The sequence below is a fragment of the Pseudomonas mosselii genome (assembly GCF_019823065.1).
Classification (GTDB): domain Bacteria; phylum Pseudomonadota; class Gammaproteobacteria; order Pseudomonadales; family Pseudomonadaceae; genus Aquipseudomonas; species Aquipseudomonas mosselii.
Genome location: NZ_CP081966.1, coordinates 944,679 through 1,172,277 on the forward strand (window position 1 = coordinate 944,679; position 227,599 = coordinate 1,172,277).

Consider the following 227,599-nt stretch of genomic DNA (forward strand, 5'->3'; position numbering starts at 1 on the left):
AAACACGAAAGTGGACGTATAGGGTGTGACGCCTGCCCGGTGCCGGAAGGTTAATTGATGGGGTTAGCGCAAGCGAAGCTCTTGATCGAAGCCCCGGTAAACGGCGGCCGTAACTATAACGGTCCTAAGGTAGCGAAATTCCTTGTCGGGTAAGTTCCGACCTGCACGAATGGCGTAACGATGGCGGCGCTGTCTCCACCCGAGACTCAGTGAAATTGAAATCGCTGTGAAGATGCAGTGTATCCGCGGCTAGACGGAAAGACCCCGTGAACCTTTACTATAGCTTTGCACTGGACTTTGAGCTTGCTTGTGTAGGATAGGTGGGAGGCTTTGAAGTGGGGACGCCAGTTCTCATGGAGCCATCCTTGAAATACCACCCTGGCAACCTTGAGGTTCTAACTCAGGTCCGTTATCCGGATCGAGGACAGTGTATGGTGGGTAGTTTGACTGGGGCGGTCTCCTCCCAAAGAGTAACGGAGGAGTACGAAGGTGCGCTCAGACCGGTCGGAAATCGGTCGTAGAGTATAAAGGCAAAAGCGCGCTTGACTGCGAGACACACACGTCGAGCAGGTACGAAAGTAGGTCTTAGTGATCCGGTGGTTCTGTATGGAAGGGCCATCGCTCAACGGATAAAAGGTACTCCGGGGATAACAGGCTGATACCGCCCAAGAGTTCATATCGACGGCGGTGTTTGGCACCTCGATGTCGGCTCATCACATCCTGGGGCTGAAGCCGGTCCCAAGGGTATGGCTGTTCGCCATTTAAAGTGGTACGCGAGCTGGGTTTAGAACGTCGTGAGACAGTTCGGTCCCTATCTGCCGTGGACGTTTGAGATTTGAGAGGGGCTGCTCCTAGTACGAGAGGACCGGAGTGGACGAACCTCTGGTGTTCCGGTTGTCACGCCAGTGGCATTGCCGGGTAGCTATGTTCGGAAGAGATAACCGCTGAAAGCATCTAAGCGGGAAACTTGCCTCAAGATGAGATCTCACTGGAGCCTTGAGCTCCCTGAAGGGCCGTCGAAGACTACGACGTTGATAGGTTGGGTGTGTAAGCGCTGTGAGGCGTTGAGCTAACCAATACTAATTGCCCGTGAGGCTTGACCATATAACACCCAAGCAATCTGCTACGCAGATTGTGGTGGTGAAGACGAAAGACCCGAAAGTTCGTACGACCACAAATTCACATATCCGAATTAGCCAAGAGTGTTCCTAAGACATTCTGGCAACAGAATTTCTTGACGACCATAGAGCATTGGAACCACCTGATCCCATCCCGAACTCAGCAGTGAAACGATGCATCGCCGATGGTAGTGTGGGGCTTCCCCATGTGAGAGTAGGTCATCGTCAAGATTCATTTCGCAAAACCCCTATCTGCGCGAGCAGGTAGGGGTTTTGTCTTTTCCGCGTTTCTAAGCCAACGCCGGCTCTGTTGTGCAACACGCAGCGTGGGGGCGGGGGATCGTGTCGCCTGCGGAAAATGTGACCCGAACATCGATACAGTTCCTCATAATGGCCGTCTCCCACAATTCGAGTCGGAACACTAGAATAGAGCCGACGCATCCATTCAGAACCCCTTTATGCCCAACCCTGTCGATCCCGAAGCGCTTGCACAGCTGCCGCTGGACGAACTCGTGGCCTGCCACGAGTGCGACCTGCTGATGCGCAAGACCACGCTGCAACATGACGAGAAGGCCTTGTGCCCGCGCTGCGGCTACGAGCTGTACGCTCATCGCCACAACCTGATCAACCGTAGCCTGGCCCTGGTCCTGACCGCCCTGCTGCTGTACGTGCCGGCCAATTTCCTGCCGATTATGCAATTGCACCTGCTCGGCCAGACCTCCGACGACACCGTCTGGAGCGGTGTATTAGGCCTATACAACTCAGAGATGCGCGGCATCGCCGTGGTGGTGTTCCTGTGCAGCATGGCCATCCCTTTGCTCAAGCTGCTCTGCCAGCTGATGGTGCTGTTGAGCATCCGCCTGGATGTTGGCCGCAGCTATGGTCTGCTGATCTATCGTATCTATCACCACCTGCGTGAATGGGGCATGCTCGAGGTCTACTTCATGGGCGTGCTGGTGGCCATCGTCAAGCTGGTCGACCTGGCCGAGCTGAGCATCGGCCTGGGCCTGTTCTGCTTCATCAGCCTGTTGCTGGTGCAGGTATGGCTCGAGGTGGTCATGTCGCCACACCAGATCTGGGTGGCCTTGTCGGGGGAGGATGTCCATGCGGGCGATTGATGCAGGCATCCTGGTCTGCAATGAATGTCACCAGCTGAACCGCCAGGAGCCGGACAGCACCTCGCAGGCTTGCACCCGCTGCGGCGCGGTGGTGCATGCCCGGCGGCCCAACAGCATCGTGCGCACCTGGGCGCTGCTGATAACGGCCATGGTGCTCTATATCCCGGCCAATGTGCTGCCGATCATGACCGTCAGCGCGCTCGGCCAGGGCAGCCCGGACACCATCATGTCCGGCGTCATCACCTTGATGAAGCACGGCATGCTGCCGATCGCCGCTGTGGTGTTCATCGCCAGCATCCTGGTGCCGACCTTCAAGCTGGTCGGCATCGCCCTGCTGCTGTACTCGGTGCAGCGCCACCAGCCGCTCTCGGCACGTCAGCGCATCCTGATGTACCGCTTCATCGAATTCATCGGTCGCTGGTCGATGCTGGACATCTTCGTCATCGCCATCCTGGTCGCGGTGGTGAATTTCGGGCGCATCGCCAGTGTCGAAGCCAACCTGGGCGCCGTCGCCTTCGCCACCGTGGTGATCCTGACGATGCTCGCCGCTTTAACTTTCGATCCCCGACTGATCTGGGATAACACGGAGTCGGATGACGACCATGAGTGATTTGCCTACGGCTAAAACCCGGCCTGCTTCGAATTGGTCGGCCATCTGGATCCTGCCGCTGATTGCCCTGGCGATCGGCGGCTGGCTGGCCTGGCAGGCCTATCGCGATGCTGGTATCGAGATTCAGGTGCGCTTCGAGAGTGGCGAGGGCATCGTCGCCAACAAGACCGAGGTCATCTACAAGGGCATGTCGGTGGGCAAGGTCACCGCCCTGGTGCTGGATGACAAGGGTGACAACCGTGGCGTTGTCGCCACCATCGAGATGCGCAAGGAGGCGGGCCCGCACCTGACCAAGGGCACGCGTTTCTGGCTGGTCAAGCCAAGTGTCAGCTTGGCGGGTATCTCGGGCCTGGAGACGTTGGTCTCGGGTAACTACATCGCCGTTGATCCCGGGGAGGGGGAGCCGACCAAGCGTTTCACCGCGCTCAAGGAAGCTCCGCCGTTGTCCGATTCCGAGCCGGGCCTGCACCTCACCCTCAAGGCCGAGCGCCTGGGCTCGCTCAATCGTGACAGTCCGGTGTTCTACAAACAGATCCAGGTGGGGCGGGTGAAGAGCTATCGCCTGTCCGAGGACCAGGGCACGGTGGAGATCAAGGTGTTCATTGCGCCCGCTTACGCCAGCCTGGTACGTAAACACACGCGGTTCTGGAACGCCAGCGGGGTCAGCATCGACGCCGACCTGTCCGGCGTGAAGGTGCGCACCGAATCGCTCTCGAGCATCGTTGCCGGCGGCATCGCCTTTGCCACGCCAGAGAACCGCAAGGACAGCCCGCCCACCGACCCAAGCCTGCCGTTCCGTCTTTACGAAGACTTCGATGCCGCCCAGGCCGGTATCCGGGTCAAGGTCAAGCTGAGCGATTTCGAGGGGTTGCAGAAGGGCCGTACACCGGTGCTGTACAAAGGTATCCAGGTGGGATCGCTGAAGGAACTGAAAGTCGAAGGCGACCTCTCCACGGCCATGGCCGAGCTGACCATGGATCCCCTGGCCGAGGACTACCTGGTTGAAGGCACTCAGTTCTGGGTGGTCAAGCCGTCCATCTCCCTGGCCGGCATCACCGGTCTCGAGGCCTTGGTGAAGGGCAACTACATTGCCGTGCGCCCGGGTGAGCCAGGTGCCAAGCCGCTGCGCGAATTCGAGGCGCGTCCCAAGGCGCCGCCGCTGGACCTGAAGGCGCCGGGCCTGCACATGGTGCTGTTCGCCGACACCCTGGGTTCGCTGGAGGTAGGCAGCCCGGTGATGTATCGCCAGGTGCGGGTGGGAAGCGTGCAGAGTTACCAGTTCGCTCGCAACAGCAAACGCATCCTGATCGGCGTCCATATTGAGAAGGAGTACGCCAACCTGGTAAACGGCTCCACGCGCTTCTGGAATGCCAGCGGCATCACCCTGACCGGCGGGCTGTCGGGCATCCAGGTCAAGAGCGAGTCGCTGCAGACGCTGATGGCGGGTGGTATCGCCTTCGATACGCCGAAACCGGATGTGCCGCTCAAGCGCCGTATTCCGCGTTTCCGCCTGCACGAGAGCCAGGATGCGGCCAACCGTGCCGGTACCTTGATCACTATCCGTGTCGACCGTGCCGAAGGCTTGAAGCCGGGCACGCCGATCCGTTTTCGGGGCCTGGATGTGGGCAGTGTCGAGAGCGTCGACCTGACCGCTGATCTGCAGGCCGTGGTGCTGCGTGCACGGATCACCCAAGCGGCCGAGCGTATCGCCCGTGCCGGCACCCAGTTCTGGGTGGTCAAGCCGGCCTTGGGCCTGGTGCGTACCCAGAACCTCGACACCTTGATCGGCGGCCAATATTTGGAGGTGTTGCCGGCGCTCAAGGACAAGGGGCCGCAGCGTGACTTCATCGCCCTGAGTGATGCGCCGGAGGTGAAAGGCGAGGAGGTCGGCCTGCCGCTGACCCTGAGCGCGGCGCGCCGCGGCTCGATCAAGCCGGGTGTGCCGGTGACCTATCGAGAGGTCACGGTGGGCAAGGTCACCGGCTTCGAGTTGGGGCAGACCGCCGACCGTGTGCTTATCCACATCCTGATCGAACCGCGTTACGCCGGGCTGGTTCGTGGCGGCAGCCGTTTCTGGAACAGCAGCGGGTTCGGCTTCGACTGGGGGCTGTTCAAGGGCGCCACGGTGCGCACCGAGTCGGTGGAGACCCTGATCGAGGGCGGAATTGCCTTCGCCACCCCGGACGGCGAACAGATGGGTAACCCGGCGCGGCCGCAGCAGACCTTCGCCTTGTTCGACAAGGCCGAGGATGCTTGGCTGGAGTGGGCGCCGAAGATTCAGATTGGTAAGTGATCGAACGGTTGGCCTGGTACCTGGAGCGGCCTTGTGTCGCGAAAGGGCTGCACGGCAGCCCCAGGATTTCAGTGCAGACGCACAATCGCCGGGGCCGCTTTGCGGCCCTTTCGCGACGCAACGCCGCTCTTACAGATAGAGGAGTGTGGAGAGAAATCACAGGTATAAAAAAACCGACCCTAGGGTCGGTTTTTTCGACAAGAACGTCGCTTAGGCAGCTGCAGCTTCTTTCAGCGCCTTGATGTGGCCATTCAGACGGCCTTTGTGGCGAGCAGCTTTGTTCTTGTGGATGATACCTTTGTCGGCCATACGGTCGATTACAGGTACAGCCAGAACGTAAGCGGCTTGCGCTTTTTCGGCGTCTTTTGCGTCGATGGCTTTGACTACATTCTTGATGTAGGTGCGGACCATGGAACGCAGGCTGGCGTTGTGGCTGCGACGCTTCTCAGCCTGTTTTGCACGTTTCTTGGCGGAAGGTGAGTTGGCCACCGTCGAGCTCCTCGAAAGACTTTAGGTAAATAGCAAACAAAATAGGCCGCGAATCATGCCGATGAGTCGAGCGGATGTCAAGGCCACCTGCAGGGTTCCGCCGAGTGGTGAGCCAGCAGGAGGGAAATATTCCTTTCTGCCGCACGACCTGTAAACTCGGGAATTTTTGGCTCCCCTGCGAAGGCGCGGGAGTATCGCACATTCGGACGCTGTCTGGCAGCGCCCTCTGTCCCTGGCGTGAAATTTTTCGATGAACCTGCTCAAATCCCTGGCCGCAGTCAGCTCCATCACCATGATTTCCCGGGTGCTCGGCTTCGTGCGCGATACCATCCTGGCACGGGTGTTCGGCGCCGGCATCGCCACCGACGCCTTCTTCATCGCCTTCAAACTGCCCAACCTGTTGCGGCGGATCTTCGCCGAGGGGGCCTTCTCCCAGGCCTTCGTGCCGATCCTGGCCGAATACAAGACCCAGCAGGGCGAGGAGGCAACCCGCACCTTCATCGCCTATGTGAGCGGCCTGCTGACCCTGGTCCTGGCCCTGGTCACGGTGATCGGCATACTTGCTGCGCCGTGGGTGGTCTGGGCCACCGCGCCGGGCTTCGTCGACAGCGCGCAAAAGTACGAGCTGACCACCGCGCTGTTGCGGGTGACGTTTCCTTATATATTGCTGATCTCGTTGTCGTCGCTGGTCGGCGCGATTCTCAATACCTGGAACCGCTTCAGTGTGCCGGCGTTCACGCCCACGCTGCTCAATGTGGCGATGATCGCCTTTGCCGTGCTGCTGACGCCGTACTTCGACCCGCCGATCATGGCCTTGGGCTGGGGCGTGCTGGCCGGTGGCCTGGCGCAGCTTTTGTACCAGCTGCCAGCGCTGAGGAAGATCGGCATGCTCGTGCTGCCACGCCTGAACCTGCGCGACAGCGGCGTGTGGCGCGTGCTCAAGCAGATGCTGCCGGCCATCCTCGGGGTGTCGGTGAGCCAGATTTCGCTGATCATCAACACCATCTTCGCCTCGTTCCTGGTGGCAGGCTCGGTGTCATGGATGTACTACGCCGACCGTCTGATGGAGCTGCCGTCCGGTGTGCTCGGCGTGGCCCTGGGCACCATCCTGCTGCCGACCCTGGCCAAGACCTATGCCAACAAGGATCGCGAGGAGTACTCGCGGATCCTCGACTGGGGCCTGCGCCTGTGCTTCCTGCTGGTGCTGCCCTGCACCCTGGCCCTGGCCATCCTTGCCGAGCCGCTGACCGTGGCGTTGTTCCAGTACGGCAAGTTCACCGCCTTCGACGCTGCCATGACCCAGCGCGCGCTCATCGCCTATTCGGTGGGCTTGCTGGCGATCATCCTGGTCAAGGTGCTGGCACCTGGCTTCTATGCGCAGCAGAATATCCGCACGCCGGTGAAGATCGCGGTCTTCACCCTGGTCTGCACCCAACTGTTCAACCTGGCCCTGGTCGGCCCGCTGGCCCATGCCGGGCTGGCCCTGGCCATCAGCCTGGGCGCGTGCCTGAACGCCGGCCTGCTGTTCTGGAAACTGCGCAGCCAGCAGCTGTTCCAGCCGCAGCCGGGCTGGATGCCGTTCCTGCTCAAGCTGGTGCTGGCCGTGACCCTGATGTCGGGCGTGCTGCTGCTGGGCATGCATTACCTGCCGGCCTGGGAGCAGGGCAACATGCTTGCGCGCTTCCTGCGTCTCGGGGCGCTGATTGCCGCGGGCGTGGTGACCTACTTCGGCTGCCTGTTCCTGTGCGGGTTCCGCCCACGGCATTTCGCCCGCAAGGCGTTGCATTGAGGCGCATGAGGGGTCAGGCGTCGGTTTTTCGCATTCCATGCCCCCTGGGGGCGTTGCTGCCTGTCACCAGCGCCCGGGTGTGGTTATAATCGGCCACTTTATGAGCAAGAAGCGCGTTATGCAGCTGGTTCGAGGTCTTCACAACCTGCGCCCCGAGCACCGGGGCTGTGTCGCCACCATTGGCAACTTCGACGGGGTCCACCGCGGCCACCAGGCGATCCTCGCACGCCTGCGCGAACGCGGCCAGGCGCTGGGCCTGCCCACCTGCGTGGTGATCTTCGAGCCGCAGCCGCGCGAGTACTTCGCCCCGCAGAGCGCTCCGGCGCGCCTGGCCCGCCTGCGCGACAAGGTCGAGCTGCTGGCCGGCGAGGGCATCGACCGGGTCCTGTGCCTGTCGTTCAACCAGCGCCTGAGCCAGCTCAGCGCCGAGCAGTTCGTCAAGGCGGTGCTGGTCGATGGCCTGGGCGTGCGCCATCTCGAAGTGGGTGACGACTTCCGCTTCGGCTGCGACCGCGCCGGCGACTTCGCCTTCCTCACCGAGGCCGGCAAACGCCACGGCTTCACCGTCGAGGCGGCCAACACCGTGATCCAGGACGGCCTGCGGGTCAGCAGCACCGAAGTGCGCAAGGCCCTGGCCGAAGGCGACTTCGAGCTGGCCGAGCACCTGCTGGGCCGTCCGTACCGCATCACCGGGCGCGTGCTGCATGGCCAGAAGCTGGCCCGCCAGCTCGGCACCCCCACCGCCAACATCCAGCTCAAGCGCCGTCGCGTGCCGTTGTCCGGGGTCTACCTGGCCAGCATCGAAATCGACGGCAAGGCCTGGCCGGGTGTCGGCAATATCGGAGTGCGCCCCACCGTCGCCGGTGACGGGCGTCCTCACCTGGAGATTCATCTCCTGGACTACGCCGGCGACCTGTATGGCCGGCGCCTGACGGTGGAATTCCACCACAAGCTGCGTGAAGAGCAGCGTTTCGCCTCCCTGGAGGCGCTGAAGTCGGCGATCGACGCGGACATCGCCGCCGCACGTGCCCACTGGCACGCTCAACCGCTAACGAAGAGCCTGAAATGACCGACTACAAAGCCACGCTTAACCTTCCGGACACCGCCTTCCCCATGAAGGCCGGCCTGCCTCAGCGCGAACCGCAGATCCTGCAGCGCTGGGACAGTATTGGCCTGTACGGTAAGCTGCGCGAGATTGGCAAGGATCGTCCGAAGTTCGTCCTGCACGACGGCCCGCCCTATGCCAACGGCAAGATCCACATCGGTCATGCGCTGAACAAGATTCTTAAGGACATGATTGTCCGCTCCAAGACCCTGTCCGGTTTCGACGCGCCGTATGTGCCGGGCTGGGACTGCCACGGCCTGCCGATCGAGCACAAGGTCGAGGTCACCCACGGCAAGCACCTGACTGCCGACCGTACCCGCGAGCTGTGCCGCGAGTACGCCGCCGAGCAGATCGAAGGGCAGAAGACCGAGTTCATCCGCCTGGGCGTGCTGGGCGACTGGGACAACCCGTACAAGACCATGAACTTCGCCAACGAGGCCGGTGAGATCCGCGCCCTGGCCGAGATGGTCAAGCAGGGCTTCGTGTTCAAGGGCCTCAAGCCTGTGAACTGGTGCTTCGATTGCGGCTCCGCCCTGGCTGAAGCCGAGGTCGAGTACGCCGACAAGAAATCCCAGACCATCGACGTCGCCTTCCCGGTGGTCGATGCCGACAAGCTGGCCGCCGCCTTTGGCCTGGGCGCGCTGGCCAAGCCCGCCGCCATCGTGATCTGGACCACCACCCCGTGGACCATCCCGGCCAACCAAGCGCTGAACATCCACCCGGACTTCAAGTACGCCCTGGTCGATACCGGCGAGCGCCTGCTGGTGCTGGCCGAAGAGCTGGTCGAGTCGTGCCTCAAGCGCTACAACCTGGAAGGCTCGATCATCGCCACCGCTCCAGGCTCGGCCCTGGAACTGATCAACTTCCGCCACCCGTTCTACGACCGCCTGTCGCCGATCTACCTGGCCGACTACGTCGAGCTGGGCGCCGGTACCGGCGTGGTGCACTCCTCGCCAGCCTACGGTGAAGACGACTTCGTCACCTGCAAGCGCTATGGCATGGTCAACGACGACATCCTCACCCCGGTGCAGAGCAACGGCGTGTATGTCGAGTCGCTGCCGTTCTTCGGCGGCCAGTTCATCTGGAAGGCCAACCCGGCCATCGTTGAAAAGCTCAGTGAAGTCGGTGCGCTGATGCACACCGAGACCATCAGCCACAGCTACATGCACTGCTGGCGCCACAAGACCCCGCTGATCTACCGCGCCACCGCGCAGTGGTTCGTCGGCATGGACAAGCAACCGAGCACTGGCGAGCCGCTGCGTGAGCGCGCGCTCAAGGCCATCGAAGAGACCAAGTTCGTTCCGGCCTGGGGCCAGGCGCGCCTGCACTCGATGATCGCCAACCGCCCGGACTGGTGCATCTCGCGTCAGCGCAACTGGGGCGTGCCGATCCCGTTCTTCCTCGACAAGCAGACCGGCGAGCTGCACCCGCGCACCGTCGAGCTGATGGAAGAAGTCGCCAAGCGCGTCGAGCAGGAAGGCATCGAGGCCTGGTTCAAGCTGGACGCTGCCGAGCTGCTCGGTGACGAGGCCGGCCAGTACGACAAGATCACCGACACCCTCGATGTGTGGTTCGATTCTGGCACCACCCACTGGCACGTGCTGCGCGGCTCCCACGACATCGGCCACGCCACTGGCCCGCGCGCCGACCTGTACCTGGAAGGCTCCGACCAGCACCGCGGCTGGTTCCACTCCTCGTTGCTGACCGGTTGCGCCATCGACGGCCACGCGCCGTACCGCGAGCTGCTGACCCACGGCTTCACCGTGGACGAGAACGGCCGCAAGATGTCCAAGTCGCTGGGCAACACCATCGAGCCGCAGAAGGTCAACGACACCCTGGGTGCCGACATCCTGCGCCTGTGGGTCTCGGCCACCGACTACTCCGGCGAGATGGCGGTTTCCGAGCTGATCCTGCAGCGCAGCGCCGATGCCTATCGCCGCATCCGCAACACCGCGCGCTTCCTGCTTTCCAACCTGTCCGGCTTCGACCCGGCCCGTGACCTGCTGCCGGCCGAAGACATGCTGGCCCTGGACCGTTGGGCGGTCGACCGCACCCTGCTGCTGCAGCGCGAGCTGGAAGAGCACTACAGCGAGTACCGCTTCTGGAACGTCTACTCGAAGATCCACAACTTCTGCGTGCAGGAGCTGGGCGGCTTCTACCTCGACATCATCAAGGACCGCCAGTACACCACCGGCGCCAACAGTGTTGCCCGCCGCTCGTGCCAGACCGCGCTGTACCACATCAGCGAGGCGCTGGTGCGCTGGATCGCGCCGATCCTGGCGTTCACCGCCGACGAGATCTGGCAGTACCTGCCGGGCGAGCGCAACGAGTCGGTGATGCTCAACACCTGGTACCAGGGCCTGGCCGAGCTGCCGGCCGACGCCGAGCTGGACCGTGCCTACTGGGATCGCGTGATGGCCGTTAAAGCCGCGGTCAACAAGGAGCTGGAAAACCAGCGTACCGCCAAGGTCATCGGCGGCAACCTGCAGGCCGAAGTCACCCTGTTCGCCGAAGAGGGCCTGACCGCCGACCTGAACAAGCTCGGCGACGAGCTGCGCTTCGTGCTGATCACCTCGGCCGCCAGCGTGGTGCCGTTCGTCCAGGCGCCGGCCGATGCCGTGACAACCGAAGTCGAAGGACTCAAGCTGAAAGTGGTCAAGTCCGGCCATGCCAAGTGCGGCCGTTGCTGGCACTTCCGCGCCGATGTGGGCAGCCACCCGGAGCATCCGGAGATCTGCGCCCGTTGCGTCGACAACCTGAGCGGTTCGGGTGAGGTGCGCCACTATGCCTAATGCTCCTGCAGGGCGCTTCGGGCGCCTTGCCTGGCTCTGGCTGAGCCTGGTGGTCCTGGTCCTTGACCAGGCCACCAAGCTGTACTTCGACAACGCGCTGACCATGTACCAGCAGATCGTGGTCATTCCCGACTACTTCAGCTGGACCCTGGCCTACAACACCGGCGCCGCGTTCAGCTTCCTGGCCGACAGCTCCGGCTGGCAGCGCTGGCTGTTCGCGCTGATTGCCGTGGTGGTCAGTGCCGTGCTGGTGGTCTGGCTCAAGCGCCTGGGGCGCAACGAGACCTGGCTGGCCGTGGCCCTGGCCCTGGTGCTGGGCGGCGCGCTGGGTAACCTGTACGACCGCGTCGTGCTGGGCCATGTGGTCGACTTCATCCTGGTGCACTGGCAGAACCGCTACTACTTCCCGGCCTTCAACCTGGCCGACAGCGCGATCACCGTGGGCGCGGTGATGCTGGCGCTGGACATGTTCAAGAGCAAGAAGTCCGAGGAAGCCGTCCATGACTGAGACCCGCATTGGCCAGAACACCGAAGTCACCCTGCACTTCGCGCTGCACCTGGAAAACGGCGACACCGTCGACAGCACCTTCGACAAGGCCCCGGCCGTGTTCAAGGTCGGCGACGGCAACCTGCTGCCGGGCTTCGAGACGGCCCTGTTCGGCTTCAAGGCCGGTGACCAGCGCAAGCTGACCATCGCCCCTGAGAACGCCTTCGGCCAGCACAACCCGCAGAACGTGCAGGTGATGCCGCGCTCGCAGTTCGAAGGCATGGAGCTGTCCGAAGGGCTGCTGGTGATCTTCAACGACGCCGCCAACACCGAGCTTCCAGGCGTGGTCAAGGCGTTCGACGACAACCAGGTGACCATCGATTTCAACCATCCACTGGCTGGCAAGACCCTGAGCTTCGAGGTGCAGATCCTCGACGTGAAGGCCGTGTGAGCCTGGAGCCGAGCATGCAAATCAAACTCGCCAACCCGCGCGGCTTCTGCGCGGGGGTCGACCGGGCGATCGAGATCGTCAACCGCGCCCTGGAAGTCTTCGGCCCGCCGATCTACGTGCGCCACGAAGTGGTGCACAACAAGTTCGTGGTCGAGGACCTGCGCAACCGTGGCGCGATCTTCGTCGAAGAGCTGGACCAGGTGCCGGACGACGTCATCGTCATCTTCAGTGCCCACGGCGTTTCCCAGGCCGTGCGCCAGGAAGCCGCCGGCCGTGGCCTGAAGGTGTTCGACGCCACCTGCCCGCTGGTGACCAAGGTGCATATCGAGGTTGCCAAGTACAGCCGCGATGGCCGTGAGACCATTCTCATCGGCCACGAGGGGCACCCGGAAGTCGAAGGCACCATGGGCCAGTACGACGCTAGCAACGGCGGTGCTATCTACCTCGTCGAGGACGAGGACGATGTCGCCAGGCTGCAGGTGCGCAACCCTGACCACCTGGCCTTCGTCACCCAGACTACCCTGTCGATGGATGACACCAGCCGGGTGATCGACGCCCTGCGCGAACGCTTCCCGAACATCGGCGGCCCGCGCAAGGACGACATCTGCTACGCCACCCAGAACCGCCAGGATGCCGTCAAGCAACTGGCCGACGAGTGCGACGTGGTATTGGTGGTCGGCAGCCCCAACAGCTCCAACTCCAACCGCCTGCGCGAGCTGGCCGAGCGCATGAGCACACCGGCCTACCTGATCGACGGCGCCGAGGACCTGCAACGCAGCTGGTTCGACGGGGCCGAGCGCATCGGCATCACCGCCGGGGCCTCGGCGCCCGAGGTGCTGGTGCGTGGCGTGATCGACCAGCTCAAGGCCTGGGGCGCGACCGGCGCCGAAGAGCTCGACGGGCGCGAGGAGAACATCACCTTCTCCATGCCCAAGGAGCTGCGGGTTCGCTCGATCTGAGTCAGTCCGGTGCACAGCGGCGGCCCTCGTCGCTGCGCAGGCTGACCCGGCCACTGGGGCTGAGCACCACCTGATGACGGCTGTCGAGGGTGGTGCGCGGGCAGATGTCCAGCGTGGTGCCGACGAAGCCCACCCCCAGCGGCGCCCCCCGGGCGCTGAACCTCACGACCCGGTACGAGGTCGTGGCAATCTTCAGCGGCCTGTGCAGGCGATGTTCCTGTAACCGTTCGCCATCCTGTTCCAGCACCACCCGCCAGCCTTTGCCCCAATCTTCCTCCAGTGGCCTGACCAGCACGGCCTGGTGTCTCAGCGCTGCCTGGTTGCGGGCGCCGCGCAGGGTCTGCGCCAGCTCCCTGGCCACGGCACCGACGTAAAGCTCATCGCTGAACTTGCTGTAGGCCGATATGCCCTGGTGTGTCAGAAGGCTCAGCACGCCTAGTGCGAACATCATTTGTATCAGTGTTACGCCTTGTTGCCCCACGCTGCATTCCTCCCTGGAAGTGCTTCTCTGTAGCTTCCAGGGTGCCTGGCAAGGGCGCCAGTCGGCCGGTTCGTGTTGTGGGCGAGGAAAGATCCCAGGAGGGGCAATGGACGTGAGTGAAAGGGGCATGACGCTGCTGGAGGTGCTACTGGCCGTCACGGTGCTGACACTGGGGCTGTTTGCATCGGCGGCCTTGCAGTTGCGCGGGCTGCAGGCGGTCGAGGGGGCGCGGCGGGAAGGGCAGGCGTTACAACTGGCCCAGGGCATGTTGGAGCGCGTGAGGGCAGCGGAGGCGATCGAGACGGGCGAGGAAGCGGCCTGGCAGTTGCGTCTGACCCAGGTGCTCGGTGGTGCGGCGCAGGGGCGCATGAACCTGGCCGGGGGCGTGCTGGTGCTGGACGTCGATTGGCCGGGCATGGGCGAGGGGCGGCAGTCGCTGAGCGTGCAGGGCAGGGTGCTGCCATGAGGCGTCGGCAGACGGGGCTGGGCCTGGTCGAGGCACTGCTGGCCCTGGCACTGGGCCTGATGCTGCTGGTGGCAGCTGGCCAGGTGTTCGTCTCGGCGTATCAGGCCTGGCGACTGCAGGGCGCGGCGGCGCGCCTGCAGGATGACGCGCGCCTGGCCTTGCAGCGAATGGCCGAGGATATCCGCCAGGCGGGGATGTTCGGTTGTCTGCGTCTTGAAACCGAGGACTTCGCCGATCCTGGCGCGGCCCAGGCCTTCGCGTCGCCCATAGAGGTCACCGGCGACAGCCTGACCCTGGTCGGCGCCGAGTTGCCCGGGTTGCTCGGCAGCCCGGACTGGACCGTGCTCAGCGACTGCCGCAGTTGGGCGCGCGTGCAGCCCGGGCAGCACGTCGGGGACGGCGAGTTGCTGGCGCTGCCGGTGCGTCGGGTAACCTACCGGGTGCGCAACGGCAGCCTGATGCTCACCAGCAATGCGCAGCATGCCAGCCTCATCGACCAGGTGCGGGCGCTGGAGGTCAGCCGTGTCGAGGCGGGAGCGGGCGAGCGGCTGGATATCCGCCTGACCTTGCATGACCGGCAGCACGGGCTTGAACAGCACCATTCACTGAGCGTGGCCTTGCGCAACCCGGGAGCCGGGTCGTGACGGGCCAGCGCGGTATCGTCCTGATGCTGGCGTTGATCCTGAGCCTGCTGTTCGGCCTGCTGGCAACCCTGGCCCTGCGCGAGGCGCTTTTGCAGCAACGTCAGGCTGGCGATCAGTTGGCCGGCGCGCGAGCCTTCGAGCAGGCGGAGGCGGCCTTGATCGAGGGCGCAGAATTGCTTGCAGGCGGCATCCCGCCCCGATGCCAGGCCTGTCCGCCACCCAGTCCACCTGATACACAGCCTTCTCCACCCTGGCTGGCGACCCGCAGTGGCTTCGTTTACCTGCAAACCCTGGGAGACAGCCTGCGTGTCGCGGGTCAGCCCGTCGGGGGCAGGCTGACGCTGGTCCGGGTGACGGCGGTGGGCCTTCAAGCCCGCGGGCGGCAACTGCTGGAGGCGGTCTATGCCATCGACGGTGACGGCGCGGTGAAACGGATCAGCTGGCGCCAGCGCCTGGGGGAGGGCTGAGATGCAGCGCGGCCTTGGCCTGATCGAATTATTGATTGTCGTGGCGCTGATCGGCATGCTGGCAGCCATTGCCTACCCCAGCTACAGCGACCAGTTGCGCCGCGCCGCACGAAGCGAAGCGGTCGGCCTGCTGCAGGACGCGGCATTGCGCCTGGAGCAGCACCGCGCACGCGTGGGCGGTTATGCCGACAACGAGCAACTGAGCACCGTGTTGCCCGCGGGCACGCGCTACTACCGCCTGCAGGCCTGGCGCGACACTGACCGTTTCAGCTTGCGCGCCAGCCGCACACCCGAAGCCTTCATGGCGGATGACCGCTGCGGCGACTTCCTGCTCGATCAGGCGGGCGTGCGCGATAACACGGGCGCGGGCGACCAGGCGTGCTGGGGAAGCTGAAGATCATGAGGTGCCCAGGCACCGTGGAATTACTTCAGGTGTTGGATCGAACCATGAGCAAGCAAGTAGTGATTGTCGGCGGCGGTGTCATCGGCCTGCTGACCGCGTTCAACCTGGCGGCGGATGTCGATCAGGTGGTGGTGTGCGACCAGGGCGAGGTGGGTCGGGAGTCGTCCTGGGCCGGTGGCGGGATCGTCTCGCCGCTGTACCCGTGGCGCTACAGCCCGGCGGTGACCGCCCTGGCGCACTGGTCGCAGGATTTTTATCCACGGCTGGGCGAGCGTCTGTTCGCCAGCACCGGGGTCGACCCCGAGGTGCACACCACCGGCCTGTACTGGCTGGATCTGGAAGACGAAGCCGAGGCCCTGGCCTGGGCCGCTCGCGAGCATCGCCCGCTCAGTGCGATGGATATCTCGGCGGCCTATGACGCCGTGCCGGTGCTTGGTCCGGGTTACCGCCATGCCATCTACATGGCGGGCGTGGCCAACGTGCGCAACCCGCGGTTGGTGAAGTCGCTGAAGGCCGCGCTGCAGGCGCTGGCGAACGTGACCCTGCGCGAGCATTGCCAGATCAGCGGTTTCGTCCATGAAGGTGGCCGCGTTACCGGTGTGCAGACCGAGGACGGTGTGATCGCCGCCGACGATGTGGTGCTCAGCGCCGGAGCCTGGAGCGGTGACCTGCTGCAGACCCTCGGGCTGACGCTGCCGGTGGAGCCGGTGAAGGGGCAGATGATCCTGTTCAAGTGCGCCGAGGACTTCTTGCCGAGCATGGTCCTGGCCAAGGGGCGCTATGCGATCCCGCGCCGCGACGGGCATGTCCTGGTGGGCAGTACCCTGGAGCATGCCGGCTATGACAAAACCCCGACCGGTGATGCGTTGGCGAGCCTGAAGGCCTCGGCGGTGGAGTTGCTGCCGGCGTTGGCGGATGCCGAGGTGGTGGGGCATTGGGCTGGCCTGCGCCCAGGGTCGCCGGAAGGCATCCCGTACATCGGCGCGGTGCCGGGGCATGAGGGGCTATGGCTGAACTGCGGGCATTACCGCAACGGGCTGGTGCTGGCGCCGGCGTCGTGCCAGCTGTTCGGTGATTTGCTGCTGGGGCGCGAGCCGATCATCGATCCGGCGCCGTATGCGCCTGGGGGGCGGTTGGGCTGAGCGCATAGGGCTCATGCCTATTCACGGTAGGAGATTGCACAGCCCTTCCGGGCTGCGCGTCGGTCAGCGTTGCTGGCCTGGCCCTTGCTCCAGATGCTGCTGGCTGCAATACCACTCCTGGCCCCGCGATAACGCCCGGTCATTGGGCAGGTGAACGCCGCAATGGGCGCAGCGCACCATCTTCAGCGGATCCTGCAGGCGCGGCTCGGCAGGTGATTGCTGACTGGTCTTGAACTTGCGCCACAGCCAGAACGCGGCGGCGATCAGGGCGATCCAGAAGAGTAGGCGAACCATGGTGTCCAGCTTGTCGAGAAAAGAAGCCGACAGTCTAGGACGCAGGCATGAAAAAAGGGAGGCCTCGGGCCTCCCTTTCTTTGTGTGCGTGGTATCAGTCGAACAGACCGAAGGTCATGTAGCTGAACCAGGAACGGTCTTTCTCGGCTTCCTTCGGACCTTCCGGCAGGATCGGGTCGCCGTTCTCGTCCTTGGGCAGCAGCTCTTCGGGCATTTCCGAGCGAGCATCCTGGAACTGCTTGACCACGTCCTGGTTGGCGCGGGTCTCGCCCGGTGGCAGCGGCGCCTGGGTGTCGATCAGGCCCAGGGTGGCCTTGGACAGCCACGAGCGGTTGCCGTTTTCGTCCACCTTGGTGACGAACTGGCCATCGACCAGGCTCGGGTGGTCCGGGTAGTTGAGCTTGAGAGTCTCGAGGCTGGTGGCCGCCAGTTCGTCCAGGTGCATGCGCTGGTACGACTCGACCATCACTGCCAGGCCATCACCCACCGACGGGGTTTCCTGGAAGTTCTCCACCACATAGCGGCCACGGTTGGCGGCGGCGACATAGGCCTCGCGGCTCAGGTAGTAGTTGGCCACGTGGATTTCGTAGGAGGCCAGCAGGTTGCGCAGGTAGATCATGCGCTGCTTGGCATCCGGGGCGTAGCGGCTGTTGGGGAAGCGGCTGGTCAGCTGGGCGAACTCGTTGTACGAGTCGCGGGCGGCGCCCGGGTCACGCTTGGTCATGTCCAGCGGCAGGAAGCGCGCCAGCAGGCCACGGTCCTGGTCGAACGAGGTCAGGCCCTTGAGGTAGTAGGCGTAGTCGACGTTCGGGTGCTGCGGGTGCAGGCGGATGAAGCGCTCGGCGGCGGATTTGGCGGCCTCGGGCTCGGAGTTCTTGTAGTTGGCGTAGATCAGCTCGAGCTGGGCCTGGTCGGCGTAGCGGCCGAACGGGTAGCGCGACTCCAGGGCCTTGAGCTTGTTCACGGCGCTGGTGTAGCTGGAGTTGTCCAGGTCGGCCTGCGCCTGCTGGTACAGCTCGGCCTCGCTGAGGTTCTCGTCAATGACTTCCTTGTTCGAGGAACAGGCAGCGGTGAGCCCGAGGATGGCGATCAGCAGCAGGTGTTTCACTTGCATGGCGGCTTGCGTCCCTTTGACGGCCGCTGTCTTGGGCGGTGCCGTCCTGTTATGATGAGCGCCCCCGGCCAAACCCCGGGGCAAAAGAAGCCGTATTTAACCACAAGCGCGCAGCCGAAACCAAAGGCTGAACGCCCGTCGATTCGAGCATGTCCGAGATCATTCAACTTAGCGCAGAGGTCCCGTCCGAACTGGGCGGCCAACGCCTCGACCAGGTCGCCGCCCAATTGTTCGCCGAGTACTCGCGTTCGCGCCTGTCCTCGTGGATCAAGGATGGCCGCCTGACCGTCGATGGCGCGGTGCTGCGACCGCGCGACACCGTCCACACCGGCTCCATCCTGGCCCTCGAAGCCGAGCAGGAGGCCCAGGGCGAATGGGTGGCTCAGGACATCGAGCTGGACATCGTCTACGAGGACGACCAGATCCTGGTGATCAACAAGCCGGCCGGGCTGGTGGTCCACCCGGCGGCCGGTCACCCCGACGGTACCTTGCTCAACGCCCTGCTGCACCATGTCCCGGACATCGTCAACGTGCCGCGCGCCGGCATCGTGCACCGCCTGGACAAGGACACCACCGGCCTGATGGTGGTGGCCAAGACCCTGCAGGCGCAGACCAACCTCGTCGACCAGCTGCAAAAACGTTCGGTCAGCCGTATCTACGAGTGCATCGTGGTCGGCGTGGTGATCGCCGGCGGCAAGATCGACGCGCCGATCGGCCGTCACGGCGGCGAGCGCCAGCGCATGGCGGTGACCGAGGGTGGCAAGCCGGCCGTCAGCCACTACCGCGTGCTCAAGCGCTTCCGTTCGCACACCCATGTGCGGGTCAAGCTGGAAACCGGCCGCACCCACCAGATCCGTGTGCACATGGCCCACGTCGGCTATCCGCTGGTCGGCGACCAGACCTACGGTGCACGCTTCCGCATCCCGCCGGCCGCCAGCGTGGCCATGGTCGAGGCGGTCAAGCACTTCCCGCGTCAGGCCCTGCACGCGCGTTTCCTGGCGCTGGACCACCCGACCACGGGTGAGCGCATGGAATGGAAGTCGGAGTTGCCGGACGACTTCCAGTGGCTGCTGTCGCTGCTTGACCAGGACCGCGAGAGCTTCATCGGATGAGTGGCCTGGCGCAGTCGCTGATCCTTCCCGACTGGCCGGCCCCGGCCTCGGTTCGCGCCTGTGTCACCACCCGCGAGGGCGGCGTCAGCCTGCCGCCCTACGCCTCCTTCAATCTCGGTGACCACGTGGGCGATGACCCGCAGGCGGTCGCCGAGAACCGTCGTCGCCTGAGTGACGAATTCGCCATCCAGCCCGCCTGGCTCAAGCAGGTGCATGGGCTGGTGGTGGCCGACGCCAACCCCGCCGTGGTTGCCGAAGCCGATGCCAGCTGGACCGACCAGCCGGGCATCGCTTGCACTGTGATGACTGCCGATTGCCTGCCTGCACTGTTCTGCGACCGCGCCGGTACCCGTGTCGCGGCCGCCCATGCCGGCTGGCGCGGGCTGGCCGGTGGCGTGCTGGAGGCCACCCTTGACCGCCTGGCGCTGGCGCCTGAAGAGGTATTGGTGTGGCTGGGGCCCGCCATCGGGCCGCAGGCGTTCGAGGTAGGGCTGGAAGTGCGCGATGCCTTCACTGCCGTGCATCCCGAGGCGGCTGAGGCGTTTGTCGAGGGCGAGCGTGCGGGCAAGCTGATGGCCGATATCTACCAGCTGGCGCGGATCCGCCTGGCGGCGCGTGGCGTTACCGCCGTTTATGGTGGCGGGTTCTGCACGGTCAGCGACTCGCGTTTCTTCTCTTATCGCCGCACCCCGCAGGGTGGGCGCTTTGCTTCGTTGGTCTGGTTGCAGCCGCGCTGACCTTACGCTCCCATGTTGCCTGACGTCACTGGTGCTGACCTCTGTCAACCCCGCTACGCTTGAATCTTCCAGAATCACCCTTATGTATTGGTCATCTCAGGCAGGTTCTTCATTACAGGTGCTGTCCATCGCTCCGCCTGCCCTTTAAAGGAAGGTATCCCCCATGCGAATAGACCGACTGACCAGCAAGCTGCAACTGGCATTATCCGACTCCCAATCCCTGGCCGTGGGCATGGACCACCCGGCCATCGAGCCCCTGCACCTGATGCAGGCGCTGATCGACCAGCAGGGCGGCTCGATCAAGCCGCTGCTGATGCAGGTCGGCTTTGACATCAACAGCCTGCGCAAGGCGTTGACCAAGGAGCTCGACCAACTGCCGAAAATCCAGAATCCCACGGGCGATGTGAACATGTCCCAGGACCTGGCACGCCTGCTCAACCAGGCCGACCGCCTGGCCCAGCAGAAGGGTGACCAGTTCATCTCCAGCGAGCTGGTGCTGCTCGCCGCCATGGACGAGAACAGCAAGGTCGGCAAGCTGCTGCTCGGCCAGGGCGTGAGCAAGAAGGCCCTGGAGAACGCCATCAACAACCTGCGCGGCGGCGCGGCGGTGAACGACGCCAATGCCGAGGAATCGCGCCAGGCCCTGGACAAGTACACCGTTGACCTCACCAAGCGCGCCGAAGAGGGCAAGCTGGACCCGGTGATCGGCCGTGACGACGAGATCCGCCGCACCATCCAGGTGCTGCAACGCCGCACCAAGAACAACCCGGTGCTGATCGGCGAACCCGGCGTGGGCAAGACCGCCATCGCCGAGGGCCTGGCCCAGCGCATCATCAACGGCGAGGTGCCCGATGGCCTGAAAGGCAAGCGCCTGCTGGCCCTGGACATGGGCGCGCTGATTGCTGGCGCCAAGTACCGCGGCGAGTTCGAAGAGCGCCTCAAAGGCCTGCTCAACGAACTGAGCAAGCAGGAAGGCCAGATCATCCTGTTCATCGACGAACTGCACACCATGGTCGGCGCCGGTAAAGGCGAAGGCGCCATGGATGCCGGCAACATGCTCAAGCCGGCCCTGGCCCGTGGCGAGCTGCATTGCGTCGGTGCCACCACGCTCAACGAGTACCGCCAGTTCATCGAGAAGGACGCCGCCCTCGAGCGCCGTTTCCAGAAGGTGCTGGTCGAGGAGCCGAGCGAGGAAGACACCATCGCCATCCTGCGCGGCCTGAAGGAACGCTATGAAGTGCACCACAAGGTGGCCATCACCGACGGCGCGATCATCGCCGCGGCCAAGCTCAGCCACCGCTACATCACCGACCGCCAGCTGCCGGACAAGGCCATCGACCTGATCGACGAAGCGGCCAGCCGCATCCGCATGGAGATCGACTCCAAGCCGGAAGTGCTCGACCGCCTCGACCGTCGCTTGATCCAACTGAAGGTGGAGTCCCAGGCACTTAAGAAAGAAGAAGACGAAGCGGCGAAGAAACGCCTGGAGAAGCTGACCGAGGAAATCGACCGCCTGGAGCGCGAGTACGCCGACCTCGAAGAGATCTGGGCCTCGGAAAAAGCCGAGGTGCAGGGCTCGGCGCAGATCCAGCAGAAGATCGAGCAGTCGCGCCAGGAACTGGAAGCCGCGCGCCGCAAGGGCGACCTCAGCCGCATGGCCGAGCTGCAGTACGGAGTGATCCCGGACCTGGAGCGCAGCCTGCAGATGGTCGACCAGCACGGCAAGACCGACAACCAGCTGCTGCGCAACAAGGTGACCGAGGAAGAAATCGCCGAAGTGGTGTCCAAGTGGACCGGCATCCCGGTGGCCAAGATGCTCGAAGGCGAGCGCGAGAAGCTGCTGAAGATGGAAAGCCTGCTGCATGAGCGGGTGATCGGCCAGGACGAGGCGGTGACCGCCGTGGCCAACGCCGTGCGCCGTTCCCGCGCCGGGCTGTCCGATCCGAACCGCCCCAGCGGCTCGTTCCTGTTCCTCGGGCCCACCGGCGTGGGCAAGACCGAACTGTGCAAGGCGCTGGCCGAGTTCCTGTTCGACACCGAAGAGGCCATGGTGCGCATCGACATGTCCGAGTTCATGGAGAAACACTCCGTGGCTCGCCTGATCGGCGCACCGCCAGGCTACGTGGGTTATGAAGAGGGCGGCTACCTGACCGAGGCCGTGCGTCGCAAGCCGTACTCGGTGGTGCTGCTCGACGAGGTGGAGAAGGCCCACCCGGATGTGTTCAACGTGTTGCTGCAGGTGCTGGAAGACGGCCGCCTGACCGACAGCCATGGCCGCACCGTGGACTTCCGCAACACGGTGATCGTGATGACCTCCAACCTGGGCTCGGCGCAGATCCAGGAACTGGCCGGTGATCGCGAAGCGCAGCGCGCGGCGGTGATGGACGCGGTGGGTTCGCACTTCCGTCCGGAGTTCATCAACCGCATCGACGAAGTGGTGGTGTTCGAGCCCCTGGGCCGCGACCAGATCGCCGGTATCACCGAGATCCAGCTCGGCCGCCTGCGTGGCCGCCTGGCCGAGCGCGAGCTGTCGCTGAGCCTGAGCCCGGAGGCATTGGACAAGCTGATCGCCGTCGGTTACGACCCGGTGTATGGCGCACGGCCGCTCAAGCGTGCGATCCAGCGCTGGATCGAGAACCCGCTGGCGCAGTTGATCCTGTCTGGCGAGTTCTTGCCGGGTGCGGCGATCACCGCGAAGGTGCAGGGCGAGGAAATCGTCTTCGCCTGATCACGGCAGTAGTTGAAGAGCCCCGCGAAAGCGGGGCTTTTTTATGTGGGCTTTCCCGACGCCATAGCGGGCTTGCCCCGCGATAAGGCCAGTGCAGGCGCCGCAAACCCCTGATTTTCCGGCTTCCTACCTAACTTGCTGAAAATTTTGAAAAAAGTGCTTGCACAAAAATCAGAGTGCCCCTAATATTCGCCCCGCTGTCAGGCACTGAGCGAATCACCAGCAACATCGGAGATCGCAAAACAACTTACAAATCAGTAAGTTGAACGAAAAAAAGTGGTTGACAAGCAAAACGAAGAATGTAGAATAGCCGGCCTCAGCAGCGACAACGCGAAAGCGAAGCAGCTAAAGAGTTCGAAGCTAACACAGACTTCGAAGCGGTAAAGATGTACCGAAGTTCAGTTCCGCGATAGCTCAGTCGGTAGAGCAAATGACTGTTAATCATTGGGTCCCTGGTTCGAGTCCAGGTCGCGGAGCCAATCTCGGGGTGTAGCGCAGTCCGGTAGCGCGCCTGCTTTGGGAGCAGGATGTCAGGAGTTCGAATCCCCTCACCCCGACCATTTTCCGGGTCGTTAGCTCAGTTGGTAGAGCAGTTGGCTTTTAACCAATTGGTCGTAGGTTCGAATCCTACACGACCCACCATGTAAAAAGGGCATCTCGACTGAGATGCCCTTTTTCTTTTGTCCGCGATTTATCTCCCCGCCCTTTGCTACCCTGTGGCCTTTGCCCGCAGGAGCGCCCGCGCATGCCACTCAAAGCCAGTGTTTTCATCGCCACCAGCCTGGACGGCTATATCGCCCGTGAAGACGGCGGCCTCGATTGGCTGATGGGCGCCACCCAATCTACTGACGACCATGGCTATGCCGGGTTCATGGCGGGCGTCGATACGCTGGTGATGGGGCGCGGCACTTTCGACAAGGTCATGACCTTTGGCGAGTGGCCGTATCCGGATACCCGGGTGGTGGTGGTCAGCAGTACCCTCGAGGCGCTGCCCAGAGGTGTGCCAGAGCGCGTCGAGCTGCACCCGGGGCCGATCCCGGCGTTGCTCGAGCACCTGCAGGCCACGGGCGCGAAAAGCCTGTACCTGGATGGCGGCAAGCTGATTCAGGGGTTCTTGCGCGAGGGGTTGGTGGACGAGCTGACCATCACCCGCATTCCCGTGCTGCTGGGGCAGGGGATACCGTTGTTCGGCGGGTTGGCGAAGGATGTGCTGTTGCAGCACATGAGGACGACCAGCTACGAGAGCGGGTTTGTGCAGAGCACGTATCGCGTGGTGCGTTGAATCGCTGGGGCTGCACTGCAGCCCCAGTATCTTGAAGCCTCAGTGCAGCTTCAGACGCGGCTCGGTGCCCCGGCCAATCTTGCTGCCCAGCATCAGCATCAAGGTGCGGAAGGTCCCGTACAGCGCCATCTGGTGCATACGATACAGCGACACATAGAACATCCGCGCCAGCCAGCCTTCCAGCTTCACGCTGCCCATCAGGTTGCCCATCAAGTTACCCACAGCCGAGAAGCGCGACAGTGACACCAGCGAGCCGTAGTCCTTGTACTCGTAGGTCGGCAGCGCCTTGTTCTCCAGGCGCAGCTTGAGGCTCTTGGCCAGCAGCGAGGCCTGCTGGTGCGCGGCCTGGGCCCTTGGCGGCACATTGCGGTCGCTGCCCGGTTGCGGGCAGGCGGCGCAGTCGCCGAAGGCGAAGATGTTGTCGTCCAGGGTAGTCTGCAAGGTCGGGCGCACCACCAGCTGGTTGATGCGGTTGGTCTCCAGGCCATCGATGTCCTTGAGGAAGCCCGGCGCGCGAATGCCAGCCGCCCAGACCTTCAAGCTGGCCTGGATCACTTCGCCCGAGGCGGTCTTCAGGCCATCCTCGGTCACTTCGCTGACCGCGGCATTGGTCATCACCGTCACGCCGAGTTTTTCCAGGGTCTTGTGCACCGGCACGCTGATGCGCTCCGGCAGTGCTGGCAGCACCCGCGGGCCGGCCTCGATGAGGGTGATGTGCATGTCTTTCGGCTGGATCTTGTCCAGGCCGTAGGCCGCCAGCTCGTGGGCGGCGTTGTGCAGCTCGGCCGCCAACTCCACGCCGGTGGCGCCGGCACCGACGATGGCCACGCTGATCTGCTCGCTGGCCACATCGCCCGCGTGGGCACGCAGGTAGTGGTTGAGCAGTTGCTGGTGGAAGCGCTCGGCCTGCTTGCGGCTGTCGAGGAACAGGCAGTGCTGCGCCGCGCCCAAGGTGCCGAAGTCGTTGGTGTTGCTGCCTACGGCGATCACCAGGGTGTCGTAGCCGAGGGTGCGCGCAGGCAGCAGCTCACGGCCCTCGTCGTCGAGGGTCGCGGCCAGCTGGATCAGTTTGTTCTCACGGTCCAGGCCGCTCATGCGGCCCATCTGGAAGTTGAAGTGGTTCCACTTGGCCTGGGCCACGTAGTTCAGCTCGTCTTCCGAGGAGTTCAGCGAGCCGGCCGCCACTTCGTGCAGCAGGGGCTTCCAGATGTGCGTCAGGTTGGCATCAACCAGGGTGATCTCGGCCTGTTTGCGCTTGCCCAGGCTTTTACCCAGGCGGGTCGCCAGTTCCAGGCCGCCGGCGCCGCCGCCGACAATCACGATGCGATGAGTCATGGGGATATCTCACAAGTTTTACGGAATTCGTGGACACAAGGTCCGGCCGCATCCGGCACGAGGGGCGGGCGAGCGCAAGGCAGCTCATAGCACCAGTCCACTCAGCAGGCGGCTCAACAGGCCCAGACCGATGGTCACGGCCACCACCAGCAGCAGGAGCAGCCATGGCCGGAAAGGCCGGCGCTCGACTTGATGCTGGGGGGCACTCAGATACTCATCGACGCGACGCTGATCTTCGGGATTCAGGCGGCTGGTCATGGTGGGCCTCGTCAGATAGACGTTTGTGACTGCGTGTACGCCACAGCGTTCACGCAAACGCATGGATCGAATGATAATGCTTTCTATCCCTGGCGCCGAGTGTACGTGAACGCAAAGACACCCGGCACTGGATCAAAGACTGATGCCTACGTCGAACACGATGCTGCGCCCCAGGTTGCCGCGCAGGAAATCCGGCGCGTCCGGATGGGCGAACAGCACCCGGGCGAAGGTCGGCCCCACCAGCGACAGCGAGCGCCAACCCTGGCGCAGGTACTCGGTGGGCGGCGGGAAATGGCTGTTGAGGTCGAGCACTTCGCGCTTGAGGCTGGCGAAGGCGATGATGTCCAGCTCGCCCAGGTCCAGCCCGCGTTCGCGGTAGTTGTGTGATTTCTTGCGCAGCGTTGGCGCCAGGCGCGCCAGCAGTTCCTGGGCGCTGATCCTTCGGGGCCGCTGCTCGCGGCGCACCAGCTGGGCCAGGGAAAACGCGCTGCGCCGCCGTTGCAGCTCCTCGCGCCATTCATCGTTGAGCCGGCGGCCCTCGTCGAGCACGAAGAACACTTCGAATGCCGCGTCGCGGAACAGCACATCCGGCGGCTCCTGCCCGGCCGGGGTGAAGTCCTCGCTGCGGTAGGGAATGTTCAGCCCTTGCAGCAGGCGCTGGCAGACCCAACGCTCGCGCTCCCATTTGCGGGCATTGGACAGGAACGCATTGGCTTGTTCGGCCTGGATGGTAAGCAGGCGCAGGTAGTCTGAGTCATCCATGGGGACAAGCTTAGTCGCTAATTGATGACGGTAAGACGCTGTTTGTGCGTGGGAATCAGCCCAGCACCAGCCATTGTTGGAACACGCCGAGCAAATGCAGCAACCCGCCGCCCAGGCAGATCGCCGAACTGACCGCGATGAAACGCCGGCTGCGCCCGGTGCCGGCCAGCAAGAGCGGCCCCAGCAGGCCGCGCGCCAGGTACACCAGGGTAATGAGGCAGATGATCGGCATCAGCAACGGCAAGGGCGCGATCACGCCAGCTGCCGACAGCGCGTAGGCGGCCCAGATCAGCAGCACCGTCGCGATCGCCACGGTGACCAGGGCAGGGTAGGCGCGCCCTTGTTCGGCGGCCCGGGCCATGCGCTCGCCTGCGCCGAACAGGCGGTACCAGCGCGGCCCCACGGCGATGACCATCAGGTGCAGTACCCCCGCGATGGCGCTGAACAGCGCGCCCAGCAGCAAGGGCAGGTTGATGCCTTCGGTCATCGGGGATGCGTCCTGCAGCGAAAGAAGGTGTCAGCCTATAGCAACCGGACGAAAGGGAGAATGGGTGTAGACTCAGGCTTGTCCACATGGCCGACAGGGATATTGTTCAGGTGATCAGCGCACAGGTCTTGTCCAGCACCAGCCTCACCCTTGGCTGGCTCGGTTACGTGCCCCTGCTGGTCTGGGCCGCCAGCCGCACGCGCTGGGTGGAGCTGTTTACCGACACCCGCCGCCAGCACCTGCTGTTCGGTACGGTGTTCTGCCTGTTCGTGCTGTGGCTGGTGCGGCGTGATTTCGATACCGGCGTGTCGTATCACTTCATCGGCATGACCGCGGTGACCCTGCTGCTGGACTGGCCGCTGGCGGTGCTCGGTGGCTTCCTGGCTCAGCTTGGGCTGTTGCTGCTCGGCCGCCAGGACCTTGCCGCCATCGGCGTCAACGGCCTGCTGATCGTTGGCTTGCCGGTGCTGGTCACCGAGGTGTGCGCGATCCTGGTCGAGCGTGCCCAGCCGCGTAACCTGTTTGTGTATATCTTCTGTTGCGGTTTTTTCCCCGCCGCGCTGACCGTGCTGGTATGCCTGGCGGCCGGGCTGGGGGTGTTGTGGATGGACGAGCGGTTCGCCATGCCCGAGTGGCTCAGCGACTTTGTTGGTTACCTGTGGTTGATGATGTTCCCCGAGGCGTTCATCAATGGCACGGTAATCAGTGCCTTGGTGGTGTTCTGCCCCGAGTGGCTGGAGACCTTCAACCGCAGCCGTTACCTGCAGGCACCGTGGAAGGATGAGGAGAAATGAAGTGAATGGCACCGGCTTTGCCGGTGATCGCGGGGCAAGCCCGCTCCCACGTTGTTTCCTCCACGATAACCTTCACCTACAGAAAGTCGTTCGTAGCAATATCGATGGATGACGCATGGGCGAGGGTTGGCGTGGGAGCGGGCTTGCCCCGCGATTGAGTGACCTCGGCCTGTCGTCTCAATCCGAATCATCACGAAAATAGCGTGAGCGTTTGAACAGCAAGCGCTGGCCGACCAGCATGAACAACATCCCCCACAGGCCGCCATCGAGCTGCAGCACTTGTCGTTCACCCAATTGGGAGCAAGTGGTGATGCCGACCACCATGAAGATGGTGTACACAGCCCTTCGCAACACTTTAGGGCGGCACAGCCAGTCGAGCAGTACGCCTGCCGCCAATCCGTAAGCGATGAAATACAGTTCTGGCATGTTGGCGTCCTGCTCAGATCACCAGCAGCAAGGAGAATGGCTGGTGCATCGAACGATGCCAATGGATGGAGCGAGCGCCAATTCAGCGCGGTCTGATTAACAGGTAAGAAATGTCTGAGGCTTGAACGCCGGCCTCCCAGTTAATGGACGACCGGCGTGGGAGCGGGCTTGCCCCGCGATTGCGGTGGTGCTCACACCACCAAGCCCAGCTTAGTGCCGCGGCTCCAGATCCCCCGAATACAGCTCATCCTCGGACTCTTCGGCCCCCGCGATCTTATGCTCCTCGGCCGCCCAGGCCCCCAGGTCGATCAGCTTGCAGCGGTCCGAGCAGAACGGCCGGAACGGGCTCTTCTCCCCCCATTCCACAGGCGCCCCACAGGTCGGGCAATCAACGGTCATCGGCTGGCTCATGGCTGGCCTCCTCGCAAAGTCAGGTAAAAGTGGTGCAGGCGGTCGATCTCGTCGTGCAGCGATTGCAGGTCACGATCATTGACCACCACGTCATCGGCATGGCGCAGGCGCTCTTCCCGGGCCAACTGGGCCTTGAGAATCGCCTGCACCTGCTCAGGATTGGTGTTGTCCCGCTGCAAGGTGCGCTGCACCTGCAACTCGGTCGGCGCATCGATCACCAAGATGCGCTGGGTCTTGCTGAACTGCCCCGACTCGATCAACAGCGGCGACACATACACCGCATAGGGCGTCTCGGCCTTGGCCAGGTAGCTGAAGATCTCCTGGCCGATCAGCGGGTGCAGCAGCTGCTCCAGCCATTGCCGTTGCGCAGGGTCGGCGAAGATCTGCTGGCGCAAGGCGCCACGGTCGAGCTGGCCGTCCTCGAGCAATACGCCCGGGCCGAAGCGTTCGACGATGCTGGCCAGGGCAGGGCGCCCTGGCTCGACAACCCAGCGCGCGGCCTGGTCGGCATCGACCAGGTGCACGCCCAGCTCGACGAAACGCTCGGCGGCGGCGCTCTTGCCGCTGCCGATGCCGCCGGTCAGGCCGAGAATCCAGGGGGTGAAAGGCGCTGTGCTCATCAGGTTCCAAGCAGTTGCAGGTAAGAAGCGACTATTTCATCACCCCAGAGCACCGCGATCCACCCCGCAATGGCCAGATAAGGCCCGAAAGGCAACGCAGCGCCCATTTGCGTGCGCTTCAAACGCACCAGCGTCAGCCCGATCAGCGCCCCCACCAGCGAGGCCAGCATCAAGGTCAGCGGCAAAACCTGCCAACCGCCCCAGGCCCCGAGCATGGCCAGCAGCTTGAAGTCGCCAAAGCCCATGCCCTCCTTGCCGGTTACCAGCTTGAACACCCAGTACACCGTCCACAAACTCAGGTAGCCCGCCACCGCGCCCCACACCGCGTCGGCCAGCGGCACCAGCAGCCCGAAGGCGTTGACCACCAACCCCAGCCACAACAGCGGCAGCACCAGTACATCCGGCAGCAACTGGTGCTCGGCATCGATCAGGCTCAAGCCGATCAAGCCCCAGGTCAGCAGCATCACCGCCAGCGCCTCCACGCCCGGCCCGAAATGCCACGCCACCAGCAGCGACAGCAGGGCGGTGGCCAATTCAACCAGTGGATAGCGCACACTGATCCGCGCCTTGCACCCCGAGCAACGCCCGCGCAAGGCCAGGTAACTCAACACCGGAATGTTTTCCCACGCCCGGATCGGGCGCTGGCAGTGGGGGCAATGCGACGCCGGCAGGCACAGGTCGAAACGCTCGTGCTCGGCCTGCGGCAACCCCAGCACCTCCTGCGCCTCGCGCTGCCACTGGCGCTCGAGCATCAGCGGCAGCCGGTACGCCAGCACATTGATAAAACTGCCCACCAGCAACCCCAGCACGGCGGCCAGGATGTAGAAGAACGGCGGATGATCGACGACGACGGCCCAGGCATTCATGTTCAGATCAGGCTACCCAACTGGAAGATCGGCAAGTACATCGCCACGACAAGGCCCCCCACCAGCAGCCCGAGGATCAGCACGATGGCCGGCTCCAGCAGCGTGGTCAACTGCTCCAGCGCCTGGCTCACCTGCTCTTCGTAATGTAGCGCGGCCTTGTCCAGCATGGTGTCGAGGGTGCCGCTGGCCTCGCCGACCGCCACCAGCTGGCGCAGCAGCGGCGGGAACAGCCCGTCCGCCTCCATTGCCTGTTGCAGGCTCGCCCCATTGGCCACGCCCTGGCGCAACGCCAGGATCGCCCGTTCATGCAGGCAGTTGCCACTGACCGGCGCCACCGTTGCCAGCGCATCCAGCAATGCAACGCCCGCTGTATAAGAAGTCGCCAGGCTGCGCGCAAACCGCGCCAACGCCGCCTGCCCGAGCAAGGTGCCAACCACCGGCACCCGCAGCCCCCAGCGCACCATCCACAGGCGCGCCGGCAAGTGCCGCCGATAAACCTCCCGCCCGCCAACCCCCAACACAGTTATCAACAGCACCAGCCACCCCACGTGATTGCCCAGCCCTGTGGATAAATCGATCACCCATTGCGTGAACGCCGGCAGCGCCTTGTCGAAACTGGCGAACAGCCCCTGAAAGCGCGGCACCACCTCCAACAGCAACAACGCCGCCACCCCGAGCCCGGTCAGCAGCAACAGCGCCGGATACAGCATCGCCTTGCGCACCTTCTGCCGCAGCGCCTGGCGCTTCTCCAGCATCCCCGCCATCTGCTCCAGCTGCCGGTCCAGCGTGCCCGACTGCTCGCCCACCCGCACCAGGTTGCAGTACAGCGCATCGAACCACGCCGGATGCCGCTGCAACGCCTCCGCCAGCCCAAGCCCCGCCGCCACATCCTGTTTCAGCCGCGCCAGCAACGCCGCCATGCCGCTGTCCACCGTGCTGCGCGCCATCACCTCGAACGCCTGCAACAACGGCACCCCTGCCGTCAGCAAGGTCGCCAGCTGCCGGCTGAACCCCGCTGCATCCGCCTTGCCCGCCCGCTGCGGCCAGCGCCACTGCAACCCGCCCGCCAACCTCACCCGCGTGGCCCGGATGCCCTGGCGTTGCAGCCAGGCTTGCACGAACGCCGGGCTGCGCCCCGGTTGCTGGCCGTGTTGACGAGCGCCGGAGGCATCGATGCCCTCCCAGGCGTAGAGGCGGGTAGACGGTGGCATGCGGAGGTCCTTTGCAGTGCGGCGACAAGCCCCGTAACAGCTTGCCGTGCCCGAGGCCGGGCGCGTTTCCATGACGCTCACTAGAGTAGTTCAGCGAAGATGACGCCCTGCCGTGCAGGGGTGACAAAAGGTGTCGGTTCAGGCCTACTGCGCGCCTGCCGGCCGGGGCGCAACCCAAGATGCAATGCGCCGACCGCGCCTCCATGTATTACGAAGGAAGACCGTTCATGAAAGGGCAACGAGGTATTACCCTGATCGAACTGATGATCGTCGTCGCGATCATCGGCATCCTGGCGACCATCGCCATCCCCATGTACACCAACCACCAGGCCCGCGCCAAAGCCGCCGCGGCGCTGCTGGAAATCTCCGCGCTGAAAACGCCGATGGACATCCGCCTGAACGAAGGCAAGGACGTGCCCGACGTCGCCAGCCTCGGCGGCCAGCCCGCCACCGCCCATTGCGCGATCACCGCCAGCGGCACGGCGGCCGACGGCACCGCCAGCATTGCGTGCACCCTGGCCGACGCACCGGCCAATGTCCTGGGCAAGACCGTGACCCTGGCCCGCACCCAGGCGGGGTGGAGCTGCGTGACCACGGTGGAGGAAGACCTCGCGCCGAATGGCTGCAAGGGGCAGTGAAAATGAGGTGAAACAGAGGTTTGCGTAACGGACACGGCAATGGTACGTTGCGCAACACGCCGGTGTAGCTCAGTCGGTAGAGCAGCGCACTCGTAACGCGAAGGTCGCAGGTTCGATTCCTGTCTCCGGCACCAGAAATCAAGAAGGCTTGCAGCGATGCAGGCCTTTTTTGTGTCTTGGAAAAGGCGATAGGCCCAGGGCAAGGCGAGTCGCCCGCTGAAACAAATTACCGAGTACTGGTGGTTTGACCTATCCAGGCAAATCTTCGAGAATGAGCACCGAGGACTGCAACCGCGCATGTTTGGGCATGGCTTGCCAGTAATTGGCCCCCCGAATCCGGCAGCAGTGAAGCTGGCACTCACTGACGTAGGGACAGTCGATAGGCCCCCCCATATGGCCGTTGATTTGACTGGGTTCTGACCTTAAGGATCGTAGATCCGGAAACTAAAGAATCGCTGCGACTACAGCCTCATTCAAATCCGAAGGCGACCTCAGAAGGGTCGCCTTTTCGTTTGCCCAAATCCATGTTTGGCGACGGCGACTCATTGTCCTGCCTTTGTCCTGTGAGAAAAATGAATCTGTCCCCATTTTTCCTCAAACGATATGCCCTTCAACCGTCAAACCTCATTATTCGAAGCGCTCATCCCTTACTCGGTCGACCCTAGTCTCTCTCTGGCGCTCGCGCGCGACGTCCTGAGCAAGTTCCATCTGGGCCTCGGTTACGAATGGCATAAGATCAGGAGCAACGTATGGCTCCACCTTGTTCAGCAACTGAGCGTTAGCGTCTATAATCGATGCACGAGAGCCGATCCAACTCATTGGCCGGAATCGATTGATGAATACCTCCAGCACGCTTCTTGGATTGGGCGCCCTGGTCAGAATCGACTGCGCTTGCTCAGACCACTCCAAGGTATCACCTGCTTCCGAGCAGCGCGCAAATGTGACAATCGAAGCCATAAGCGGGTAGCGGCGACCTGGATCTTGTTCACACCAAGCCACCATCTCATCGCAAGGGATCCTATCGGCTGGGCTTTTTCGGTGGCGTCCTAGGCGGTAAAACACACTTGTGGTCACTACTTTTTCTAGTGATTCATCCGAGAATAATGAATCTAAAACTGCTGCCGGCTGGCACTCGAGCAGCGCCGCGAGTAAGTCGTCGTGATCAAATACAGAAATCTCGTGGTTAGTTATGGCCTGTAGGATTCGAGTTGAGACTTCGGCAGCGGTTGAATAATCCTCTGAAGTTACGAGGCTAACCTTCACAATATCGGAAAGTTGGCGATCTCTTCGATGATTGATGTTTTTCCGGAATTTTATACGCTGGAGCAGCTCTTTACCGGTCTCGATGAGTTCCGGTTCATGTTTCCGCTTAGCAGATCGGTCCGAGTATAGACGCATTGAAAGCACTTCCAGCGCTACATCGAACCCTTCAGGTTGATCGGCAATTCGGACGAGTAAGCCATTGAGCACCCGACCTTCCAAATGGTCAGTGATCCGTCCGTACGCAAAGTGCTGGAACATCTGAACGGGCACTTTCCCAGCGGTCAATGCGCGATTCAACTGATCAATACTATGCTCATCAAGTCCCACGGACGAATGCAATAACGGGAGGTACGCTTGCAACGGAGGTTGGTTGGGCACCGAGTTAAGAATGTGTTGTGCGATTTTCTTGTTGTTTTCCCCGAGCTCGGCTAGGAAGCCACGTAGCACCTGGACGTCTTGCTGCTCGGAAGAAACCTGCTCCAAACCTTGGATGAGCCTTATCCATGTGCTTTGTGGGTCGGAGGACGCTGCGGCAAGCCCGCGACCGAACGACCAGGTTCTACTTCCACCACGGAGGACGTCAGGTAGGATCTCTGCAAATACTGATTCATCACCGGCCACTGCTGTACCAAGCTGGCGCGCGGCTGCCTCCATGCACGCATGGGCCTTTACCGGGTCATAATCATCGTCCAGCTCCTGGAAGTCGAGGCCACCAGACTTACCACCCAAAACGACTGCTTTCACTTGCGCCGAAAGGCCAGTAGGTTTTAGGTCCGCCTCGAGGATAGATAGCTGAGAGAAAGCCTCAGGTGTCATGTGCTCCCTGTCGAAATACATTGTCTCACGGCAGGCCGTCCAACCCTCAAGCCAAAATCCGTCAATGGCAAACCAACGAAATAGCTTTCCAAGCTCTTCTTCGATATTGGTTGAAGTCCACAGTCCGCGAAAGCTTCTCGCCAATAGGTCACGCAAGTGGAGTTCAATCCCGGCTTCAGACATTGCCAAGCGCTCAACAACCGCGAGGCAACCCTTGTACCATCGAACTGCGTCCTCTTCGCTTCGAGGCTCGTAGCCGTAGTTCCGTGAGCGAGCTCCAAACTCAAATTTATAGTGGGAACCGAATTCTGTTGACTCAAGCATCCTCTCCAGAGCAGCCAAGCCCAGAGCACGCACCTTTTCATCACTGGCGATGAGCAATGGCTCAATCACGCCGAGGCGTTGTTCGAGGGTTGCGTGCGTTCCCGAAAGATAGATTGTAAACAGAGACGTGAAAGTGTCCGATGTTTCCTTCGCCTCCTGCTCATTTGCGTTTCGCGTCGCGGCCAATATCAGTAATTGGGTGCTTCGCTCAAACAGCGGTGAGTCATAAGCGAAAGAGCGCAGCAAGGATTGATGCCGTCGCCACGCTTTAGTTGCCTCATCAGCGCCGCAGCTACCAGCACGTTCTAATGCCGCAAGCGCCGCCTCCGGCTGCACTGAGGCAACGTTCTCAAACATCGTTCGCCCGAGATCATTGAGCGCTATCACGTTCCCTAATAGCCCATCAGGCACGAGCCATCTTTCAACAATGGCGACTGCTTTGGGATGGTCGTGCAGGAATGACAGTCTGCGCGAAAAGGATCGGGCTAAACGTCCATTCCCACCCTCTATTAGTTGCTGGTTAATGAGATCGAAGGGTGTGTCCTCGAGCGCGCGGGCTGCGAGCCGGTTCGCGATAGCATGTGGTAAAACTGCTCGCCAGACCCCACGCTGCTGCACGAGATCACGCCGGGTCAGCTCGCCAATGTGGCGGTAGGTCTCTGATGCAAGTTGACCGGCAAGCGAGGCCAGTCGAGGCAGCTCAGCCTCCTCACCCTCCAGCGCCTCGCCTTGGAAGGAGTACACGAGCGAGCATGCTTGGGCCGCGAGGAGCAAGGCGTCGTTTGGGTCTTGCCGCTGCCGGAATAGCCGCTGGAAGAGTTGCTCATTCGACAGTCCCGAGATCGTGTCCGAGCGTTCAACCGTTTCTGCGAGGGCGATTGCAATGCGGGCATTACCGCCGGATGTTTCGGCGATGGTGCGCGCGTCTATCTGAGACAGGTACAGATAACGGCGCCGAAGCAACTGCTCAATTAGCTCGTGCGAAGACGTGTCGAGGGTAACGACCTGGGTTCCCTCGGGCTGGTCATCGCGAATGTCGTACTCGACTGTGAGGACACTGATTGTGCTGGCCTGGTTATTACACAGATCCGAGAGTCTGTGGTGCAGATCCGATGGGCAATTGTCGACAATTAGGATAGCGCGCATTCGGTTCGCTATCAGGTCCGAGGCCAGGCCAGTCGGTTGCGGGTCAGGGTTGTCCGATAAGTTAGTGTAAACGGCCAGAGACGGCAGTAAGGCACGTGCGCCGAGCCGTGAGTCGAACAAAGCTTGGACTAGTCGGGTCTTCCCAACACCCGATAAGCCAACCAATCGCACTATCTTGCCAGGTTGTGCCAGTTCGTCGCGTAGTTCGTCTATGACGTGGGCGACTGACTGCGCTGGTGTATCACGGTGCCGGCCAAGGTGAAGCCGCAGTTTGTCATCAAGCAGATATTCGGCATCGACGCCTTCAGCCGCACCGCTCCAAGGACCATAAGGGCGCCATCCTGATAGAGCCCTACCTACCCTTTCCTTGACCCAGGTGATGAGGCCAGGGTAACACCTTACCCATGTGGCTAAGCGCGTACGATCATAGAAGTCGGTGTGGAGCTGATCGGCGTTGGCTGTATCGTCAAGTGCTGCGCGCATTGCACTCCGACGATTGCGAAGGGCGCTGTCGGCCGTTGACCCAGTCGAACTGACAATGACGTAAGCCCCAGCTTCATCCGCAAGCTCTTGTATAACGGGGCGGAGCACCCCCTTCGGTCGCATTTCGGCAATGATCTCGGCCCTCGGCATATCCGGCTTTTTGACCTGAAATCCCGTTGAACCATGCGGTATGAAGCCTTGGAGGAGCACTCCTGCCGGCAGCTCTACGCGCACGTCTAGACCGCCGTCCGCTGCCGTCTGATTGCCTCCCCATGTTACCGCCGCAGGGGACAACCCCTGACTTATCAACTCGGCCTCGCAGAGACGCCCCACCAGCTCTCGCAGATCGATGTCATTCAACTTATTAATTTCATCAGGGGTGATGTCGAACATTGTTCTCTTCTATTTAGCCTAGGGAACGTTCCGCAATTTGCGACACGGTACTGGCTTACGAGCGCAAAGGCCAACACAGTCAAGGAAGAAATCTATCATTAGCCTACGGAGAGTAAAAAAGGGGTATGGGAATGTTCAATGCTCTCGGGAATGCGTAACACCGATACACTCTATGTTTGCTCGTTACACCCTCGATACTGCAAACAGTCGCTGCAGTTAAGTGCAGTAAAATCAAAGAGATAGAGTGGCGTGACACCTGAAGCACTTGAAACCCTTACCCGGGCTCACCTCAGGATCTGCCCCCGCCCAACCATTGGGAAACCTCCAGAGAGAACCGCCTTTGTAAGCAGAGGTGGTGGGTGATGCGTAAGTGGTGCTGGGGACCCTGGGTAAAACTCTGGGGTACGGTGCAGGAAACCCGCGAAGCTTTGTTAGCGGCTGGTCTGCCAGCTTAGTGAACAGGTGAACCATGGTGAACTGTTCAGGTTCTTGAACACCTCTTAGGTGTGCGGTTCTTAGGGTTGAAGGTTCCGCTGCGCAGGGGCCTGGCTTCAGATATGCTCGACCTCCAACGGCACGGCAAGGGGCTTGTGCCCAAAACTTGAAGGTTCATGTATGAACGACTCTTTAGCTGACCTGGACACTCTGGTTCTCAGGTGCCGAGCAGAACGTTCAAGAGACTATGTTTCTGAGTCAATTCAGTGTTACAAGGCTGGCGCCTATAGGTCGGCTATTGTGAACGTATGGATCGCAGTTGTATTCGATCTTGTGGATAAAATCCGAGATCTTGCGCTTGCGGGCGACGCGAACGCTCAGCGTATCAACAATAAATATGAGACCTACATCAACCAGATCAATGCCGGTAATGACCAAGGTGTGAAGAACGCATTGGAGTTTGAGCGGACGATTATTCATACATGTGGCATGGAGCTTGGTTTTTTTGATCATCAGCAAGTTCGGGACCTTCAGCGGTTGCGTGAGGATCGGCATCAGTGTGCGCATCCGTCATTTCAGTCTGCTGGAATTCCACACCGGCCAAACGCCGAACTTGCTCGGCTGCACCTTCGCAATGCGGTAGAGCACGTCTTGTCTCAGCCTCCAATTCAGGGGCGTGCTGCGATTGCCGAGTTACTTACCACTATCGCTTCTGATTATTTTCCGAAGGATCACCAACAAGCGACCATCGCTTTACGTCAAACCCCATTAGCGAATCCTTCCGAGGCTCTCGTTCGTGGCTTGGTCGATTCGCTTATCTTCGGATTTTCTCAGCCTGATAGCCCTGTATTTGGAAAAATCCAGGTCGGTGCTGTGCTGTCCATTCTTCTTGACTCCCATAGAGCAACCGCTGAGCCCCGAATCTGCCTGCAGTTGAGCACAGTGATTCGACAAATTGGCGACCAGGGTTTGCCAACCGTTGCCAGATTAGTAGCGACCACTCCCGGCATGGCTGGATTAATTGACGAGGCTGCAACTGTGCGGCTGAATGAATTCCTTCTAGGCGGACCCGAAGCTGAAGTAATACCCGCCTTGGCAGTGGGGAGGCATCCCAATATGGAAGTGGCAGCAAACCGGCGAATTCAGTCGTTGAGTGTCGACCGACTCTCTAGCGCAATACGGGACCATGGGTTAGGGGATTTGGTTAAAGCCCAGGCGCTCCAGCTCCTGTCGGAATCACGCAGCTGGCACACGTCAAACGAGGTCATTGAGAAATTAGTCATTCCGCTGTTTGAGACTCTCACTCGTGCTGATGTAGAGCGGATTATCAGAATGCCTCGTGATACCCGTGCAGACCTGCCAGGCTCTACGATGTATGGTCATTTCCTGAGCCAGGTTGATAGCTTGGGCATCCTGCCGGCAGCTGAACTTGATGAGTTAGTGCTCGAGCACAATGGAAGGTATGTGGCGGACGACCTTCGACGAGCTCGTGAGCGCGCTGCATAGCTGAGGGGGGTAGGGATACGCTCTCTGGTTGGCTTGGGGATTTTTCTGAATTTGCTGGCTATATCAGGTGCAATTTGGTTCCTGTCTCCGCACTATTCTTCGTATACCTCGATCAAGCCTCGTTCAGCTCCGCCGAACCGGCCTGCTGAGGGGGCTATCTAAGTGCCCTTGTGTTGTAGGCAGTTTCCCGCAGCATCCATCGCCTTTTCCTAACCATCCTAAGCTTGCATAAGCAGGCCCCAAGGAATAAATTCCCTCCGTCGCCGAAGCATCGGCGACGCGACCTTGGCCGGTCGGAATCGAAAGGCGCAGCAGCGCCCAGTCTTCATCGCAGGCGCTTTTTTTTGTGCCCGCGATGTCGCGTCATGGCGGTGGTGCGCGGGACACCTTCGGGTGTGCCGGGCCCCTTTCGTCCCGGTCGGCCAACCCGCGTACTGCTGCCACCTAAACTTGCTTGGCCGCGAGCGGTGGCAGTTCCACAACGAAAGGAACTCATGCATGACCACCAAGATACTGAGGATCCTCGCATCCGCTCTCCGCCGCCCAACCCCCGCGGCCACCCCATCCCCAACCTTCTACCCAATCGACAGCCACTCCCTCGCCACCCGCGCCAACCGGAAGGTGCCCCATGCCTGACCATGAACGCCTGTCTACCCTCCAGAGCTACGTCTGGACCCTCGAACTGCTCGGCGAGGCGCTGGTGCAGCATGACGAGGTGCTGGAGTGCGAGCACAACCCGCAACTGAGCTTCCGCAACACAGCGGGTATTCACCAAGCGATCCGAATCATCAGCCGGTTGGCCAGCGAGCAGTTCGGCAAGCTGGAGGCGATGAAAGACGAGAGTGTTTCCGAAGACTGATGCCGCGCATCATCGGGGCCCGCTTTTGCGGCCCCATTGCGTGGCGTGCCCTGATCGGGCGCCACTTGCAACGTCCGGCTTTCAACCACTAGCCAGAACAATATGGCTGCTTCACCCACCCCCTTCTCGTATCATCAGCGCCTTCGCATCCGGAACGAACTGTGTGAAATCGCCAACTGGAAAAGCGCCAACTGCCGCTGATGGGCCGAAGTGGGACGTCGCCGAGGCTGTCAATCAGCTCTCGTGGGACGACTTGCGCATCATCAAGACGCTCAGTGATTGCGGCAATCGTGCGGCGACGGCCAAGAAGCTTGGCATCAATGTCTCCACCGTTTCGCGCCGGGTTGCCCAGGTCGAGCGTACGCTCGGCATCGCGCTGTTCGACCACCGCAAATCAGGCTATCTGCTCACCGCCGAGGGCGCCGAATTGCGAGCACTCGCCGAGCGCGTGGAGCTGGACATCGTCAGCGTCATGCGGCGTGTTTCACGTTCAGGCCAAGGCCCCCTGGGGAAGCTTCGCATTACCACCAGCGACTCGCTGCTGCTGTACTTCTTCACCCCGATCATCGCGGACTTCAAGGCTCTTAACGAGGGCATCAGCCTCGAGGTGCTGGTGGGCAATGAAACCCTCAGCCTCGCCCGGGATGAATCGGATATCGCAATTCGCGCGACGAGAAAACCTGCAGAAAGCCTGGTGGGCCGTAAACTGGCGAACATTGCCTGGGCACCTTACTGCAGCGCCAAGCAGGCGAATGCCGAGCCCCTGTTCGCAGAGGGGCAGGCATGGGTGTCCTACTCGGCAGCGCTCTGCGGTTTGAGGGCCACAAGCTATGTCGAAAGCAGGGTCGCCGCTGAGCGCATTGCCTACCGCACCGACTCTGTTGCAGCCGCAAGCGTCGCCATCGCGGCGGGCCTGGGGTATGGATTCCTGCCCTGCATGCTGGGCGACATCACCCCGGGGTTGGTACGCGCAGGCCCAGTGGTGCCAGAGCTTCAGGACGAGTTGTGGCTGCTGACGCACCAGGACATTCGCAAGTCGTGGCGCGTCAAGGCATTTATGACCTTCTGCGCCGCTGCCGTTGCCAGTCAAAAGCCCTTGGTCGAGGGGCAGTCGGTACTCCCGGTCAGCTGATCGCAACCGGGAGCGCAGCTTAGATTTCCCGGGCGCCAATCACGGCCTTGCAGGCGATCTCGATCAACTGCGGGCGCTGGGCAAGCCTCGACACCCCAATGATATTGCTCGCGCACTGAGGCCGCTCAGTGCCATAGGCCGCCTTGCGCACTTTGCCGACCACGGCGAAGGCGGCGTCCATGTCCAGCACATAAAGCGTTTCCTCGACAACGTCTTGCAGCGTCGCGCCATACAAGGCGAGCAGCTTTGAGATGTTGTCGTAGGCGACCTGCATCTGCTCGCCCATCGACGAGAAATCACTGGGCTTGCCGTCGGCGTTCAGCGGCGCCGGGGCCAGCAGATTACCGGCCTCGTCATGGTTGAACTGGCCTGAGACGTAGATCTCGTTGCCTACCCGCCGTGCCTGCGGATAGCCATACGCCTCCTCCCAGGCAACGCCCCAGTAGGCGGTCTGCTTGTTGAACGGTTGTGAAGCTGCCATTGCATTCTCCTGCACATGACGGACCGGCTTGATCCGAATGGAACGGCGAATGCTAGCAGCGCAACCGCGTATTCAATGGCGCAAAAATGAGCCGGTAGAGGCGCAAAAGTGCGCCACCGAGAGGCGCTTTGTTTCGTTATCTTTTGCTCGTCCTCAAGCAACGACGCTGAGGAGCGTACTCGTGGCTACTACGGCAATGCCCGCAATGTGCGGGCCCCGAAACGGGTGCGATCGAACTTCATCAAATTGAAAGGAAACAACAATGAGCAATCCTAAGACTGAAGTCCTGACCCCGTTCAACAGCCAACTGATCTTCATCGACCAGCAGCCGCAGATGGCCTTCGGCGTTCAGAGCATCGACCGGCAAACGCTGAAGAACAACACCGTTGGCCTAGCCAAGGCCGCGAAGATTTTCAATATCCCCACCACCTTCACCACGGTCGAGACGCAAAGCTTCTCAGGCCACACCTACCCCGAGCTGCTCGCGGTGTTCCCGGACGCCCCGCTGCTGGAGCGCACCTCGATGAACTCCTGGGATGACCAGAAGGTGCGCGACGCCCTCAAGCGCAATGGCCGCAACAAGATCATCGTCTCTGGCTTGTGGACCGAGGTCTGCAACGCCACCTTCGCCCTGTCGGCCATGAACGATGCCGGCTATGAAATCTACATGGTCGCCGACGCCTCCGGCGGCACCACCAAGGAAGCCCACGATTACGCCATGCAGCGCATGATCCAGGCCGGCGTGGTGCCGGTGACCTGGCAGCAGGTACTGCTGGAATGGCAGCGGGACTGGAAGAACCGCGACACCTATGACGCCGTGATGGAGCTGGTGAAGGAGCATTCCGGTGCCTATGGCATGGGCGTCGACTACGCCTACACCATGGTGCACAAGGCGCCTGAGCGCGTTCAGCATGGCCCCACCCTGGCGCCTGTCGCCGCTGTCTGAGCCTTTGCCAGCCCCTGCCTTGGGGGCTGTTCACTGACGTGCGAAGGGTGCGCAGTGGGCTGATCCGAATCAACGAGCCTGGCCTGGACCCTCTGGGGTTTCCAGCGCCCAGTGCTGTTCGCGTCAGGCGCTCGCATCCTGCTACTTGGATTGATGGGTGTGTATGAACAAGGACAACTCTACCGTGCTGGCGAGGCTGACACTGGCTTCGACAGGGCAGCTCAAATCCTGGCAGTTGAGAACGGCCAAACAGCTGATGCTGGACAGGCTGGATACCTGCCTATCGGTGACTGAAATCGCCCAAGCGTGCGCTTTGTCGCGCAGTCACTTCTCTCGCATGTTCAAGGAAAGTACCCGGATGTCCCCGCAACAATGGCTGCGCGAACAGCGGGTGATGAAGAGCAGGGAGCTATTGAAGACTTCCACGATGTTGCTCGCAGAGATCGCACTGGAATGCGGCTTCTGCGATCAATCTCACTTCTGCCGCACCTTCGTGAAGGCTGAAGGCATGACACCGAAGGCTTGGCAGCAACAAGCCGTCTGCACGTGACCATCTGACTACCGTCTCAACAGAAACAGGGGAAATGAATTGAACGTTTTGACCAGAACACTCGCGGGCTCGCTGCTTGCCTTGTCGATCGGTAACGCATTCGCCGACGCTGGCGTCGAGCACAACACCCAGGCATTCCTCGATGCCTTGAACGCGGGCGGTGGCACACCCATCGAGCAGCTTTCGCCGAAGGATGCCCGCGCGGTGCTGAGCGGCGCCCAGGCCGGGGTGAAACTGACGCTGCCCAAGGCGGATGTCAGCGAGAAGACCATCACCGTCGATGGCCAGGCCATCCGCTTGAACATCGTGCGCCCGGCGGGTGTGAAGGGGACCTTGCCGGTGTTCATGTACTTCCACGGCGGCGGCTGGGTGCTCGGCGACTTCCCGACCCATGAGCGCCTGGTGCGCGACCTGGTCGTCGGGTCCGGGGCGGTGGCGGTGTTCGTCAACTACACCCCGTCCCCAGAGGCGCACTACCCGACGGCGATCAACCAGGCCTACGCGGCAACCCGATGGGTGGCCGAGCACGGCAAGGACATCAATGTCGACGGCAAGCGCCTGGCGGTCGCGGGCAACAGTGTCGGCGGCAACATGGCGGCGGTGGTCAGCCTGATGGCCAAGGACAAAGGCACCCCGGCCATCAAGTACCAGGTGCTGCTGTGGCCGGTGACCGACGCCAACTTCGAGACCGCGTCGTACAACCAGTACGCCGAGGGGCACTTCCTCACCCGGAACATGATGAAGTGGTTCTGGGACAACTACACCACCGACCCCGAGCAACGTGCCGAGATCTACGCCTCGCCGCTGCGCGCGACCACCGAGCAGTTGAAAGGCCTGCCGCCAGCGCTGGTGCAGACCGCGAGTGCCGATGTGCTGCGTGATGAAGGGGAAGCCTATGCGCGCAAGCTGGACCAAGCCGGCGTGCCGGTCACGGCGGTGCGCTACAACGGCATGATCCATGACTACGGCTTGCTGAACGTGGTCAGCCAGGTGCCGGCGGTACGCGCTGCAATGCTGCAGGCTGGCGAGGCGTTGAAAGTGCATTTGAAGTGATCCCACCCAAGCCCGCAGGTGGATGCCATGAACGGGCGATCAATGCGGGAAACGAAAAGCTGCCAGTCAGTTAGCGCTTCATCGCACTTATTGGGGCTGCTTTGCAGCCCTTCGCGGGTAAACCCGCTTCCACAAGTACAGTGCTCGATTCAGGGGCTGCGCGATCCTGTGGGAGCGGCCTTGCGTCGCTAAAGGGGCGCGCAGCGGCCCCAGGTTTTGAGCCACCATCAACATTGCCGGGGCTGCTGTGCAGCCCTTTCGCGACGCAAGGCCGCTCCCACAGGGACGGCGCTGGTTTGAGATTCTGCGTAGTCCTGTGGGGCGGTGCGCCGATGCTATTTGCCCGCGAAGGGCTGCAAAGCAGCCTCGTTATTGGCGATGAAGCGCTAACTGAGCAGGCCAATATTTTCAAAGCACACCTGCGTCAGGCCCTACCAGAACCACCCACCCCGCGCGAGCTCCTGCTCGCAACTCCGGTACTGCGCCCCGAACACCGAAGCCCGGGCCTGAACCTTCTGCGAGACGTTCTTCAGCCACGGCTTGGCGTCGTAGCTGCGGTTGCGGTAGCCGCCCCAGCCTTCGTGGTAGTTCAGGTACTGGCCATAGGCGTCCCACTTGGACACGCCGTTGACCTGCTGGCTCTTCTGCATGTACCAGCCCATGAAGTCGATCGCGTCGGCGAAGTCGTCGCGGGCGGCGCCCCAGCCGCCGGCATCGCGCTTGTAGTCGGCCCAGGTCTCGTCCTTGGCCTGGGCGTACCCGTAGGCAGTGCTGACCCGGCCCCAAGGGATGAAACCCAGGAAGTAGTAGCGCGGCGGCAGGGCGTCGTGCTTGAACGAGGACTCCTGGTACATCATCGCCATCGGCACCTGCACCGGCGCACCCCAGCGCGCCTGCATCTTCAGCGCCGCCTCGTGCCATTTCGGCTTCTCGCGGAAGATCTCGCAGAGGTTGTCGGGGTTGGCGGGCGGCTTGGTGGCGCAGCCGGCAAGCAGCAGGAGCAGGGCTGGCATCAAGAGCCGAAGCATGGCGGGTTTCCTTTGGCAGACGTCGGGGGCGCAGTTGGTTGGCGCTTTATACAGGCTTTGGGGAGGCATATGAATCAGGGGGCTGTTGCGCGATGTTGAGCTGGACACGGTGGGACGGTCGTCGCCCATGCCTCGACGGGTAAGCGTATCGGGTTTATATTTATTTGAAATTTTACAGAATCGTAAACCGAGGGAGACAGCCGATGATCGGCGAGCGGCTCAAACGTGCCCGCGCTGCTGCTGGCCTGTCGATGCAGGCGCTAGGTGATCAGGTGGGCGTGAGCGCCAACATGATCAAGAAGTATGAACATGACCAGAGCATGCCCAGTTCTGGCGTGCTCGTGCGTTTGTGCAAGGCGCTGTCGGTGCGCGCCGAGTACTTTTTCCGCCCTGCCACGGTCGAGCTGGCGGGTGTCGAGTATCGCAAGCGTTGCAGCACGCCCAAGGCGATCCTCAAGCGCATTGAGGCCGATGTGCTGGATCAGGCGGAGCGTTGGCAGGAACTGATCAATCTATGGCCGGATTATCCCGTGCAGGCGTTCAGCGCGCCGGCAGGGCTGCCCGCGCAGTTGGATTCGCTGCAGGCGGTCGACAACCTGGCGGACCAGGTGCGGCAGCTGTGGGGCCTGGGGGCGAGCCCGATTCCCGATTTGATCGACGTGCTGGAGACGCATGGGATTCTGGTGATCATCACCCAGGTCGATGCGCAGGCGAAGTTCGATGGCTTGCAGGCCAGCGTGGCGGGGCAGCCGGTCATCGTGGTATCGGCCGACTGGCCGGGTGACCGGCAGCGGTTCACCTTGGCCCACGAACTTGGTCACTTGCTGATGCATGGTCGGTTGGCCGAAGGGCTGGACGAGGAAAAGGCCTGTAACCGTTTTGCCTCGGCATTGCTGGTGCCGGCCAGCGCAATGCGGCAGCATCTGGGCCACAAACGCCACATGCTGGAGGTGCGCGAGTTGTATCTGCTCAAGGCGGAATTTGGCCTCAGCATGCAGGGTTGCCTGTACCGCGCCGGGGACCTGGAGATTATCCCGCACGCTGTGCGCGAGCGGCTGTTCATGGTGTTCGTCAAACAGGGCTGGCGCAAACAGGAGCCAGGGGCTGCGTACCGGCAGGAAACCACACGGCTGTTCCAGCAACTGGTCTACCGCGCGCTGGGGGAGGGGATTATCGGTGAGTCCAAGGCGGCGGAGCTGCTGGGCATGACGGTCTATCAGTTCCACCAGGCGCGCAAACTGGAGTTACTGGATGCAGCTGCTCATCAGTGATGCCAACATCCTGATCGACCTTGAAGAGGGAGAGCTGCTGGGTCAACTCTTCACGCTGCCTTACCAGTTCACTGTGCCGGATATCCTCTATTTCGATGAGCTTGAAGCCCAGCATGCGCATCTGCTGGGCCTGGGGCTCGAGGTGGCTGAGCTCAACCCTGCCACCATGCTCTATGCCGTGGAGTTGGTTGGCCGGGTCAGGGGGCCTAGCCGTAACGATTGCTTCGCGTTGGCGCTGGCCAGGCAGGAAAAATGTCCGTTGCTATCCGGGGACGAGGCGTTGCGCAAAGCGGCTTTGCTGGAAGAGGTTGAGGTGAAGGGCACGCTCTGGGTGGTCGAGGAGCTTGTGCGAAGCGAGGTGATCACGGTCGAGCAGGCCCATGAGGCCTACCTCAGGATGCGGGCGAATGCACGGCGGCTGCCCTGGGCGGTCGCCCATCAGCGGCTGGATGAGTTCTATCGATAGCGGGCTGTTCAACCTGGAGCTACTTCATATAGTGGCTGTTGGCTTGTCGCTGGATCGCCGGGGCCGCTTTGCGGCCCTTTCGCGACACAAGGCCGCTCCTACAGGTGGGCGATGCAAGGCCGTTAGCGGGCGGTTGCCTGCTCGATCAGCAATTGCCAGTTGCGGGCTTCCTGCCAGTCATCGGCGAAGGGCAGTTGAATCCAGTAGGGATGCTGGCCGGCGCTCTGCAATTGCACGTGCAGGGTGAAGGTGCGCACGGTGTCGTGGGTGGTGGTCGAGGTGGAGCGGGACTTGCCGCCGCCGATCATGCCGAACTGATTGTTGAACGCGTAGACGTTGCGCCAGCCGTGCTTGGTGGTGGTCTGGGTGGTGCTGCGGGTGACGGCCTGTTCGTCCACGCGCACTTGCTTGACCACCTGTGGTGCGTCCATCAGCGCGTGGCGCTCGCCAACCTCTGGGGCCAGCACATACAGCATGTGGCTGTCGGGGAACACCGCCAGCATGCGCCCGCCACGGTAGACCCAGCGATACGCGCCCAAGGCCTTGCTGGCCAGGAACGCCTTGCCTTCTTCCATCCGCGCCGCATCGAGCGCGCGATAGGCCTTGTCCAGTGCGCGCTGGCGCGGGTACCACAGCACCGACACCGGGTAGTACAGCAGCCACAACAGGCACCAGAGCAACACGGCATAGATCGGCCCGCCGATGTAATGGCCCTGCCAGATCCACTTGAGCATCAGGTAGCCGCAGTAGGCGGCCTGGACGCACATGAATGCCAGGGTGACCTGGCGTCTGCGCTGCAGCAGCCGGATTTCGGCCTGCCGTACCTGCTCAAGGGCATGGTTGAGCGGCTCGAGCGCGGCAGTGAAGGTGGTATCGGCGGCGGCAACGTGTTGCTGAACTGACATAGGGCATCCTGCACATGAAGGCTACGCGCCACTCTGGGCGCGACGGGGCGGGAGTATACCTTGGGTGAAACGCAGGGTTCGAGCCGGGGCGGGTGAGCAATGCCAGTCCTGTATTTTCTGCCCGGTCAGTGCCTATGCCGATGATGAACATCCGGAAAATGCGCATGGCTATGTCGAAGCGGCACATGCACATGGGGGTGGCTGTGCGGCTCGGTGCCATCCCACTCAAAGTCATGCTCATGTTGATGGTGCTCATCGTGCGTATGCCGGTGGCTATGATCGAGGGCCTCATGCTGGTGTTCGTGAACATGGTTCTCCATCAAGTGAATCCACACACCCAAGGCCATCAACGTCGCAGCGAGCAGGAACGTCATGGACACCGACTCACCCAGCATCAGGATCGCGACCGCCGCACCCAGGAACGGCGCTGTGGAAAAGTACGCCCCGGTACGCGCGCTCCCCAACCCGCGAAGGGCCAGGACGAACAGCACCAGGCTGACGCCATACCCAAGAAACCCAACCAGCAGGATCGACCCCAGCGTGCCCAGGGCCGGCAGTTGCGAGCCGATGGCCAAGGCCAGGCCGCCATTGACCACGCCCGCCGCCAGGCCTTTGCTGCCAGCGATGAACAGCGCGTCGGAGGCGGAGACCTTGCGGGTCAGGTTGTTGTCGATCGCCCAGCAAAGGCAGGCGAATGCCACCGCCAGCGGCCCGGTCCAGTCATGGTCCACCGCGGTCTCTTGCGGCCATGACAGCACGATACCGCCCAGGACGATGGCGATCATACCGATCACGATCCGGCGGTCGGCGTTTTCCTTGAACACCACCCATGCCAGCACTGCCGTGAGGACCGACTCGAGATTGAGCATCAACGATGCAGTGGCCCCCGCTGTGCGAGTGAGCCCGAACATCAGCGCCACAGGCGCAAGCACGCCGCCAAAGAAGATCGCACCTAGCAACCAGGGCCATTCTCCGGCAGGCAGCCCGGGCCGCTGCCAACCGCGATCGCGCACCAGACGGACGAGGGTCAGGCCGACGCCGCTGCCCAGGTAGAGCAGCCCGGCCAGCAGGATGGGCGGGGTATTGACACCCAACAGTTTGGCGAGCGGTGTGCTTGCGCCAAACAGTGCGGCTGCAACCAACGCGTAGAGAACACTCAGATTCATGATGGGGCCGCCCTGTCAGGCTGATTGCGTGCAGGAGAGCATCATAGCCTTTCTGCACAAGGGCTGGCGCCACGCTGTGGGGGCAGTGGGAGAGCCATCGCGGGGCAAGCCCGCTCCCACGTTGATCCTATCGTCGATGTAACAGTTGTCTTCTGGGTGGTAGCCGAGCAGAGTCCACTTACCTTGTCAGGAGACGCCCATGCCACCAGCCGTTTTTGCCGCCGCCCAATGCGCCATTGGTGATGGCGACCTCCCCGCCAACCTGGCCTTGCACCTGGCGTTCATGCGCCAGGCCCATGAGCATGGCGTGGACCTGTTGCTCTTCCCCGAACTGTCGCTCACGGGCTATGCCCCCGCGTTGGCCAGTGGCCTGGCGCAGGATCTGGACACGCCGCTGCTGGCGCCACTGCGCCAGCTTGCCCAGGAAGCGGGCATGACCACGGTGGTCGGGATGCCGCTCACGGTACCGGGCCAGGACAAGCCGCGAATTGCGGCCTGCATCCTCCACCCGGATGGCTCTATTGCGGCCTATACCAAGCAGCACCTGCATACCGGCGAGGACGCGTTCTTCAGTGCGGGGAGCGGCGGTGAGTTGTTGTCCGTTTCCGGGCTGTCCGTGGCCTTGTCGGTGTGCGCCGATTTCAGCCATCCGCAGCATGCCGCCCAGGCGGCGCAGCGCGGCGCGCAGGTGTATGCGACAGGTGTGCTGATCGGGGAGGGTGGGTATCCGGCGGATAGCGCATTGCTGCAGGGTTATGCGCAGCGGCATGCCATGGCGGTGCTCATGGCCAATCATGGCGGCACCACGGGTGGCTGGGCGGCGGCTGGGCGCAGCGCGTTCTGGGACGAGCAGGGGCGGTGTGTCGTGGCTGCTTCAGCTGCCGGGAATCGGCTGTTGATTGTTTCCGGTCAGGCTGGGGAGTGGCAGGGAGTGGAGGTTTCACTAGCTCAGCACGCAGGCTGATCCGCTCGTGCCTGGCTACAGGTCGTCCAGTGAGACCTTCACTCGTTGTGGCGCAGCCAGGCGCTCCCGTGTTTTGGCAAGCAGGTCGTCGTCGCTCATCGGTGTGGGCTCGGCAATGTTAAGTGGTGCAGGCTCGAACCATACCGGCCACGAACTGCGATGCCGGCTCTCCACCTGCACGCAAGGAATCAACCGCTCGCGCAACACCTCGGTCCGGCCCACACTCACCGCCAGCCGATACTTGGCACTGTGCACGCACTCCCGGTCGCCAAACTCGCAACGGTCCAGGCTCGTGCCGCCGCATGGCCCGTTCGCCAGGCCTTTGGGACAGGTCTCGGGGCAGATGTAGAGGGTGTCCTCCAGCCGGCAACTGCCGCAGGTATCGCACCCCACCAGCGGGCGTTTGATGCGTCGCTCCAGCCGATGCAGCCACTGCGCCGCCGTGGGGTTGGCCCACAGCGACCGGGTCACGGCCCAGCCGAAGCCCTTGCTCAAGGCCGTGGTGCGGCTGAACAACTGATGGTGCATCGCCGAGAGCAGGTGATAGCGGGCCTTTTCCTTGTTGGACGCGGTGATCTGCCGTTGCCCGAGGCGCCAGGCGTGCCCCGGTGGATGGAAGGTGACCGGCGCTAGGTTTGCTTCCTGCCAGGCCGCTTCCCAGGCCGGGGTCCAGTCCTGCAGTGAAGTGAACTGCGGTTGCAGCGCGCCGATGGCCTGCTCAAGTGCCTCGAACTGCGCCACTTCGTGGATACCGGACAGGTGCACGCCGGCATAGCCCATCAACTTCAGGCCGATCACCTGCAAGGCCAGGCGATGGTTGGCGCGTTCCCTGGCGTAGGCCTTGGACACCGCCGTTTCGGCGGCCAGCAGCGCGCGCATCGACGGCGTGACAGTCACACCGGCAACGTGATCGAGCATCCCCGCGCGGCCTTCGGTCAGCGCCATGATGCAGGCCATCAGCGGCTTGGGCCGGGGCTGGCGTTGCATCCAGTCGAAGGCTTCCTGGTGTTTGTCGATGTCGAAACCGAGTTGCAGGATGAACAGGTCGGCGCCGGCGGCGAGTTTCTTTTCGGCCTTGCAGTACTGCGCGCCGCCTTCTGCTTCCTGGTACTTGAACGGGTTGAGCGCGGCGGCCAGCAGCCAGTGGGGGCGGGCTTGGCGGACGATCTGCAGGGCGGCGACGGATTCCAGATAGCGTACCGGGCGTTCGCCGGGGGTGTGGCCGGGCAGGCGGTCGCCGGTCAGCAGCAGAAGCTGGTCGAGGCCGGCGGCGTCCATGCGTTGCAACTGGGCCAGCAGGTCGCGGCGTTCGCGGTCCTTGCCGGAGAAGTGCAGCAGGGCGGGAACGGGGTTCGCGAGCCTGCTGAAGGCCTCCAGCGGCGACATGTCCAGGGCGCTGCTGACGCGGTCGCCGATGGCTACGGTCATCGGCCAACCACACAGCCGGGTGCGGGCCATGAGGGTTTCGAGGGTGGCGAAACGCTCGGCGCCGGGCTTGGGGACGAATTCCAGGATGCAGGCGAAGGCGTTGGCGTCCAGGGTCGTTTTCAGCAGGCTCATTGGGTACGGGCTACCGGGTTGGGGCAGGGTGGCAGTGTGCGGCAGATTGGCGGGTGGGGCATGTCTGATTGCGCGGGGTACTGTGCTGGTTGAGACATTCACAACGCTCTGTCAGGTGGCCTAGATCCCTGTGGGAACGGCCTTGCCGAGGCGTCGGACCGGTCGGAAAGGGCTGCGCAGCGGCCCCAGGATTTCAGCATTCATGCACAGATCGCCGTGGCCGCTTTGCGGCCATTTCGCGACACAAGGCCGCTCCCACAGGGATCATCATTTCTGTAAGGCATCATGAACAATTCTTGAGTTCATCTCAAATTTAATGAGTTTGTCTCACCTTAGCCCCGCGCCCAAAATGCCCTCATTCATTTTAAGGTTCGAGGGACGACAACATGGCACTGGCACACAACCTGGGGTTCCCGCGCATCGGCCGCGACCGCGAGCTGAAGAAAGCCCAGGAAGCCTTCTGGAAGGGCGAGCTGGACGAAGCCGGCCTGCGTGCCGTGGGCCGTGGCCTGCGCGCCGCGCACTGGCAGGTGCAGAAGGCTGCCGGCATCGAGCTGCTGCCGGTGGGCGACTTCGCCTGGTACGACCAGGTGCTCACCCACTCGCTGACCTTCGGCGTGATCCCTGAGCGTTTCCGTGCCAAGGACGGTGCCAAGCCGACCCTGCAGACCCTGTTCGCCATGGCTCGTGGTGCCGTAGGAACAAAGGGCAGCGATAGCTGCTGCGGCGGCGCCCACGCCCAGGAAATGACCAAGTGGTTCGACACCAACTACCACTACCTGGTCCCCGAATTCACCGCCGACCAACAGTTCACCCTGAGCTGGGAGCAACTGTTCGAAGAGGTCGAGGAGGCCAAGGCCCTGGGCCATGCGGTCAAGCCGGTGCTGATCGGCCCGCTGACCTATCTGTGGCTGGGCAAGACCAAGGGCGCCGATTTCGACAAGCTGGAGCTGCTCGATCGCCTGTTGCCGCTGTACGACCATATCCTCAACCGCCTGGCCGTGCAGGGCGTGGAGTGGGTGCAGATCGACGAGCCGATCCTCGCCCTCGACCTGCCGCAGGATTGGAAGAACGCCTACGAGCGCGTCTACAACATCCTCCAGCGCGCCCCTTTGAAAAAGCTGATCGCCACCTACTTCGGCGGCCTGGAAGACAACCTGGGCCTGGCCGCCAACCTGCCGGTCGATGGCCTGCACATCGACCTGGTGCGTGCCCCGGACCAGTATCCGACCATCCTCGACCGCCTGCCGGCTTACAAGGTGCTGTCGCTGGGCGTGGTCAACGGCCGCAACGTCTGGCGCTGCGACCTGGAAAAGGCACTGGACGTGCTGCGCCATGCCCATGAACGCCTGGGCGATCGCCTGTGGGTGGCGCCGTCGTGCTCGCTGCTGCACAGCCCGGTGGACCTGGAGCGTGAAGACCAGCTCGATGACGAACTGAAGAGCTGGCTGGCCTTCGCCGTGCAGAAGTGCCAGGAAGTGGCGCTGCTGGCCAAGGCGCTCAACCAGCCCGAGGCTGCGGAGGTTGTCGAGGCGCTGGCGCAGAGCCGCGCCGTGCAACACCGCCGCGCCACCTCGCCACGGATTCACAAGCCAGCGGTGCAGGCCCGTGTCGCCGCGATCAAGCCAGCCGACAGCCAGCGAGCCTCGGCTTTCGAGCAGCGGATCGCCAAGCAGCGTGCCGGGCTGGACCTGCCGGCGTTTCCGACCACCACCATTGGTTCGTTCCCGCAAACCTCGGCGATCCGTCTGGCGCGTCAGTCGTTCAAGCAGGGCAAGCTGAGCGAGGCCGATTACGTCGAGGCCATGCACAGCGAAATCCGCCACGCGGTGCAGATCCAGGAAAACCTGGGGCTGGATGTGTTGGTGCACGGCGAGGCCGAGCGCAACGACATGGTCGAGTACTTCGCCGAGCAACTGGACGGTTATGTGTTCACCCGCTTCGGCTGGGTGCAGAGCTACGGTTCGCGCTGCGTGAAGCCGGCGGTGATCTTCGGTGACCTGAGCCGCCCAAAGGCCATGACCGTGGACTGGATCAAGTACGCCCAATGCCTGACCCGCAAGGTGATGAAGGGCATGCTGACGGGCCCGGTGACCATGCTGACGTGGTCATTCCCGCGCGAGGACGTGAGCCGTGAGGTCCAGGCGCGCCAGCTGGCGCTGGCGATCCGCGACGAGGTGGTGGATCTGGAGGCGGCGGGCATCAAGATCGTGCAGATCGACGAGGCCGCCTTCCGCGAAGGCCTGCCGCTGCGTCGCAGTGCCTGGCCGCGTTACCTGGAGTGGGCCACCGAGGCGTTCCGCCTGTGCGCCTCGGGCGTGCGTGACGAAACACAGATCCACACCCACATGTGCTACAGCGAGTTCAACGACGTGATCGAGTCGATCGCGGCGATGGATGCCGATGTGATCACCATCGAGACCTCGCGTTCGGACATGGAATTGCTGGAGGCGTTCGAGCGCTTCGACTACCCGAACGAGATCGGCCCTGGTGTGTACGACATCCACTCGCCACGGGTGCCGTCCAAGGAGGAAATGGTCAAGCTGCTGCGCAAGGCCGCCCAGCGGATTCCGGCCAAGCGGTTGTGGGTCAATCCGGATTGCGGGTTGAAGACGCGCGGTTGGCCGGAGACCGAGGCGGCGTTGGTGAACATGGTGGCGGCAGCCCGGGAGCTGCGTGCCTCAGCTTGATGACGCGTTGGCAGTACCGGCCCTATCGCGGGGCTGGTACAGGTTTTCCATATTTCGGCTAGAGTGCCCGGACATTCCTGTCAAAGCCCCGCCATGAAGCCTACCCACCTCACCCTGATCTGCCACGCCCGCACCGAGGCGCAACGGGTGGGGCGTTTCGCCATGGACGACGAGGCGCTGCGCGATCCACCGTCGCTTTTGACAGACCTGCCTGCAACCGCCCGCTATCTCATGGCACCTGAACTACGTAGCCGCCAGACTGCCGAGGGCCTGAACGCGACTGTCGACGAAGGCCTGCGCGACTGCGACCTCGGCAGCTGGAAAGGCATCCCGCTCAAGCAACTGGACGAAAACACCCTGCGGGTCTGGCTTTGCGATCCCCAGGCTAGCCCTCACGGCGGTGAATCCATCGCCATGCTGTGCGAGCGTGTCGCGACCTGGATGGATACAGCGCTGACGCCGGGCGAGTGGGTCGCGATCACCCATCCCTTTGTTATTCGCGCCGCGATGCTGCATGCGTTGGGCGCGCCTTTCGAGTCGTTTCATCGCATTGATATGCCGCCCTTGGCCCGTGTGTGCTTGAGCTATTACGGGCAATGGAGGCTGCAGTTGGGCTGATGCCTGTGCATGGCTGCTATCGCCGGGGCCGCTTCGCAGCCCTTTCGCGACACAAGGCCGCTCCCACAGGTACGACGTTGACCTTGAGGCTAGCGCAGTCCCGTGTCATGCCTAACGCCGAACCAACGCCGGCACGGCCCGCACATAGACCAGCTCGCTCACCAGCTCCACCAACGTCTGGGTAATCACCGCCGCCGCCGCCAATGCCCGGATCGACTCCGGCAGCGCCAACGCCAACGGCAGCACCACCAGCGAATTACGCGTGGCGGCGCTGAAGGTCACGGCCCGTGCTTCCCCTGTGGACAACGTGAACAGCCGCGCCGCGAACCAGCCAAGCAGCGGCGCCAGCAGGGCAAAACCGAGATACACCGGCACAACCGGCAGCAGGTTGTCCAGCTGGCTGGCCACCACGCCGATCTGCGAGCCGATCACTGTAATCAGCACCAGCGCCATGGCCGGCACCGGCAGCCAGGCCCAGGTGTCGTTCCATTTGGCGACCAGCGCCGAGCGCCGCGCGCCGGCACTGGTGACGACCGCCAGCAACAGCGGCAGCACGATCAGCAGCACGAAGGCTTCGATGAACGGCGCCACGGAAATCTCGACATCAGCCGCGCCACCGAGCATCAGCGCCAGGTACAGCGGCAGCAACGCCAGCTGCACCAGCAGCAGCACCGGCGTGGCGGCGAGGGTCAGGCGCGAGTCGCCCTTGCCGATATGGGTGAACACCACCACGTAGTCGATGCAGGGCGTCAGCAGCACCAGCAGGGCGCCGACCAGCACGCCGGGGTGCTCGACCAGGCCGCGCGTCCCGGCCCACACCAGCAGCGGCACCAGCACGAAATTGGCCAGCAGCAGCGCGCCCATGAAACGCCGGTTGCCCAGGCCCGCGCGCAGGTCGAGGAAGGGGATCTGCAGGAACATCGCGTACATCAGCACGGCGATGGCCGGTGTCACCAGCATCTCCAGTGCCTGGGCAACGCCGGGTGCAAGCAGGCCGACGGCGCAGGCAAGCACCACGGCGATGAAGTACAGGGGGATCTGGTTGCGTTCGAGTTGATCTCTGTCCACGGATGGCCTGGCTTTTCCGACTGAATTACTAGGTGGGGCAGGGTACTATCTGGCGCAATCCATAGGGAGTGATGCGATGCGAATTCTAGTGGTGGGTGCGAGCAAGGGATTGGGTAAGGCACTGGTCGAGGGCCTGGGTAACGCGGGTGATACGTTGATCGGCGTGTCGCGCACCCGGCCGGCGTCGTTGCCGAGCGCGGTGCGCTGGATCGAGGCCGACCTCGGCCAGCCTCGCCAGGCCGCGGCGGTCATCCATGATGCGGTGGCCGAGGGCGGGCTGGATGTGCTGGTGTACAACGTCGGGATCTGGGAACAGCGGGCCTTCGAGGAGGACTACAGCTTCCTCGACGATGACGAGGGGCAGATCGAGCGCATGGTTGCCACCAACCTCACCGCGCCGCTGTTGTTGATCAAGCGCTTGCTGCCGGTGCTGCTCAAGAGCGCACGGCCACGAATCATCCTCACCGGCTCCACATCGGGCCTGCCAGGTAGCGGTCGGCCAGAAGTCACCTTCGGCGCCAGCAAGTTCGGCCTGCGCGGCATTGCCGAAACCTTGCGTGAAGGCTTCCGCGAGCAGGGGCTTGGCGTGAGCTGCCTGAACCTCGGCTACCTGAATACCGAGGATGGACTGGAGGTGCCGCTGGCCGAAGCCGAACAGCGCGGCGAGGGGACGCTGATCCCGCTGCACGACGTGGTCCAGGTGTGCCGGATGCTGCTGAGCCTGTCGGCGGCCAGCTACGTGCGCGACATCACCTTGCCCGCGCTGCGTGACGAGCGTTTTTAAGGTGAGTTTCGAACGGCAGGTCCAGACCCTGATCTGCAATGACCCTGTGCGCTGGCCCCTGCTGGCGCTGGTGCGCGATCTTGGCGTGCCGGATGCCTGGATCGGTGCGGGTTTCGTGCGCAATGCCGTGTGGGACCATCTGCATGGACGGGCCATGACCGCGCTGCAAGGGGATGTGGATGTGCTGTGGTTCGATCCGGCGCGCAGCGATCCGGCCGAGGACCTGCGGCTGGAGGCGCGGTTGCAGGCCCAGGCGCCGGAGGTGTTGTGGTCGGTGAAGAACCAGGCGCGCATGCACCTGCGTCATGGCCAGGCGCCTTATGCCTCGACCGGCGATGCCATGTGCTACTGGGCGGAGGTCGCCACGGCAGTGGCGGTGCGGCGCACGGCCGATGACCAGTGCGAGGTGCTGGCGCCGCTGGGACTGGACGATCTGTTCGGCCTGCGGCTGCGGTCCACGCCGGGCAAGGCCGAGGCGATGGCCGCTCGGGCGCGGGAGAAGGGCTGGTTGCAGCGCTGGCCGAAGTTGCGCTCGCTTGGTTGAAAAGCCCGGCAGGGAAACTGCCGGGCTTGGCGCGCGGCCTCAACTGACCAGGCAGATTGCCCGCAGTGACGAGCCTGGTTTCACTGGCGTGGTGGTGTCACCGAGCCATTGCTGGGTATCGGTTTTCTGCTGTTTGGCGAACACATCCCTGACGTTTTCCCAGCTTTCCACCGACAGCTGGTAAACCGCCTGGGACAGGGTATAGGACGACTGGAAGGTGATGGTGCCTTTCTTGCTGGTGGCCTTGATGGTGAATTCGCTGGCATACAGCATGAAGTTCACCGAGCCGGCGATCCCCGTCTGCAGGATATTCTGGTTGAAGTTGGACTGGCGCTCGGTCTGCTCGGAATAGGACAGCGCCGCATTCACCAGGCTGCTCAGGGATTTCTTGATTTGCTCGACATCTTTGGCCGCCAGGCCGATGAAGCCTTTGACGAACGAATCGATCAGCGCATTGGCGTCATGGCTTTTCTGCTGGATCTGCGTCACCTGGGCGGCGAGCAGCGACAGGAAGGGAATCTCGGCGATCTGCTGGGTGAAGGCGATGAAGTGTTCGCGGTCGCCCTTGGCCTTGGGCCTCTGATCGGTAGGCTGGTCAAGTGGGTTGTATTCCGAGCGCCGGCGGGCGATGTCGATGGCGGTCTGCAGGCCTTCGTAGATGCTGACCGGCGCTTTGCCCGGGCTGACGTTCTTGTTGGCGTCGTTGGCGTAGCTGTCGGTCGCCGCGCCGGCTGCCGGGCTGAAGAACGGGTTGATGGCATCAGCGCCGGTGCGCATGGCGCGGCCTGTCGAGGTGAGCTGGTGAGGGTGGTTGTAGTCGTGGGCGAAGATATTGCCGTGTGCCGTGGTCGACTTCACCCGGGCCTTTCCTTCCAGCCAGGCATGTGCAACTTCTTTCTCGGATGGGGCGGCTCCTGGAGCGTTCATGTCAAATCCCTTTAGCAGATTTATTAATAGGGTCGAGTGCGCTGGAACCTAAGCAGTTCATAGGGCGCCTGACTCAGGCTAGAGGGGAGTTTTAAGGTGTCAAAGTGTCTTTTTTTACGCAGTAGGAAAGTGGTGGAGGATATGGAGCCAATCGAATTAAGTAGTGGCTGGCTTATCGTGAAGTTATTGTTTTTTTCGTTTTAATGTATGTAATTGAGTGTGTTTCTGTTTGAAGCGTATTCGGATGTGTTTTCAAGTCAATTGCAACTAATGCTTCGGCGAGTTGGTGTGATCCGCGTCGAACGCTTCGCGGATAACCCGCTCCCACAGGTTTGAATATCGCCGTGTGGGAGCGGGCTGCTGGGTGTGATCAGCGCTCGATGGCCAGTGCCACGCCTTGGCCGCCACCGATGCACAGGGTTGCCAGGCCTTTGTTGGCATCGCGCTTGATCATCTCGTGCAGCAAGGTCACCAGCACCCGGCAGCCGGACGCACCGATCGGGTGACCCAGGGCGATCGCGCCGCCATTGACGTTGACCTTGGAGGCATCCCACTCCAGCTGCTTGCCCACGGCCAGTGCCTGGGCGGCGAAGGCTTCGTTGGCTTCGATCAGGTCCAGGTCGGCCAACTGCCAGCCGGCCTTGTCCAGGCAGCGTTGGGTCGCCGATACCGGGCCGATGCCCATGATCGCAGGGTCTACGCCGGCGCTGGCGTAGGCGGCGATCTTCGCCAGTACCGGCAGGCCCAGGGCCTTGGCCTTGCTGGCGCTCATCAACAGCACGGCGGCGGCACCGTCGTTGAGGCTGGAGGCATTGCCGGCAGTGACGCTGCCATCTTTCTTGAACGCGGCGCGCAGCTTGCCCAGGGACTCTGCAGTGGTGCCGGGGCGTGGCTGTTCGTCGGTGTCGAACACCAGCGGCTCGCCTTTCTTCTGCGGGATGTGGATGGGGGTGATTTCGTCCTTGAAGCGCCCGGCCTCGATGGCGGCCACGGCCTTGCGCTGCGACTCGGCGGCGAAGGCGTCCTGTTGTTCACGGGTGAGGGCGTACTTGTCCACCAGGTTCTCGGCGGTGATGCCCATGTGGTAGTCGTTGAAGGCGTCCCACAGGCCGTCGGTGATCATGCTGTCGACCAGTTGGCCGTGGCCCATTCGTTGGCCGGTGCGCGCCGAGGGCATCACGTAGGGCGCCAGGCTCATGCTCTCCTGGCCACCGGCGATCACCACCTCGGCGTCGCCGCAGCGGATGGCCTGGGCGGCCAGGTGCAGGGCTTTCAGGCCCGAGCCGCAGACCTTGTTCAGGGTCAGGGCCGGCACTTCGTAGGGCAGGCCGGCCTTGACGGCGGCCTGGCGGGCGGGGTTCTGGCCGGCGCCGGCGGTGAGCACCTGGCCGAGGATCACTTCGTCGACCTGGGCCGGGTCGAGCTGGGTCTGGGCCAGCAGCTGGCGGATCACGGCGGCGCCCAGCTCCACGGCGGACACATTGGCCAGGGCCCCCTGGAAACTGCCGATGGCAGTGCGGGTGGCGGCGACGATGACGACTTCGTTCATTGTTGTTCTCCGGGATGCGGGCGTGATCCTGACAGCATCCCCGCCCGAGGCTTATTTGAGAAGTTTGTTTTTCTTTGCCATTGATCTGAAATTCAAATGAATGGCGCATGCAATTCTGTACCGCCGTTCGGATGAAACTAAGCTTGGCTTCAGCTTCGCTGGGCAGAATGAGGCTTCCATCAACAAGCAGGAGTTTCCCAATGCGCCGTTCACTTATCGCGATCACCCTGTTGCTGGGTAGCGCCGCCGCTTTCGCCGCCGAGCCCAAATGCACCACGGCTGACAAGGGTACCTGGCAGGACGCCGAGCAGTTCCAAGCCAAGCTCAAGGACGAGGGCTACAAGATCAACAAGTTCAAGGTGACCAAGGGCAACTGCTACGAGATCTACGGCTTCGACAAGGATGGCCGCAAGGTCGAGATCTATCACGATCCGGTCAGCGGCAACGCGGTCAAGACCGAGATCCATAAATGACCGCCGGCGTGCGGCTGTGGGACCCGCTGCTGCGGGTGTGCCACTGGTCGTTCGCCGCGGTGTTCCTCGCCAACTACGTCTTCAACGAGGCCGGTGACGACTGGCACCAATGGCTGGGTTACTACGCGTGCGGCTGCCTGGCCGTGCGCTGCGCATGGGGTTTCGTCGGGCCCCGCAGTGCACGTTGGGCGGATTTCTGGCCGACCCTGGAAAGGTTACGAACCCATGGACGCGCGTTGTGGCGTGGCGAGCCTTACCACCGCATGGGTCACACGCCGATCGGCGCGCTGGTGATGGTGCTGATGATGACGGGCATCGCCAGCCTGGGCCTGACCGGCTGGATGATGCTGGAGGTGGATGCGTTGTGGGGCGCCGAGTGGCTGGAAACGCTGCACAGCTGGTTGGCCGATGGCCTGCTGGCGCTGGTTTGCGTGCACCTGCTGGCGGCGCTGGTGGAGAGTGTGCGGCTGCGTGAGAACCTGCCCTGGTCGATGGTGACGGGGCGGCGCAGGTCCGAGGATCCGTGAAGTGTAGCCCATCGCGGGGCAAGCCCGCTCCCACGCCAGACCTGCATGTTCAAAACTGGCGTGGGAGCGGCGGTTCGGCGTCCCGACTTGCCCCGCGATGATCGTCTCTACACCGCCGGGCACTGGTTGGTCACGCAGTGAATCCCGCCGCCACCCGCCGCGATCGCATCGATATCCAGTTGCACCACCTTGCGCCCCGGATACAGCTTCACCAGCAACGCCCGCGCCTTCTCGTCGGCACTGCGATCACCAAACTGCGGCGCGATCACCGCGCCATTGATGACGAAGTAGTTGATGTACCCCGCCGCGAAGTCCGGATTGTCCTCGCTGAACTTGCTGCGCCGTGGCTTCAGTGCCGGTGACATCGTGTGGATCTCCAGCTTGCGGCCATCGGCATCGGTGGCATTGCGCAGGATTTCCAGGTGCTCGAGGGTCACTTTGTGATCGTACGAGTCTGGATCGTTGTCCAGGTTCGCCACTACCACGCCGGGCGCCGCGAAGCGCGCGTAGAAGTCCACATGGGCATCGGTGATGTCCTTGCCCTTGATGCCCGGCAGCCAGATGATCTTGCGCAGTCCCAGCCGCTCCTTCAGTTCGGCCTCGACCTGGGCCTTGCTCCAGCCGGGGTTGCGGTTGCTGTTGATCCAGCTGCTCTCGGTCATGATCCCGGTGCCATGGCCGTCCACCTCGATACCGCCGCCTTCGCCCACCAGTTCGCTCTGCTGGTACTGGGCGCCAGCCAGCCTGGCGACGCGGGCCGCCAGCTTGGCGTCGTAGCGGTGCTGCTGCTTGCCGCCCCAGCCGTTGAAGTTGAAGTCCACCGCGCCCAGCACGCCGTCGTCGTCAACCACGAAGTTGGCGCCGATGTCGCGCATCCAGATGTCGTCCAGCTCAGTCTCGACATAGGTGATGTTGTGGCTGCCGCATTCCTCCTCGGCGATGTCGCGCTCGCTGGCGCGGCAGAACACCGTCACCGGCTGGAACGCGGCGATGGCCCGGGCGATGCGCCCTAGCGCGGCCTGGACGTCTTCGGTGAAATCTTCCCAGATGGCGTCCTGGGCGCCGAAGGCGATGTAGGCGCGCTGGTGCTTTTCACCCTCGTCGGGCATGAACCAGCGGCCCGACTCGGCGGCGCGGGCGCGGGTGCCGCCGAAGGGCAGGCCGAAACTGGCGGCGGCGCCGAGGCCGGCGACGACGCTCATCTGTTGGAGGAAGGTGCGGCGAGTTGGCATGGGGTCAGTCCTGTGCAGTCTTGAAGCGGGTCCAGACGCGCATGCGCGCACGCATGTCGGCCTGGGGGATGTCCTTGCCCGGAATCAGCCGGGTGTAGGTGGCATCGCTGAGGTAGATGTCCGGGTTGTCACGCAGGCGCGCATCCACCAGGGGGCGGGCCTTGGCGCTGGCGGTGGGGTAGCCGGTGAAGTTGCTGATCGCGGCCATGTTCTCCGGGCGCATGACGAAGTTGATGAAACGATAGGCGTATTCCGGGTGCTTGGCGTCGGCAGGGATGGCCATGGTGTCCATCCACACCGTGGTGCCTTCGCGGGGCACGCGGTACTGGAAGTCGATGGTCTTGCCCGCGGCCTCGGCGGTGCGCTGGGCCTGGATCACGTCGCCGCTGTAGCCCAGCGACAGGCAGGTGTTGCCGTTGACCAGCTCGGTGACCGGCTGCGACTGCAGCTTGCGCACATAGGGGCGAATGCCCTTGAGCAGTTCGCTGGCGGCGGCCAGGTCTTCGCGCTTGGCGCTGCGCGGTTCGCGACCGAGGTAGTGGAGGACCACGGCCAGCACTTCGTCGGGCGAGTCGATCATCGAGATGCCGCAGTCGGCGAACTTGGCCGCCAGCTCCGGCTTGAACAGCAGGTCGAGGCTGTCCAGCGGGGCGTCGGGCATGCGCTCGCGGATCTTCGCCGCATCCATGGTCAGGCCGATGGTGCCCCAGGTGTAGGGCACGGTGGCCTGGCTGGCCTTGGGGTAGCGGTCGTGCAGCTGGCGCAGGCCGGGCTCGATATCGTCGAGCGCGGTCAGTTGCTTGCGATCAAGCGCCTGCAGGCTGCCGGCGCGCATCAGCCGCTCGGCCACGGTGTCGCCGGGGAACACCAGGTCGTACCCGCTGCGACCGGACATCAGCTTGGCCTCGAGCACTTCGCTGCCGTCCATGACGTCGTAGATCACCGGGATGCCGGTGTCGGCGGTGAAGCGCTTGAGGGTGTCCTCGGCAAAATAATCGGCCCAGTTGTACAGGCGCAGGGCATCCTGCTCGGCCTGGGCGACGCCGGCGCAGGCCACCAGGGCGGCGATGGCGAGCAGTTTCGATGGACGGCTTGGCATGGTTCAGGCCCTCGCGGTCTGTGGGGTGCGGCCGTCCAGGCTGAGCAACGGCGCGTACATGCTGGGGCGGCGGTCGCGGTAGATGCCCCAGCTCAGGCGGTCCTCGCGCATGCGTTCCAGGTCCAGGTCGTGCAGCCAGACGCCGCTGCTGTCGCGGTCGGCCTCTTGCAGCATCGCGCCCTTGTGGTCGCAGATGAACGAGGAGCCGTAGAAGCGCATCGACAGGTTGTCGTCGCTGCGCGCCACCTCGTGACCGACACGGTTGGCGGCCACCACCGGCAGCAGGTTGGCGGCGGCGTGGCCGCGCATGGCCATCTGCCAATGGTCACGCGAGTCCAGCTCGGCGGCGCCCGGCTCCGAGCCGATGGCGGTGGGGAACAGCAGCACCTCGGCGCCCATCAGCGCCAGGCAGCGCGCGGTCTCGGGGAACCACTGGTCCCAGCAGATACCGATGCCCAGGCGGCCGAAGGCGGTGTCCCAGACCTTGAAACCGGTGTCGCCGGGGCTGAAGTATTCCTTTTCCTGGTAGCCGATGGCGTTGGGGATGTGGGTCTTGCGGTACACCCCCAGCAGGCGGCCGTCGGCGTCGGCCACGGTCAGCGAGTTGAAGAAGGCGTTGCCGGCGCGCTCGTACCAGCTCAGCGGCAGCACCACGCCCAGCTCCTTGGCCAGGGCGGCGAAGCGCTTGAGCAGCGGGCTGTCGTGGTAGTCCTGGGCCAGGGCCTGGTGGCTGTGGCACTGCTCGATGCAGAAATACGGGGTGGCGAACAGCTCCTGCAGCAGGATCACTTGGGCACCCTGGGCGGCGGCCTGGCGCACCAGCTGCTCGGCGCGCTCGAGGTTGGCGGCCAGGTCCCAGCTGCAGGCCATCTGCGTGGTGGCGATGCGCAAGGTGCTCATGGGCGCGCTCCCTGCCAGGCCGGCTGCTGCTGGGTGATGCAGTGGATGCCGCCGCCGCCGTGGGCGATATGGTCGATGCGCACCGGCACGACCTCGCGGCCGGGGAAGGCCAGGGCCAGCTGCCGGGCGGCGGCCTGGTCGGCGTCGATGCCGTAGGCCGGCATGATCACCGCGCCGTTGGCCAGGTAGAAGTTGGTGTACGAAGCGCAGAACACCTCGGCCTCGGTATCCACGGCCGCCGTGGCCTCGTACAGGTCGAGCAGCTCGAACGAGCGGCCTTGGGCATCGGTGGCCAACTCCAGGGCGCGGCGGTTCTCGCGGGCCACCTCGGCGTACACCGAGCCCTGGTCGTGGGTGGCGTCCACCAGCAGCACGCCGGGGCGGGCGAAGGCGCACACGCCATCGACATGGCCGTCGGTCATGTCGCCGGTGACGTACTGCGGGTCACCCGGCAGCCAGATGGTCTTGCGGATGCCCAGCAGGCGGGCGAAGCAGTCCTCGAAGTCAGCCTTGCTCAGGCCCGGGTTGCGGTTGGGGTTGAGCAGCACCGACTCGGTGGTGATCAGCGTGCCTTCGCCGTCGACATGGATGGCGCCGCCTTCGTTGCACAGCGGGGTGCTCAGGCCTTCGAGGCCGAGATGATCGAGGATGCGCCGGGCCAGGCTGCGGTCCTTGCCGTGCTCGGACTTGTCGCCCCAGGCGTTGAAGCGCCAGCTCAGGCCGGCCACGCCCTGCTGCGGGTGGATGAGGAAGGTCGGGCCGCTGTCGCGGCACCAGCTGTCGTCCACGGCCAGTTCGACCAGCTCGATGCCGGGGCCGCACAGTTCGCGGGCAATGGCCATGGCCGAGGGATCGACCACCATCTTCACCGGCTCGAAGCGCGCGATGGCGGCGGCCACGCGGGCATAGTCGCGCTGCACGTCGGCCAGGGTCACGCCCCAGCCCGCCTCCCACAGTGGCTTGTTGTGTGGCCAGATCATCCAGGTGGCGGCGTGGCGGGCCCATTCGGCAGGCATGCGCCAGCCGCTGTCGCGGGACAGGGTCATAGTGAACTCCGATCTATTAGGGATTTTTATCAACGAAGCCCGCCGTCGCGGGTGTTGCTGCCCATGTTATGGCTGGGAAACCGGAGCGACAAACGATAGATTTAGCGTATTTCTGATCAGTCAGGCTTATCAGCATGCTCAAGCATTGGCCCCCGCTCAACGCCCTGCGTGGCTTCGAAGCCGCCGCCCGTCTGGGCAGCTTCCACAAGGCCGCCGAGGCCCTGAACCTTACCCAGTCGGCGATCAGCCAGCAGATCCGCAGCCTGGAAAGCTATCTGGAGCAACCGTTGTTCCACCGCAGCGGGCGGAGCGTCAGCCTGACCGACGCCGGGCATGACCTGCTCAGCACCACCCAAGCCCTGTTGCAGCAACTGGCGGTGGGCATCCGTCGCCTCGACCAATACCGCAAGCCCAACCAGTTGGTGGTCAACACCACCCCGGCCTTCGCCCGGCATTGGCTGTTGCCGCGCCTGGCGGATTTCCACCAGCGTCACCCGGATGTCGACCTGTGGCTGTTTACCAGCTTCGAGGTCCCGGACATGGCCAACGAGACCATCGACCTGGCGATTCGCGACGATATCGGGCCGCAGGCTGAATGCAGCTTCACCGTGCTGCACCAGGACAGGTTGTATCCGGCTTGTCACCCGACGTTGCCCGAGACCGGGCGCACGACCTTGCACGGCGAGCGCGAGATGGACTGGAGTCACTGGCAGCTGGAAGGCGGCGAGGAGGTGGGGCAGCAGGGCAAGGGGCTGAACTTCTCAGACCCGGGGTTGCTGCTGGAGGCGGCGGGCGAGGGGCTGGGGATTGCCCTGGTCAGTCAACTGCTGGCGCAGCGGATGGTCGATGAGGGACGTTTGCGACCCTTGTCGGCACAGCGCGTGCGCGGGCCGGTGTGGAGCTGCCTGGTGCATTGGGAGAGCCAGGAGGATCCGCTGGCGCGGCAGTTCCTGGCGTGGTTGCGAGAGGCCCTGTCGCCTGTGTTGTCCTGATGGAACGGAACCTGTGGGAGCGGCCTTGTGTCGCGAAAGGGCCGCGCAGCGGCCCCGGCGATCTTCGCGTCAACACTGGAACCCTGGGGCTGCTGCGCAGCCCTTTCGCGACACAAGGCCGCTCCCACAGGACCGCGCCAGCCTCAAGATCAATGCCGTACCTGTAGGCGCTGGCTTTGCCGGCAAATGGGAGCGTGCGGACAATGCAGCAATGCGAATCACCCCGTAATATGTGTCGGATATCCCGCGAGGGTAGTCTCACCCTCTAGATCAAACGGCAGCGCCCCGAATCCGGGCGCTGCCCCAGCCTAAACCTGACGAGGTACAGACATTGGCCATCATTCATCCCAAGGTTCGCGGTTTCATCTGCACCACGACTCACCCCAAGGGCTGCGAGCTCAACGTCCGTGACCAGATCGAAGCCACCCGCAAGCTGGGCGTGCGCGAGGATGGTCCGAAGAAAGTCCTGGTGATCGGCGCCTCCAGCGGCTACGGCCTGGCCGCGCGCATCACCGCGGCGTTCGGCTTCAAGGCCGACACCCTGGGCGTGTTCTTCGAAAAGCCGGGCACCGAGACCAAGGCCGGTACCGCCGGCTGGTACAACGCCGCCGCCTTCGACAAGTTCGCCAAGGCCGAAGGCCTGTACAGCAAGTCGATCAACGGTGACGCTTTCTCCGACGAAGCCCGCGCCAAGGTCATCGAGCTGATCAAGAACGAAATGGGCGGCCAGGTCGACCTGGTGATCTACTCGCTGGCCTCGCCAGTGCGCAAGCTGCCGCAGACCGGTGAAGTGGTCCGCTCGGCGCTCAAGCCGATCGGCCAGCCGTACAAGTCGACCGCCATCGACACCAACAAGGACACCATCATCGAGGCCAGCATCGAGCCGGCCACCGAGCAGGAAATCGCTGACACCGTCACCGTCATGGGCGGCCAGGACTGGGAGCTGTGGATCGACGCCCTGAACGCTGCAGGCGTGCTGGCGCCACAGGCCCGCACCGTGGCCTTCAGCTACATCGGCTCCGACATCACCTGGCCGATCTACTGGGACGGCGCCCTGGGCAAGGCCAAGCAGGACCTGGACGAAACCGCCCAGCGCCTGGGCAAGAAAGTCGGTGGCAGTGCCAACGTTGCGGTGCTCAAGTCGGTCGTTACCCAGGCCAGCTCGGCGATCCCGGTGATGCCGTTGTACCTGTCGATGGTCTTCAAGATCATGCAGGAGAAGGGTATCCACGAAGGTACCCAAAACCAGCTGGACCGCATGTTCCGTGACCGCATGTACCGTGCGGACGGTGCGCCGGCTGCACTGGACGACGAAGGCCGCCTGCGTCTGGACGACTGGGAACTGCGTGATGACGTGCAGGACGCCTGCCGTGCCATGTGGCCGAAGGTAACCACCGAGAACCTGTTCGAACTGACCGACTACGCCGGCTACAAGAAGCAGTTCCTCAACCTGTTCGGCTTCGAGCGCGCTGACGTCAACTACGACGAAGACGTGGCCACCGACGTACGGTTCGACTGCATCGAGCTGTAAGCAAGTCCTTGACCGCGCAGCCCTTGATGACGGCTGCGCGGTTCCCGCCGACGACTTGTTAATATTCTGAAACAAATCCTCCAGTGGCCCTTTGCCATGGGCACCTCCGCCTGATCTATACCCCAGCTATTGGCCTGGCAATTCCGCCGGGGCCGAGGAGGGAGCAATGGGCGCACTGCAAAAACTACAAGAACGCATTCGCCAGAAGGGCCTCAAGCGCACCTTCAAGACCTTGTTCGAACGTTACGTGTTCTTCCACTGGGAATTGCTGTGGATGGAGCGCGACCTGATCAGTCCGGTGCCTCCCTACAACCTCAAGGCCCACACACCGGTCACCCTGGTGCAGATCACCACCGCCAATGCCGACGCCTTCGCCGCGAACTTCGGCGACCGCGTCGAGACCATGCGTGAACTGGCCGCCGAAGGGCACACCGGGCACATGTACCTGGACGAGCAGGGCGATGCCGTGGCCTTCATCTGGGCCAGCGTGGTCGACTATCACGACAAGCACTACTACGGTTGCACCTTCCCGGTGAAACCGGGCGAGTTCTTCGAGTTCGGCGGCGAGATGACCCGGCCCTACTTTGGCAGCGAGCTGTCGGTGACGGCCCAGGTCGAGCTGTGGAACACCATGCGTGAAAAGGGCTGCCACAAGGTGGTGGACGTGGTGGAGACCCACAACGTGCCGGCCATGAAGCTGCACCTGCGCATGGGCTACCACGAGCAGGGACGGGTGATGCACGTGTACGGGCTGTTCGGGCGCTGGAAGCTGTTCCGCGAGACCCGCTACGACGGCTCGCGCCTGGCGGTACTGCGCAAACCGGGCGTGGCCGGCGCGCTGCCCACCACCTAGCTATAACGGGGGTATGTTTGCTAGCGTTGGCGGACAACGCAGGGAGCGCGCCATGAGCAGCCTCACCCAACCCGCCAGTGCATTTCGCCAGCTCGCCGCCGACGGCTACAGCCTCGGCGGTTTTCGTTGGCGTCACGCCCAGACCGACGCCCAGCGCCCGCTGGTGATCATCAATGCCGCCACCTCGGTGCGCTGCCGTTATTACTCGCGATTCGCCGATTACCTGTTCGCCCAGGGCTTCGATGTGCTCACCTATGACTACCGAGGTATCGGCGAATCACGCCCGGCTTCGTTGCGCGGTTTCAAGGCGTCGTGGAGCGACTGGGGGCGCCTGGATTTCGAGGCAATGTTGCAACTGGCCGCAGCCGAACAGCCCGGGCAACCGGTGCATGTGGTCGGCCACAGCTTCGGCGGCTGGGCGCTGGGGCTGGCACCTTCGGCCGCGCAGGTGCGCCGAGCGGTGCTGGTGGGCGCGCAGTTCGCCTATTGGCGCGACTATGCGGCGGACCAGCGCTGGCAACTGTTCGGCAAGTGGCATGTGGTCATGCCTTTGCTGACCCGGGTATTCGGCTATTTCCCCGGCAAGCGCCTGGGCTGGCTGGAGGACACCCCGGCCGGGGTGGTGCGTGACTGGAGTACCCGCACGCCGCGCTACGAGCACCGGCCCAGTGGGCGCCTGCTCGAGGCGCTGCCGTTCGAACAGGTGCGGGCGGCGACCCTGGCCATCAGCCTGACCGACGATCCGTTCGGCACGGTGGCGGCCACCGAACGGTTGTTGGGGTACCTGCGCCAGGCCGAGCGTCGGCACCTGCGGGTGGCGCCTGTGGATATCTCGGTGGAGGAGATCGGGCATTTCGCGTTCTTTCACGATCGGTTTCGTGAAAGTTTGTGGCCGATTGCGCTGGGGTGGCTGCGAGAAGGGCAGTTAGAGGGCCAGGTGCCGGGTAGCGTTATCAGTTGAGGGCCTCGTCGCGGGGCACGTCGCATCGGCGCACCGCCGCGACTTGCCCCGCGATGGGCGAGAGGCGAAGTCAGGCCAGGCGCGCCAGCGGCTGGGCGGTGAACTTCACGCCGGCCAAACCATGCTTGATCAGCGCACGGATGTTGCCATGGTCGCTGCCCTCGGGGGTGGCCACCACGCTGCGGTAGTGCTCGCCGAAGGCCAGCAGCGCTTCCTGGTCGCTCAGCCCTTCCAGCAGCGCCAGGCCCAGGGTCTTGCACGAACCTTCGTTCTGCCCGGCGGCGTTGTGCACGTCGCCGTTGTCGAAGGCCTGAGGCTGGTAGCTGTAGTTCGCGGCGATGAACGCCAGGGTATCGGCGAAAACGTGCTCGCCGCTGGCGAGGCTGCTGCGCAGGGTGTTCAGGTCAGTCACGGGGTTTTCCTTGTTCGAACGCCGCCTGTTGCTCGGCGCTGGCTTCTTTCTGGTATTGGGCTTTCCACTCGGCGTAGGGCATGCCGTACACCTGCTCGCGGGCATCGTCCAGGCTCAGCTCGATCTGGCGATCGTCGGCGGCGGCCTTGAGCCATTTCGACAGGCAGTTGCGGCAGAAGCCGGAGAGGTTCATCAGGTCGATGTTCTGCACGTCGGTGCGTTTCTGCAGATGGTCGACCAGGCGCCGGAACGCGGCGGCTTCGAGTTCGAGCTGTTGTTGCGGGGTCATGGGCGGTGTCTCTTCAGGTCATGCGGTTCTTCAGATGGCGGCCACCGTTGATGACCACCTGGCTGCCGGTGCTGTACTGGCTTTCGAGCAGGAACAGCACGGCGTCGATCAGCGGGCGGGCGCCGGGTTCGAATTCGAGCAGGGCCTTTTTCAGGGTCTGCTGGCGGTACTGCTCGTCGCCGCCTTCCTTGAGGATCAACAGGCCCGGCAGGATACCGTTGACGCGCACCTTGGGCGCGTACTTTTCGGCAAACGACAACACCATGTTCTGCAGCGCGGCCTTGGTCGCGGCGTAGCCGATATGGCTCTTGCTGCCGCGCGAGGAGGTCTCGTCGCAGATATGGATGATGTCGGCCTTGTCCACCTTGTTCAGCCACTCGCCGAGGGCCAGGTTGAGGTGGTAGGGCGCCTCGACGTGCAGGCGGAACATGGTGTCGAGGTTGTCCAGGCCATCGTCGAGCCACAGCGAGGCGTTGTGGATGATCCCGCGCAGGCCATCGTAGTGGCCGTGCAGGTGGTCGATCAGGGCCTGGCGGTCTTCGCTGCGGGTCAGGTCGGCCTGGAACTGCCGGATGTTCGGGTGGGCTGCCTGGGGATGCAGGCTGCGGCTGGCGCTGACCACCGTATGGCCGGCCTGGGCCAGCTCCAGGGCCAGGGCCAGCCCGACGCGCTGGCTGGCGCCGGTGATGAGGATTGGGCTGTTCATGTGCGGGCGGTCTGTTCGTCTGTCCGTGCGTGATGCCCCAGCATACCCGAACTGCGCGGCCTTGCGAGCCCGTGCCTCAGCGGCTGCGCAGCCCCTGGGCCCGGCCGCTCGGGGCAGGCGGCGCGGCGTTCAGCCAGCCGGCCAGCAGGCGGGTGGACAGCGGGATGAACAGGTACACCATCAAGGGGGTCAGGGCCAGGGTGCTGAGCAGTACGCGGGGCAGCAGTTCCAGCGCTGCCAGCCAGTGGCCGAACAGCAGGTTGAACAGCAGCGAGACCGGGAAGAACGCCAGCCAGATGGCCGTGGCCTGCTTCCAGCGCGGCGGTTTCTGCACTGTATTGGTGCCGAACCAGTCGTCGATGCCGCTTACGCGCCTCTCTTTGGGGCGTTCGAACAGACCGTCGCCGCGCTCAAGCCAGGTCCGGCGCGAGGCGGAATGCTCCCAGGCGTGCAGGGTCTGCTCGTCGGTGAAGCGGAAGATGATCTGGAATTCATCGCCCTCGGCCGGCGGCGCGAGGATGCCCGAGCCCAGGTAACCGGGGAAGTCGGTGGCCAATTGCTCGCCTTCGTGCAGCCAGGCCAGCAGGTCCTGGTAGCGGCCACAGGCGGCGCGGCGCGACACCATCAGGGTGACGGGTGGGGTAGACATCGTGTATCTCCTGGCGACGGGGCTGGCGGGTAGCCGGCCCCTTGGCATGCGGCCCGGGGTGGTGGGCGGCGCAGGCGTGCTTGCAAGAATCGGGCGCAGATTATGCGCAATCCGTCATGACCGGTCAGTTTCAGCGGCTGGACGGTCGTCAGCAGGCGGCGGGGGCCTGGGCGTGCAGCTCGGGGTGGGCCTGGCGGTGGGCCTGCAGGATGTACTCGCGCAGACGTTCGATTTCTTCGGCCGGGCTGTGCGACAGGTCATAGGCGGCCAGGCGCGGGCCGATGCGCCGACGCAGCACGCCGTGCAGGCCGATCGGCGGTATATCCGCGGCGGCGAAGCGCAGCTTGAAGTGGGACGGCGCCTCGCGCCGGCCACGGACCTCCAGCAGCACGCCCTTGAACGAGATATCCCGCACCCACAGGTCGCTGGCCTGGCCGCGGTCGTCGAGCAGGGCGCTCGGCCGCTCCAGCGACAGGCGCCAGGGCCGCAGCATCGGGCCGTCCTCGTAGATGTCCGGCGAGCCCAGTTGCAGGTGCAGGGCGTGGAATTCGTCCTCGACCAGTTGCAGGGGGAAGCTCAGCTGCTGGTTGTTGAAGCTGGCCTGCAGGGTGACCTGCTCGTTGGCCACCAGGCGGGTGAGCAGGTCCTTCAGACGACGGTCGCCATTGACCAGCAGGCTCGACATGGGGTCGGCCAGGTTCAGCTGGGGCGAATGCTGCATGTCCTGGATGAAATCCAGTTCGTCCTGGGAGAGTAGGGCGTCTGCTTGCATGGTCGAACTCGAAGGGGCGATCGGTAAGGGCAATTTCTTCACGGCTGTCGACAGTAGCCAATACGCTTCGTTCCGGTCATTCGTCGGATAATCCTGAAGTGTGTGACTTTAGGCATAGGCGGCCTTTTGCCACTGTCGAGTGCTAGTATCCTACGTTTTCACTCAGTTTCGGAATCCTCACCCGATGAAAGTCGCCATTATTTCCGGTTCGGTATACGGCACCGCCGAAGAAGTCGCCCGTCACGCCGAGTCGCTGCTCAAGGCCGCCGGCCTTGAAGCCTGGCATGCCGCCCGCGCCACCCTGCAGGACATCGAGGGCTTTGCCCCGGACGCGTTGTTGGCAGTGACCTCGACCACGGGCATGGGCGAACTGCCCGACAGCCTGATGCCGCTGTACAGCACCATGCGTGACGTACTGCCGGCGGCCTGGCGCGGGTTGCCCGGGGCGGTGATCGGCCTGGGCGACTCCAGCTATGGCGACACCTACTGCGGCGGCGGCGAGCAGATGCGCGAGCTGTTCGCCGAACTGGGGGTGAACGAGGTGCTGCCGATGTTGCGGCTCGATGCCAGCGAGACGGTGACACCGGAGACCGATGCCGAGCCGTGGCTGGCGGAGTTTGTGGCAGCACTCAAAGGTTAAATCGCCCGTGTAGGAGCGGTCTTGCCGCTCCTACAGGTTCGCGTCATGCTTCGTCGCGTTCACGCAACAACGCCAGCCACGCCTGCGCCGCCCGCGACAGATAAGCCCCGCGCCGCCAGATGAAGGCGATGTCCCAGCGCAGATGTTCCGGCGCCCGTAACGGCAAACGCACCACCCCGGGCCGCTCCAGCGCCCGCGCGACGATCGCCGGCAGCAGCACCACGCCTTGGCCGGCCGCCACCAGCGCGGCGAGAAAGTCCGCCTGGCCGCTGCGTCCGCCTTCCCTGGGCGTGAATCCCTCCTGCTGGCAGGCACTGAGCAACCGATCGTTCAACACGAAGCTGCGCTGGTACAGCAGGAACGGCGTGTCGGCCAGTTGCGCCAGGGCGACGTCGGCTTGCCCGGCCAGTGGGTGGCTCGCGGGCAGCAGGGCCTCCAGCGGCTCGTTGCAAAAGGGTTGGTAGTCGAACGCCGGATCGCTCGGCGTCAGGCTGCCGCCCAGTTCCAGCTCGCCACTTCTCACCGCCTGCTCGACCATGCGGCTGCCGCCTTCGAGCAGTTGGATCGAGATGTTCGGATGCCGCCGCCGGTACTCGGCGAACAACCCGGCGAACAGCGCGTCGCTGCCCAGCAGCGGCAGGCCCAGGCGCAGCTCGCCGCGGGCCATCTGGCTGAGGTCGTCCAGTTCGCTCTGCAGTTCCTGGCGCTGGCGCAACAGCGCCTCGCCCCGCTCGAGGACAATGCGCCCGGCGGCGGTCAGCAGTAACTGCGAACCCTGGCGCTCCAGCAGCGGCTGGCCGATATCCTGTTCCAGCTGGGCGACCTGCTTGCTCACCGCCGACTGGCTGATGTGCAGGGTGATCGCCGCTTGGGTGAAACCGCCCCTGTGGACGACCTCGATGAAACTGCGCAGTTGTTTGAATTCCATGATCACTCGATTCCATTCTGGAATGGCTGTCAGTCTAACAATTCGCTTCTGGCCTGGGGGCGCGACTTTTACAATGGGCACGTTGTCGAGGAACCCCCGCCCATGAATCCTGCATTGCTGAAGAAAACCCTGCGCCTCTTCGCCGAGCTGGCGGTGCTGCTGGCCCTGTTCCTGATCGGTGGCCAGCTGGCCGCCTGGCTGGCCTGGCCGATCCCCGCCGGGGTGATGGGCCTGGCGCTGCTGCTGGTGCTGTTCGCCTGCGGCGTGCTCAAGCCGGCCACCCTGCAACTGGGCGCCGGCTGGCTGATGGCCGAGATGCTGCTGTTCTTCATTCCGGCGTTGATGAGCCTGCTGGACTACGGCAGTCTGCTGCGCAGCGAAGGCTGGCGCATCCTGCTGGTGATCGCGCTGAGCACGCTGCTGGTGATGGTGGTCACCGCGCTGACCGTGGAACTGGTGTGCCGCTGGAGGCTGCGCCATGAGCCTTGAACCCATGCCGCTGTTCTGGTTGGCGCTGACCCTGGGCGCCTACCTGGGCAGCCGCTGGCTGTACCGGCGCAGCGGGCGCTATCTGCTGTCGCCGCTGATCCTGGTGCCGGCGCTGCTGCTGGCGGTGGCCGTTCCGTTGCACACCGCCTACGCCGAGTACGCCCGTAACACCCACTGGCTGATGGGTGTGCTGGGCCCGGTCACCGTCGCCTTCGCGGTGCCGATCTGGCAGCAACGGGCATTGCTGGCGCGGCATTGGCCGGCGCTGCTGGTGGGCATGCTGGCCGGCAGCGTGGCCTCGATCGGCAGCTCCTGGGCGCTGGCGCATTTGCTGGCGCTGGACGAGGCGGTCAGCCTGTCGCTGCTGCCGCGCTCGATCACCACGCCGTTCGCCATGCCGGTGGCCCAGGACCTGGGCGGCGTGCCGGAACTGACGGCGGTGTTCGTGATGTTCACCGGCGTGCTCGGGGCGATGTTCGGCGGCATCCTGCTGCGTTGGTTGCCACTGCGCACGCCATTGGCGCGGGGCGCGCTGTTCGGCGTCGGCGCCCATGGCGCGGGCGTCAGCCGGGCCCAGGAGGTCGGCCGCGAGGAGGGCTCGGTGGCCGGCCTGGTCATGGTCCTGACCGGGCTGCTCAACCTGCTGGCGGCGCCGCTTCTGATGAAGTTGATCTGACCGTTCGTGCTACTGACTCGCACGGTCATCAGGCTGGCTGCCAAGGCGACTTATCACCTTCGTATAGGCTTCTAGACTGAGCCTCGACATAGAGAGCACATGTATGTGCCGAGGTGACATGCAATGAACGCAGCCTTGCCCTCTTCCGACACTTATCCACCGGGACGACCGTGATGCCACTGGCCGAGATTCCATTGTGCGTCTGGCGCACCCGGAGCCAGGGTTTCACCTTCCGGGGCCAGAGCATCCGCTACTGGACGGCAGGGCAAGGAGAGCCCCTGCTTTTGCTTCACGGTTTCCCCACGGCCAGCTGGGATTGGCACTACCTGTGGGCACCCCTGGCCCAGCGTTTTCGCGTGGTGGCCTGCGACATGCTCGGCTTCGGCGATTCGGCCAAGCCCGCGGACCACGACTACAGCCTGCTCGAGCAGGCCGATCTGCAGCAGGCGTTGCTGGCGCACCTGCACATCGACCAGCCGGTGCACCTGTTGGCTCATGACTACGGTGGCAGCGTCGCCCAGGAACTGCTGGCCAGGCACCATGAGCAGCGGCTCAAGGTGGCCAGTTGCGTGTTCCTCAACAGCGGGCTGTTCCCCGAGAGCTGCCGCGTGCTGCTGGTGCAGAAGCTGCTGCTTAGTCGCCTGGGCTGGCTGGTCGGGCGCTCGTTCGGGCGCGACGACCTGGTGCGCAACGTCACCCAGGTCTACGGCCCCTGCACCCACCCCAGCGAAAGCGCCCTGGACGACTACTGGAGCCTGATCGCCTCCAATCGCGGCCCGCGCATCCTGCACCGGCTCATCAGCTTCCTGCCCGAGCGCAGGGCCCAGCGCGAACGCTGGGTCGCGGCGCTGCAACGCCCGGGCGTGCCGCTGCGCTTCATCAATGGCGCGGTCGATCCGTTGTCCGGCGCGCACATGGTCGAACGCTACCGCGAACTGGTGCCGGAGCCGGACACCGTGGTGCTGCAGGGCATTGGCCATTACCCGCACACCGAGGCGCCGGTGCAGGTGCTGCGCCACTACCTGGCCTTTCGTGAACAACCGATGAGCTATGTGCCGCTGAAGGTCGCCTGGTCCTGACCGGGTGATCATCGCCGGGCGTTATCGGGCGGCATTCGCCACGGTGCTCTTGATTGCCCGGCCCCGGCGGCTGGCGGAGACTGCGTTGCATCCCTTCATTGCCAGGAGCCTTGAGCATGAGCGAACCAGTACGTCTGCAGGATCGAGTGGTGATCGTCACGGGGGCCGGTGGCGGCCTGGGCCGGGCCCATGCGTTGCTGTTCGCCGCGCGCGGCGCGCACGTGGTGGTCAACGACCTGGGCGGGTCGACCCACGGTGAAGGCGCCAACGCTTCGGCGGCCGACCGCGTGGTGGAGGAGATCCGCGCCGCGGGCGGTTCGGCGATCGCCAACCATGACTCGGTCACCGATGGCGCGCGCATTGTCGAGCAGGCCCTGGACACCTACGGCCGGGTCGATGTGCTGGTCAATAACGCCGGCATCCTGCGCGACAAGACCTTCCACAAGATGGAAGACAGCGACTGGGAGTTGGTCTACCGCGTGCACGTCGAGGGCGCCTACAAGGTCACACACGCTGCCTGGCCGCACCTGCGGGCGCAGAACTGGGGGCGGGTGATCTTCACCTCGTCCACATCGGGCATCTATGGCAATTTCGGCCAGGCCAACTACGGCATGGCCAAGCTCGGCCTCTATGGGCTGACCCGCACCCTGGCCATCGAAGGCCGCAAGCACGGCATCCTGGCCAACGCCATCGCCCCGACCGGCGGCACGCGCATGACCGAGGGGCTGATCCCGCCGCAGGTGTTCGAGCGGCTGCAGCCCGAGCTGATCAGCCCGCTGGTGGTGTACCTGGGGAGCGAACAGTGCCAGGACAGCGGCGAGCTGTTCGAGGTGGGCGGCGGCTGGGTCGGCAAGGTGCGCTGGGAGCGCAGCCAGGGCGTGGGGTTTGACCCGCGCGAAGGGTTCACGCCCGAGCAGGTGGCGGACAACTGGGCGCGCATTGGCGACTTCGAGGGCGCCGGGCATCCGCAGGACAGCCTGCAGGCGTTGCAGCAGATGATGGCGAACCTGCAGAAGTATCCGTTGGGTTGAACAATGCCGGGGCCGCGCTGCGGCCCTTTCGCCGGTCTTGCGAATCCTGCACAAATAAAAAAGGCCGCTGCAATCGCAGCGGCCAATCGAGACGTTAGATCAAGGAGCTTCAAAATCAACGTCGGTGAACCTGGGCGGGCCCGAAAGGCAGGGGGGAGAGCCCTTCGTGCCGGCCAGTGAGATCAGAATAAGCGCTTGATCCCGTGGGAAAAATAGCGGCTTATGACATTCACCTTTACGTTTCGGGTAAAAGTGCCAGGCGGACTATAGCCAGCCTGCGCAGTGAAAATCCGTAATGCTTTGTAAGCCCTTTCACTGATCCGCGCCGTATCCCATCCGCCAGCTGGTGGCTTGGGTGGCGGCTAGCAGGCGCCGGGCGGCCGGGCCGTGCTCGTCGGCATGGAAGATCGAGGTCGGTCCGACCACGGTCATCACCGCGGCGACCTGACCCATGGCGTTGAACACCGGCGCGGACAGCGCATCCACCCCCGGCATCAGCAACCCGTGCACATGGTGCAGGCCGCGCTGGCGGATCTGCTCCAGCAGGGGCGCATAGTCGCTCGCCTTCTGGCCCAGCGTGGCCAGTTCCTGGTCGCGCAGCTCCACGGTCTCCCGCTCGGGCAGATGCGCCGCGAACACCAGCCCGGTGGACGAACTCAGCAATGGCAGCACCGAGCCGATCTGGGTCACCACCGTCACCGCCCGCACCGCCGGCTCGATGCTCACCACGGTCGCGCCTTGGTTGCCCCACACGGCGATGAAGCAGCTTTCGTTGAGCTCGTCGCGCAGCTGCGACAGCGGCAGCGCCGCCACCTTCAGCACATCGATGCTGCCCAGTGCCGCCATGCCCACCCGCAACGCCTCGCGCCCGAGTCCATAGTGGTTGGTGGCCGGGTCCTGTTCGGCGAAGCCGCTGGCGATCAGCGCCTGCAGGTAGCGGTGAACCTTGCTCGCCGGCATGTCCACGTGCTCGGCCAGGCGCGACAACGAGGTGGAGGGGGAGAGTTCGGCCAGGGCCTTGAGGATGTCGGTGCCGACTTCCGCCGAGCGGACCTTCTGTTTGCCGTTGTCGGCGCTGCTGCTGGCTTTGGCCATGGGGGACTTCTATGCGGAATTCTTGGGGTGGCGCCTTTATAGCTTGACGCCTGCGCGCGGGCAAATTACGTTATTCGTAATCTGATTACGATAAAAACAATGCAGACGCGCTGCCGCCCCTGGTGCCGGTTTCAGGATCGGGCCCGCAGCCAGCTGCCCGCAACGGCTCCCAGCAGCCCGGAGGCACCGATGACCCGCGACACTTCCCCTGAACTCGAGTACCTGAGCGGCTTCGGCAACGAATTCGCCAGCGAAGCCTTGCCCGGCGCCCTGCCGGTCGGGCAGAACTCGCCGCAGAAAGCCCCCTACGGGCTGTACGCCGAGCTGCTGTCGGGCACCGCCTTCACCATGACCCGCAGCGAACTGCGCCGTACCTGGCTGTACCGCATCCGCCCGTCGGCGCTGCACCCGCGTTTCGAGCGCCTGGAGCGCCAGCCGCTGACCGGCGCGCTGGGTGCCATCAACCCCAATCGCCTGCGCTGGAGCCCCCAGCCGATCCCGTGCGAGCCGACCGACTTCATCGATGGCTGGCTGCCGATGGTGGCCAACTCGGCATCGGAAAAGCCGGCCGGGGTGAGCGTCTACATCTACCGCGCCAACCGTTCCATGGAGCGGGTGTTCTTCAATGCCGACGGCGAGCTGCTGCTGGTGCCGGAACAAGGTCGCCTGCGCATCGCCACCGAGCTGGGCGTGCTCGAAGTCGGGCCGCTGGAGATCGCGGTGATCCCGCGGGGCATGAAGTTCCGGGTCGAACTGCTCGACGCCCAGGCCCGTGGCTATATCGCGGAGAACCACGGCGCGCCGCTGCGCATCCCGGACCTCGGCCCGATCGGCAGCAACGGCCTGGCCAACCCGCGTGACTTCCTTACCCCGGTCGCCCATTACGAAGAGAGCAACGGCCCGGTGCAGCTGGTGCAGAAGTTCCTCGGTGAACACTGGGCCTGCGAGCTGCAGCATTCGCCGCTGGACGTGGTCGCCTGGCACGGCAGCAACGTGCCGTACAAGTACGACCTGCGCCGCTTCAACACCATCGGCACGGTCAGTTTCGACCACCCCGACCCGTCGATCTTCACCGTGCTGACCTCGCCCACCAGCGTGCACGGCATGGCCAACATGGACTTCGTGATCTTCCCGCCGCGCTGGATGGTGGCCGAGAACACCTTCCGTCCGCCATGGTTCCACCGCAACCTGATGAACGAGTTCATGGGCCTGATCCAGGGCGCCTACGACGCCAAGGCCGAAGGCTTCCTGCCCGGCGGCGCCTCGCTGCATGGGGTGATGAGCGCCCACGGCCCGGACGCCGAGACCTGCGACAAGGCCATCTCGGTGGACCTGGCGCCGCACAAGATCGACAACACCATGGCCTTCATGTTCGAGACCAGCCAGGTGCTGCGTCCGAGCCGCCAGGCCCTCGAAAGCCCACAATTGCAGGCCGACTACGATAGTTGCTGGGCCACCTTGCCGAGCACCTTCAACCCGAACCGGAGATAACCGATGAACCACACCGCCATTGCCCGCAGCTGGGTCGAGCACGCCAACGGGCACCGCGACTTCCCGCTGCAGAACCTGCCCCTGGGCATCTTCAGCCGCCCAGGGCAGGCGCCACGTTGCGGCGTGGCCATCGGCGACGCGATCCTCGACCTCGAGGCCGTGCTGGCCGCTGGCCTGTTCGACGGCGCGGCCAAGGCCGCCGTCGAGGCCACCGTCGGCGGCGCACTGAACGCCTTCTTCGCCCTGGGCCGTACGGCCCGCGTGGCCCTGCGCGAGCGCCTGCTGGCACTGCTGGACGAGGGCAGCGAGCACCAGGCTGCGCTGAAGGCAGCGCTGTACCCGGCCAGCGAATGCCAACTGCACCTGCCGGCGAAGATCGGTGACTACACCGACTTCTACGTCGGCATCGAGCATGCCAAGAACGTCGGCAAGCTGTTCCGCCCGGACAACCCGCTGCTGCCCAACTACAAGCATGTGCCGATCGGCTACCACGGCCGCGCCTCGACCATCCGTGCCTCCGGTGCCGATGTGCGCCGCCCCAAGGGCCAGACCCTGCCGGCGGGCCAGACCGAGCCGAGTTTCGGCCCTTGCGCGCGCCTGGACTACGAGCTGGAGCTGGGTATCTGGATCGGCCAGGGCAACGACATGGGCCAGCCGATCCCGGTGGGCGATGCCGCCGAGCACGTGGCCGGCTTCTGCCTGCTCAACGACTGGTCGGCGCGGGACATCCAGGCCTGGGAATACCAGCCGCTGGGCCCGTTCCTGTCCAAGAGCTTCATCACCACGGTGTCGCCGTGGGTGGTAACCGCCGAGGCACTGGAGCCATTCCGCTGCGCCCAGCCGGCCCGTCCGGAGGGTGACCCGCAGCCGCTGTCGTACCTGCTGGACAAGCGCGACCAGGCTGCCGGCGCCTTCGACATCGAGCTGGAAGTGCTGCTGCTGACCGAGCGCATGCGCGAGCAGAACCTGCCGGCGCATCGCCTGACCCTGAGCAGCACCCGCAGCATGTACTGGACCGTGGCGCAGATGGTTGCCCACCACAGCGTCAACGGCTGCCAGCTGCAACCGGGCGACCTGTTCGGCTCCGGCACCCTGTCGGGCGCCGCGCCGGGTTCGTTTGGCAGCCTGCTGGAGATCACCGAGGGCGGCAAGCACCCGGTGGAACTGGCCAGCGGCGAGGTGCGCAAGTTCCTCGAGGACGGCGACGAGATCATCCTGCGCGCCCGTTGCGTGCGCGAGGGCGTGGCCAGCATCGGCTTCGGCGAGTGCCGCGGCACCATCGTCGCGGCCAACTGAGGGGGCAGGGCGATGGAACTGTTCACCTACTACCGCTCCACCTCGTCGTATCGGGTGCGCATCGCCCTGGCGCTCAAGGGCCTGGACTACCAGGCCCTGCCGGTGAACCTGCTCAAGGGCGAACAGCGCGGCGCGGACTACCTGGCGCTCAACCCCCAGGGCCGGGTGCCGGCCCTGCGCCTGGAGAGCGGCGAGCTGCTGGTGCAGTCGCCGGCGATCATCGAGTACCTGGAGGAAGCCTTCCCCGAAACGCCACTGTTGCCCCGTGCGCCCGAAGCCCGGGCCAGGGTGCGCGGCGTGGCGGCGATCATCGGCTGCGATGTCCATCCGTTGCACAACGTCAGCGTGCTCAACCAGCTGCGTCAGTTGGGGCACGACGAGGCCCAGGTCAACCAGTGGATCGGCCACTGGATCAGCCAGGGGCTGGCGGCGGTGGAGCAACTGATCGGCGATGACGGCTTCTGCTTCGGGGCGACGCCGGGCGTGGCCGACGTCTACCTGATCCCGCAGCTGTACGCGGCCGAGCGCTTCAACATCGACCTTGGTGGTTACCCGCGCATTCGCCGGGTGGCCGCCCTGGCCGAGCAGCACCCGGCCTTCCACCAGGCCCACCCGGCGAGGCAGCCCGACACCCCCGACTGATCGCCACCGCCCGCACCTGCACTCATAACAACAAAAGACAGGGACCTTGCGATGCACAACCAGATAGCCAGCTTTCGCGCGGCGCTCGACGCGCGCCCGGTGTCACCCTACCAGTGGCGCCTGCTGCTGCTGTTGATCCTGCTGTTGGTCACCGATGGTTATGACGCCCAGGTGCTGGGCTATGTGATCCCCGCGCTGGCCCAGGACTGGGGGCTGGAGAAGGCCGCCTTCGGGCCGGTGTTCAGCGCCAACCTGCTGGGCCTGACGGTCGGCTCGCTGGCGGTGACGCCGCTGGCCGACCGCTTCGGCGTGCGCCGGGTGCTGCTGTGCTGCGTGCTGCTGTACGCCAGCCTGACGGTGCTGATGGTGTTCGCCTCTTCCCTCGACAGCCTGATGCTGGCGCGCTTTCTCTGCGGCATCGGCATGGGCGGCGCCATGCCCAGCGCCATGGCGCTGATGGCCGACTATGCGCCGCCTCGGCTGCGTACCCTGATGGTCACCCTGGCGGCTTGCGGATTCTCCCTGGGCGGCGCGGCGGGCGGCTTCGTCGCCGCGGGCTTCATCGATCATCACGGTTGGCAGGCGGTGTTTCTCGCCGGCGGCGTGGCGCCCTTGCTGCTATTCCCGTTTCTGATGCTGTTCCTGCCCGAGTCGCTGCCGCGCCTGCTGCGCGACGCCCCACCCTATGCGCGGTTGCAGCGGGTGACTGCCCGGTTGTTGCCCGGTTGGCAGATACCAGTGGCGCGGATCGCCAGCGACGAGCCGGCGGACAGCAAGCTCACCATGGTGGCGCTGTTCCGCGACGGTTTTGCCCGCCCGACCCTGCTACTGTGGAGCACCTTCTTCGTCAGCCTGATCCTGCTGTACTTCATGATCAGCTGGCTGCCGTCGCTGCTGCAGGAAAGCGGGCTGGCGCTGAACCAGGCCAACCTGGTCACCTCGCTGTTCCTGTTCGCCGGCACCTTCGGTGCCGTATGCCTGGCCTGGTGCGCCGACCGCATGGCCAACAAGGCCTATCTGCTGGCCGCCGTGCTGCTGGGGGCAGCGCTGTTCAGCGTGCTGGTCGGCCTGAACCATGATGACCCGCGCTGGCTGGTGCCCAGTGTGTTCGCCGCCGGCTTCTGCATCATCGGTGGCCAGCTGACGCTCAATGCCTTCGTCAGCAACTTCTACCCGGCCCAGGTGCGCGCCACCGGCACCGGCTGGGCCCTGGGCGTCGGGCGCTTCGGCTCGATCCTCGGGCCGCTGCTGGGCAGCCTGCTGCTGACGTTGCACATGCCAGTGGAGCAGATCTTCTTCTTCTGTGCCGTCCCGGCCGTGCTGGGAGCGTTGTTGATCAGCCGGGTGCGGGCGCCGCGGCCGCGTGAGCCGAAGGTCGCGGGCGAGGCCTTAATGGATTGAGCGCTTGGCGCTGGGCAGCTGGCCGAGGCGCTCGCTGAGTTTCAGGCGTTGCAGCGGGTCGTCAGTGAGCAACAGGGCGTGCTCCAGGTCGAAGCGTTCGGCCTGGGGGCAGTCCAGGTGCTGGTACAGCGTGGCGCGGGCCAGGTAATCGCTGACCTGCACCGGGCCCAGTTGCATGACCCGTTCGGCATCGATCAGGGCGGCCAGGTTGTTGTCGTTGCTGGTATGCAGCTGGCGCAGGTTACGCGACAGTCGCTGGAGCATCTGCCTCGGCGAAGCGCCGCGCAGGTGCTCGGCGGTCAGCGGCAACTGCGGGCCGTACTGGCGGGCGAGCAGTTCGCGGCAGTCTTTGGGGTAGAGGCGCCGGCCACCACAGGGGTCGAGCAGGTGATCGGCGCCGGGTACGCGCAGCAGGAAATGGCCGGGGAAGTTGACGCCCTCCAGCGGGATCGACAGGCGGCGGGCCAGTTCCAGGGCGAGGATGGCCAACAGCAACGGCTGGCCGCGGCGGCGCTGCAGCACCTTGTCCATCAGGGCCGCCTGCGGTCGCAACGGGTGGTATTCGTCCTGCTGGAAGCCCAGGGCGTTGAGCTGGCGTAGCAAGGGCTGGGCCAGCTCGTTGAGCGGCAGCATCGGCAGGCTGGTGCTGACGTCGCGTTGCAGTTCGTGCAGTCGGGCCAGGCCGGCTGCGGGCTCGACACTGGCGTCATGCTCGGCGGCAATCCACAGCGCAGCTTCCAGCAGGGCGACCGGCTCGCGTTCCAGGCAGGCCAGGCAGGCTTGGCGTGGGTTCATGGGACCTCTCCATCACGCTTAACTTGTAGCCCTGGCGCGGCTTTTCGTCCAGTGGTCCGTCCGTGCGGTGTCCGGCCTCGACCTGTTTATACTGGTAGGAGCACCTCTTTGGGGAGCCCGTCTATGTTCGAGCTCATGCAAAGCACCCGCGCCCAGTCACTGCACCTGTTCATCGACCCGCCCACGGGCCTGAAGGCCGTGGTGGTGATTCACAGCGAACAACTGGGGCCGGCCATGGGCGGCTGCCGCTACCTGCCCTATGCCGACGACGAGAGCGCCATGGCCGACGCCATCCGCCTGGCCCAGGGCATGAGCTACAAGGCGGCCCTGGCCGGGCTGCCGATGGGCGGTGGCAAGGCGGTGATCGTGCGTAATCCGCACGTGGAAAACCGCGCGGCGCTGTTCGAGGCCTTCGGCCGCTTCGTCGACAGCCTACAGGGGCGATTCATCACGGCGGTGGACAGCGGCACCTCGACCCTCGACATGGACTGTATTGCCCAGTCCACTCCCTACGTGACCAGCACCACGGCCTCGGGCGATCCGTCGCCCCATGCGGCCATGGGTGTGTTCGCCGGCATTCGCGCCACCTCCATGGCCCGGCTGGGCAGCGACAACCTGGAGGGGCTGCGGGTGGCGGTACAGGGCCTGGGCAATGTGGGCTACGCCCTGGCCGAGCAACTGCATGCGGCGGGCGCCGAGTTGCTGGTCAGCGACCTGGACCCGGGCAAAGTGCGCCTGGCGGTGGAGCAGTTCAGTGCCCATCCGGTGGCCCATGAGGCCTTGATCAGCACCCCGTGCGACATCTTCGCCCCCTGTGGCGTGGGGCCGGTGCTCAACGGGCAGAGCGTGATGCAACTGCGCTGTGCGGCGGTGGCGGGGTCGGCGAACAACCAGCTGACCACGTTGCAGGTGGCCGACCAGTTGGAGAGTCGGGGGATCCTGTACGCGCCGGACTACGTGATCAATGCGGGCGGGTTGATCTATGTGGCGTTGACCCATCGGGGGGAAACTGTGGGTAGCATCACCGCGCACCTGGCGCGAATTCCCACGCGGCTGACCGAGGTGTTCGCCCATGCCCAGGCAGAGAAACGGTCGCCGGCGCGGGTGGCGCAAATGTTGGCGGAGCGCTTGCTGTATGGCTGAGGGCCTGGGCGCGGGGCTTGCCCCGCGATGCGGTCATTCGGCCGCGCCACCTTCGAGCAGCTCTGCCAGCGCATCCGGCTGGCTCTTGAACGCCCGGGCGAACACATCGCGGTTCTTGGCCATGTAGATACCGGCTTCCTCGACCTGCTGTTCGCTCAGCGACGGCACGGCCTTTTGCAGCACCTCGGCCAGGCGCTCGGCCAGTTCGAGCATCTTGTCGTGACGGTCTGCTTCGGCCTTATCCATGAACAAGCGCTCCGGGTCGCGGCTGCTGCGGTACACCACTTCGACGGCCATTCATCACCTCTGTGCCTTTTTGCTGGTTGGGTTGCGGGTAACTGTATTTTTATACAGTACATCGCTCGACCATCATCCTGCAACCGCAATGATGGCCCGGCAAACTGAAAATCAGCGTAGCCCACAGGTGCCCTGCGGCAATCGGACGCCTTCCAAGACAGGGGCAGTGGCCCTTTAACTGCATGGCACAAGACCTTCAGCCGTATCTAGGAATCGAACATCGTGAACATCAAATGGGCAGAAAGACTGCGCAAAGGCCTGCACGGCTCCGCCGACTCGCTGGGCAACCTGTGCGTGGAAGCCTTCCACTACCTGGCGCTGTTCGGCATCGGCGCGATCACCGCCTATGCGGCGGTGGCGACCTTCATGGACATGCTGGGCAAGGGCGGGGTCAGCGTCGATGACATCCTGCTGCTGTTCATCTATCTGGAGCTGGGGGCGATGGTGGGGATCTACTTCAAGACCAACCACATGCCGATCCGCTTCCTGCTCTATGTGGCGATCACTGCATTGACCCGCCTGCTGATCGGCGATGTCTCGCACCACAAGGCGCCGGATGTCGGGCTGCTGTACGTGTGCGGGGGCATCCTGCTGCTGGCATTCGCCATCCTGGTGGTGCGCTACGCCTCGTACCGTTACCCGTCGACCAAGGCGCTGGATGCCAGCGGCAAGGAAGTGGACGAGGGCAAGTAGCGCTTAGTTGGCACTGCCGGCGGCAGGAAAGCGCTGCTCGCCGTGCCAGGTGCGGGTCAGGGCCGCCAGCACCTCCAATGGGTTCTGCCCCAGCTCGATGGCCAGGCCCAGGCGGATGCTGTCGATGACCCGCTGCAGGCGCACTGGGTCGTTGCGCTGGGCCTGGCTGATCAGGCGCCTGGCGACCACGCCGCTGTCGTCGGACAGGGTCAGCATGATGCTGCCGTCCAGGCGCTCGATGCTCAGGTTGACCCGGTACTCGGGGGCGAAGGCGGCGCTGATCTGATCGAAAGGGTTGTTCATGGTCGGGGTCTGCAGTGAATGACTGCAGGGGTTGACCGGAGGCGGCCGGGGTTGGTTCAGGCCCGCTGATCGGGCAACAATGAAAACGCCCGGCGCAAGGCCGGGCGTGCTTGTCTGAACCCTTGTCGGTCATGCGTCTGGATCGCTCAGTTCCAGGGCGCCGCGCTTGCTGCGCAGTTTGCCGTAGAAGTGTTCCAGCGCGTGGTTCAGCTTGCTGGCGGCGCCATCGACGGCATGTTCCAGCGAAGTGGCGGTGTGGGTCACGGAGATCGGCTGGTGGCCTTTCGGGCGAGCCTCCATCTGGCAGCGTTTGTCGTGGGGACCGGGCTTGGCGCCGTTTTCGTCACGCAGATGGACTTCAATGCGGGTGAGGTCGTCCTCGTAACGTTCGAGGCTGCTTTGCAGGGTACTGCGGACCCATTGGTCGAGACGGATGTTGCCTTCGATGTGGTTGCTGCTGTTGACCTGGATTTGCATGATTCAATCCTTATTCAGCTTGCTCGCGAGAGGCGTGCCTAGGCCACTGAGGGCGTTGGGTTTTCTGCGCCTCTTGACTCTAAAGTCAGGCAACCGACGGACGAATTCAAGCCCTTTTGCAAAATAAATTTCCTGTTGCAAATCGGTCCGCCCACAGCGATACCTGCCGATCACTGCAATCAATGATGCTGTGACACGCACTTGGCGGCCCCTAAGCTCGGGCGCATCCATTTCATCCCTCGGGAGCGCCGCATGTCCAGCAACCCTCTGTTCCAGCCCTTCACCCTCGGCTCCCTCGACCTGCCGACCCGCGTGGTCATGGCGCCGATGACCCGTACCTTCTGCCCCGGCGGCGTGCCCCACGACGGCGTGATCGAGTACTACCGCCGCCGCGCCGCCGCCGGTGTCGGCCTGATCATCACCGAGGGCACCACGGTCGCGCACAAGGCCGCCAACGGCTACCCCAACGTACCCCGTTTTCACGGTGAGGATGCCCTGGCCGGCTGGAAACGCGTGGTCGAGGCCGTGCACGCCGAGGGCGGGCGCATCGTGCCGCAGTTGTGGCATGTGGGCAGTGTGCGGCGCCTGGGCACCGAGCCGGACGCCGCGGTCCCGGGCTATGGCCCGAGCGGCAAGGAAAAGGACGGCCAGGTGCAGGTCCACGGCATGAGCCGGGAGGATATCCGCGAGGTGATCGCCGCCTTCGCCCAGGCGGCGCGCGATGCCCAGGCCATCGGCATGGACGGCGTGGAGATCCACGGCGCCCACGGCTACCTGATCGACCAGTTCTTCTGGGAAGCCAGCAACCGTCGCGATGACGAATATGGCGGTGACCTGGCCGGGCGCTCGCGCTTCGCCATCGAACTGATCCAGGCCGTGCGCGCGGCCGTCGGCCCGGACTTCCCGATCATCCTGCGTTTCTCGCAATGGAAGCAGCAGGACTACAGCGCGCGCCTGGTGGATACCCCCGAGGCCCTGGCGGCGTTCCTCAAGCCCCTGTCCGAGGCGGGCGTGGATATCTTCCACTGCTCCACCCGGCGCTTCTGGGAGCCGGAGTTCGAGGGCAGCGAACTGAACCTCGCCGGCTGGACCCGCCAGCTCACCGGCAAGCCGACCATCACCGTGGGCAGTGTCGGCCTGGATGGCGAGTTCCTGCAGTTCATGGTCGCCACCGACAAGGTGGCCAAGCCCGCCAGCCTCGAAGGGTTGCTGCGCCGCTTGCACAACCAGGAGTTCGACCTGGTGGCCGTGGGACGCGCTTTGCTGGTGGATGCCGAATGGGCGCGCAAAGTGCGGGAAGGGCGTGAAGACGATGTGCTGCCGTTCAGCCGTGAGGCGCTGACGACCCTGGCTTGATCACCAGTGGCGGGGTCTGTTCGCGGGCGGCCTGCGGCTGGCGGCAGGCGCCGTACAGGTAGCCCTCGAACTGCTCGACGATCGCCGGCCAGCCCTGGCGGCTGGCGTGCTGGCGGGCGTTCAAGCGCACCCGGCGCAGGGTTTCGCCTTCCTCCAGCAACCAGCAGGCGGCGTCGATGAACGCTGCCTGGTCCCCCGGCATGGCCAAGGCGCCACTGTGGCCGTGGCGGATATGCTGGGCGGCGGCGGCTTCGTCGTAGGCGACCACGGCCAGTCCCGAGGCGAGCGCTTCGAGCACGACGTTGCCGAAGGTTTCGGTCAGGCTTGGGAACAGGAAAAGGTCGCCGCTGGCGTAGTGCTCGGCCAGTACCTCGCCGCGCTGCGCGCCACAGAACACGGCATCGGGCAGTTGCTGTTCGAGTTGTCCACGCAGCGGGCCATCACCGACGATCACCAGGCGCAGGCGCCGCTGCGGATAGACCTTGCCCAGGGCCTCCATGCAAGGACGCAGCAGGGCCAGGTTCTTCTCCGCGGCCAGGCGCCCGACGTGTAGCACGGCAATATCGTCCACACCCAGCCCCCACTGCTCGCGCAGGGCCTGGCTGCGGCGTGCCGGGGTGAACAGGCTGGCATCGACCCCGCGGGCCATCAGGCCGAGCCGTTCGAAGCCGCGGCGCTCCAGCTCCAGGCGCTGGCTGACGCTGGGCACCAGGGTGATGGCGGTGCGCCGATGGAACCAGCGCAGGTAGTGGGTGAGCATCCGCGACAGCAGGCCCAGGCCATACTGCCCCGAATATTGCGGGAAGTTGGTGTGAAAGCCGCTGACCACCGCCACGCCCAGGCGTCGGGCGGCGCGCAGGGCGCTCAGGCCCAGCGGGCCTTCGGTGGCGATGTACAGCACATCCGGGCGCTGCCTGCGCCAGCGACGCCACAGCTTGTGCATCGACACCTCGCCCCATTGCAGGCCTGGGTAGCCCGGCAATGGCCAACCTCGGCACAACAGCAGGGTCTCGTCGTTGCCGGCCCCGTTGTCGGTGGCCTGGCGCGGGCGGATCAGTTCCACCAGGTGGCCGCGCCGGCGCAGCCCTTCGCTGAGGCGTCCAAGGGTGTTGGCCACGCCATTGATCTCGGGTGGGAAGGTTTCGCTGACCAGGGTAATACGCAGGGACGGTGTGCTCATGGGAAAAAGTCTGGGCCGCCCCCGTTTCGGGCATGTGACGCCTTTGTGACGGGTGCATGACGCCTGATTTCCGGCACTTGCATCCGTTTGAATATTTCCTTGCAAGGCACTCAAGAACCCTCGCCACGCAGCCGATGCAGAGGCATTCGACTCTATGAATTCGCTCCGGGAGAGCGGCCATGTTCAACAGCAAATTGAAGAAAGAAATCCAGCAACTGCGCGAAGAGCTGATGTCCATCGAGCAGGTCAAGAACAGCCTCGACAGCGAAATGCTGGTGCTCCAGCTCGATCCCCAGGGGCGCATCGAGTCGGTCAACGGCAACTTTGAGGCCGAGATGGGCTATCGCGCCGAGCAACTGATCGGGCGCAACATCGAGGAGATCGTGCCCGCGCATGTGAAGAAGCTCGATTTCTACCAGCGCATGAAGCAGGCCATCACCCGTGGCGAGCACCTCAACGGTGCCTTCCGTCTGCTGCGCGGCAACGGTGACGAGGCGTGGCTGCGTTCGATCCTGCAGCCGGTCAAGAACAGCGAAGGGCGCATCAAGTACTTCTCCCTGCACTCCAGCGACCTGACCCGCACCATCGAGACCTCCCGCGAGCACGAGAGCCTGATCAAGGCGCTGATGCGCTCCACCGCGGTAATCGAGTTCAACCTCGAAGGCCAGGTACTGACTGCCAACGACCGCTTCCTGCAGACCATGGGCTACAGCCTGGAGCAGGTGCGCGGCAAGCCGCACCGTATGTTCTGCGAGCCGGAAGAAGCCAACTCGCCTGGCTACCAGGAGTTCTGGAACCGCCTGCGCCGCGGCGAGTTCGTCGCCGAGCGCTTCAAGCGTATTGATTCCCATGGCCGGGTGGTCTGGTTGGAGGCTACGTACAACCCGATCATCGACGCCCACGACGTGCTCTACAAAGTGGTCAAGTTCGCCACCGTGATCACCGACCAGGTCAACCAGGAACTGGCCGTGGCCCAGGCCGCCGACATTGCCTACACCACCTCGCTGGAGACCGACGACAGCGCGCGCAAGGCCACCGACGTGGTGACCCAGACCGTCGAGGTGATGCGCGGCCTGGAAGGTTCGATGCAAAACGCCGCCGATGGCATCCAGGCGTTGGACAAGCAGTCAAAGGTGATCGGCGCGATCATCAAGACCATCAGCGACATCGCCGGGCAGACCAACCTGCTGGCGCTCAACGCCGCCATCGAAGCCGCCCGCGCCGGCGAGCAGGGGCGCGGCTTCGCCGTGGTCGCCGATGAAGTGCGTCAGTTGGCCTCGCGCACCAGCAGCGCCACCGAGGAGATCGCCAAGGTGGTGCAGCAGAACGAACAGCTGGCCCAGGCCGCGGTGGACATCATCGACACCAGCAAGCGCCAGGCCGAGCAGGGCCTGGCCCTGGCCGCCGATACCGGCGGGGTGATCGTCGAGATCCAGGAAGGGGCGAAGAAGGTGGTGGATGCGGTGGGGCAGTTTTCCAGCCAGTTGAGCCACTGACCGGACTTAAGCCATCGCGGGGCAAGCCCGCTCCCACGCATTGCGCGTGGGAGCGGGCTTGCCCCGCGATGGCTTCATTCAGGTACGCTCACGCACCCAGAACAGCGTCGCTCCGGCCACCGCCGCCGGCATCATCAGCACGTTGACCCCCGGAATCATCAGCGCAAGATAAGTGATCCCGCCAAACCCCATCGATTGCCAGCGCTTCTGCCGCAGCCAGGCGAGCATGTCCTGCCAGCTCATCTTGTTGTTGTCCGCCGGGTAGTCGATGTACTGGATCGCCATCATCCAGATCCCGAACACCAGCCACAGTGGCGCGGCGATCACGTTCACCACCGGGATGAACGAGAGGATGAACAGGCCGATGGCCCGAGGCAGGAAGTAGCCCAGCTTGCGCATCTCACGGCTGAGGGTGCGTGGCACCATGGCCACCAGCTCGGCCCAGCTGAAGGGCGGGAAGTTGTCCTGGCCGCGCACCACCACCTCGACCTTTTCCGCCAGGAAGCCGTTGAACGGCGCGGCGATGACGTTGGCCAGCAGGGTGAAGGTGAAGAACACCATCAACAGCACCAGGGCAACGAACAGCGGCCACAGGATGTAGGTGAGAAAGCCCAGCCAGTCGGGCAGGGTGGGCATCAGCGCATCGACCCACAGGCTGAACTGATGGCCGGCGAAATAGATCAGGCCGCCGAACAGCAGCAGGTTGACCGCCAGGGGCAGCAGCACGAACAGGCGCAGGCTCGGGCTCAGGACCAGTTTCAGGCCTTCGCGCAGGTACTGGGGGCCGGACAGGACGGGGGCTTGCATCGGAATGCTCCGCTTTAGGAAAACGCGCTGACCTTACCGAGTTTGGCGCGCGGACGAAAGGCACCGCGCCTCTGGGAAACGGTGTGTAACAAAGCACTGGGACAATGGCTGCCGGATAGAGACTGTCTATAAGGTGGATTGTCGAAGGATATTTCCTTAATCTCTGCGGCCTCGCTACAGTGCGCTCAACTTTTTCGGTTTTGGACCAACGCGTTGTAGCCTTCCCCAAGTGCTGCGTGGGTCCCTTTTAATTCCAGCTGGCGCAACCGGCACCTAGATGCCCCGTGCGGCCCGCTCGACAGGAGTTCGACATGTCTGAAGTACGTCATTCGCGCGTCATCATTCTCGGTTCCGGCCCTGCCGGTTACAGCGCCGCGGTGTACGCCGCCCGTGCCAACCTCAAGCCGCTGCTGATCACCGGCATGCAGGCCGGCGGCCAGCTGACTACCACCACCGAAGTCGACAACTGGCCGGGCGACCCCCACGGCCTGACCGGCCCGGCCCTGATGCAACGCATGCAGGAGCACGCCGAGCGCTTCGAGACCGAGATCGTCTTCGATCACATCAACGCCGTCGACCTGGCCAACAAGCCGTTTACCCTGCGCGGTGACAGCGGCACCTACACCTGCGACGCGCTGATCGTCGCCACCGGCGCCAGCGCCCGCTACCTGGGCCTGCCGTCGGAAGAAACCTTCATGGGCAAGGGTGTGTCGGCCTGCGCCACCTGCGACGGTTTCTTCTACCGCAACAAGCCGGTCGCCGTGGTCGGTGGCGGCAACACCGCCGTGGAAGAAGCTCTGTACCTGGCCAACATCGCCAGCAAGGTGACCCTGGTGCACCGCCGCGACACCTTCCGCGCCGAGAAGATCCTGATCGACAAGCTGCACGCCCGTGTCGCCGAAGGCAAGATCGAGCTCAAGCTCAATGCCACCCTGGATGAAGTGCTGGGTGACAACATGGGCGTGACCGGTGCGCGCCTGAAGAACAACGACGGCAGCTTCGACGAAATCAAGGTCGACGGCGTGTTCATCGCCATCGGCCACACCCCGAACACCTCGCTGTTCGAAGGCCAGCTGACCCTGAAGGACGGCTACCTGGTGGTCCACGGTGGCCGTGAAGGCAACGCCACCGCCACCAATGTCGAGGGCGTGTTCGCCGCTGGCGACGTGGCCGACCACGTCTACCGCCAGGCCATCACCTCGGCCGGTGCCGGCTGCATGGCGGCCCTGGACGTCGAGCGTTACCTGGACGGCCTGGCCAACGCCGCGCACTGATCCAGCCTTTGCGGGCCAGCCCCGCGATAAAAAAACCGGCCATCTGGCCGGTTTTTTCATGCCTTGCGAAAACCTCAGAGGCTCAAGCGCATCGACAGGTCCACCGCCTTCACGTCCTTGGTCATCGCGCCGATCGAGATGTAGTCCACCCCCGTCTCGGCAATCACCCGCAGGGTGGTCTCGTTGACGCCGCCGCTGGCCTCCAGCTTGGCCTTGCCGGCGGTGATGCTTACCGCTTCGCGCATCTCATCCAGGGTCAGTTCGTCGAGCATGACGATATCGGCCCCCGCCGCCAGCGCCTGACGCAGTTCGTCCAGGCTTTCCACCTCGATTTCCACCGGTTTGCCTGGGGCGATGCGATGCGCCGCCGCCACGGCCTCGGCCACGCCACCGCTGGCGGCGATATGGTTTTCCTTGATCAGGAAGGCGTCGTACAGGCCGATGCGGTGGTTGTGGCAGCCGCCGCAGGTGACCGCGTACTTCTGCGCCAGGCGCAGGCCGGGCAGGGTCTTGCGGGTGTCGAGCAGGCGCACCTGGGTGCCTTCCACCAGGTCGGCCAGGAAGCGCGCGCGGGTGGCCACGCCCGAAAGCATCTGCAGGAAGTTCAGCGCCGTGCGCTCGCCGCTGAGCAGCGAGCGCGCCGGGCCTTCGAGGTGGAACAGCACCTGGTTGGCCGTGGCCCGCTCGCCGTCGGCCACCTGCCAGTGCACCGCCACCCGTGGGTCGAGCTGGCGGAACACCGTATCGACCCAGGCGGTGCCGGCGATCACGCAGTCCTCGCGGGTGATGATGGTCGCCTTGGCCAGGCGCTCGGCCGGGATCAGCTGGGCGGTGATGTCGCCGCTGCCGATGTCCTCGAGCAGCGCGCGGCGCACGTTGGCTTCGATTTCGGCGGTCAGGTCGGCGAGGCGTAGGTTCGGCATGGTCGGCTCCACAAGCTAGGTGCCGCGATTATAGGGCAGGGGGGCGGCGTGTACAGCTGCCGGGCAGATGACCTTTGGTCAGGCGGTTTGAGCATTCCTGCGAACGCACTGTCAGTTGAGGCGCACGAATGGGGTGCTGGCAGCTGTCTGTGTTTTCACCGATAATGGCGACCAGTATTTGGCGTCATAGCTTTGACGATCCCCTTTCAGTCGAACAACGCAACATCCAGCAAGGAGTTCGGGATGCATGATGAAGGCAAGGTGGTGCCCCTGGCGGCCGCCATCGACCGGGGTGCGCGCGCGCCCTCGCCATGCCTTCCCGTGCTGCTCCTGCAGGTGCGCGACAAGGCCGCCCTGCAATTGCGCCAGGGATTGCAGGCGTTGTTCGACAATGCCGATGACACCCTGTTTGAAATGGCCGACAAGGCCAGCGGCCGCCTCGACCAGAACCTGTATTTCGAAGCCATGCGCGACTTGCGCCTCAAGCGCAAGAGCATCGAGCGGGGCTTCCTCGACACGTTCTACGAGGCCTTCGCCCGTATCGGCCAGGGCGACGGGCTCGAGTCCCTGGTCAGGGCGCAGACGCAGGACAAGCCGTCACTGGAGCGCTCGGTGGCCGTGCAGGCCATGGTCGACCGGGTGCTCTCCCGCGACGGCTTTCTGCTTGAGCAACTGAATCTGCGCTTCACCACGCTGCTGGAGCTGCCGGTGGCCAGCGCAAGCAATCCCCTGGGGCCCGGCAACCTGTGTGGCTACTTCCTGGATGCCGGGCGCAACCTGGGAGTCGGTGCCAGCGTCAAGATGGTGCTGCTCAAACTGTTCGAGCGCTACGTGCTGCGCGACCTCGACCTGCTCTACGGCGAGGCGAGCCAGTTGCTCGCCAGCGCCGGCGTGCTGCCGGAGCTGATGCCCGCCCCGCGGCGCCGCGCCGAGGACCGCCGCAGCATCGCCCGGCGCGTCCCGACCAGCCCGGCGCAGGGCGGCTTGTCCGACTCGGCCGGCCAGGCGTTCTTCGCCTCGGTGCAGGCGTTGCTGGCGCCGGTGCGTGGGCGTGTCGCGCCGCGGCTGCAGGCGGCCGGATCCGCGCAGCCGACCAGTACCGGCGACCTGCTGCGCCTGCTCACCCACCTGCAGCACTATGTGCCGGCCCCCGGCGAGCCGGATGACTTCAACCTCGGTCAGCAACTCGAGCAGCTGCTGCTGCGGGTCAGCGTGCGCAGCGGCACGCGGCGACGCATAGCCACCGACGACGAGGACACGATCAACCTGGTCGACCTGCTGTTCGCCTACATCCAGGGCGACGACAACCTGCCGGCCAGCCTCCGGGCGCTGATCGCCCGCCTGCATATCCCGGTGCTCAAGGTCGCGCTGATCGACAAGGGCATGTTCAGCCGTGCCGGCCACCCGGCGCGCCGCCTGCTCAACGAGATCGCCGCCGTGGCCATCGGCTGGGAAAGCGATGCCGAGGGACTGCGCGACAGCCTGCACCTGCGGGTCGAGCGTATTGTCCAGCGCCTGCTCAATGATTTCTCCGACGACTGCGCGGTGTTCAACGAGCTGCTCGATGAGTTTCTGGCCTTCAGCCAGGACGAGCGCCGACGCAACGAACTGCTCGAGCAGCGCACCCGTGACGCCGAGGAGGGCCGTGCCCGCACCCTGCAGGCCCGCCAGCGGGTGCAGCGGGAGTTGAACGACCGCCTGCACGGCCGGGTGCTGCCGCAGGTGGTGGTGCAGATGCTGGTGCAGTCCTGGAGCCAGGTGCTGCTGCTGGCCTGGCTGAAGCAGGGCGAGGGCTCGGCGGCCTGGGCCGACGCCTTGGCGACGGTGGACGACCTGCTGGTCAGTATTGCCCCGTACCGTGAACCGCAGCGCCTGCTGGAGCAGGTGCCGGGCCTGCTCAAGGCCCTGCGCGACGGCCTGGCGGGGATAGCGCTGGACTCCGCCGCCACCCGTGATTTCTTCCTGCAACTGGAGAAACTGCACCTGCGTGCCTGCGGTGGCACGCAGGAGCCGGATGCCGCGCTAGACGAGGTGTGGATTGAGGACGATATCGTGCTGGCGGTCAGCGACGAGTCCACCCTTGCCCCTGGCCTGCCTTTCGACGATCAAGAGCCGGCATTGCGCCAGGTGCAACGCTTGCAGGTCGGTACCTGGGTCGAAGTGATGGACGACGACGAGCCGCTGCGTTGTAAGCTGGTGGCGCGCATCGACAGCAATGATCGCCTGGTCTTCACCAACCGCACCGGCATGAAAGTGCGTGAATGGAATCACATGGGCCTGGCCCTGGCCTTGCGTCGTGGCGAGGTGCGCTTGCTGGACGGCGGCCTGCTGTTCGAGCGGGCGCTGGAGGCGGTGCTGGAGCAGTTGCGCGGGCAGCAGGCGCAGTAACGCTGACTTTCCCTACACAATCATTTACATGCAAGCGCCGGTTGGTCACGGCATACTGGGTACCTGTCTCGGGCGTCATTTCAGGATCTGCACCATGCAATTGGACCGTGCGACCGGCTGGTTCACCGGCGTCAGCCACTGCCCCTCGCCGAACTTCAACGCCCGCCCCGAGGGTGAGGCCATCGCGCTGCTGGTCATCCACAACATCAGCCTGCCACCCGCCTGCTTCGGTACCGGCAAAGTCCAGCAGTTCTTCCAGAACTGCCTTGACCCGAACGAGCATCCTTATTTCGCCACCATCAACCACCTGACTGTCTCGGCGCACCTGTTCGTCGAGCGCGATGGCGCGGTGACCCAGTTCGTCTCGTTGCTCGACCGTGCTTGGCATGCCGGCGTGTCGCGTTTCGGCGAGCGCGAGGGCTGCAACGATTTTTCCATCGGCATCGAGCTGGAGGGCACCGATGAACTGCCCTATACCGATGCCCAGTACGCCACCCTGGAGCGGCTGACCCGCGAGATCCGTGCGGCCTGGCCGGTGATCGACGCCCAGCGCATCTGTGGCCACAGCGATATCGCCCCGCAGCGCAAGACCGATCCGGGGCCGGCCTTCGACTGGCCGCGCTACCGGGCCGCGCTGCAATGCAACGAGGACAAGGCATGAGTTTTCTGGTGTTGGTGCTGGCGCTGTGGGTCGAGAAGTTCTCGGCCCTGCGCCAGCGGTTGCAACGCGACGGCTTCTACCTGGGCGAACTGGTGCGCCTGGAGCGCAGCGGCAAGGTCCATCCCTGGTGGACACTGGGCATCCTGGTCCTGGCGCCGGTGGCGCTGCTCGTGCTGCTGCTGCATGTGCTGGAACCGGTGGCCTACGGCCTGCTGGCGTTGCCGGTGCACCTGCTGGTGCTGGTCTACAGCCTGGGTCGCGGCGATGTGAAGGCGGCGCTCGGGCCGTTTCGCGACGCCTGGCGCCGCGGTGACGACCAGGCCGCGCTGCACGTGGCCGAACGCGACCTGGGGCTGGCCGCCGACGATCCCCAACGCCTGATCAAGCAGGTCCAAGGCCACTTGCTGTGGCAGGCCTACCAGAGCTTCTTCGCGGTGATCTTCTGGTACTTCCTGCTGGGCCCGGGCGCGGCGTTGGCCTACCGCCTGCTGGCGCTGACCATGGACCATAGCCGCCAGCCGGCGCTGCAGACCCTGGCCGGGCAATTGCGCCATGCCATGGACTGGCTGCCGGTGCGGGTGATGACGGTGAGTTTCGCCCTGGTCGGCAATTTCGTCGCGGTGACCCGGGTGATGTTGCACGAGCTGCTCGACTGGCACGTCAGCGCCGGGCACCTGGTGGCCAAGGTCGGTCGGGTGGCCGACGACATTCCCGAGGAAGAAGACCGCCAGCGTGGCCTGGAACGCCTGGACAGCCTGTGGGAGCTGCTGCTGCGCTGCGCCGTGTTGTGGTATGCCTGCTTCGCCCTGTGGACCGTGCTGGTCTGAGCCGCTTATCAACGCGTTGGTTGCTTAACCATAAGTTACAAACCTTGATTCCAATCTGCGCTATACAAAGCCACTGGCCCTAGATGGCTTTGTGCTACCCCGCAGAACAACAAGAATTCAAGGAGGTGACCTGTGAAGCGTCTGCTCTATCCGGCCATCGCACTGATGAACCGGCTGAGCTTCGGCATGAAGTTCAGCCTGATCAGCGTCCTGTTCTTCCTGCCCATGCTGGTTACCAGCTTTTACCTGGTCCGCGATGCCTACAACCAGCTACAGGCCACCCGTGGTGAACTCCAGGGGCTGGCGCCGCTGTCCGAGAGCCTGGCCTTGCGTGGCGACCTGGAGTCGCTGGGCAATCTGCTGCAGATCAACGCCGTGCTGGGCCAATCGGGCCAGGCCGGCGATGTGGAAAGCCGTATCGGTGCCCTGCAGGACAAGGTCCAGGCCCGCCTCGAGGGTCTCAAGGGCAGCGATCCGGCGCTCGAAGCCAAGCGTGCCGAGCTGGCCGAGGCCTTTGCCCGCGCCCGTGACGAAAGCTCGCTGCAGAACAAGGCGGCACTGTTCGACAAGCTGCTGGCCCAGGCTCAGGTGCTGGGCAAGCTGGTCGCCAGCCAGTCGGGCTTGAACCAGGACAGCCAGGCTTCGGTGCGCCAACTGAGCGAACTGATCGGCAACGCCACGGCGCAGGTCACCCAGGCCCTGGGCGAAGGCCGGGCGATGGGCGCGGTGGCCCTCGGTCGCGGCTTCATGGATTCCTCGGGCAGCGCGCGCTTCGAAGACCTGCTGCAGCGCCTGGAGCGGCTGTCCGCCGACTATGCCATCCGTCTCGACGACGTCCTGGCCAGCGATGCCGGGCTCAAGGCCGCGCTGGCCAGCGATGCCCAGGCCAGCCAGGCCACGGTCAAGCAGGCCGCGACCCTGTTCGAGGACCAGGTGGTCGTGGCCGAGACCCTGGATGCGCCCTGGAGCGGCTTCTACCAGCAGACCAGCGACCTGATGGCGCAGACCTACCGCTTCAACGACGCTGTCCTCGCCCACCTGCATGGCCAGCTGGAAGAGCGCCTGGGCGAGCACCACCTGCGTACGACCGCGTTGGTCGCGGCTCTGGCCATGGTGTTCGCGCTAATCCTCTACCTCTACGGCGGCTTCTACGTCTCCACCCGGGAAACCCTGGGCAACCTGGGCAACGCCATGGACAAGGTCGCCGCCGGCGACATGACCATCAGCTTCAAGGCCAACAGCCAGGACGAACTGGGCGAGCTGGGGCGTGGCTTCAACGAGACGGTACGGCGCATTCGCGGGCTGATCGAGCAGGTCGGCAAGACCGTGACCACGGTCGAGGAACAGGCCGGGCAGGTGCTGTCGGTGTCGAGCCGCAGCAACCAGGCGGTCAGCGGCCAGCGCGAGCAGATCGAGCAGGTGGCCACGGCCATGAACCAGATGAGCGCCACCGCGCAGGAGGTCGCCCGCAGCGCCGCCCTGGCCGCCGAAGGCGCGCAGCGGGTCAACCACGAGAGCGCTTCGGGCCGCGACCTGGTGGCAAGCCAGCAGGGTAGCATTGCCCGCCTGGCCGGCGAGATCGACCAGAGCGTGGCGGCGGTGAACCAGCTGGCGGGCGACAGCCAGGCCATCGGTCGGGTGCTGGAAGTGATCCGCAGCATCGCCGAGCAGACCAACCTGCTGGCCCTCAACGCCGCCATCGAGGCAGCCCGGGCCGGCGAGCAGGGCAGGGGCTTCGCGGTGGTCGCCGACGAAGTGCGGACCCTGGCCAGGCGTACACAGGACTCCACCGAAGAGATCGCGCAGATGATCCAGCGCCTGCAGGATGGCGTGGGCGCGGCGGTGCGGGTGATGGGCAGCAGCCACCAGATGGCCGCCGGCACCGTGGACGAGGCACGCCAGGTGCAACAGGCCCTGGGCAATATCCTCGGCGCGGTGGGCGGTATCGTCGAGCAAAACCAGCAGATCGCCGCCGCCGTCGAGCAGCAGACCGCCGTGGCCCACGACATCGACCAGAACATCGTGGCGATCAACCGCGCGGCACAGGACACCACCGAGGGCGCCTGTCAGACCGAGGACGCCAGCCGGGCGTTGTCGGCGCAGGTGGTGGAGCTCAAGCGGTTGATCGGGGCGTTCAGAGTGTGATCATGGCCGGCGCGAATCCGTGTCGGGCTTCCAGCCAAACACCTCGCAGGCATTGCGACTACTGGCTTCGGCCAGCAGCCCTGGCTCGATCCCCATGACGTCGGCCAACGCCTCGGTTATCTCGGGCAGGTGCTCCGGGCTGTTGCGCCGCCCTGGGAACATCACCGGCGCCATGTCCGGCGCGTCGGTCTCCAGCACCACGCTGTCCAGCGGTAGCCGTGGCAGGGTCTTGCGCAGGCGCAATGCCTGGGGCCAGGTGCCGGCGCCGCCGAGTCCCAGCTTGAAGCCGAGCTTGATGTATTCCCGCGCCTCTTCGTAGCTGCCGGCAAAGGCATGGATGATCCCCGCCCGCGCCGGCTTGTAGCGTTTGAGCGTGGCGATCACCTGGGCGTGGCTGCGGCGCACATGCAGCAGCGACGGCAGCTCGAATTCGCAGGCCAGTTGCAGTTGGGCTTCGAACAGCGCCTGCTGGCGCGTCGGGTCCAGCTGGGGCAGGTAGAAGTCCAGGCCGAACTCACCCACCGCGCACAGCCGTGAATCGCCGCGCAAGCGCTCGAGCCAGTCGCGCAGCTGCGCCAGGTGTTCGGGGCGGTGCTGCTCGAGGTAGATCGGGTGCAGCCCCAGCGCCGCGTACACGCTTTCGTTGGCGCAGGCCAGGTCCCAGACCCGCTGGAAGTTGTCCTGGAACACCCCCAGCACCACCATGCGCTCCACCCCGCGCGCCGCCGCGTTGGCCAGCAGGCGCGGGCGGTCGGCGTCGAAATCGGGGAAGTCGAGGTGAGTGTGGGTGTCGATCAGGCGCATGTTCAGGCCTTGGCGATCCGTTGCTTGAAGGTGCGGCCGATGGCGTGCACACCGGGCTCGTAGCGCTTGTCCTCGATGGCGGCCAGGGCCAGTTCCAGCGCGGTGGCGGCGATCAGGCCGTGCTGCTGGGCCATGGCGTTGACCGGCAGCGGCAGGAAGTCGAGCAACTGGTTGTCGCCGAAGGTGCCCAGTTGCAGCTCACGGGAATCCTCAGGGCGCGCCTGGAGGGTGTCGAACACGCCCTGCAGCAGCACGTAGGAGGTGGTCACCAAGGCATCCGGCAGACCGCCCAGTTCGTCGATCAGTTGCTGCATCAGGCGCTGGCCGCATTCACGGCTGAAGGCCTCGCCCTGGTAGCGCCGCACGTCGCCGTCGAAGCCTTGCAGGGCCTCGTCGAAGCCACCGGCGCGGGCCTGGCTCACCGACAGCTCGGGGCGGGCGCCGATCAGGGCGATGCTGCGCGGGCGGGTTTTCAAAAGGCTCTGGGCCAGCTGGCGGCTGGCGTCGCGGTCGTCGCTGATCACCGAGCAGAAATGCGCCGGGTCCAGGCGTCGGTCAATGGCGATCACCGGCAGGCCCTTGGCCTGCAGCTCGCGGTAGCTGTCGTCCTCCGGCGGCAGGCAGCTGGCGACGAACAGCGCATCGCAGCGGCGGGCGCGGAACAGCTGCTGCAACTGGCGTTCGCTGTCGGGCTGGTCGTCGCTGCTGGCGATCAGCAGCTGGTAGCCACGGGCGCGGGCGCCTTGCTCCAGTTGCTTGGCGATGCGGGCGTAGCTGGGGTTCTCCAGATCCGGGAGAATGAAGCCCAGGGTGCGCGTGTGGCGGCTGCGCAGGCCGGCGGCCTGGGGGTTGGGCGTAAAGCCGTGGGCCTCGACCACCGCACGCACGCGCTCGACGGTGCTGTTGCTGATGCGCTGCTGTTCGGCCTTGCCATTGATGACGTAGCTGGCGGTGGTCACGGACACACCGGCCAGACGGGCGATATCGCTGAGTTTCACCGAATTTTCCTTGTTGTTTCCGGGACTGGCCACGGGGCTTGACCGGCTAGTTTCACCCATCCGCGGGCCCGCGCGCAGACGACTATTGTCGCAATTGTCCGACAGGATGGGGCTTTTTCGTTGGCAGATTATCGAGTAACGTGGCCGTCTGGTCAGATTAAACGTTTCAGCAAGACGAAATTTCCTGCCTGGAAATACGCATTCGCCCGTTGCGCTGATCGTTTTGGCGGCTTTTGCCGTCGAATTCCACAACAATACCTCGGTAGCCAACAGGGCTGCCGCAAAAGGAGAGGGTCATGCTCGAGCTTGCCGTGGAGCAGATTGCCATGGGCCAGCGTGCCGCCGACAAGGGCGAGGCACTGGCGTTGCTGGCCGATCGACTGGTTGCCGATGGCTTGGTCGCCGAGGGCTACCTGGCGGGGCTGCAGGCCAGGGAGGCGCAGGGCTCGACCTTCCTCGGCCAGGGTATCGCCATCCCCCACGGCACGCCGCAGACCCGCGCGCTGGTGTACGCCACCGGTGTGCGTCTGCTGCAGTTCCCCGATGGCGTGGACTGGGGCGACGGCCAGATCGTCTACCTGGCCATTGGCATCGCCGCCCGCTCCGATGAACACCTGCGTCTGCTGCAGTTGCTGACCCGTGCCTTGGGCGAAACCGACCTGGCCGAGGCGCTGCGCCGGGCCAGCTCCGCCGAGGCGCTGCTCAAACTGCTGCAGGGCGCGCCGCGCGAGCTGGCGCTGGATGCCCAACTGGTCGGCCTCAACCTGGCGGCGGAAGATTTCGACGAGCTGGCCTGGCGCGGCGCCCGCCTGTTGCAACGCGGCGGCTGTGCCGACAGCGGCTTTGCCGCCGTGCTGCAGCAGACCGAGCCGCTGCCGCTGGGCGAAGGCCTGTGGTGGCTGCACAGTGAACGCGAGGTGCGTCAACCGGGCCTGGCCTTCGTTACTCCACAGCAGCCACTGCGTTACCGCGACCAGCCGCTCAATGGCCTGTTCTGCCTGGCCAGCCTCGGCGCCGCCCACCAGGCATTGCTCGAGCGCTTGTGCGAGGTGCTGATCGAGGGCCGTGGGCAGATGCTCTACCAGGCCACCAGCAGCCGCGCCGTGCTCGAAGTGCTCGGCGGCGAGGCGCCCGCCGACTGGCCCAGCGCTCGGGTGGTGCTGGCCAACGCCCATGGCCTGCATGCGCGTCCGGCCAAGGCGCTGGCGCAGTTGGCCAAGGGCTTCGAGGGCGAGATCCGCATCCGCCTGCATGATAGCGCCCAGCCCGCCGTCTCGGTGAAGAGCCTGAGCAAGCTGCTGAGCCTCGGCGCTCGCCGTGGCCAGGTGCTGGAACTGATCGCCGAACCTGGCGTTGCCGCCGATGCCTTGCCGGTGCTGCTGGCCGCCATCGAGCAGGGGTTGGGCGAGGAGGTCGAGCCCTTGCCGCAAACGGCAGCTGTGGAGCCGCCACCCATCGAAACCCTCCAGGCTCCGGCGCCCGGCAGCACCCTGCAGGGTGTCGCGGCCGCGCCGGGCATTGCCAGTGGCCCGGCCCATGTGTGCGTCGAGCGCGAGATCGACTACCCGCTGCGCGGCGAGTCGCCGGGCCAGGAGCGCGCCCGGTTGCGAGTGGCCATCGACAAGGTGCACGCCGACCTGCAGGCCCTGGTGCAACGCAGCGACAAGGCCATCGGCGAAATCTTCATCACCCACCAGGAAATGCTGGCCGATCCGGCCCTGACCGATGATGTCGAGGTGCGCCTGGCCCAGGGCGAGAGCGCCGCCGCCGCGTGGATGGCGGTGATCGAGAGCGCCGCCCGCCAGCAGGAGGCGCTGCACGACACGCTGCTGGCCGAGCGCGCCGCCGACCTGCGCGATATCGGTCGCCGTGTGCTGGCCCAGTTGTGTGGCGTGCAGACGGTGGTCGAGCCCGAGCAGCCCTACGTGCTGGTGATGGCCGAGGTGGGCCCGTCCGATGTGGCGCGCCTGGACCCGGCGCGGGTCGCCGGCATCGTCACCGCCCAGGGCGGCGCCACGGCCCACAGCGCGATCGTCGCCCGGGCGCTGGGCATCCCGGCGGTGGTCGGGGCCGGCGCGGCCGTGCTGCTGCTGGAGAACGGCACGCCACTGCTGCTCGATGGCCAGCGCGGGCAGGTCGAGGTCGCGCCGCCCGAGGCCCGCTTGCAAAGGGCGCTGGCCGAGCGTGATGCCCGCGAGCGGCGCTTGCAGATCGCCTGGGCCAACCGCCATGAGCCGGCCCTGACCCGCGACGGCCACGCCGTCGAAGTGTTCGCCAACATCGGCGAAAGCAGCGGCATCGGCAAAGTCGTCGAACAGGGCGCCGAAGGCGTCGGCCTGCTGCGCACCGAGCTGATTTTCATGGCCCACCCGCAACTGCCCGATGTGGCCACCCAGGAGGCCGAGTACCGCCGGGTGCTCGACGGCCTGGGCGGGCGCCCGCTGGTGGTGCGCACCCTTGATGTGGGCGGCGACAAGCCCTTGCCGTACTGGCCGATCGCGGCGGAAGAGAACCCGTTCCTCGGCGTGCGCGGCGTGCGCCTGACCCTGCAACGCCCGCAAGTGATGGAAGACCAGCTGCGGGCCCTGCTGCGCGCAGCGGACAATCGCCCGCTGCGCATCATGTTCCCCATGGTCGGTCAGCTCCATGAATGGCGTGCCGCCAAGGCCATGGTCGAGCGGCTGCGCCAGGAGGTTCCAGTGGCCGACCTGCAGGTGGGCATCATGGTCGAGGTACCGTCGGCCGCCCTGCTGGCGCCGCAGTTGGCCCGCGAGGTGGACTTCTTCAGCATTGGCACCAACGACCTGACCCAGTACACCCTGGCTATCGACCGTGGCCACCCGAGCCTCTCGGCCCAGGCCGACGGCCTGCACCCCGCGGTGCTCAACCTGATCGACATGACCGTGCGCGCCGCCCATGCCCAGGGCAAGTGGGTTGGCGTGTGCGGCGAACTGGCGGCCGATCCGCAGGCCGTCGCCGTGCTGCTGGGCCTGGAGGTGGACGAGCTGAGCGTCGCCGCCCGCAGCATCCCTGAAGTCAAGGCTCTGGTACGCCAGGCCGACCTTTCGACGGCCCGCGCCCTGGCGCGCGAGGCCCTGCAACAAGACAGCGCCGAGGCAGTCCGGGCGCTGGTGGAGCGTTACTGATGGCCAAGATCCTCACCCTTACCCTCAACCCGGCGCTGGATATCACCATCAGCCTCGAGCGCCTGCGCCCCGGCGCGGTCAACCGCAGCCAGGCTCAGCACAGCCATGCCGCCGGCAAGGGGCTTAACGTCGCCCAGGTGTTGGCCGACCTGGGCCACAGCGTGACCGTCGGCGGTTTTCTCGGGCTCGACAACCTGGCGCCGTTCGAGGCGCTGATTGCCTGGCGTGGGTTCGCCGACTGCTTCGTCCGCGTGCCCGGCGAGACCCGCAGCAACATCAAGCTGGTCGAGGCCGATGGCCTGGTCACCGATATCAACGGGCCGGGGCCGCAGGTCGACGAGGCCGCCCGCGACGCCTTGCTGCGCCGACTGGCCGAGGTGGCCCCGGGGCATGACGCCGTGGTGGTGGCCGGTAGCCTGCCGCAGGGGGTCAGCCCCGAATGGCTGCGCGAGTTGCTGCTCATGCTCAAGTCACAGGGATTGAAGGTGGCCCTGGACAGCAGCGGCGAAGCCTTGCGTGCCGGCCTTGAGGCCGCGCCCTGGCTGGTCAAGCCCAACACCGAGGAGCTGGGCGAGGTGCTTGGGCAGCCCGTGCTTGACCCGGCCGGCCGGCGCGCCGCTGCGCAGCGCTTGCTGGCCAGCGGTGTCGAGCATGTGGTGGTGTCCCAGGGCGAGCAGGGCGTGACCTGGTTCGCCGCCGGCCTGGCGCTGCATGCGCAGCCGTCGAAGGTGCACATCGCCAGCACCGTCGGCGCCGGTGATTCGCTGGTCGCCGGCATGGTCCATGGCCTGCTCCAGGCCGAGGCGCCCGCCGCCACCTTGCGCCGTGCCACCGCCATCGCCGCCCAGGCGGTCACCCAGGTCGGCTTCGGCATCCAGGATCGCGAGCAACTGGCCCGCCTGGAGGCTGCCGTGCACCTGGTAGAACAACAAGAAGAGGGTTGCTGATGAACATTGCCATTGTCACTGCCTGCCCCAACGGGCAGGTGTCCAGCGTGCTCAGCGCCCGCCTGCTGGCCGCCGCGGCCCAGCGTCGGGGCTGGAGCACCAGTGTCGAGGTGCAGGATGCCGAGCACCCCGAGCGCCGCCTGACCATGGCGCAGATTGCACAGGCCGACTGGGTGCTGGTGGTCAGCACCGGGGCGCTGGACCTGGCGCGCTTCGCGGGCAAGCGCGTGTACCAGAGCACGCCGGCCCAGGCACTGGCGGACCGCGAGGGGTTTCTTGACCAAGCCGCCGCCGAGGCTCGGGTGCACGAGGCGACACCGGCTCCACTGGGCAGCGCGCCGAAAATCGTCGCGGTGACCGCCTGCCCGACCGGCGTGGCCCATACCTTCATGGCCGCCGAAGCGCTGCAACAGGCGGCGCAGGCCATGGGCTACCAGCTCACCGTGGAGACCCAGGGCTCGGTTGGCGCGCGTAACCCGCTGCCGGCCGAGGCCATCGCCGAGGCCGACGTGGTGCTGCTGGCCGCCGATATCGAGGTGCCGGCTGCGCGTTTCGCCGGCAAGCGCATCTACCGCTGCGGTACCGGCATTGCCCTCAAGCAGGCCCGCGCCACGCTGGACAAGGCGCTGGCCGAGGGCAAGGTAGAGGCTGCGGGGGGGGCGCCTGGCGCGGTGCAGCAGGCCGAGAAGACTGGCGTCTACAAGCACCTGCTGACCGGGGTGTCGTTCATGCTGCCGATGGTGGTGGCCGGCGGCCTGCTGATCGCGCTGTCGTTCGTGTTCGGTATCGAGGCCTACAAGGAGCCCGGTACGTTGCCCGCCGCGCTGATGCAGATCGGCGGCGAGGCGGCGTTCAAGCTGATGGTGCCGCTGCTCGCCGGCTACATCGCCTGGTCCATCGCCGACCGCCCGGGCCTGGCGCCCGGGATGATCGGCGGCCTGCTGGCGAGCACGCTGGGGGCGGGGTTCATCGGCGGCATCGTCGCCGGCTTCCTGGCCGGCTACAGCGCCAAGGCCATCGCCCGCTGGGTGCGCCTGCCCAGCAGCCTCGACGCGCTAAAGCCGATCCTCATCATCCCGCTGCTGGCCAGCCTGTTCACCGGCCTGGTGATGATCTACGTGGTCGGCCAGCCCGTGGCCGCCATGCTTGAAGGGCTGACCCATTTTCTCGACAGCATGGGCACCACCAACGCAATTCTGCTCGGGCTGCTGCTCGGCGGCATGATGTGTGTAGACCTGGGCGGACCGATCAACAAGGCTGCCTATGCGTTCTCGGTAGGGCTGCTGGCGTCGTCGAGCTATGCGCCAATGGCCGCGACCATGGCCGCCGGCATGGTGCCGCCGATCGGCCTGGGCATTGCCACCTTTCTGGCCCGGCGCAAATTTGCCCAGAGCGAGCGCGAGGCCGGCAAGGCCGCGCTGGCGCTGGGGCTGTGTTTTATCTCTGAAGGGGCGATTCCGTTCGCCGCCAAGGATCCGTTGCGGGTGATCCCGGCGAGCATCGCCGGTGGCGCGCTGACCGGGGCCTTGTCGATGTACTTCGGCTGCAAGCTGATGGCGCCCCATGGCGGCCTGTTCGTGCTGCTGATCCCCAACGCGATCAACCATGCGCTGCTTTACCTGCTGGCGATCGTGGCCGGCAGCCTGCTGACGGCGGTGGTGTATGCCGTGATCAAGAAGAGCGAACAGGTGGAGATGGTGGTGGCGCCGGCCAAGGGGTAGGCCGGCAGGGCCCTTCGCGCGGCAAGCCTGCTCCCATGCCTGATGGTACATGTGATGTGGGAGCGGGCTAGCCCCGCGAGGGTCATTCGAACGTCATGCCGATCCGCTGGCGATGCTTCGAGTACCAGATACCGGTGATTTTCGCGGTCACGTCAGCTACCGCGACCTGGCCGATGTAGCGGCTGTCGTTGCTGTTGTCGCGACGGTCGCCGAGCAGGTAGACGTGGCCAGGTTCGACCGTCACGGGTGCCAGGCTCAGTGATTCTGGGCGGCGCACCATGTCCTGCGGCGCATGGAACAACCCCAGGTTGCGGTCATTGACGATCAACTCGCCCCCGACGATTTCCAGCCGGTCTCCGGCCACTCCGGCCACACGCTTGAAGGCCTCGCTAGTGCCTTGACGGTACAGCACGATATCGCCGACCTTGAGGGCTTCGCTGAAACGATGGTCACTGATGATGTGGTCGCCTATCTGCAGCGTTGGCTCCATCGAACCTGAAGGAACCTGGTCGAGCTGGTACCCGAACAGTGGTGCGCGCAGTGCCACCAACACCGCGGCCATGGCCACCACTGTTGCGGCGTAGGCCACCAGTTGTGCGCCAGGGGGTTCGCTCCCCGCTTGACCGCGCAGGGCGATCCAGGCCGCAAGACACGCCGAACCGAACTTGAGAGCCAGCACGATGGACAGGCCGACGATCAACGCTCTGGGCGTGGCGAACAGACCGATCAGGAAGAAGTCAGCAAGAATCAGCCCCAGCAGCATCAGTGCCCAACGGCGTCGTCCAACATAGAAAAGCCCCCAGCCAGAAACCAGCAGGGAAATGACAAAAGCCGAAGAAGCGGATTGGCGAGATGGCATGAAAGGTGATTCGTCCTTGAAAACGTGGTCTGTTTATTTCGGCAGGTGTCGAGCGTTCTTGATGAGTCAGCGTCGCGATGCCTTTGCCCGCAACGGTTTCAGCAGATCACCCAACCCGTTGTGGTCGATCTCATGCATCAACGCCAGCAACCCGCCCAGCTCCCCGGGCGGGAAGCCCTTGCGGGCGAACCACGCCAGGTAGTCGCCCGGCAGGTCAGCGATGATACGGCCCTGGTACTTGCCGAAGGGCATGGTGCGGGTGACCAGCAGTTGCAGGGTTTCAGGTTTCATCGAGCATCGGCCTGTGGCGGGTTGAGCGCGGACCATACTGCAAACTGCACGACGACCCAAGCGGCGATCATGCAGAACGCCGTTTTCAGGTTTTTGATTGTTTGGTTCAACTTGTTGATTTTTATAGTTATTTTTCTATTCATTAGCCTGGCACGAAGTCTGCTCCGGTAAAGGTGACTATCACCTGCCAAGGAGTTTGTTGCCATGAGCAATCCCAACAAAGACACGATTGACGTACTCAACGACCTGATCGAGTACAGCAAGGATGGTGAGAAAGGCTTCAAGACCTCTGCCGAGGATGTGAAGAATCCCCAACTCAAAGCCTTCTTCGTACAGCGCGCCAGCGAGTGCGCCAGTGCTGCGGCCGAGCTGCAGAGCGAAGTGCGCCGGCTGGGTGGCGATCCAGAGACCAGCACCAGCATCAGCGGCGACCTGCACCGTGGCTGGGTCAACCTCAAGTCAATGGTCACCGGCAAGGATGAAGAGGCGGTGCTAAACGAGGTGGAGCGCGGTGAAGACCATGCGCTCAAGGCCTACAAAGAGGCCCGTGAGAAGCTGGTCAAGTTGGGGCGCTCGGTCAATGACCAAAGCTATGCACTGGTAGAGAAGCAACTGCAGGGTGTGCAGCGCAATCATGACCAGGTGAAGGCTCTGCGTAACGCAGCTCGCGCTCAGTCTTGAGTTTGAGGGGCTGCTCTGCAGCCCTCTCGCTGGCAAGCCGGTTCTCACGAGATGGCACATGGCTGCATTTTGATGTGGTCGTTGTGGGAGTCGGCTTGCCGGCGAAAGGCCGCATAGCGGCCCCAGCGCCTCAAGTCTCAGGCCCTTCCACCCGATTACGGCCATTGGCCTTGGCGCGGTACAACGCCTCATCCGCATCGGCCAGCAGTGCCGACAGATCCTGCGCGGTGCCCGGTACATACAAGCCGATTCCTACGCTGACCGTCACTGATCGCTCATCATCGCCGAACGGCGGCATCGCCTCTACGCTGGCGCGAATGCGCTCGGCCAGCAGCCGCGCACCCGCCAGGTTAGTCTCCGGCAACACCACCTGGAATTCCTCACCGCCATAGCGCGCCGCCATGTCCGCCGGGCGCCGGATGCACAGCTCCAGGGTCGTGGCCACCTCGCGCAGCACATGGTCGCCGCCCGCATGGCCGTGGCGTTGGTTAAATGCCTTGAAGTGATCCACATCCACCATCAGCACCGCCAGTGGTTTGCGGTTTCGCTGCGCCCGCGCCCACTCCTGACGCAGCACCTGATCCAGGCGGCGGCGGTTGGCAAGGCCCGTGAGGCTGTCGGTGGCGGCGAGGGTGGCCAGGCCTTGCTCGGCATCGTGGCGGCGGCGCAGTTCACGACCCAGCAGCAGGGTCAGCCAGAGGATGCCGATGCACAGCACGCCGGTGGCTACGCTGACCACGATCGCGGTGCGCCGCCACGACTGGAACACCTCGTCGGCCGAGTGCGCCACCAGCACGATCAGCGGCAGGTCGGCGACCCGGGCGAAGGTGTAGATACGCAGGCCTTCATAGACCGTTGAGTGGGCGGTGAAGCTGCCGCTGCGCTCCTCGAGGATGCGCTTGAAGTTGGGGCGCTCGCTGAAGCTGGTGCCGATCAACGGATCCTGCGGCCGGGTCGGCTGGCGCGCCAGCAGCTGGCCGTCGGTGTTGAGCAGGTTGATGCTGCTGTCCACGCCGATGTCCAGGCGCTGGAACAATTCGTTGAAGTAAGACAGGCGCAGGGCCCCGGCGGCCAGGCCCTGGAACTCGCCGTTGGCGCCGGAGATGCGCCGGCTGAAGCTGATGCACCAGTCCAGGTTGCCCAGCCGCGCCTTGAACGGTGGGCTGATCAGCAGGCCCAGGCCCGGGCGGTCGCGGTGGGCTTGGAAGGGCACGGTGTCGGCGAAGTTGGCTTGGCGCGGCACCACGCTGGTGGAGTCGCCAAGCACGTCGCCCTTGGCATCGAGCCAGAGGATGTCGCCGCGCACCGGGGCTGAGAAGGCCTGGTTGAAGAGGATCTGCTGGCGCAGCTTGGCGGGTACGTTGAGCAGCTCGGGGTGCTGCACGGCCCAGATCAGGCCCTTGAGCGACTGGTCGTAGAGTTCGACGTTGCGCAGGATGTCGCTTTCGATCAGTTGCACGATGTTGCTCGACGAGCGCATCGCCGACTGCTCGACGCTGTCGCGCTCGCGGGCCAGCAGGTAGCTGACGATGGCCACGATGGCGAGCACGGCAAGGCAGCTGCCCAGGTTGAGGACCAGCTCGGGGTGTGACTTGTACAGGGCGGATCGTGGTGATCGGGTGGGCAACGTCATGCTCGCAACTGCATAAGCCCCGGGATCCATGGGGAGTGGGCCGGAAAGCGGCGGCAGTATTTTAGGCAACGCGGGATTGTCGGACAAGATCAAAGCTGATTTGGCCGACGGAAATGATTCAGTAGGCCCATCGCGGGGCAAGCCCGCTCCCACCATTCGCCAAGGCCAAGGCCAAGGCCAAGGCCAAGGCCAAGGCCAAGGCCAAGGCCAAGGCCAAGGCCAGGTCATGGTCGTGGGAGCGGGCTTGCCCCGCGATCGGTTTCAGATCAGAACACGTTCAACGGATAATCCACGATCACGCGGAATTCGTTGTTGTCCTGGATGTTCGAGTACGCCGCGTTGGCCCGGTGCGTGGCATAGCGCAGCAGCACCGACAGGTCCTTCAGCTGGCCTTGCTGGAATACGTACTTCACGTCGAAGTCACGCTCCCAGTGCCGGGCATTCTCGCCGTCGGCGTTATAGAAAGCGTAGTACTGGGTGTCCTGGCTGGCTTTGGTCAGGTCGGCCTTGCCGCGCGAGTACGACAGCGAGGTGCTCAGGCCCGGCATGCCGAGGCCGGCGAAGTCATAGTCGTACTGCAGCTTCCACGAGCGCTCGTTCGGTGCGTTGAAGTCCGAGTACATGCGCGAGTTGTCGAGGAAGATGCTGTCGCCCAGGTTGATGTAGTCGAACGGCGTGTCGCCGTTGACCCGCTGGTAGGCGGCGGTGACGCTGTGGTACCCGGCGGCGACGGTGAAGTGCACGCTCCAGGTGTTGTTGTCGATGTCGCCCAGCTTTGACTGGCCGGTGTCCTGGGTGTGATAGAAGTGCACGCCAGGGTTCAGGCTGACCAGGTCGTTGACCGCGTAGGTGTAGTCGAAGTCGGCGTAGTACTGGTTCCAGATGTCCTTCAGCTCGGCGGCGTAGACGTTGGCGGTGACGCCTTCGGTGCCGCTCCAGGACGCACCGGCCCAGCTCAGGTTCTGGCTGTCCTGCTCGGGCGTCTGGTTGCTGTAGTAGGTGTTGATGCGGCGGTGGCCGCTCTGGTTGTACGGCTTGGTGAAGCTGACCTTGCCGCCTTCGAGCATCAGCCCGTCGATGCTGCGGTTGGTCACGGCGACGCCGCGGAAGGTCTGCGGCAGCATGCGGCTTTCGCCACCGGCGATCACCGGGTTGGTGAGGAACAGGTCACCGGCCTTGAACTCGGTATCGAAGCCCTTGAGCTTGATCGCGCCGCCAGCGGTGGAGAAGGCATGGCGTGCCTTGTCTTCCGGCGCGCTCGGCAGGATCGAGGTGCCGGCGCGGCCGCCGCCGCCGTCCAGCTTCAGGCCGACCATGGCGTGGGCGTCGAGGCCGAAACCGATCACGCCGGGCGTGTAGCCGGACTCGAAGCGGGCGACGGCACCTTGGCCCCACTCGCGCTTGTCCTTGATCGAGGCATTCTTCTCGTTGCGGTTGAAGTAGGCATTTCTGAAATGCAGGTTCAGCGTGGAACCCTCGATGAAGCCATCAGCCTTGTCTTCATCGGCCTGTGCGGCCATGGGCATCGTTGCGGCCAATGCAACGAACAACGGGGTGAAACGAAACGCAAAAGACACCGGTACACACTCCTTTGGTCAAGCGATGGGGCAGTTTTTTATTGTCGTGTCTGCAAGTTCTTATTAGAGACGTAACAGCCAGGCTGATATTTTCGACGCATAAAAAAAGCCGCTGAAAGGCAGCGGCTTTGAAAGGCTAACATATCGTCACAGGCAGTGCCCATGGTGTAGCCCAGGGAAAACTGGAAACAGTTGACGTGGCCGGTCAACTATCGGCATCGGTATCGACAGATACCTTGGAGGCTGTCTGCTGTGCGTCTTTTGCCGCAGCGGACTGCTGTGCGGCGTAAGCGTCACGCGCCTCCTGGTGAACTGCGGCGAGTTCGGCGTTACGGGCAACGAAGGCCGGGGATTCTTCGGCCATGGCCAGGGGCGACAACAACAGGGAAGACAGGACGAACACGCTGGCAATACCCATACTGTTGGACATTTGATGCAACCTTCTTGCGTGGCAAGTGCTAATGGAGACAGGGCTAAAGTTAGTCCTGTAAACAGCGGGGAAACAGAGGCTGTTCAGATAAGCACTGTTGCGCAAAAAGTAATGATCGCGGCAAAAACACTCAGACTTTTACCGCAAACCCGCGTAGTTGAGCGTTCGGCAGGTTAATGCCGAAGGTATTGGCGCCGGCTTGGCTGTGCACGAAAACACTGCCACCGTGCATCAGGGCGATCGCCTTGACGATGGCCAGGCCCAGTCCGTGGTTGCCGCCGCCGCTGTTGGCACGCGCTGCATCCACTCGGTAGAAGCGCTCGAACAGCATCGGCAGGTGCTCGTCGGCAATCGCCGGCCCTGGGTTGCTCACCGCGATGCTGACCTGTTCCTCGCCCGCCTCGATGCGCACCTGGATCACCTGGTGCGGCGCGGTGTGCTGGACGGCGTTGTTGAGCAAGTTGATCAGCGCCCGGCGCAGCTGGGCCTTTTCGAAACAGGCTTGGGCGTCGCCGCTGACGCTGACGCTGACCTGGGCGTCCTCGAGGATGTAGTCGAGGTAGTCGAGGGTGGTGGCCACTTCCTCGGCCAGCGAGGCGCTGGTCAGCGAGGTGGCCTTGCTGCCCTGGTCGGCGCTGGCCAGGAACAGCATGTCGTTGATGATGCTGCGCAGCCGCTCCAGCTCTTCGAGGTTCGATTGCAGCACCTCGAAGTAGTGCTCGGCGCTGCGCCCGCGGGTCAGGGCGACCTGGGTCTGGCCGATCAGGTTGGTCAGCGGCGAGCGCAGTTCGTGGGCGACGTCGGCGTTGAAGGCCTCGAGTTGCGAATAGGCCTGGCTGACCCGGTCGAGGGCGGCGTTGAAGGCGCCGGCGAACTGCGCCAGCTCCGGCGGCAGGTCGCGGGTCTGCAGGCGGTCGTCCAGGCGCGGCGGGGCCAGGGCCTGGGCTTCGTCCGACAGCGCCAGCAGGGGCCTGAGGCCGATGCGCGCGACCCAGTAGCCGAGCAGCGAGGCCAGCAGCACGCCGAGGGCGGCCAGGCCGACGATGGCCACCAGCAGGCTGTGCTGGGCCTGCCAGAAGGTCTCGGTGTCGATGCCGATCAGAAAGCGCAGCGGCGGGCGCTCACCCAGCGCCGGCAGTTCGCTGACCAGCACCTTGTACGGGTAGGGGCTGTCGCTCAGGCGCAGGTCACGCATGCCCGGCGCGCCCTCGGCGAAGCCGCGCACCTGCTCGGTGGGACGGCCGTACTCGAAGGCCGGGTTGCTGCTCACCACCCAGAAGCGGATGCGCCGGTCTTCCTCGCTGAGCAGGTTGAGCTTGTTGTTGATCTTGGCCCAGTGCTCGGGGGTGCCGTAGCGGTTGAGGGTGGATTCGAGCACGCTGAAGCGCGCGTCCAGTTCGGCGGCCGGCAGCAGGTCGAGGCTGCGGTCGACCTGGCGGTACAGGGCGCTGCCGATCAGCACGAACACGGCCAGGGCCACCAGGGTGAACAGCGCCGAGAGGCGCAGGGCGATGGAGTTGCCGGGTTTGCTTCGGAAAAGGGTCATGGGCTGTCGCTCCCTGGGGCTGCTCTGCAGCCCTTTCGCGACACAAGGCCGCTCCCACAAGAGACCGCGAGCCGCTGTGAGAGCGGCCTTGCGTCGCGAGTGGGGCGCGCAGCGCCCCCCGGGCTACCCACGGTGCTCCAGGACATAACCCATGCCTCGAATGGTATGCAGCAGTTTGTTGTCGAACGGCCCGTCGAGCTTGGCGCGCAGGCGCTTGATGGCCACCTCGACGACATTGGCGTCGCTGTCGAAATTGATGTCCCAGACCAGCTCGGCGATGGCGGTCTTGGACAGGATCTCACCCTGGCGCCGGGCCAGCACGCTGAGCAGCGAAAACTCCTTGGCGGTGAGATCCAGGCGCGATCCCGCGCGGGTGGCCTTGCGTGCCATCAGGTCGATCCACAGGTCCGCCACCTGGATCTGCAAGGGCTCATGAATGGCGCTGCGTCGGGTCAGCGCCTGCAGGCGGGCGACCAGTTCAAGGAACGAGAACGGCTTGCCCAGGTAGTCGTCGGCGCCTTCGCGCAGGCCATGAATACGGTCCTCGACCCGCTCACGGGCGGTGAGCATGATCACCGGCGTCTGCTTGCGCGCCCGCAGTGCGCGCAGCACGCCGTAGCCATCCAGGCCCGGCAGCATCACGTCGAGCACGATCACCGCGTAGTCGCCTTCCAGGGCCAGGTGCAGGCCGTCGATGCCGTCGCGGGCCAGGTCGACGGTGAAGCCCTGCTCGGTGAGGCCGCGATGCAGGTAGTCGGCGGTTTTCTCTTCGTCTTCGATGATCAGCACACGCATGGTCTTGTCTCAACTGGCGGTCGGCGCGGGGGCGGCAGCGGCCCGGCGGCGGTGGAACAGGCGCTCCAGGGCCAAGTATATGACCGGGGTGGTGAACAGCGTCAGCGCCTGGCTTACCAGCAGGCCGCCGACCACGGCGATGCCCAGCGGCTGGCGCAGTTCGGCGCCGGTGCCGAAGCCGAACATCAGCGGCACCGCGCCGAGCAGCGCGGCCAGGGTGGTCATGATGATCGGACGGAAGCGCACCAGGCATGCCTGGCGGATCGCCTGCTCGGGCGTCATGCCCTGGTGGCGCTGGGCGTCGAGGGCGAAGTCGATGAGCAGGATGCCGTTCTTCTTGACGATGCCGATCAACAGCACCACGCCGATCAGGCCCATGATGGTGAAGTCCTGGCCCATCAGCCACAGCAGGATCAGCGCGCCCAGGCCCGCCGAGGGCAAGGTGGAGATGATGGTCAGCGGGTGCACGAAGCTCTCGTAGAGCACGCCGAGGATGATGTACACCGCCACCAGCGCGGCGAGGATCAGGTATGGCTGGCTGGACAGCGAGCTCTGGAACGCCTGGGCCGCGCCCTGGAAGTTGCCGGCGATGGAGTCGGGCATGCCCAGCTCGCGCTGGGTGCGTTCGAGGATCTGCACCGCATCGCCCAGGGCCACGCCGGGAGCCAGGTTGAACGACAGGTTGGCCGCTGGGAACAGGCCGTCGTGGCTGATCGACAGGGGGCCGGTGCTGGGCGGCGCGACATGGGCCAGGGCCGACAGCGGCACCATCTCGCCGGACAGCGGCGAGCGCAGGTAGAAGTAGTTGAGGCTTTCGGCCTTGCCACGCTGGCGGGCGTCCAGCTCGAGGATCACCTTGTACTGGTTGGTCTCGGTCTGGAACTCGCTGATTTGTCGCTGGCCGAAGGCGTCGTACAGCGCCTGGTCGACGTCGGTGGTGGTCAGGCCGAAGCGCGCCGCGGCCTGGCGGTCGATGTCGATCCGGGTGACGCTGGCGCCCAGCTGCAGGTCGTTGGACAGGTCGCGAAACGCCGGGTTTTCGCGCAGGCGCTCGGTCAGGCGCTGGGTCCACAGGTTCAGCGCCACGCCGTCGTTGCTCTTGAGCACGTACTGGTACTGGGTGCGCGAGGGACCGGAGCTGAGGTTGATGTCCTGCCCGGCGCGCAGGTACAGGACGATGCCGGGGATCTGCATCAGTTTCGGGCGCATGCGGTCGATCCACTCACTGGCCGAGACGTCGCGTTCGCCACGGGGCTTGAGGGAGATCCAGAAGCGGCCGTTGGCGATGGTCTGGTTGCTGCCGGTGACGCCGACCGAGTGCGAGAAGGCGCGCACCGCAGGGTCGGCCTCGATGATCTTCGCCAGGGCCTGGTGTTTCGCGATCATCGCCGGGTAGGAGACATCCGCCGCCGCCTCGGTGGTGCCGAGGATGAAGCCGGTGTCCTGCAATGGGAAGAAGCCCTTGGGGATGGCCACGTAGCCGGCCACCGCCAGCGCCAGGGTCAGGCCGAACACGCCGAGGGTGACGCGCCGGTGCGCCAGGGCCCGGTCCAGGCCCTTTTCGTACCAGCGCACCAGGCGCTGGCCGAGGCCGCCGTGCTGCTCGTCGGGCGGGCGGCGCATGCACAGCGCGGCCAGGGTCGGTGCCAGGGTCAGCGAGACCACCACCGAGATCAGGATGGTCGCGGTGGCGGTCAGGGCGAACTCCTTGAACAGCCGGCCGACCACGCCGCCCATGAACAGCAGCGGAATGAACGCGGCGATCAGCGAGAAGCTGATCGACACCACGGTGAAGCCGATCTCGCCGGCGCCCTTGAGCGCGGCGGTGCGGCTGTCGTCGCCGGCCTCCAGGTGGCGGTGGATGTTCTCCACCACGACGATGGCGTCATCCACCACGAAGCCCACGGCGATGACGATGGCCACCAGGGTGAGGTTGTTGAGGCTGAAACCGAACACGTACATCAGCGCGCAACTGGCGATCAGCGACACGCCGAGCACGCTGGAGACGATGAAGGTCGCCGACCACTGGCGCAGGAACAGCGCCATCACCCCGATCACCAGGGCCACGGCGATCATCAGGGTCAGCTCCACCTCATGCAGCGAGGCGCGGATGGTCTGGGTACGGTCCTGCAGCACCGAGACATCGACCGCCGCCGGCAGCATCTCCTGCAAGCGCGGCAGGGCGTCGAGCACCCGGTCCACGGTGTCGACGATGTTGGCGCCGGGCTGGCGGAAGATCACCAGGTTGAGCCCCGGCCGGTCGCCGGACCAGGCCTTCACATAGGCGTTCTCGGCGCCATCGATCACCTTGGCCACATCGGCCAGGTGCACCGGCGCGCCGTTGCGGTAGCTGACGATCAGCCTGGCGTAGTCCTCGGGGTGGAACAGCTGGTCGTTGGCGGCAAGGGTCGACACGCTGTGCTCGCCGTACAACGCGCCCTTGGCCAGGTTGAGGCTGGTCTGCTGGATGGCCAGGCGGATATCGGCCAGGGTCAGGCCGATGGCGGCGAGCTTCTCGGGCTGGGCCTGCACGCGGATGGCCGGGCGCAGCTGGCCGGTGATGTTGATCAGGCCGACCCCGTCGATCTGGCTGAGCTGGCGGGCCAGCAGGGTCTCGGCGTAGTCGCTCAGTTGGTTGCCGGGCATCTGCGTCGAGCTGACGGTGAGGATCAGCACCGGGCTGTCGGCCGGGTTGACCTTGCGCCAGGTCGGCGGGCTGGGCATGTCCTGGGGCAGGCGCGCGGTGGCGGTGTTGATCGCCGCCTGGACTTCCTGGGCGGCGGTGTCGATGTTCTTGTCGAGGGTGAACTGCAGGATCAGGTTGGTCGAGCCCAGGGCGCTGCTGCTGGTCATCTGGGTCATGCCGGGGATGGCGCTGAACTGCACCTCCAGGGGCGTCGCCACCGACGAGGCCATGGTTTCCGGGCTGGCGCCGGGCAGCTGGGCGGTGACCTGGATGGTCGGGAAGTCGGCCTCGGGCAGGGGCGCCACCGGCAGGCGCGGGAAGGCGATGGCGCCCAGCAGCACCAGGGCGAAGGTCAGCAGCAGGGTGGCGATGGGGTGGTCGATGCACCAGGCCGAGAGGCCGTTGCGGGTGTTCATGGCTGGCTCCTGCGGTCGGCCATCTCCGCCGGGGCGGGGGCGTCGGGCGTGACCTCGACGGTGCTGCCGGGTTTGAGCCGCGACTGGCCGTCCAGCACCAGGCGGTCGCCGGCCTTGACCCCGGCGATGACGTTCAGCGTGCTGTCCTGGTATACCACCTTGACCGGCACGGCGCTGACCTTGTCGCCATCCAGGCGGTAGACGAAGTGGCCGTCGAGGCTGCGTTGCACCACTGGCGGCGGCACCACCAGGGCGTCCTCGTCCACTGCCGTGCGCAGGCGCACGGTGACCAGCTGGCCGGGCCACAGGCGGCCATCCTGGTTGTCGAACTCGGCCTTGACCCGCACCGTGCCGGTGGTGGCCGAGACCTGGTTGTCGATCAGCATCAGGTGGCCCCTGGCGAGCAGGCTGCGTTCGCCGTCGGCGTCCATGTACGCCTCGACCTCAGCGGGCGTGGGCGATTTCAGCAAGCTCTGCAGGACGGGGAGCTGCTGCTGGGGCAGGGCGAACTCCACGGCGATCGGGTCGATCTGGGTGACGCTGAACAGGCTCTGGGTGTCGCTGGTGCGCACCAGGTTGCCGGGGTCGACGTTGCGGATGCCGACGCGGCCGGTGACCGGCGAGCGGATCTGCGTATAGCTGAGCTGTACCGCGGCATTGTCGATGGCCGCCTGGTTGCCCTTGAGGGTCGCCTGCAACTGGTTCACCAGGGCTTGCTGCTGATCGAGGGTCTGCTTCGACACGCCGTCGTCGGTGCTCAGCAGCTGGTAGCGCTTGAGGTTGACGTTGCCGACCTGCAACTGCGCCTGGGTCTGGCCGAGCTGGGCGCGGGCCTGATCCAGGTTCGCGCGGATCGCCCGGTCGTCGAGGGTGGCCAGCAGGTCGCCCTGGCTGACCCATTGGCCTTCCTTGACCAACAACTGGGTCAGCACGCCCTCGACCTGGGGGCGGACCTCGACGCTGTGCAGCGACAGCACCGAGCCGATGGCGCTGAGGTAGCGCGGTACATCCTGCTGGGCCACCGCGACCACCCGCACCGGGACCGCGCTGGCGGCGCGGCTGGCTGGAGCTTGCTGGCGCAACTCCTGCCAGGTGCCGACGGCGGCCAGCAGGACGAGGGCCAGGCCAGTGATAACGAGGGAACGGGACGGACGTCGCATCGGGGCGGGCACCTTGGCCAAGGGGCTGGGGAAAAGATTCGGCTATTGCAGGGTTATAGCGCGCCGAGCGGGTCGGCAGCGTGACGCCTGGCTGTCACGGCTGTCAGTTTCGGCGGGTTGATGGCCAAGTGCCAATACCCTGCCGTGGATCAATATTGCACCGACGTTTGCCCCTAAAGTCGTACGCCCTGCCGATTTCCCGTACAACAACGAGAGCCTCCGATGAAGTGCAATGTGCCTGTTACCGGTCGCGAAGTGGATTACCCCGGCGACGCCAACATCCTGTCCACCACCGACCTGGACAGCCGCATTACCTATGCCAATGATGATTTCCTGCGGATCAGTGGTTTCTCCCGCGAGGAACTGCTGGGCAACGCCCATCACATCGTCCGCCATCCCGACATGCCGCCCCAGGCGTTTGCCCAGATGTGGCAGGCGCTCAAGGCCGGGCGTTCGTGGATGGGGCTGGTGAAGAACCGCTGCAAGAACGGCGACCACTACTGGGTAAGCGCCTTCGTCTCGCCGATCAGCAGCGGCGGGCAGGCGCTGGAGTACCAGTCGGTGCGGACCAAGCCTGGGGCCGAGCAGGTCGCGGCGGCCGAGCGCTGCTATGCGCGCCTGCGCGAAGGCCGACGTGGCTGGCGTGAGCGCTTGCCGGTACTGGGATTGGGCTCACGTTTGTCGCTGGCGGTCGGTGCCGTGCTGGCGCTGGTAGTGGGTGCCGGGCAGTGGTGGCTGGGGGCGCCGTTGCTGGAATCGCTGGTGGAAGTGGCAGCGGCGGCAGGTTTGAGCAGCCTGGCGATTCTGGTGCTGTTGCGCCCTTACGAGCGGTTGCGCCAGCAGGCCCAGGCGATCGCCGACAACCCGTTGAGCCAGCAGTTGTATACCGGCCGGCGTGACGGCCTGGGGCAGATCGAGTTCGCCATGCGCATGCTCAAGGCGCAGCTGGGGGCGGTGGTCGGGCGCATCGGCGATACCTCGTCGCGCCTGGCCGGGCACTCCGGCTCGCTGGTCGAGGCCCTGCACAGCAGTCATGCCAACAGCCTGGAGCAGCAGAGCGAAGCCGACCAGGTGGCGACAGCGATCCACCAGATGAGCGCCAGCGTCGCGCAGGTGGCCAGCAGCGCGCAGATGGCGGCGATGGCCGCCGACCAGGCCGAGGGTGAGACCCAGTCCGGCCATCACCTGGTCGACCGCAACCGCTGCGCGATCCAGGACCTGGCCGGCTCTCTGGTCGAGGCCAGCGAAGTGATCCACCAACTGGAGAATCACAGCAGCGAGATCTCCGGGGTGCTCGACGTGATCCGTGGCATCGCCGAGCAGACCAACCTGCTGGCGCTGAACGCCGCCATCGAGGCGGCGCGTGCCGGTGACCAGGGGCGTGGCTTCGCGGTGGTCGCCGACGAGGTGCGCGGCCTGGCCCAGCGCACCGCGCAGTCGACCCACGATATCCAGCGCATGATCGCCGCCCTGCAGGAGGGTGCCCGCGCGGCGGTGCAGGTGATGCAGCAGAGCAGCGCCCATGCCGGGCACAGCGTCGAGCAGGCGCAACTGGCCAGCGACGCGCTGGACAGCATCAGCGTGCGGGTCAACCAGATCAACGAGATGAGCCTGCAGATCGCCGCAGCGGTGGAGCAGCAGAGCCAGGTCAGCGAGAACATCAACCGCAACATCACCAGCATCCGCCAGGCCAGCGAGGCGACGGTCAGCGTCGGGCAGCGCAGCCACAGCAGTGCCAGTGACGTGGCGGAGCTGGCCAAGGACCTGCGGCGGCTGGCGGATGAGTTCTGGCGGCGGTGTCAGTGATTGAGTTGTCAGTGCCGGCCCTATCGCGGGGCAAGCCCGCTCCCACAATAGTGGCCTCGAAGCGTGGAGTGTCGAGGGCTAGGGCGTGGGAGCGGGCTTGCCCCGCGATTGGATCTATCTAGAAACCGATGAACGCATAGTAGACCGGCGCTTCGCCCGTCACCTGCAGGCGATGACCCTGTAATTCGGCCGCAAGCGCCTCGTCCTGCACATGCACCACCCATGGCCCATCGACCGCCTGTGGCGGCTGCTCCAGCACTGCCGCGAACGCCGTCATGTCCGGCAACCACGCGGTAAACCCGTTGCCCTTAAGCGCGCTGGTGGTCATCCCCAGCGTCTGGCAGATCGCCACCTTGGCGGCGATATCGTCGCGGTCCGCCTGACGCGAAGCCTCGATCAAGGCGCGCAGTGTCTCATCCACCGGCAGGCTGCCATGAATCAGCTCAGGCCCTTGTTTCCAAGCTTCGGGCGGGCAGTCCTTGTTTTCCGGCCGCAGCGGCAGGTGCGGGTTGATTTCCGCCGGGTAGATGCGACAGACCAGCGGCCGGCTTTCATAGATGCCGCACAAGTCGTTGTCGTCGAGGTTGCGACAACGCCCCGGGTTGAACGCGGCGAAGGTGACCGACACCTGCAGTTGCCCGGCGCCACAGGGCACCGGGAATGAACGGCGCAGCACATGCTCGCGCTGGTCCACCGGCATGCCCGGGCCATCGGCGAGGAACCCTTCGATCAGCACCACCACCTGGCCGCCGGAGGCCGCCCACGAGTGGGCCTCGGCAAGTGTCAGCGGCACATGATGGCCCGTGCAGCATTTGCCGCAGCCGGTGCAGGCGAAGCGAATGCTGTCGCTCATCGCTTGCCGGCGTCCCATTCGCTGGTGAAGGCTTGCTGGCGTTGGCGGTCATACAGGCACAACTCGGTACCGGTGCGGTTCTGCATGTGCTTCTGCGGGTAGGTGCCCTCGATCAACAGCGCGCTGTAACCGACCCGGTCGTCGAACTCGGTGGGCTTGCCCAGGGCGTGGGCATCCTTGAACTGGCTGGCGGCCAGGCAGGCCTTGAGCATGTGCTTGCGCTGGTCGGTCCAGGCCTGGTTGCTCGAGGCGTGGGCTACGCCGCTGGCAAGGGCGCAGAGAATGAGGAACGAACTGAGGTATTTCATACGCGACACCGCCAATGAATCTGCGAAGGGCGCGAATTATGCCCGAACGTTTTCCTTCATCAAGTCAGGAAAATCCTGACTTGATGTGTCAGCGCTCCTCGAACACCACCGTCCGCGCCGCCGTCACCAGGCAGTTGGTCAGCTCCGGCGAGGAGAACTTGGTCAGGATCGCATTGGCCCCCGCCAGCTTGGCCTTGTCGCCGCTCATCGCGCTGTCCAGCGAGGTGTGCAGCAGGATGTACAGGTGCTGGAAGTCCGGCGTTTCACGCAGGGTGCGGGTGAAGGCGAAGCCATCCATCTCGGACATCTCGATGTCGGAGACGATGATGTTGATTTCCCGCTCGGTGCCTTGCAGCTCCAGCAGCACGTTGATCGCATCCTTGGCGCTGCGCGCGGTATGGCACTCGATGCCGAGGTTGCGCAGGGTGTGCACCGATTGCTGCAGCGCGACCTGGCTGTCGTCCACCACCAGGATGTTGGCGGCGGCCAGCAGGCTGGCGTCTTCCTCGCTGACTTCGCCCGGGTGCGGCTCGTGGGCCGGCGGGGCGATGCCGTGGATGACTTTCTCGATGTCCAGCACCTGCACCAGGGTGTTGTCGACCCGGGTCACGCCGGTGATGAACGAGCGGTTGCCCGATCCGTAGGGCGGCGGCTTGATGTCGGTGCTCAGGCAATGGACGATGCGGCTTACCGCCTGCACGTGCAGGCCCTGGCGCGAGCGGCTGATCTCGGTGACGATCAGGCAGCCGCCGTCGGGGTCGGCCAGGGGCATTTCGCCGATGGCGCGGGACAGGTCGATCACCGACAGCGAGTTGCCGCGCAGGGTGGCGACGCCTTTGACATGCGGGTGGGACTCCGGCAGCTTGGTCAGCGGCGGGCAGGGGATGATCTCGCTGACCTTGAGCAGGTTGATAGCCATCAGCTTGCCGCTGCGCAGGGTGAACAGCAGCAGGGACAGCGAGTCCGCGCGGGCTTTTTGCGTGGCCATGGGCAACCTTCGGTTCGAAATGGGGGAGGATGCCGGGTTATCGGCTTTTTGGCGTCAGGCTTTAGCGTAGTTTGCTATTTGCGATGGTGTATTCAGCGCAAGCCCAGTCGCTTGGCCAGCCGGCTCAGGTTGGCCCGGTCCAGCCCCAGCTCTCGCGCCGCGGCGGCCCAGTTGTCATGGTGGCGATTCAGGCAGGCTTCGACGATCTGCCGCTGATAATCATCCACCGCTTCACGCAGCCCGCCCTCGGGCAACGGCACATCGGCCGACGGCGCTTCGGCTACTACCGGCATGGCCGGCGCCAGGTTGCGTAGGTCGAGGTCGGCCGCTTCCAGGGTGAGGATCTTCGGCCGCTGCCCGTGTTGCCCCAGCGCCTTGAGCGCCGAACGGCCGATCAAGTGCTCCAGCTCGCGCACATTGCCCGGCCAGCCGTAGGCCAGCAGCGCGGCCTGGGCGTCCGCGGACAGCCGCAGGCTGCCCAGCCCCAGGCGCGAGCGGTTCTGTTCGAGGAAATAGCCCGCCAGCAACAGCACGTCGCGACCCCGTTCGCGTAGCGGTGGCACGTGCAACGGATAGACGCTCAGGCGGTGATAGAAGTCGGCGCGGAAGTGGCCGCTGCGCACCTCCTCGGCCAGATCGCGGTTGGTCGCGGCGATCAGACGTACATCCACGCGGTGTTCGCGATCCGAGCCCAGCCGCTGCAGTTGCCCGCTTTGCAGTACCCGCAGCAGCTTGGCCTGTACCGCCAGGGGCAGTTCGCCAACCTCGTCGAGGAACAGCGTGCCGCCGTTGGCCAGCTCGAACTTGCCTCGGCGTTCGCCGTGGGCGCCGGTGAAGGCGCCGCGCACGTGGCCGAACAGTTCGCTCTCCACCAGGGTGTCGGGCAGCGCGGCGCAGTTGAGGCTGACCATCGGTTTGTCGGCGCGCTGGCTGGCGCGGTGCAGGGCCTGGGCCACCAGTTCCTTGCCGACGCCGGTCTCGCCGGTGATCAGCACGGTCAGGTCGCTGCCGCCGACCAGGCGGATCTCCTCGACCAGGCGCTTGTGCGCCTTGCTCTGGCCAATCAGTTCCCGGTCCTGGCCGCTGGCCTGGCGGTACACCTCGGCGCGCTGGTGTTCGTCCTCGGCGCGCGAGGCCAGGTGTTCGATGCGCTCGGCCACGGTCACCGTGGCGGCGGCCAGGCTGGCGAAGGCCTGCAAGGCGTCGAGCTCCAGGCTCTGGAACTGGCCGGGGGTGAGGGCGTCGAGGGTCAGCAGGCCCCAGGGGCGCTCGTCGACCATCAACGGGCAGCCCATGCAGTCGTGGACTTCGAGGTCGACATGCTCGGCATTGACCAGGCCGTCATAAGGGTCGGGCAACTGGCTGTCACTGGCGAAGCGGGTCGGCTCCGGGCGACTCAGGAGCACCTGGAAGCGCGGATGCTCGCTGACCTTGAAGCGCCGGCCCAAGGTGTCTGGCGACAGCCCGTCCACCGCCAGCGGCACCAGCCACTCACCGTCCAGGCGCAGCAGTGCCGCGGCATCGCAAGGCAGCAGGCCGCGCATGGCACCGAGCAGGCGGCGGTAGCGCTCCTGGTCGGGCAGGTCGCAGGAGAGGTCGCTGACCAGAGGGAGGAGGGCGGTGAGCAGGGGCTTTGCAGTCATATGGACTCCTGTTGGTCGTAATGACTATACGCCTGAGTGTGTCCTTATGACACTGATGTGCTCAAGAGCCTGATTTTATTGGTGTTTAAAGTTGGCACGATTGCTGAAATACCCCAGGCAACCATTCGAAGCCAAAGGCTCAGGAGTTGTCGCAATGCTCAATGCCGAACAACGTGCAATCATCAAGGCCACTGTCCCCCTGCTGGAAAGCGGTGGCGAGGCCCTGACCACCCACTTCTACAAACTGATGCTCAGCGAGTACCCCGAGGTGCGTCCGCTGTTCAACCAGGCCCACCAGGCCAGCGGCGACCAGCCGCGTGCCCTGGCCAACGGCGTGCTGATGTACGCCCGTCACATCGACCGGCTCGAGCAACTGGGCGGCCTGGTCGGGCAGATCATCAACAAGCATGTGGCCCTGCAGATTCTCCCCGAACATTATCCGATCGTTGGCAGCTGCCTGCTGCGCGCCATCGAGCAAGTGCTGGGCAAGGACATCGCCACCCCGGAAGTGATCGCCGCCTGGGCCGCCGCCTATGGCCAGCTGGCCGATATCCTCATCGGTGCGGAAGAGCACCTCTATAAGGAGAAGGAGCAGGCCGCTGGCGGCTGGCGCGGTACCCGTGAATTCCGCCTGGTGCGCCGCGAGCAGGAAAGCCGCGAGATCGTCTCGTTCTACTTCGCACCGCTCGATGGCAAGCCGGTGCTCAAGGCCGAGCCGGGCCAGTACATCGGCTTGCAGGTGTTCATCGATGGCCAGGAGCAGCGCCGCAACTACTCGCTATCGGCTCTGTGCGACGGCGAGCAGTACCGCATCAGCGTCAAGCGCGAAGCGGGTGGCAAGGTCTCCAACTACTTGCATGACGGCTTGATGGTCGGTGATACCCTGCAACTGTTCCCGCCATCCGGTGACTTCACCCTCGCCGCCAGCGACAAGCCGCTGGTGCTGATCAGTGGCGGGGTTGGCATCACCCCGACCCTGGCGATGCTCGAGGCGGCGCTCAAGACCGAGCGACCGGTGCACTTCATCCACTGCGCGCGAAATGGCGCGGTGCACGCCTTCCGCGACTGGATCGACGGGCTGGCGGCGCGCCACCCGCAGCTCAAGCGCTTCTATTGCTACGCCGAGGAAGATGGCAGCCAGGCCGCCGACGCCGTGGGCCTGCTGGACCAGGCGCTGCTGGGCGAGTGGCTGCCGCGTGAGCGTGACATCGACGCCTACTTCCTCGGGCCAAAGGGCTTCATGGCCGCGATCAAGCGCCAGCTCAAGGGCCTGGGCGTGCCGGAAGGGCAAGCGCGCTACGAGTTCTTCGGACCGGCGGCGGCGTTGGAGTGAAACGCTGAGCCCATCGCGGGGCTTGCCCCGCTATTCATCCCAATCGCTGCGGTTCGGCGTTCTGTCGGGCCGACAGCACCCGGATGCTCCCGGCCGTGGGTAATCGAGAACGAAACGGACGATGACATTCGGCGCTATCGATGTGGCCGAGCGCCGAACCGCAGCGATTGGGCCTGTCCCTTCTCTATATAGAAAGAGATGAACGCCTCCACACCGGCGTTCATCTTTAATCCTCCTTTAATCACGGTATCCTTCACTCCCGGGTGTCGAGGGGCCTGCCCCTGTCCGGTGCTCAAGCTGGCACATTTTTCATGTTGGCCAGTGAACCGAAACCGACCCGCTCGGTCCTAGGTCATCAGTGGATAGCCACGCACGCCCCTGCTCGATGCATTCAAAGGTCATCTCCAGCGTGTAGACTGGGCGCCCCTCGGGCAGCCCACGCTGCCACTCTCCATCGAAGGAATCGGCAATGAACGAACTCTCATCGCGCCTGAACCGGGAACGGCGCTTTCTGGTGCTCCTCGGCGTGATCTGCCTTGCGCTGATCGGCGGCGCCCTGTACATGCAGGTAGTGCTGGGCGAGGCGCCGTGCCCGCTGTGCATCCTGCAGCGTTATGCCCTGCTGTTCATCGCGATCTTCGCCTTCATCGCCGCGGCCATGCCCGGGCGCCGTAGCCTGACCTTCTTCGAGGCGCTGGTGGTGCTCAGCGCCATCGGCGGGATCGTTGCGGCGGGCAACCATGTGTATATACTCGCCAACCCGATGGTGAGCTGTGGCATCGACACCCTGCAGCCCATCGTCGACGACCTGCCGCTGGCCAAGCTCTGGCCACTGGCCTTCCAGGTCGACGGTTTCTGCTCCACCCCGTATCCGCCGATCCTCGGCTTGTCGCTGGCGCAATGGGCGCTGGTGGCCTTCGTCCTGACGGCGCTGCTGGTGCCCCTGGGAATCTACCGAAACCGACGTCGCGGTTAGACCAAAGTCCCGAATTGACCTGGGTCTATTGCACGGCAAGATAAGCCGCAAAGTGCGCCGCACGATTGATCCAGGTCAGCCATCAGCCCTTGCGCGGCAAGGGTTTCAGGGCTACTGGAAGGGGTGCGACAAACTGTCGCGAAGTTGATTTTTTGACCAGTATTGTTGCGCATTCTGTAAAAGACTGTTGCTCAATAAGTCATAGTCATCGTGGGGCGACCTATCTACAATCGCCCCCAATTTCCGTTCGGCACTGCTTGCAAGTCGCAGGATTGATGGAAGCCGCAGCGCTTTCCATTTGCTGACTTCGTCAAGTTTCGCCCAACGGCGATACCGGGCGGACCCCCCTCCGCGTTTTCCGCACCAAATGGACTTGGTCTGAAGTACAGGCCTGTTGCCTACGAAACCATAAGCACCGCACACCCGCTTGACGCCAAGATCCTGCAGTCGGATCCCTGGCAGGGGCGAGTACGGGCGCCAATTGCCGCACTTGGCAGGACGAAGTGTTGGCTACCAAAACACAAATTGCATTGAAGCAAGCTGATCTAGAGGTCGTGAGATGAGTAAAAAGCGTTACCCCAGACTGTTTGGCATATTGCCCTTTTTAGGCATGCTTTTACTCAGTGGGTGCAACTGGACCCTGCTCGACCCCAAGGGCCAGGTCGGCATTGAGCAGAAGAACCTGATCCTGATCGCCACCGGCCTGATGCTGCTGGTGGTCGTGCCCGTGATCATCATGACCCTGGCGTTCGCCTGGAAGTACCGTGCTTCCAACAAGGCCGCCACCTACACCCCCGACTGGTCGCACTCGACCAAGATCGAGGCCGCGGTGTGGATCATCCCGATCCTGATCATCATCGCCCTGGGTTACTTCACCTACCACTCCACCCACAAGCTGGACCCGTACCGTCCACTGGATTCCGATGTGAAGCCGGTGCAGATCGACGTGGTCGCGCTGGACTGGAAGTGGCTGTTCATCTACCCGGAGCAGGGCATCGCCACGGTCAACAAGATCGTCTTCCCGGCCAACACCCCGGTTAACTTCCGTGTCACCTCCGACGCCGTGATGAACTCCTTCTTCATCCCGGGTCTGGGCGGCCAGATCTACGCCATGGCCGGCATGACCACCAAACTGCACCTGATCGCCAACGAGAACGGTGTGTTTGACGGCATCTCCGCCAACTACAGCGGCGCCGGCTTCACCGGTATGAAATTCAAGGCTGTCGCCACTTCGCAAGCTGACTTCGATGCATGGGTCGCTGAAGTGAAGGCATCGCCGAAGAAACTGGACCAGGCCGAATATGACGCCTTGGCCAAAGCTAGCGAAAACAACCCAGTCGCGCTGTACAGCGAGGCTCCGGCTGACCAGTTCCAGCGCATCGTCGACAAGTACGAAGGCATGAACCGCGGTCGTCCGAACCACGAAGAAGCAGGCAGCAAAGACCTGGCCACCACCAAGGGTGTGGAATCGAGTATGCAACCAGCTGCCGGTGCAGAGGAGTAAGAGATGTTCGGTAAATTAACTCTGGAGGCGATACCGTATCACGAGCCGATAGTCATGGTGACGCTTGCCATGATCGCGCTCGGTGGTATCGCTGTCGTTGGTGCCATCACCTATTTCCGCAAGTGGACCTACTTGTGGACCGAGTGGCTGACCACGGTCGACCACAAGAAAATCGGCGTGATGTACATCATCGTCGCTATGGTCATGCTGCTGCGCGGCTTCGCCGACGCCATCATGATGCGTACCCAGCTGGCCGCCGCCACCGGTGGCTCGGAAGGCTACCTGCCGCCTGAACACTATGACCAGATCTTCACCGCCCACGGTGTGATCATGATCATCTTCATGGCGATGCCGTTCTTCACCGGCCTGATGAACCTCGCGGTTCCGCTGCAGATCGGTGCACGTGACGTTGCCTTCCCGTTCCTGAACTCCCTGAGCTTCTACCTGCTGCTGGCAGGCGTGCTGCTGGTCAACATCTCGCTGGGCGTTGGTGAATTCGCCAAGACCGGCTGGGTTGCCTATCCGCCGCTCGCGGGTATCCAGTACAGCCCTGGGGTGGGTGTCGATTACTACATCTGGGCGCTACAGCTCTCAGGCTTGGGTACGACACTGACAGGCGTGAACTTCCTCGTCACCGTGATGAAGATGCGCGCCCCTGGCATGAAGCTGATGGACATGCCGATCTTCACCTGGACCTGCACCTGGGCCAACGTGCTGATCGTCGCTTCCTTCCCGATCCTGACCGCCGCACTCGCCCTGCTGACCGTTGACCGTTATCTGGACTTCCACATCTTCACCAACGAGCTTGGTGGGAATCCGATGATGTACGTCAACCTGTTCTGGGCGTGGGGTCACCCTGAGGTCTACATCCTGATCCTGCCGGCCTTCGGCGTGTTCTCGGAAGTCACCTCGACCTTCGCAGGCAAGCGCCTGTTCGGTCACCACTCGATGATCTACGCCTCGGGCGCGATCGCCATCCTGGGCTTTGCGGTCTGGCTGCACCACTTCTTCACCATGGGTGCCGGCGCCAGCGTCAACACCTTCTTCGGCCTGGCGACGATGCTGATCTCCATTCCGACCGGTGTGAAGCTGTTCAACTGGCTGTTCACCATCTACCAGGGCCGTCTGCGCTTCACCGCGCCGATCATGTGGACCCTGGGCTTCATGGTCACCTTCTCCATCGGTGGCATGACCGGCGTCCTGCTGGCTGTTCCAGGTGCCGACTTCGTTCTGCACAACAGCCTGTTCGTGATCGCCCACTTCCACAACGTGATCATCGGTGGCGCGGTATTCGGCTACATCGCCGGCTTCGCCTTCTGGTTCCCGAAAGCCTTCGGTTTCACCCTGAACGAGAAGTGGGGCAAGGCTGCCTTCTGGTTCTGGATCTCCGGCTTCTACGTTGCGTTCATGCCGCTGTACGCCCTGGGCTTCATGGGCATGACCCGTCGTCTGAACCACTCCGACAACCCGCTGTGGGAACCCTACCTGTACGTGGCCGTGGTCGGCGCCGTGCTGATCCTGTTCGGTATCGCCTGCCAGTTGATCCAGATCTACGTCTCGGTTCGCGACCGCAAGGACAACATGGACGTCACTGGCGACCCATGGGGCGGCCGTACCCTGGAGTGGTCGACTTCGTCGCCACCTCCGTTCTACAACTTCGCTCACATGCCTGAGCATGTTGGCCTGGACGCCTGGCACGAAGCCAAGCAAGCCGGTGCTGCGTACAAGGCACCTGCCAAGTACGAAGCGATCCACATGCCGAGCAACACCTCCACCGGTCTGTTCATGGGTCTGTTCCTGACCGTGTTCGGCTTCGCCTTCATCTGGCACATCTGGTGGCTGGTGGGTGCGAGCCTGGTTGCGACCATCGCCGTCTTCGTTCGCCACGCCGCGCGTGACGACCAGGGCTACATGGTGCCGGCCGAAGAAGTGGCGCGCATCGAAGGCGAGCGCATGAAAGCGCTGGCCAACGCTGGTGCACTGCCTGCCGGCGGCGCACGTGTCGAATCGTTTGAACGGGTGTAATCAATGTCCAGTCAAGTAATCCACGGTGGCGCGCATGGTCATGACCATGCGCACGATGACCACCACCACGACTCGGGCCAGATGACCGTCCTCGGTTTCTGGCTGTACCTGATGACCGACTGCATCCTGTTTGCGTCGCTCTTCGCCACCTACGCGGTGCTGTCCGGCAGTTTTGCCGGCGGCCCGTCGGGCCACGACATCTTCCAGCTCGACTTCGTGCTGGTTGAAACCGCGTTCCTGCTGCTGTCCTCGATCACCTTCGGCTTCGCCATGCTGAAGATGTTCGACGGCAAGAAGGCCGGCGTACTGGGCTGGTTGGCCGTGACCTTCCTGTTCGGTGCAGGCTTCATCGCGATGGAAATCTATGAATTCCATCACCTGATCGCCGAAGGTTTCGGCCCGCAGCGCAGCGGCTTCCTGTCGGGCTTCTTCGCCCTGGTGGGCACCCACGGTCTGCACGTGACCGCTGGCCTGATCTGGATGGCGATCATGATGTATCAGATCAACAAGCACGGCATCACGCCGACCGCCAAGACTCGCATGAGCTGCCTGAGCCTGTTCTGGCACTTCCTGGATGTGGTCTGGATCTGCGTGTTCACCGTCGTCTACCTGCTGGGAGTTCTGTAATGGCTAGCGCACACGACACTCATCACGAGGGTAACCACGGTAGCGTGAAGTCGTACATGATCGGCTTCGTCCTCTCGATCATCCTGACCGCGATTCCGTTCGGCCTGGTGATGTTCCCGAGCCTGCCGAAGAACCTGACCGTCCTGATCGTGGTGGCCATGGCCGTCATCCAGGTGGTTGTGCACCTGGTGTACTTCCTGCACATGGACCGCTCGAAAGAGCAGCGTTCCAACGTGTCGACGTTCCTGTTCACTACCCTGGTGATCGCTCTGCTGGTCGGCCTGTCGCTGTGGATCATGTTCAGCATCCACTTCGAAATGTTGGCCAAGTGAGGTAAGACTGCATGTCCGTGAAGCACTTTATCCAAATCACCAAACCGGGGATCATTTTCGGTAACGTGCTTTCCGTGGCAGGCGGTTTCTTCCTTGCCGCTAAGGGGCATGTGGATTTCGCCCTGTTCCTGGCGGTGGTGATCGGTACTTCCCTGGTGGTCGCGTCCGGATGCGTGTTCAACAACTGCATCGACCGTGACATCGACCACAAGATGGAACGTACCAAGAACCGCGTCATGGTTCAGGGCGGCATGTCGCTGCCCCTGGCGCTGATCTACGCCACCCTGCTCGGGGTGGCGGGTTTCAGCCTGCTGTATGTGCAAGCCAATCCGCTGGCGGCGTTCTGCGCCCTGGTCGGTTTCGTGGTCTACGTCGGTTTCTACAGCCTGTGGCTGAAGCGCAAATCGGTGCACGGTACCCTGGTCGGCAGCCTGTCCGGTGCCATGCCTCCGGTGATCGGCTACTGCGCCGTGAGCAACAGCTTCGACCTGGCCGCGGTGACCCTGCTGGTGATGTTCAGCCTGTGGCAGATGCCGCACAGCTTTGCCATCGCCATCTTCCGTTTCAAGGACTACAGCGCCGCCAACATTCCGGTCCTGCCGGTGGCACGCGGTATCCTCGCGGCGAAGAAGCAGATCGTGCTGTATGTGCTTGCCTTCGTGCTCGCCACCCTGATGCTGACCCTCGGCGGCTATGCCGGCCTGGGTTACCTCGCCGTGGCGGCGGCCATGGGCCTGTACTGGCTGTACATGGCCTGGGGCGGCTACAAGGCCGAGGACGACAGCAAGTGGGCCCGCAAGGTGTTTGGCTTCTCCATCCTCACCGTTACCGCCCTGAGCGTGATGATGGGCGTGGACAGCCAGACCGCGGCTGATGTGCTGATGACCTACGCGCGCTGATACAGCAGCCTGTTACACCAAGAACCCCGGCCATGTGCCGGGGTTTTTTTATGCTTTTTTCCTGTGTTTGCCCGCGAAGGGCCAGTGCTGGAAACATAAATCTCAAATTTCAAAAAAATAGTCTGAAAAAATCCAACAAAACAGGAAATTATCTTTTGCATTAACTGTGTTTCGGCACTATCTTCTGATTCAGGCCGCCGCAGCGGCCAGCGTCGCTCGGACGGTTCCGGGCGCTTACGTCTGCAGAGGAACACATGGCCAACCCAGGTTCGCCGCGCCGCTTCGCGCGCATCGATCGTCTCCCCCCGTACGTCTTCAACATCACCGCCGAGCTCAAGATGGCCGCCCGCCGACGTGGCGAGGACATCATCGACCTGAGCATGGGCAACCCCGATGGCGCCACGCCGCCGCACATCGTCGAGAAGCTGGTGCAGGTCGCCCAGCGCGAGGACACCCACGGCTATTCCACCTCCCGTGGCATCCCGCGCCTGCGCCGGGCCATTTCCAACTGGTACAAGGAACGCTACGACGTCGCCATTGACCCGGAAAGCGAGGCCATCGTCACCATCGGCTCGAAAGAGGGCCTGGCGCACCTGATGCTCGGCACCCTCGACCATGGCGATACGGTGTTGGTGCCCAACCCCAGCTACCCGATCCACATCTACGGCGCGGTGATCGCCGGCGCCCAGGTGCGCTCCGTGCCGCTGGTGCCGGGGGTGGATTTTTTCAACGAGCTGGAGCGGGCGATCCGCGAGTCGATCCCCAAGCCGAAGATGATGATCCTGGGCTTTCCGTCCAACCCCACCGCCCAGTGCGTCGAGCTGGACTTCTTCGAGCGCGTGGTGGCCCTGGCCAAGCAGTACGATGTGTTGGTGGTGCACGACCTGGCCTACGCCGACATCGTCTACGACGGATGGAAGGCGCCGTCGATCATGCAGGTGCCGGGCGCCAAGGACATCGCCGTGGAGTTCTTCACCCTGTCCAAGAGCTACAACATGGCGGGCTGGCGGATCGGCTTCATGGTCGGCAACCCCGAGCTGGTCAGCGCCCTGGCGCGGATCAAGAGCTACCACGACTACGGCACCTTCACCCCGCTGCAGGTGGCCGCCATCGCCGCCCTGGAAGGCGACCAGCAGTGCGTGCGCGATATCGCCGAGCAGTACCGTCAGCGCCGCAACCTGCTGGTCAAGGGCCTGCACGAGATGGGCTGGATGGTCGAGAACCCCAAGGCCTCGATGTATGTCTGGGCCAAGATCCCCGAGGCCTATGCGCACCTGGGGTCGCTGGAGTTCGCCAAGAAACTGCTGGCCGAGGCCAAGGTCTGCGTGTCGCCGGGGATCGGCTTCGGTGACTACGGCGACGATCATGTGCGCTTTGCCCTGATCGAGAACCAGGACCGGATCCGCCAGGCCATTCGCGGCATTCGCCAGATGTTCCGGGCCGATGGTGTGACCCGCAAGTAAGCCGTTCACCCTGATCGCGGGGCAAGCCCGCTCCCACGCCATTCAGTGGGAGCGGGCTTGCCCCGCGATGCGTTTGCGCCGATCAGCGGCGATCTTTTTTGCGTCCCCCTCTTCTCAGCCGTTCGCGCCTGGATTACAAATAGCGCCGCGGGCGCTCGCCCCGATAACAACAACCTCCTTCCCTGGCCATCATGTCCGATCAGAACCCTTGCCTGACCTGCGGCGCCTGCTGCGGCTACTTTCGTGTGTCTTTCTTCTGGGGTGAATGCCAGTCCGCCGGTGGCGTGGTGCCCGACGATCTGGTGGTGCAGATCAATCCGACCCGGGTCGCCATGATCGGCACCGACGCCAAGCCTTGCCGCTGCGTCAGCCTGGGCGGCGAGATCGGCACGCAAGTGGCGTGCTCCATTTATGAGAACCGCTCCAGCCCCTGCCGCGAGTTCGAGGCCTCGTGGGAAAACGGTGTGCACAACCCCAGCTGTGACGACGCACGGGCGGCCTATGGTCTGCCACCGCTGACACCACCGGGCGCCAATGAGCCGCATTGGCCGGAAGAGGGAGCGGAGGTCGCCTGAAAGTCGACCTGCCTTCCGAGCGACGGTACGGCGATGGGAATTGCCCCGTGATGGCCGTATGGCCTTATCGCGGGTAGGCTTGCTTTCACACACCGCCGTACATTTTGGCCTCCGCCATTACCGCTCGTCGGTTGGATCCAATGCTCGGGTGGCTGAAACCCGCGAAACACGTGCCGCCTCGACAAAGTATTAACACCATTTGACCGTCCCCTGCGCCGTATTGCCCGCGCCTGAGCGGCTACACATTCCTTCAAAGGATATTCGTAGCCATAGATCAGGCGTTTCGGCCGTCGCGTGTTCCACTGCTCTTTTCTGCCCTGCTGTGCACGCATTCAAGGACTGAAGTGCCTGATCCACGAAGGAGCTCTACGTGGACAGACGTGCCGCCCCCCGTTCACCCGCCCGTTTCTCGCAACTGTCGCTGGCTGTCAGCCTGGCTGTCGGTGCGATGGCATTTGGTCTGTCCAGCGAACAGGCGCTGGCCGTCTGTAGCGCGGCCGGTTCGACGATCACCTGCAACGGCGCTGCCAACCCGCTGGCGCCGAGCTATACCAATGGCGGCAGTGGCCTTACCGTCAACGTCAACCCAGGCGCGAGCCTGGGTACCTTGCTGGGCGTGGGCGGCACTTCGTTGTCACTGGCCGGGAACAACAACACCCTGAACAACTCCGGCACCATCGACCCGACGTTGCTCGGGCTGCTGAGCATCCAGTCCTCCGCCGTGCTGATCGGCAACACCGGCACCGGCAGCATCCTCAACATCAACAACAACGCCACGGGCGTGATCAAGGGCACCGGCGCCTTGCTCGGCGCCAACCTGCTGAACCTCACCGGCATGGCGCTGGACGCGCGCAACGGCGCCGGCGGCACCACCACCATCAGTAACGCCGGCAGTATCGGCTCCTCGGCGCTGGCCAGCCTCACGCTGGTGAGCGAGGACACGCCGGTCATCGCCGTGACCGGCGGCAGCACGGTGAACTTCACCAACACCGGCACCATCCTTGGCCGTGCCGCGTTCGAGGCTTCCGCGGCTGGCAACACCTTCACCAACGCCGGGACCCTGACCGGCAGCCTGTCGATGGGGGCCAACAGCACCAACCGCTTCAACGCCATCACCGGCTCCAGCGTTGGGGCAGGGCTTGGCGTCGGCGTGGCCTTGCTGGTCACCAGCAACCCGAACCTTGCCTACGCGGCAGCTGGCAAGATCGACGGCGGCGCAGGCGGCACTAATACCTTGGCATTGCAAAACGCCATTGGCGGCGGCAGTGGGACCAGTGGCAGCGGCACGATCAACGCCACCAACTACATCAACTTCAGCCGCCTGATTGTCGACGCCGGCACCTGGAGCCTGATCGGCCAGGTGCTCAACGGCACCACCCAGACCACCCTCAACGGTGGCCAGCTCAACTTCGACAACGCCAGCGCCTTCGGTAGCGGTGCCATTACCGTCAATGGGGGTGGGCTGGCGGGGACTGTCGGTGGTCTGAGCCTGGCCAACAACTTCATCCTCAACGCCGGTCTGAGCGTCGGCGGCGCCACCGACATGGCCCTCAATGGCGTGGTTTCGGGTGTCGGCGGGCTGACCAAAACCGGCGCCGGGCTGCTCACCCTTGGCGCCACCAACACCTACAGTGGCGGCACCACCCTCGCCGCCGGCGGTCTCAACCTGACCAGTGCCGCGGCGCTGGGCAGTGGCGGCCTCACCGTCAGCGGCGCCAGCAGCCTGCAGGGCAGCGTGCCGCTGGTGTTGAACAGCAACGTGGCATTGAACGCGGCGTTGACCTTGCCCGGCAGCAATGCCCTGACTCTGGGGGGCGTGCTCAGCGGCACCGGTTCGCTGGTCAAGAGCGGTAGCGGTGGCTTGACGCTGAACGGCGTCAACACCTACAGCGGCGGCACGACCCTGGGCAGCGGTACCCTCACCCTCGGCAACGCCAGCGCCCTGGGCAGCGGCGCGTTGGCACTGAGCGGCAACGGCACCCTGGACACCACGGCGACCATGGCCCTCGGCAATGCCATCAATCTGGGCAGCAGTACCCTGATCTTGCCGGGCAATAACGCCTTGACGCTCAACGGCGTGATTGGCGGCAGCGGCAGCCTGACCAAGAATGGCACCGCCGACCTCACTCTCAACGGCGTCAACACCTACAGCGGCACCACCACCCTGGGCGGTGGCAAGCTCACCGTCGGCAACAGCGCGGCGCTGGGCACCAGCGGCCTGACCCTGGGCGGCAATGCCAGCCTGGACGCCAGCAGCGCGGTCAGCCTGGGCAATGCGATCAACCTGGGGGCCAACACCCTTGACCTGCTGGGCACCAGCGCCACCACCCTGGGCGGTGTCATCAGCGGGACTGGCGCGCTGGTCAAGAATGGCGCCGGCGACCTGACCCTCAATGGCAACAACACCTTCAGCGGCGGCCTGACGCTCAACACCGGCAAGCTCACCGTCGGGCACAGCAATGCGCTGGGCAGCGGTGCGCTGACCCTGGGCGGCAACGTCAGCCTCGACGCCGGTACCGCGGTCAACCTGGGCAACGCGGTCAACCTCGGCGCCAACACCCTCAACCTGCTGGGCAGCAGTGCCACGACCCTGGGTGGTGTCATCAGCGGTACCGGCGCGCTGGTCAAGAACGGCAGCGCCGGCCTGACCCTCAACGGCAGCAACACCTTCAGCGGCGGCACCACCCTCAATGGCGGCGTGCTGACCGTGGGCAACAACAATGCCCTGGGCACCGGCGCGCTGTCCCTGGGCGGCAATGCCAGCCTCGATGCGGGCGTGGCGGTCAACCTGGGCAACGCCATCAACCTGGGTGGCAACACTCTCACTCTGCCGGGTACGAGTGCCACCACCCTGGGTGGCGTGATCAGCGGCACCGGGGCGCTGGTCAAGAATGGCGGCAGCAACCTGACCCTGGGTGGCGCCAACACCTTCAGCGGCGGGCTGACCCTCAATGCCGGTACCCTGACCCTGGCCAGCGCCGCAGCCCTGGGCACGGGCGGCTTGACCGTCGGTGGGGCCTCGACCCTGGCCAACACAGCAGCGATGACCCTGAACAATGGCGTCAACCTTGGCGCCGACCTGACCCTCGCCGGCGCCAACAATCTCACGCTGGCCGGCAACCTCGGCGGCAGCGGCGGCCTGATCAAGAACGGCAGCGCCAGCCTGACCCTGAGTGGCAACAACACCCAGAACGGCGCCACGGCGCTGAACGCCGGCACCCTGGTGCTCGGCAGCAACACCGCGCTGGGCACCGGCGCGCTCAATGCCGCGGCCAACACCACCCTGGATACCAGTGTCGCCGGGCTGAACATCGGTAACGCCCTCAACCTGGCCGGCAACCTGAACCTGCCCGGCAGCAACGACCTGACCCTGAGCGGCGTCATTGCCGGCGCCGGCGGCATCACCAAGGGCGGCAACACCACCTTGACCCTGACCGGTGCCAACACCAACAGCGGCTCCACCTTCCTCAACGCCGGCACCCTAATGGTCGGCAACAACACCGCGCTGGGCACCGGAACCCTCAACACCGCAGCCGGCACCCACCTGGACGCCAGCACGGCCGTGAGCCTGGCCAACGACGCCATCATCGCCGGCCCCCTGACCATCGACGGCACCGCCAACCTGGGCTTGAGCGGCGTGCTCAGCGGCATCGGCTCGCTGGTCAAGAACGGCAACGCCAGCCTGACCCTGAGCGGCAACAACGTCTTCACCAACGGCACCCAGCTCAACGCCGGTACGCTGGTCCTGGGCAGCAACACGGCATTGGGCATCGGTAGCCTGACCCTGGGTGGCAACGCCAACCTCGACACCAGCAGCGCTGTCGCGGCCACCAACACCATCAGCCTCGGCGCCAACACCCTGACCGTGCTGGGCAGCAACGCCACCACCCTGACCGGGCAGATCAGCGGTACCGGCGCGCTGGTCAAGAGCGGCAGCGCCGCCCTGACCCTCAACGGCAACAACACCTACAGCGGCGGCACCACCCTCAACGGTGGGTTGCTGACCCTGGGCAACAACAACGCCCTGGGCACCGGCGGCTTGACCCTGGGTGGCAACGCCAGCCTCGACAGCAGCGGCACCCTCAACCTGGGCAACGCCATCAACCTCGCCGGCAATACCCTGACCCTGGCAGGCAGCAATGCCACCACCCTAGGCGGCGTGATCAGTGGCACTGGCGCACTGACCAAGAACGGCAGCACCAACCTGACCCTGTCAGGCGCCAACACCTTCAGCGGTGGTCTCAACCTCAATGCCGGGACCTTGACCCTGGCCAGCGCCGCCGCGCTGGGAACCGGCGCGCTGAACGTCGGCGGCGCGGCCACCCTGGCCAACGCCACGGCCATGACCCTGAACAACGCCATCAACCTCGCAGCCGACCTGTCCCTGCCCACCACCAGCAACCTCACCCTGGCCGGCAACCTCAGTGGCACCGGCGGCCTGGTCAAGAGCGGCAGCGCCACCCTGACCCTGAGCGGCAACAACACCCACAGCGGCGCCACCGCGCTCAACGCCGGCACCCTGGTACTGGGCAGCAACACCGCCCTGGGCACTGGCGCGCTGAATGCCGCCAACAACACCACCCTGGACACCAGCGTCGCCGGCCTGAATATCGGCAACGCGCTGAACCTGGCCGGCAACTTCATCCTGCCCGGCAGCAACGACCTGACCCTGAGCGGCACCATCGCCGGCGCCGGCGGCATCACCAAGAACGGCGCCACCCGCCTGACCCTGACCGGCAACAACAGCAACAGCGGCATCACCCGTCTGAACGCCGGTACCCTGGTGGTCGGCAGCAATACCGCGCTGGGCACCGGCACCCTCAACACCCTGGCCGGCACCCACCTGGATGCCAGCACCGCGGTCAGCCTGGCCAACGACGTCACCATCGCCGGCCCCCTGACCATCGACGGCAGCGCCGACCTGGGCCTGAGCGGCGTGGTCAGCGGCATCGGTTCGCTGGTCAAGAACGGCAACGCCAACCTGACCCTGAGTGGCAACAACCTCTACACCAACGGCACCCAGCTCAATGCCGGCACGCTCACCCTTGGCAGCAACACTGCGCTGGGGATCGGCGCCCTGACCCTGGGCGGCAACGCCAACCTCGACGCCAGCACCGCCGTGGCGGTGACCAACGGCATCAGCCTGGGCAGCAACACCCTGAGCGTGCTGGGCAGCAATGCCACCACCCTCGGTGGCCTGATCAGCGGCAGTGGCGCGCTGGTCAAGAATGGCAGCGCCGGGCTGACCCTCAACGGCAACAACACCTACAGCGGCGGCACCACCCTCAATGCCGGGCTGCTGACCCTGGGCAACAACAACGCCATCGGCAGCGGCGCCCTGAGCGTGGGCGGCAATGCCAGCCTCGACGGCAGCGCCGCGCTCAACCTGGGCAACGCCATCAACCTCGGCACCGGCGCCACCCTGACCTTGCCGGGCAGCAATACCACCACCCTTGCTGGCGTGATCAGCGGCGCTGGCGCGCTGACCAAGAACGGCAGCACCAACCTGACCTTGTCAGGCGCCAACACCTTCAGCGGGGGGCTCAACCTCAACGCCGGCACCCTGACCCTGGCCAATGCCGCGGCGCTGGGGACTGGCGCGCTGAACGTCGGGGGGGCCGCAACCCTGGTCAACAGCGTGGCGATGACCCTGGGCAACGATGTCAACCTCGGCGCCAACCTGACCCTCGGCGGCAGCAACAACCTGACCCTTGGCGGCGTGCTCGCAGGCACCGGCGGCTTGGTCAAGAACGGTGTGTCCGACCTGACGCTGACCGGCAACAACACCTTCAGCGGTGCCATCGACCTGCTCGGCGGCAGCATCACCACGGTCGGTACCACGGCCCTGGGCAATACCTCGGCGGTCAGTGTCGGTGCCGGCACCAGCCTCAACCTCGGCGCCAGCGCCACCATCGGTGGCCTGAGCGGTGCCGGTACGGTGAACATCGCCGCTGGTGGCGCCCTGACCCTGGGCGGCAACAACCTCAACAGCGTGTTCAGCGGTGCATTGGCCGGCAGCGGTGGGTTGGTCAAGACCGGCACTGGCAGCTTCGAGCTGTCCGGGGTCAACGTGCTAGGTGGCAACACCACGGTCAATGCCGGCCTGCTCAATGTCACCGGCTCGCTGGCCAGCCCCGGCGTGCAGGTCAACAGCGGTGCCAGCCTCGGCGGCACCGGCAGCTTGCTGGGGGCGGTCGACATCGCCAACGGCGCGCACCTGCTGGCCAACAGCGGTGCGACCCTCAGTACCGGCGCGCTGACCCTGCACAGTGGCTCGATCCTCGACTTCGGCCTGGGCTCGCCAGCCACTGGCGGTACCGCGCTGGTCAACGTCAACGGCAACCTGACCCTGGACGGCACCCTCAACGTCACCGACGTCGGCGGCTTCGGCACCGGTATCTACCGGCTGTTCGACTACACCGGCGCGCTGGTCGACAACGGCCTGCTGGTCGGCAACGTGCCAGGCGCCATGCTGCCTGGCGACCTGCAGGTGCAGACCTCGATCGGTAGCCAGGTCAACCTGCTTGTCGGCGGCGCCTCCGGCACCGTGCAGTTCTGGGATGGCGGCCAAAGCGTGCCCAATGGCGTGATCGACGGCGGCACCGGCACCTGGAATGGCAGCAACACCAACTGGACCGATGTCAACGGTGTGCTCAACGGCAGCTGGGCCAGCGACTTCGCGGTATTCCAGGGCACTGCAGGGGATGTCACCGTGGTCGGCACCCAGGCCGCCACTGGCCTGCAGTTCGTCACCAACGGCTACCGACTGATCGGCGCCGGTGGGCTGGACCTGGTCAACGGCAGCAACGGCGCCTTCGCCGTGCGTGTCGACCCTGGCGTCACCGCGACCCTCAACGTTGGCCTCTCGGGCAGCGGCCAACTGGCCAAGCTCGACAGCGGCACCTTGGTGCTCAATGGCGCCAACAGCTACACCGGCGGCACCCTGCTCAACGGTGGCACGATCGTGGTCGGCAACAACACCGCTTTGGGTAGCGGTTCTGTCAGTACCGCCAACAGCACCACCCTGGACAGCAACACCGCCGTGACCCTTGGCAACGCCTTCAATCTCAGCGGTGCCCTGACCGTCGCGGGCTCCGCCGACCTGGGGCTGTCCGGCGTGGTCTCCGGCCTTGGCAGCCTGGTCAAGGCCGGCGGCGCCAACCTGACCCTGGGTAACGCCAACACCTACAGTGGCGGCACCAGCCTGGGTGCCGGTACCCTGACCCTCGGCAACGCCCAGGCGTTGGGTACTGGCGGCCTGACCGTCACCGGCGCCGCCAGCCTGGACACCTCCGGTAACCTGGCACTGGGCAATACCGTCGCCCTGAATGCCAACCTCACGCTGCCGGGAACAAACGACCTCAGCTTCAACGGAGCGCTCAGTGGCACCGGGGGCCTGGTCAAGACAGGTTCCGGCACGCTCACCCTCAACGGCAGCAACAGCCAGCAGGGCAGCACCAGCCTGAACGGCGGCACCCTCGTGGTAGGCAGCAACACCGCGCTGGGCACCGGTGCGCTGAACGCAGTCGGTGGCACCACCCTGAGCAGCAATGCCAACGTCAACCTGGCCAACCAGCTCAACCTGGCCGGCAACCTGACCATCGCCGGGGCGCAGAACCTGACCCTGGGCGGCAACGTCAACGGCGTCGGCGGCCTGACCAAGACCGGCAGCGGCACCCTGACCCTGAACGGCACCAATGGCAACCTGGGCAACACCAACCTCAATGCCGGTACCCTGGTGCTCGGTAGCGCCAGCGCCCTCGGCCTTGGCCAGCTCAACGCGGCGGCCGGCACCACGCTGGACAGCGCTGCGGCGATCAACATCGGCAACACCGTCAACCTGGGCGGCGACCTCACCATCACCGGCAGCAACGACCTGGGGCTGGGCGGGCTGGTCACCGGTGCCGGTAGCCTGATCAAGAACGGTGCCAGCAACCTTACCCTCAGTGGCGCCAACACCCTGATCGGCGGCGTGACCCTCAATGCCGGCACGCTTACCCTGGGCAACAACCAGGCGCTGGGCACTGGCACCCTGACTGTCGGTGGCGCCAGCAACCTGGCCACCACCGGCGCCCTGACCCTGGCCAATCAGGTGACGCTCAACAGCACCCTGAACCTGACCGGCAACAACAACCTGGCCCTCAATGGCGTGATCAGCGGCACCGGCGGCCTGAGCAAGACCGGCAGCGGCAACCTGACCCTCGGCGCCGCCAACACCTACCAGGGCACCACCACCCTTGGCGGCGGCACCCTGACCCTGGGCAACAACGTCGCCCTGGGCACGGGCAACCTTGCGGTGACCGGCAACAGCACCCTGGCCACCATCGGTGTACTGCAGGTGGTCAACGCCATTGGCCTTGGTGCCGGCACCACCCTCGGCATCAACAACACCCAGACCCTGACCCTCGATGGCGTCATCAGCGGTGCCGGGGCGTTGAACAAACTGGGTGCCGGGCAACTGGTGCTCAATGGCAGCAACACCTACGCCGGCGGCACCTCGCTGCAGGCCGGCAGCCTGCTGCTGGGCAATGCCGGCGCCCTGGGCAGCGGAGCACTGACCGTCAACGGCGCCGCCAGCCTCGATGCCAGCCAGGCGCTGGCGCTGGTGAACGCCATCAACCTCGCCGGTGGCAACCTGACCCTTGGCGGCAGCCAGGCGCTGACCCTCAACGGCGTGATCTCCGGCAGCAACGGCCTGGTCAAGAACGGCGCCGCTACCCTGGCCCTGAACGGCAACAACACCTACAGCGGCGGCACCACCCTCAACGCCGGCACTCTGGTGGTCGGCAGCAACACCGCGCTGGGCAGCGGTGACCTCAGCACCGGCGCCAACACCAGCCTCGATGCCGGCGGCGCGGGCGTCACCCTGGCCAACAATGTGCATCTGGGCGGTACCCTCAACCTGCCGGCCAGCGCCGACCTGACCCTCAACGGCGTGGTGGATGGCGTCGGCGGCCTGAACAAGTCGGGCGCCGCGACCCTTACCCTCAACGGCGCCAACAACTACCTGGGCGGCACCACCCTGAATGCTGGCCGGTTGGTGGTCGGCAACGACAACGCGTTGGGGCAGGGCGCCCTGACCGTCGCCGGGGCCTCGACCCTGAGCAGCGGCGCCAGTACCGCCCTGGCCAACAACGTCACCCTCAACGCCGGCCTGACCGTCGATGGCGGCAACGACCTGACCCTCAACGGCGTGATCAACGGCACCGCCGGCCTGACCAAGAACGGCAGCGGCAACCTGACCCTCAATGGCAACAACGGCTTCCAGGGCGGCACCCAGCTCAACGCCGGGCGCCTGACCGTGGGCAACAGTGGGGCGCTGGGTACCGGCACCCTGTCGGTCACCGCCGACGCCACCCTGGCCAACAGCGCGCCCATGGCCCTGGGCAACACCATCGCCCTGAGCAATGGTGCCAACCTGACCGTCGATGCTGTCAACGCGCTGATCCTCAGTGGTGACCTGGGCGGCAGCGGCAACCTGGTCAAGACCGGCGTCGACGACCTGACCCTGGTCGGCGTCAAGACCTTCACCGGCAATGTCGACATCCAGGCCGGCTCCCTCACCACCCTCGGCAGCGGTGTGCTGGCCAACGTCGACACCCTCAACGTCGGTGCCAGCGGCCAGCTCAACCTCAACGGCAACGCCAGCCTCGGCAGCCTGACCGGCAGCGGCCAGGTCGATGTCGGCATCGGCAGTGTCCTGAGCCTGGGCGGCAACAACCTCAGCAGCACCTTTGCCGGCGGCCTCAACGGCCTGGGCGGCCTGACCAAGGTCGGCAGTGGCACCCTGACCCTTACCGGCACCAGCAACCTGGCTGACAACACCCTGGTCAACGCCGGCACCTTGAAAGTCGACGGCACATTGGGCAGCAACCTGCTGACCGTCGCCAGTGGCGCCACCCTGGCGGGTAGCGGCACCGCCAACGCCACGGTGGTGATCAACAACGGCGGTCACCTGGCCGGGCAGAGCGGTGCCACCCTGAGCCTCGGCAGCCTGGTGCTCAACAGCGGCTCGATCGTCGATGTCGGCTTGGCGTCACCGTCTACCGGCGGTACCGCGCTGTTCAACGTCGGCGGCAACCTGACCCTCGACGGCACGCTCAATGTCAGCAGCATCGGCGGCTTCGGCAACGGTGTGTACCGCATCTTCGACTACACCGGCGCCTTGACCGACAACGGCCTGGACTTCGGCACTCTGCCGCTGGGCGTGGGCCTGGGCGACGTGACCCTGCAGACCGCACTGGCCAACCAGGTCAACCTGCTGGTCAGCGCCGCGGGCCTGAACATCCAGTTCTGGGACGGCAGCCAGAGCGTGGCCAACGGCCAAGTCGATGGCGGCACTGGCGTGTGGAACGCCGGCAACACCAACTGGACCGACCTCAACGGCGTGCTCAACACCACCTGGGGCAGCACCTTTGCGGTGTTCCAGGGCACGGCGGGCGACGTCACCGTCGATGGCAGCCAGACCGTCAATGGCCTGCAATTCGTCACCGATGGCTACCGCTTGCTGGCCGGCACCGGCGGTGCGCTCGACCTGATCAATGGCACGAGTGGCGACACCAGCGTGCGGGTCGATCCAGGTGCCACGGCAACCCTCGATGTCGGCCTGACCGGCGTCGGCAAGCTCAACAAGCTCGACAGCGGCACCCTGGTGCTCAATGGCAGCAACAGCTACAGCGGCGGCACCCTGCTCAGCGGCGGTACCTTGATTGTCGGCAGCAACACGGCCCTGGGCGGCGGCGCGCTCGACACCACGGCGGGCACCACCCTCGACAGCAACGCCTCGGTAGCGCTGGGCAATGCCATCACCCTGGCCGGCCCGCTGAACATCGCCGGTAGCAATGACCTGGCCCTCAACGGCAACATCGGCGGCGCCGGTGGCCTGGTCAAGGCCGGCAGCGCGCGGCTGGCGCTGGCCGGCAACAACACCTATGCCGGCAATACCGCGCTCAATGGCGGCACCCTGGTGCTGGGCTCCAACACCGCGCTCGGCACCGGCACCCTGACCACCGCACCTGGCACCAGCCTGGACAGCAGCCAGGCGGTCACCCTGGCCAACAATGTCACCACCATGGGCGACCTCACCGTGCTGGGCAGCAACGACCTGACCCTGGGGGGTACCGTCGGCGGCACCGGCCGCCTGCTCAAGGCCGGCCTGGCGCGCTTCGCGCTGATGGGGGCCAACACCTACAGCGGCGGCACCGAGTTGCAGGCCGGCACGCTGGTGGTCGGCAACAACGCGGCGCTGGGCACTGGTGGCCTGGAGGTCACCGGTAACGCCAACCTCGACAGCGCCAGCGCCGTCACCCTGGCCAACCCGGTCAATGTCAGCGGTGTGCTCAACGTGCTTGGCACCAACGACCTGCACCTGGCCGGCGTGCTCAGCGGCGCGGGCGAGCTGAACAAGAGCGGCCTGGCCGACCTGACCCTGTCGGGCAACAACACCTTCAGCGGCATCCTCAACATTCTCTCCGGCAGCCTGAGCACCCTCGGCACCACTGCCCTGGGTACCCAGAGCCAGTTGAACGTCAGCACCGGCGCCAGCCTCAACCTCGACGGCAACACCAGCCTTGGCGACATCGGCGGCACCGGCGCGATCCAGATCGCCGCCGGCAACAGCCTGACGGTCGAAGGCGGCGTGTTCGGCGGCAATATCAGCGGCACCGGTACCTTGAACAAGCTCGGCAGCGCCACCCTGGCGCTGAACAGCGCCAACAGCCATACCGGCACCACCAACGTCCAGGCGGGCGGTCTGAAAGTGGACGGCTCCCTGGCCAGCGGCGCGGTCAACGTGGCCAGCGGCGCCAGCCTCAGCGGTGCCGGCAGCCTCGGCGGGGCGGTGACGGTGGCCAACGGCGGCAATCTCGCGGCCACCAGTGGCAGCACGCTGAACGCCGGCAACCTGGTGCTCGACAGCGGCGCCAACTTCAACGCTTCACTGGGCACGCCCTCGGGCGGCGGCAGCCCGCTGGTCAACGTCGCCAACAACCTGACCCTGGGCGGTACCCTCAACGTCACCGACATCGGCGGCTTCGGCGCCGGGGTCTACCGGTTGTTTGCCTACGGCGGCAGCCTCACCAACAACGGCATGAGCTTCGGCACCACGCCGGTACCGATCACCGACCTGACCGTGCAGACCGCCGTGGCCAACCAGGTCAACCTGGTGGTCGGCGGTGCCAGCAACGTACTGTTCTGGGACGGCAGCCAGAGCGTCGCCAACGGCCAGATCGACGGTGGCAGCGGCACCTGGGACGCCATCAACACCAACTGGACCGACGTCAACGGCGTGTTGAACAGCACCTGGAACGACACCTTCGCGGTGTTCCAGGGCGCCCCCGGCACCGTCACCGTGAACGGCAGCCACAGCATCACCGGCCTGCAGTTCGTCACCGATGGCTATGTGCTCAACGCCGGTACCGCCGGTGAGTTGCTGGGCAACGGCACCACCAACCTGCGTGTCGACAACGGCGTCACCGCCACCCTCAACGTCGCCCTCAACGGCACCGGCAGCGTCGCCAAGCAAGACGGCGGCACCCTGGTGCTCAACGCCGCCAACGGCTACAGCGGTGGCACCGCCCTCAACGGCGGCACCTTGGTGCTGGGCAACAACAGCGCGCTGGGCAGTGGCACCCTGACGGCCGCGGGCGGCACCACGCTGGACAGCAACACCGCCGTCACCCTGGCCAATACCACCGTGCTCAACGGTGCCCTGGCCATCGCCGGCAGCAATGACCTGACCCTCAACGGTGTGGTCAGTGGTACCGGCGGGCTGATCAAGAACGGTGCCGGCCTGCTGACCCTGAACGGGGCCAACACCTACAGCGGCGGCACCCAGATCAATGCCGGCGGCGTGGTGGGCAATACCACCAGCCTGCAAGGCGCGATCCTCAACAACGGAGCCCTGACCTTCGCGCAGAACGCCAACGGCAGTTACACCGGCAACCTCAGCGGCAACGGCACCCTGGCCAAGAACGGCACTGGCGAGCTGCTGCTGACCGGGGTCAACACCTTCACCGGCGCCACTAGCGTCAACGCCGGCACCTTGTTGGTCAACGGCCGTCTCGACAGCACCAGCGTGCAGGTCGCCACCGGCGCCCGCCTGGGTGGCAGCGGCACCTATGGCGGTGCCGTGCAGATCGCCAACGGCGCCACCCTGGCTGCTGGCCAGAGCGCCACGCCACTCACCGTCGGCAGCCTCGACCTGGCGTCGGGCAGCGCCCTGGACTTCAGCCTCGGCGCTCCGGCCGCCTCCACCACCGTGGTCAGGGTCAACGGCAACCTGGTGCTCGACGGCACGCTGAACATCACCGATGCCGGCGGTTTCGGCACTGGTGTCTACCAACTGTTCAGCTACGGCGGCACGCTCACCGACAACGGCCTGGTGTTCGGCGCCATTCCGGGCAGCGTGGTCCTGGGCGACCTCAGCCTGCAGACCGCCATCGCCAACCAGATCAACCTGGTGGTGCAGAACTACGGCGAGGAGCTGCAATTCTGGAATGGCGGCAAGACCAATCCCGACGGCAGCATCGGCGGCGGCAGCGGCACCTGGGGCTCGAACACTGGCTGGACCAACGCCGGTGGCACCACCAGCGAAGGCTGGAGCGGCGGCTACGCGGTCTTCGGCGGTACGCCGGGCACCGTCACCGTGGTCGGCAACCAGTCGTTCGACGGGCTGCAGTTCCTCAGCAGTGGTTACCAGGTGGTCCCGGGGGCCGGTGGCAGCCTGACCCCAGTCAACGATACCGACGGCAGCCTGGCGTCGGTGCGTGTCAACGCCGGCGCCACGGCCACCATCAGCGCGCCGCTGGTCGGCACCGGCGGTATTGAGAAACTCGACGCCGGCACCTTGATCCTCGCAGGCGCCAACACCTACAGCGGCGGCACTACCGTCAGCGGAGGTACCCTGGTCGGCAACACCACCAGCCTGCAGGGCAACATCCTCAACAATGCCAACCTGGTGTTTGCCCAAGGTAGCAATGGCACCTTTAACGGCACCCTAAGCGGAACCGGCACCACCACCAAGCAGGGCGGTGGCACCCTGCTGCTGACCGGTAACCAGCCGTTCAGCGGCGCCTTCAACGTCAACCAGGGCGTGCTCCAGGTGGGCGATGCCGCCCACCCGGGCAGCACCCTCGGCGCCCAGGTCACGGTAGCCAACGGCGCCGCGCTGACCGGCAACGGCACCGTCGCCGGGCTGACCAACAACGGCACCGTGCTGCCGGGGCCGGCCGGCAACCTGAACGTATCGGGCAACTTCACCAATGGCGCCACCGGCACCCTGGTAATCGACCTTGCCACCTCGCCGGTGAACTACTTGAACGTGGGCGGCACGGCCAACCTCGGCGGCAGCCTGATGGTGGCCAACCTCGCCAGTGGCAACGGCCAGTACACCGTGGTCAGCGCGGCGGGCGGTGTCACCGGCACCTTCGCCACCACCAACCTGGCAAACTCGGCGTTCCTCAACAGCTCGCTGAACTATGGCGCCAACCAGGTGACCCTGTCGGTCAGCCGCAACGGCACCTCCTTCGCCGATGTCGCCGCCACCGGCAACCAGCGTGGTGTGGCCACCGCCCTCAGCAGTGCCGGGGCGCCGGCCGAGCTGGTCAACAACGTGCTGCCGCTTGACCGCCAGGCTGCCCAGGCGGCATTCGACAGCCTGTCCGGCGAGATCCACGCCAGCACCGCGACCGTGCTGATCGAGGACTCGCGCTACGTCCGCGACGCGGTCAACGACCGCCTGCGCCAGGCTGACTGCAGCAACCAGGACGATCCGCGTCGCACCTTGGCGCCGACCGCCAACCAGCAACTGACCAGCGAAGGCTGCCAGGGCCAGGCCGTGGGCTGGATCCGCGCCATCGGCGGCTGGGGCACCTACGACGGCAGCAGCAGCCATGCCAGCGTCGACCGTGACCTGTCGGGCTTCATGCTTGGTGTCGACCGTGCCCTGGATGACCAGTGGAAAGTCGGCGCCGCCGCCGGCTACACCCGCTCGAGCATCGATGCGCACCGTCGCCGCTCCGACGCCACGGTGGACAGCTATCACCTGACCACTTACCTCGGCTACCAGCTGGACGCCTTCGCCGCCCGTATGGGCGTGGCCTACAGCTGGCACGACATCGACACCAAGCGTGATGTCACCGTGGGCAGCTACGACGACCGCCTCAAGGCCAAGTACAAGGCGCGCAGCGCCCAGGTGTTCGGCGAGGTGGGCTATGCCATCGATGCCGGCGGTATCGCTCTGGAGCCGTTCGCCGGCCTGGCCTACGTCAACTACGACAGCGACACCGCCCACGAGAAGGGCGGAGCAGGGCGGCTGGAGGGCAAGGTCGATCAGGACGTGACCTTCTCCACCCTGGGCGTGCGGGCCGGCAAGCGCATGCTGCTCGACAACGGCAGCAGCGTTACGCCGCGGCTGTCGGTGGGCTGGCGCCATGCCTTCGGTGACGACAAGCCTGATGCCGATCTGCGCTTCGTCGGTGGCGGCGCCGGGTTCAGCACCGAGGGCGTGCCGATCGCCAAGGACGCGGCGGTGGTCGAGGCCGGGGTGGATTTGTCGGTGGGCGCGAGCGGCAAGCTGGGGGTCGGGTATTCCGGGCAGCTGTCGAGCGAGAACCGCGACCATGGTGTGGTGGTGAGCTTCAGCATGGGGTTCTGAAGTAGATCGCCGGGGCTGCTTTGCAGCCCTTTCGCGATACAAGGCCGCTCCCACATCTATTTCGGGCCAATTTTTCCTGTGAATGAGGCGGCGCCCGCCTTGGTGCACGCCTCAAGTCGTGCGGGGCGGCAGTGGTGCCCATGCTGAAGTTGCGTCGGACCAACAAGGCGGACCAGGTAATGGCTCAGGACTGACTGGCCCGAAACAGATGTGGGAGCGGCCTTGCGTCGCGATGCGCCGCGCGGGCGGCGCTCGATCTTGCAGGCGCTGCAAGGCCATCGCCAAGCACCTGGTGGCCATGACGCGATCAAAACCTCGCCCCAAACCCCGTAAGACATTTCCGAATTTGAAACCAAATCCTTCAGCCAGCCAGCGCTTCGGACCTATCCTACGCGCCTGCCGGAAGGCTCTGAATTGGCCGGGAAATACATCAGGGGTACCGTCACTGGGTCGTCACATTTGGCGACCGGGTGTGAGAAGCCCGTCCATGTCCAGATTCAGGTTGCCTGTTATGGCAGCCGTGCGCGCGCAGACTTCGGTCTGGCCGTGGTGTCTGGACACGGTCTTCTCACCTCGCGTACGGCTGCCACCCTTGTCTGTGAGAAGGATGCTGGTGGTTGCTCTAGAAACCCTTTCCAGAGTAACAACTATGAAAAAACTAGTACCTGACCCACCCTACCCAATCCCCTTCGTCACCATCATCAGCGACCTCGACCCCGAGGAAGCGATGGCCCACGCCAACAAGCTGATGCACATCCTCAGCGACACCGTCCACGCCTACACCGTCTGCCAGCGCGACGAGCGTCTCGACGTGATGATGGACAGCGTCGAGATCCTCGGCCAACTGGTCATCTCGCTGGTCCGCCACGCCCGGGCCAAGGGGGCGCCGGTATGAGCGACGACTTCAAGCCCGGCCCGACCCAGGGCAAGACCACCTGCCTCGAGATCTTCTGCATCCAGCCCGGCATCCCGTTTGACCACGCGTTCAGCGACCTGTCGGTGCTGCTCGGCTGTGTGGCGCATTTCACCACCGAGGCCGAGATGGAGGGTGACCTCATGGCCGCCAGTGCGGCGCGAATTCTCAGCGGGCTGGCCAAGGGGCTGATCGATGACATGGAGCTGGGGTTGAACCGGTAGCGCTGAAAGGGGCCGCAAAGCGGCCCCAGGGATGCCAGACCGAGCCACTGTCGTTAGACTGTCATCTCCTCACCACCGGACAGGAGTCCCGGCGTGCCCGACCCCCGCAGTTTCCCCAGCGACCTGTGCCTCGACAGCCCACGCCTGCAGCTGCGCCCCATGCGCCATGGCGATGCGCAGCAGTGGCTGACCATCATGGCCGACCCGGAAGTGATGCGTTACTGGTACCACGCCCCCTGGCAGACCCTGGCCGAGGCCGAAAGCGCCCTGGCCGCCGACCGCGAAGCCTACGCCGCCGGACAGTTGCTCAAGCTGGGCATGTACCGCCGCGACAACGGCGAGCTGATCGGCATGGTCCAGCTGTTCAACCTCGAGGAGGGGTCACGCCGTGGCGAGATCGGCTACTGCCTGGCCAAATCCGCCCAGGGCCGGGGCTACATGGACGAGGCGCTGACCTGCTTCATCGACTACCTCGCCCACACCCTGCACCTGCGTCGCCTGGAGGCGGAAATCGATCCGCGCAACCAGGGCTCGGCGCGTACACTGGAACGCCAGGGCTTCGTCCTTGAGGGCACCTTGCGCGCCCGCTGGTGTGTCGCCGGTGAGCTCTCCGATTCGGGCTTGTACGGGCTGCTGCTCGAACTGCCTGTCGCCTGAGGCACAGGTACGCTATGGTCGGGTTTTGCCGATGATCGACGGAGTCTGTGTTTGCCAGCCTTCTATCTGACCTTCAGCTTGCTGCTGTACCTGCTGAGCCTGGCTTTCGATGGCGCCCTGATGGGGGCGGGCCGGCATATGCCGGCGTTGCAGATGCTGCTCTACGGCCCCTGGGGCATCGCCTTCGGCCTGTACCAGTGGTTCGCCAACCCGCTGCTGGCGCTGGCAGTCCTCGCCCACCGCCGGTTCCGCCGCCTGGCGCTGGTATGCGGCCTGGTGGCGTTGTACCTGGCGGCCAGCAGCTTCGCCATCACCCGCTTGCCGGACAACCAGAGCTACGCCTTCCAGGATGTGACCGGCTTTGGTGCGGGCTTCTACCTGTGGCTGCTGGCGATCCTGGTGTTCTGCCTGGGGCAGCTGTGGTGGTGCTGGAAGGCGCGCTCGGCGGCGCAGGTGCCGGGCTGGAGCTGGCTGGATGTGGCGCTGATCGCTGCCCTGAGCGTGGCGCTGTATGCCGGTACGCAGATGCCCTCGCTGCGCTTCGAGCCGCACAAGGTGATCGTGCCGCCGGAGCAGCCGCACACCTTGTGAGGGTGCGCTCAACGCGCCGTGCCCCACTGCACCACGATCATCCCGATCACGATCATCCCCACCCCCGCCAGCCGCAGCAGGTTCACCGGTCGCTCCGGCAACCCCATCAAGCCAAACTGGTCGATCAGCAGCGACGACAGCACCTGCCCGGCCACCACGCAGACGATGAACCCGGCTGCCCCCAGGCGCGGCGTCAGCACCAGCGCGGCGGTGATGTACAGCACCCCGGCGACCCCGCCGAACCAGGCCCACCAGGGCGCATGGGCCAGTTGCTGCACCTGCGGCAGCGGCGCGCGCATCAGCAGCAGGGCCGGCACCAGCATCAGCAGGCTGACCAGCAACGACACCCCGGCGGCCCACAGCGGATGGCCGAGCAGGCGCCCGAGCGCGGCGTTGCTGCCGGCCTGGAACGGCACGGCGGCCCCGGCGAGCAGGGCGATGAACAAGGGGAGGGCGGCGAAGAGGCTGGCGGGCATGGTGTCTACTCCAGATAAGAACACTGGCCTCAGTCTCGATCATGCATTTCAATGATGGAAATTCGAACTTCGCACAGGCTGTATTCGTACCATGGATGATCTGCGCCGCATCGACCTGAACCTGCTGCTGACCTTGCACGCCTTGCTCAGCGAGCAACATGTCTCGCGCGCGGCCCTGCGCCTGCATCGCAGCCAGCCGGCGGTCAGCCATGCCCTGGCGCAGTTGCGCGAGCTTTTCGCCGATCCGTTGCTGGTGCGACGCGGTGGCCGCTTGCAACTGACAGCCCGTGCCGAGGCTTTGCAAGCGCCGTTGCAGGAGGCGTTGCAGCAACTCGACGGACTGCTCGGCACGCCGGGCTTCGAGCCGGCGCGGGCCCGGCGCACGTTTCGCCTGGCCATGTCCGACTACGGCGCCCGCGTGGTGCTGCCTGCGTTGATGCGCCTGATGCGGCGCGAAGCGCCGTGCATCGACCTGGTGGTGTCCCAAGGCAGCCGCGAGGCGATGCTCGGCCAGTTGATCGACGGCGAGGCAGACCTGGCGCTGGGCGTGTTCCCGGAACTGCCGACGGAAATGGCCCAGCAGGTGCTGTTCGAGGAATCCTTCGTTTGCCTGGCCGACCGGGCCAGCCTGCCGCCCCGAGGCGGCCTGGCGCTCGACCCCTGGCTGGCGCGGCCCCATGTGCTGGTGGCGGTGCGCCCCGGCATCGACAACGAGATCGACCAGGCCCTGGCCAGCTTGGGCGCACGCCGACGCATCGCCCTGACCTTGCCGCATTGGGGGGTGGCCCAAAGTGTCATTGCCGGGACCGACCTGGTGCTCACCGTGGCCCGGCGCAGCCTTGCCGGTGCCCGGCTGGACCCGGCGCTGCGCCGGTTCGCGCCGCCCCTGGCGATCTCACCGTTCGCCTTTGCCCAGGCCTGGCACTCGCGGCGTGACGGCGATGCCGGGCACCGCTGGCTGCGGGCGCGGATCCAGGCGCTGTGCGTGAACGAAGGTGCGGCAGGGTGCTAGGCTGTGCCGCATTCATCTGCGAAAAGGAAAACCCATGTTCAAGCATTGCCTGGTCGGCGCCGCCGCCCTGCTGATCGCCGCCGGCGCCCAGGCCGAGGACTATTCGCCCACCTACACCCAGTGCATGGACAAGGCCTCCAGCACCCTGGCCATGGGCGCTTGCATCCAGGCCGAGACCCAGCTGCAGGATGACCGGCTGAACCGGGTCTACAAGCAGCTGATGGCCAAGCTCGACAGCCAGCAGCAGAAGGACCTGCGCGACGTCCAGCGCACCTGGATGAAGTACCGCGACGGCAACTGCGCCTTCCACGGCAAGTTGAGCAACGGCAGCATCTACCGCATCGAAGGCGCCATGTGTGAGATGGACATGAGCAAGGACCGCGCGGCGGAGCTGGAGCGGGTGCTCAGTCCTGGGCAGTGATGCGGCATCCGCGAATCAGGCGCCGCGTTGCTCACGCAGTGCCCGGGCCTTCAGGTACTCGCGCACCTCCACGCCGTCTCCGGCGAACTCGATCCGCTGTGCCTTGGCCGCTCGCTGGTAGGCGTACATCGGGTCGTAGTACTCCTTGAGCAGCCCTTCGATCCACCCTCGGTGCAGGCTCACGTCGCCGCTGCGCAGCTGCTCCTCCAGCGCCTGGTCGAGCAACGTCGACAGCCGCTGGAAGCGTTCGCCGCCCAGGCGCTTGTAGATGTTGATCATGCTCTGGCGCATGCGCTCGGCGAACAGCGGGCCGCCGGTTTCTTCACCGTGCACGGCGATGTACTCGGCGCACAGGTTGATCACGTAGTCGCGCAGGATACGTTCCACGCGATGCGCGAAGCTGTCTTCCAGCCACACCAGCGGATAGCGCTGCATGCCCTGGTACATTTCCAGCGGCACCGCGCAGCTGCCGACCACGCGGCCTTCGTCCTCGAGCACGAACTGGCCGATGCCTCGCTCGCGTTTCTTGAGGATGTCGATGGCCAGCGCGTTCTCGAAATCGATCTGCGCCGGCTGCGCCGTGGCGCGCTTGCCGAAGCTGGAACCGCGGTGATTGGCGTGGCCTTCGAGGTCGAGCACGTTGTCCAGCTGGTGCAGCACATCGGTCTTGCCGGTGCCGGTCAGTCCGCCCACCAGGACGAACTCGCACTGCTGCACCGCCTGCAGCGTGGTGTCCATCAGCAGGGTGCGCATGGCCTTGTAGCCGCCCACCACCTTCGGATACTGGATGCCGGCGTCCTTGAGCCAGCCCTGGACGATCTGCGAGCGCAGGCCGCCACGGAAGCAGTAGAGGTAGCCGTCGGGATGGGCCTGGGTGAACGCGGCCCAGGCCTCCAGGCGCTGTTGCTTGAGCGCGCCGTTGACCAACTGGTGGCCCAAGGTGATGGCGGCGGCCTGGCCCTGCTGCTTGTAGCAGGTGCCGACCTTCTGCCGCTCCTGGTCGTTCATCAGCGGCAGGTTGACCGCGCCGGGGAAGGCGCCTTTGGTGAATTCGATCGGTGCGCGCATGTCCATCATCGGCACGTCGTCGAGGAACAGCTGTTTCAGCTCGGTGCAGTCGGGGCGCATCAGATCACCTCGACTGCGTGGCTCTGTCGCTCGACCAGCTCGCCGATCGGCGCCAGTTCGAGCCCGAGCTCCCGCGCCACGGCGAGGAATTCCGCCTCGCCTTGCGGGGTGACCGCCACCAGCAGGCCGCCGCTGGTCTGCGGGTCGCACAGCAGGTGCTTCTGCTCGTCGCTCAGCGCGCCGATCTTGTGGCCGTAGCTGTCGAAGTTGCGCAGGGTGCCGCCGGGGATGCAGCCCTCGGCCAGGTAATGCTCGACGCTGGGCAGGCGCGGCACCGCGGCGTACTGCAGGCGGGCGGTGAGGCCGCTGCCCTCGGCGACTTCGACCAGGTGGCCGAGCAGGCCGAAACCGGTGACGTCGGTCATCGCCTGTACGCCGTCGAGCTTGCCGAAGCGGCTGCCCGGGGTGTTGAGGGTGCACATCCAGTCACGGGCCAGGCCCTGGTCCTGTTCGCGCAGCTTGGCCTTCTTCTCGGCGGTGGTGAGAATGCCGATGCCCAGTGGCTTGGTCAGGTACAGGCGGCAGCCGACGCTGGCGGTGTCGTTGCGCTTGAGGTGGCGCTTGCTCACCACGCCGGTCACGGCCAGGCCGAAGATCGGCTCGGGGGCGTCGATGGAATGGCCGCCGGCCAGCGGGATGCCGGCTTCGGCGCACACGGCGCGGCCGCCGCGGATCACCTCGCGGGCGACCTCCGGCGGCAGCACGTTGACCGGCCAGCCGAGGATGGCGATGGCCATCAGCGGGTCGCCGCCCATGGCGTAGATGTCGCTGATGGCGTTGGTGGCGGCGATGCGGCCGAAGTCGTACGGGTCGTCGACGATGGGCATGAAGAAGTCGGTGGTCGAGACCACGCCGCGCTCGTCATCCAGGGCGTAGACGGCGGCGTCGTCGCGCGAGGCGTTGCCGACCCAGAGTTTCGGGTCGAGGGCCTGCGTGCCGCTCTCGGCGAGGATCACATCCAGGACCTTGGGAGAAATCTTGCAGCCACAGCCAGCGCCGTGGCTGTACTGTGTCAGACGAATCGGCTCGCTCATGTGCACCTCGACTTTTCGTGATGCGCGATTGTAGCAAAGCTGGCCTTTGTGCCTGCGGCTCTTATACTTCCCGCGATGCAACACCGACTCATACCCCGCGATCGAACCGGAGAATCCCCATGCTCAAACGTCCCCTGGCACTGTTTGCCGGCCTCGCGCTGTCCTGCTGCGCGGTGTTCGCCCAGGCCGCCGATGTGCTGCGCGTCAGCGCCATCCCCGACGAGGCGCCAACCGAACTGCTGCGCAAGTTCAAGCCACTGGGCGAGTACCTCGAGCAGCAGCTGGGCATGAAGGTGCAGTTCGTGCCGGTGGCCGACTACCCGGCTGTGGTCGAGTCGCTGGCCAGCGATCGCCTGGACCTGGCCTGGCTGGGGGGCTTCACCTTCGTCCAGGTGCACCTGAAGGACCCCAAGGCCACGCCGCTGGTGCAGCGTGAGCAGGATGCCAAGTTCACCAGCAAGTTCATCACCGCCAACCCGGACGTGAAAAGCCTTAAGGAACTCAAGGGCAAGACCTTCGCCTTCGGTTCGATTTCGTCCACCTCGGGCAGCCTGATGCCGCGTTACTTCATGCTCAAGAACGACAACATCAAGCCCGAGGAGTACTTCAGCCGCGTTGCCTATTCCGGCGCCCACGATGCCACCGCCGCCTGGGTCCAGGCCGGCAAGGCCGATGCCGGCGTGCTCAACGCCAGCGTCTGGGACAAGCTGGTCGCAGCCGGCAAGGTCGACACCAGCAAGGTAAAGGTGTTCGCCACCACGCCGGAGTACTTCGACTACAACTGGACCGTGCGCGGCAACATGGACCCGGCACTGAAAGAAAAGATCAAGCAGGCCTTCCTCGCCCTGGACCCGGCCAAGCCTGCGGACAAGGCGATCCTCGACCTGCAGGCCGCCAGCCGCTTCATCGAGACCAAGCCTGAGAACTACGCGGGCACCGAGCAAGCCGCGCGTGAGGCCGGTCTGCTCAAGTGAGTATCCGTGTTCAGGGCGCCAGTGTGCGCCATGGTCAGGTCCAGGCCTTGAGCGCGGTGGACCTGCTGATCGGCCAGGGCGAGCGGGTGGCGATCATCGGTCCGTCCGGGGCCGGCAAATCCAGCCTGCTGCACCTGATGGGCACCGCCGTGCCGCCCAGTGGCGGGCGGCTGGAGTTGTTGGGCGAGCAGCCCTGGGCATTGTCTGCCCGGGCCCGCCAGCGCTTGCGCGCACGGGTTGGCCTGGTACACCAGGCGCCGCCCCTGCCGCTGCGCCAGCGGGTGGTCACCGCCGTGTTGGCGGGGCGCCTGGGGCAGTGGGGCACGTTGCGCGGGCTGCTCAACCTGATCCACCCCGGCGATGTACCCGGTGCCCGTGCGGCGCTGGCCGAGCTGGGCATGGCCGACAAACTGTTCGCCCAGTGCGGGCAGTTGTCCGGTGGCCAGTTGCAGCGGGTCGGCATTGCCCGTGCCTTGTACCAGCGACCTGAAGTGCTGCTGACCGATGAACCGGTTTCGGCCATGGACCCGGTGCTGGCCGACCATAGCCTGGCGCTGCTCAATCGCCATGCCCAGGCCCATGGCGTGACCCTGGTCGCCAGCCTGCACGCGGTGGAGCTCGCCTTGGCGCATTTTCCGCGCATTGTCGGCATTCGTGCCGGGCAGGTAGCGTTCGACTGCCCGGCAGAAGCGGTCAGCGAAGCGATGCTCGATGCCTTGTACGCCAACGAGCAACTGGCCTCGCCTGTTGCCGCGACGGCGAGCCTGCAGGTGCAGATCCCGCGATGCTGAGCACTGACCAGCGCGATCCTGCTGCCATCCCTCGTTTGCTGTTGACCCTGTTGTGCCTGGCGCTGCTCTGGCCAGGCCTGCGCTTGAGCGAACTCGACCCCGGCGTGCTGTTGCTGGCCGAGAACCGTCAGCAGATGGCCAGCTTCGTCAGCGCATTCTGGCCCCCGGCCCACGACGCCGGCTTTCTGCATCTGCTGCTCAGCGCCACGGTGCAGACCCTGGCCGTGGCCACGGCGGGCATGACCCTGGCGCTGCTGCTGGCGGTGCCGGCCAGCCTGCTGGCCAGCCGGGCGCTGTCGCTGCGGGCAGCTTCCAATGGTGGACGTCTGGGACCATGGTCACGCGCTGCGCGCCTGCCGGTGCGTGGCGTGCTGATCTTCCTGCGCAGTGTGCCCGAGATCGTCTGGGCACTGCTGTTCGTCCGTGCCGTGGGCCTGGGCCCGACCGCCGGGGTGCTGGCCATCGCCATTACCTACAGCGGCATGCTCGGTAAGGTCTACGCGGAAATCTTCGAGTCGGTGGACCAGCGTCCGGCCCATGCCTTGCTCCAGGCCGGCAGCAGCCGCCTGTCGGCGTTTTTCTACGGCACCCTGCCCGAGGCCGCGAGCGAGGTGGTGTCCTATACCGTGTACCGCTGGGAATGCGCGGTGCGCGCCTCGGTGGTGATGGGCTTCGTCGGCGCTGGTGGCCTGGGCCAGCAGATCGACTTGTCGATGCGCATGTTCGCCGGGGCCGAGGTGGCGAGCATGCTGCTGACCTTCCTGTTGCTGGTGGTGCTGGCCGACCTGCTCAGCCGCTTCCTGCGCGGGAGGCTCGCATGAGGCGGGTGATCAATGGGCTGGTGATCGTCGCGATCCTGGCGGCGGTGCTGGCGTCGTTCGCCTACCTGGAGCTGGACCTGGCAGCGCTCGTCGGCAGCGGCGGACCGGCGCAGATGGGCGACTACGCGGCGCGCTTCCTGCTCCCGGACCTTTCCCTGACGCACCTGCGGGCGGTGGGGCAGGGCGCCCTGGAAACGCTGGCCATGTCCGGGATGGGGACGCTCTCAGCGATGCTGCTGGGTCTATTGCTGGCGCTGCCGGCCGCCGGCCGCTTCGGTTGGCCGTTGCAGGGCGCGGCGCGCCTGCTGCTCAATGCGTTGCGGGCGATTCCGGAGCTGGTCTGGGCGGCGCTGACCGTGCTGGCGGCGGGCCTGGGGCCGAATGCCGGCACCCTGGCGCTGGCGCTGCACACCGCCGGGGTGCTGGGGCGGCTGTTCGCCGAGGCACTGGAGAATGCACCGCCGGAGCCGGCGGCGGCGATCCGACTGCAGGGCGGCAGCCAGCTGGCGGCGTTCTGTTTCGGCACGCTGCCCAACTTGTGGCCGCAACTGCTGGCGTACAGCCTGTATCGCTGGGAGAACAACATCCGCATGGCCAGCGTGCTGGGGTTCGTGGGGGCAGGCGGTCTGGGGCAGATGCTCTACGCGACCCTGAGCCTGTTCCAGGAGGCCCAGGCCAGCACGGTGATCATTGCCATGCTGTTGCTGGTGCTGCTGGTGGACGCCCTGAGCGATGTGCTGCGCCAGCGTTTCGTGCGCGCCTGAACGGGCTTGAAGCGGTACCTGATCCTTGACTGTAGTCCCGCTCAGGCCCCACGCCAAGCCCTGTTCGTCAATCCGAAAAATAAACTTCACCGGAGCGTAAAAAGACTTTTTTCGGTCATGGTTTTTGCGGTATCAAGGAACCAGACAGCCGAACCCTGCAGCACAGGTGGCGTCATCCACGCCCCTTTTGCCAGGTGAGCTTCCCGCCCGTAACGACGCGGATACGGGAAGAACGGCAGTCACTCTGCGGCGCAGCCGTTCGCGCCGTGTGGCTTTCACATAAGGTGAACGAGTATGGATGACCAAGGACGCAACCCTTCCTCCAACCAGCCAATCCTGTATGTGCTCGATACCAACGTCCTGATTCACGACCCCAACGCCCTGCTCAACTTCGAGGAGCACCACGTCGCCATACCGATGACGGTGCTGGAGGAACTCGACAAGCTCAAGACCGGCAAACACACCATCGCCGCCGAATGTCGCCAGGCCATCCGCCTGATCGACCAGACCTTGGGCGACGCCTCGCCCAGCGATGTCGAGCAAGGCGTGCCGATCCAGCGCGGCAAGAGCGGGCCCAAGGGCTTCCTGTCCATCCTCATGAGCACGCGCAACGAGCCGAACCGCCTGCTCCCCGAAAACCTCGCCGACAACATCATCATCAACCAACTGCTGGACCTGCGCGCCAAGCGTAAGGACCTCGACGTGGTGCTGGTGACCAAGGACATCAACATGCGCTTGAAGGCGCGTGCCTGCGGGATCGCCGCCGAGGACTACAGCACCGACCAACTGGTCGACGACGTGTCCTTGCTGTCCAAGGGCTACCACTCGGTCACGGGGTCGTTCTGGGACCGTGTGAGCAAGGTCGACACCCGCCAGGAACGCGGCCGTACCTGGCACCGGGTGCAACTGATCGACAACCTGCCGGCGGTACACATCAACGAGTTCATCATCGATGAGCAGGGCTTTGTCGGCTGGATCAAGGGCATCCGCGACAGCGAACTGTTGCTGCTCGACCTGCATCAGGAGCCGCTGCTGCACCAGGAAGCCTGGGGCCTCAAGCCACGGGACATCCACCAGAGCCTGGCGCTGTTCGCCCTGCTCGACCCGGATATCCACCTGGTCAACCTGACCGGCGCCGCCGGTTCCGGCAAGACCATCCTGGCGCTGGCCGCGGCCATCGAGCAGACCATGGTCAGCAAGCGCTACCGGCGCATCATCGCCACCCGCAGCGTGCAGGGGCTGGACCAGGAGATCGGCTTCCTGCCGGGCACCGAGGCGGAGAAGATGGAGCCCTGGCTGGGCGCCATCACCGACAACCTCGAAGCGCTGCACATGGACGACGAGAGCACCCACGGCAGCGTCGAGTACATCCTCGAGCGGGTGCCGTTGCAGTTCAAGTCGCTGAACTACATCCGCGGTCGCAGCTTCCAGCAGAGCCTGATCCTCATCGACGAGTGCCAGAACCTTACGCCGCACCAGATCAAGACCATCATCACCCGCGCGGGGAGCGGGTCCAAGGTGGTCTGCCTGGGCAACCTGGCGCAGATCGACACGCCGTACCTGTCGGCCACCAGCTCCGGGCTGACCTACCTGACCGAACGCTTCAAGGACTTCCCCCACGGCGTTCACATCACCCTGCAGGGCGTGCCGCGCTCGGTGCTGGCCGAGTACGCCGAGTCGCATCTGTAAACGTCAGCGCACAGCCTGTTCGTCGGTATTGCCGGCGAACAGGCCGGTGCGTCGATACACCCTCTGCGCAAACCTGACCTACGGGTTTACACTCTGCATTCCCTTCCCAGGAGCAGAGCAGTGCTGACTCATCTTGATTCCCAGGGGCGCGCCAACATGGTCGACGTCACTGAAAAGGCCGTGACCGCCCGCGAGGCGATTGCCGAGGCACGGGTGCGCATGTTGCCGGACACCCTGCGCATGATCGTCGATGGCCAACACCCCAAGGGCGATGTGTTCGCCGTGGCGCGCATCGCCGGCATCCAGGCGGCGAAGAAGACCAGCGACCTGATCCCGCTGTGCCATCCGCTGATGCTCACCGGCGTCAAGGTCGAGCTGGCCGCCGAAGGCGAGAACGTGGTGCATATCGTCGCCCGCTGCAAGCTGGCCGGGCAGACCGGCGTCGAGATGGAAGCCCTGACCGCCGCCAGCGTCGCCGCGCTGACGATCTACGATATGTGCAAGGCGGTGGACAAGGGCATGGTCATCGAGCAGGTGCGCCTGTTGGAGAAGACCGGCGGCAAGAGCGGCCACTACAAGGTGGAGGGGTGATGAAGGTCAAGGTCATGTATTTCGCCCGCTACCGTGAGTTGCTGGGCGTCGACGCCGAGCGCCTGGAAGGCGACTTCAAGGTGCTGGACGATGTGCGCCAGACCCTGGTGGGCAAGGGCGGGCACTACGCGGTGCTGGCCGAGCAGAACCTGATGTGCGCCCGCAACGAAGAGCTGTGCCGGCTCGATGAGCCATTGGACGAGGGTGACGAAATCGCGTTCTTCCCACCCGTGACCGGAGGTTGACCGTGGCCGTACGTGTTCAGCAGGCGGCCTTCGACCCGGGCACCGAGGTCAACGCCATGCACGCCGCCAATGTCGGCGTGGGCGCGGTGGTCGGTTTCGTCGGCTACGTGCGCGACTTCAACGATGGCCTGGACGTGGCCGGGATGTTCCTCGAGCACTACCCGGGGATGACCGAGAAGGCCCTGGCCAAGATCGTGGTCGAGGCCGAGCAGCGCTGGCCGTTGCTCAAGGTCGAGGTGCTGCACCGCATCGGCGCCCTGGAGCCGGGCGAGCCGATCGTCTTCGTCGGTGTGGCCAGCGCGCACCGGCAGGCAGCGTTCGATGCCTGCAACTTCATCATGGATTACCTGAAGACCCGGGCGCCGTTCTGGAAGAAGGAGAACACCCAGGAGGGGCCGCGCTGGGTGGCAGGGAAGCAGAGCGACCAGGATGCGGCGGGGCGCTGGTAAATCCAGGCTCAGATCGCTTTTGTGGGAGCGGCCTTGTGTCGCGAAAGGGCCGCCTCGCGGCCCCCGGATCTGAGCATTGATGCAGATATTGCAGGGGCCGCTTTGCAGCCCTTTCGCGACACAAGGCCGCTCCTACAGGGAGGTGAGTGGCCTTGAAGATCAGTGATGCTTGCGTGGCACCGGCTTCAACAGCTCGTCCGGCGGCATCTCGCACTTGATCTTGCGCCCCAGCAGCGTCTCGATCGCCGGCAACTGGTACGAATCGTCCTCACCGGCAAAGCTGATCGATACCCCGCTGCTGCCCGCACGACCCGTACGACCGATACGGTGCACGTAGTCATCCGGATCTTCCGGCAGGGTGAAGTTGATCACGTGGCTGATGCCGTCGATATGGATGCCGCGGCCGGCCACGTCGGTGGCCACCAGCACGCTGATGCGCCCCTCGCGGAAGTTCTCCAGGGTACGGATGCGCTTGTGCTGCGGCACGTCGCCCGACAGCTGGGCGGCGTTGATGCCGTCGCGCACCAGTTTTTCCTCGATGCGCCGCACCTCGTCCTTGCGGTTGGCGAACACCATCACCCGTTCCCACTTGTTCTGCGTGACCAGGTTGTACAGCAGCTTGTACTTGTCGCTGCCAGCCACGGCATAGACGTGCTGCTCGACGGTCTCACTGGCCACGTTCTCCGGCTCGATCTCGACGATGGCCGGGTTGGTGGTCCACTGCTTGGCCAGGTTCATCACGTCGTCGGTGAAGGTGGCGGAGAACAGCAGGGTCTGGCGTTCGCTCTTCGGTGGGGTCTGGCGGATGATCTGGCGGACCTGGGGGATGAAGCCCATGTCGAGCATGCGGTCGGCCTCATCCAGCACCAGCACCTCGACCATGTCCAGATGCACCTCGCCGCGCTGGTTGAAGTCCAGCAGGCGGCCGGGGGTGGCCACCAGGATGTCGCAGTGGCGGGCTTCCAGCGATTTCAGTTGCTTGTCGAAGTCCATGCCGCCGACGAAGCTCATCACGTTCAGGCCACTGTACTTGGTCAGGGCCTGGGCGTCCTTGGCGATCTGCACCACCAGCTCGCGGGTCGGGGCGATGATCAGCGCCCGCGGCTCGCCCATGTAGCGCTCCTTGGGCGGTGGCACCTGCTGCAGCTGCGAGATGATCGAGATCAGAAACGCGGCAGTCTTGCCGGTGCCGGTCTGGGCCCGGCCAATGGCATCCTGGCCACGCAGGGTGTGGCCCAGGACCTGGGCCTGGATCGGTGTGCAGTAGGGGAAGCCAAGGTCGTGGATGGCGTGCATCAGCTCGTTGGAGAGCTTGAAGTCGTGGAAGCGGGTCTTGCCTTCCTGCGGCTCGACCACGAAATCCTCGGGCTTCCACAGGCTGGCCTGGGGCTTGGGCTTGCGTTCGCGGCGCGGCTTGTCCCGGGCGGGCTGTTCGGCGCGCGCCTGGTTGCCGGGTTGGGGGGCGGCCTGTGGTTTTGCCGCGGCCCTGGGCTTGGCGTGCTGGCGTGCTGGCGCCTTTTCGACAGGCGGTTGCGCGGCCGGCGCGGCCGGGGTCACGGCGACGGGCTCGGCGGCCTGCGGCGCGGCGTCTCCCTTGGCGAATATTTTCTTGAGTGCCTTGAGCACGGTCGTCTCGTCAACTGGTTAAGGAATGTACGCCGGGCAGTGTAATGCAAGAATCGGGCGCGGCGTAGTGCAATGCATGGCGGGCTACAGGGCTACTGCAACTGACGGCTCAGCCATTCGTGAATGTCGTTGAGCTCCTCGACCACCACTTCGTGCTCCATCGGGTACTCGTACCAGCGGGCGGCGACGCCCCAGGTATCGAGGTACTCGAAGGCGGTACGGCCCATCGAGGGGATCACCACCGGGTCGTGCACCCCGTGCAGGCACAGCGCCGGGGTGCGCTGCTGGCAGGCGCTCAGTTGCAGGGCGTCGGTGAAGGTCGGTGCGTAGGTGGACAGGGCGATCACCCCGCCCAGGGCTTCCTGCCACTTTATATAGGCGGTGTGCAGTACCACCGCGCCGCCCTGGGAGAAACCGGCGAGGAAGATGCGCGACAGGTTGATGCCCTTGGCCTGTTCCGCCTTGATCAGGGCAATGACCTGATCGGCCGATTCTTCCAACTGCGTTTCGTCGATGGCCCGCGCCGGGGTCATGGCCTTGATGTCGTACCAGCTGGGCATCTCGTAGCCACCGTTGATGGTCACCGGGCGGGTGGGGGCCTGGGGCATGATGAAGCGGGTGCTCAACAGGCGTTCCTGGAGAAATTCCGCCACAGGTAGGAAGTCGTAACGGTCGGCCCCCAGGCCGTGCAACCAGATCACACAGGCGTCGGCGGTTTTCTGAGGTTCGAGGATCAGCGGGTTGGTCATGACTGCTCCAAAAGAGTGCTTGCGAACTTATGTAGTGCGTAAAAAGAAGGCATTGGAGGTTAATGCCAGAAAAAGATGTCGCAACTCTACAACTTTTACTACTTGACTACCGCTTAATCGCTTAAGCCTTCGACTGTGGTACGCCCTTTGCTATGTCCTTGCCATGCGAAGAGGTGGACCGATCGCGGTAACACCCCTCGTGTGGATCGAAGGCTGTCACAGAACAGCCCATTGCGCCAATTGACCCAAAAACAAGCCAACAAGGGTCGGATGCGCCTCATAAGGGTGCGGTGCAATTCCGGCTCATACAACAAGAGCGATTTGGAGGTTGTTGATGAAGATGTTGAAAACCACCCTGGCAGTCCTGACCGCCGCCGCCGCGCTGGGCGCTACCAGCTTCGCCCAGGCCGGCGCCACCCTCGACGCGGTGAAGAAGAAGGGCTTCGTCCAGTGTGGCGTGAGCGATGGTCTTCCAGGCTTCTCCGTACCAGACGCGCAAGGCAAGATCGTCGGCATCGACGCCGATGTATGCCGCGCCGTGGCCGCCGCGGTCTTTGGTGACGCGACCAAGGTCAAGTTCAGCCAGCTCAACGCCAAGGAGCGCTTCACCGCGCTGCAGTCCGGCGAAGTCGACGTGCTGTCGCGCAACACCACCTGGACCAGCTCGCGCGATGCCGGCATGGGCCTGGTGTTCGCCGGCGTCACCTACTACGACGGCGTCGGCTTCCTCGCCAACAAGAAGCTCGGTGTCTCCAGCGCCAAGGAGCTCGACGGCGCGACCATCTGCATCCAGGCCGGTACCACCACCGAGCTGAACGTTTCCGACTACTTCCGCGCCAATGGCCTGAAGTACACCCCAATCACCTTCGACACCTCCGACGAAAGCGCCAAGTCGCTGGAATCCGGCCGTTGCGACGTGCTGACCTCGGACAAGTCGCAGCTGTTCGCCCAGCGCTCCAAGCTGGCCGCGCCGACCGAGTACGTGGTGCTGCCGGAAACCATCTCCAAGGAGCCGCTCGGCCCGGTGGTACGCAAGGGTGACGAGGAATGGTTCAGCATCGTCAAGTGGACCCTGTTCGCCATGCTTAACGCCGAAGAGGCCGGCATTACCTCGAAGAACGTCGAGGCCGAGGCCAAGTCCACCAAGAACCCTGACGTCGCCCGCCTGCTGGGGGCCGATGGCGAGTACGGCAAGGACCTCAAGCTGCCCAGGGACTGGGTAGTGCAGATCGTCAAGCAAGTCGGCAACTATGGCGAAGTGTTCGAGAAGAACCTGGGCCAGAGCACCGACCTGAAGATCGACCGTGGCATGAACGCCCTGTGGAACAACGGCGGCATCCAGTACGCGCCACCGGTGCGCTGATGGTTGCACCCCGCGGCGGCATCCTGCCGCCGCGGGTCGTTCGAATCCCTTCTTTTCGGGGCACTTCATGCAAAATCAAATCGGCGCACGGAAAGGGTTTTCCCTTAGTGATCCACGTGTGCGCGCGTGGCTGTTCCAGATCCTCACGGTGGTCTTCGTGGTGGGCCTGGGCTGGTACCTTTTCCACAATACGCAGACCAACCTGCAGCACCGGGGCATCACCTCGGGCTTCGATTTCCTCGAGCGCAGCGCCGGCTTCGGCATCGCCCAGCACCTGATCCCCTACGTGGAATCGGACAGCTACGCCCGGGTGTTCGTCATCGGCCTGCTCAACACCCTGCTGGTGACCTTCATCGGCATCATCCTGGCGACACTGCTGGGCTTCATCATCGGCGTGGCGCGTCTGTCGCCGAACTGGATGATCAACAAGCTGGCGACGGTGTACGTGGAGACCTTCCGCAATATTCCGCCGCTGCTGCAGATCCTGTTCTGGTACTTCGCCGTGTTCCTGACCCTGCCGGGGCCACGGGGCAGCATCAACATCGACGACACCTTCTTCATCAGCAACCGCGGCCTGAACATGCCCGGCGCCTCGATGGCCGAGGGTTTCTGGCCGTTCGCCATCGCGCTGGCGCTGGCGATCGTCGCCATCGTGGTGATGGTGCGCTTTGCCAACAAGCGTTTCGATGAAACTGGCGAGCCGTTCCATAAGTTCTGGGTCGGCCTGCTGCTGTTCATCGGCATCCCCGGCGTGTGCGCGCTGCTGTTCGGCAGCCCGGTGCACTGGGAAATGCCGCAGCTCAAGGGCTTCAACTTCGTCGGTGGCTGGGTGCTGATCCCCGAGCTGCTGGCGCTGACCTTGGCGCTGACTATCTACACCGCGGCGTTCATCGCCGAGATTGTGCGCTCCGGCATCCGTTCGGTCAGCCATGGCCAGACCGAGGCGGCCCGCTCGCTGGGCCTGCGCGAAGGCCCGACGCTGCGCAAGGTGATCATTCCCCAGGCGTTGCGGGTGATCATTCCGCCGCTGACCAGCCAGTACCTGAACCTGGCGAAGAACTCGTCGCTGGCCGCCGGTATCGGCTACCCGGAGATGGTCTCGCTGTTCGCCGGTACCGTGCTCAACCAGACCGGCCAGGCCATCGAGGTGATCGCCATCACCATGAGCGTCTATCTCGCCATCAGCATCAGCATTTCGCTGTTGATGAACTGGTACAACAAGCGCATTGCGCTGATCGAACGGTGAGGGTACATCCGTGACAGCCCATGTTTTCAAACCCGACATGCCGCCACCGGTGAAGACCGTTGGCGTGCTCGCCTGGATGCGGTCCAACCTGTTCTCCAGCTGGCTCAACACCCTGCTGACATTGTTCGCCCTGTACCTGGTCTGGCTGATCGTGCCACCGCTGGTGCAGTGGGCGTTCATCGACGCCAACTGGGTCGGTACCACCCGCGCCGACTGCACCAAGGAAGGCGCCTGCTGGGTGTTCATCCAGCAGCGCTTCGGCCAGTTCATGTACGGCTACTACCCGGCGGAACTGCGCTGGCGCGTCGACCTGACCGTGTGGCTCGCCGTGCTCGGTGCAGCGCCCTTGTTCATCAAGCGCTTCCCGCGCAAGGCGGTGTACGGCCTGGGCTTCCTGGTGCTGTACCCGATCCTCGCCTACCTCCTGTTGCACGGCGGCGCGCTGGGCCTGGACACGGTGCCCACCAGCCAATGGGGCGGCCTGATGCTGACCCTGGTGATCGCCACGGTCGGTATCGTCGGCGCCTTGCCGCTGGGTATCCTGCTGGCGCTGGGGCGGCGCTCGAACATGCCGGCGGTGAAGGTGGTCTGCGTGACCTTCATCGAGTTCTGGCGTGGCGTGCCGCTGATCACCGTGCTGTTCATGTCGTCGGTGATGCTGCCGCTGTTCCTGCCCGAGGGCATGAGCTTCGACAAGCTGCTGCGGGCGATGATCGGCGTGATCCTGTTCCAGTCGGCGTACATCGCCGAGGTAGTGCGTGGCGGGCTGCAGGCTATCCCCAAGGGCCAGTACGAGGCCGCCGCGGCCATGGGCCTGGGCTACTGGCGGGCGATGGGACTGGTGATCCTGCCCCAGGCGCTCAAGCTGGTGATCCCCGGCATCGTCAACACCTTCATCGCCCTGTTCAAGGACACCAGCCTGGTGATCATCATCGGCCTGTTCGACCTGCTCAACAGCGTCAAGCAGGCGGCGGCTGATCCGGCCTGGCTGGGCATGGCCACCGAGGGCTACGTGTTCGCCGCCCTGGTGTTCTGGATTTTCTGTTTCGGTATGTCCCGCTACTCCATGCACCTGGAGCGCAAGCTGGACACTGGCCACAAGCGTTAGGAGTTTCGAAATGAGTGAAGCGATCAAGCAGCCTGCCGGCCCCGAAGGCATCATCCAGATGCAAGGCGTGAACAAGTGGTACGGCCAGTTCCATGTGCTCAAGGACATCAACCTGAACGTGCGCCAGGGCGAGCGCATCGTGCTGTGCGGGCCGTCCGGCTCGGGCAAGTCGACCACCATCCGTTGCCTCAACCGCCTGGAGGAGCACCAGCAGGGGCGCATCGTCGTCGACGGCGTGGAGCTGACCAACGACCTCAAGCAGATCGAGGCGATCCGCCGCGAGGTGGGCATGGTGTTCCAGCACTTCAACCTGTTCCCGCACCTGACCATCCTGGAGAACTGCACCCTGGCGCCGATGTGGGTGCGCAAGATGCCGCGGCGCAAGGCCGAGGAAATCGCCATGCACTTCCTCGAGCGCGTGCGCATTCCGGAGCAGGCGCACAAGTACCCGGGGCAGTTGTCCGGTGGTCAGCAGCAGCGGGTGGCGATTGCCCGGGCGCTGTGCATGAAGCCGAAGATCATGCTGTTCGACGAGCCGACCTCGGCGCTGGACCCGGAGATGGTCAAGGAGGTGCTCGACACCATGGTCAGCCTGGCCGAAGACGGCATGACCATGCTCTGCGTGACCCACGAAATGGGCTTTGCCCGCACCGTGGCGAACCGGGTGATCTTCATGGACAAGGGGGAGATCGTCGAGCAGGCGGCGCCGGATGACTTCTTCGACCGGCCGCGCAGTGATCGGACCAAGCTGTTCCTGAGCCAGATCCTGCATTGATGCAATCGGGGCCGCCCCACGGGGCGGCTGACGCGGTCCCTGTGAGCGGCCTTGCGTCGCGATGGGGCGCGTAAGCGGCCCCAGGTTTTCAGCTTCGCAGCACATGTCCCCGGGGCCGCTACGCGCCCCATCGCGACGCAAGGCCGCTCCAGGGATCGCGCATGTGTTGGTTTACTTCTCTTCCTTCGGGGCCACCGGCGCCGGCGGCGGCCGCAGTCCCACTTCGGCGACCAGCTTGAGCTGCTGCCCATTGCGCACCACCTCGATGGTGATCTTCTCGTTGGGCTTGATCCTTGCCACCTGGTTCATCGACTTGCGCCCGTCACCGGCCGGTTCGCCGTTGATGCTCAAGATCACGTCACCCAGTTGCAGCCCCGCGCGCGCCGCCGGGCCATCGCGGAAGATACCTGCCACGACAATGCCCGGGCGGCCCTGCATGCCGAACGACTCAGCCAGCTCCTGGCTCAGCGGCTGCACTTCGATGCCCAGCCAGCCACGGATCACCTGGCCGTGCTCGACGATCGACTTCATCACCTCCAGTGCCAGCTTGACCGGAATGGCGAAGCCTATGCCCTGGGATCCGCCGGACTTGGAGAAGATCGCCGTGTTGATACCCACCAGGTTGCCGTTGGCATCCACCAGCGCGCCGCCGGAGTTGCCCGGGTTGATCGCAGCGTCAGTCTGGATGAAGTCTTCGTAGTTGTTCAGGCCCAGCTGGTTGCGGCCGGTGGCGCTGATGATACCCATGGTCACGGTCTGGCCGACGCCGAACGGGTTGCCGATGGCCAGGGTCACGTCACCGATGTGGATATTGTCGGAGCGGCCGATGGTGATCGCCGGCAGGCTGTTGAGGTCGATCTTGAGCACCGCCAGGTCGGTTTCCGGATCGCTGCCAATCACCCGGGCGAGGGTCTCGCGGCCGTCCTTGAGGGCCACCACGATCTGGTCGGCACCGCTGGTGACATGGTTGTTGGTCAGCAGGTAGCCTTCCGGGCTCATGATCACCGCCGAGCCCAGGCTCGACTCCCAGCGCCGCTGCTTGGGCAGGTTGTCGCCGAAGAACCGGCGGAATTGCGGGTCTTCGAACAGCGGGTGGGCGCTCTTGTTCACCACCTTGGTGGTGTACAGGTTGACCACCGCCGGCGCGGCCAGGGTCACGGCATCGGCGTAGGACACCGGACCCTGCATGATTTTCGTGGTTTGCGGGGCCTGCTGCAGGTTGACGTCCTGGCTGGGCAGGCCGACCCATTGCGGGAAGCGCTGGATGATCAGTATGGCGATCAGCACACCGGTGAGCAGGGGCCAGCCGAAGTAACGCAGAGCCTTGAACATGAATGAATCCTGGGAGTAGGGCGGGGGCCATGTCAGTTCGGCCCGGGGCGAGCGCGCGCGATCATACACGTGAACACAACGATCAGCGATGGCCGGAATCCCCAGGCGATTGTCGCCGGTTCCCCCGAAACCGGCGACGGCCCATAATGGCGGCCATTATAGGGCCTCGCGCCCTGTCGCAACGCCGAATTCGAGGAGATTTTTCATGGCCGTCGCCCTCAATACACTGGTCGAGGAAGCCGAGCGCTACCTGGGCAGCGCGAAGATCCAGGACTACTGCCCCAATGGCCTGCAGGTCGAGGGTCGCCCCCAGGTCAGCCGTATCGTCAGCGGCGTCACCGCCAGCCAGGCGCTGTTGGACGCGGCGGTCGAGGCCGAGGCAGACCTGGTGCTGGTACACCATGGCTACTTCTGGAAGGGCGAGAACCCGTGCATCACCGGGATCAAGCAGCGGCGCCTGAAGACCCTGCTCAAGCACGATATCAGCCTGCTGGCCTTCCACCTGCCGCTGGACGTGCACCCGGAAGTGGGCAACAACGTGCAGCTGGCGCGCCAGCTCGACATTACCGTCGAAGGCCCTCTGGACCCGAACAATCCCAAGGTGGTCGGCCTGGTCGGGTCGCTGGCGGAACCGGTGTCGGCGCGGGACTTCGCCCGTCGGGTGCGCGAGGCGCTGGGGCGTGAGCCGTTGGTCGTCGAGGGTGAGCAGATGATCCGCCGGGTCGGCTGGTGCACCGGCGGCGGGCAAGGCTACATCGACACCGCCATCGCCGCCGGGGTCGACTTGTTCATCAGTGGCGAGGCGTCCGAGCAGACGTTCCACAGTGCCCGCGAGAACGGCGTGAGCTTCATCGCCGCCGGCCATCACGCCACCGAGCGCTATGGCGTGCAGGCGTTGGGGGATTACCTGGCGCGACGGTTCGCGGTCGAGCACCTGTTCATCGATTGCCCGAATCCGATCTGACGGCCAGCAGCAAGAATGCGGTTTCCTGTGGGAGCGGCCTTGTGTCGCGAAAGGGCCGCAAAGCGGCCCCAAGATTTATGCGCCAACGCAAAAATTCTGGGTCTGCTACGCAGCCCTTTCGCGACACAAGGCCGCTCCACAGGGACCTCGCATGGCCCAAACCCCCAGTCATATCGTTAGATTGTTTCGATCTAGGCAGCCTCCTAAATAGAATCAGGTGCTGTGATAAAGTGGCTCGCTCGAACACGGCCCGCAGGCCGTCCATAAGATCGTTTTTCGTGAGTAGCCATGGTCGACAATCTGACGCACTTGAAACAGCTGGAGGCGGAGAGCATCCACATCATCCGCGAGGTGGCCGCCGAGTTCGACAACCCGGTGATGCTGTACTCGATCGGCAAGGATTCCGCGGTCATGCTGCACCTGGCGCGCAAGGCGTTCTTCCCGGGCAAGCTGCCGTTCCCGGTGATGCACGTCGACACCCAGTGGAAGTTCCAGGAGATGTACCGCTTCCGCGACAAGATGGTCGAAGAGATGGGCCTGGAGCTGATCACCCACGTCAACCCCGAGGGTGTGGCGCAGGGCATCAACCCGTTCACCCATGGCAGCTCCAAGCACACCGACATCATGAAGACCCAGGGCCTGAAGCAGGCGCTGGACAAGCATGGTTTCGACGCCGCCTTCGGTGGCGCGCGCCGCGACGAAGAGAAGTCGCGGGCCAAGGAGCGCGTCTACTCGTTCCGTGACAGCAAGCACCGCTGGGACCCGAAGAACCAGCGCCCGGAGCTGTGGAACATCTACAACGGCAAGGTCAACAAGGGTGAGTCGATCCGCGTGTTCCCGCTGTCGAACTGGACCGAGTTGGACATCTGGCAGTACATCTACCTCGAAGGCATCCCGATCGTGCCGCTGTACTTCGCCGCCGAGCGTGAAGTGATCGAGAAGAACGGCACCCTGATCATGATCGACGACGAGCGCATCCTCGAGCACCTGAGCGACGAGGAAAAAGCCCGCATCGTCAAGAAGAAGGTCCGTTTCCGCACCCTTGGCTGCTATCCGTTGACGGGGGCAGTCGAGTCCGAAGCCGAAACGCTGACCGACATCATTCAGGAAATGCTTCTGACGCGTACTTCCGAGCGTCAGGGCCGGGTCATCGACCACGATGGCGCAGGCTCCATGGAAGACAAGAAACGTCAGGGCTACTTCTAATTTTCAGGGTTACTCCATGTCGCACCAATCCGATTTGATCAGCGAAGACATCCTCGCTTATCTGGCTCAGCACGAGCGCAAAGAACTGCTGCGTTTCCTCACCTGCGGCAACGTGGACGACGGCAAGAGCACCCTGATCGGGCGCCTGCTGCACGACTCGAAGATGATCTACGAGGACCACCTCGAGGCCATCACCCGCGACTCGAAAAAATCCGGCACCACCGGTGAGGAAGTCGACCTGGCGCTGCTGGTGGACGGCCTGCAGGCCGAGCGCGAGCAGGGCATCACCATCGATGTCGCCTACCGCTACTTCTCCACCGCCAAGCGCAAGTTCATCATTGCCGACACCCCGGGCCACGAGCAGTACACCCGCAACATGGCCACTGGCGCGTCCACCTGCGACCTGGCGATTATCCTGGTCGATGCCCGCTACGGCGTGCAGACCCAGACCCGCCGACACAGCTACATCGCCTCGTTGCTGGGCATCAAGCACATCGTCGTCGCGGTCAACAAGATGGACCTCAAGGGCTTCGACGAGCAGGTCTTCGAGTCGATCAAGGCCGACTACCTGAAGTTCGCCGAGGGCATCAACCTCAAGCCGAGCAGCCTGCACTTCGTGCCGATGTCGGCGCTCAAGGGCGACAACGTGGTCAACCGCAGCGAGCGTTCGCCCTGGTACACGGGCCCGGCGCTGATGGAGATCCTCGAGACCGTTGAGATCGCCGCCGACCGCAACGTCACCGACCTGCGTTTCCCGGTGCAGTACGTCAACCGTCCGAACCTGAACTTCCGTGGCTTCGCCGGTACCATCGCCGGTGGCGTGGTGCACAAGGGTGACGAGATCGTCGTGCTGCCGTCGGGCAAGAGCAGCCGGGTCAAGTCCATCGTCACCTATGAAGGCGAGTTGGAGAACGCCGGCCCCGGCCAGGCCGTGACCCTGACCATGGAAGACGAGATCGACATCTCCCGTGGCGACCTGCTGGTGCATGCCGATAACGTACCGCCGGTCACCGACCAGTTCGATGCCATGCTGGTGTGGATGGCCGAGGAGCCAATGCTCCCGGGCAAGAAGTACGACATCAAGCGCGCCACCAGCTACGTGCCGGGCTCGATTGCCAGCATCACCCACAAGGTCGATGTGAACACTTTGGAGCAGGGCGCCGCCAGCGCGCTGCAGCTCAACGAGATCGGCCGGGTCAAGGTCGCGCTGGACAGCGCCATCGCCCTGGACGGCTACGAGAGCAACCGCACCACCGGCGCGTTCATCGTCATCGATCGCCTGACCAACGGCACGGTCGGTGCCGGCATGATCATCGCCCCGCCGGTACTGCCGCACGGCAGCACCGGCCAGCACGGCAAGCTGGCCCATGTGTCCACCGAGGAGCGCGCCCTGCGCTTCGGCCAGCAGCCGGCCACCGTGCTGTTCAGCGGCCTGTCCGGCGCCGGCAAGAGCACCCTGGCCTATGCCGTGGAGCGCAAGCTGTTCGACATGGGCCGCGCGGTCTATGTGCTCGATGGCCAGAACCTGCGCCACGACCTGAACAAGGGCCTGCCGCAGGACCGCGCCGGCCGCACGGAGAACTGGCGTCGCGCCGCCCATGTGGCGCGCCAGTTCAACGAAGCCGGCCTGCTGACCCTGGCAGCGTTCGTTGCCCCGGATGCCGAAGGCCGCGAGCAGGCCAGGGCGCTGATCGGCAAAGAGCGTCTGGTCACCGTCTATGTGCAGGCGTCGCCGCTGGTGTGCCGTGAGCGTGATCCGCAAGGGCTGTACGCGGCCGGTGGCGACAACATTCCGGGCGAGAGCTTCCCGTTCGACGTGCCGCTGGATGCGGACCTGGTGATCGACACCCAGTCGGTCAGTGTCGATGAAGGTGTGAAGCTGGTGCTGGATGTGCTGCGTCAGCGTGGTGCGATCTGAGTAACCGTGTGATCTGAGAAACCCCGCTTCGGCGGGGTTTTTTGTTTGCTTCGGGAGAGTTGGGCTGCACAGCAGCCCCTGGCATTGCTAGATATGTTTCTCGGAAACGGGAATCACCCGCCGTTCCTTCACCGCCTTGTACGAAAAGCTCGAATAGATCTCCTTCACCCCCGGCAACCGTTGCAGCACCTCCCGGGTGAACTCGCCAAACGACTCCAGGTCCCGCGCCAGGATCTCCAGCAAAAAATCATAGCGCCCGGAGATGTTGTGGCAGGCGACGATCTCGGGAATTTCCATCAGCCGCTGCTCGAACGCCAGGGCCATCTCCTTGGTGTGCGAGTCCATCATGATGCTGACGAACGCGGTCACTCCGAAGCCCAGCGACTTGGGCGAAAGAATGGCCTGGTAGCCGGTGATGTAGCCGTTGTCCTCCAGCAGCTTGACCCGGCGCCAGCAGGGCGAAGTGGTCAGGGCAACCTGGTCGGCGAGTTCGGAAACGGTCAGGCGGGCGTTGTCCTGCAGGGCGGCGAGCAGGGCGCGGTCGGTACGGTCGAGAGCTGAAGGCATATCTTGCCCTCCTGATTCTATTTTTGTTGTTTTTCTTTCAAAACTTGCGCAATTGCGTGGGCAAGTTTGGAAAAAGCGCGGCAGCTTGGTGGCATAAGCTTATAACAAACCACAAGAGGCTGTTGCCATGCGCGACTCCAACAAAAACACCGGTTTCTCCACGCGGGCCATCCACCATGGCTATGACCCGCTGTCCCACGGCGGCGCCCTGGTGCCGCCGGTGTACCAGACCGCCACCTATGCCTTCCCCACCGTCGAGTACGGCGCCGCCTGCTTCGCGGGCGAGGAACCGGGGCATTTCTATAGCCGAATTTCCAATCCGACCCTGGCCCTGCTGGAGCAGCGCATGGCGTCCCTGGAAGGGGGCGAGGCCGGGCTGGCGCTGGCCTCCGGGATGGGCGCCATCACCGCCACGCTATGGACGCTGCTACGTCCGGGTGACGAGCTGATCGTTGGCAGTACCCTGTACGGCTGCACCTTCGCCTACCTGCACCACGGTATCGGCGAGTTCGGCGTGAAGATCCGCCATGTCGACCTCAACGACATCCCGGCACTGCGGGCCGCGATCACCTCGAAGACGCGGATGATCTATTTCGAGACCCCGGCCAACCCCAACATGCAGCTGGTGGACATTGCCGCGGTGGTCGATGCCGCCCGGGGCCACGACCTGAGCATCGTGGTCGACAACACCTACTGCACGCCTTACCTGCAACGCCCGCTGGAACTGGGCGTGGACCTGGTGGTGCATTCGGCCACCAAGTACCTGTCCGGGCATGGCGATATCACCGCCGGGCTGGTGGTCGGGCGCAAGGCACTGGTCGACCGTATCCGCCTGGAAGGGCTCAAGGACATGACCGGCGCGGTGCTGTCGCCCCATGACGCGGCGCTGCTGATGCGCGGCCTCAAGACCCTGGCCCTGCGCATGGACCGTCACTGCGCCAATGCTCAGCAGGTGGCCGAGTTCCTCGCCGAACAATCACAGGTCGAGCTGCTGCACTACCCGGGGCTGCCGTCCTTTGCGCAGTACGCGCTGGCCCAGCGGCAGATGCGCCTGCCGGGCGGCATGATCGCCTTCGAGCTCAAGGGCGGGATCGAGGCCGGTCGTCGCTTCATGAACGCCCTGCAGCTGTTCAGCCGCGCGGTGAGCCTGGGCGATGCCGAGTCGCTGGCCCAGCACCCGGCGAGCATGACCCACTCCAGCTATACCCAGCAGGAGCGTGCCGAGCATGGCATCTCGGAAGGGCTGGTGCGCTTGTCGGTGGGGCTGGAGGACATCGACGACCTGCTCGCCGACATTGCCCAGGCCTTGAAGGCCTGCGCCTGAACCGCCACGGACGAGGCCTGCGCGATGGTAGCAATGATGAACCCGAACGAGCCGTTGACGGCCCTGGAAACCGCGCTGGACAGTGACCCCGGTGAAACCGCCGAATGGTGCGAGGCCCTGTCCTCGACCCTGGCCCACTGCGGGCCGGCACGGGCGCGCTACCTGCTGCAGCGCCTGCAGGCCCATGCCCTGGAGCTGGGCCTGGAGCGTGAGGCCCAGGCCTTCTCGGCCTACCGCAACACTTTGCCGGTGGAGCAGCAGGGCAACTATCCGGGCGACTTGGAACTGGACGAGCGAATCACCGGCATCCTGCGCTGGAACGCCCTGGCCATGGTGGTACGGGCCAACCATGCCTACGGCGAGCTGGGCGGGCATATCGCCAGCTATGCCTCGGCGGCGGAAATCTTCGAGGTCGGTTTCCAGCACTTTTTCCGGGGCGAGGGCGGCGGCGCGCAGCGCAGTGGCGACCTGGTGTTCTTCCAGCCGCACTCGGCGCCGGGTATCTATGCCCGCGCCTTCCTTGAAGGGCGCCTGAGCGAGGCGCAACTGGCCAACTACCGCCAGGAGGTCGCGGGAAACGGCCTGTGCTCCTATCCGCATCCCTGGCTGATGCCTGACTTCTGGCAGTTCCCCACCGGCTCCATGGGCATCGGCCCACTCAATGCCATCTACCAGGCGCGGTTCATGCGCTACCTGCAGCACCGCGGTCTGCTCGATACTTCGGCGCGGCATGTGTGGGGCGTGTTCGGCGATGGCGAGATGGACGAGCCGGAATCGATCGCCGGCCTGACCCTGGCGGCCCGCGAAGGCCTGGACAACCTGACCTTCATCGTCAACTGCAATCTGCAGCGCCTGGATGGCCCGGTGCGTGGCAACGGCCAGATCATCCAGGAACTCGAAGCGCTGTTCAGCGGCGCCGGCTGGAACGTGATCAAGGTGCTGTGGGGCTCGGAGTGGGACGCGCTGTTCGCCCGGGATCATGAGCATGCGCTGCTGCGCCAGCTGGCGGCGACACCCGACGGGCAATTCCAGACCCTCGGCGCCAAGGACGGCAGCTACAACCTCGAGCACTTCTTCAAGCAGAACCCGGCCCTGCAGCGCTTGGTGGCGCACATGAGCGCCGACGAGATCAACGCCCTCAAGCGTGGTGGCCACGATTTTCGCAAGCTGCATGCCGCCTATGCCGCGGCCAAGGCCTGCAAGGGCCGGCCGACGGTGATCCTGGCCAAGACCAAGAAAGGCTACGGCATGAGCAGTGCCGGTGAGTCGCGGATGACCGCGCACCAGGCCAAGAAGCTCGATGTTCAGGCACTGCTGGCCTTCCGCGACCGCTTCCACCTGCCGCTGTCGGACGAGGAAGTGGAGCAGTTGCGTTTCTACCGTCCGGCCGCCGACAGCCCGGAGATGATCTACCTGCGCCAGCGCCGCGAGGCCCTGGGCGGGCCGCTGCCGGTGCGGCGCAGCGACTGCGCCGGCCTGCCCGTGCCGGACCTGGACAGCTTCGCCGGCTTTGCCCTGCGCGCCGAGGGCAAGGAGATGTCCACCACCATGGCTGCCGTGCGCCTGCTTGGCAACTGGCTCAAGGTGCCGGGATTGGGGCCGCGGGTGGTGCCGATCGTCGCCGACGAGGCACGCACCTTCGGCATGGCCAGCCTGTTCCGCCAGATCGGCATCTACTCGCCCCAGGGGCAACGCTACGAGCCGGAGGACGCCGGCTCGCTGCTGGTCTACAAGGAAGCGCGCGACGGCCAGTTGCTGGAGGAGGGCATCACCGAGGCCGGGGCGATCTCTTCCTGGATCGCGGCGGCGACTGCCTATGCCGTGCATGGCGAGGCGATGCTGCCGGTGTACATCTATTACTCGATGTTCGGCTTCCAGCGGGTCGGCGACCTGATCTGGGCCGCCGCCGACCAGCGCGCCCGCGGCCTGTTGCTCGGCGCCACCGCGGGGCGTACCACGCTGGGTGGCGAGGGGCTGCAGCACCAGGACGGCTCGAGCCTGGTCATGGCTTCCATGGTGCCCAATTGCCGTGCCTGGGACCCGTGCTTTGCCGGCGAGCTGGCGGTGATCCTCGAGCATGCCGCGCGGCGCATGCTGGTGGAGCAGCGGGACGAGTTCCACTATGTGGCGGTGATGAATGAAAACTACCCGCAGCCGTCATTGCCCGAGGACATGCACGAGGATGTGTTGCGAGGCATGTACCGGCTTGCCCGGCATGCGTCGGCAGCGTCCCGTGGTCAGGTACGGCTGTTGGGTTCGGGCACCATCCTGCGCGAGGTGATCGCCGCCGGCGAGTTGTTGGCCAGCGACTGGCAGGTCGACAGCGAGGTGTTCAGCGTCACCAGCTTCAGCGAGCTGGCGCGTGGGGCCAGGGATGCGCAACGCCTGGCGATGGCCGGGGAGCAAGCGGATTGTCACGTGCGTCATAGCCTGCCAGGTGATGCCCCGGTGATCGCGGCCAGCGACTATGTGCGTGCCTGGCCGCAACTGATTGCCGAGTATGTACAGGCGCCCTACATCACCCTGGGCACCGATGGATTCGGGCGCAGTGATACGCGTCAACAACTGCGGCGGTTCTTCGAGGTGGATCGGCATGCCGTGGTGCTGGCGGCATTGTACGGGCTGGTGTGCCAGGGCGTGCTGCCGGCAGATGTGCTGGGGCAGGCAAGGGCGCGGTATGGGATTGGCGAGGAGGGGGCGGCCTGGTATCGGTGAGGTGATCTGGGCTGGCCCTGTCGCGGGGCAAGCCCGCTCCCACGGAGTGATATGTCTGGTAGATCACGCTCACAAAAAAGGCCTCTTTCGAGGCCTTCTTCATGTCATCGACTCAACGCTTGAGCCCGTAGCTCTCGTCGAGCATGCCCGGCGAATTCGGGGCCTTCGGTGCGTAGTCGCGCGGCACCTCGGCGGTGTCCTTCGGCGGTGTCAGGCGATCGCGCGGGCCTTGCGCGGCTTCCGAGTGCAGCGCGGCCAGCAGGCGCTGGCGGGTCAGCTCGTCCAGGGCCAGGCGGTTGGCGCCGTCGGCCAGGTGATCCTGGACGTCCTGGTAGCTCTGGGTCAGCTTCTTGACCAGCGAAGCGGTGCTGTTGAAGTGGGTCACCACTTCATTCTGGTAATTGTCGAAGCGCTGCTGGATGTCATCCAGCTGGCGTTGGGTGTTGCTCGGTGCCGCATTGGGCAGCAGGCGGGCCAGCGCGAAACCGACGACGACGCCGACAACCAGGGCCAGGGTCGGCAGCAACCAAACAAGGAGCGAGTGTTCCACGAGTCCTTCCTCTATAAACGGCTTTGCTTTACGTTAACGGCTCAGACCTGCGCTGTATACCGCGAGCGATCGCAAATCAGAACAGAATTCCTCAGCTAGACGAGTCGACCCTCCTCGAGGTCACGGAGTAGTGCCTTGCTTATCCGCGAAACACCCTTGTTCATCGATGGCCCGTGCGGCCAGCTGGAAGCCTTGTACCTGGACGTGGCCGACGCCCGTGGCGCGGTGCTGATCTGCCACCCCAACCCGGTCCAGGGCGGCACCATGCTCAACAAGGTGGTGTCGACCCTGCAACGCACCGCCCGTGACGCCGGCTACGTCACCTTGCGCTTCAACTACCGCGGTGTCGGCCAGAGTGCCGGCAGCCATGACATGGGTGCCGGTGAAGTGGCCGACGCCGAGGCCGCTGCCGCCTGGCTACGCGCGCAGCATCCCGAGCTGCCCCTGGTGCTGATGGGCTTCTCCTTCGGTGGCTTCGTTGCCGCCAGCCTGGCCGGGCGCCTGGAGGCCGGGGGCGCGGCCCTGCAACACCTGTTCATGATCGCCCCGGCGGTGATGCGCTTGAGCGAGCAGTTCCCGCTGCCCGAGCGCGTCGACCTCACGGTGGTGCAGCCGGACACCGACGAGGTGGTCGATCCGCAGCTGGTCTACGACTGGTCGAATGACCTGTCGCGCCCCCATGAGCTGCTGAAAGTGGCAGAATGCGGACACTTCTTCCATGGCAAGCTGACCGATCTGAAGGATCTGCTGCTGCCGCGCCTTTCGAACTGAGCCAAGCCTGAATAAGCGAACACCCATGACCACGCGCATCCTCACCGGTATCACCACCACCGGCACCCCGCACCTGGGCAACTACGCCGGCGCCATCCGCCCGGCCATCCTCGCCAGCCAGCAGCCCGGCGTCGACTCGTTCTACTTCCTGGCCGACTACCACGCCCTGATCAAGTGCGACGACCCGCAGCGCATCCAGCGCTCGCGCCTGGAGATCGCCGCCACCTGGCTGGCCGGCGGCCTGGATCCGGACAAGGTGACCTTCTACCGCCAGTCGGACATCCCCGAAATCCCAGAGCTGACCTGGCTGCTGACCTGCGTCGCCGCCAAGGGCCTGCTCAACCGCGCCCACGCCTACAAGGCTTCGGTGGACAAGAACGTCGAGGCCGGCGAAGACCCGGACGCCGGCGTGACCATGGGCCTGTTCAGCTACCCGGTGCTGATGGCCGCCGACATCCTGATGTTCAACGCCAACAAGGTGCCGGTCGGCCGTGACCAGATCCAGCATGTGGAAATGGCCCGCGACATCGGCCAGCGCTTCAACCACCTGTTCGGCCAGGGCAAGGACTTCTTCGCCTTGCCGGAAGCGGTGATCGAGGAAAGCGTGGCGACCCTGCCAGGCCTGGACGGGCGCAAGATGTCCAAGAGCTACGACAACACCATCCCGTTGTTCACCAGCGCCAAGGACATGAAAGACGCCATCTCGCGCATCGTCACCGACTCCAAGGCGCCGGGCGAGGCCAAGGATCCGGATAATTCGCACCTGTTCACCCTGTTCCAGGCCTTCTCCACGCCAGCGCAATGCGCCGCGTTCCGTGAAGAGCTGGTGCAGGGCCTGGGCTGGGGCGAAGCCAAGCAGCGCCTGTTCCAGCTGCTCGACGGCCAGCTGGCGGAAAAGCGCGAGCACTACCACCAGCTGATCTCGCGCCCGTCGGACCTGGAGGACATTCTCCTTGCTGGCGCCGCCAAGGCTCGCAAGATTGCCACGCCATTCCTCGAACAGCTGCGTGAAGCGGTTGGTCTGCGTTCGTTCCGCACCACCGTGCAAGCCACCACTGAAGTGAAGAAGAAGGCCGCCAAGACCGCCCGCTTCGTCAGCTTCCGCGATGAAGACGGCAGCTTCCGCTTCCGACTGCTGGCCGCCGATGGCGAGCAACTGCTGCTGTCGCGCAGCTTCGCCGATGGCAAGAGCGCCGGTGCGGTGAGCAAGCAACTGCAGCAAGGTGGCGAGGCCGATGTACGGGTAGAGGGCCTGAGCTTCAGCCTGTGGCTGGAGGGCGAGCAGGTTGCCGACGGGCCGCAGTTCGAGGCCGCCGAGGCCCGTGACGCGGCCATCGCAAGCCTGCGCGAGGCCCTGGCGCCGCAGCAGGACTGATACGCCTACGCTGTAGGAGCGGCCTTGTGTCGCGAAAGGGTCGCGTAGCGGCCCCAGAATCTCTGTTTCATGCAGAACTGCCGGGGCCGCTTTGCGGCCCTTTCGCGACACAAGGCCGCTCCCACTAGGCAGGTAATGAGGCAAGTGGTCGCATGTATCATTGCCATCAGGCGGGCCGGTCGCTACAGTGACGGCCCGTTTTTTGTTGCCTCGCTAACGAAATCATGACTCCTCTAGAACGCTATCAAGCAGATCTGAAACGTCCCGACTTCTTCCATGATGCGGCGCAGGAAACTGCGGTGCGTCACCTGCAGCGCCTGTACGACGACCTGGTGCGCGCGCAGAACAACAAGCCGGGCGTGTTCGGCAAGCTGTTCGGCAAGAAGGAGCAGACGCCGGTCAAGGGTCTGTACTTCTGGGGCGGGGTAGGGCGAGGCAAGACCTACCTGGTCGACACCTTCTATGAAGCGCTGCCGTTCAAGCAGAAGATGCGCACGCACTTCCACCGCTTCATGAAGCGCGTCCACGAGGAGATGAAGACCCTCAAGGGCGAGAAAAACCCGCTGACCATCATCGCCAAACGCTTCAGCGAAGAGGCCAAGGTGATCTGCTTCGACGAGTTCTTCGTCTCCGACATCACCGATGCGATGATCCTCGGCACCCTGATGGAAGAGCTGTTCAAGAACGGCGTGTCGCTGGTGGCCACCTCCAACATCGTCCCCGACGGCCTGTACAAGGACGGCCTGCAGCGCGCGCGCTTCCTGCCGGCCATCGCCATGATCAAGCAGTACACCGACGTGGTGAATGTCGACAGCGGCGTCGACTACCGCCTGCGTCACCTGGAACAGGCCGAGCTGTACCACTTCCCGCTCAACGAGGCGGCCCACGAGAGCCTGCGGGCGAGCTTCAAGGCGCTGACCCCGGAATGCACCCAGGCCGTCGACAATGACGTGCTGATGATCGAGAACCGCCCGATCCATGCCCTGCGCACCTGCGACGACGTTGCCTGGTTCGACTTCCGCGCCCTGTGCGACGGGCCGCGCAGCCAGAACGACTACATCGAGCTGGGCAAGATCTTCCATGCCGTGCTGCTGAGCAACGTCGAGCAGATGGGCGTGACCACCGACGACATCGCCCGGCGCTTCATCAACATGGTCGACGAGTTCTACGACCGCAACGTGAAGCTGATCATCTCGGCCGAGGTGGAGCTCAAGGACCTGTACACCGGCGGGCGCCTGAGCTTCGAGTTCCAGCGCACGCTCAGCCGCTTGCTGGAAATGCAGTCCCACGAGTTCCTGTCGCGGGCGCACAAGCCGTAAGAATCCGGGGCTGCAAAGCAGCCCCGGCGATTTTCAGGCCTCCTGCATGAACTGCTGCCGATACTGGTTCGGCGATAGCTCCGTATGCTGGCGGAACAACCGGGCGAAGAAACTCGCGTCGTCGTACCCCACCTCATAGCTGATGGTCTTGATGCTTTTGCGCGTGCTCGACAGCAGGCCCTTGGCCGTCTCGATCCGTAGCCGCTGCAGGTAGTGCAGGGGCTTGTCGCCGGTGGCGCTCTGGAAACGGCGCATGAAGTTGCGGATGCTCATGCCGTGGTTGCGGGCCACGTCCTCGAAGCGGAACTTGTCGGCGAAGTGTTCCTCGAGCCAGTGCTGGATCTGCAGGATGATCAGGTCCTGGTGCAGCTTCTGGCCGCCGAAGCCCATGCGCCCCGGGGTGTAGCTGCGCTGCACCTCGTAGAGGATGTCGCGGGCCACGGCGCGGGCCACGTTGGCGCCGCAGAAACGCTCGATCAGGTAGATGTACAGGTCGCAGGCCGAGGTGGTGCCGCCGGCGCAGTACAGGTTGTCGGCGTCGGTCAGGTGCTTGTCCTGGTTCAGGCGGATCTTCGGGAAGCGCTCGGCGAAGCTGGCGAAGAAGCGCCAGTAGGTGGTCGCCTCCTTACCATCCAGCAGCCCGGATTCGGCCAGCCAGAACACGCCGCTGGCCTCGGCGCACAGCACCGCGCCGCGGGCATGCTGCTCGCGCAGCCAGGGCAGGACCTGGGGGTAGCGTTGCAGCAGGTTGTCGAAGTCGTCCCAGAAGGCCGGCAGGATGATCACGTCGGCGTCGTTCAGGCCGCTGTCGACCGGCAGTTGCACGTTGCTGAAGCTGTCCACGGGCAAGCCGTCCGGGCTCACCAGGCCGATCTCGAACATCGGTTGCAGGCCCAGCCCCAGCTGCTTGCTGTAGCGCAGGCTGGCCAGGTGGAAGAAATCCTTGGCCTGCATCAGTGTCGAAGCGAACACTTTGTCCACGGCCAGGATACTGACGCGCCGCAAGGACGCGGAGGGTTGGGTAAACATCATTGTCATTGTTCTTATAGGGTAGAGTGGTCAATCACCGGCTGGATCGTCTTATTTTTTGGCGATTGTGTCTACCCCGCCAAAGTACGATCTCTCTCGCCGGGGCAAGCCCGCCCCCACGCATCCGCGCCGGGCTTGCCTGGTGACTCGGTAGCCGCTCAAGGCGCCGGGTTCGGCTGCTCCTGATGCACCGCCTCGATCGCTGCCAGCAGCTCATCGCCCAGGTTCAGCGCTTGGCTGTCGATATTGCTGCGCAACTGATCGAGGCTGGTGGCGCCGATGATGTTGCTGGTCACGAAAGGCTGGCGCGTCACGAACGCCAGCGCCATCTGCGCCGGGTCCAGGCCGTGCTCGCGGGCCAGTTGCACGTAGCGGCCGCAGGCAGCCACGGTCTGCGGGTTTGAGTAGCGGGCGAAGCGGCTGAACAGGGTCAGGCGGGCGTTCGCCGGACGGGCGCCATTTTCGTACTTGCCCGAGAGCATGCCGAAGGCCAGCGGCGAATAGGCCAGCAGACCGCATTGCTCGCGGATCGCCACCTCCGCCAGGCCCACCTCGAAGCTGCGGTTGAGCAGGTTGTAGGGATTCTGGATCGACACCGCCCGCGGCCAGCCGCGGGTCTCGGCCAGGTGCAGGAACTTCAGGGTGCCCCATGGGGTTTCGTTGGACAGGCCGACATGGCGGATCTTGCCGGCGCGGACCTGCTCGTCGAGTACCTCCAGGGTTTCCTCCAGCGGGGTGAAGATGTCCTGGGGCAGGTGCTGGTAACCAAGTTTGCCGAAGAAGTTGGTGCTGCGTTCGGGCCAGTGCAGCTGGTACAGGTCGATGCGGTCGGTCTGCAGGCGCTTGAGGCTCTCGTCCAGGGCGGCGACGATGTGCTGGCGATTGTGTTTGAGCTGGCCGTCGCGGATGTGGCTGATACCGTTGCCGGGGCCGGCGACCTTGCTGGCCAGGATCCAGTCGTCGCGGTCGCCGTTGGCGGCGAACCAGTTGCCGATGATGCGCTCGGTGGCGGCGTAGGTTTCCGGGCGCGGTGGCACTGGGTACATCTCGGCGGTGTCGATGAAGTTGATGCCCCGGGCCTTGGCCAGGGCGATCTGGGCGAAGGCCTGGTCCTGGGTGTTCTGCTCGCCCCAGGTCATGGTGCCCAGGCACAGGGCGCTGACGTTGAGGTCGGTACGGCCGAGCTTGCGGTATTCCATCGGGAAGACGCTCCATGGCAAAGAGGCCCATAAAAGCAGGTTGAAATTTTTCCTGCAATCTGGATAATTCGGCCCCTCTCCGTGTGGCGGAAGTGATGCACCACCATGCAGGGGAACCCTTGTCGAACATTGGCGTGCCCGACCCGAGCCCCCAAAAGCGTCAGCGTTCGGCTGCGCGCTTGCCCTTGGCAAGTTGTGCACTATCCAGTAAGATTCGCCGTCTATTTTTCGCTGGGCGGCCTCTGAGGCTTTAGAGAATGAAAACTTTTACTGCTAAACCGGAAACAGTAAAGCGCGAGTGGTTCGTAGTCGACGCCGCTGGTCAGACCCTGGGTCGTCTGGCTACCGAAATCGCTAGCCGCCTGCGTGGCAAGCACAAGCCAGAATACACCCCTCACGTTGACACCGGCGACTACATCGTCGTCATCAACGCCGAGCAAATCCGTGTGACTGGTGCCAAGTCTTCCGACAAGATGTACTACTCCCACTCCGGCTTCCCGGGCGGTATCAAGGAAATCAACTTCGAGAAGTTGATCGCCAAGGCCCCTGAGCGTGTTATCGAAACCGCGGTCAAAGGCATGCTGCCGAAGAACCCGCTGGGTCGCGACATGTACCGCAAGCTGAAAGTGTACGCGGGTGCAGCTCACCCACACACTGCTCAGCAGCCTCAAGAACTGAAGATCTAACGGGATAGTTCATTATGTCGGCGACTCAAAACTACGGCACTGGCCGTCGCAAGACCGCAACCGCACGTGTATTCCTGCGTCCGGGCACTGGCAACATTTCCATCAACAACCGTTCTCTGGACGTGTTCTTCGGCCGCGAAACCGCTCGCATGGTTGTTCGCCAGCCGCTGGAACTGACCGAGACCGTTGAGAAGTTCGACATCTACGTCACCGTTTCCGGTGGTGGTGTCAGCGGTCAAGCCGGTGCAATCCGCCACGGCATCACCCGCGCCCTGATGGAATACGACGAAACCCTGCGTGGCGCCCTGCGTCGTGCTGGCTACGTCACCCGCGACGCTCGTGAAGTCGAGCGTAAGAAAGTGGGTCTGCGTAAAGCGCGTAAGCGTCCTCAGTACTCCAAGCGTTAATACCGCTTCGGCAGTCGAAAAAAGCCCGGTTCCTTTTTGGAACCGGGCTTTTTTTATGTCTTGAACTAACCTCTCTGTCAGTCCGTGGCCGTTTGTCGCATAGACACAGATCAAGCAAAGCGAGGGTTGTAGCCCGACGAGCGGGTAATCACCTTGTCAGCGTGTGGATTTGTTCCTTACCATTGCGGCCAATTTTTAGTGCCACAGACATACCTAAGTAGATGCCTGTTAGAGCAGGCCAAGCAAGCTGATGGGAGAGGACTGAATGAGCAATGACGGCGTCAACGCAGGCCGGCGCCGCTTCCTCGTAGCCGCGACATCCGTGGTCGGGGCAGCGGGGGCAGTGGGGGCTGCGGTACCGTTCGTGGGGTCATGGTTTCCCAGTGCCAAGGCGAAAGCCGCAGGGGCACCGGTGAAGGTCAATATCGCCAAGGTCGAGCCCGGCCAGCAGATGGTAGCCGAGTGGCGCGGTCAACCTGTATTCATCGTGCGGCGAACGGAAGAGATCCTCGGCAATCTGAAAAAGATCACCGGTGAGCTGTCCGACCCCGAGTCCAAGGCGTCGGTGCAGCCGACCTACGTCGATCCGCAAGTTCGCTCGATCAAGCCCGAAATCCTCATCCTGGTCGGCCTGTGCACTCACCTGGGTTGCTCGCCGACGTTCCGTCCTGAAGTCGCTCCCGCCGACCTCGGCCCGAAATGGGTCGGTGGCTATTTTTGCCCATGCCACGGCTCGCACTATGACCTGGCTGGCCGGGTCTACAAATCCCAGCCGGCCCCTCTCAACCTGCCAGTGCCACCGCACTCGTACGAGTCGGACGAAATCATCGTCATCGGCGTCGATCAGGAGAACGCATGATGAGCAAGTTCATGGAGTGGATCGATGCGCGCTTCCCCGCGACGAAGATGTGGGAAGACCATCTGAGCAAGTATTACGCGCCCAAGAACTTCAACTTCCTGTACTTCTTCGGCTCCCTGGCACTGCTGGTGCTGGTCAACCAGATTGTCACCGGCGTGTGGCTGACCATGAGCTTCACCCCCTCGGCGGAAGAGGCCTTCGCCTCGGTCGAGTACATCATGCGCGACGTCGAATACGGCTGGATCCTGCGCTACCTGCACTCCACCGGCGCCTCGGCGTTCTTCATCGTGGTCTACCTGCACATGTTCCGCGGGCTGCTCTATGGCTCCTACCAGAAGCCACGCGAACTGGTCTGGCTGTTCGGCATGCTGATCTACCTGGCGCTGATGGCCGAGGCGTTCATGGGCTACCTGCTGCCGTGGGGGCAGATGTCCTACTGGGGCGCCCAGGTGATCATCTCGCTGTTCGGCGCGATTCCGGTCATCGGTGATGACCTGACCCAGTGGATTCGTGGTGATTACCTGATCTCCGGCATCACCCTGAACCGCTTCTTCGCCCTGCATGTGGTGGCCCTGCCGATCGTGATCCTCGGCCTGGTGGTGCTGCACATCCTGGCGCTGCACGAAGTGGGGTCGAACAACCCCGATGGCGTGGACATCAAGAAGAAAAAGGACGAGAACGGCATCCCGCTGGATGGCATCCCGTTCCACCCTTACTACACCGTCAAGGATATCGTCGGCGTGGTGGTGTTCCTTTTCGTGTTCTGCGCGGTGGTGTTCTTCTTCCCGGAAATGGGTGGCTACTTCCTGGAAAAACCGAACTTCGAGCAGGCCAACGCCTTCAAGACCCCTGAGCACATCGCGCCGGTGTGGTACTTCACGCCGTTCTACGCGATCCTCCGTGCGGTACCCGACAAGCTGTTCGGGGTCATCGCCATGGGTGCGGCGATCGCCGTGCTGTTCGTGTTGCCCTGGCTCGACCGCAGTCCGGTGCGCTCCATGCGCTACAAAGGCTGGCTGAGCAAAATCTTCCTGCTGGTGTTCTGCGTGGCCTTCATCATCCTTGGTGTACTGGGCGTGCTGGCGCCGACACCAGGGCGTACCTTGCTGTCGCAGGTGTGCACGGTGCTGTACTTCGCGTACTTCCTGCTGATGCCGTTCTACACAAGGCTCGAGAAGACCAAACCGGTTCCGGAAAGGGTGACTGGCTGATGAAAAAGTTTATTGCAGTATGCTTGCTGGCACTGATGCCTGGCCTTTCCTTCGCCGCCGAGCATGGCCTGGAGCTGGACAAGGTCGATATCGACCTGACCGACAAGGCCGCGATGCAGGATGGCGCGCGTACTTTCGCCAACTATTGCATGGGGTGCCATAGCGCCAAGTTCCAGCGGTACGAGCGAGTCGCCGACGACCTGGGGATCCCGCATGAGGTGATGCTCGAGAACCTGGTGTTCACCGGCGCCAAGATCGGCGACCACATGAAGATCGGCATGCAGCCCAGCGATGCCAAGACCTGGTTCGGCGCCGCGCCGCCCGACCTGACCCTGGTCGCTCGGGTGCGTGGCAGCGACTGGCTGTACACCTACCTGCGCAGCTTCTACGAGGACAAGACGCGGCCATACGGGGTGAACAACAAGGTCTTCCCGAACGTCGGCATGCCCAACGTGCTGGTGGGCCTGCAGGGTAACCAGGTGATCGGTTGCAAGCAGGTGCAGACCGAGGTCGATGGCAAGAAGCAGTTCGACCCGCTGACCGGCAGCCCGCTGACCCATGAGGCGTGCGACCAGCTGACCGTGGAGGAGAAATCCGGTACCCTGACGGCCGAGCAGTTCGACGAGAAGGTCAAGAACCTGGTGACCTTCCTGGCCTATTCGGCCAACCCGGTCAAACTGGAAAGCCAGCGCATCGGTACCTACGTGTTGCTGTACCTGGCTTTCTTCTTCGTGTTCGCCTACTTGCTCAAGCGCGAATACTGGAAGGACGTGCACTGATCACGCAGTAGTTTCTGGTAGTTGAACGCGCCCGGGGGGCTCCAGCGATAGTGCTGGGGCGCCCCGGGCGCGTTTTCATTTGCAGTTTTACAAGCATCCCGTGCGAGGAGGCGCTACATGGGCGCAACCAACAGGTTAGCCTGCTATTCCGACCCCGCTGATCATTACTCTCATCGGGTCCGCCTGGTGCTCGCGGAGAAAGGCGTCACGGTGCAGATCATCGATGTCGACGCCAATCGCCTGCCGCCCAAGCTGATTGAAGTGAACCCTTACGGCAGCTTGCCGACCCTGGTCGATCGCGACCTGGCGCTGTACGAATCGACCGTGGTGATGGAGTACCTCGAGGAGCGTTACCCGCACCCGCCGCTGATGCCGGTCTACCCGGTGGCCCGGGGCAACAGCCGCCTGCTGATGCACCGCATACAGCGTGACTGGTGCGCCCTGGCCGACACCGTGCTTGATGCGCGCAGCAGCGAGGCGGCACGCACCCAGGCGCGCAAGGAGCTGCGCGAGAGCCTGACCGGCGTGGCGCCGCTGTTCGGCGAGATGGCCTGCTTCATGAGCGAGGAGCAAAGCCTGGTCGATTGCTGTCTACTGCCCATTCTCTGGCGTTTGCCGGTGATGGGTATCGAGTTGCCGCGGCAGGCCAAGCCGCTGCTGGATTACATGGAGCGACAGTTCGCCCGCGAGCCTTTCCAGGCGAGCCTGTCCGCTGCCGAACGTGAAATGCGCAAGGTTTAAGAGGAACCGTTGATGAACTCCAGTCGCCCCTATCTTGTTCGTGCGCTGTACGAGTGGATCGTCGACAACGATTGCACGCCACATATGCTGGTCAATGCCGAGTATCCGGCGGTCCAGGTGCCCCAGGGTTTCGCCAGCGATGGCCAGATCGTCCTGAACATCTCCCCCAGTGCCGTGCGCAGCCTGCACATGGATAACGAGGCGGTGAGCTTCGAAGGCCGTTTCGGCGGCGTTGCGCACTCGCTCTTCGTGCCGGTCGGCGCCATCCTCGGGATCTATGCCCGGGAGAACGGCCAGGGCATGGTCTTTGAACTGGAGCCGCCGTTCGAGGATGAGGATGACCATGAAGATGAAGGCGTCGAGCCGGATGATGATGGGCCGCCCGAGCCACCACGCCCCACTGGCCGTCCGAGCCTGAAGGTGGTCAAGTAGGCGTTGGGCAGTCAGGCCGGGCAGGTTCGGCACCGCTGAAGATGTTTCGACGCCGATTGACTTATCGTAAGCAATTTCAGAAGCTCACGACTTGCAGCCGTAGGCTGCCTCCAGGCCTGAGGCCGAAGTAACTTGGCCAGGGGCGGGCGACCGCCTCTGGCTCGATAGGGCCTTGCGGCCGAGCAGTGCAGCGACACACCGGTCGACCCAGGACGGGCGACCCAACAACAAAAACAAGAGAAGTCATCGACATGGATGTGAGATGTGATCAGCTCAAGGCGCTGACGGGTACCCTGTGCCTGGCGTTCGCCACCGGACTGCCGCTGCCTGCTGTGGCGGCCTATCAGGAAACCGGTCGCCTGGGCGACCCCGCCAGCTGGCGGTCGGCCGAGTACCAGCAGGACTGGGGCCTGGAGCGCATGCAGGCGAGTCAGGCCTATGCCGCCGGCATCACCGGCGCCGGCGTCAGCATCGGCGCCCTGGATTCGGGATTCGACGCCGCCCACCCTGAAGCCAACCCCTTGCGTTTTCACGCCGTTACCGCCACCGGCCAGTACCTGGATGGCACTCCGTTCAGCGTGTCCGGGGGACTCAATGGCGCCAACGACAGCCATGGCACCCATGTCACCGGCACCCTGGGCGCGGCCCGTAATGGCGCTGGCATGCATGGCGTGGCCTTCAATGCCCAGGTCTACGTGGGCAACACCAACCACGACGACAAGTTTCTGTTCGGCCCCAGCCCTGACCCCAAGTATTTCAAGGCGGTCTACGATGCCCTGATGGACGCCGGTGTGCGGGCCATCAACAACAGTTGGGGCAGCCAGCCCAAGGATGTCAGCTACCAGACCCTGGACGGCTTGCGCGCGGCCTACGCTCAGCATTTCCAGCAGGACACCTGGCTCGACGCCGCCGGCGACGTGGCGCGTCGGGGCGTGATCAACGTATTCAGCGCCGGCAACAGCGGCTATGCCAATGCCAGCGTGCGCTCGGCGCTGCCGTACTTCCAGCCGGAGCTGGAAGGCCACTGGCTGGCGGTGTCGGGCCTGGACAAGAACAACCAGCAGAAATACAACCAGTGCGGCATCGCCAAGTACTGGTGTCTGGCGGCCCCGGGTGCGGCGATCAGCAGTACCGTGCCCGGTGGCGGCTACGCCACCTACAACGGCACCTCGATGGCCGCACCTCATGCCACAGGGGCCTTGGCCCTGGTCATGGAGCGCTATCCCTACCTGGACAACCAGCAGGCCCTGCAAGTGCTGCTGACCACCTCGCGCCAGCTCGACGGCTCGCCGACCCAGGGACCCAGCGAGCGGGTAGGCTGGGGCGTTCCGGACCTGGGCCGGGCGTTGCACGGACCCGGGCAGTTGCTGGGTGAATTCGACGTCAACCTGGGGCGCGGGCAGGGCGATAGCTGGAGCAACGGCATCTCCGACCAGGCTTTGGTGCAGCGTCAAATCGAGGATGCCGCGGAACGCCAGGCCTGGCAGCAGACCCTCAAGGATCGCGGCTGGGAGCATGGCCTGGCAGCGGGCGCCAGCCAGCAGGATCGCAGTGACTATGCCTTGGGCATGGCCCGTGACGCGGCTGCCGCGCAGCGGGTCTACCAGGGCAGCCTGGTCAAGTCCGGGGCTGGCTGGCTCGAGCTCACGGGTGACAGCAGCTACCGCGGCCCGACCCGCGTCGATGGCGGCCTGCTGGCGGTCAACGGCAGCCTGCAATCGGCGGTGACGCTCAACGCGGGCGGTACCCTGGGCGGCAACGGGCGGGTCGGTGCCCTGACCGCCAGCGCCGGGGGCGTGGTGGCCCCGGGTAACTCCATCGGCACCTTGAGTGTCGCTGGCAACCTGGACTTGCAGCCGGGCTCGACCTACCGGGTGGAACTGTCGCCCACGGCCAGCGACCGCCTTGTCGTTGCTGGTCAGGCCAGTGTCGGCGGCGCCAATCTCAGCCTGGAGCCCCAGGCGCGGCCGAACCTTTTGGCCGGTGGCCCGGTCTCCAGCCTGGTGGGGCGCCAGTTCGACATCCTGCAGGCCGCAGGTGGCGTCAACGGGCGCTTCGCCCAGGTCGAGCCCGACTACCTGTTCCTGGGGACCTTCCTTGATTATTCGGCCAACGGCGTGCAACTGGACGTGACGCGCAGCGCCACGACGTACGCCAGTGTTGGTGCCACGGCCAACCAGCGCGCCAGCGGCGGTGCCGTGGAGCGGTTGGGGCCGGGCAATCCCGTGTATGAAAGCCTGCTGCTTTCGACCTCGGCGGACCAGGCCCGGGACGGCCTGCGTCAGCTGGCCGGGGAGATCTACCCGGCGCTGGACTCGATGCTGCTCAGCCAGGGCTCGGTCTTGCGCGATGCCCTGGGTGAGCGAGTGCAAGGTCGCGCACTGATTACCAATGCCTCTGGAAAAGGTGACAGCGAGTCGGGTGCGACTCAGCTCTGGCTCAAGGGCCTGGGCAGCTGGGGGCGCATCGAGGGTGTGCAAGGCACCGAGTCCTATACCAGTTCCCTGGGCGGCGTGCTGCTGGGCGTGGACCATGACCTTGACGAGCAGACCCGGGCCGGCCTGGCCGCAGGCTACAGCGACAGCTCCCTGGGCATGGGCGGCAGCCACTCCCGGGCCACGGTCGACAGCTACCACCTGGGTGCCTATGCTCGCCACGACCTGGACCAGTTGCGCCTGAGCCTGGGCGCCAGCCACAGCTGGCACCGTGCCGAAGTCCGGCGCGACCTGGCCTATGGCGAGGTGTCTGGCCGCCAGCGCGCACGGATCGATGCCCGCAGCCAGCAGGTGTTCGCCGAGGCGGCCTATCGCCTGGCGTTGCCGGCGGTACAGCTGGAGCCTTTCGCCAACCTGACCTACCAGCACCTGGAGCGCGACGGCTTCCACGAGAAAGGCGACGCCGCGGCGCTGCATGCCGGTGACGAGCAGCGCGACGCCTGGCTCGGCACCTTGGGCCTGCGTGGGCGCCAGCAATGGCAGCTGGGCCCGCAGCAGGACCTGCAACTGGCGGCAAGCCTGGGCTGGCAGCATCGCCTGAGCGGCACCCAGGGCCGTGAGCACCTGGCTTTCGCTGGCAGCGACCTGCCGTTCCGGGTGGAGACTGCGCCGGCCTTGCGCGATGCCGCGCTGGTGGGACTGCAGGCACGGGTAGGGCTGACCCGCGACCTGGACCTGAGCCTGGACTACCAGGGGCGCCTGGCCAGTCGCGAGCAACAGCATGGCGCAGGGCTCAACCTGCAATGGCGGTTCTGAAGCGCCCTGGCGTGATACGGGCCAGGCGTTGCAACACGGAGTGTGACCAACGCGGTACTAAACCAAAACAAAACTAAGGAAGGTTGTAGTGAAGCACGTCAGAAAGGATGACAGCGCACTCGCGCAGGGCTGGGCCTTGGCCCCACTGGGGCGGGCATTGGTGGGTTGGGCGGCGCTGATGGGGACGGCCCAGGCCGCGCCCTACGTGGAGAGTGGGCGCCTCGGCGATGCCGGCAGCTGGCGCAGCAGCGAGTTCAAGGCCGACTGGGGGCTGGGGGCGATCCACGCCGACAGCGCCTATGCCGCCGGCTACAGCGGCAAGGGGGTGAAGCTGGGGATTTTCGACCAGCCGGTATATGCCCCGCACCCCGAGTTCGCCGGCAAGGACAAGATCGTGACCCTGGTCACCAGCGGCATTCGCCAGTACACCGACCCCTATATCCCGGTGAAGGCCGGCGATGCGTTCCGCTATGACGGCAGCCCGTCGGTGGGCTCGGACGGCAAGCTCGGCTCCCACGGCACCCACGTCGGCGGGATCGCCGCCGGCAACCGTGATGGCGAGTCGATGCACGGCGTGGCCTATGATGCGCAGATCATCAGCGCCGACAACGGCGACCCCGGCCCCGAGGATGGCATCGTCCTGGGCAACGATGGCGCGGTGTACAAGGCCGGCTGGGACAGCCTGGTGGCCAGCGGCGCGCGGATCATCAACAACAGCTGGGGCATCGGTATCACCGATCGCTTCGCCAAGGGCGGGCGCAATCCGGACTTTCCGCATTTTACCGTGGACGATGCCCGCGCACAGTTCGCGCAGATACAGCCACTGCTGGGCACCTTGCCTGGCGGCGCCTACGACGGGGCCATCGCCGCCGCCCGCAGCGGAGTCCTGACGATCTTCGCCGCCGGCAACGACTACAACCTGAACAACCCCGACGCGATTGCCGGCCTGGGCTATTTCGTTCCGGACATCGCCCCGAACTGGATGACCGTGGCGGCGTTGCAGCAGAACCCCGACACCAGTAGCGCCAACCCGTACCTGGCCAGCACGTTCTCTTCCCGTTGCGGCTATACCGCGAGCTTCTGCGTCTCGGCTCCCGGTACCCGGATCTACAGCGCGGTGATCGGCGGCACCAGTCTGGAGGACCTGACCCAGGGCTATGCCAACAAGAACGGCACGTCCATGGCCGCGCCCCATGCCGCCGGCGCGGCGGCGGTGCTGATGGAGCGCTTCCCCTACATGAGCGGCGCACAGATCGCCAGCGTGCTGCGCACCACCGCCACCGACATGGGCGCGCCCGGCATCGATGCCTTGTACGGGTGGGGCATGATCAACCTGGACAAGGGGATCCGCGGTCCGGGCATGTTGGTCACCGAGCAGGACATCCCCGAGGAGTTCCGCATCGCCGGCGGCTACGGCCCGAGCCAGTTCGTGGTCGATCTGCCGGGTGTCGGCGCCGTGGTGGACGCCGGTAGGCCGACCCAGCGACTCTGCAACGGCCTTAGCTGCGTACTGGACCTGTGGAGTAACGATATCTCCGGCCATGGTGGCCTGACCAAGCAGGGTATCGGTACCCTGGTGCTCAGCGGCAACAACACCTACGCAGGTCCAACCCTGGTCAACCAGGGGCGGCTGGCGGTCAATGGCTCGCTGCAATCGACGGTGACGGTCAATGACGGCGGCGTGCTGGGCGGCAATGGCCGGATCGGTGCGCTGGTGGTCAACCGTGGCGGGGTGGTGGCGCCAGGCAACTCCATCGGCACCCTGCGGGTGGGCTCCGATGTCACCTTCCAACCGGGCTCGACCTATGCCGTGGAGCTTGATGCTACTGGCAGCGACCGCCTGGTCAGCGATGGCACGGTTTCTGTAAACGGTGCGAACCTGGCCCTGGATCTGCAGAATCCCGGGGTTTCGCTGCAGTCCCAGCCGGCAACCAGCCTGGTGGGACGTCAGTTCGACATCCTACAGGCCGCTGGCGGCGTGCAGGGCGGTTTTGCCGCTGTGCAGTCCAACCTGCTGTTCCTTGGTGGTGGCCTGGCCTACACCGGCACCGGGGTGCAGCTGGCGGTGCAACGTAGCGCCAGCTTCGCCAGTGTCGGCCTGACCGCCAACCAGCGTTCGGTGGCCGCGGCCGCCGAACGGCTCGGCGCGGGCAATCCGGTCTACGAGAGCCTGTTGTTGTCGGCTGATGCCGGCAGCGCCCGGCAGGCGTTCGATCAACTGTCCGGTGAAATCCACCCGGCGGTGGGCAATCTGCTGCTCAACGATAGTCGCCAGTTGCGCGACGCCGTGGGCGAGCGTACCCGCCAGCAGGGTGTCGCCGCCGCGCCGGCCATGGACGCCCAGGGCAACGGCCTGTGGGTCAAGGCCCTGGGGGCCTGGGGCAAGGCCGACGGTGATTCTGGCCATGCGCGCTACAGCAGTTCGATCGGCGGCATGCTGCTGGGTGTCGACGGGCAGATGAGCGAGGACACCCGCCTTGGCGTCTTCACCGGCTACAGCGACAGCTCGCTGAGCATGGGTGATAGTCGTCATTCCTCGGCCAGCGTCGACAGCTACCACTTGGGTGCCTATGCCGGCAAGGAACTGGAGCAGGTGCGCCTGAGCCTGGGCGGCAGCCACAGCTGGCATCGCATCGAGACCAAGCGCGAGCTGCAGTACAACGAGGTCAGCGATCGCCAGAAGAGCAAGCGTGATGCGCAGAGCACCCAGGTGTTCGGCGAGGCCGCCTGGAAGGTCGCGGTGCCTGGCATGGCCCTGGAGCCGTTCGCCAACCTGGCCTATGTGCATATCGCCAGCGATAGCTTCAAGGAACATGGCGGCGCCGCCGCGCTCGAGGGTGGGCGGGATAACCGTGATGCCTGGCTCTCTACCCTGGGCATGCGCGCCGGTAAGCAACTGCAATTGTCCAGCGGCCAGGCGGTGGAGCTATCCGCCACCCTGGGTTGGCAGCACAACCTGAGCTCCACCGGGTCCGACCAGCATCTGGCCTTTGCCGGCCAGGGCGATAGCTACAAGGTCCAGGCGCTGTCCCTGGACCGTGATGCGGCGGTGGTTGGCGCACGGGCGGGGATCAGCCTCGGGCGTCAGGCCCGGGTCAACCTCGACTACAACGGACTGCTGGGTAGCCGCGACAAGAGCCACGGGGTCGGCCTGACCCTGGACTGGGCGTTCTGAGGCCCTGAAAAGCAAAACGCCCGATGCTGAGCATCGGGCGTTTTGCTTGACCTGCCTGAACCGCCATTTCGCAATTACAGGTCCTTGATGCTCTGCACCTGGTCCTTGTTGATGCGGGTCGGCTTGCCGTCCAGTTGCTTGAACTCGTAGAAGCCGGAGTTGCGGTCGAAGTGCGGAGTGTCGGTGGTCTGCAGTTCGCGACCATCGTTGAGGGTGATCACGCTCGGGGTGGAGCAGCCGGCCAAGGTGGCGAAGGCGCCGATCAGCAGGGCGGGCAGCAGCAACTTTTTCATGGAGTACTTCCTGGATCAGAGGGGAAAGGCGAGCGTCCTGACGCCCGCCGAAGGGTTGTCAGTCGATGTATTCGAACAGCTTGACGATCTTCTGCACGCCCGACACGCCCTGCACCACGTTGGTGGCGGCGTTGGCCTCCTGCTGGCGGACCAGGCCGAGCAGATAGACAATACCGTTCTCGGTGATCACCTTGATGCGCGAGCTGGGAACGCTCTCGTCGGCCAGCATCTGGGTCTTGATCTTGGTGGTCAGCCAGGCGTCGTTGTTGCGCGCCAGAATCGACGATGGCTGCATCACCTGCAGCTCGTTATGCACCTTCTTGACCCGCTGCACCTGGCCGGCGGTCTGCTCGGCAAGGGACTTGAGGTCAGCGCGCGGTGTCTGGCCGGCAAGCAGCACCACGCCGTTGTAGCTGCTGACGACGATGTGCGAACCCTTGTCCAGCTCCGGGTTGGCCTTGGCGATGTTGACCGAGACCTTGGTCTCGATCAGCGAGTCGTCGATCTTGCTGCCGATGGTGCGGGTGCCGCGGTCGTCCTCGATCGGCGAGTTGCGGGTCGAGGTCAGCACGGAACTGCAGCCGGAGACACCCAGGCACAGGGTTAGGGCCATCAGGCCGAGACGCTTGGAGATCATTCTTCACTCCCGAACAGTTGGCTGTCGATCAGGTCGCACAGACAGTGGATCGCCAGCAGGTGGACTTCCTGGATGCGTGCGGTCACGCTCGAGGGGACGCGGATTTCCACGTCCTCGGGCAGCAGTAGCGAGGCCATGCCGCCGCCGTCGCGCCCGGTCAGGGCAACGACGATCATTTCGCGGTCATGGGCGGCCTGGATCGCCTGGATCACGTTGGCCGAGTTGCCGCTGGTGGAGATTGCCAGCAGGACGTCGCCGGGCTGGCCCAGGGCGCGGATCTGCTTGGAGAAGACTTCGTTGTAGCTGTAGTCGTTGGCGATCGAGGTGAGCGTGGAGCTGTCGGTGGTCAGGGCGATGGCTGGCAGGCTCGGGCGTTCGCGCTCGAAGCGGTTGAGCAGTTCCGATGAGAAATGCTGGGCGTCGCCGGCCGAGCCGCCATTGCCGCAGGCGAGCATCTTGCCGTCGTTGAGCAGGGTGTTGACCATGACCAGGCTGGCCTGCTCGATGTAGGGTGCCAGGATGTCCATTGCCTGTTGCTTGGTGTCGATGCTGTTCTGGAACAGTCGGCGGATTCGGGATTGCATGTCCATCTGGGTGACCTTAAGAGGGGCGGTGGCCTTTGCTACGCGCAACAGTGACCAGCCCGCGAAACATAGAGCTAGAAAATCGAATTGGGTTCAGCATTCGAAGGCGTTTTTCAGCCATTGAAGCGGTTGCCCCGCATGCCCCTGGCCCTGCAGGGCGACAACGTCGAAACGGCAGGGGTGGGTGGCCCAGCAGGGCGCTTGCTGCAGGAAGAGGTTGGCGGCCAGCGCCAGTCGCTGCTGCTTGCGCCCATCGATACTGGCGAGCGCTCCGCCGAACTCCGCATGCAACCGGTAGCGGACTTCGACGAATACTACTGTATCGGCATCGAGCATGACCAGATCGAGCTCGCCCCGCTTGCATCGCCAGTTGCGCGCCAGCAGCCGCAGGCCTTGCCCCTGAAGGTATTCAAGGGCGTGGTCCTCGGCGGCCTGGCCGGCGCGGCTGGGCGATGCGCCGGGCATCAGCGCGGCGTGTCCGGCAGGCGCTTGACCTGGCCACCGGCGAACTCGGCCCACGGCAGTTGGCGCTCGACGCGCTGGCTGGCGTTCATGCTCAGACTGCCCGACAGGCCCTCGACGCGGTTGTCCGGCAGTGCCTTGAGCTGGCCCAGGCGTGGCGCCAGGCTGTAGGCGTCGACGCCCATGGCATACAGCCGGCCGAGGCTGCCGGCGGCCTGCGGCCACTGCTGCACGACCTGCTGGCGTAGGCTGTTGGTGGTGTCCAGCAGCCACGGCGTTTCGCAGAAGCGGATGCCGTTCATGTCGTTGTACTGGTTGACGTCGCCGCTGGCGCTGTACAGGTTGGAGGTGGCGTAGACCGGTACGTCGCCGGCGTACTGGAAGTTCAGCGTCGGTTTGATCTGCTGGGCTTGTTGTGGCGTCGAGGCGAGGAAGATGAAGTCGATGTCCTGGCGACGCGAAGGCTGGGCGGCGATGTTACCGCCGACGGTGCTCTGCAGGCTCTTGGCGCGGCCTTCGCTCTGGCGCAGCTGGAACAGGTCGGCGATCTGCTGGGCGAGGGCAACCGGCTGGGCGATGCGCTGGGCGCTGATCAGGGTACCGCCATTGCCTTCCCAGTCCTGGCGGAAGGCGGCGAGCACACGGTCGCCCCACTCACCGCTCGGCACCAGGGCCACGGCGCGGACCATGCCGTCGGCGCGGGCGCGGCGGGCGACTTCGCGGGCTTCGTCCTCGGCGGCCAGGCCGAACTGGAACAGTTGCGGCGGGGCTTTCTGGCCGGCGTCGGCGTAGTTCAGGGCCAGGGTGGTGATGGGCAGTTGCGGGTAGGCGGCGAGTTTCTTGACCAGCGGTTTTTCCAGCGGGCCGACCACCAGTTGCACGCCAGCGGCCTGGGCCTGGCGGTAGAAGTCATCCAGCGAGGTGATGCGCGAGCTGTCGAACACCTGTACGGCGGGGGCCGGCTGGCCACCTTGCTGTGCCTGGAAATGGGCGGCCATGAAGCCGTCGCGCAGGGCGCGGGCGACACCGGCCAGCGGGCCTTCCTGGGGCAGCAGCAGGGCGATCTTGGTCAGTGGTTGGCTGGCCAGTTCCTTGAGTTTGACCAGGGCGGTCGGCAATTGCCTGGCAGCCGGGTGCTCGGGGTGTTGCTGGCGCCAGGTGTCGATGGCGGCCTGTTGCTGCTCCAGGGTGCCGGCGCGCTTGACGGCGAGGGCCAGGCTGGTCCAGCCGGCCAGGGTCTCGTTGGCGGCGGGCTGTTGCAGCTGTTCGGCGGGCAGCGATGCAACCAGAGCCCAGGTGGCGTCGTTGTTGGCGGCGGCGGCCTGCTCGCTGAGCAACGGCGCCAGCAGCACGCGCTGCTGGGCGGCAGCCAGGGCCTGGCCGTCGGCCTCGAGGGCGGCGGCGTGGACGCTGTAGGTGCGAACCTGCTGCTCAGCCGGCAGTTCGCCGACGCGTTGCAGGCTCGGGTGCGCGAGGGCGGTCAGGGCGGCCTTGGGCTGGTTGCGGCTCATGGCCAGTTCCGCGGCCAGGGTCGAGGCGAACACCTGTTGGGCGGGCTTGAGCGGTTCCAGTTGGACCTGCTCGAGGATCCGGGCCGCGCGCGGGAAGTCCTTGTGCTTGTATGCCAGGTCCGCGGCGCTCAGGCGCAGCAGGGCCGCGTCCTCGGCGGACTTGCTGGAGGCCGCCTTCTCGAGCAGTTGCTCGATGCTGGCGTCCGGGGTGCGTGGCAGTTCGCCCAGGCTGGATGAGGGCGAGCTGGCGCAGGCTGCCAGCAGGGCAGCGAGGCAGAGGGCTGTGAGCAGCCGCAGACAAGCGATCATGTAAAGGTCCTGTTACTCGATCAAGTTGGCCGGCAATTGTACCCAAGCGGGGGGCGGGGCGCGATCTCGTCGACACTGATCCTTCACTATAGGTGGCCGCCAGCAGCGCCGGGGTGAAGTTCTTTGCGCCCTGTTACCGGCGCTCGGGCTACAATGGCGACCTTTGATCCGAAAAGCAGGTGTGCGCAGTGACTGATGTTGCAGGGGTTTCGAAATCCACGTTGGGCAAGCTTTACGTCGTCGCCACGCCCATCGGCAACCTCGACGACATGAGCGCCCGGGCGTTGAAGGTGCTGGCCGATGTGAGCCTGATCGCCGCCGAGGACACCCGTCACTCGGTGCGCCTGCTGCAACACTTCGGCATCGATACGCCGCTGGCGGCCTGCCATGAGCACAACGAGCGCGACGAAGGCGGGCGCTTCATCACCCGTCTGCTGGCCGGCGATGATGTGGCACTGGTGTCCGACGCCGGCACGCCATTGATTTCCGACCCGGGCTATCACCTGGTGCGCCAGGCGCGTGCCGCCGGTGTGCAAGTGGTGCCGGTACCCGGTGCTTGTGCGCTGATCGCTGCGCTGTCGGCGGCGGGGCTGGCGTCGGACCGCTTTATCTTCGAGGGATTCCTGCCGGCGAAAGCCGCCGGGCGCCGGGCGCGTCTGGAGCAGGTCAGGGAAGAGTCGCGCACGCTGATCTTCTATGAGGCGCCGCATCGTATTCTTGAGTGCCTGGAAGACATGGAGGCGGTGTTCGGTGGCGATCGTCCGGCGGTATTGGCGCGCGAGATCACCAAGACCTTCGAGACCCTGAAAGGGCTGCCCCTGGCCGAGCTGCGCGCGTTCGTGCAGGGCGACAGCAACCAGCAGCGCGGTGAGTGTGTTGTGCTGGTGGCGGGCTGGAGCGCGCCGGAGGGCGATCAGGCCATCAGCGCCGAGGTCCAGCGCGTGCTGGATTTGCTGCTGGCCGAGTTGCCGTTGAAGAAGGCCGCGGCTTTGGCGGCCGAAATTACCGGTGTGCGCAAGAACCTGCTCTACCAGTTGGCGCTGGAAAAACAAAAATCCCATTAATGTCGTAATGACATTATTTGTTGCATCGCTTGTTCTTGGGCGCGGCTACCGGTAACCTTGTCGGCGGAGAGTCGATCGGACAGTCGCTGCCGTCTTTTGTTCCGCAAAAGTCGGGGGAGGAAAGTCCGGGCTCCATAGGGCAGAGTGCCAGGTAACGCCTGGGAGGCGCGAGCCTACGGAAAGTGCCACAGAAAACAACCGCCTAAGCACTTCGGTGCCGGTAAGGGTGAAAAGGTGCGGTAAGAGCGCACCGCACGGCTGGCAACAGTCCGTGGCTAGGTAAACCCCACTCGGAGCAAGACCAAATAGGGTTCCATACGGCGTGGCCCGCGTCGGAACCGGGTAGGTTGCTAGAGGCGTCCAGTGATGGCCGTCGTAGAGGAATGACTGTCCTCGACAAAACCCGGCTTACAGATCGACTCTCCACCTCTTCCTTCCCTGCTTGAATCGATAGCAGATCTGACCTGGTAATACCGAAAAATTCTTACTCTTAATAAATTACTTTAACTCAACGCCCTATCCGCTTGAGTGTGTTTGATTTTTTTCGTCATTTTTCCTCTCTGTTAATCCTTCCATCTTCCTTTGTTGCGCTAAATCGCCGTCCTGTAAGGGATTTCCCTATGAACGTGCCTTGACGGTGTGGCGGGCGGATTCCTATAGTGTGCGCAAGTGGCAGAAAGTGGGATGAAGTGGGTTTTCTGACACAAAAAAGCTAACATTGTGGGGAATCGCAGCCGTGTTCCGCGGAGCCAACGCCGTCAGCCTCGATGCCAAGGGCCGTCTCGCCATGCCGAGCCGGTACCGTGACGAGCTCGATTCGCGTTGCAATGGTCAGTTGATCGTGACCATCGACGCCGTTGATCCCTGCTTGTGTGTTTATCCCCTCGACGAGTGGGAACAGATAGAAGCCAAGCTGCGCGCCCTGCCGTCGTTGCGTGAGGAAAACCGTCGCCTGCAGCGTTTGCTGATCGGCAATGCGGTTGACCTGGACCTCGATGGCAGTGGACGTTTCCTGGTGCCGCCGCGCCTGCGTGAGTACGCCAAGCTGGACAAGAAGGCGATGCTGGTGGGGCAGCTGAACAAATTCCAGCTGTGGGACGAGGATGCCTGGAACGCGGTTTCGGCAGCCGATCTTGCAGCTATTCAACAACCGGGCGCCATGCCCGATGATTTGCGTGACCTGATCCTGTGACCATAGATAGCGGCTTCAACCACATCACCGTCCTCCTCGACGAAGCCGTCGAGGCCTTGGCTCTGCGCGCCGACGGTTGCTATCTGGACGGCACCTTCGGGCGTGGCGGCCACAGCCGCCTGATCCTCAGCAAGCTCGGGCCGCAGGGGCGGCTGCTGGGGTTCGACAAGGATCCACAGGCGATTGCCACCGGGCAAGCGCTAGCGGCCGAAGACGGCCGCTTTGTCATTGTGCAGCGCAGCTTTGCCGAGCTGGGTGCCGAGGTGGCCGAGCGCGGCCTGGCAGGCAAGGTCAGCGGCATCCTGCTTGACCTGGGCGTGTCTTCGCCGCAGCTCGATGACCCCGAGCGTGGCTTCAGTTTCCTCAACGACGGCCCGCTGGACATGCGCATGAACCCGAACCAGGGTATCAGCGCCGCCGAGTTCATCGCCACTGCGCCGGTCGAGGAAATCGCCCGTGTGTTCAAGGAGTATGGCGAGGAGCGTTTCGCCGGGCGCATGGCGCGTGCCGTGGTCGAGCGTCGCGAGAAGCAGCCGTTCACCCGTACCGCCGACCTGGCCGAGGTGCTCAAGGTCGCCAATCCGGCCTGGGAGAAGGGCAAGAATCCGGCCACTCGAGCGTTCCAGGGGCTGCGCATTCACGTCAACAATGAACTGGGTGACCTCGAGGCGGGCCTTGAAGCCGCGCTCGATGCCCTCGAAGTGGGTGGCCGCCTGGCGGTGATCAGTTTCCACTCGCTGGAAGACCGTATCGTCAAACTGTTCATGCGCAAGCTGGTCAAGGGCGAAGCGGACAACCTGCCGCGCAACCTGCCGGTGCAGCACAAGACCTTCGAGCCGAAGATCAAGCTCATCGGCAAGGCGCAGTTCGCCTCCGAAGCCGAACTCAAGGCCAACCCGCGGTCGCGCAGCGCCGTGATGCGGGTGGCGGAGAAGTTGCGGTGAGCCGGCTGTTTGCCAAGCCTTTGCCAGGCGGAAGCTTCCTGATGCTCCTGCTGTTCGTCGCCGTCCTGATTTCGGCCATTGCCGTCTCCTACAGTGCCCACTGGAACCGCCAACTGCTCAACACCCTGTACGGTGAACTGAGCGAGCGCGACAAGGCCCAGGCCGAGTGGGGGCGGCTGATCCTCGAGCAAAGCACCTGGACCGCGTCCAGCCGTATCGAGAGCCTGGCCTCCGAGCAGCTCAAGATGCGCGTGCCCGCCGCTGACGAAGTGCGGATGGTGGCGCCATGATGAAGCTCGAGGGCGCGCTCTATCCTTGGCGGTTCAGGGTGGTTATCGGCTTGCTGGCGCTGATGGTCGGTGCCATCTGCTGGCGCATCATCGACCTGCAGGTGGTCGACCGTGACTTCCTCAAAGGCCAGGGTGATGCCCGCAGTCTGCGCCATATTCCTATTCCTGCGCACCGTGGCCTGATCACCGACCGCAACGGCGAGCCGCTGGCCGTCAGTACTCCGGTCACCACCTTGTGGGCCAACCCCAAGGAAATGCAGGCGGCAAAGGATCGCTGGCCGCAACTGGCCGCCGCACTGGGGCAGAACCCGCAGCAGCTGACCGAGCGCCTGACCCAGCAGGCCAACAAGGAATTCATCTACCTGGTCCGTGGCCTGACCCCGGAGCAGGGCCAGCACGTGCTCGACCTGAAGGTGCCGGGTGTCTACGGCCTGGAAGAGTTCCGTCGCTTCTATCCGGCAGGCGATGTCACCGCGCACATGGTCGGCTTCACCGACCTGGACGACCATGGTCGTGAAGGCGTCGAGCTGGCCTACGACGAGTGGCTTGCGGGAGTGCCCGGCAAGCGGCAGGTGATCAAGGATCGGCGTGGTCGGCTGATCAAGGATATCCAGGTAACCAAGAACGCCAAGGCCGGCAAGACCTTGGCGTTGTCGATAGACCTGCGCCTGCAATACCTGGCCACCCGCGAACTGCGCAACGCGATCGCCGAACAGGAAGCCAAGGCCGGCAGCCTGGTGATCATGGACGTCAAGACCGGTGAGGTCCTGGCCATGGTCAACCAGCCGACCTACAACCCGAACAACCGCCGCAGCATGTTCCCGGCGGCGATGCGCAACCGGGCGATCATCGACGTTTTCGAGCCGGGTTCGACGGTCAAGCCGATCTCCATGAGTGCTGCGCTGCAGAGCGGCCGCTGGAAACCCACTGACAAGGTCGAGGTATATCCGGGCAGCTTGCAGATCGGCCGCTACACCATCAAGGACGTGTCCAGGAGCGAGGGCCCGATCCTCGACCTGACCGGCATCCTGATCAACTCGTCCAACGTCGGCATGAGCAAGATCGCCTTCGATATCGGTGGCGAGGCCATCTATCGGGTGATGTCCCAGGTCGGCCTGGGCCAGTACACCGGCCTCGGCTTCCCAGGAGAGCGCGTCGGCAACCTGCCCAACCACCGCGAGTGGCGCAAGGCCGAGACCGCGACCCTGTCGTATGGCTATGGCGTGTCGGTGACCGCCCTGCAACTGGTGCATGCCTACGCCGCGCTGGCCAACGACGGCAAGATGGTGCCGCTGTCGATTCTCAAGGTCGACAAGGCGCCGGAAGCGGTGCAGGCCATCCCCAAGGAAACCGCCGAAACCGTGCAGGCCATGCTGCAGCAGGTGATCGAGGCGCCACGTGGGGTGTTCCGCGCCCAGGTGCCGTTCTATCACGTGGGTGGCAAGTCGGGTACCGCGCGCAAGGCCACCGTCGGTTCCAAGGGCTACACCGAGAACGCCTACCGTTCGCTGTTCGCCGGCTTCGGCCCGATGAGCGATCCGCGCTACGCCATCGTCGTGGTCATCGACGAGCCGAGCAAGGGCGGTTACTTCGGTGGCCTGGTCTCGGCCCCCGTATTCAGCAAAGTGATGTCGGGCACCCTGCGCCTGATGAATGTACCGCCGGACAACCTGCCGCCTTCGACGCAGCAAGCCAGCGCAGTACCCGCCAAGGGAGGGCGAGGTTGATGACGATGCCATTGAGCAAACTATTTGCCCATGCCAGCCGCGATCCGTTGATCCGCGAGCTGACCCTGGACAGCCGCGCCGTGCGCCCGGGCGACCTGTTCCTGGCCGTGCCGGGGGCCAAGGTCGATGGTCGCGCGCATATTGCCGATGCGCTGGCTCGTGGCGCCGCCGCAGTGGCCTATGAAGAGCAGGGCGCCAGCGTGCTGCCGCTCACCGATGCGCCGCTTATTCCGGTCAAGGGTCTGATCGGCCAGCTGTCGCAGATCGCCGGCCGCTTCTATGGCGAGCCGAGCCGTCAGCTCGACCTGGTCGGCGTGACCGGCACCAATGGCAAGACCAGCGTGACCCAACTGCTGGCCCAGGCGCTTGACGCCCTGGGCAACCGCTGTGGCCTGATCGGCACCCTCGGCACCGGTTTTTATGGCGAGCTACAGAGCGGCCGCCTGACCACGCCGGACCCGATCGCCGTGCAATCGACCTTGAATGACCTGAAGAAGGGCGGGGCCAAGGCCGTGGCCATGGAGGTATCCTCCCATGCGCTCGAGCAGGGCCGGGTTGCCGCGCTGGACTTCGATATCGCGGTGATGACCAACCTGTCCCGCGACCACCTGGACTACCACGGCAGCATGGAGGCCTACGAGGCCGCCAAGGCCAAGCTGTTCGCCTGGTCGAGCCTGCGTGCCCGGGTGGTCAACCTGGATGATGACTTTGGGCGTCGCCTGGCAGATGCTCCTGCCACATCGCGCCTGATCAGCTACAGCCTGCAGGATTCGGCGGCGTCGCTGTTCTGCAAAGAGGCTGCCTTCAACGATGATGGCGTGCGCGCCGTGATCGTCACCCCGCAGGGCGAGCATGTCTTGCGTAGCCGCCTGCTGGGGCGTTTCAACCTGAGCAACATGCTGGCGGTGGTAGCCACACTGATGGCGCTGGATTACCCGCTGGACGAAATTCTCAAGGTCATCCCGCAACTGCAAGGGCCGGTCGGCCGCATGCAGCGCCTGGGTGGCGGAGACAAGCCGCTGGTGGTGGTCGATTACGCCCACACCCCGGATGCCTTGGAAAAAGTACTCGAAGCCCTGCGTCCGCACGCTCACGGCAAGCTGCTGTGCCTGTTCGGCTGTGGTGGCGATCGTGACGCTGGCAAGCGCCCGCTGATGGCTGAAGTGGCCGAGCGCCTGGCCGACCGAGTGCTGGTCACCGACGACAACCCGCGTAGCGAAGACCCCATGCGGATCTTCGACGATATTCGCCCCGGATTCGCCAAGCCTGCGGCCGTCGCGTTCGTCGCCGGCCGTGGCGCGGCCATTGCCCAGCTGATCGCCAGTGCCAGTGCCGACGACGTGATCGTCCTGGCTGGCAAGGGGCACGAGGATTACCAGGAGATCAATGGCCAGCGCCATGACTTCTCCGACCTGGTCGAAGCCGACAAGGCACTTGCAGCCTGGGAGGCGCCACATGCTTAAGCCGATGATCCTCAGCCAGCTGACCGGCGCCCTGAATGCGCGTCTGGCAGGCGCCGACGCCAGCTTCACAGGCGTGAGCATCGACAGCCGCAGTGTCGTCGCCGGCCAACTGTTCGTCGCCCTGACCGGGCCGCGCTTCGATGGCCACGACTACCTGGCTGACGTGAAGGCCAAGGGCGCGGTCGCCGCGCTGGTCGAGCGCGAAGTCGCCGGTGTCGACCTGCCGCAGCTGCTGGTCGCCGACTGCCGCGTCGCCCTCGGCCAGCTCGGCGCGCTGAACCGTGCCGCCTTCGACAAACCGGTGGTGGCCATCACTGGTTCCAGCGGCAAGACCACGGTCAAGGAAATGCTCGCCGCGATTCTGCGTACCCGTGGACCGGTGCATGCCACCCGGGGCAACCTGAACAATGACCTCGGCGCACCGCTGACCCTGCTCGAGATCGCTCCGCAGCACAGCGCCGCGGTGATCGAGCTGGGCGCCTCGCGCATCGGCGAGATCCGCTATACCGTCGGCCTGACCCGACCGCAGGTGGTGATCATCAACAACGCCGGTACTGCCCACGTCGGCGAGTTCGGTGGCCCGGAGAAGATCGTCGAAGCCAAGGGCGAGATCCTTGAAGGCCTGGGCGAGGGCGGCACGGCCATCCTCAACCTGGCCGACAAGGCGTTCGAGATCTGGCGCAAGCGGGCGGGCAATCACCGCATCTTCAGTTTCGCCCTGGACAACCCGCATGCGGACTTCCATGCCAGCGACATCGGGCGCGACGCCCGTGGCTGCCCGTCGTTCACCCTGCACGGCCCGGACGGCAGCGTCTCGGTGCAGTTGAACCTGCTCGGCACCCACAACGTCAGCAACGCCCTGGCCGCGGCAGCCGCTGCCCATGCCGTTGGTCTGAGCCTGAGCGGCATCGCCGCGGGCCTTGCCGCCATGCAACCGGTCAAGGGCCGCACCGTGGCGCAGATCGCACCCAGCGGCGTGCGGGTCATCGACGACAGCTACAACGCAAATCCCACCTCGATGTGCGCCGCCATTGATATACTCGCCGGCTTTTCCGGGCGCACCGTTCTGGTGCTCGGGGATATCGGCGAACTGGGACAATGGGCCGAGGAAGGCCACCGCCAGGTGGGCGACTATGCCCGCGGCAAGGTCGACGCGCTGTACGCGGTGGGCACCAACATGGCCCATGCGGTCAAGGCGTTCGGCGCCAATGGCCGCCATTTCGCTACTCAAGCTGAGCTGATCGCTGCCGTTGGCGCCGAGAATACCAGCGATACCACTATCTTGATCAAGGGCTCGCGCAGCGCTGCGATGGAAAACGTCGTGGCTGCACTGTGTGGTGCCAGCGGGGAGAAACATTAATGCTGCTGCTGTTGGCTGAGTATCTGCAACAGTTCCACAAGGGCTTCGCGGTCTTTCAGTACCTGACCCTGCGCGGGATCCTGGGTGTGCTGACCGCGTTGTCCCTGGCCCTGTGGTTGGGCCCGTGGATGATCCGTACCCTGCAGATCCGCCAGATCGGTCAGGCCGTGCGCAACGACGGCCCGCAATCGCACCTGTCCAAATCCGGCACCCCGACCATGGGCGGCGCGCTGATCCTGTCGGCCATTGCCATCAGCACCCTGCTGTGGGCCGACCTGACCAACCGCTACGTGTGGGTGGTCCTGATCGTCACCCTGGCGTTCGGCGCCATCGGCTGGGTCGACGACTACCGCAAGGTGATCGAAAAGAACTCCCGTGGCCTGCCGAGCCGCTGGAAGTATTTCTGGCAGTCGGTGTTCGGCCTGGCCGCGGCGATCTTCCTGTACAAGACCGCGCCGACCAGCGTCGAGACCACGCTGATCATCCCGATGCTCAAGGACCTGGCGATTCCGCTGGGCGCCGGGTTCATCGTGCTGACCTATTTCGTCATCGTCGGCTCAAGCAACGCGGTCAACCTGACCGACGGCCTCGATGGCCTGGCGATCATGCCGACGGTGATGGTCGGCGGTGCCCTGGGCATCTTCTGCTACCTGTCGGGTAACGTGAAGTTCGCTGAATACCTGCTGATCCCTTACGTGCCGGGCGCGGGCGAGCTGATCGTGTTCTGCGGCGCGCTGATCGGTGCGGGCCTGGGCTTCCTGTGGTTCAACACCTATCCGGCCCAGGTATTCATGGGCGACGTCGGCGCTCTGGCGCTGGGCGCGGCCTTGGGCACCATCGCGGTGATCGTCCGCCAGGAAATCGTCCTGTTCATCATGGGCGGCGTGTTCGTGATGGAAACCCTGTCGGTGGTCATCCAGGTGGCTTCGTTCAAGCTCACCGGCAAGCGCGTGTTCCGCATGGCGCCGATCCACCACCACTTTGAACTCAAGGGTTGGCCCGAGCCACGGGTGATCGTCCGCTTCTGGATCATCACCGTGATTCTGGTGCTGATTGGCCTTGCCACCCTGAAACTGAGGTAAACGAGCGTGTCACTGATCGCTTCCGACCAATTCCGCATCGTTGTCGGCCTCGGCAAGAGCGGCATGTCCCTGGTTCGCTTCCTGGCGAACCGGGGCATTGCCTTTGCGGTCGCCGACACCCGCGAGCAACCGCCGGAACTGGACACCCTGCGCCGTGAGTACCCGCAGGTGGAAGTGCGCTGTGGCGAGCTCGACGTGGACTTCCTGTGCCGGGCCAACGAGCTGTACGTGAGCCCCGGCCTGGCCCTGGCCACGCCTGCCCTGCAGCAGGCCGCCGCGCGAGGGGTGAAGCTGTCGGGCGACATCGAGTTGTTCGCCCGCCACGCCAAGGCACCGATCATCGCCATCAGCGGCTCCAACGCCAAGAGCACCGTCACCACCCTGGTCGGCGAAATGGCCGCCAAGGCAGGCAAACGTGTGGCTGTCGGTGGCAACCTCGGTACCCCGGCCCTCGACCTGCTGGCCGACGATGTCGAGCTGTACGTGCTGGAGCTGTCGAGCTTCCAGCTGGAAACCACCGACCAGCTCAACGCCGAAGTGGCCACCGTGCTGAACATCAGCGAAGACCACATGGACCGCTACAGCGGCCTGCCGGCCTATCACCTGGCCAAGCACCGGATCTTCCGCGGTGCCCGCCAGGTGGTGGTGAACCGTCAGGATGCCCTGAGCCGTCCATTGCCGGTCGAAGGCCGGCCGAGCTGGAGCTTCGGGCTCAACGCGCCGGACTTCAAGGCCTTTGGCCTGCGCGAAGTGGAGGGCGAGAAGTACCTGGCGTTCGAATTCCAGACGCTCATGCCGGTGCGTGAGCTGAAGATCCGTGGCGCCCACAACCAGAGCAACGCCCTGGCCGCGCTGGCTCTCGGTCATGCCGCCGGCCTGCCCTTCGCGCCAATGCTCGACGCCCTGCGCGAGTTCAAGGGCCTGGCCCATCGCTGCCAGTGGGTGCGCGAGCGCAACGGGGTGAACTGGTACGACGATTCCAAGGCCACCAACGTCGGTGCCGCCCTGGCTGCCATCGAAGGCCTGGGCGCCGATATCGAAGGCAAGCTGGTACTGATCGCGGGTGGTGATGGCAAGGGCGCCGACTTCGCTGCCCTGCGCGAGCCGGTGGCTCAGCATTGCCGTGCCGTCGTGCTGCTTGGCCGTGACGCCGAGCGTCTGGCTGAAACCTTGGGTGATGCCGTGGCGCAGGTCCGGGTCAAGACCCTCGACGAAGCCGTGCAGCGTTGTGCCGAACTGGCGCAGCCGGGCGACGCTGTCCTGCTGTCGCCTGCCTGCGCCAGCCTCGACATGTTCAAGAACTTCGAAGAACGCGGGCGCCTGTTCGCCCAGGCGGCGGAGGGGCTGGCATGATCTTCGGCATCCTCAAGCCGTATCCGTCGCCGCTGATCAGCGGCCGTGGCATCGACCTCGACTTCCCACTGCTGGCCGGCTGCCTGGCGCTGCTCGGCCTGGGCCTGGTGATGATCACCTCGGCCTCCTCGGAGGTGGCCGCGGTGCAGTCGGGCAACCCGCTGTACCACATGATCCGCCACCTGGTGTATGTCTCCCTCGGCCTGGGGGCCGGGGTGTTGACCATGCTGGTGCCGATCGCCACCTGGCAGCGCATGGGCTTCCTCATGCTGATAGGCGCCTTCGGTCTGCTGGTGCTGGTGCTGGTGCCAGGCATCGGCCGCGAGGTGAACGGTTCGATGCGCTGGATCGGCTTCAGCTTCTTCAACGTGCAGCCGTCGGAGATCGCCAAGGTCTTCGTGGTGATCTACCTCGCCGGCTACCTGGTTCGCCGGCAGACCGAGGTGCGCGAAAGCTGGATGGGCTTTTTCAAGCCGTTCATCGTGCTGCTGCCGATGGCCGGCCTGTTGCTGATGGAGCCAGACTTCGGCGCCACGGTGGTGATGATGGGCGCCGCGGCGGCCATGCTGTTCCTCGGTGGGGTGGGGTTGTTCCGCTTTTCGCTGATGGTGGTGCTGGCGGTCATTTCGGTGGTGGTGCTGGTCCAGGCCCAACCGTACCGCATGGCGCGACTGATCACCTTCACCGACCCCTGGTCCGACCAGTTCGGCTCCGGCTATCAGCTGACCCAGGCGCTGATCGCCTTCGGCCGCGGCGAGTGGCTGGGCGTGGGCCTTGGCAACAGCGTGCAGAAGCAGTTCTACCTGCCCGAGGCGCACACCGACTTCGTGTTCTCGGTGCTGGCCGAAGAGCTCGGCGTGGTCGGTTCGCTGCTGACCATCGCGCTGTTCGTCTTCATCACTGTGCGCGCGCTGTACATCGGCCTGTGGGCCGAGAAGGCCAAGCAGTTCTTCGCCGCCTACATGGCCTTTGGCCTGTCGTTCCTGTGGATCGGCCAGTTCCTGATCAACATCGGCGTGAACGTCGGCCTGCTGCCGACCAAGGGCCTGACCCTGCCGTTCCTCAGCTACGGCGGCAGCTCACTGGTGATCTGCTGCGCCTGCGTGGGGCTTTTGCTGCGGATCGAGTGGGAGAGCCGCACGCACCTGGGCAGCGAGGAGCACGAATTCAAGGAGAGCGATTTTGCCGAGGAGACCAGCCATGGCCGCTGACGGCAAGAACATCCTGATCATGGCGGGCGGTACCGGGGGGCACGTGTTCCCGGCCCTGGCCTGCGCCCGCGAGTTCCAGGCCCGTGGCTACAGCGTTCACTGGCTGGGCACCCCGCGTGGCATCGAGAACGAGCTGGTGCCTCAGGCCGGCCTGCCGTTGCACCTGATCCAGGTCACCGGCCTGCGTGGCAAGGGCAAGCTGTCGCTGCTCAAGGCGCCGTTCACCCTGGTCAAGGCCGTGCTGCAGGCGCGGCGGATCGTGCGTCAGCTCAAGCCGGTCTGCGTGGTCGGCTTCGGCGGCTATGTGACCGGGCCCGGCGGTGTTGCCGCCCGGTTGTGCGGGGTGCCGCTGGTGATCCACGAGCAGAATGCCCGCGCCGGCACCACCAATCGCCTGCTGCTGCCGTTGGCCGCGCGTGTCTGCGAAGCCTTCCCGGACACCTTCGCCGCCAGCGACAAGCTGCGTACCACCGGCAATCCGGTGCGTCCGGAGCTGTTCATGGACGCGGCGCGCGCGCCCCTGGCCGAGCGCCGTGTGCGCCTGCTGGTCATGGGTGGCAGCCTGGGTGCGGAACCATTGAACAAATTGTTGCCTAAGGCCCTGTCCGAAGTGCCGGAGAACCTGCGCCCCGAGGTGTTCCACCAGGCCGGGAAAAACCACGCCCCGGTCACCGCCGAGCGTTATCACGAGGCAGGTGTCGAGGCCCAGGTCGAACCGTTCATCAAGGACATGGCCCATGCCTATGGCTGGGCCGATATGGTGGTGTGCCGGGCCGGCGCCCTGACCGTCAGCGAACTCGCGGCGGCGGGCCTGCCCTCGATGCTGGTGCCCTTGCCCCATGCCATCGACGACCACCAGACCCACAACGCCCAATACCTGGCTCGCGAAGGCGCCGCCTTCCTGATGCCACAAGCGACTACTGGCGCAGCGCAGCTCGCTGAACGCCTGAACGAGGTGCTGATGCAACCCGAGAAACTCAACGCCATGGCCGGCACCGCCCGCCGCCTGGCCAAACCTGGCGCAACCAGCACCGTGGTCGATATCTGCCTGGAGGTGGCCCATGGTTGAGAGCCAGAAAGCCATGCCCCAGCCAAAGATGGGCCGTATCCGTCGCATCCATTTCGTCGGCATCGGCGGCGTGGGCATGTGCGGCATCGCCGAAGTGCTGCTGAACCTGGGCTACGAAGTATCCGGTTCCGACCTGAAAGAGTCGCCGGTGACCGAGCGCCTGCAGTCGTTCGGCGCGCAGATCTTCGTCGGCCATCGCGCCGAGAATGCCGCCAACGCCGATGTGCTGGTGGTGTCCAGCGCGATCAACCCGGCCAACCCGGAAGTCGCCACCGCTCTGGAGCGGCGGATTCCCGTGGTGCCGCGTGCCGAGATGCTTGCCGAGCTGATGCGCTATCGCCACGGCGTGGCCGTTGCCGGCACCCACGGCAAGACCACCACCACCAGCCTGCTGGCCTCGGTGTTCGCCGCCGGCGGCCTGGACCCGACCTTCGTCATCGGCGGTCGCCTGACCGCGGCCGGCACCAACGCGCAACTGGGCACCAGCCGCTACCTGATCGCCGAGGCCGACGAGAGCGACGCCAGCTTCCTGCACCTGCAGCCGATGGTCGCCGTGGTCACCAATATCGACGCCGATCACATGGCCACTTACGAAGGCGACTTCAACAAGCTGAAGAAGACCTTCGTCGAGTTCCTGCACAACCTGCCGTTCTACGGGCTGGCGGTGATGTGCCTGGACGATCCGGTGGTGCGCGAGATCCTGCCGCAGGTCAAGCGCCCGACCGTCACCTACGGCTTCAGCGAAGAGGCTGACATCCGCGCCATCAACGTGCGTCAGCAGGGTATGCAGACTCACTTCACCGTGCTGCGCCGTGACTGCGAGCCGCTCGAGGTGTCGGTGAACATGCCGGGCAACCACAACGTGCTCAACGCCCTGGCCACCATCGCCATCGCCACCGACGAAGGCATCAGCGACGAAGCCATCGTCCAGGGCCTGTCGGGCTTCCAGGGCGTCGGTCGACGCTTCCAGGTCTACGGCGAGCTGCCGGTCGACGGTGGCAGCGTGATGCTGGTCGACGACTACGGTCACCACCCGACCGAGGTCGCCGCGGTGATCAAGGCCGTGCGTGGCGGTTGGCCGAGCCGCCGCCTGGTGATCGTCTACCAGCCGCACCGCTACAGCCGTACCCGCGACCTGTACGACGATTTCGTCCAGGTGCTGGGCGATGCCAACGTGCTGTTGCTGATGGAGGTCTACCCGGCCGGCGAAGAGCCGATCCCCGGCGCCGACAGCCGCCAGCTGTGCCACAGCATCCGCCAGCGCGGCAAGCTCGATCCGATCTACATCGAACGTGGCGCCGAGCTTGCGCCGCTGGTCAAGCCGCTGCTGCGCGCCGGCGACATCCTGATCTGCCAGGGTGCCGGTGATGTCGGTGGCCTGGCCCCGCAATTGATGAAAAGCCCGCTGTTCGCAGGCGCCAAGCAGGAGAAGTCGAAATGACCAGCGCCTACGACAAGTTGCACTCGACCCTGGACGTCAAGGCCTTTGGCCGCGTCGCTGTGCTGTACGGTGGCAAGAGTGCCGAGCGTGAGGTTTCCCTGAAATCGGGCAAGGCAGTGATCGAGGCGCTGACCAACGCTGGTGTCGACGTCGTCGCCATCGACGTCGGCGACGACCTGCTGACCCGCCTGCAGAGCGAGAAGATCGACCGCGCCTTCATCATCCTCCACGGCCGTGGCGGTGAGGACGGCAGCATGCAGGGCCTGCTCGAGTGCCTGGGGATTCCCTACACCGGCAGCGGCATCCTCGCCTCGGCGCTGGCCATGGACAAGCTGCGCACCAAGCAGGTGTGGCAGAGCCTGGGCATCCCCACGCCGCGTCACGCCGTGCTGGCCAGCGAGCAGGATTGCGTGGCCGCCAGTGCGGAACTGGGCTTCCCGTTGATCGTCAAACCCGCCCATGAAGGTTCGAGCATCGGCATGGCCAAGGTGAACAGCGAGCAAGAGCTGGTCGCCGCCTGGAAAGACGCCGCCAAGTACGACTCGCAAGTGCTGGTCGAGCAGTGGATCCACGGTCCGGAGTTCACCATCGCCGTATTGCGCGGCCAGGTGCTGCCGCCGATCGCGCTGGGCACCCCGCACGTGTTCTACGACTACGACGCCAAGTACATCGCCAACGACACCCAGTACCGCATCCCTTGCGGCCTGGACAGCGTCAAGGAGCAGGAGCTGATCGACCTGACCGCGCGCGCCTGTGATGCCGTTGGCATCGAGGGCTGGGGCCGTCTGGACGTGATGCAGGACGAGCAGGGCCGGTTCTGGCTGCTCGAAGTCAACACCGCACCGGGCATGACCGACCATAGCCTGGTGCCCATGGCGGCCCGTGCCGCCGGCCTGGACTTCCAGCAACTGGTGCTGGCAATCCTGGCCGACAGCGTAGCGACGAGAGGTTAATAGACATGCAAGGCGCGATGATACGTCAGCAGCCCCCCGTGACCGGCCGTAGCAAGCCGGTGCCGCGTGGTGCCAGCCGACTGGTGGCCGACGAGCCCGTATCGGCGCGCCTGCCACGGCCGAGCTTCGGCGGTCTCAAGCGCCTGCTGTGGCCGGTGCTGCTGGTGGCCGCGGGCTTTGGCGCCTACGAGGGCGCCATCCGCCTGATGCCTTACGCCGACCGGCCGATCACCAAGATCGACGTGCAGGGCGACCTCAGCTACATCAGCCAGCAGTCGGTGCAGCAGCGGATCGCCCCCTATGTGGCGGCGAGTTTCTTCACCGTCGACCTGGCGGCGATGCGCGTCGAACTGGAGCAGATGCCCTGGATCGCCCACGCCGAAGTGCGCCGGGTGTGGCCGGACGAGGTGGTGATCCGCCTGGAAGAACAGCTGCCGGTGGCGCGCTGGGGCGACGAGGCCTTGCTCAACAACCAGGGCCAGGCCTTCACGCCGCGCGAGCTGGCCAACTACGAGCACCTGCCGCAGCTGTTCGGGCCGCAGCGCGCTCAGCAACAAGTCATGCAGCAGTATCAGGTATTGAGCCAGATGCTGCGCCCCATGGGCTTTTCCATCGCTCGCCTGGAGCTGCGCGAGCGAGGCAGCTGGTTCCTGACCACCGGTGCGGGCAGCGCCGGTGCGGGCGTCGAGCTGCTGCTGGGGCGCGACCATCTGGTGGAGAAGATGCGCCGTTTCATTGCCATTTACGACAAATCGCTTAAAGACCAGATCACCAATATCGCCCGCATCGATCTGCGTTATGCCAACGGACTTGCCGTTGGTTGGCGGGAACCGAATGCACCGACGACGGCCCAACCCGCCGTTGCGAAGAATTAGAGAGAGGCAGGACCATGGCAAACGCGCATAGCGGCAAAATGATCGTCGGGCTGGACATCGGCACTTCCAAGGTGGTGGCGCTGGTGGGTGAGGTCGGCGAGGACGGCACCCTGGAGATCGTCGGGATCGGCACCCATCCGTCCCGCGGTCTGAAGAAGGGCGTGGTGGTGAACATCGAATCGACCGTGCAGTCGATCCAGCGCGCCGTCGAAGAGGCCCAGCTGATGGCCGGCTGCCGCATCCACTCGGCGTTCGTCGGCGTGGCCGGCAACCACATCCGCAGCCTGAACTCCCACGGCATCGTCGCCATCCGCGACCGCGAAGTCAGCACCGCCGACCTCGAGCGCGTGCTCGACGCCGCCCAGGCCGTGGCCATTCCGGCCGACCAGCGGGTGCTGCACACCCTGCCGCAGGACTATGTGATCGACAACCAGGAAGGCGTGCGCGAGCCCCTGGGCATGTCGGGCGTGCGCCTGGAAGCCAAGGTCCATGTGGTCACCTGCGCGGTCAACGCGGCGCAGAACATCGAGAAGTGCGTGCGCCGCTGCGGGCTGGAAATCGACGACATCATCCTCGAGCAGTTGGCCTCGGCCTACTCGGTGCTGACCGACGACGAAAAAGAACTGGGCGTGTGCCTGGTGGATATCGGCGGCGGCACCACCGACATCGCCATCTTCACTGAAGGCGCGATCCGTCACACCGCGGTGATCCCGATCGCGGGCGACCAGGTCACCAACGACATCGCCATGGCCCTGCGCACCCCCACGCAGTACGCCGAGGAAATCAAGATCCGCTACGCCTGCGCCCTGGCCAAGCTGGCCGGCGCTGGCGAGACCATCAAGGTGCCGAGCGTCGGCGACCGCCCGCCGCGCGAGCTGTCGCGCCAGGCCCTGGCCGAAGTGGTGGAGCCGCGTTACGACGAGCTGTTCACCCTGATCCAGGCCGAACTGCGTCGCAGCGGCTTCGAGGACCTCGTGCCAGCCGGCATCGTCCTCACCGGCGGCACCGCGAAGATGGAAGGCGCCGTGGAACTGGCCGAGGAAATCTTCCACATGCCGGTACGCCTGGGCGTGCCGCACAGCGTTCGGGGCCTGAGCGACGTGGTGCGCAACCCGATCTATTCCACCGGCGTGGGCCTGCTCACCTATGGCCTGCAGAAGCAGTCCGAGGACCCGTCCCTGACCGGTATCAGCAACAGCAACAGCAGCAACAACAGCTATGGCGATGAACCGAAGGGCCCTGTGCTTGAACGACTCAAGCGTTGGGTCCAGAGCAACTTCTAAGTTTCAAAGCAGTAGTGGTAGGCGCGACAACTAGAGAACTGTAAGGAGAGGGAAAATGTTCGAGCTCGTAGACAACGTCCCGCAAAGTCCGGTCATCAAGGTGATCGGCGTTGGCGGTGGTGGCGGCAACGCCGTCAACCACATGGTCAAAAGCAACATCGAAGGCGTCGAGTTCATCTGCGCCAACACCGATGCCCAAGCGCTGAAGAACATCGGCGCGCGCACCATCCTGCAACTGGGCACGGGTGTGACCAAGGGCCTGGGTGCCGGCGCCAATCCGGAGGTCGGCCGTCAGGCCGCGCTGGAAGACCGTGAGCGCATCGCCGAAGTGCTGCAAGGCACCAACATGGTGTTCATCACCACCGGCATGGGGGGGGGTACCGGTACCGGCGCGGCGCCGATCATCGCCGAAGTGGCCAAGGAAATGGGCATCCTCACCGTTGCGGTGGTGACCCGTCCGTTCCCGTTCGAGGGCCGCAAGCGCATGCAGATCGCCGACGAAGGCATCCGCATGCTGGCTGAGAGCGTCGACTCGCTGATCACCATCCCCAACGAGAAGCTGCTGACCATCCTGGGCAAGGATGCAAGCCTCTTGTCCGCCTTCGCCAAGGCCGACGACGTGCTGGCCGGTGCCGTTCGCGGTATTTCCGACATCATCAAGCGTCCGGGCATGATCAACGTCGACTTCGCCGACGTGCGCACCGTGATGGGCGAGATGGGCATGGCGATGATGGGTACCGGTTGCGCCAGCGGCCCGAACCGTGCGCGCGAAGCCACCGAGGCGGCGATTCGCAACCCGCTGCTCGAGGACGTCAACCTGCAGGGCGCCCGCGGCATCCTGGTGAACATCACCGCCGGTCCCGACCTGTCGCTGGGCGAGTACTCCGACGTGGGTAGCATCATCGAGGCCTTCGCCTCCGACCACGCGATGGTCAAGGTCGGCACCGTGATCGACCCGGATATGCGCGACGAACTGCACGTGACCGTGGTGGCCACCGGCCTGGGCGCGCGCATCGAGAAGCCGGTCAAGGTGGTCGACAACACCCTGCAGACCGCCCAGCAGGCGTACGAGGCCTCCAATCCGGCCCCGGTTCGCCAGGAGCAGTCGGCGGTCAACTACCGTGACCTGGAGCGTCCGACCGTGATGCGCAACCAGGCCCACGCGGGTGCCGCGGCGGCCGCTAAACTCAACCCACAGGATGATCTGGACTACCTGGATATCCCGGCGTTCCTGCGTCGTCAGGCCGATTGATGGAATTTATCAGGGGTATTAGGGTGATTGGTGTTCAGCAAAGGCCGGGTCTGTTATCATCCCCAGCCTTTGTTGATACCTGTTCGCAATTTGCGCTGAAGCGGCCAATGCCATGATTAGACAACGCACCCTGAAGAATACCATCCGTGCCACAGGTGTCGGCCTGCACTCCGGGGAGAAGGTCTACCTGACCCTCAAGCCTGCGCCTGTCGACACCGGCATCGTCTTCCGTCGCGCCGACCTCGACCCTGTGGTCGAAATCCCGGCGCGCGCGGCCAACGTCGGCGAGACCACCATGTCGACGACGCTGGTCAACGGTGACGTCAAAGTCGATACGGTCGAGCATCTGCTCTCCGCCATGGCGGGCCTGGGCATCGATAACGCCTACGTCGAGCTCTCCGCCTCGGAAGTGCCGATCATGGATGGCAGCGCCGGACCCTTCGTATTCCTGATCCAATCGGCCGGCCTGGAAGAACAGGACGCAGCCAAGAAGTTCATCCGCATCCTGCGCGAAGTGACAGTGGAGGAGGGCGACAAGCGCGCCACTTTCCTGCCTTTCGACGGGTTCAAGGTGAGCTTCGAGATCGACTTCGATCACCCGGTCCTCAAGGGCCAGACCCAGAGCGCGGTCGTCGACTTCTCCAGCACCTCGTTCGTCAAGGAAGTCAGCCGTGCCCGCACGTTCGGCTTCATGCGTGACATCGAGTACCTGCGCAAACACAACCTTGCGCTGGGTGGCAGTGTGGAGAACGCCATCGTGGTCGACGAGACCGGCGTGCTTAACGAAGACGGCCTTCGTTCCGATGACGAATTCGTCAAGCACAAGATCCTCGACGCCATCGGCGACCTTTATCTGCTGGGCAACAGCCTGATTGGCGAGTTCAAGGGCTACAAGTCCGGGCACGCGCTGAACAACCAGCTGTTGCGCAAGCTGATCGCTGAAACCGACGCTTGGGAAGTGGTCACCTTCGAAGATGCCAGCACGGCACCGATCTCGTACATGCGCCCTGTTGCGGCCGTGTAAGTTCGAACACTCTCTCTAGTGATTAAGGCCACCTTCGGGTGGCCTTTTTTATTGGGGTGTCAAAAGATGGAACCCAGGAGCGGGCATGACTCTCGATACGTCCGCTCACGCTATCGCGGGGACGTGTATCAGGCTTTGCCCTGCGCGTGTGCCGCCAGACGCTCCAGCGCCGCACGCAGCTTCGGGTCGCTGATGCCTTCGGCCGAGCCGCGGATGCTGTCTGCGGCAGATTCCGAAAGCTCAGGCCCGTGACCTTCATGTTTTGCCACCACCAGCGGCGGCTGTACCTTGAACTGGATGCGGCTCAGGTTGGCGAACGCTTCCATGGCTTGCAGCTGGCGTTGCAGGCGCTTTTGCTGGTAGCGCAGGCGGGTGGCCCAATGGCCGTCGGTCACCACCAGCAACAATGTCCCTTCCTTCCAGGAGGCCACGTGGCAGTGCTCGCGGGCGGCCGGTTGCAGCTGGCTTTCCAGCAGGCGCTGCAGGTGTTCCAGGCGTTCGGCCTGGTTGAGCAGCAGGCGCAGGGGCCGGGCCTTGCGCAACAGGTCGGCGGGGGGGCGGGCAGGGGTGGGTTTGTAGGCCATGGAGGTCTGCAGAGGGATACAGGATCAACAGTCTACCAGTTGGGCATTCATCGCGGGGAAAGCCCGCTCCCACGCCAGCGTGTGGCGAGCGGTCGCCGGATCTTGATGCAAGTCATTCGCGATACGTTTCATCTTCACGCACCTTGAACTTGCGCAAAAAGCCCCTATGTTAGTCAGGCCCCCTAAAAGCGCTGTGCCAGCATCGTGGAAATCCACCACTTTCCTCACCATCGTTTCCGGGTAGAATGCTCGTTCGCATGCGGCCTCAGGGCTGCACGGGCGACTCACGGGGCCGCCCTCCATCCCTACGTGTGGAAGATCCTGCCGATATGTTTGCGCCTTTGTTAAAAAAACTTTTTGGAAGCAAGAACGAGCGTGAAATCAAACGCATGCTCAAGACGGTGAGCACCGTCAATGCCTTCGAAGAGAAGATGGTGGCCCTCTCCGACGAGCAGCTGCGGGGCAAGACCGCAGAGTTCAAGGAACGCCTGGCCAAAGGCGAGACGCTCGACCAGCTGCTGCCCGAAGCCTTCGCCGTGGCCCGCGAGGCCGGCAAGCGCGTAATGGGCATGCGTCACTTCGATGTCCAGCTGATCGGCGGCATGACCTTGCACGAAGGCATGATCGCAGAAATGCGCACCGGTGAAGGCAAGACCTTGGTCGGTACCCTGGCTGTGTACCTCAACGCGCTGTCTGGCAAGGGCGTGCACGTGGTCACCGTCAACGACTACCTGGCTCGCCGCGACGCCAACTGGATGCGTCCGCTGTACGAATTCCTCGGCCTCAACGTCGGCATCGTCTCGGCCTTCCAGCCGCCGGAAGAAAAGCGCGCCGCCTATGCCGCCGACATCACCTACGGCACCAACAACGAATTCGGTTTCGACTACCTGCGCGACAACATGGCGTTCAGCCAGGACGAGAAGTTCCAGCGTGAGCTGAACTTCGCCGTGATCGACGAAGTTGACTCGATCCTCATCGACGAAGCGCGCACCCCGCTGATCATCTCCGGCCAGGCCGAGGACAGCTCCAAGCTGTACATCGAGATCAACCGCCTGATCCCGCGCCTGACCCAGCACATCGAGGAAGTCGAAGGCCAGGTGACCCAAGAGGGCCACTACACCATCGACGAGAAGAGCCGTCAGGTCGAACTGAACGAGGCCGGCCACCAGTTCATCGAGGACATGCTGACCCAGTCCGGCCTGCTGGCCGAGGGCGAGAGCCTGTACTCGGCGCACAACCTGAGCCTGCTGACCCACGTCTACGCCGGCCTGCGCGCGCATAAGCTGTTCCACCGCAACGTCGAGTACATCGTCCAGGAAGGCCAGATCCTCCTGATCGACGAGCACACCGGCCGCACCATGCCGGGCCGCCGCCTGTCCGAAGGCCTGCACCAGGCCATCGAGGCCAAGGAAAACCTGAACATCCAGGCCGAGAGCCAGACCCTGGCCTCGACCACCTTCCAGAACTACTTCCGCCTCTACACCAAGCTGTCCGGCATGACCGGTACCGCCGACACCGAGGCATTCGAGTTCGCCCAGATCTACAACCTCAACGTGATGGTCATCCCACCGAACAAGCCGTTGGCCCGCAAGGACTTCAACGACCTGGTGTACCTGACCGCCGACGAGAAGTACGCCGCGATCATCGCCGACATCAAGGAAAGCATGGCCCACGGCCGTCCGGTCCTGGTCGGTACCGCGACCATCGAAACCTCCGAGCACATGTCCAACCTGCTCAAGAAGGAAGGTATCGACCACAAGGTCCTGAACGCCAAGTACCACGAAAAAGAAGCCGAGATCATCGCGCAAGCCGGTGCTCCGGGTGCACTGACCATCGCCACCAACATGGCCGGCCGTGGTACCGACATCCTGTTGGGCGGCAACTGGGAGGCCGAGGTGGCCGCCCTGGACAACCCGACCGCCGAACAGATCGCCCAGATCAAGGCCGACTGGCAGAAGCGTCACCAGCAGGTGCTGGAAGCCGGTGGCCTGCACGTGATCGCCTCTGAGCGCCACGAGTCGCGCCGTATCGACAACCAGCTGCGTGGCCGTGCCGGCCGTCAGGGCGACGCCGGCTCCAGCCGTTTCTACCTGTCGCTGGAAGACAGCCTGATGCGCATCTTCGCCTCCGACCGGGTGAAGAACTTCATGAAGGCGCTGGGCATGCAGTCCGGTGAGGCCATCGAGCACCGCATGGTGACCAACGCCATCGAGAAGGCGCAGCGCAAGGTCGAAGGCCGCAACTTCGACATCCGCAAGCAGCTGCTCGAATACGACGACGTGGCCAACGAGCAGCGCAAGGTGATCTACCACATGCGCAACAGCCTGCTGGCCGCCGAGAACATCGGTGACACTATCGCCGAGTTCCGCCAGGAAGTGCTCGATGCCACCATCAGCCAGCATATTCCGCCGCAATCGCTGCCCGAGCAGTGGGACGTGGCCGGCCTGGAAGCTTCGCTGGCCAGCGATTTCGCCATCAAGCTGCCGATCCAGCAGTGGCTCGACGAGGACGATCACCTCTACGAGGAGACCCTGCGCGAGCGGCTGATCAAGGAAATCACCGACGCCTACAACGAGAAGGAAGACCAGGCCGGCATCGACGCCCTGCGCACCTTCGAGAAGCAGATCCTGCTGCGCGTGCTGGACGACCTGTGGAAAGACCACCTGTCGACCATGGACCACCTGCGCCACGGTATCCACCTGCGCGGCTATGCGCAGAAGAACCCGAAGCAGGAGTACAAGCGCGAGTCGTTCACCTTGTTCCAGGAGCTGCTGGAGTCGATCAAGCGCGACACCATCCGCGTGCTCTCGCACGTCCAGGTACGCCGCGAAGATCCGGCCGAGGAAGAGGCGCGCCTGCGCCGCGAGGCCGAGGAACTGGCCAGCCGCATGCAGTTCCAGCATGCCGCCGCGCCGGGCCTGGAAGGCGAGCAGCTGGCCGAGGAGGGCGCCGAAGTCGCCGTGGCCTCCGCGCCGGTTCGCAACGACATGAAGCTGGGCCGCAACGAGCCGTGCTGGTGTGGTTCGGGCAAGAAATTCAAGCATTGCCATGGTCAGATCGAGTAATCGATCCTGCGTGACATCCGAGGGGCCGCGTTGCGGCCCTTTCGCGACACAAGGCCGCTCCCACAGGTACTGCGCTCGGCTAAAGAGCAGCGCAGTCTCTGTAGGAGCGGCCTTGTGTCGCGATGGGCTGCGAAGCGGCCCCCGCTCTTCCCTCTGGTAACCGGCCGACATTAAGATCGGCCGACGTCGTCACATCCCTTGTTTTCCATAGGAGCGCTCTAATGGCTGTTGGTCTTGGTCCCCTGCCCACCCTGCACCCGGTTCCCGGTTTCGAACTCGGTATCGCCTCGGCGGGCATCAAGCGCCCAGGGCGCAAGGATGTGGTGGTGATGCGCTGCGCCGAAGGCTCCAGCGTCGCCGGCGTGTTCACCCTCAACGCCTTTTGCGCGGCCCCGGTGATCCTTTCCAAGCAGCGTGTGCAGGGTACCGTGCGTTACCTGCTGACCAACACCGGCAATGCCAACGCCGGCACGGGCGCACCGGGCCTGGCCGCCGCCGAGCGCACCTGCGCCAAGCTGGCGGAGCTTGCCGGTGTTCCTGCTGAGTCCGTGCTGCCGTTTTCCACCGGCGTGATCGGCGAGCCGCTGCCAGTCGAGAAGATCGAAGGCGCGCTGCAGGCCGCCCTGGACAACCTGTCGGAAAACCACTGGGCCGAAGCCGCCACTGGCATCATGACCACCGACACCCTGCCCAAGGGCGCCAGCCGCCAGTTCCAGTACGACGGCAAGACCATCACCGTCACCGGCATCAGCAAGGGCGCGGGCATGATCCGTCCGAACATGGCCACCATGCTCGGCTACATCGCCACCGACGCCAAGGTCGCCCCGGCGGTGCTCAAGGACCTGATACTCGACGGCGCCAACAAGTCGTTCAACCGCATCACCATCGACGGCGACACCTCGACCAACGACTGCTGCATGCTGATCGCCACCGGCAAGGCCGATGTGCCGGAAGTGACCGAGGCCAGCGGCGCACTGTTCGAGGCGCTGAAGAAGGCGGTGTTCGAGGTGTGCATGGAGGTGGCCCAGGCCATTGTCCGCGACGGCGAAGGCGCTACCAAGTTTGTCACCGTGCAGGTCAACGGCGGTGGCAATCACCAGGAGTGCCTGGACGTCGGCTACGCCGTGGCCCACTCGCCGCTGATCAAGACCGCGCTGTTCGCCTCCGATCCCAACTGGGGCCGTATCCTCGCCGCGGTCGGTCGTGCCGGCGTGCCGGCGCTGGATGTGAGCCTGATCGATGTGTACCTGGACAGCGTCTGCATCGCCAGCCAGGGCGGGCGCAGCCCGAGCTACACCGAGGACCAGGGCGCCAAGGTGATGGCCCAGGAGGAAATCACCATCCGCATCGAACTGGGCCGTGGCCAGTGCAGTGAAACAATCTGGACCACCGACCTGTCCCACGAGTACGTGAAGATCAACGCCGAATACCGCACCTGATCCATCACGGGGCAAGCCCGGTCCCACGCAGACTGTCGTGGGAGCGGGCTTGCCCCGCGATTACTGCATACTGTCCGCAACATGGAGCCGAACCATGAGCTATCACCTGATCATCGGCGACAAGCTGTATTCCTCCTGGTCGCTGCGCGGCGCCCTGGCCCTCGAGCTGGCCGGCGTCCCCTACGAAGAAACCCTGGTCAAGCTCAACCAGCCTGACACCCGCCAGCGCCTGCTGGCCTTCTCGGCCACCGCCAAGGTGCCGTTGCTGCAAAGCGAGCATGGCGTCATCGCCGACTCCCTGGCCATCGCCGAATACCTCAACGAACGCCACCCCGAGGCCCGCCTGTGGCCCGAGGACGTTGCCGCCCGCGCCCAGGCCCGTTCGGCCTGCGCGCAGATGCACAGCGGCTTCTTCGCCCTGCGCGGTGCCATGCCATTCGACCTGTCCCGTGACGAAGCACTGGCCGAGATGCCGTTGGACGTGCAGGTCGATATCGACCGCATCGTCGCCCTGTGGAGCGAATGCCGCTTGGTGGCCAAGGAAAACGGCCCGTTCCTGTTCGGCCGCCCGAGCTTGGCCGACGCCTTCTTCGCCCCTGTGGCCGTGCGCTTGCGCACCTACCGTGTCGCGGTGCCGGCCGAAGCGGCTGCCTACATCGAGACCATTTATCAATGGCCAGCCTTCCAGGCCTGGCAAAAAGCTGGCCTGGCGGAGCGTGAAGGGTGAAACGGATTCATGTAGTCGCAGCGGTCATTCGTGGTGCCGACGGGCGGATCCTGATCGCCCGCCGCGCCGATACCCAGCACCAGGGCGGCCTGTGGGAGTTCCCCGGCGGCAAGCTGGAGGAGGGCGAGGGCGTCGAGGCGGCGCTGGCCCGCGAGCTGCGCGAGGAGCTGGGGATCGAGGTCGCGGCTTCGCGGCCGTTGATCAAGGTCAGCCACGACTATCCGGACAAACAGGTGCTGCTGGATGTGCGTGAAGTGCACGCCTTTACTGGTGAGCCCCACGGCGCCGAAGGCCAGCCCCTGGCCTGGGTGGCGCCGCGTGACCTTGGTCAGTATGAGTTCCCCGAGGCCAACAAGCCGATCGTCGCCGCGGCGCGCCTGCCCGACCAGTATCTGATCACCCCTGACGGTCTGGAAGTGCCGGAGCTGCTCAAGGGCATCCAGAAGGCCGTGGCCAGCGGCATCAGGCTGATCCAGCTGCGCGCGCCGGACATGTACGACCCCAAGTACCGCGATGTAGCGGTGGATGCGGTCGGCCTGTGCGCGGGCAAGGCCCAATTGATGCTCAAGGGGCCGCTGGAGTGGCTGGGCGACTTCCCGTCGGCCGGCTGGCACCTGACCGCCGCGCAGTTACGCAAGTACGCGGCCAAGGGGCGGCCATTCCCGAAGGAGCGCTGGCTGGCGGCGTCCTGCCACAGTGCCGAGGAACTGGCGCTGGCCGAGCAGATGGGGGTGGACTTTGTCACCTTGTCGCCGGTGCAGGCGACCCAGACCCATCCCGAGGCGGTGCCGTTGGGGTGGGATGAAGCGCAGCGATTGATCGGCGGGATCAGCCATCCGGTGTTTCTGCTGGGCGGGGTCGGGCCGGGTGAACGGGAGCGGGCGTGGGAGGTTGGAGCGCAGGGTGTGGCGGGGATCCGGGCGTTTTGGCCTGAGGTCTGAGTAATTGGGGCTGCGCAGCAGCCCCAGCAATCTCAGGCTCCAGGTTTAGGCGCAGGCTGCCACAATACCTCTGCAACTCCCTGGCGCCGCCCAATGATCCGGGCCGCGACGAACAACAGGTCCGATACCCGGTTGATATAGGCCAGCCCCACCCCCTCCAGCGGTTCCAGCGCATTCAGTTGCTGGCAACGCCGTTCCGCCGCCCGCGCCGCACTGCGGCAGACATGGGCCTGGGCCACCAGCATCGAGCCCCCAGGCAGGATGAAGTTTTTCAGCGGCCCCAACTCTTCGTTCCAGCGGTCGATGGCCGCCTCCAGGCGCTCCACCTCGGCAATGTTCAACGCCTGGTAGCTGGGCATTGCCAGTTCCCCACCCAGATCGAACAAACGGTGCTGACAAGGCGCCAGTACCTCGATCAGCTCGCCAAGACCGGCCTCGGCCAGCCCGGCCAGCAGCACGCCCAACTGGCTGTTGAGGCTGTCTACCTCGCCGATCGCCTCAATCCGCGGATGGTCCTTGGGCACCCGGCGTCCGTCGCC

Annotated in this window: 199 protein-coding genes, 4 tRNA genes, 2 rRNA genes, 1 other RNA gene and 3 pseudogenes (2 of these 209 only partly in view); 137 read left to right on the plus strand and 72 right to left on the minus strand. The window is 64.8% G+C overall.

Annotated features, from left to right (window positions below):
• The 5 genes from K5H97_RS04235 to K5H97_RS04255 all read left to right on the plus strand — a co-directional run.
• A 23S ribosomal RNA gene (locus K5H97_RS04235) occupies positions 1 to 1,104 on the plus strand (it extends 1,789 nt beyond the left edge of the window).
• A gap of 129 nt (positions 1,105 to 1,233) precedes the next feature.
• Positions 1,234 to 1,349 (plus strand): 5S ribosomal RNA (rrf, locus tag K5H97_RS04240).
• 227 nt (positions 1,350 to 1,576) lie between these two features.
• The gene (locus K5H97_RS04245; RefSeq protein ID WP_028689910.1) at positions 1,577 to 2,236 is read left to right on the plus strand and encodes a paraquat-inducible protein A; all 660 of its coding nucleotides are present in this window, start codon (positions 1,577 to 1,579) and stop codon (positions 2,234 to 2,236) included.
• Positions 2,223 to 2,846, plus strand: a complete 624-nt coding sequence (locus K5H97_RS04250) for a paraquat-inducible protein A (protein WP_028689909.1) — start codon at positions 2,223 to 2,225, stop codon at positions 2,844 to 2,846. The genes K5H97_RS04245 and K5H97_RS04250 overlap by 14 nt, the downstream gene beginning before the upstream one ends.
• Positions 2,839 to 5,139 (plus strand): PqiB family protein, encoded by a 2,301-nt coding sequence (locus tag K5H97_RS04255; protein WP_028689908.1) that lies wholly within the window; start codon positions 2,839 to 2,841, stop codon positions 5,137 to 5,139. Before K5H97_RS04250 ends, K5H97_RS04255 begins: the two co-directional genes overlap by 8 nt.
• Positions 5,140 to 5,349: 210 nt before the next feature.
• Here the strand turns inward: K5H97_RS04255 and rpsT are convergent, their stop codons facing one another.
• Positions 5,350 to 5,628, minus strand: a complete 279-nt coding sequence (gene rpsT, locus K5H97_RS04260) for a 30S ribosomal protein S20 (protein ID WP_023533220.1) — start codon at positions 5,626 to 5,628, stop codon at positions 5,350 to 5,352.
• A gap of 250 nt (positions 5,629 to 5,878) precedes the next feature.
• Between rpsT and murJ the strand changes: the two genes are divergently transcribed.
• The 6 genes from murJ (at position 5,879) to ispH (ending at position 13,211) form a co-directional block, all read left to right on the plus strand.
• A complete protein-coding gene (gene murJ / locus K5H97_RS04265; protein WP_028689907.1) occupies positions 5,879 to 7,417 on the plus strand; it encodes a murein biosynthesis integral membrane protein MurJ in 1,539 nt (512 codons plus the stop codon).
• 118 nt (positions 7,418 to 7,535) lie between these two features.
• Positions 7,536 to 8,486, plus strand: coding sequence for a bifunctional riboflavin kinase/FAD synthetase (gene ribF / locus K5H97_RS04270; RefSeq protein ID WP_028689906.1), 951 nt, complete (start codon positions 7,536 to 7,538; stop codon positions 8,484 to 8,486).
• Complete coding sequence (ileS, locus tag K5H97_RS04275; protein WP_028689905.1) at positions 8,483 to 11,314, plus strand: isoleucine--tRNA ligase; 2,832 nt, start codon at positions 8,483 to 8,485, stop codon at positions 11,312 to 11,314. Before ribF ends, ileS begins: the two co-directional genes overlap by 4 nt.
• On the plus strand, positions 11,307 to 11,822 hold the full coding sequence (lspA, locus tag K5H97_RS04280; RefSeq protein WP_028689904.1) for a signal peptidase II: 516 nt from the start codon (positions 11,307 to 11,309) through the stop codon (positions 11,820 to 11,822). Before ileS ends, lspA begins: the two co-directional genes overlap by 8 nt.
• Positions 11,815 to 12,252 carry an FKBP-type peptidyl-prolyl cis-trans isomerase gene (gene fkpB / locus K5H97_RS04285; protein WP_028689903.1) on the plus strand — a complete coding sequence of 146 codons (438 nt, stop codon included), beginning with the start codon at positions 11,815 to 11,817 and terminating at the stop codon, positions 12,250 to 12,252. Before lspA ends, fkpB begins: the two co-directional genes overlap by 8 nt.
• A 14-nt stretch (positions 12,253 to 12,266) precedes the next feature.
• Complete coding sequence (gene ispH, locus K5H97_RS04290; RefSeq protein WP_028689902.1) at positions 12,267 to 13,211, plus strand: 4-hydroxy-3-methylbut-2-enyl diphosphate reductase; 945 nt, start codon at positions 12,267 to 12,269, stop codon at positions 13,209 to 13,211.
• Position 13,212: 1 nt separating this feature from the next.
• Here the strand turns inward: ispH and K5H97_RS04295 are convergent, their stop codons facing one another.
• A complete protein-coding gene (locus K5H97_RS04295; protein WP_051555643.1) occupies positions 13,213 to 13,662 on the minus strand; it encodes a GspH/FimT family pseudopilin in 450 nt (149 codons plus the stop codon).
• A gap of 136 nt (positions 13,663 to 13,798) precedes the next feature.
• On the opposite strand from K5H97_RS04295, the gene K5H97_RS29955 reads away from it, so the two are divergent.
• The 5 genes from K5H97_RS29955 to thiO are packed head-to-tail and all read left to right on the plus strand — an operon-like array spanning position 13,799 to position 16,814.
• Positions 13,799 to 14,158, plus strand: coding sequence for a type IV pilus modification PilV family protein (locus K5H97_RS29955; RefSeq protein ID WP_155952668.1), 360 nt, complete (start codon positions 13,799 to 13,801; stop codon positions 14,156 to 14,158).
• Complete coding sequence (locus tag K5H97_RS04305; protein WP_028689900.1) at positions 14,155 to 14,802, plus strand: PilW family protein; 648 nt, start codon at positions 14,155 to 14,157, stop codon at positions 14,800 to 14,802. Before K5H97_RS29955 ends, K5H97_RS04305 begins: the two co-directional genes overlap by 4 nt.
• Entirely contained in the window at positions 14,799 to 15,269 is a 471-nt protein-coding gene (locus tag K5H97_RS04310) for a hypothetical protein (protein ID WP_028689899.1), read from the plus strand. Before K5H97_RS04305 ends, K5H97_RS04310 begins: the two co-directional genes overlap by 4 nt.
• Position 15,270: 1 nt before the next feature.
• Positions 15,271 to 15,663 (plus strand): type IV pilin protein, encoded by a 393-nt coding sequence (locus K5H97_RS04315; RefSeq protein WP_028689898.1) that lies wholly within the window; start codon positions 15,271 to 15,273, stop codon positions 15,661 to 15,663.
• 53 nt (positions 15,664 to 15,716) lie between these two features.
• Positions 15,717 to 16,814: a glycine oxidase ThiO gene (thiO, locus tag K5H97_RS04320; protein WP_028689897.1), complete on the plus strand. Its 1,098-nt coding sequence runs from the start codon at positions 15,717 to 15,719 to the stop codon at positions 16,812 to 16,814.
• Between the two features lie 63 nt (positions 16,815 to 16,877).
• Here thiO and K5H97_RS04325 read toward each other — a convergent pair whose 3' ends face one another.
• Entirely contained in the window at positions 16,878 to 17,108 is a 231-nt protein-coding gene (locus K5H97_RS04325) for a PP0621 family protein (RefSeq protein WP_028689896.1), read from the minus strand.
• A 94-nt stretch (positions 17,109 to 17,202) separates the two neighbouring features.
• Entirely contained in the window at positions 17,203 to 18,222 is a 1,020-nt protein-coding gene (locus K5H97_RS04330; RefSeq protein WP_028689895.1) for an outer membrane protein assembly factor BamD, read from the minus strand.
• 149 nt (positions 18,223 to 18,371) lie between these two features.
• On the opposite strand from K5H97_RS04330, the gene rluD reads away from it, so the two are divergent.
• From rluD to K5H97_RS04365, 7 genes are all read left to right on the plus strand, one after another.
• A complete protein-coding gene (gene rluD / locus K5H97_RS04335; protein ID WP_028689894.1) occupies positions 18,372 to 19,334 on the plus strand; it encodes a 23S rRNA pseudouridine(1911/1915/1917) synthase RluD in 963 nt (320 codons plus the stop codon).
• Positions 19,331 to 20,071: a peptidoglycan editing factor PgeF gene (gene pgeF / locus K5H97_RS04340; protein ID WP_028689893.1), complete on the plus strand. Its 741-nt coding sequence runs from the start codon at positions 19,331 to 19,333 to the stop codon at positions 20,069 to 20,071. Before rluD ends, pgeF begins: the two co-directional genes overlap by 4 nt.
• A gap of 163 nt (positions 20,072 to 20,234) precedes the next feature.
• Positions 20,235 to 22,799: an ATP-dependent chaperone ClpB gene (gene clpB, locus K5H97_RS04345; RefSeq protein ID WP_028689892.1), complete on the plus strand. Its 2,565-nt coding sequence runs from the start codon at positions 20,235 to 20,237 to the stop codon at positions 22,797 to 22,799.
• Positions 22,800 to 23,202: 403 nt separating this feature from the next.
• Positions 23,203 to 23,278 (plus strand) — tRNA-Asn (locus tag K5H97_RS04350).
• 4 nt (positions 23,279 to 23,282) lie between these two features.
• Positions 23,283 to 23,359, plus strand: a tRNA-Pro gene (locus K5H97_RS04355).
• Between the two features lie 6 nt (positions 23,360 to 23,365).
• Positions 23,366 to 23,441: transfer RNA gene (locus tag K5H97_RS04360), tRNA-Lys, on the plus strand.
• Between the two features lie 103 nt (positions 23,442 to 23,544).
• Entirely contained in the window at positions 23,545 to 24,081 is a 537-nt protein-coding gene (locus K5H97_RS04365; protein ID WP_028689891.1) for a dihydrofolate reductase family protein, read from the plus strand.
• 39 nt (positions 24,082 to 24,120) lie between these two features.
• Here the strand turns inward: K5H97_RS04365 and K5H97_RS04370 are convergent, their stop codons facing one another.
• The 4 genes from K5H97_RS04370 to K5H97_RS04385 form a co-directional block, all read right to left on the minus strand.
• Positions 24,121 to 25,416 (minus strand): NAD(P)/FAD-dependent oxidoreductase, encoded by a 1,296-nt coding sequence (locus tag K5H97_RS04370; protein ID WP_028689890.1) that lies wholly within the window; start codon positions 25,414 to 25,416, stop codon positions 24,121 to 24,123.
• 84 nt (positions 25,417 to 25,500) lie between these two features.
• Complete coding sequence (locus tag K5H97_RS04375; RefSeq protein WP_023631877.1) at positions 25,501 to 25,674, minus strand: DUF3094 family protein; 174 nt, start codon at positions 25,672 to 25,674, stop codon at positions 25,501 to 25,503.
• Positions 25,675 to 25,806: 132 nt separating this feature from the next.
• The gene (locus K5H97_RS04380) at positions 25,807 to 26,436 is read right to left on the minus strand and encodes a DUF1780 domain-containing protein (RefSeq protein ID WP_028689889.1); all 630 of its coding nucleotides are present in this window, start codon (positions 26,434 to 26,436) and stop codon (positions 25,807 to 25,809) included.
• A 55-nt stretch (positions 26,437 to 26,491) separates the two neighbouring features.
• Complete coding sequence (locus K5H97_RS04385) at positions 26,492 to 26,923, minus strand: hypothetical protein (RefSeq protein ID WP_028689888.1); 432 nt, start codon at positions 26,921 to 26,923, stop codon at positions 26,492 to 26,494.
• A gap of 86 nt (positions 26,924 to 27,009) precedes the next feature.
• On the opposite strand from K5H97_RS04385, the gene K5H97_RS04390 reads away from it, so the two are divergent.
• Positions 27,010 to 27,717: an energy-coupling factor ABC transporter permease gene (locus K5H97_RS04390; RefSeq protein WP_028689887.1), complete on the plus strand. Its 708-nt coding sequence runs from the start codon at positions 27,010 to 27,012 to the stop codon at positions 27,715 to 27,717.
• Between the two features lie 177 nt (positions 27,718 to 27,894).
• On the opposite strand, the gene K5H97_RS04395 is transcribed toward K5H97_RS04390, so the two are convergent.
• From K5H97_RS04395 to K5H97_RS04415, 5 genes are all read right to left on the minus strand, one after another.
• Positions 27,895 to 28,143, minus strand: coding sequence for a hypothetical protein (locus K5H97_RS04395; RefSeq protein ID WP_028689886.1), 249 nt, complete (start codon positions 28,141 to 28,143; stop codon positions 27,895 to 27,897).
• A gap of 210 nt (positions 28,144 to 28,353) precedes the next feature.
• The gene (yacG, locus tag K5H97_RS04400) at positions 28,354 to 28,554 is read right to left on the minus strand and encodes a DNA gyrase inhibitor YacG (protein ID WP_011535705.1); all 201 of its coding nucleotides are present in this window, start codon (positions 28,552 to 28,554) and stop codon (positions 28,354 to 28,356) included.
• On the minus strand, positions 28,551 to 29,174 hold the full coding sequence (gene coaE / locus K5H97_RS04405; RefSeq protein WP_028689885.1) for a dephospho-CoA kinase: 624 nt from the start codon (positions 29,172 to 29,174) through the stop codon (positions 28,551 to 28,553). The genes yacG and coaE overlap by 4 nt, the downstream gene beginning before the upstream one ends.
• Positions 29,174 to 30,040 (minus strand): prepilin peptidase, encoded by an 867-nt coding sequence (locus K5H97_RS04410; protein ID WP_028689884.1) that lies wholly within the window; start codon positions 30,038 to 30,040, stop codon positions 29,174 to 29,176. Before K5H97_RS04410 ends, coaE begins: the two co-directional genes overlap by 1 nt.
• Positions 30,041 to 30,042: 2 nt before the next feature.
• Positions 30,043 to 31,251 carry a type II secretion system F family protein gene (locus tag K5H97_RS04415; RefSeq protein WP_028689883.1) on the minus strand — a complete coding sequence of 403 codons (1,209 nt, stop codon included), beginning with the start codon at positions 31,249 to 31,251 and terminating at the stop codon, positions 30,043 to 30,045.
• Between the two features lie 227 nt (positions 31,252 to 31,478).
• Here K5H97_RS04415 and K5H97_RS04420 point away from each other — a divergent pair, with 227 nt between their 5' ends.
• On the plus strand, positions 31,479 to 31,889 hold the full coding sequence (locus K5H97_RS04420) for a pilin (protein WP_028689882.1): 411 nt from the start codon (positions 31,479 to 31,481) through the stop codon (positions 31,887 to 31,889).
• Between the two features lie 58 nt (positions 31,890 to 31,947).
• A tRNA-Thr gene (locus tag K5H97_RS04425) sits at positions 31,948 to 32,023 on the plus strand.
• A 493-nt stretch (positions 32,024 to 32,516) separates the two neighbouring features.
• Here the strand turns inward: K5H97_RS04425 and K5H97_RS04430 are convergent.
• Positions 32,517 to 36,314, minus strand: coding sequence for a hypothetical protein (locus tag K5H97_RS04430; RefSeq protein ID WP_028689881.1), 3,798 nt, complete (start codon positions 36,312 to 36,314; stop codon positions 32,517 to 32,519).
• 735 nt (positions 36,315 to 37,049) lie between these two features.
• On the opposite strand from K5H97_RS04430, the gene K5H97_RS04435 reads away from it, so the two are divergent.
• From K5H97_RS04435 to K5H97_RS04445, 3 genes are all read left to right on the plus strand, one after another.
• A complete protein-coding gene (locus tag K5H97_RS04435; RefSeq protein WP_155952667.1) occupies positions 37,050 to 38,255 on the plus strand; it encodes a hypothetical protein in 1,206 nt (401 codons plus the stop codon).
• Positions 38,256 to 38,883: 628 nt separating this feature from the next.
• Complete coding sequence (locus tag K5H97_RS04440) at positions 38,884 to 39,114, plus strand: hypothetical protein (RefSeq protein WP_028689879.1); 231 nt, start codon at positions 38,884 to 38,886, stop codon at positions 39,112 to 39,114.
• A gap of 163 nt (positions 39,115 to 39,277) precedes the next feature.
• Entirely contained in the window at positions 39,278 to 40,246 is a 969-nt protein-coding gene (locus tag K5H97_RS04445; RefSeq protein ID WP_028689878.1) for a LysR family transcriptional regulator, read from the plus strand.
• Between the two features lie 19 nt (positions 40,247 to 40,265).
• Here the strand turns inward: K5H97_RS04445 and K5H97_RS04450 are convergent, their stop codons facing one another.
• Positions 40,266 to 40,727: a Rid family hydrolase gene (locus K5H97_RS04450; RefSeq protein WP_028689877.1), complete on the minus strand. Its 462-nt coding sequence runs from the start codon at positions 40,725 to 40,727 to the stop codon at positions 40,266 to 40,268.
• Between the two features lie 262 nt (positions 40,728 to 40,989).
• Between K5H97_RS04450 and K5H97_RS04455 the strand changes: the two genes are divergently transcribed.
• From K5H97_RS04455 to K5H97_RS04465, 3 genes are all read left to right on the plus strand, one after another.
• Complete coding sequence (locus K5H97_RS04455; protein WP_028689876.1) at positions 40,990 to 41,673, plus strand: hydrolase; 684 nt, start codon at positions 40,990 to 40,992, stop codon at positions 41,671 to 41,673.
• A gap of 163 nt (positions 41,674 to 41,836) precedes the next feature.
• Positions 41,837 to 42,223: a helix-turn-helix domain-containing protein gene (locus K5H97_RS04460; RefSeq protein ID WP_028689875.1), complete on the plus strand. Its 387-nt coding sequence runs from the start codon at positions 41,837 to 41,839 to the stop codon at positions 42,221 to 42,223.
• Positions 42,224 to 42,262: 39 nt separating this feature from the next.
• Positions 42,263 to 43,276 (plus strand): alpha/beta hydrolase, encoded by a 1,014-nt coding sequence (locus K5H97_RS04465; protein WP_028689874.1) that lies wholly within the window; start codon positions 42,263 to 42,265, stop codon positions 43,274 to 43,276.
• Between the two features lie 431 nt (positions 43,277 to 43,707).
• Here the strand turns inward: K5H97_RS04465 and K5H97_RS04470 are convergent, their stop codons facing one another.
• The gene (locus K5H97_RS04470; RefSeq protein WP_011535688.1) at positions 43,708 to 44,304 is read right to left on the minus strand and encodes a transglycosylase SLT domain-containing protein; all 597 of its coding nucleotides are present in this window, start codon (positions 44,302 to 44,304) and stop codon (positions 43,708 to 43,710) included.
• Positions 44,305 to 44,507: 203 nt separating this feature from the next.
• Between K5H97_RS04470 and K5H97_RS04475 the strand changes: the two genes are divergently transcribed.
• Both K5H97_RS04475 and K5H97_RS04480 read left to right on the plus strand, forming a co-directional pair.
• Complete coding sequence (locus K5H97_RS04475) at positions 44,508 to 45,575, plus strand: helix-turn-helix domain-containing protein (protein WP_028689873.1); 1,068 nt, start codon at positions 44,508 to 44,510, stop codon at positions 45,573 to 45,575.
• Entirely contained in the window at positions 45,556 to 46,041 is a 486-nt protein-coding gene (locus K5H97_RS04480; RefSeq protein ID WP_028689872.1) for a PIN domain-containing protein, read from the plus strand. The genes K5H97_RS04475 and K5H97_RS04480 overlap by 20 nt, the downstream gene beginning before the upstream one ends.
• A gap of 122 nt (positions 46,042 to 46,163) precedes the next feature.
• Here K5H97_RS04480 and K5H97_RS04485 read toward each other — a convergent pair whose 3' ends face one another.
• Positions 46,164 to 46,946 carry a hypothetical protein gene (locus tag K5H97_RS04485; protein WP_028689871.1) on the minus strand — a complete coding sequence of 261 codons (783 nt, stop codon included), beginning with the start codon at positions 46,944 to 46,946 and terminating at the stop codon, positions 46,164 to 46,166.
• Positions 46,947 to 47,071: 125 nt separating this feature from the next.
• Complete coding sequence (locus K5H97_RS04490; RefSeq protein ID WP_028689870.1) at positions 47,072 to 48,112, minus strand: DMT family transporter; 1,041 nt, start codon at positions 48,110 to 48,112, stop codon at positions 47,072 to 47,074.
• A gap of 199 nt (positions 48,113 to 48,311) precedes the next feature.
• Between K5H97_RS04490 and K5H97_RS04495 the strand changes: the two genes are divergently transcribed.
• Complete coding sequence (locus K5H97_RS04495; protein WP_028689869.1) at positions 48,312 to 49,076, plus strand: carbon-nitrogen hydrolase family protein; 765 nt, start codon at positions 48,312 to 48,314, stop codon at positions 49,074 to 49,076.
• A 15-nt stretch (positions 49,077 to 49,091) separates the two neighbouring features.
• Here K5H97_RS04495 and K5H97_RS04500 read toward each other — a convergent pair whose 3' ends face one another.
• Positions 49,092 to 50,636, minus strand: coding sequence for a methylenetetrahydrofolate reductase C-terminal domain-containing protein (locus K5H97_RS04500; RefSeq protein WP_081791549.1), 1,545 nt, complete (start codon positions 50,634 to 50,636; stop codon positions 49,092 to 49,094).
• A 386-nt stretch (positions 50,637 to 51,022) separates the two neighbouring features.
• Between K5H97_RS04500 and metE the strand changes: the two genes are divergently transcribed.
• Together metE and K5H97_RS04510 are read left to right on the plus strand one after the other, a co-directional pair.
• Complete coding sequence (metE, locus tag K5H97_RS04505) at positions 51,023 to 53,326, plus strand: 5-methyltetrahydropteroyltriglutamate--homocysteine S-methyltransferase (RefSeq protein ID WP_028689868.1); 2,304 nt, start codon at positions 51,023 to 51,025, stop codon at positions 53,324 to 53,326.
• Positions 53,327 to 53,419: 93 nt separating this feature from the next.
• Complete coding sequence (locus K5H97_RS04510; protein WP_028689867.1) at positions 53,420 to 53,944, plus strand: histidine phosphatase family protein; 525 nt, start codon at positions 53,420 to 53,422, stop codon at positions 53,942 to 53,944.
• Between the two features lie 111 nt (positions 53,945 to 54,055).
• Here K5H97_RS04510 and K5H97_RS04515 read toward each other — a convergent pair whose 3' ends face one another.
• On the minus strand, positions 54,056 to 55,012 hold the full coding sequence (locus K5H97_RS04515) for an arsenic resistance protein (RefSeq protein ID WP_028689866.1): 957 nt from the start codon (positions 55,010 to 55,012) through the stop codon (positions 54,056 to 54,058).
• Positions 55,013 to 55,088: 76 nt separating this feature from the next.
• Here K5H97_RS04515 and K5H97_RS04520 point away from each other — a divergent pair, with 76 nt between their 5' ends.
• A complete protein-coding gene (locus K5H97_RS04520) occupies positions 55,089 to 55,796 on the plus strand; it encodes an SDR family oxidoreductase (protein ID WP_028689865.1) in 708 nt (235 codons plus the stop codon).
• A 1-nt stretch (position 55,797) separates the two neighbouring features.
• On the plus strand, positions 55,798 to 56,340 hold the full coding sequence (locus K5H97_RS04525) for a nucleotidyltransferase family protein (RefSeq protein WP_028689864.1): 543 nt from the start codon (positions 55,798 to 55,800) through the stop codon (positions 56,338 to 56,340).
• Between the two features lie 39 nt (positions 56,341 to 56,379).
• Here K5H97_RS04525 and K5H97_RS04530 read toward each other — a convergent pair whose 3' ends face one another.
• Positions 56,380 to 57,267, minus strand: coding sequence for a hypothetical protein (locus K5H97_RS04530; protein ID WP_139121020.1), 888 nt, complete (start codon positions 57,265 to 57,267; stop codon positions 56,380 to 56,382).
• A gap of 370 nt (positions 57,268 to 57,637) precedes the next feature.
• Positions 57,638 to 58,816, minus strand: a complete 1,179-nt coding sequence (locus tag K5H97_RS04535; protein ID WP_028689863.1) for an acetyl-CoA C-acetyltransferase — start codon at positions 58,814 to 58,816, stop codon at positions 57,638 to 57,640.
• A 200-nt stretch (positions 58,817 to 59,016) separates the two neighbouring features.
• Between K5H97_RS04535 and K5H97_RS04540 the strand changes: the two genes are divergently transcribed.
• Entirely contained in the window at positions 59,017 to 59,289 is a 273-nt protein-coding gene (locus K5H97_RS04540) for a PepSY domain-containing protein (protein WP_028689862.1), read from the plus strand.
• On the plus strand, positions 59,286 to 59,816 hold the full coding sequence (locus K5H97_RS04545; protein ID WP_028689861.1) for a cytochrome b/b6 domain-containing protein: 531 nt from the start codon (positions 59,286 to 59,288) through the stop codon (positions 59,814 to 59,816). Before K5H97_RS04540 ends, K5H97_RS04545 begins: the two co-directional genes overlap by 4 nt.
• A gap of 107 nt (positions 59,817 to 59,923) precedes the next feature.
• Here K5H97_RS04545 and K5H97_RS04550 read toward each other — a convergent pair whose 3' ends face one another.
• From K5H97_RS04550 to K5H97_RS04565, 4 genes are read right to left on the minus strand one after another with little or no spacing between them, the layout of a single operon-like run.
• Complete coding sequence (locus tag K5H97_RS04550) at positions 59,924 to 61,048, minus strand: agmatine deiminase family protein (protein ID WP_028689860.1); 1,125 nt, start codon at positions 61,046 to 61,048, stop codon at positions 59,924 to 59,926.
• Positions 61,049 to 61,052: 4 nt separating this feature from the next.
• On the minus strand, positions 61,053 to 62,147 hold the full coding sequence (locus K5H97_RS04555) for an extracellular solute-binding protein (RefSeq protein WP_028689859.1): 1,095 nt from the start codon (positions 62,145 to 62,147) through the stop codon (positions 61,053 to 61,055).
• 3 nt (positions 62,148 to 62,150) lie between these two features.
• Complete coding sequence (gene aguB / locus K5H97_RS04560) at positions 62,151 to 63,047, minus strand: N-carbamoylputrescine amidase (protein ID WP_028689858.1); 897 nt, start codon at positions 63,045 to 63,047, stop codon at positions 62,151 to 62,153.
• The gene (locus tag K5H97_RS04565) at positions 63,044 to 64,093 is read right to left on the minus strand and encodes an agmatine deiminase family protein (protein WP_028689857.1); all 1,050 of its coding nucleotides are present in this window, start codon (positions 64,091 to 64,093) and stop codon (positions 63,044 to 63,046) included. The genes aguB and K5H97_RS04565 overlap by 4 nt, the downstream gene beginning before the upstream one ends.
• Before the next feature lie 134 nt (positions 64,094 to 64,227).
• On the opposite strand from K5H97_RS04565, the gene K5H97_RS04570 reads away from it, so the two are divergent.
• The 4 genes from K5H97_RS04570 to K5H97_RS04585 all read left to right on the plus strand — a co-directional run bounded on the left by K5H97_RS04570 (position 64,228) and on the right by K5H97_RS04585 (position 68,430).
• Entirely contained in the window at positions 64,228 to 65,085 is an 858-nt protein-coding gene (locus K5H97_RS04570) for a LysR substrate-binding domain-containing protein (protein WP_028689856.1), read from the plus strand.
• 331 nt (positions 65,086 to 65,416) lie between these two features.
• Positions 65,417 to 66,616: an enoyl-ACP reductase FabV gene (gene fabV, locus K5H97_RS04575; RefSeq protein ID WP_028689855.1), complete on the plus strand. Its 1,200-nt coding sequence runs from the start codon at positions 65,417 to 65,419 to the stop codon at positions 66,614 to 66,616.
• 166 nt (positions 66,617 to 66,782) lie between these two features.
• On the plus strand, positions 66,783 to 67,469 hold the full coding sequence (locus K5H97_RS04580; RefSeq protein ID WP_028689854.1) for a GNAT family N-acetyltransferase: 687 nt from the start codon (positions 66,783 to 66,785) through the stop codon (positions 67,467 to 67,469).
• Positions 67,470 to 67,521: 52 nt separating this feature from the next.
• The gene (locus tag K5H97_RS04585; RefSeq protein ID WP_028689853.1) at positions 67,522 to 68,430 is read left to right on the plus strand and encodes an alpha/beta hydrolase family protein; all 909 of its coding nucleotides are present in this window, start codon (positions 67,522 to 67,524) and stop codon (positions 68,428 to 68,430) included.
• Positions 68,431 to 68,500: 70 nt separating this feature from the next.
• Here K5H97_RS04585 and K5H97_RS04590 read toward each other — a convergent pair whose 3' ends face one another.
• The 5 genes from K5H97_RS04590 to K5H97_RS04610 all read right to left on the minus strand — a co-directional run bounded on the left by K5H97_RS04590 (position 68,501) and on the right by K5H97_RS04610 (position 71,258).
• Positions 68,501 to 68,842: a HopJ type III effector protein gene (locus K5H97_RS04590; protein ID WP_028689852.1), complete on the minus strand. Its 342-nt coding sequence runs from the start codon at positions 68,840 to 68,842 to the stop codon at positions 68,501 to 68,503.
• Complete coding sequence (locus tag K5H97_RS04595) at positions 68,835 to 69,131, minus strand: DUF1244 domain-containing protein (protein WP_028689851.1); 297 nt, start codon at positions 69,129 to 69,131, stop codon at positions 68,835 to 68,837. The genes K5H97_RS04590 and K5H97_RS04595 overlap by 8 nt, the downstream gene beginning before the upstream one ends.
• 13 nt (positions 69,132 to 69,144) lie before the next feature.
• On the minus strand, positions 69,145 to 69,837 hold the full coding sequence (gene folM / locus K5H97_RS04600) for a dihydromonapterin reductase (protein WP_028689850.1): 693 nt from the start codon (positions 69,835 to 69,837) through the stop codon (positions 69,145 to 69,147).
• Positions 69,838 to 69,913: 76 nt separating this feature from the next.
• Positions 69,914 to 70,486: an antibiotic biosynthesis monooxygenase gene (locus K5H97_RS04605; RefSeq protein ID WP_028689849.1), complete on the minus strand. Its 573-nt coding sequence runs from the start codon at positions 70,484 to 70,486 to the stop codon at positions 69,914 to 69,916.
• A 148-nt stretch (positions 70,487 to 70,634) separates the two neighbouring features.
• Positions 70,635 to 71,258 carry a hypothetical protein gene (locus K5H97_RS04610; RefSeq protein ID WP_028689848.1) on the minus strand — a complete coding sequence of 208 codons (624 nt, stop codon included), beginning with the start codon at positions 71,256 to 71,258 and terminating at the stop codon, positions 70,635 to 70,637.
• Positions 71,259 to 71,442: 184 nt separating this feature from the next.
• Between K5H97_RS04610 and K5H97_RS04615 the strand changes: the two genes are divergently transcribed.
• Complete coding sequence (locus K5H97_RS04615; protein WP_028689847.1) at positions 71,443 to 71,898, plus strand: flavodoxin; 456 nt, start codon at positions 71,443 to 71,445, stop codon at positions 71,896 to 71,898.
• Positions 71,899 to 71,941: 43 nt separating this feature from the next.
• On the opposite strand, the gene K5H97_RS04620 is transcribed toward K5H97_RS04615, so the two are convergent.
• Positions 71,942 to 72,826, minus strand: a complete 885-nt coding sequence (locus tag K5H97_RS04620; protein ID WP_028689846.1) for a LysR family transcriptional regulator — start codon at positions 72,824 to 72,826, stop codon at positions 71,942 to 71,944.
• A 102-nt stretch (positions 72,827 to 72,928) separates the two neighbouring features.
• Here K5H97_RS04620 and K5H97_RS04625 point away from each other — a divergent pair, with 102 nt between their 5' ends.
• The 4 genes from K5H97_RS04625 to K5H97_RS04640 all read left to right on the plus strand — a co-directional run bounded on the left by K5H97_RS04625 (position 72,929) and on the right by K5H97_RS04640 (position 76,101).
• Complete coding sequence (locus K5H97_RS04625; protein ID WP_028689845.1) at positions 72,929 to 73,315, plus strand: CidA/LrgA family protein; 387 nt, start codon at positions 72,929 to 72,931, stop codon at positions 73,313 to 73,315.
• Positions 73,305 to 73,991 carry an LrgB family protein gene (locus K5H97_RS04630; protein ID WP_028689844.1) on the plus strand — a complete coding sequence of 229 codons (687 nt, stop codon included), beginning with the start codon at positions 73,305 to 73,307 and terminating at the stop codon, positions 73,989 to 73,991. Before K5H97_RS04625 ends, K5H97_RS04630 begins: the two co-directional genes overlap by 11 nt.
• Before the next feature lie 173 nt (positions 73,992 to 74,164).
• The gene (locus K5H97_RS04635) at positions 74,165 to 75,070 is read left to right on the plus strand and encodes an alpha/beta fold hydrolase (RefSeq protein ID WP_028689843.1); all 906 of its coding nucleotides are present in this window, start codon (positions 74,165 to 74,167) and stop codon (positions 75,068 to 75,070) included.
• Positions 75,071 to 75,186: 116 nt separating this feature from the next.
• On the plus strand, positions 75,187 to 76,101 hold the full coding sequence (locus K5H97_RS04640; RefSeq protein WP_028689842.1) for an SDR family oxidoreductase: 915 nt from the start codon (positions 75,187 to 75,189) through the stop codon (positions 76,099 to 76,101).
• Positions 76,102 to 76,413: 312 nt separating this feature from the next.
• On the opposite strand, the gene K5H97_RS04645 is transcribed toward K5H97_RS04640, so the two are convergent.
• Entirely contained in the window at positions 76,414 to 77,196 is a 783-nt protein-coding gene (locus tag K5H97_RS04645; protein WP_028689841.1) for an IclR family transcriptional regulator, read from the minus strand.
• 189 nt (positions 77,197 to 77,385) lie between these two features.
• Here K5H97_RS04645 and hmgA point away from each other — a divergent pair, with 189 nt between their 5' ends.
• Genes hmgA through K5H97_RS04665 form a run of 4 tightly spaced genes read left to right on the plus strand, consistent with a single transcriptional unit; the run spans position 77,386 to position 82,026 of the window.
• The gene (gene hmgA / locus K5H97_RS04650; protein WP_028689840.1) at positions 77,386 to 78,687 is read left to right on the plus strand and encodes a homogentisate 1,2-dioxygenase; all 1,302 of its coding nucleotides are present in this window, start codon (positions 77,386 to 77,388) and stop codon (positions 78,685 to 78,687) included.
• Positions 78,688 to 78,690: 3 nt separating this feature from the next.
• Positions 78,691 to 79,983: a fumarylacetoacetase gene (gene fahA / locus K5H97_RS04655; protein WP_028689839.1), complete on the plus strand. Its 1,293-nt coding sequence runs from the start codon at positions 78,691 to 78,693 to the stop codon at positions 79,981 to 79,983.
• A 12-nt stretch (positions 79,984 to 79,995) separates the two neighbouring features.
• A complete protein-coding gene (maiA, locus tag K5H97_RS04660) occupies positions 79,996 to 80,625 on the plus strand; it encodes a maleylacetoacetate isomerase (RefSeq protein ID WP_028689838.1) in 630 nt (209 codons plus the stop codon).
• 51 nt (positions 80,626 to 80,676) lie between these two features.
• Positions 80,677 to 82,026 (plus strand): MFS transporter, encoded by a 1,350-nt coding sequence (locus tag K5H97_RS04665; RefSeq protein WP_036985932.1) that lies wholly within the window; start codon positions 80,677 to 80,679, stop codon positions 82,024 to 82,026.
• On the opposite strand, the gene K5H97_RS04670 is transcribed toward K5H97_RS04665, so the two are convergent.
• Complete coding sequence (locus K5H97_RS04670; protein ID WP_028689837.1) at positions 82,015 to 82,821, minus strand: SirB1 family protein; 807 nt, start codon at positions 82,819 to 82,821, stop codon at positions 82,015 to 82,017. The genes K5H97_RS04665 and K5H97_RS04670 overlap by 12 nt on opposite strands.
• Before the next feature lie 123 nt (positions 82,822 to 82,944).
• Here K5H97_RS04670 and K5H97_RS04675 point away from each other — a divergent pair, with 123 nt between their 5' ends.
• Positions 82,945 to 83,964, plus strand: a complete 1,020-nt coding sequence (locus K5H97_RS04675; RefSeq protein WP_028689836.1) for a Leu/Phe/Val dehydrogenase — start codon at positions 82,945 to 82,947, stop codon at positions 83,962 to 83,964.
• Positions 83,965 to 83,997: 33 nt separating this feature from the next.
• Here K5H97_RS04675 and K5H97_RS04680 read toward each other — a convergent pair whose 3' ends face one another.
• On the minus strand, positions 83,998 to 84,261 hold the full coding sequence (locus tag K5H97_RS04680) for a YebG family protein (protein ID WP_028689835.1): 264 nt from the start codon (positions 84,259 to 84,261) through the stop codon (positions 83,998 to 84,000).
• 222 nt (positions 84,262 to 84,483) lie between these two features.
• Between K5H97_RS04680 and K5H97_RS04685 the strand changes: the two genes are divergently transcribed.
• The gene (locus K5H97_RS04685; protein WP_028689834.1) at positions 84,484 to 84,954 is read left to right on the plus strand and encodes a phosphate-starvation-inducible protein PsiE; all 471 of its coding nucleotides are present in this window, start codon (positions 84,484 to 84,486) and stop codon (positions 84,952 to 84,954) included.
• 3 nt (positions 84,955 to 84,957) lie between these two features.
• Here the strand turns inward: K5H97_RS04685 and K5H97_RS04690 are convergent, their stop codons facing one another.
• Positions 84,958 to 85,257, minus strand: a complete 300-nt coding sequence (locus K5H97_RS04690; RefSeq protein WP_051555641.1) for a DUF3509 domain-containing protein — start codon at positions 85,255 to 85,257, stop codon at positions 84,958 to 84,960.
• Positions 85,258 to 85,386: 129 nt separating this feature from the next.
• Positions 85,387 to 85,734: an HPF/RaiA family ribosome-associated protein gene (locus tag K5H97_RS04695; protein WP_023630676.1), complete on the minus strand. Its 348-nt coding sequence runs from the start codon at positions 85,732 to 85,734 to the stop codon at positions 85,387 to 85,389.
• Between the two features lie 252 nt (positions 85,735 to 85,986).
• Between K5H97_RS04695 and K5H97_RS04700 the strand changes: the two genes are divergently transcribed.
• On the plus strand, positions 85,987 to 87,090 hold the full coding sequence (locus K5H97_RS04700) for an NADH:flavin oxidoreductase (RefSeq protein WP_028689833.1): 1,104 nt from the start codon (positions 85,987 to 85,989) through the stop codon (positions 87,088 to 87,090).
• Here K5H97_RS04700 and K5H97_RS04705 read toward each other — a convergent pair.
• Positions 87,059 to 88,270 carry a glycosyltransferase family 4 protein gene (locus K5H97_RS04705; protein WP_028689832.1) on the minus strand — a complete coding sequence of 404 codons (1,212 nt, stop codon included), beginning with the start codon at positions 88,268 to 88,270 and terminating at the stop codon, positions 87,059 to 87,061. The genes K5H97_RS04700 and K5H97_RS04705 overlap by 32 nt on opposite strands.
• 269 nt (positions 88,271 to 88,539) lie before the next feature.
• On the opposite strand from K5H97_RS04705, the pseudogene K5H97_RS29960 reads away from it, so the two are divergent.
• Positions 88,540 to 89,172 (plus strand): annotated as a pseudogene (locus tag K5H97_RS29960) (PAS domain-containing protein); the annotation flags it as partial.
• A 177-nt stretch (positions 89,173 to 89,349) separates the two neighbouring features.
• Positions 89,350 to 89,766 (plus strand): annotated as a pseudogene (locus K5H97_RS29965) (methyl-accepting chemotaxis protein); the annotation flags it as partial.
• Between the two features lie 78 nt (positions 89,767 to 89,844).
• Here the strand turns inward: K5H97_RS29965 and cysZ are convergent.
• The gene (gene cysZ, locus K5H97_RS04715) at positions 89,845 to 90,573 is read right to left on the minus strand and encodes a sulfate transporter CysZ (protein WP_028689830.1); all 729 of its coding nucleotides are present in this window, start codon (positions 90,571 to 90,573) and stop codon (positions 89,845 to 89,847) included.
• A gap of 311 nt (positions 90,574 to 90,884) precedes the next feature.
• Between cysZ and trxB the strand changes: the two genes are divergently transcribed.
• Positions 90,885 to 91,847: a thioredoxin-disulfide reductase gene (trxB, locus tag K5H97_RS04720; protein WP_028689829.1), complete on the plus strand. Its 963-nt coding sequence runs from the start codon at positions 90,885 to 90,887 to the stop codon at positions 91,845 to 91,847.
• 74 nt (positions 91,848 to 91,921) lie between these two features.
• Here trxB and nadC read toward each other — a convergent pair whose 3' ends face one another.
• Positions 91,922 to 92,770 (minus strand): carboxylating nicotinate-nucleotide diphosphorylase, encoded by an 849-nt coding sequence (gene nadC / locus K5H97_RS04725; protein WP_028689828.1) that lies wholly within the window; start codon positions 92,768 to 92,770, stop codon positions 91,922 to 91,924.
• A gap of 243 nt (positions 92,771 to 93,013) precedes the next feature.
• Between nadC and K5H97_RS04730 the strand changes: the two genes are divergently transcribed.
• From K5H97_RS04730 to K5H97_RS29975, 5 genes and pseudogenes are all read left to right on the plus strand, one after another.
• Entirely contained in the window at positions 93,014 to 95,158 is a 2,145-nt protein-coding gene (locus tag K5H97_RS04730) for a DUF1631 domain-containing protein (protein WP_028689827.1), read from the plus strand.
• A gap of 94 nt (positions 95,159 to 95,252) precedes the next feature.
• On the plus strand, positions 95,253 to 95,819 hold the full coding sequence (gene ampD / locus K5H97_RS04735) for a 1,6-anhydro-N-acetylmuramyl-L-alanine amidase AmpD (RefSeq protein ID WP_028689826.1): 567 nt from the start codon (positions 95,253 to 95,255) through the stop codon (positions 95,817 to 95,819).
• Positions 95,816 to 96,646: a regulatory signaling modulator protein AmpE gene (gene ampE / locus K5H97_RS04740; protein ID WP_028689825.1), complete on the plus strand. Its 831-nt coding sequence runs from the start codon at positions 95,816 to 95,818 to the stop codon at positions 96,644 to 96,646. Before ampD ends, ampE begins: the two co-directional genes overlap by 4 nt.
• A 1,110-nt stretch (positions 96,647 to 97,756) precedes the next feature.
• A pseudogene (locus tag K5H97_RS29970) lies at positions 97,757 to 97,933 on the plus strand (HAMP domain-containing protein); the annotation flags it as partial.
• Positions 97,934 to 98,086: 153 nt separating this feature from the next.
• A complete protein-coding gene (locus tag K5H97_RS29975; protein ID WP_371877791.1) occupies positions 98,087 to 98,791 on the plus strand; it encodes a methyl-accepting chemotaxis protein in 705 nt (234 codons plus the stop codon).
• Here the strand turns inward: K5H97_RS29975 and K5H97_RS04750 are convergent, their stop codons facing one another.
• A complete protein-coding gene (locus K5H97_RS04750; RefSeq protein WP_028689823.1) occupies positions 98,792 to 99,595 on the minus strand; it encodes a TatD family hydrolase in 804 nt (267 codons plus the stop codon).
• Between the two features lie 2 nt (positions 99,596 to 99,597).
• Complete coding sequence (gene cra / locus K5H97_RS04755; RefSeq protein WP_028689822.1) at positions 99,598 to 100,593, minus strand: catabolite repressor/activator; 996 nt, start codon at positions 100,591 to 100,593, stop codon at positions 99,598 to 99,600.
• A gap of 296 nt (positions 100,594 to 100,889) precedes the next feature.
• On the opposite strand from cra, the gene ptsP reads away from it, so the two are divergent.
• The 3 genes from ptsP to K5H97_RS04770 are packed head-to-tail and all read left to right on the plus strand — an operon-like array spanning position 100,890 to position 106,407.
• Positions 100,890 to 103,739, plus strand: coding sequence for a phosphoenolpyruvate--protein phosphotransferase (gene ptsP, locus K5H97_RS04760; RefSeq protein WP_028689821.1), 2,850 nt, complete (start codon positions 100,890 to 100,892; stop codon positions 103,737 to 103,739).
• Positions 103,739 to 104,686, plus strand: coding sequence for a 1-phosphofructokinase (gene pfkB, locus K5H97_RS04765; protein WP_028689820.1), 948 nt, complete (start codon positions 103,739 to 103,741; stop codon positions 104,684 to 104,686). The genes ptsP and pfkB overlap by 1 nt, the downstream gene beginning before the upstream one ends.
• Positions 104,686 to 106,407, plus strand: a complete 1,722-nt coding sequence (locus K5H97_RS04770; RefSeq protein WP_028689819.1) for a PTS fructose-like transporter subunit IIB — start codon at positions 104,686 to 104,688, stop codon at positions 106,405 to 106,407. The genes pfkB and K5H97_RS04770 overlap by 1 nt, the downstream gene beginning before the upstream one ends.
• 82 nt (positions 106,408 to 106,489) lie before the next feature.
• Here K5H97_RS04770 and lepB read toward each other — a convergent pair whose 3' ends face one another.
• On the minus strand, positions 106,490 to 107,266 hold the full coding sequence (lepB, locus tag K5H97_RS04775) for a signal peptidase I (RefSeq protein WP_028689818.1): 777 nt from the start codon (positions 107,264 to 107,266) through the stop codon (positions 106,490 to 106,492).
• A 66-nt stretch (positions 107,267 to 107,332) separates the two neighbouring features.
• Positions 107,333 to 107,557 (minus strand): DUF3820 family protein, encoded by a 225-nt coding sequence (locus K5H97_RS04780; RefSeq protein WP_028689817.1) that lies wholly within the window; start codon positions 107,555 to 107,557, stop codon positions 107,333 to 107,335.
• Positions 107,558 to 107,761: 204 nt separating this feature from the next.
• Between K5H97_RS04780 and K5H97_RS04785 the strand changes: the two genes are divergently transcribed.
• Positions 107,762 to 108,238 carry a ferritin-like domain-containing protein gene (locus K5H97_RS04785; protein WP_028689816.1) on the plus strand — a complete coding sequence of 159 codons (477 nt, stop codon included), beginning with the start codon at positions 107,762 to 107,764 and terminating at the stop codon, positions 108,236 to 108,238.
• A gap of 130 nt (positions 108,239 to 108,368) precedes the next feature.
• Here the strand turns inward: K5H97_RS04785 and K5H97_RS04790 are convergent, their stop codons facing one another.
• The 7 genes from K5H97_RS04790 to K5H97_RS04820 form a co-directional block, all read right to left on the minus strand.
• Entirely contained in the window at positions 108,369 to 109,865 is a 1,497-nt protein-coding gene (locus tag K5H97_RS04790) for a sensor domain-containing diguanylate cyclase (protein WP_028689815.1), read from the minus strand.
• Between the two features lie 272 nt (positions 109,866 to 110,137).
• Positions 110,138 to 111,448: an OprD family porin gene (locus K5H97_RS04795; RefSeq protein WP_028689814.1), complete on the minus strand. Its 1,311-nt coding sequence runs from the start codon at positions 111,446 to 111,448 to the stop codon at positions 110,138 to 110,140.
• A gap of 205 nt (positions 111,449 to 111,653) precedes the next feature.
• Positions 111,654 to 111,878, minus strand: coding sequence for a hypothetical protein (locus K5H97_RS04800; RefSeq protein WP_023631633.1), 225 nt, complete (start codon positions 111,876 to 111,878; stop codon positions 111,654 to 111,656).
• Between the two features lie 130 nt (positions 111,879 to 112,008).
• A complete protein-coding gene (locus K5H97_RS04805; RefSeq protein WP_028689813.1) occupies positions 112,009 to 113,424 on the minus strand; it encodes a heavy metal sensor histidine kinase in 1,416 nt (471 codons plus the stop codon).
• Positions 113,425 to 113,547: 123 nt separating this feature from the next.
• On the minus strand, positions 113,548 to 114,219 hold the full coding sequence (locus K5H97_RS04810; protein WP_028689812.1) for a heavy metal response regulator transcription factor: 672 nt from the start codon (positions 114,217 to 114,219) through the stop codon (positions 113,548 to 113,550).
• Positions 114,220 to 114,228: 9 nt separating this feature from the next.
• A complete protein-coding gene (locus tag K5H97_RS04815; RefSeq protein ID WP_028689811.1) occupies positions 114,229 to 117,321 on the minus strand; it encodes a multidrug efflux RND transporter permease subunit in 3,093 nt (1,030 codons plus the stop codon).
• On the minus strand, positions 117,318 to 118,481 hold the full coding sequence (locus K5H97_RS04820; protein WP_028689810.1) for an efflux RND transporter periplasmic adaptor subunit: 1,164 nt from the start codon (positions 118,479 to 118,481) through the stop codon (positions 117,318 to 117,320). The genes K5H97_RS04815 and K5H97_RS04820 overlap by 4 nt, the downstream gene beginning before the upstream one ends.
• 222 nt (positions 118,482 to 118,703) lie before the next feature.
• Here K5H97_RS04820 and K5H97_RS04825 point away from each other — a divergent pair, with 222 nt between their 5' ends.
• On the plus strand, positions 118,704 to 120,287 hold the full coding sequence (locus K5H97_RS04825; protein WP_028689809.1) for a methyl-accepting chemotaxis protein: 1,584 nt from the start codon (positions 118,704 to 118,706) through the stop codon (positions 120,285 to 120,287).
• Positions 120,288 to 120,405: 118 nt separating this feature from the next.
• Here K5H97_RS04825 and K5H97_RS04830 read toward each other — a convergent pair whose 3' ends face one another.
• The 4 genes from K5H97_RS04830 to norR form a co-directional block, all read right to left on the minus strand.
• Entirely contained in the window at positions 120,406 to 121,140 is a 735-nt protein-coding gene (locus K5H97_RS04830) for a YkgJ family cysteine cluster protein (RefSeq protein ID WP_028689808.1), read from the minus strand.
• Entirely contained in the window at positions 121,137 to 121,448 is a 312-nt protein-coding gene (locus tag K5H97_RS04835) for a hypothetical protein (protein ID WP_028689807.1), read from the minus strand. Before K5H97_RS04835 ends, K5H97_RS04830 begins: the two co-directional genes overlap by 4 nt.
• Positions 121,449 to 121,536: 88 nt before the next feature.
• Complete coding sequence (locus K5H97_RS04840) at positions 121,537 to 122,436, minus strand: chemotaxis protein (RefSeq protein WP_028689806.1); 900 nt, start codon at positions 122,434 to 122,436, stop codon at positions 121,537 to 121,539.
• A 92-nt stretch (positions 122,437 to 122,528) separates the two neighbouring features.
• Positions 122,529 to 124,079 carry a nitric oxide reductase transcriptional regulator NorR gene (gene norR / locus K5H97_RS04845; protein WP_028689805.1) on the minus strand — a complete coding sequence of 517 codons (1,551 nt, stop codon included), beginning with the start codon at positions 124,077 to 124,079 and terminating at the stop codon, positions 122,529 to 122,531.
• Positions 124,080 to 124,233: 154 nt separating this feature from the next.
• Here norR and hmpA point away from each other — a divergent pair, with 154 nt between their 5' ends.
• The 14 genes from hmpA (at position 124,234) to K5H97_RS04915 (ending at position 151,853) form a co-directional block, all read left to right on the plus strand.
• Entirely contained in the window at positions 124,234 to 125,412 is a 1,179-nt protein-coding gene (gene hmpA, locus K5H97_RS04850) for an NO-inducible flavohemoprotein (protein WP_028689804.1), read from the plus strand.
• A 469-nt stretch (positions 125,413 to 125,881) separates the two neighbouring features.
• On the plus strand, positions 125,882 to 126,388 hold the full coding sequence (locus K5H97_RS04855) for a disulfide bond formation protein B (RefSeq protein ID WP_028689803.1): 507 nt from the start codon (positions 125,882 to 125,884) through the stop codon (positions 126,386 to 126,388).
• A 559-nt stretch (positions 126,389 to 126,947) separates the two neighbouring features.
• The gene (gene cyoA / locus K5H97_RS04860; RefSeq protein WP_028689802.1) at positions 126,948 to 127,892 is read left to right on the plus strand and encodes a ubiquinol oxidase subunit II; all 945 of its coding nucleotides are present in this window, start codon (positions 126,948 to 126,950) and stop codon (positions 127,890 to 127,892) included.
• Positions 127,893 to 127,895: 3 nt separating this feature from the next.
• Positions 127,896 to 129,917: a cytochrome o ubiquinol oxidase subunit I gene (gene cyoB / locus K5H97_RS04865; RefSeq protein WP_028689801.1), complete on the plus strand. Its 2,022-nt coding sequence runs from the start codon at positions 127,896 to 127,898 to the stop codon at positions 129,915 to 129,917.
• Positions 129,918 to 129,920: 3 nt separating this feature from the next.
• Positions 129,921 to 130,544 carry a cytochrome o ubiquinol oxidase subunit III gene (gene cyoC / locus K5H97_RS04870; protein WP_028689800.1) on the plus strand — a complete coding sequence of 208 codons (624 nt, stop codon included), beginning with the start codon at positions 129,921 to 129,923 and terminating at the stop codon, positions 130,542 to 130,544.
• Complete coding sequence (gene cyoD / locus K5H97_RS04875; protein ID WP_028689799.1) at positions 130,544 to 130,876, plus strand: cytochrome o ubiquinol oxidase subunit IV; 333 nt, start codon at positions 130,544 to 130,546, stop codon at positions 130,874 to 130,876. The genes cyoC and cyoD overlap by 1 nt, the downstream gene beginning before the upstream one ends.
• Before the next feature lie 11 nt (positions 130,877 to 130,887).
• Positions 130,888 to 131,775 (plus strand): heme o synthase, encoded by an 888-nt coding sequence (gene cyoE, locus K5H97_RS04880; protein ID WP_028689798.1) that lies wholly within the window; start codon positions 130,888 to 130,890, stop codon positions 131,773 to 131,775.
• A gap of 254 nt (positions 131,776 to 132,029) precedes the next feature.
• Positions 132,030 to 133,238 carry an alanine transaminase gene (alaC, locus tag K5H97_RS04885; RefSeq protein ID WP_028689797.1) on the plus strand — a complete coding sequence of 403 codons (1,209 nt, stop codon included), beginning with the start codon at positions 132,030 to 132,032 and terminating at the stop codon, positions 133,236 to 133,238.
• Between the two features lie 191 nt (positions 133,239 to 133,429).
• On the plus strand, positions 133,430 to 133,813 hold the full coding sequence (locus K5H97_RS04890) for a YkgJ family cysteine cluster protein (RefSeq protein ID WP_028689796.1): 384 nt from the start codon (positions 133,430 to 133,432) through the stop codon (positions 133,811 to 133,813).
• 370 nt (positions 133,814 to 134,183) lie between these two features.
• Positions 134,184 to 149,468 carry an autotransporter-associated beta strand repeat-containing protein gene (locus K5H97_RS29830; RefSeq protein ID WP_282718708.1) on the plus strand — a complete coding sequence of 5,095 codons (15,285 nt, stop codon included), beginning with the start codon at positions 134,184 to 134,186 and terminating at the stop codon, positions 149,466 to 149,468.
• A 649-nt stretch (positions 149,469 to 150,117) separates the two neighbouring features.
• Positions 150,118 to 150,363 (plus strand): hypothetical protein, encoded by a 246-nt coding sequence (locus K5H97_RS04900; RefSeq protein ID WP_036985930.1) that lies wholly within the window; start codon positions 150,118 to 150,120, stop codon positions 150,361 to 150,363.
• Positions 150,360 to 150,605: a DUF3077 domain-containing protein gene (locus K5H97_RS04905; protein ID WP_028689794.1), complete on the plus strand. Its 246-nt coding sequence runs from the start codon at positions 150,360 to 150,362 to the stop codon at positions 150,603 to 150,605. The genes K5H97_RS04900 and K5H97_RS04905 overlap by 4 nt, the downstream gene beginning before the upstream one ends.
• A gap of 93 nt (positions 150,606 to 150,698) precedes the next feature.
• Complete coding sequence (locus tag K5H97_RS04910) at positions 150,699 to 151,262, plus strand: GNAT family N-acetyltransferase (RefSeq protein ID WP_051555640.1); 564 nt, start codon at positions 150,699 to 150,701, stop codon at positions 151,260 to 151,262.
• Positions 151,263 to 151,313: 51 nt separating this feature from the next.
• A complete protein-coding gene (locus K5H97_RS04915) occupies positions 151,314 to 151,853 on the plus strand; it encodes a hypothetical protein (protein ID WP_028689792.1) in 540 nt (179 codons plus the stop codon).
• An 8-nt stretch (positions 151,854 to 151,861) separates the two neighbouring features.
• On the opposite strand, the gene K5H97_RS04920 is transcribed toward K5H97_RS04915, so the two are convergent.
• Entirely contained in the window at positions 151,862 to 152,329 is a 468-nt protein-coding gene (locus K5H97_RS04920; RefSeq protein WP_028689791.1) for a DMT family transporter, read from the minus strand.
• Between the two features lie 91 nt (positions 152,330 to 152,420).
• Between K5H97_RS04920 and K5H97_RS04925 the strand changes: the two genes are divergently transcribed.
• Both K5H97_RS04925 and K5H97_RS04930 read left to right on the plus strand, forming a co-directional pair.
• Complete coding sequence (locus K5H97_RS04925; protein ID WP_028689790.1) at positions 152,421 to 153,341, plus strand: LysR family transcriptional regulator; 921 nt, start codon at positions 152,421 to 152,423, stop codon at positions 153,339 to 153,341.
• 34 nt (positions 153,342 to 153,375) lie between these two features.
• Positions 153,376 to 153,762, plus strand: a complete 387-nt coding sequence (locus tag K5H97_RS04930; protein WP_028689789.1) for a lysozyme inhibitor LprI family protein — start codon at positions 153,376 to 153,378, stop codon at positions 153,760 to 153,762.
• 15 nt (positions 153,763 to 153,777) lie between these two features.
• Here K5H97_RS04930 and mnmH read toward each other — a convergent pair whose 3' ends face one another.
• Both mnmH and selD read right to left on the minus strand, forming a co-directional pair.
• Positions 153,778 to 154,890 carry a tRNA 2-selenouridine(34) synthase MnmH gene (mnmH, locus tag K5H97_RS04935; protein WP_028689788.1) on the minus strand — a complete coding sequence of 371 codons (1,113 nt, stop codon included), beginning with the start codon at positions 154,888 to 154,890 and terminating at the stop codon, positions 153,778 to 153,780.
• Entirely contained in the window at positions 154,890 to 155,924 is a 1,035-nt protein-coding gene (gene selD / locus K5H97_RS04940) for a selenide, water dikinase SelD (protein WP_028689787.1), read from the minus strand. The genes mnmH and selD overlap by 1 nt, the downstream gene beginning before the upstream one ends.
• Before the next feature lie 119 nt (positions 155,925 to 156,043).
• Here selD and K5H97_RS04945 point away from each other — a divergent pair, with 119 nt between their 5' ends.
• From K5H97_RS04945 to moaE, 8 genes are all read left to right on the plus strand, one after another.
• Positions 156,044 to 156,898: a putative selenate ABC transporter substrate-binding protein gene (locus K5H97_RS04945; RefSeq protein WP_028689786.1), complete on the plus strand. Its 855-nt coding sequence runs from the start codon at positions 156,044 to 156,046 to the stop codon at positions 156,896 to 156,898.
• On the plus strand, positions 156,895 to 157,689 hold the full coding sequence (locus tag K5H97_RS04950; RefSeq protein ID WP_028689785.1) for a phosphonate ABC transporter ATP-binding protein: 795 nt from the start codon (positions 156,895 to 156,897) through the stop codon (positions 157,687 to 157,689). Before K5H97_RS04945 ends, K5H97_RS04950 begins: the two co-directional genes overlap by 4 nt.
• Positions 157,683 to 158,510, plus strand: coding sequence for a PhnE/PtxC family ABC transporter permease (locus K5H97_RS04955; RefSeq protein WP_028689784.1), 828 nt, complete (start codon positions 157,683 to 157,685; stop codon positions 158,508 to 158,510). The genes K5H97_RS04950 and K5H97_RS04955 overlap by 7 nt, the downstream gene beginning before the upstream one ends.
• Entirely contained in the window at positions 158,507 to 159,274 is a 768-nt protein-coding gene (gene phnE / locus K5H97_RS04960) for a phosphonate ABC transporter, permease protein PhnE (RefSeq protein ID WP_028689783.1), read from the plus strand. Before K5H97_RS04955 ends, phnE begins: the two co-directional genes overlap by 4 nt.
• A 294-nt stretch (positions 159,275 to 159,568) precedes the next feature.
• Positions 159,569 to 160,963: a PhoH family protein gene (locus K5H97_RS04965; RefSeq protein WP_028689782.1), complete on the plus strand. Its 1,395-nt coding sequence runs from the start codon at positions 159,569 to 159,571 to the stop codon at positions 160,961 to 160,963.
• A gap of 120 nt (positions 160,964 to 161,083) precedes the next feature.
• Positions 161,084 to 161,554: a cyclic pyranopterin monophosphate synthase MoaC gene (gene moaC / locus K5H97_RS04970; protein WP_028689781.1), complete on the plus strand. Its 471-nt coding sequence runs from the start codon at positions 161,084 to 161,086 to the stop codon at positions 161,552 to 161,554.
• Complete coding sequence (gene moaD, locus K5H97_RS04975) at positions 161,554 to 161,799, plus strand: molybdopterin converting factor subunit 1 (RefSeq protein ID WP_028689780.1); 246 nt, start codon at positions 161,554 to 161,556, stop codon at positions 161,797 to 161,799. Before moaC ends, moaD begins: the two co-directional genes overlap by 1 nt.
• Before the next feature lie 2 nt (positions 161,800 to 161,801).
• On the plus strand, positions 161,802 to 162,248 hold the full coding sequence (gene moaE, locus K5H97_RS04980; protein ID WP_028689779.1) for a molybdopterin synthase catalytic subunit MoaE: 447 nt from the start codon (positions 161,802 to 161,804) through the stop codon (positions 162,246 to 162,248).
• A gap of 159 nt (positions 162,249 to 162,407) precedes the next feature.
• Here the strand turns inward: moaE and rhlB are convergent, their stop codons facing one another.
• Complete coding sequence (gene rhlB / locus K5H97_RS04985; protein WP_028689778.1) at positions 162,408 to 163,874, minus strand: ATP-dependent RNA helicase RhlB; 1,467 nt, start codon at positions 163,872 to 163,874, stop codon at positions 162,408 to 162,410.
• Positions 163,875 to 163,966: 92 nt separating this feature from the next.
• Positions 163,967 to 164,623 carry an alpha/beta hydrolase gene (locus K5H97_RS04990; RefSeq protein WP_028689777.1) on the minus strand — a complete coding sequence of 219 codons (657 nt, stop codon included), beginning with the start codon at positions 164,621 to 164,623 and terminating at the stop codon, positions 163,967 to 163,969.
• A 334-nt stretch (positions 164,624 to 164,957) separates the two neighbouring features.
• Here K5H97_RS04990 and K5H97_RS04995 point away from each other — a divergent pair, with 334 nt between their 5' ends.
• From K5H97_RS04995 to K5H97_RS05010, 4 genes are all read left to right on the plus strand, one after another.
• The gene (locus K5H97_RS04995; protein ID WP_028689776.1) at positions 164,958 to 165,986 is read left to right on the plus strand and encodes an amino acid ABC transporter substrate-binding protein; all 1,029 of its coding nucleotides are present in this window, start codon (positions 164,958 to 164,960) and stop codon (positions 165,984 to 165,986) included.
• Positions 165,987 to 166,053: 67 nt separating this feature from the next.
• Positions 166,054 to 167,232, plus strand: coding sequence for an amino acid ABC transporter permease (locus tag K5H97_RS05000; protein WP_028689775.1), 1,179 nt, complete (start codon positions 166,054 to 166,056; stop codon positions 167,230 to 167,232).
• Between the two features lie 10 nt (positions 167,233 to 167,242).
• The gene (locus K5H97_RS05005; RefSeq protein WP_028689774.1) at positions 167,243 to 168,340 is read left to right on the plus strand and encodes an amino acid ABC transporter permease; all 1,098 of its coding nucleotides are present in this window, start codon (positions 167,243 to 167,245) and stop codon (positions 168,338 to 168,340) included.
• 10 nt (positions 168,341 to 168,350) lie between these two features.
• Positions 168,351 to 169,115: an amino acid ABC transporter ATP-binding protein gene (locus K5H97_RS05010; RefSeq protein WP_028689773.1), complete on the plus strand. Its 765-nt coding sequence runs from the start codon at positions 168,351 to 168,353 to the stop codon at positions 169,113 to 169,115.
• Positions 169,116 to 169,286: 171 nt separating this feature from the next.
• On the opposite strand, the gene algW is transcribed toward K5H97_RS05010, so the two are convergent.
• Positions 169,287 to 170,447 (minus strand): Do family serine endopeptidase AlgW, encoded by a 1,161-nt coding sequence (algW, locus tag K5H97_RS05015; protein ID WP_028689772.1) that lies wholly within the window; start codon positions 170,445 to 170,447, stop codon positions 169,287 to 169,289.
• A gap of 205 nt (positions 170,448 to 170,652) precedes the next feature.
• On the opposite strand from algW, the gene K5H97_RS05020 reads away from it, so the two are divergent.
• From K5H97_RS05020 to cysN, 3 genes are all read left to right on the plus strand, one after another.
• Complete coding sequence (locus K5H97_RS05020; RefSeq protein WP_028689771.1) at positions 170,653 to 171,411, plus strand: Nif3-like dinuclear metal center hexameric protein; 759 nt, start codon at positions 170,653 to 170,655, stop codon at positions 171,409 to 171,411.
• Between the two features lie 288 nt (positions 171,412 to 171,699).
• Complete coding sequence (gene cysD, locus K5H97_RS05025; protein WP_011535568.1) at positions 171,700 to 172,617, plus strand: sulfate adenylyltransferase subunit CysD; 918 nt, start codon at positions 171,700 to 171,702, stop codon at positions 172,615 to 172,617.
• A gap of 16 nt (positions 172,618 to 172,633) precedes the next feature.
• The gene (gene cysN / locus K5H97_RS05030; RefSeq protein WP_028689770.1) at positions 172,634 to 174,535 is read left to right on the plus strand and encodes a sulfate adenylyltransferase subunit CysN; all 1,902 of its coding nucleotides are present in this window, start codon (positions 172,634 to 172,636) and stop codon (positions 174,533 to 174,535) included.
• Positions 174,536 to 174,622: 87 nt separating this feature from the next.
• On the opposite strand, the gene K5H97_RS05035 is transcribed toward cysN, so the two are convergent.
• The gene (locus K5H97_RS05035; RefSeq protein ID WP_028689769.1) at positions 174,623 to 175,102 is read right to left on the minus strand and encodes an Lrp/AsnC family transcriptional regulator; all 480 of its coding nucleotides are present in this window, start codon (positions 175,100 to 175,102) and stop codon (positions 174,623 to 174,625) included.
• A 127-nt stretch (positions 175,103 to 175,229) separates the two neighbouring features.
• On the opposite strand from K5H97_RS05035, the gene K5H97_RS05040 reads away from it, so the two are divergent.
• Together K5H97_RS05040 and mdeB are read left to right on the plus strand one after the other, a co-directional pair.
• Positions 175,230 to 176,426, plus strand: a complete 1,197-nt coding sequence (locus K5H97_RS05040; RefSeq protein WP_028689768.1) for a methionine gamma-lyase — start codon at positions 175,230 to 175,232, stop codon at positions 176,424 to 176,426.
• A 24-nt stretch (positions 176,427 to 176,450) separates the two neighbouring features.
• Positions 176,451 to 179,141, plus strand: a complete 2,691-nt coding sequence (mdeB, locus tag K5H97_RS05045) for an alpha-ketoglutarate dehydrogenase (protein ID WP_028689767.1) — start codon at positions 176,451 to 176,453, stop codon at positions 179,139 to 179,141.
• A 112-nt stretch (positions 179,142 to 179,253) separates the two neighbouring features.
• On the opposite strand, the gene K5H97_RS05050 is transcribed toward mdeB, so the two are convergent.
• Positions 179,254 to 179,691, minus strand: a complete 438-nt coding sequence (locus tag K5H97_RS05050; RefSeq protein WP_028689766.1) for a YhcB family protein — start codon at positions 179,689 to 179,691, stop codon at positions 179,254 to 179,256.
• Positions 179,692 to 179,826: 135 nt separating this feature from the next.
• Here K5H97_RS05050 and K5H97_RS05055 point away from each other — a divergent pair, with 135 nt between their 5' ends.
• The 3 genes from K5H97_RS05055 (at position 179,827) to zapE (ending at position 183,156) form a co-directional block, all read left to right on the plus strand.
• The gene (locus K5H97_RS05055) at positions 179,827 to 180,462 is read left to right on the plus strand and encodes an alpha/beta hydrolase (protein WP_028689765.1); all 636 of its coding nucleotides are present in this window, start codon (positions 179,827 to 179,829) and stop codon (positions 180,460 to 180,462) included.
• A gap of 25 nt (positions 180,463 to 180,487) precedes the next feature.
• On the plus strand, positions 180,488 to 181,837 hold the full coding sequence (locus K5H97_RS05060) for a tryptophan--tRNA ligase (RefSeq protein WP_028689764.1): 1,350 nt from the start codon (positions 180,488 to 180,490) through the stop codon (positions 181,835 to 181,837).
• Between the two features lie 224 nt (positions 181,838 to 182,061).
• Positions 182,062 to 183,156 (plus strand): cell division protein ZapE, encoded by a 1,095-nt coding sequence (gene zapE, locus K5H97_RS05065; protein ID WP_028689763.1) that lies wholly within the window; start codon positions 182,062 to 182,064, stop codon positions 183,154 to 183,156.
• Positions 183,157 to 183,189: 33 nt separating this feature from the next.
• Here zapE and K5H97_RS05070 read toward each other — a convergent pair whose 3' ends face one another.
• Positions 183,190 to 184,086, minus strand: coding sequence for a GlxA family transcriptional regulator (locus tag K5H97_RS05070; protein ID WP_167388431.1), 897 nt, complete (start codon positions 184,084 to 184,086; stop codon positions 183,190 to 183,192).
• Positions 184,087 to 184,343: 257 nt separating this feature from the next.
• Complete coding sequence (locus tag K5H97_RS05075) at positions 184,344 to 185,384, minus strand: NADP(H)-dependent aldo-keto reductase (protein WP_028689761.1); 1,041 nt, start codon at positions 185,382 to 185,384, stop codon at positions 184,344 to 184,346.
• A gap of 257 nt (positions 185,385 to 185,641) precedes the next feature.
• Here K5H97_RS05075 and rplM point away from each other — a divergent pair, with 257 nt between their 5' ends.
• From rplM to K5H97_RS05120, 9 genes are all read left to right on the plus strand, one after another.
• Positions 185,642 to 186,070, plus strand: coding sequence for a 50S ribosomal protein L13 (gene rplM / locus K5H97_RS05080; protein WP_008097538.1), 429 nt, complete (start codon positions 185,642 to 185,644; stop codon positions 186,068 to 186,070).
• A 14-nt stretch (positions 186,071 to 186,084) separates the two neighbouring features.
• Complete coding sequence (rpsI, locus tag K5H97_RS05085; RefSeq protein WP_003260797.1) at positions 186,085 to 186,477, plus strand: 30S ribosomal protein S9; 393 nt, start codon at positions 186,085 to 186,087, stop codon at positions 186,475 to 186,477.
• 265 nt (positions 186,478 to 186,742) lie between these two features.
• Positions 186,743 to 187,336: a ubiquinol-cytochrome c reductase iron-sulfur subunit gene (gene petA / locus K5H97_RS05090; RefSeq protein WP_023628711.1), complete on the plus strand. Its 594-nt coding sequence runs from the start codon at positions 186,743 to 186,745 to the stop codon at positions 187,334 to 187,336.
• Positions 187,336 to 188,547: a cytochrome b gene (locus K5H97_RS05095; RefSeq protein WP_028689760.1), complete on the plus strand. Its 1,212-nt coding sequence runs from the start codon at positions 187,336 to 187,338 to the stop codon at positions 188,545 to 188,547. The genes petA and K5H97_RS05095 overlap by 1 nt, the downstream gene beginning before the upstream one ends.
• Positions 188,547 to 189,326 carry a cytochrome c1 gene (locus tag K5H97_RS05100; RefSeq protein WP_028689759.1) on the plus strand — a complete coding sequence of 260 codons (780 nt, stop codon included), beginning with the start codon at positions 188,547 to 188,549 and terminating at the stop codon, positions 189,324 to 189,326. Before K5H97_RS05095 ends, K5H97_RS05100 begins: the two co-directional genes overlap by 1 nt.
• 117 nt (positions 189,327 to 189,443) lie before the next feature.
• Complete coding sequence (locus K5H97_RS05105) at positions 189,444 to 190,067, plus strand: glutathione S-transferase N-terminal domain-containing protein (RefSeq protein WP_028689758.1); 624 nt, start codon at positions 189,444 to 189,446, stop codon at positions 190,065 to 190,067.
• A 12-nt stretch (positions 190,068 to 190,079) separates the two neighbouring features.
• On the plus strand, positions 190,080 to 190,499 hold the full coding sequence (locus K5H97_RS05110; RefSeq protein WP_028689757.1) for a ClpXP protease specificity-enhancing factor: 420 nt from the start codon (positions 190,080 to 190,082) through the stop codon (positions 190,497 to 190,499).
• Positions 190,500 to 190,750: 251 nt separating this feature from the next.
• Positions 190,751 to 193,750: an autotransporter serine peptidase EprS gene (eprS, locus tag K5H97_RS05115; protein WP_028689756.1), complete on the plus strand. Its 3,000-nt coding sequence runs from the start codon at positions 190,751 to 190,753 to the stop codon at positions 193,748 to 193,750.
• Positions 193,751 to 193,928: 178 nt separating this feature from the next.
• Positions 193,929 to 196,925, plus strand: a complete 2,997-nt coding sequence (locus K5H97_RS05120) for an autotransporter domain-containing protein (RefSeq protein ID WP_232853287.1) — start codon at positions 193,929 to 193,931, stop codon at positions 196,923 to 196,925.
• A gap of 74 nt (positions 196,926 to 196,999) precedes the next feature.
• Here K5H97_RS05120 and K5H97_RS05125 read toward each other — a convergent pair whose 3' ends face one another.
• The 5 genes from K5H97_RS05125 to K5H97_RS05145 all read right to left on the minus strand — a co-directional run bounded on the left by K5H97_RS05125 (position 197,000) and on the right by K5H97_RS05145 (position 200,721).
• On the minus strand, positions 197,000 to 197,218 hold the full coding sequence (locus K5H97_RS05125) for a YgdI/YgdR family lipoprotein (protein WP_028689754.1): 219 nt from the start codon (positions 197,216 to 197,218) through the stop codon (positions 197,000 to 197,002).
• A 58-nt stretch (positions 197,219 to 197,276) separates the two neighbouring features.
• A complete protein-coding gene (locus tag K5H97_RS05130; protein WP_028689753.1) occupies positions 197,277 to 197,855 on the minus strand; it encodes a BON domain-containing protein in 579 nt (192 codons plus the stop codon).
• On the minus strand, positions 197,852 to 198,445 hold the full coding sequence (locus K5H97_RS05135; protein ID WP_028689752.1) for a phosphoheptose isomerase: 594 nt from the start codon (positions 198,443 to 198,445) through the stop codon (positions 197,852 to 197,854). Before K5H97_RS05135 ends, K5H97_RS05130 begins: the two co-directional genes overlap by 4 nt.
• Before the next feature lie 87 nt (positions 198,446 to 198,532).
• Positions 198,533 to 198,904: a YraN family protein gene (locus K5H97_RS05140; protein ID WP_028689751.1), complete on the minus strand. Its 372-nt coding sequence runs from the start codon at positions 198,902 to 198,904 to the stop codon at positions 198,533 to 198,535.
• Complete coding sequence (locus K5H97_RS05145) at positions 198,904 to 200,721, minus strand: penicillin-binding protein activator (RefSeq protein ID WP_028689750.1); 1,818 nt, start codon at positions 200,719 to 200,721, stop codon at positions 198,904 to 198,906. Before K5H97_RS05145 ends, K5H97_RS05140 begins: the two co-directional genes overlap by 1 nt.
• 188 nt (positions 200,722 to 200,909) lie before the next feature.
• Between K5H97_RS05145 and rsmI the strand changes: the two genes are divergently transcribed.
• The 18 genes from rsmI to lpxC all read left to right on the plus strand — a co-directional run bounded on the left by rsmI (position 200,910) and on the right by lpxC (position 220,304).
• A complete protein-coding gene (gene rsmI, locus K5H97_RS05150) occupies positions 200,910 to 201,785 on the plus strand; it encodes a 16S rRNA (cytidine(1402)-2'-O)-methyltransferase (protein WP_028689749.1) in 876 nt (291 codons plus the stop codon).
• 67 nt (positions 201,786 to 201,852) lie between these two features.
• Positions 201,853 to 202,212, plus strand: an RNA gene (rnpB, locus tag K5H97_RS05155) — RNase P RNA component class A.
• A 309-nt stretch (positions 202,213 to 202,521) separates the two neighbouring features.
• The gene (gene mraZ, locus K5H97_RS05160) at positions 202,522 to 202,977 is read left to right on the plus strand and encodes a division/cell wall cluster transcriptional repressor MraZ (RefSeq protein WP_028689748.1); all 456 of its coding nucleotides are present in this window, start codon (positions 202,522 to 202,524) and stop codon (positions 202,975 to 202,977) included.
• Positions 202,974 to 203,921 carry a 16S rRNA (cytosine(1402)-N(4))-methyltransferase RsmH gene (gene rsmH / locus K5H97_RS05165; RefSeq protein ID WP_028689747.1) on the plus strand — a complete coding sequence of 316 codons (948 nt, stop codon included), beginning with the start codon at positions 202,974 to 202,976 and terminating at the stop codon, positions 203,919 to 203,921. The genes mraZ and rsmH overlap by 4 nt, the downstream gene beginning before the upstream one ends.
• Positions 203,918 to 204,211: a cell division protein FtsL gene (gene ftsL / locus K5H97_RS05170; RefSeq protein ID WP_028689746.1), complete on the plus strand. Its 294-nt coding sequence runs from the start codon at positions 203,918 to 203,920 to the stop codon at positions 204,209 to 204,211. The genes rsmH and ftsL overlap by 4 nt, the downstream gene beginning before the upstream one ends.
• Positions 204,211 to 205,938: a peptidoglycan D,D-transpeptidase FtsI family protein gene (locus K5H97_RS05175; RefSeq protein WP_162175252.1), complete on the plus strand. Its 1,728-nt coding sequence runs from the start codon at positions 204,211 to 204,213 to the stop codon at positions 205,936 to 205,938. The genes ftsL and K5H97_RS05175 overlap by 1 nt, the downstream gene beginning before the upstream one ends.
• The gene (locus K5H97_RS05180) at positions 205,938 to 207,401 is read left to right on the plus strand and encodes a UDP-N-acetylmuramoyl-L-alanyl-D-glutamate--2,6-diaminopimelate ligase (protein WP_028689744.1); all 1,464 of its coding nucleotides are present in this window, start codon (positions 205,938 to 205,940) and stop codon (positions 207,399 to 207,401) included. The genes K5H97_RS05175 and K5H97_RS05180 overlap by 1 nt, the downstream gene beginning before the upstream one ends.
• Positions 207,394 to 208,761: a UDP-N-acetylmuramoyl-tripeptide--D-alanyl-D-alanine ligase gene (locus K5H97_RS05185; protein ID WP_028689743.1), complete on the plus strand. Its 1,368-nt coding sequence runs from the start codon at positions 207,394 to 207,396 to the stop codon at positions 208,759 to 208,761. The genes K5H97_RS05180 and K5H97_RS05185 overlap by 8 nt, the downstream gene beginning before the upstream one ends.
• Positions 208,761 to 209,843, plus strand: coding sequence for a phospho-N-acetylmuramoyl-pentapeptide-transferase (gene mraY / locus K5H97_RS05190; protein ID WP_028689742.1), 1,083 nt, complete (start codon positions 208,761 to 208,763; stop codon positions 209,841 to 209,843). Before K5H97_RS05185 ends, mraY begins: the two co-directional genes overlap by 1 nt.
• A gap of 6 nt (positions 209,844 to 209,849) precedes the next feature.
• Positions 209,850 to 211,196: a UDP-N-acetylmuramoyl-L-alanine--D-glutamate ligase gene (murD, locus tag K5H97_RS05195; protein WP_028689741.1), complete on the plus strand. Its 1,347-nt coding sequence runs from the start codon at positions 209,850 to 209,852 to the stop codon at positions 211,194 to 211,196.
• Positions 211,193 to 212,407: a putative lipid II flippase FtsW gene (gene ftsW, locus K5H97_RS05200; RefSeq protein WP_028689740.1), complete on the plus strand. Its 1,215-nt coding sequence runs from the start codon at positions 211,193 to 211,195 to the stop codon at positions 212,405 to 212,407. Before murD ends, ftsW begins: the two co-directional genes overlap by 4 nt.
• The gene (gene murG, locus K5H97_RS05205) at positions 212,397 to 213,476 is read left to right on the plus strand and encodes an undecaprenyldiphospho-muramoylpentapeptide beta-N-acetylglucosaminyltransferase (protein WP_028689739.1); all 1,080 of its coding nucleotides are present in this window, start codon (positions 212,397 to 212,399) and stop codon (positions 213,474 to 213,476) included. The genes ftsW and murG overlap by 11 nt, the downstream gene beginning before the upstream one ends.
• Entirely contained in the window at positions 213,469 to 214,917 is a 1,449-nt protein-coding gene (murC, locus tag K5H97_RS05210) for a UDP-N-acetylmuramate--L-alanine ligase (RefSeq protein WP_028689738.1), read from the plus strand. Before murG ends, murC begins: the two co-directional genes overlap by 8 nt.
• Positions 214,914 to 215,870, plus strand: coding sequence for a D-alanine--D-alanine ligase (locus tag K5H97_RS05215; RefSeq protein ID WP_028689737.1), 957 nt, complete (start codon positions 214,914 to 214,916; stop codon positions 215,868 to 215,870). The genes murC and K5H97_RS05215 overlap by 4 nt, the downstream gene beginning before the upstream one ends.
• A gap of 5 nt (positions 215,871 to 215,875) precedes the next feature.
• On the plus strand, positions 215,876 to 216,745 hold the full coding sequence (locus tag K5H97_RS05220; protein ID WP_028689736.1) for a cell division protein FtsQ/DivIB: 870 nt from the start codon (positions 215,876 to 215,878) through the stop codon (positions 216,743 to 216,745).
• Positions 216,746 to 216,759: 14 nt separating this feature from the next.
• Entirely contained in the window at positions 216,760 to 218,028 is a 1,269-nt protein-coding gene (ftsA, locus tag K5H97_RS05225; protein ID WP_028689735.1) for a cell division protein FtsA, read from the plus strand.
• Positions 218,029 to 218,083: 55 nt separating this feature from the next.
• On the plus strand, positions 218,084 to 219,280 hold the full coding sequence (gene ftsZ / locus K5H97_RS05230; protein ID WP_028689734.1) for a cell division protein FtsZ: 1,197 nt from the start codon (positions 218,084 to 218,086) through the stop codon (positions 219,278 to 219,280).
• A 112-nt stretch (positions 219,281 to 219,392) separates the two neighbouring features.
• Complete coding sequence (gene lpxC, locus K5H97_RS05235) at positions 219,393 to 220,304, plus strand: UDP-3-O-acyl-N-acetylglucosamine deacetylase (protein WP_028689733.1); 912 nt, start codon at positions 219,393 to 219,395, stop codon at positions 220,302 to 220,304.
• A 128-nt stretch (positions 220,305 to 220,432) separates the two neighbouring features.
• Here the strand turns inward: lpxC and K5H97_RS05240 are convergent, their stop codons facing one another.
• Positions 220,433 to 220,888, minus strand: coding sequence for a DUF721 domain-containing protein (locus K5H97_RS05240; protein WP_028689732.1), 456 nt, complete (start codon positions 220,886 to 220,888; stop codon positions 220,433 to 220,435).
• Between the two features lie 329 nt (positions 220,889 to 221,217).
• On the opposite strand from K5H97_RS05240, the gene secA reads away from it, so the two are divergent.
• The 4 genes from secA to K5H97_RS05260 all read left to right on the plus strand — a co-directional run bounded on the left by secA (position 221,218) and on the right by K5H97_RS05260 (position 227,060).
• Complete coding sequence (gene secA / locus K5H97_RS05245; protein WP_028689731.1) at positions 221,218 to 223,953, plus strand: preprotein translocase subunit SecA; 2,736 nt, start codon at positions 221,218 to 221,220, stop codon at positions 223,951 to 223,953.
• A 221-nt stretch (positions 223,954 to 224,174) separates the two neighbouring features.
• On the plus strand, positions 224,175 to 225,392 hold the full coding sequence (argJ, locus tag K5H97_RS05250) for a bifunctional glutamate N-acetyltransferase/amino-acid acetyltransferase ArgJ (RefSeq protein WP_028689730.1): 1,218 nt from the start codon (positions 224,175 to 224,177) through the stop codon (positions 225,390 to 225,392).
• A 94-nt stretch (positions 225,393 to 225,486) separates the two neighbouring features.
• Positions 225,487 to 226,119 carry a glutathione S-transferase family protein gene (locus tag K5H97_RS05255; RefSeq protein WP_028689729.1) on the plus strand — a complete coding sequence of 211 codons (633 nt, stop codon included), beginning with the start codon at positions 225,487 to 225,489 and terminating at the stop codon, positions 226,117 to 226,119.
• Positions 226,116 to 227,060: a Nudix family hydrolase gene (locus K5H97_RS05260; RefSeq protein WP_028689728.1), complete on the plus strand. Its 945-nt coding sequence runs from the start codon at positions 226,116 to 226,118 to the stop codon at positions 227,058 to 227,060. The genes K5H97_RS05255 and K5H97_RS05260 overlap by 4 nt, the downstream gene beginning before the upstream one ends.
• 32 nt (positions 227,061 to 227,092) lie before the next feature.
• Here K5H97_RS05260 and K5H97_RS05265 read toward each other — a convergent pair whose 3' ends face one another.
• Positions 227,093 to 227,599, minus strand: partial view of a cob(I)yrinic acid a,c-diamide adenosyltransferase gene (locus K5H97_RS05265; RefSeq protein ID WP_028689727.1) — the 3' portion only. The gene runs 60 nt beyond the window's last position; the window shows 507 of its 567 coding nt (coding positions 61-567); the start codon falls outside the window, past its right edge — the gene reads right to left on this strand; it ends in the stop codon at positions 227,093 to 227,095.

Coding starts and splice junctions, on each gene's coding strand:
- K5H97_RS04585 (WP_028689853.1), top strand. CDS start 67,522: ATGAGCAGCCTCACCCAACCCGCCAGTGCATTTCGCCAGCTCGCCGCC.
- K5H97_RS05035 (WP_028689769.1), bottom strand. CDS start 175,102: ATGCCTTCAGCTCTCGACCGTACCGACCGCGCCCTGCTCGCCGCCCTG.
- K5H97_RS04640 (WP_028689842.1), top strand. CDS start 75,187: ATGAGCGAACCAGTACGTCTGCAGGATCGAGTGGTGATCGTCACGGGG.
- K5H97_RS05130 (WP_028689753.1), bottom strand. CDS start 197,855: ATGATCTCCAAGCGTCTCGGCCTGATGGCCCTAACCCTGTGCCTGGGT.
- K5H97_RS04540 (WP_028689862.1), top strand. CDS start 59,017: ATGCGCCGTTCACTTATCGCGATCACCCTGTTGCTGGGTAGCGCCGCC.
- K5H97_RS04385 (WP_028689888.1), bottom strand. CDS start 26,923: ATGACCGAAGGCATCAACCTGCCCTTGCTGCTGGGCGCGCTGTTCAGC.
- K5H97_RS05010 (WP_028689773.1), top strand. CDS start 168,351: ATGAGTGAAGCGATCAAGCAGCCTGCCGGCCCCGAAGGCATCATCCAG.
- K5H97_RS04375 (WP_023631877.1), bottom strand. CDS start 25,674: ATGACCAGCCGCCTGAATCCCGAAGATCAGCGTCGCGTCGATGAGTAT.
- K5H97_RS05125 (WP_028689754.1), bottom strand. CDS start 197,218: ATGAAAAAGTTGCTGCTGCCCGCCCTGCTGATCGGCGCCTTCGCCACC.
- K5H97_RS05220 (WP_028689736.1), top strand. CDS start 215,876: ATGCAAGGCGCGATGATACGTCAGCAGCCCCCCGTGACCGGCCGTAGC.
- K5H97_RS04675 (WP_028689836.1), top strand. CDS start 82,945: ATGTTCGAGCTCATGCAAAGCACCCGCGCCCAGTCACTGCACCTGTTC.
- K5H97_RS05020 (WP_028689771.1), top strand. CDS start 170,653: ATGGCCGTCGCCCTCAATACACTGGTCGAGGAAGCCGAGCGCTACCTG.
- K5H97_RS04470 (WP_011535688.1), bottom strand. CDS start 44,304: ATGCTTCGGCTCTTGATGCCAGCCCTGCTCCTGCTGCTTGCCGGCTGC.
- K5H97_RS04945 (WP_028689786.1), top strand. CDS start 156,044: ATGCTCAAACGTCCCCTGGCACTGTTTGCCGGCCTCGCGCTGTCCTGC.
- K5H97_RS04965 (WP_028689782.1), top strand. CDS start 159,569: ATGGATGACCAAGGACGCAACCCTTCCTCCAACCAGCCAATCCTGTAT.
- phnE (WP_028689783.1), top strand. CDS start 158,507: ATGAGGCGGGTGATCAATGGGCTGGTGATCGTCGCGATCCTGGCGGCG.
- mnmH (WP_028689788.1), bottom strand. CDS start 154,890: ATGCGCCCCGACTGCACCGAGCTGAAACAGCTGTTCCTCGACGACGTG.
- K5H97_RS05255 (WP_028689729.1), top strand. CDS start 225,487: ATGAGCTATCACCTGATCATCGGCGACAAGCTGTATTCCTCCTGGTCG.
- fahA (WP_028689839.1), top strand. CDS start 78,691: ATGAACCACACCGCCATTGCCCGCAGCTGGGTCGAGCACGCCAACGGG.
- K5H97_RS05120 (WP_232853287.1), top strand. CDS start 193,929: ATGGGGACGGCCCAGGCCGCGCCCTACGTGGAGAGTGGGCGCCTCGGC.
- K5H97_RS04695 (WP_023630676.1), bottom strand. CDS start 85,734: ATGCAAATCCAGGTCAACAGCAGCAACCACATCGAAGGCAACATCCGT.
- K5H97_RS04840 (WP_028689806.1), bottom strand. CDS start 122,436: ATGGCCACGCAAAAAGCCCGCGCGGACTCGCTGTCCCTGCTGCTGTTC.
- K5H97_RS04690 (WP_051555641.1), bottom strand. CDS start 85,257: ATGAACAACCCTTTCGATCAGATCAGCGCCGCCTTCGCCCCCGAGTAC.
- K5H97_RS04620 (WP_028689846.1), bottom strand. CDS start 72,826: ATGGAATTCAAACAACTGCGCAGTTTCATCGAGGTCGTCCACAGGGGC.
- K5H97_RS04900 (WP_036985930.1), top strand. CDS start 150,118: ATGAAAAAACTAGTACCTGACCCACCCTACCCAATCCCCTTCGTCACC.
- K5H97_RS04835 (WP_028689807.1), bottom strand. CDS start 121,448: ATGAAATACCTCAGTTCGTTCCTCATTCTCTGCGCCCTTGCCAGCGGC.
- metE (WP_028689868.1), top strand. CDS start 51,023: ATGGCACTGGCACACAACCTGGGGTTCCCGCGCATCGGCCGCGACCGC.
- K5H97_RS04955 (WP_028689784.1), top strand. CDS start 157,683: ATGCTGAGCACTGACCAGCGCGATCCTGCTGCCATCCCTCGTTTGCTG.
- K5H97_RS04485 (WP_028689871.1), bottom strand. CDS start 46,946: ATGTCAGTTCAGCAACACGTTGCCGCCGCCGATACCACCTTCACTGCC.
- K5H97_RS04905 (WP_028689794.1), top strand. CDS start 150,360: ATGAGCGACGACTTCAAGCCCGGCCCGACCCAGGGCAAGACCACCTGC.
- K5H97_RS04520 (WP_028689865.1), top strand. CDS start 55,089: ATGCGAATTCTAGTGGTGGGTGCGAGCAAGGGATTGGGTAAGGCACTG.
- K5H97_RS04550 (WP_028689860.1), bottom strand. CDS start 61,048: ATGCCAACTCGCCGCACCTTCCTCCAACAGATGAGCGTCGTCGCCGGC.
- cyoE (WP_028689798.1), top strand. CDS start 130,888: ATGTCCGTGAAGCACTTTATCCAAATCACCAAACCGGGGATCATTTTC.
- hmpA (WP_028689804.1), top strand. CDS start 124,234: ATGCTCAATGCCGAACAACGTGCAATCATCAAGGCCACTGTCCCCCTG.
- cyoD (WP_028689799.1), top strand. CDS start 130,544: ATGGCTAGCGCACACGACACTCATCACGAGGGTAACCACGGTAGCGTG.
- K5H97_RS04475 (WP_028689873.1), top strand. CDS start 44,508: ATGATCGGCGAGCGGCTCAAACGTGCCCGCGCTGCTGCTGGCCTGTCG.
- ileS (WP_028689905.1), top strand. CDS start 8,483: ATGACCGACTACAAAGCCACGCTTAACCTTCCGGACACCGCCTTCCCC.
- ftsZ (WP_028689734.1), top strand. CDS start 218,084: ATGTTCGAGCTCGTAGACAACGTCCCGCAAAGTCCGGTCATCAAGGTG.
- K5H97_RS04705 (WP_028689832.1), bottom strand. CDS start 88,270: ATGAGCACACCGTCCCTGCGTATTACCCTGGTCAGCGAAACCTTCCCA.
- K5H97_RS04595 (WP_028689851.1), bottom strand. CDS start 69,131: ATGACCCCGCAACAACAGCTCGAACTCGAAGCCGCCGCGTTCCGGCGC.
- alaC (WP_028689797.1), top strand. CDS start 132,030: ATGGCCAACCCAGGTTCGCCGCGCCGCTTCGCGCGCATCGATCGTCTC.
- cyoB (WP_028689801.1), top strand. CDS start 127,896: ATGTTCGGTAAATTAACTCTGGAGGCGATACCGTATCACGAGCCGATA.
- K5H97_RS04305 (WP_028689900.1), top strand. CDS start 14,155: ATGAGGCGTCGGCAGACGGGGCTGGGCCTGGTCGAGGCACTGCTGGCC.
- rpsI (WP_003260797.1), top strand. CDS start 186,085: ATGTCGGCGACTCAAAACTACGGCACTGGCCGTCGCAAGACCGCAACC.
- K5H97_RS04380 (WP_028689889.1), bottom strand. CDS start 26,436: ATGGATGACTCAGACTACCTGCGCCTGCTTACCATCCAGGCCGAACAA.
- K5H97_RS05075 (WP_028689761.1), bottom strand. CDS start 185,384: ATGGAATACCGCAAGCTCGGCCGTACCGACCTCAACGTCAGCGCCCTG.
- K5H97_RS04430 (WP_028689881.1), bottom strand. CDS start 36,314: ATGTTCGACATCACCCCTGATGAAATTAATAAGTTGAATGACATCGAT.
- K5H97_RS04510 (WP_028689867.1), top strand. CDS start 53,420: ATGAAGCCTACCCACCTCACCCTGATCTGCCACGCCCGCACCGAGGCG.
- murC (WP_028689738.1), top strand. CDS start 213,469: ATGGTTGAGAGCCAGAAAGCCATGCCCCAGCCAAAGATGGGCCGTATC.
- pfkB (WP_028689820.1), top strand. CDS start 103,739: ATGGCCAAGATCCTCACCCTTACCCTCAACCCGGCGCTGGATATCACC.
- ftsW (WP_028689740.1), top strand. CDS start 211,193: ATGATCTTCGGCATCCTCAAGCCGTATCCGTCGCCGCTGATCAGCGGC.
- K5H97_RS04490 (WP_028689870.1), bottom strand. CDS start 48,112: ATGAATCTGAGTGTTCTCTACGCGTTGGTTGCAGCCGCACTGTTTGGC.
- K5H97_RS05215 (WP_028689737.1), top strand. CDS start 214,914: ATGACCAGCGCCTACGACAAGTTGCACTCGACCCTGGACGTCAAGGCC.
- K5H97_RS04780 (WP_028689817.1), bottom strand. CDS start 107,557: ATGAAACCTGAAACCCTGCAACTGCTGGTCACCCGCACCATGCCCTTC.
- ftsA (WP_028689735.1), top strand. CDS start 216,760: ATGGCAAACGCGCATAGCGGCAAAATGATCGTCGGGCTGGACATCGGC.
- K5H97_RS05185 (WP_028689743.1), top strand. CDS start 207,394: ATGCTTAAGCCGATGATCCTCAGCCAGCTGACCGGCGCCCTGAATGCG.
- eprS (WP_028689756.1), top strand. CDS start 190,751: ATGGATGTGAGATGTGATCAGCTCAAGGCGCTGACGGGTACCCTGTGC.
- lepB (WP_028689818.1), bottom strand. CDS start 107,266: ATGCCATCTCGCCAATCCGCTTCTTCGGCTTTTGTCATTTCCCTGCTG.
- rplM (WP_008097538.1), top strand. CDS start 185,642: ATGAAAACTTTTACTGCTAAACCGGAAACAGTAAAGCGCGAGTGGTTC.
- K5H97_RS04500 (WP_081791549.1), bottom strand. CDS start 50,636: ATGAGCCTGCTGAAAACGACCCTGGACGCCAACGCCTTCGCCTGCATC.
- cysN (WP_028689770.1), top strand. CDS start 172,634: ATGTCGCACCAATCCGATTTGATCAGCGAAGACATCCTCGCTTATCTG.
- fkpB (WP_028689903.1), top strand. CDS start 11,815: ATGACTGAGACCCGCATTGGCCAGAACACCGAAGTCACCCTGCACTTC.
- K5H97_RS05180 (WP_028689744.1), top strand. CDS start 205,938: ATGACGATGCCATTGAGCAAACTATTTGCCCATGCCAGCCGCGATCCG.
- K5H97_RS04610 (WP_028689848.1), bottom strand. CDS start 71,258: ATGCAAGCAGACGCCCTACTCTCCCAGGACGAACTGGATTTCATCCAG.
- zapE (WP_028689763.1), top strand. CDS start 182,062: ATGACTCCTCTAGAACGCTATCAAGCAGATCTGAAACGTCCCGACTTC.
- folM (WP_028689850.1), bottom strand. CDS start 69,837: ATGAACAGCCCAATCCTCATCACCGGCGCCAGCCAGCGCGTCGGGCTG.
- K5H97_RS04995 (WP_028689776.1), top strand. CDS start 164,958: ATGAAGATGTTGAAAACCACCCTGGCAGTCCTGACCGCCGCCGCCGCG.
- K5H97_RS04615 (WP_028689847.1), top strand. CDS start 71,443: ATGAAAGTCGCCATTATTTCCGGTTCGGTATACGGCACCGCCGAAGAA.
- K5H97_RS04815 (WP_028689811.1), bottom strand. CDS start 117,321: ATGAACACCCGCAACGGCCTCTCGGCCTGGTGCATCGACCACCCCATC.
- secA (WP_028689731.1), top strand. CDS start 221,218: ATGTTTGCGCCTTTGTTAAAAAAACTTTTTGGAAGCAAGAACGAGCGT.
- K5H97_RS05140 (WP_028689751.1), bottom strand. CDS start 198,904: ATGCCCGGCGCATCGCCCAGCCGCGCCGGCCAGGCCGCCGAGGACCAC.
- K5H97_RS05105 (WP_028689758.1), top strand. CDS start 189,444: ATGGGCGCAACCAACAGGTTAGCCTGCTATTCCGACCCCGCTGATCAT.
- K5H97_RS05095 (WP_028689760.1), top strand. CDS start 187,336: ATGAGCAAGTTCATGGAGTGGATCGATGCGCGCTTCCCCGCGACGAAG.
- cyoC (WP_028689800.1), top strand. CDS start 129,921: ATGTCCAGTCAAGTAATCCACGGTGGCGCGCATGGTCATGACCATGCG.
- aguB (WP_028689858.1), bottom strand. CDS start 63,047: ATGAGCACCTTGCGCATCGCCACCACGCAGATGGCCTGCAGCTGGGAC.
- K5H97_RS04855 (WP_028689803.1), top strand. CDS start 125,882: ATGAACGAACTCTCATCGCGCCTGAACCGGGAACGGCGCTTTCTGGTG.
- K5H97_RS04665 (WP_036985932.1), top strand. CDS start 80,677: ATGCACAACCAGATAGCCAGCTTTCGCGCGGCGCTCGACGCGCGCCCG.
- K5H97_RS05135 (WP_028689752.1), bottom strand. CDS start 198,445: ATGGACATGCAATCCCGAATCCGCCGACTGTTCCAGAACAGCATCGAC.
- K5H97_RS04545 (WP_028689861.1), top strand. CDS start 59,286: ATGACCGCCGGCGTGCGGCTGTGGGACCCGCTGCTGCGGGTGTGCCAC.
- hmgA (WP_028689840.1), top strand. CDS start 77,386: ATGACCCGCGACACTTCCCCTGAACTCGAGTACCTGAGCGGCTTCGGC.
- K5H97_RS05145 (WP_028689750.1), bottom strand. CDS start 200,721: ATGATCGCTTGTCTGCGGCTGCTCACAGCCCTCTGCCTCGCTGCCCTG.
- yacG (WP_011535705.1), bottom strand. CDS start 28,554: ATGAGCCAGCCGATGACCGTTGATTGCCCGACCTGTGGGGCGCCTGTG.
- K5H97_RS04770 (WP_028689819.1), top strand. CDS start 104,686: ATGAACATTGCCATTGTCACTGCCTGCCCCAACGGGCAGGTGTCCAGC.
- K5H97_RS04580 (WP_028689854.1), top strand. CDS start 66,783: ATGGGCGCACTGCAAAAACTACAAGAACGCATTCGCCAGAAGGGCCTC.
- K5H97_RS04930 (WP_028689789.1), top strand. CDS start 153,376: ATGTTCAAGCATTGCCTGGTCGGCGCCGCCGCCCTGCTGATCGCCGCC.
- K5H97_RS04810 (WP_028689812.1), bottom strand. CDS start 114,219: ATGCGTGTGCTGATCATCGAAGACGAAGAGAAAACCGCCGACTACCTG.
- K5H97_RS04440 (WP_028689879.1), top strand. CDS start 38,884: ATGCCTGACCATGAACGCCTGTCTACCCTCCAGAGCTACGTCTGGACC.
- mraY (WP_028689742.1), top strand. CDS start 208,761: ATGCTGCTGCTGTTGGCTGAGTATCTGCAACAGTTCCACAAGGGCTTC.
- K5H97_RS04555 (WP_028689859.1), bottom strand. CDS start 62,147: ATGCCAAGCCGTCCATCGAAACTGCTCGCCATCGCCGCCCTGGTGGCC.
- K5H97_RS04455 (WP_028689876.1), top strand. CDS start 40,990: ATGAGCAATCCTAAGACTGAAGTCCTGACCCCGTTCAACAGCCAACTG.
- K5H97_RS29975 (WP_371877791.1), top strand. CDS start 98,087: ATGAGCGCCACCGCGCAGGAGGTCGCCCGCAGCGCCGCCCTGGCCGCC.
- algW (WP_028689772.1), bottom strand. CDS start 170,447: ATGTTCAAGGCTCTGCGTTACTTCGGCTGGCCCCTGCTCACCGGTGTG.
- ptsP (WP_028689821.1), top strand. CDS start 100,890: ATGCTCGAGCTTGCCGTGGAGCAGATTGCCATGGGCCAGCGTGCCGCC.
- K5H97_RS04890 (WP_028689796.1), top strand. CDS start 133,430: ATGTCCGATCAGAACCCTTGCCTGACCTGCGGCGCCTGCTGCGGCTAC.
- moaD (WP_028689780.1), top strand. CDS start 161,554: ATGAAGGTCAAGGTCATGTATTTCGCCCGCTACCGTGAGTTGCTGGGC.
- K5H97_RS04920 (WP_028689791.1), bottom strand. CDS start 152,329: ATGCCCGCCAGCCTCTTCGCCGCCCTCCCCTTGTTCATCGCCCTGCTC.
- K5H97_RS04250 (WP_028689909.1), top strand. CDS start 2,223: ATGCGGGCGATTGATGCAGGCATCCTGGTCTGCAATGAATGTCACCAG.
- K5H97_RS04315 (WP_028689898.1), top strand. CDS start 15,271: ATGCAGCGCGGCCTTGGCCTGATCGAATTATTGATTGTCGTGGCGCTG.
- K5H97_RS05175 (WP_162175252.1), top strand. CDS start 204,211: ATGAAGCTCGAGGGCGCGCTCTATCCTTGGCGGTTCAGGGTGGTTATC.
- pgeF (WP_028689893.1), top strand. CDS start 19,331: ATGAGTGGCCTGGCGCAGTCGCTGATCCTTCCCGACTGGCCGGCCCCG.
- K5H97_RS04700 (WP_028689833.1), top strand. CDS start 85,987: ATGTCCAGCAACCCTCTGTTCCAGCCCTTCACCCTCGGCTCCCTCGAC.
- maiA (WP_028689838.1), top strand. CDS start 79,996: ATGGAACTGTTCACCTACTACCGCTCCACCTCGTCGTATCGGGTGCGC.
- K5H97_RS05240 (WP_028689732.1), bottom strand. CDS start 220,888: ATGGCCTACAAACCCACCCCTGCCCGCCCCCCCGCCGACCTGTTGCGC.
- K5H97_RS05040 (WP_028689768.1), top strand. CDS start 175,230: ATGCGCGACTCCAACAAAAACACCGGTTTCTCCACGCGGGCCATCCAC.
- K5H97_RS04635 (WP_028689843.1), top strand. CDS start 74,165: ATGCCACTGGCCGAGATTCCATTGTGCGTCTGGCGCACCCGGAGCCAG.
- selD (WP_028689787.1), bottom strand. CDS start 155,924: ATGAGCGAGCCGATTCGTCTGACACAGTACAGCCACGGCGCTGGCTGT.
- lpxC (WP_028689733.1), top strand. CDS start 219,393: ATGATTAGACAACGCACCCTGAAGAATACCATCCGTGCCACAGGTGTC.
- K5H97_RS04460 (WP_028689875.1), top strand. CDS start 41,837: ATGAACAAGGACAACTCTACCGTGCTGGCGAGGCTGACACTGGCTTCG.
- K5H97_RS04390 (WP_028689887.1), top strand. CDS start 27,010: ATGGCCGACAGGGATATTGTTCAGGTGATCAGCGCACAGGTCTTGTCC.
- K5H97_RS05110 (WP_028689757.1), top strand. CDS start 190,080: ATGAACTCCAGTCGCCCCTATCTTGTTCGTGCGCTGTACGAGTGGATC.
- ampE (WP_028689825.1), top strand. CDS start 95,816: ATGAGTTTTCTGGTGTTGGTGCTGGCGCTGTGGGTCGAGAAGTTCTCG.
- K5H97_RS05060 (WP_028689764.1), top strand. CDS start 180,488: ATGACCACGCGCATCCTCACCGGTATCACCACCACCGGCACCCCGCAC.
- K5H97_RS04420 (WP_028689882.1), top strand. CDS start 31,479: ATGAAAGGGCAACGAGGTATTACCCTGATCGAACTGATGATCGTCGTC.
- ribF (WP_028689906.1), top strand. CDS start 7,536: ATGCAGCTGGTTCGAGGTCTTCACAACCTGCGCCCCGAGCACCGGGGC.
- K5H97_RS04535 (WP_028689863.1), bottom strand. CDS start 58,816: ATGAACGAAGTCGTCATCGTCGCCGCCACCCGCACTGCCATCGGCAGT.
- K5H97_RS04480 (WP_028689872.1), top strand. CDS start 45,556: ATGCAGCTGCTCATCAGTGATGCCAACATCCTGATCGACCTTGAAGAG.
- K5H97_RS04415 (WP_028689883.1), bottom strand. CDS start 31,251: ATGCCACCGTCTACCCGCCTCTACGCCTGGGAGGGCATCGATGCCTCC.
- norR (WP_028689805.1), bottom strand. CDS start 124,079: ATGACTGCAAAGCCCCTGCTCACCGCCCTCCTCCCTCTGGTCAGCGAC.
- K5H97_RS04365 (WP_028689891.1), top strand. CDS start 23,545: ATGCCACTCAAAGCCAGTGTTTTCATCGCCACCAGCCTGGACGGCTAT.
- K5H97_RS04370 (WP_028689890.1), bottom strand. CDS start 25,416: ATGACTCATCGCATCGTGATTGTCGGCGGCGGCGCCGGCGGCCTGGAA.
- K5H97_RS04495 (WP_028689869.1), top strand. CDS start 48,312: ATGCCACCAGCCGTTTTTGCCGCCGCCCAATGCGCCATTGGTGATGGC.
- thiO (WP_028689897.1), top strand. CDS start 15,717: ATGAGCAAGCAAGTAGTGATTGTCGGCGGCGGTGTCATCGGCCTGCTG.
- K5H97_RS04450 (WP_028689877.1), bottom strand. CDS start 40,727: ATGGCAGCTTCACAACCGTTCAACAAGCAGACCGCCTACTGGGGCGTT.
- K5H97_RS04670 (WP_028689837.1), bottom strand. CDS start 82,821: ATGAACCCACGCCAAGCCTGCCTGGCCTGCCTGGAACGCGAGCCGGTC.
- K5H97_RS04330 (WP_028689895.1), bottom strand. CDS start 18,222: ATGCAAGTGAAACACCTGCTGCTGATCGCCATCCTCGGGCTCACCGCT.
- K5H97_RS04805 (WP_028689813.1), bottom strand. CDS start 113,424: ATGACCCTTTTCCGAAGCAAACCCGGCAACTCCATCGCCCTGCGCCTC.
- murJ (WP_028689907.1), top strand. CDS start 5,879: ATGAACCTGCTCAAATCCCTGGCCGCAGTCAGCTCCATCACCATGATT.
- cysZ (WP_028689830.1), bottom strand. CDS start 90,573: ATGCAAGCCCCCGTCCTGTCCGGCCCCCAGTACCTGCGCGAAGGCCTG.
- rluD (WP_028689894.1), top strand. CDS start 18,372: ATGTCCGAGATCATTCAACTTAGCGCAGAGGTCCCGTCCGAACTGGGC.
- K5H97_RS04680 (WP_028689835.1), bottom strand. CDS start 84,261: ATGGCCGTCGAAGTGGTGTACCGCAGCAGCCGCGACCCGGAGCGCTTG.
- K5H97_RS04820 (WP_028689810.1), bottom strand. CDS start 118,481: ATGCGACGTCCGTCCCGTTCCCTCGTTATCACTGGCCTGGCCCTCGTC.
- K5H97_RS04750 (WP_028689823.1), bottom strand. CDS start 99,595: ATGCGCCTGATCGACACCCACACTCACCTCGACTTCCCCGATTTCGAC.
- mdeB (WP_028689767.1), top strand. CDS start 176,451: ATGGTAGCAATGATGAACCCGAACGAGCCGTTGACGGCCCTGGAAACC.
- K5H97_RS04295 (WP_051555643.1), bottom strand. CDS start 13,662: ATGATGTTCGCACTAGGCGTGCTGAGCCTTCTGACACACCAGGGCATA.
- K5H97_RS04800 (WP_023631633.1), bottom strand. CDS start 111,878: ATGTCCAACAGTATGGGTATTGCCAGCGTGTTCGTCCTGTCTTCCCTG.
- K5H97_RS04730 (WP_028689827.1), top strand. CDS start 93,014: ATGCATGATGAAGGCAAGGTGGTGCCCCTGGCGGCCGCCATCGACCGG.
- ampD (WP_028689826.1), top strand. CDS start 95,253: ATGCAATTGGACCGTGCGACCGGCTGGTTCACCGGCGTCAGCCACTGC.
- K5H97_RS04245 (WP_028689910.1), top strand. CDS start 1,577: ATGCCCAACCCTGTCGATCCCGAAGCGCTTGCACAGCTGCCGCTGGAC.
- cyoA (WP_028689802.1), top strand. CDS start 126,948: ATGAGTAAAAAGCGTTACCCCAGACTGTTTGGCATATTGCCCTTTTTA.
- K5H97_RS04325 (WP_028689896.1), bottom strand. CDS start 17,108: ATGGTTCGCCTACTCTTCTGGATCGCCCTGATCGCCGCCGCGTTCTGG.
- K5H97_RS04630 (WP_028689844.1), top strand. CDS start 73,305: ATGAGCCTTGAACCCATGCCGCTGTTCTGGTTGGCGCTGACCCTGGGC.
- clpB (WP_028689892.1), top strand. CDS start 20,235: ATGCGAATAGACCGACTGACCAGCAAGCTGCAACTGGCATTATCCGAC.
- K5H97_RS04785 (WP_028689816.1), top strand. CDS start 107,762: ATGAGCAATCCCAACAAAGACACGATTGACGTACTCAACGACCTGATC.
- cysD (WP_011535568.1), top strand. CDS start 171,700: ATGGTCGACAATCTGACGCACTTGAAACAGCTGGAGGCGGAGAGCATC.
- K5H97_RS04570 (WP_028689856.1), top strand. CDS start 64,228: ATGCTCAAGCATTGGCCCCCGCTCAACGCCCTGCGTGGCTTCGAAGCC.
- murG (WP_028689739.1), top strand. CDS start 212,397: ATGGCCGCTGACGGCAAGAACATCCTGATCATGGCGGGCGGTACCGGG.
- ispH (WP_028689902.1), top strand. CDS start 12,267: ATGCAAATCAAACTCGCCAACCCGCGCGGCTTCTGCGCGGGGGTCGAC.
- K5H97_RS04645 (WP_028689841.1), bottom strand. CDS start 77,196: ATGGCCAAAGCCAGCAGCAGCGCCGACAACGGCAAACAGAAGGTCCGC.
- K5H97_RS04395 (WP_028689886.1), bottom strand. CDS start 28,143: ATGCCAGAACTGTATTTCATCGCTTACGGATTGGCGGCAGGCGTACTG.
- K5H97_RS04410 (WP_028689884.1), bottom strand. CDS start 30,040: ATGAATGCCTGGGCCGTCGTCGTCGATCATCCGCCGTTCTTCTACATC.
- coaE (WP_028689885.1), bottom strand. CDS start 29,174: ATGAGCACAGCGCCTTTCACCCCCTGGATTCTCGGCCTGACCGGCGGC.
- K5H97_RS04825 (WP_028689809.1), top strand. CDS start 118,704: ATGAAGTGCAATGTGCCTGTTACCGGTCGCGAAGTGGATTACCCCGGC.
- K5H97_RS04565 (WP_028689857.1), bottom strand. CDS start 64,093: ATGACCCTGTCCCGCGACAGCGGCTGGCGCATGCCTGCCGAATGGGCC.
- argJ (WP_028689730.1), top strand. CDS start 224,175: ATGGCTGTTGGTCTTGGTCCCCTGCCCACCCTGCACCCGGTTCCCGGT.
- K5H97_RS05000 (WP_028689775.1), top strand. CDS start 166,054: ATGCAAAATCAAATCGGCGCACGGAAAGGGTTTTCCCTTAGTGATCCA.
- petA (WP_023628711.1), top strand. CDS start 186,743: ATGAGCAATGACGGCGTCAACGCAGGCCGGCGCCGCTTCCTCGTAGCC.
- K5H97_RS04990 (WP_028689777.1), bottom strand. CDS start 164,623: ATGACCAACCCGCTGATCCTCGAACCTCAGAAAACCGCCGACGCCTGT.
- K5H97_RS05100 (WP_028689759.1), top strand. CDS start 188,547: ATGAAAAAGTTTATTGCAGTATGCTTGCTGGCACTGATGCCTGGCCTT.
- K5H97_RS04830 (WP_028689808.1), bottom strand. CDS start 121,140: ATGAGCGACAGCATTCGCTTCGCCTGCACCGGCTGCGGCAAATGCTGC.
- lspA (WP_028689904.1), top strand. CDS start 11,307: ATGCCTAATGCTCCTGCAGGGCGCTTCGGGCGCCTTGCCTGGCTCTGG.
- K5H97_RS04925 (WP_028689790.1), top strand. CDS start 152,421: ATGGATGATCTGCGCCGCATCGACCTGAACCTGCTGCTGACCTTGCAC.
- K5H97_RS04625 (WP_028689845.1), top strand. CDS start 72,929: ATGAATCCTGCATTGCTGAAGAAAACCCTGCGCCTCTTCGCCGAGCTG.
- K5H97_RS04530 (WP_139121020.1), bottom strand. CDS start 57,267: ATGAACGCTCCAGGAGCCGCCCCATCCGAGAAAGAAGTTGCACATGCC.
- K5H97_RS29955 (WP_155952668.1), top strand. CDS start 13,799: ATGGACGTGAGTGAAAGGGGCATGACGCTGCTGGAGGTGCTACTGGCC.
- trxB (WP_028689829.1), top strand. CDS start 90,885: ATGTCTGAAGTACGTCATTCGCGCGTCATCATTCTCGGTTCCGGCCCT.
- K5H97_RS04255 (WP_028689908.1), top strand. CDS start 2,839: ATGAGTGATTTGCCTACGGCTAAAACCCGGCCTGCTTCGAATTGGTCG.
- K5H97_RS04605 (WP_028689849.1), bottom strand. CDS start 70,486: ATGTCTACCCCACCCGTCACCCTGATGGTGTCGCGCCGCGCCGCCTGT.
- nadC (WP_028689828.1), bottom strand. CDS start 92,770: ATGCCGAACCTACGCCTCGCCGACCTGACCGCCGAAATCGAAGCCAAC.